We start from the raw sequence: 226,636 nt of genomic DNA, 5'->3' as shown, positions 1-226,636 counted from the left end.
TGCTATTCGAATGCCTGCGTGTCTCCGCGTCGGTAGCGGTCGAGTCGTCGGTAGCCGTGGACGGTCGCGTCCTCGTCGAGTTCGATCTCGTAGCGGCCGATGATGTCCTGGGTATCGGGAACGGCCCGCCGTTCGACGACCTCGACGACCGCGCGCCAGCCGTCGTCGGTCGGCGCGATCTCGCTGACGGCGTCGAACTCGCGGCCGATGAGTTCGCCGGCCGTCGACTGGACGGTTCGCCGAACCGCGAGGACGCCCGCGATTTCGTCGTGGTCGGTGTCGGCTTCCGCGTCGACCGACTCGGGGTCGGTCTTCTCTTCGGCGGTCATATCGACCGTTCCGAGCTCTTCGCTTTGGGTCTGTGACTGGCTTCCGCCGGCTCCCTCGGTTTCCTGTTGTTCGTCCTGTTCGTCTTCGACTGTTTGACTGTCACTCACGGTTGGATCACTCTCGTCATGTTGGTAGCAGAAGTCGCCGTCCTGAGCCGGCCGCGAGCAGCGCTCTCCGTCCTCTGTCAGTGCCTTGCACTGCTCTTGGGCTTGCTCCGTCTCTTCCGTATCGGCTTCGGCCATTGGCTCGTGTCCTCGTCGGTTGTCGCTGCTTCTCCTGATCGTGGCGCCGCTTTGCACGGGGATCGAATCGAGTCAGAGCGACTCGGCGATCCGCGTTCGTAGCTGCGAGACGTCCTCCGGTCCCTCGCCGGCGATCTTCGGCACGAGGACGTCCATGAAGACGTCCGCGAGTAACTCGTCGCTGAACTCGCCGTTCTCGCCGTTGCCGGCGAAGACGGCCAGTCCCTTCGCCGCCGTGATGGCGGCCCGCGTGCCGACGACGAGATCGAGTTCGTCGCGCAGCGATCGCATCACCTCGACGATCCGCTCGACGTCCGCGTCGGCCAGATCGACGTGGGACTTGACGATCTCGCGTTCGGTCTCTGCGTCGTAGTAGTCGACGTGGACGCCGACGAACCGATCGAGCAGCGCGTCCTGCTGGCGGTGGACGCCAGCGTACTCGACGTCGTTCGAAGTCAGGATCGCCCGGAACTCCGGGCGAACGTCGATCGTGCGATCCGCGCCGCGTTTCCCCGGCCGCTCTAAGACGCCTTCCTCGAACACCGAGAGCAAGACGTTGTGGGCGGCGGGGTCGCTGCGCGAGAACTCGTTGTAGACGAGCGTCGCGCCCTCCCGAACGGCGACCGACAGCGGGTTGTCGACCCAGCGCTCGCGGACGATCTCGGTCTGCTTGCTGACGCCGCTGACGAATCGATCGTCCTCCGTGTAGCGCTCGCCGCCGGCGTGATCGCCGACGAGCGCGGCCGTGTCGACGGCCTCGTCACCGTTCAGCCAGACGACCGGCCGATCTCGCTGAGCGGCCGCCGACAGCGCAAGCGCCGTCTTCCCACAGCCCGTCGGACCGATCAGGTGAACCGGCTGGTCCGCCTCGAGCCAGCCAGTGATCCGCCGCCGAAGCGTGGCGACGGCGTCGGTCTCGACGAACGGCTCGGGGACGACGTCCTCGGGATCGGAGAGCGGACTGTCGCCGTTTCGTTCCCTCGCCGGCGCCTTGCGGGCCAGTTCTTTCTTCGCGCGCCGTCCTTCCTTCATGGAACGGTCGCTTCTGATTTTCCGACCTCTGACCTTGCGCTTGCGCGAAGAATCGTCGGCCATGGAGGGTTATTCAGTGGCGGACCTGGGTGACGATTCCGGACGTGGTTCGACCTCGAGCTCCTCTAGCTCTTCGAGGTCGCCCTCTGCGGTGGCTTGCTCAATTTTTGCGATCTCCTCCGCGTAGTGCAGGAAGGTGTCGACGGAGGCGACGACGACGCGGGCTTCGATCGTCAGGAGTTCGATCCCGACGACTGAGATACGCGCCCAGACGTCGATGACGACACCCTTGTCGAGGATGCGGTCCAGTACCTCCGCGAGACTCGAGGAGTCGGGTCGCCGACCTGATGTTGGTGCCATACACAGGTGGATTGCATCTTGCCTCGTAACACGGCTGGCGCTGCGACTGCAAGCCGCCGTCTCGAGACCGCTTCCGTCGTCTGGGCTGCGCCTGCAAGCACCACCATCACCCGTCGGGCGCCCGAATCCATCACGACGAGTTCCTCGAGTACCCGCTGGAGACGATCGCTGACGCCGAATCCGACCGCTTCCGTGTGGGTACTCGATTCCCGTTCCCATGATATCCGTCCGATCGATCCATCTCGAGACCACTGCCGAGGAACCGGGCCCGCGTTTGCGGGCACGAGCAGCGACGACTACGCCGTTCGATCGGCGGGTGATCGACCGATGACGAACCGGTACGTCTACGGCGTCATGGCCGACGAACCCGTCGAGTTCGAAACCGACGCCGTCGGCGGCGCGGACCGGGTCTATACGGTCTCGCATCGACGGCTCAACGCCGTCGTCTCCGACATCGATACCACAGATCCCGAAGAGACCGACGAGGACGCACAGCGACACGACGACGTGCTCCGGGAGATCATGGATCGGGACGGCGGGCGGACGATCGTTCCCATGCAGTTCGGGATGGCCTTCGAGAGCGATCGAGCGCTGAAGAACGTCCTCCGTGGCGCCAGACCGGCGTTCCGGCGCGCAATGAACGACATCGACGGCCGGATCGAACTCGGACTCAAAGTCGTCCGCGAGGAAGACGCCGACGTCGACGACGTGATCGAGGAGGCCGTCGCCGATCGCCTCGAACCCATCGCCGCCCAGTCCGTCCCCAACGACATGTTCAGCGATCGGCTCGTCCTCAACCGATCCTATCTCGTCGACCGCGACGACCGCGAGGCCTTCGACGAAGCGGTCGTCGACCTCGAAGACGAGTACGACGATCTCATGTTCCGATACACCGGGCCGTTCGCACCGTACAGCTTCGTCGACGTCAAGATCGGCGCCCAGCGATAACCATGTTCATCCTCGACGATCTCCTCGTTCGTCCTTTCGTCGGCATCGTCGACACGCTGCACACGATGGCGTTGAACGAGATGTACGACATCGACGCCCTCGAGGACGAACTCAAGGAGAACCAGTTGCTGTACGAACTCGGCGAGCGCTCCGAAGCGGAGTACCGCGAGCGAAAGGCCGAGCTAGAGGAGGAGATCGAGATCGCCCGCGACGTCCACGAGCGACTCACCAGCGGCCGCGTGGAGGTGAAATCCTGATGCCAACTGACGATCACACGCCCGACGACCGACGCGACGAATCGAGCGACGAGTACGACGACGGAGACGAGAAGCGAACCGACGTCCCGATCGACGATCCTGACGTAGCCGACGACGCGGACTCGGCAGACGACACGTCGGACGAGGTGTCGACTGACGATCCCGAGCCGTCGGACGACGGAGAAACGACCGATCGTGATCCGTCCGAGGGGCGCCCGAGCGGCCGTGTCGGCCCCGATACCGGCCCACGGACCGGCGCCGCTGACGACCGCGGCGACGATGGTGGTCATTGGCTCTCGAGTCTGCTGTCGGCCCTCGAATCGCTCGAGGGCGGCGACTCGTTGTCGGGGCGTCGCCGGAGCGATCGGACGGTCCTCGATTACGACATCTCGATCCGCTCGGGCGAGGACCTCGGCGACGGATCGCGGTTCGAACGAGGTCCTGCTGGCGGCGACGACGGTCGGGATCGGCGCCGGCGGGACCGCGACCGATCGCGCTCTAGGAGACGTCGATCGCCACCCTCGTCCGATCATCATCTGACGGTCCGCCGGGACGAGACGGAACTGCTGGTCACTGCCGACGTCGCCGGGACCGACCCGGACGACGTCACCGTCGGCTTCGACGATTCGACGCTCGTCGTCGCCGTCTCCGGCAGCGAACTCGACCGGATCGACGTCCCCTGGCGCGACCGCAACGCCGACGCGTCGATCAAAAACGGCGTTCTTACCGTCCGCATCGAACCGGCTTCGGCCGGGGACGGCGAGACGGCGAACGCGAACTCGATGAGCGAGACGGAGGACGACGATGAGTGACACGACGACCGGCGGGGAGGATTTCGATGCCCTGCTCGACGAGGCCGAGGACTGTCTCGAGAACGTCGAGGAGTGTCTCGGGGGCGTCGAGCGAATCGACGACCTCGACGACGATACGCTCGAGTCGGTACTGGGTGATGTCGACACGCTCGTGCGGGTCGTTCAAGAGACCAAAGAACTGCTCGAGACCGTCGACTTCAGTGACCTACCGGAGGCCGTCGAGGGCGACGAACTCCTCGCCGCGATCGAAGCCGGCGAGATTCCCGACGTACTGACCGACGAGGACACCGGCGTGACCGATCTCGTCGATTTCACGCAGCTGTTCCGGGCGATCAACCTGTTGAACGCGTGGAATGCGGCCGATATGGGCGCGCTCTGGCAACAGAAACGTGAACTCGAGGACGCCGTCGACGACCTGGCCGACGACGGCGAGGATGCGAGTATGATCGAGGAGGCCGCCGACACGGTCCGCGACGAGGACGACGGACTGGTTGGTGAGGACGGAGTCGTCGACGGCGATGGCGACCTGCTCGACGAACTGGACGACGTAGACGTCGAGCCCTCCCAAGTACTCGGCGATATCGACGTCGAGAGCGATCCCGAGGCCTATCAGGTCGCCATCCAGCAACAGGCGATGAAAGGCATCGACGCCTTCCGCTGGGCGTTGCTCGAGACCCACGAGAAGTTCGAGCGACTCTACGAGAAAAACCGCGAGAAGATGCGCCGCCAGGACACCAGCACGAACTCGCGGAATCCGACCGCGGCGGCGACGATCCCGACCGAGCGGGGCGATCTCGGCAGTGGCGTCCGTCACTCCACGGTGCCACAGCAGGTCAAACTCTCGACGGCACCCACCCGAAAGCGCATCTACGGCCGTCGGTTCGAGATCGAGCGGGAAAAACGGAGGCAAAACCATGACTGAGCGAACACAGCGCCGACGACTCGAGGTGAGCCAGCCGACCGATATCGCCGTCCGAAGCGGCCAGAGCGGAGGTGAGTGCGATGGTCGATGACTTCCAGCCGAGCCGCCAGAAGGCCGACCTCGCCGAGGTCGTCGAAATGTTACTCGACAAGGGGATCGTCATCAACGCCGACATCGCCGTCTCGATCGGCGACACGCAGCTGCTCGGTGTCCAGGTACGGGCCGCCATCGCCTCCTTCGAGACCGCCGCGAAGTACGGCCTCGAGTTCCCCGAGGGAACCGACATGCGCCGGGTCGCTGCGGCGGTCGACGATCCGGAAATCGCAGAGATGGAGCGCCCGCGGCCGGCGATCGATCCGACACGGAGCGTCAACGTGACTCCAGACGAGGCCTACGAGGACGGTTCGGACGGCGAGAGCGACGCTGAAACGAGCGGCGAGGCCTCGAGCGACGGCGGGAACGACGCCAGCTACGAGATGCCCGAGCGAGGAACGGCACACGTCGGTGCACGTCCCGACCCGGACCAGCCGACCAGCGGCGGGTTCGACCTGCTCAGCGACGATGACGACGAGAGCGATACCGAGAGCGACGAGCCGTCGGACGAGTCGGACGAATCCGATGAGACCGCGACGGAGGGCAACGACGCATGAAATCGATCGACGTCGGCGACGGCGAGGATGCACGACAGGGGCTCGTTACCCTCGTCATCACCGTCGTCGAGATCCTGATCGACGCACTCGAGCGTGAGGCGGTCCGACGCATGGAGTCGGGGAATCTCTCCGACGAGGAGATAGAGCGCCTCGGTAGCCAGCTCGCGTCGATCGAGGCAGAGATCGAACAGCTCAAGGAAGACGAGGGGATCGAGGAGGGCGTCGACGATCTTCGCGGCGACCTGGATGGGCTGGTCAACGACGCGATCGAGCAGCTCCAGGGCGACCCCCAGGCCATCGACAAGCCCGGCTACTCCGTGTTTGGGGGTGAGGAGCAGTGAGTTCCGAGCGCGCAAACGATCTCGAGGATCTCGAGGACGTCGACTCGCTCGAAGATCTCGAAGAGATCGAAGCGGCCGTCGAGGAGGCCGACCTCGACCTCCCCGAGTTCGAGGAGGGACGATACCTCTACTGTATCGTCCGCGTCGACGACGAGGACACGGCGAACGCAGCCCTCGAGACGACCGGCGTCGACGGGGAACCCGTTTCGGTCGTCGTCGAGGACGGGATCGGTGCCGTCGTCCACGAGACCGACGGGATCTACGACTCGGCTGATCTCGCACAGATCAGACGCTGGCTCGTCCGCCATCAGACGGTCGTCGACGAGGCCGGCGAGGCCTTCGGCACGCCGATCCCGTTCCAGTTCGACACGATCCTCCAGGGCGACGACACAGGTGTCCGCGAGTGGCTCAGCGAGGAATCGGACATGCTCGAGCGAGCGCTGTCCGAGCTGGCTGGCCACTGGGAGTATCGCGTCGAGGTCGTCGAGATCGATCCGATCGACGACGAGGCGCTGGTCGAGCACGACGAACGCCTCCAGAAGCTGGCCGATCGGATCGACGACGCCGGCGAGGGAACCTCGTTCCTGCTGGAGAAGAAGTTCGACCAGCGACTGACCGAACTGCGGGCGGCCCGCCGTGAGTCGATCACGAGCGATCTGCGGACCCGGCTCGACGACCACGCCCGCGAGGTCCACGCTCTCGAGCGGTCACCGAGTGCGTCGCTGGCCGAGGAGGTGACGGGTGGAAGCGAGGACGACGGCGAAACGCTGTGTCGACTGACCCTGCTCGCCCACGAGGACGACGAGGGTGCCGTCGGCTCGGTGCTAGACGACGTCGCGGACAACGACGGGTTCGAGGTCCGATTTACGGGTCCGTGGCCGCCGTACACCTTCGCGCCGGAACTGGGTGGCGACGAGGAACCGACGGACACGCAGATCCAGCCATGATGCCGAAAAAGAACGAGGAGACGCTCGTCGACGTACTCGACGTGGTGCTCCGGGACGGCGCCGTCCTCCGCGCGGACGTGATCGTCTCGGTCGCGGGGATCCCGCTGGTCGGGCTCAAACTCACGGCCGCGATCGCCGGTATGGAGACGATGAACGAGTACGGCCTCTTCGAGGAGTGGGACGTCGAACGCAGGCAGACGGCGATCACCCGCCGTCAGCACAAAGACGTCCGGCATCGAGAAGCGGATGGACTCGAGGAGCTCGGGGTCGGCAGTCGACACGAAGCGGATCGTCCCGTCGACCGGAACGAAGACGAAGCCACGTGAACGGTTCCGAACCGCACAATTGCCGTCTCTGAGAGGTGCGGCTGGCGTAACTGCTGATGAACTCGAGTGAAATCGAAGACCGCGACAGCGATACGGATCGAGACGGGCCGGGGGCGATGCTGCCGTCGAGAGTGGACGCCGGAGGATCAGGCGAACTTCGGCCGTTCGGTCGTGAGCTCGACATCGCCGGTGACGGTCTCGGTGTCTCGATCTTCGTCGTAGACGTACTGGCCGGTCGCGCCACAGAGCGTACACTCGTAGGTCTCTGAGATCTCGTTTATCATCTCGCCGTCTTCGAAGTAGACCCGGCTCTGTGTTATCTGCAGGAATTGGGCGGTCTCGCAGTTACTGCAGGTGATCATACTGGATCGATATCCCGGACCAGTTGTAGTTATCCGGCTTGTAACCGAAAGCGGTGATCAACTATGGGTTTCTTACCCGCCGTTCGAGACGTTTTCGTCGTGTCGCTCGAGTAGCGAGTGAACTGTTGACACGATCCGGTGGCTCGAGCGGAGTAACGGCCGTATAATCGCAAGACGTCGGCGGGGTCGCTCTCTATCGGGCGTTCTGTAGTAGTTGCCGATAAACCGGTTTCCGGGCGTCGTTTTCATCGAGTATCGGGTCACTTCTCGAAGCGGTTCGAGCCGGATTACTCTGCTCGTGGAACGTCGATTCGAGTCCCGGTTCGGGCGGCCTCGTATGCCGCCTCCGTCAGGGCCGTCACCCGGAGGGCATCGCGAGCGGTCGCCGGTGGGTCGGCACCCGATCGGACGCTCTCGAGGAAGGCGTCGGCTCGCGTCTGCTCGGTACGGACGTCGATGTACGGGTCGTACTCGCCCGCATCGGCGTCGATCTCCGTCAGTTTCCGCGATCCCCACTGGCGTCCCTCGAGGTAGACGGCGCCGTCGTCGTCCCAGCAGTGGACGTGTTCGCGGACCGATGGGGCGTCGCCGTAAAACGAGAACGTGCCGGTCGCGCCGTTTGTGAACCGAACGTCGAGGTGGGCGCGGTGATCGATCCGCTCGTCGTCGTCGTGAAAGTCCATGCTCGCCGTGACGGATTCGGGCTCGAGACCGGTCGTCCAGAGCACGCCGTCGAGGACGTGACTGCCGGTATCGTAGAGGAATCCACCCCCGGAGAGCTCCGGATCGAGTCGCCAGGTCCCCTGTGAGTCGTCGATCCAGTCCTGGGTGATCGATGCAGTCACCCAGTTTGGCGCCTCGTCGGCGAACCGCTCTCTTGCGGTCCGAAACGCCGTCTGGAGGTGTCGCTGGTAGCCGACCATCAGTGTCTCGTCGGACCGTTGTGCGCGCTCGGTGAGGTCGCGTGCCCGCTCGAGGTCGGTCGTCAACGGCTTGTCACAGTAGACGTGACACCCTCTCTCGAGGGCTGCAACGACCTGCTCGTAGTGGAGCGTATGCGGTGTTCCGACGAGCACCGCGTCGAGCGGCTCGTCCTCGAGCATCGTCGTGTACTCGGTGTAGCGCCGCTCCGACGGGACGTCGAACCGGGAGCCGACCGCTGTTAGTCCCTCGGTATCGAGATCGCACAGTGCCCGGACCGTCGCGTCCGCGTGGCGGTGGAACTGTTCGCCGACGGTCGTGCCGATATATCCCAGCCCGACGATTCCGATCCGTAGCGGTTCCTCGGGGGTGTCGTGCATGGCTCGGTAGCATGGCCCCCAGCCGTATCCCTCTACGGGCGTCGTGGGCAGGCCTGCGTGTCGGTTCCACTGACAGTCGCTCGTCCAGGTCAGATCCTCGCTTCGACCGGACGAGACGATAGCAACGACTGATACGGACTGCTGATACTGTCGGACAGCACGATTCGACGATCGGTCGCGAATTCGTGACCGACGTTGTACTGGCGTCTGACAGTACCAGTAGCTCTTCTGGAAGGGTGACCCAAAATCGATCAAAGACGACGCTGTAATCGCATTATCCAGTGCCTGTGAATGGTTTGAACTGTCTACGCTACTCCAAGTACCTGCATAACAATGGGTGGAACCTGCATTGTTCCGGATGCGGGGACGGAAGGCCCCGCCGGGTACACGCTCCACCGACACCACGACGCGCTGACCAGCCGATTGCGTGCGTTCGTGCCCGGATCGCTCGGAAGTGGACTCGCCCCCGCTTCGAGTTAGCTCATGTCTCTCACCCCAGGGCGGGTTCCCGCCCCCGCCCGGGCTTCAGCACAACTGTCCTCGAGCCGTCGTTGTCCCGACTCGTGACCGGTGACGGTCGAAAGACGTGAGTCGCTGCGTCGCTACTCGATCGTGACCCACTCGCCGCGAGCGTCGCTCTTCTCGATCGCTGCGAGGACGCGCTGGGCGGCCAGCCCATCCTGGAAGCTCGGCGCGAATTCGCTTCCCGACTCGACTGCGCTCAGGAACTCGTAGTTCTCGTGGACGAACGTATGCTCCCAGCCGAGTACGTGGCCCGGTGGCCACCAGTGATCGACGTAGGGGTCGTCTTCGTCGGTCACCAGAACCGTCTCGTAGCCACGATCGCCGTCACGGTGCAGTTCGAGTTCGTTCAGCCGCTCGAGCGAGAACCGCAGACTGCCCTCCGAGCCGTGGATCTCGATCGTGTGATCGTTCTTGTGGCCGGTCGCGAAGCGAGAGGCCTCGAGTGTACCCATCGCGCCGTTTTCGAACTCGAGCTGGGCCGAGTAGGCGTCGTCGACGGTCACGGCTCGAGTCTCGCCGTCGCTTCCCTCCACGGGACGTTCGTCGACGAACGTCTGCAGGTGGCCGCTGACGCGTTCCATCCCGCCCGCGATATCGTCGTCGCCGACGAGAAACCGCAGCAGGTCGACCGTGTGCGCACCGAGGTCGCCGAGTACGCCCGAGCCGGCCAGTTCTTCGTCGAGACGCCACGACCACGGCGCCTCGGGATCGACAAGCCAGTCCTGGAGGTACCGGCCACGGACGTGGCGGATCTCGCCGAGTTCGCCCTCGTCGAGCAGCTGCTTGGCGTACTGAATCGCCGGGACGAACCGGTAGTTGAAGGCACAGCCGGCGGGGACGTCGTCGCCGGCCTCGCGGGCCGCCGTCGCCATCGCCTCCGCATCTTCGAGGGTCGGTGCCAGCGGCTTCTCACAGAAAACCGGCGTTCCGGCCCCGAGGGCAGCGATCGAGGGCTCGGCGTGGATGTGGTTCGGTCCGAGGTTGTAGAAGACGTCGACGTCGTCGACGACGTCGGCCCAGTCGGTCGCCGTCGATTCGAAGCCGAATCGGTCGGCCGCATCGGCGAGTTCGTCCTCGTTGCGGCCGACCAAGACGGCCCGTTCGACGTCGGGCGCGTCCGGGAAGAACATCGGAAGTCGCGCCATGGCGTTTGCGTGAGCCTGTCCCATGAATCGATAGCCGAGCACGCCGACTTCGAGCGTCATGCGTATTCATTCACAATAGGTGTAGTTAGAGGTTTGTGTCATCCGACGCGGACCTGTGACCGGTCGCGCGGTCGGTCATACCGTCAGACAGCACTATTCACCGGTCGGTCGCACTACTGCGGCCGTCGCCGACGGTGACGGCCGCGAATTCGCGACCGACGGGTCACTGACTGCTGTCCGACAGTATCACTCGGCCCAGTAGGCCTCGCCGGGCTGCTCTCGGAAGAGGGCCCGCTCGAGGAGTTCGACGGCCTTTTCGAGTCCTTCCCGGGAGCTGGTGAGGGAGTCTTCGTGTTCGATGCTCAGAGCGCCGTCGTAGCCGACCATTCGAAGCGTCGAGACGACGTCTTTCCAGTGGTCTTCGCCGTGGCCGTAGCCGACCGACCGGAAGAGCCACGAGCGGTTGGGCTCGTCGTCGTAAGCGGTCGTATCGAGGACGCCTTTCTCGCGGGCCTGTTCCTCGTAGACCTTCGTATCTTTGGCGTGGACGTGATGAATCGCGTCGCGTTCGCCGAGATAACGGATCGCGTCGGTGATCGAGATCCCCTGCCAGTAGAGGTGGGAGGGATCGAAGTTCGCGCCGACTCGCTCGTTGGTCTCCTCACGAAGGCGGGCCATGCCGTGGGGTTCGTAGACCAGCATGTTCGGGTGCATCTCGATGGCGAGGTCGACGCCGTGGTCGTCGGCGTACTCCGCGAGATCCCCCCAGTAGTCGACGGCGACGTCCCACTGGTACTCGAGGGCGTCGTCGTGTTCGGGCGGCCAGGGGGCAGTGATCCAGTTCGGGACGTCGTCGTCGGGGCCGCCGGCGGGCAGCCCCGAGAAACAGGTGACCGTCCCTACCTCGAGTTGGGCGGCGAGCTGGATCGCTTCACGAAGTTCGGTATCGGCCGTCTCTGCGCGTTCTTCGTCGGGATGGAGCGGGTTGTTGTGCGTCGCCAGCGCGCTGATCCGCATCTCGTACTCCTCGAGGAGCGCGTGTAACTCCGCCTGTGCATCTTCGTCGTCGAGATACTCCCGACGGACGAGGTGGTCGTCGCCAGGATGGCCGCCGACGCCCGGTTCGATCGCGTCGACACCGATGTCCGAGAGGTACGTGAGTGCCCCCTCGAGCGATTCGTCCGCTAACGGTGGCGTGTGAACTCCGATCTCCATGCGAACCGGTAGCGTTCCCGCAGAGAAATAAATTTCTATCTTTGATAGTAAAAATAGAGCGGAGCCGTGTACTCAGTGTTTGCCAGCGCCGTCGAGCGTAACTGCCCGTCCCGTCTCGCTCGAGCGGTAGATACCGTCGACGATTCGCTGGACGGTCAGCGCCTCCGCGACGCTGGAGCCGGCGTCCCCGCCCTCGGCGATCGCGTCGAAAAACGCCGCCTGCTCGTCGGCGTGGGTGTCGTTCTCTCGAGTCTCGATGGTCGTATCCGCCAGGTGGTCGGTGCCGTCCGCACTCGCCGAGTGGATCGAGAGGTCGCCCGAGAGGAGGTCGAACGTGGCGGCGGCTTCGGTTCCGCGGACGACGAACTCGTGGGTCGGCGGTCGGTTCGTCGCCCACGCGACCTCGAGGCTGACCGTTCGGTCGCCGGCACACCGGATGAACGCGCTGGCCGAATCGTCGACGTCGAACGCTTCGGGCCCGGCGTCTTCACCCCACATCTCGAGGTAGGTATAGTCCTCGCGGGAGCCGAACTCGGAACGGGTGATCCCCGAGACCTCCTCGGCATCGGGGTAGCCAAGCAGGTACAGCGAGAGGTCGATGGCGTGGACGCCGAGGTCGATGAGCGCGCCGCCGCCGGAAATCTCGCGACGCGTAAACCACGAGCCACGGCCCGGGACACCCCGGCGACGCACGTAGTTGGCCTCGATGTGTGTTATGTCGCCGAGTTCGCCGCGCTCGATGCGGTCCGTGATCAGCTTCACGGCGTTTAAGAACCGGTTGTTGAACCCAACCATACAGACGCCGTCGGAGTCGGCCGCGGTGGCGGCGATCCGCTCGGCGCTCTCGACGGTGTGGGCAAGCGGCTTCTCCAAGAGGACGTGGATGTTACGCTCGAAGGCGTCGATGGCGTACTCCTCGTGGAACCGGTTTGGCGTGGTGATGATGACCGCGTCGACGTCGTCGTAGAGCGCGTGGTGGTCCTCGTAAACGTCGACGTCGTACCGGCGTGCGAACTGTTGGCGCGCCTCGGCCGAGACGTCCATCCCCCCGACGAGCGTCGCGTTCTGCTCGACGAGGCGTTCGACGTGGTGGTGGCCGATGTTCCCGAGGCCGACGATACCGGTTCGAACGGGCGTCGACGGCACGGTTATCGCACCTCCATCGGTCGTCGATCGATCGATCCCGTTCGTCGAACGGCGGTTCGGCGATCAGTACAACTGCTCTTCTTTCTCGGCTCGCTCATCTTCTTGTTGTTGGCGTCGTTTGCGTTTCGCTCGGTTGTGGCGATACTGCTTCAGTGCGGGGACGAACTTGTTCTTGACGTCGAGTGCGAACGAGACGATCCCGTAGATCCAGAAGAAAAACAGGACCGTCGCGCCGCCGTAGTAGACGATCGGAACGAGGTCACTCATGTTGGCCCCCCGAGTCGGCCTCGGCCGTCGCGCTCGCTCGCTTCGCCGACGGCTCCGCTTCGACCCCGTGGGTGATCGCCTCCCCCGAGGCCGTATCGAACAGGTGGAGTTTCGATCGGTCGAAGGCGACGCTGACCGCGTCATCTGCCTCGATCCGTGAGTCGGGATCGACGCTCATCAGCAACTGATTCGAGGCCCTCGAGGCACCCTCGTCGGACATCGTCTCCTCGTTTGCGTCGTCGAGTGCCAGATAGACGAAGATCTCGTCGCCCATCGGCTCGAGGACGTCCGACGTCGCGTCGACCGTCGACGACGCCGTCGCGAGCGACTCGGCCTGTGTGGCCGGGTAGATGTCTTCGGGCCGGATCCCCATCGTGACGGTGTCTCCGGGCGCGGCGTCGAGGTCGTCGACGTCGAACTCGAGGTCGAAGTATTCGGTCTCGAGGCCGTCTGTGGTCAGTTCGCCTTCGACGAAATTCATCGATGGCGATCCGATAAAGCCCGCGACGAACAGGTTCGCTGGCTCGTTGTAACAGACCAGCGGCGGATCGATCTGCTGGAGCTGGCCGTCGTTGACGACGGCGATCCGATCGCTCATCGTCATCGCCTCGGCCTGGTCGTGGGTGACGTAGATGATCGTCGTGTCGAGTTGTTTGTGGAGCCGCTGGAGTTCCGTCCGCATGTGGACCCGGAGTTTGGCGTCTAGGTTCGCAAGCGGCTCGTCCATCAGGAAGACCGCGGGCTCGCGGACGATCGCGCGGGCGATCGCGACCCGCTGTTGTTGGCCGCCGGAGAGCTCGTCGGGCATCCGATCGAGCATGCCCTGGAGCTGGACGACCTCGGCTGCCTCCTCAACGCGACGATCGATCTCGTCTGTGTCGAAGTCCCGGAGGCGGAGCCCAAACGAGATGTTGTCGTAGACGTCCATGTGGGGGAACAGCGCGATGTTCTGGAAGACCATCGCGACCCCGCGGTCTTTCGGTGGGAGGTTCGTGACCTCGGTGTCTCCGATGTGAATCGTTCCGCTCGTCGGTTTGGTCAGTCCAGCGACTGTCTCCATCGTCGTCGACTTCCCACACCCCGAGGGACCGACGAGACAGATGAATTCGCCGTCCTCGATCTCGAGGTTCATGTCGTCGACTGCAACGACGTCGTTGTAGCGTTTCGTGACGTTGTCGAGTGTTACTCGTGCCATATGTTGTGAGTGGAAATCGATTGGTAGCTACTCTTTGAGCGCTCCTGCGGTGAGTCCGCTGACGATCTTCTCCTGGGCGACGACCACGATGATCACGACGGGGATGACCCCGACGATGCTCGCGGCCGCCATCAGGTTGAACTCGGTCGTATACTGGTCCTGGTAGCTGAGGATCCCGCCGACCAGCGGCGACCACTGGTGGGGCTCGTTGCCAAGCGCCATGATCGAGCTGAAGAAGTACTCGTTGTAGACCGCGATGAACGTAAGCACCGCTGCGGTCGCAACGCCGGGTGCAGACAGCGGCATGATGACCCGAAACAGCGCGCCAAGCCGCGTGGTCCCCTCGACGCGGGCGGCGTCCTCGAGACCGTCCGGAATCTGCGCGTAGAACGTCGTGAGGATGAAGATGGCAAGCGGCAGGAACAGCGCGCTAAACGGCATGATCATCGATCCCGGCGTGTTCACCAGCCGCGGCGCTTCGAACAGCTCGATCCCAAGGAACGGGACCACGACGGCGTTCCCGAGGAACGCGTCGAACAGCGGAATCAGAAACGCCGCCGGGGGGAAGTACGAGATCATCAACACCGCGAGCATGAGCGGGCCACGGCCCGGGAACTCGAGGCGACCGAACACGTAGCCGGCGAGGCTCGCGATCATCAGGACGATGATCGTCGTCACGGTCGCGAGCACGAAGCTGTTGAACACGTAGAGGTGGAACGGAATCTCCTGGAACACCTCGACGAAGGCGTAGACGTTGAACTCCTGTGGGGTCGGCAGCGGGATGTCGAAGGGGAGCACCCCGATCGAGATCTCCCAGTCGCCCTGGAGGATCTGACTGTTCGGCGTCACCGCCAGCACCAGCAGCCAGTAGAACGGGAACAGCGTCGTCACGAGGAAAAAACCCGTGGCGACGTAAAACAGCGCCCGGTAGAGGCGATTGCGCTTTTCCGGCTCGGTGATGACGCCGCGGGTCCATCGCTCGAGGGGGCCGCCCTCGATGGTGGTCTTCTCGTGGTCGTGTTCGTTGCCAGCCATCTCAGAACCCCTCCTTGTACTGCTGGTAGATGACGATCGAGACGGCGATCCCGATGAGTCCCGCCGTCACGAACGCGATCGCGGAGGCGAGCCCGCGGCTCTGGTTGAACGTTTCGACGACCATACACGACAGCGACGGGACGGTGGTACAGCCGGCGGTCGCGTCGATCAACCCGTAGACGCGCATCGCGTCGATCGTCCGGAAGAGGATCGCGATCCCGAGCGTCGGGAGGACAAGCGGGAACGTGATCAGCTTGAACTGCTGCCAGCGGGAGGCGCCGGCGACGCGGGCGACTTCGTACAGGTTCCGGTCGATACTCTGGAGGCCGGCGAGGATCAGCAACGCCATGAACGCCGACGTCTTCCAGATGTCCGCGATGGTGATGATGACCAGCGAACTGAGCGGGTCGTTGAACGTGTTCGTGCCCGCGACGAGTCCGAGGTTTGCGAGGTACTCGGTCAAGAACCCGGTCTGTGGATTGAACATCAGATAGAACATCATTCCCTGGATGACGATCGGCACGGCCCACGGGATGATGACCGCGACACGAACGAGTCGGCGTCCGCGAAACTCCTGGTCGAGTACCAGCGCCTGGCCGAAGCCAATGATCGTCTCGAAGAAGACGCTCACGAGGGTGAAAATCAGCGTCACCACGAGCGCGCTTCGCAACAGCCCCTCGACGTGAACGAAGGGGAAACTCCCGCTGGTCTCGAGTCCGGGCAGGAACGTGGTGGTTCCCGGGAGTGCCGTGTCCGCCCCGCCGGTAAAGAGCGCGACGTAGTTCTCGAGCCCGACGAACTCCGACTCCGTCGCAGCGAGAATGTTCTGGTACAGCGACATCTCGAAGGTCCGCAACAGCGGGTACAACGCGATCGTTCCCAACAGGAGGAACACGGGCGTCAACAGGAGGTACGCAAAACCCGTCTCGCCGAGATTCTCCATCCAGCGCGTGGCTGTGACGACCGGGCCGGACCGCTCTGACCGAGTGACCTGGCCGGGCAGCTGCTCTTCGGTGCTCATCTGTTATCTGTCTTCGATGTCTTCGAGACTTTCTTGTAAGTCGGCGGCCGCGTCGTCCGGCGACTTGTCGCCGGAGATCGCGCCGTTTACCTCCTCGGCGATGTAGCTAGCCTGATTCGACCAGACGTCGGTCACCGGCCGCGGCATGGCGTTCTCGCCGGCGATGCGTAGGGTTTCCATGTACTCGCCGATGATCTCCATCTCCTCGGCCTCCTGGGACTCGAATAGCTCCGGCTTGGGCGGAAGCCAGCCCCAGATATCGAGCAGGCCGAGGTTGACCTCGTCGGTCATCGCCGTTCGGATGATCTCGAGTGCCGCTTCCTTGTTCTCGGCGTTGGGGTTGAGGACGATGTGCCAGCCGCCGAGTGCGGAGGTCGTGCCGCCGGCGCCCGGCTGAGCGGCCTCGTCTTCGGAGACTGCATACGGCATCGGCATGACGCCGTAGTCGTCGGTGCCGAGGTCCTCGCCCATCGCCGTGATGGCGAACGGCCAGTTTCGCTGCATGACGGCGTTCCCGTTGGCAACCGCGTCGAGTGCGCCCTGTTCTATCATGGAGGTGACCTCGGTCGACATGAGTCCGGTCGGATACTCCTCGAGCGTGTCCTCGTCGTGTTCGTCGGCGACGAACGTCCGGAGCATCCGCAAGGCGTCGACGAACTCGTCCTCGTCGATCGTTACCGGTCGGTCGCCGACGGGCCCGAACAGGTTCTCCTCGCCGCCGAAGTAGGCCCCGCCCCAGGAGGTCATGACCTCGTTCCAGGAACAGCAGGCGGTGCCCTCGTAGACGTCGAACTGCGAGGCCAGTCCGTAGTCGGCCTCGGAGCTGTCGACGATGTCTTCGGTGATCTCCGCCCACTCCTCCCAGGTCATGGGCTCGGTCGCCCACTCCTCGAAGTCCTCGTCGTCGTAGCCGGCCTCGCGCGCGAAGTCCTTGCGGTACTGCATCGTCGCGAAGTCCGGGAACAGCGGAACACCGTACAGATCGCCCGTCTCCGGGTCGCGTGCCGTCTCCGTGAACTGCTCGAAGTACTCCTCGTCGATGCGCTCGAGTTCGTCGTCGTCGAGTTCATCGCTCAGGTTGGCAGCGTGGCCGCGCTGGATGAAGACGTTCACCCAGCCGTTGTCCATCAGGAACAGGTCCGGTTGGGTCTCACCCGCCTCGAGGATGTTCGTGTAGTTGTCCCGGCGGGCACCGGTGTCCTCGTCACCAGCCTGGAACTGGAACTCGATATCCTCGTCCAGCCCGGCGTCGTAGAACAGGTCCTTGATCTCGTCGCCGACGTCGGCGGACGCGTCCGGATCGAACCCCCAGACGACGCCGTCGGCATCGGTTTCTCCGTAGATACAGCCGGCGAGACCGGTCGCCGCGCCGGTCGCTCCGGCTGCTTTGACGAACGTCCGTCGCGAGACGTTCGCGTCGATTCGGTCAGTTGCTTGTGAAGTCTTGTCACCCATATAAAGTACAATGATTGTTATTACTATTTATACCTGATGGTGTAGTACAACAGCCGTTGTTAACTAGAGATATTATCTCCGAAAACCGTGTCTGTTCACTCCTCGCTACTCTCTCAGCTGCTTTCCGGATCGCTACGCCACAGATACGGCTCTCCGAAATGTCGCGTCGAAAATAAATTCGAGAGCGCCGTCGTACGGATCGCTATCCGTCAGTACAACGGTCCGTCTCAGTCGATCGACTCGATCGTGAGTCGGGTCGCTTCGAGGTCCTCGAGCATCGCTCCCCAGCCGCCGACAGTGTAGCGCTCGTCGCCGGTCTCGAGCGTGAGCGAGGCCTTGCCTGCGAGCTGGGACAGCGGCGTGATCCGTTCGTCGTCGGTGGAGACGCCGGCGTACGTGACGTCGGCGATCGTTCCCCGTCGGGTCACCTCTCGGCCGGAGTCGGTTTCGAGGGCGTCGATCGTCATCTCGATCGTCGCACCCTCCTCGAGGAGGGGTTCGACGTCCCTGAGACAACGCCGGAGGTCGACGTACGTAATCGGCGGCTCGTCACGTCGGTTCGAGTGGATCGTCTCCTGGACCTCCCAGAGACAGGTCTGGAAGTACCAGTTGAAGACGTACGCGTGGGTTCGATCGTTGACGATGACGCCGTACTCGTTGGTCGACTCGCCGTGGGGCGCGAAACACGTCCGGGAGCGGTCGATCAGCGCCAGAAACGGCGACGGAACGCTCCGGTGTCGCGCTTCCGTACAGGCACGGGCGAGCGCGTCCGCCGAGGGGAGATCCATTTCGGTGTCGACCGACGGGACCAGACAGACCTTGACGTCGGCGCCGTTCTCACGGGCTGTCTCGAGGGCGTCCGCGAGCTCGTCGAACTGTGCGGGTGTCAGTCCGATCTGGACCTGGTTCGTGGCGGATCGAATCGACTCCTCGGCCTGGTCGAGCACCGTATCGAGCCGCTTGACGATGCTCACCTTGTGTTCCTCGATGTCCGGTCGGCTCCACCGATCCTCGATCTCGTCGGCCGCGGTCTGGAACCGATCCGCCCGCGAGCGCAGGTCCGCGAGCACTTCCGCCGGATCGTGGGCCCGGGCATGGAGGCTGTCCTGTTCGTACGTCTCGATGTAGCCTTGGTCCTCGAGTCCCCGGAGTACGTCGTAGATGCGCGGATCCGGAACCGAACTGGCCTGTGCGACGTCCGTCGCCGACGCGGAGCCGAGTTCGAGCAGCGTCACGAACGCGTCGGCCTGATACGGTGAGAGTCCCGCGTCCTCGAGGGTCTCGGTGAGTTCGTCGCTCTCCATTTCGGTCACCGTTTGCGGTTCGTTTCACGGCCGATTCGGGTGACGATCGGCGGCGACCGACGTCGCCGGCTGGAAGTCGATACAGGGTGTCCGGAAGGCGGCTCGTGGCCGTTCATCAGTTGAGAAATATAACACGCGTTGTAAAAACCTGTTGTCGCCACCGTACACTGAAGAGGATCGGAGCGAAACGAACGCCGTATGATCGACCTCTTCGACCGGCTCCGCCGGCCCGAATACACCGGTGAGAACCGGTGTTTCCCGTGTACGATCACGAACGGTGTCTTGCTCGCGGCTGTCGTCGGGGCGTTGGCGCTTCTGGGTCGACGCCTCGCTGCGGGTGTAGTCGCCGTCGGCGGAGCCCTCGCGATCGGGCTCCGCGGCTACGTCGTTCCGTACACGCCACGGATCGCGCCGTCGCTCGTCGCGGCGCTGCCGGTCGATCCGTTCGACCACGGCGTCCCAGACACGGCGGGATCGCTTTCGGACTCGAGTGCCGGTGCTGATGCTATGTCGGCGTCGCCGACCGGCGACGAGGTCCTCACTGCACTCCTCGAGGCCGGCGTCGTCGTTTCCGACGGCGGCGAGATCCGGCTCGATCCAGACGTTCGCGAGGACTGGCGCCGGGAGATGCGAACGCTGCGTGAGGCTGATCTCGCGGATCTCGCCCGGATTGCCGACCGACGAACCGAGCCGTCGGTCGCCGTCCGCACGCGACGGGGGTGGAACCGATCGGTACTCGTCCTCGATCGTGGCAGTGGCGCCCTCACGACGCTGCCTCGCGGCATCGCCGTCGCAGAGCTCGCCGCCGGACGCGCCCTCGAGCCCCACGTCGAGTCGGCTGCGATCCGCCGCGCCGCCGGCCGGCCGCTGCGGACGCTCCTCGAGCAGTGTCCGCTCTGTGACGGCGAACTGACTGTCTCGCGCTCGAGTTGCTGTGGCGAGGTGACGCCGGTCGGCGGGACGCCCTCGGAGAAACTGTTCTGTCCCGACTGCGACGCACGATTTTTCACGTTCGAAGAGCCGGAGCGCTAAGCGACACGGTTCGGTCTGTTGGTCGTCTGCACTCGAGTCCGAATCAACGGCTCGAGGACGCCGAAAATGGAAGCGTGTCGCTGTGCCATACAACTCGAGAGGGCGACCTACTCGAAACTACCCCGGTGGACGATCTCCTCGAGTGGTTTGCGGCCGCTTGGCTGTTCGCGTTCCCGGAGGTCTTCCGGCAGCGTCTCCGGCGACGCGCGCTCGCCGACCGCGAACATGGCTTCGACCGCGAACACCTCGGGGACGTCGAGTTCCTTGGCTGCACGCTCGTAGTCGAACCCAGCCATCCCGTGGACGGCCAACCCGCGACGAGCACCCTCGAGTGCGAGGTTCTGCCAGGCTGCGCCGGTGTCGAAGGAGTGTGTCGGTGCCGGTTCGCCGTTGTGATCGAACGTCGTCTTCGAGACGATGACGCCGAGGACCGCCGCGTCCGTCGCCCACGCCTGATTTCCTTCGAAGAGCAGGTCGACGAACGTCTCCCACTCCTCGTCCTCACGCGTGGCGTAGACGAACCGCCAGTGCTGGTTGTTGTACGCCGAGGGCGCCCAGCGCGCGGCCTCGAACAGCGGGCGGATCTCCTCTTCCGGGAGGGGTTCGCCGGTCATCGCGTACGGCGACCAGCGGTTGACGAAGAGGGGTTCGACGTCGCACTCGGGGTCGCGGTGTTCGGCGGCGTCCTCGTGGAGACTGTGTCGATCGACAGGGGACTGTTGCATCAGTTCCCGGTAGGGACAGGAGCTATGTATGTATTTTTAGACATTTGGGTTACCAGGTAACAGTCACGTCGTCGATCCGTGTGCTCATTCCCCACTTCTACGAATATATACAATAGTATCGTAACTAAAGTAAAGCGAACGTTTCTACTACGAACTGTTCGGATCGCGAATAGAAGTCGGGGCCGGCACAACCGTGGTTCGTCTGCGTTGTGCCGAGAAACCGTTACAGGTGTCCGTCTCAGTCGTCGGCCGGTGTCGGCGTCTCGCGTTCGATGTCGATGTTGCCCGCGTCCAGATCGGCTTCGACGTTCCGAGCCGCTTCGACCATGTTCTCCATCTTGCCGTAGGCGACCTCACGGGGCAGCAGTTTCACGCCACAGTCGGGCGAGACGACCAGCTGCTCCGGTGGGACGACCTCGAGACCCTTCTTGATGTTTTCCTCGATCTGCTCGACGGACTCGACCTCGGCGACGTGGACGTCGGTGACGCCGAGTGCCAGATCCGCGGTGAACTCGGGATCTTTGAAGACGTCGAGCTGGTCGTAGTCGCCGTTGGCGAGCTCTAGGTCGAACTCGTCGACGGGGAACTCGAGGATCTCGGGGTAGATCCGGGAGTAGTCACCGTAACAGACGTGCAGACCGATGCGGACCTCCTCCGGGATGTCGTCGACGATGTGCTCGAGTGCCTCGCCGACGATAGCGTGGTCGTCGGGCGTGGTCGCCAGTGCGGGCTCGTCGATCTGGATGTAGCGAGCGCCGGCCTCGACGAGTTTCTCGATCTCCTCGTTGACGAGGTCGGCGAGCGCGTAGGTGAGTTCCTCGTCGTCCTCGTAGGCCTCGTTAAAGGACCAGCTGGCGAGCGTGTAGGGGCCGGTGATCGGCACCTTCACGGGACGGTCGGTGGCGCTTGCGGTGAACTCGTACTCGTCGACGAGCCAGGAGTCGGTGTACTCGACGTCGCTGACGACGCTTGGCTTGTCGAAGTAGTTGTGGCCCCAGACCTTGACCGGGCCGTTGAACTCGTAGCCCTCGATGCGGTGGGCGAAGAACTCGACCATCTCGTTGCGCCGCATCTCGCCGTCGACGACGGCGTCGAGTCCCGCACGCTCGTGTTCCTGCGTGATCAGGCGGGCGGCGTCGTCTTTCGCTTCCTGCCAGTCCTCTTCGTCGAAGCCGTGGTCGGGGTCCTCGTAGAGCTCCTTCGCGCGGTTGAGCCACTTGGGCTTGGGGTAGGAGCCGACGACGGTCGTCAGCAGGAAGTGGTCGTTGTCGTGATCCTCCGGTCGGAACTGATCTTTGTTCTCGTTGCTCATGCTGCTTTCACCTCCGCGAGTTCAGCGGCTTCGGCAAGGACCTCGAGTTTCTCCTCGAACTTGCCGTAGGGCAGGTAGAACGTCTCCGTGTTCGTGGTCAGATAGACCGTCTCGAATTCGGTAACCTGCAGTTTGTCTTCGACCCACTCGACGCGGTCGCGAATCGCCTCGGGGTCCTCGACGAGCGTGTTCTGCCCGTCGGCGAGCCCGAGTGCGGCGTCGTCGGTCGCACCGTACTCCTGGATGTTGTAGAGGTTGTCGTCCTGGTTGGCGACGAAGTCGAAGCCGACCGCGTCGATGTCGGCATCGAGCAGGTGGGCGTAGACCTTCTCCTCGAGTGCGCCCCAGTAGGGCTGGACGACGACGTCGGCGTCGACGGCGGTTGCGACCTGATCGATCGCTTCGCTCGCGCGTTCGTCTTGGCCGTCCTCGGGAGCGTTCTCGACGAGCGAGGGTTCGAGGAGGAACAGCGTCTCGACCTCGGGGAAGGCCTCGGCTTCGGCCTCGAGGAAGTCGGCGATAGCGCCGAGGAACTCGGCGTCGTCACCGTACTGTTCGTCGGTCGCGAGATCAGCAAGCGAGTACGGACCCGGCAGAACCGCCTGCAGGTCGCCGTCGGTCACCGCGGCCGCGGACTCGAGTTCGTTGGCGACGTCGCCCGAAGCGTCCAGTTCGCCCTGGACGACGGGTTCGCGGTAGAAGTTATTGTTGTCGTAGTAGCGGACGATCCCGCGCGTTTCGACGTTGTCGTGGACGGCAAGCGGATGCGCGAGCATGTCGTCCCAGCGCAGCTGGCCCTCGACGATCCGGTCGAGACCCGCCTCCTCCTGGACGCCGATCACTTCTTGGCGGGCCTCCTCGTAGGCCGCCGTGATCTCTTCGCCCTCGTCGCCGCTGATGAGGTCGTGTTTCTGGTGTCCCTTCAGATCCGAAAGATCGTCTTTCGCCCAGTCCGGAAGCGGATACAGCCCCGGCGTGGTCGAGACGTACTCAGTCATCGTAGACCTGGCTAGGCTATACCGACGCTTAATATTTTCCATCCTCCGTAATACACTACAGTAATTTTTGCAGGTTCTTCCGATCTCGACGATCGATTCGAGGTAGCTTTGCACACGGAACAGTTGGCGTGTTAGGCCGATCGAGAACCGTGGATCTACCGGACCAGTTTCAGCACCGTCAGCGTCTCGAATGGGAACGACTCGTCGGTGACGGCGACCGCGCTGAATCCGTGTTCGCCGGCCTCCTCGACGACCTCGTCGACGCCGGTGAGGCTACTGACGAGCACGTAGACGGCGCCGTCGGGTGCGACCACGCGGCCGACCGACTCGAGGAAGGGATCGATGACGGCCCGACCGTCCTCGCCGCCGGACAGGGCACGCTCCATCCAGTCGTCCCACTCGTTGTCCGGATCGGTCGGCAAGTACGGCGGGTTGAAGACGACGGCGTCGAACGCGTCGTCGGCGAAGGTGGCGACGAGGTCGGCACGGACGACCTCGAGTCCCTCCTCGCGAGCCTGACGAACCGCGTGCGGGTTCAGATCCGCGGCGACCACACGGGCTGGCGTCTCCGCGTCGATTCGACTTGCCACGTAGCCCGACCCGGTTCCGACCTCGAGGACGCGATCCGTCTCGTCGGCGTCGGCGAGTCGTTCGCAGGCGGCGTCGGCGAGCAAGTACGAGTCTTCGGCTGGCTGGTAGACGTCCGTATCGACGTCACGTTGCTCCTCGAGTCCCATCTAATCGTCCTCCGTAGGCATGTTTGGATTCGTCTCCGTGGTTCGGTCGGCGGAATCGTTGCTCTCTGCGTGTGCTCTATCGCTGCTGATTCGGAAGCCGCCGGTCTCGGCCCGACCTGACAGTTCCCGTTGCGGATAGGGGATCGTGATGCCCGCATCCTCGAAGGCGGACTTGATCTCGTGGATCGCGGCCGTTCGGGCGCGCGTGTATCGCCTGGCGCTCGGGTTGTCAATCCAGAACCGAACGCCGAGGACGACCGCCGAGTCCCCGAACTCCTTGGTCACGACCTGTGGCGACGGCGCGGTCAACGGGGCGTCGAGTTCTTCGACCGTCTCCCGTGCGAGGTCGGCGGCCCGTTCGGGGTCGCTCTCGTAGTCGACGCCGACGTCGATCTCGACGCGCAGACGGCCCCGCTTCGAGCGGTTGGTCACCATACTCGAGGAGATGACGTCGTTCGGGACCATGATGTACTCGCCGTCGAACGACTGGATGCGGGTGTTGACGATCGAGATATCGGTGACGATCCCCTCGTAGCCTTCGACTTCGATCCAGTCGCCGATTTCGAAGGGGCGATCGAACATTAGAACGAATCCCGAGAGGACCGTCCCGAGCGTCTGCTGGGCGGCGATACCGACGACGATTCCGAGGAACCCTGCCCCGACGAGCAGTCCACCGAGGTCGTCGACCCAGACGCCTGAGATCACGACCAGCGACACCGACCAGATGATCACCTGCGAAACGCGGTGGGTGATCTCGCGTTGGTGGTCGGTGACGGCCGACGCCGATCCTAACACTTCGTTCAGGAGGCGCTTGACGAACCGCGTGAGGATGAGCGTCCCAATGACGAGGATGAACGTCACGGCCGCCTGGACGATGACTCCCTCGCCGAGACCGAGTTCCTCCGAGTAGACCGTATAGATGTCGTCGGTCAGCTCCCAGACGCTCAACACGACGGTCAACGATAGCACACAGGTGCCGATGAGGATCGCCGTCGACAGAATATCGCTGTACAGTGGCTTGGTGCGCTCGTTTAGCCACCCCTGAATGCGACGGTAAGACAGCAACACGGCGAGCAGAAAGCCGACTGCCGCGATCGTCATCGCGATTCGGAAGTTCGTCCCGAACGCGTCGGCCAATCGATCGAGCGCCGCCAGAAGTGTGGACATGATCTGTCTCGTCTCTCGAGCGAATGGGCCGTGCAGCTATGAGTATCCGTCGGTCGCTACCGGGACTGTGAGCCGTTCTCGAGGCACTTCTGCTGAACGGTGGTTATCGACGCTCCCGCCGGTCACTGGCCGTCGCCGGGTTCGCCAACGTCGGCCGCGAGCCGTGCCAGCGCGGCGAACTCCGCCGGTGCCATCGCGTCTGCCCGCTTTCCCAGGACGTCCTCGTCGGCCGCCTCGACGACCGCGTCGGGGTCTTCGAGCCCCGAGATGTGGGCCGTGTTCCGGATCGCGTTCCTGATCGTCTTCCGCCGCTGGGTGAACAGCGCCTTGACGAACCGCAGGAAGAAGTCCTCGTCGTCGACGTCGTACTCGGGATCGCGGGGCTCGAGTCTGACGACTGCGCTCTGGACGGCCGGCGGCGGGGAAAACGCCTCCTTGGGAATCGACTCGACGAGTTCGACGTCGGCGTAGTGTTGGGTCGACACCGAGAGCCGGCCGTACTCGCTGGTGCCGGGCTCGGCGACCATCCGCTCGGCGAACTCCTGTTGGAACATCAAGACGAGCGGCCGCCCCTCGGGCAACAGTCGAAAGGTGATCTCACTCGAGACGCCGTAGGGTAGGTTCGAGACCGACGCCGTAAAATCGGGCAGGTCGGCCTCGAGGGCGTCGCCTTCGATCACCGTCAGTCGATCGGCGTCGATCTCCTCGCGGAACTCCTCCTGTAAGAACGCGGCGAGTTTCCGGTCGCGTTCGACGACGGTCACCTCGTCGGCGATCGAAAGCAGTCGGTCGGTCAGTGCGCCCGTCCCGCCGCCGATCTCGAGGACGTGGCTCGTGTCGGCATCGAGCTCCTCGAGGTAGGTCGGCAGTCGGTCCAGAACGCGGTCGTCGACGAGGAAGTGCTGGTCGCGATCCGGATCGCCGCGGACGCCCGCCCTGGCGATCAGTGCGTCTGGGTCTCTCATTGCCGCCGCTTGGGCCGGGGCCGGTGTAAACGCACCGTCTTGGGGCTCGCGGACGTCTCCGTTCCATCGTGGACGCCCGTCACGGGAGACGGGTACCCGCTGCGAGTACGAGTGTCGAAACCATCGATACCATTTCACACCCTCTTCCTGAATGTAGAGATAAGGAAACTGTACGCCCGAGAATGGATCGAAAACCCCGTCGAGCGGCGACGGGGCAGGGACGACCGCTTACTGCTCGTGTTCTTCGGTCTGTCGGCCAACGAACGTCTGGTATTTGAGGTCGTCGTCACGTAACTCCTCGAGGATGCGTTCGACGAGGATCTCGTCGGGATCGTGTAGTCCCGAGACGCGCTCGGAGAGCTCCTCGAAGCTCTCGAAGGGTTTGCGCTTGCGTTCATCGAGGATCCCGTTGCGGAGCTTCTTCCCGATTCCCGGCAGCAGGTTCAGCTGGTGAAGCCGCAGCGTGATCGGCTGGGCGTCGTTGTAGAAGTCGACGAACCGCTCTTCGTTTTCCTCGACGAGATCGGCGACGACGTACTCGAGTTCCGACTGGGCGCCCGAAGAGAGGTCCTCGTAGTCGACCCGTCGTGCTTCGGTGACGACCTCGCGCGCTTCGGACGGCGCGATGACGACGTCGCTACCGATCGTCAGCCGTTCGTCCTCGTCGAAGGCGACCTGATAGAGTTCGAAATCCTCGGTCTCGAGGGCGTAGCCGGCCGGCGACTTCTCGTACTGCGGACGGCTGTCGTCCGAGAGCCCGTGTGCGAGGTAGTCCAACACGACTGCGCGACGGACATCCGTCCCGTCGCTATCGGATTCGGTCATTGAGATAACCATACGGCGACGGCGTACTTAAAGAGTCGGCCCGCCGTCAGGCGTACTTCGCGACGACGTCCAGGATTTCGTCGAGTTCGTCACCGGACAGCGAGTACCGTTGCTGTGCGTACACCGAACGGAGTTCGTCGCGGTTGCGCGGTAGGAGGTTGGCGATCTTGTACGCCGTCGGCTCGTCGACCTTCTCGAGGTCCCGTAGGTCGTCGACGAGCTCCTGTGCTTCCTCGGGCTCGAGGACGGCGAACCGGTTTGCGTGTTCGATCGCGCGGGCGAGCTCGTAGGGGAGCTCGCGGTCCTCGTCTAACGCGCGTTCGGCTTCGATGTCGGCGAGCAGCTCCTTCGTCTCCGAGACCGTCAGGAACTCCTCGTCGACGATCTCCTTGAAGATCGTCATCCTGGCTCAGATCCGGGACTTCTCCTGGTTCTGGGCACGCAGGTGCGCGGCGGTGACGATCAGGGTCTTGTCCTTGCCACCGTCGTTGATCTGCACCTTGAAGGCGTCGCCCTGTTTACCGACGACTTCGCCGGTCAGTCCGTCGAAGCGCGGGTGGAATCGCCCCTTGTGGACGCTTGGGTCGATCTTGAGGTGGACCTTCTCCCCTTCCTCGTACTCCTGAATCGCTCGCTGTGGCGCGGAGGTGCCACGGTCTCGCGGATCGTTCGACAGCTTGCCTCGAGTTCCCTGACGAGGGCCATTAGAGTTCGGCATAGTCGTACGACCCCCTTGACCGGTGACGGTTATAAAACGCACGTCTTCGCTCGACTCGCTGTCCGAAGCGGCTGGACGGACAGCCATTTCGTTCTGGGGACGGACGACTCGAGTATGCAGGAAGACGAACGCGACGTAGGCGTCCACACGCTCCCGTTTACGATCGAGTACGATGACCGCGAACTCACGATCACGCCGACGGTCGTCGAGACGGAACGCGGGCTCGTGTTGATCGACGTCGGGCCGGCAGGGGCCGTCGACGCCGTTCGCACGCACCTCCGGTCGCTGGGCTACGAACTCGAGGATATCTGGCTCGTTCTCCTCACCCACCACGACCGCGACCACGTCGGCGGCCTGGCCGAGTTGCTCGAGTCGGTCGATGCGGTCGTCGCGACCCACCGTGAGGAGGCGCCGTACGTGACCGGCGAGCGTGCGCCGATCAAGAGCGACGGCGACCGATATCCGTCGGTCGACGTCGATCTGGAACTCGTCGAGGGGGTCCAAATCCCGACGCTCGCGGGGTCGATGGAGGTCCTCGAGACGCCCGGCCACACGCCCGGTCACGTCTCGTTGCTCTTTCCCGACGACGGGCTGTTGCTCGCCGGGGACGCGCTCGTCGCCGACGGCGACGAACCGCTATCGGGACCGAAGCCGGCGTTTACTGCCGATATGGATCGCGCACTCGAGTCCCTCGAGGCGCTTGCGGACCGGGGGATCGAACACGTCGTCTGTTATCACGGCGGCTACGTCGACCGCGGCAGCGACCGGATCCGAGAGATCGCTACGAACGGAGAATGACATGTAGTCACGAAGGCTGACTCGAGCGGGGCTCGGCCGTCTCCATGTACAGTCGTCATACCTGATCCAGTCGCTACTCCGGCGTTAGCCTGAGGATGGGTGCATCGGCGTCGTCGACGGCGACGAAGAGGGAGCCCGTCTCGGGGGCAACCGCCACGTCGCGGATTCGAAAGCCGCGGTCGGCGAGCAACCGGTCGGCTTCCTCGACGTCGGTGCCGTCGACGGTGAACCGACCGAGATACTCGCCGGCCAGATTCCCGACGAACAGGTCGCCTTGCCAGTCGGGAAACGCGTCGCCGTCGTAGAACGTCATCCCGGCTGGTGGGAAGCCACCGGTCGTACACTCCCAGTAGTAGACCGGATCGACCACGTCGTCCCGATCGTGGGGGTCGTCGCCGACGGGGTCGTCGGTCCCGTACTCACAGCCGGTGTGGGCGATCGGCCAGCCGTAGTTTCCGCCCGCCTCGATCACGTTGAGCTCGTCGCCGTCCTCTTCGCCGTGTTCGCTTTGCCAGAGCTCGTCGGTCTCGGGATGGACGGTCATCCCCTGGGCGTTGCGGTGGCCGTAGCTGTAGATCGCGTCCGCGGCGTCGTCATCGTCGACGAACGGGTTGTCCTCGGGGATCGAGCCGTCGGGCTCGAGACGGAGCGTCGCACCGAGTTCGTTCGTCAGGTCCTGTGAGACGTGGTCCGGACCGAAATCCTTGAACTGGCGGTCACCCGTCGTCACGTAGACCGCCCCGTCCGGACCGAAGACGACGCGGGAGCCGAAGTGGCCGTCGTCGTCGACAAACGGTTCGGCCACGTAGAGCTCTTCGAACGACTCGAGCGTGGGATCGTCGGGCTCGAGGCGGCCGCGGCCGAGATGTGTCGCCGACTCGCCGTCGTCGTTCGTCGCGGCGTAGGTCAGATACACCCACGGCTCCGCCTCGAAATCCGGATCGAGCGCCACGTCGAGCAGACCGCCCTGTCCCGCCGCGTACACGTCCGGCGTGCCGTCGACGGATTCGACGGTCCCGTCGTCACGATCGACCAGACGCAGCCGTCCCTCACGCTCCGTGACGAGCAGCCGGGCGTCGTCCGGGAGAAACTCGAGGGCCCAGGGATGGACCAATCCATCGGCCACCGTCTCGACTTCGCCGGGGAACTCCTCGTCCGACAGGAAGCCCGTACAGCCCGCGAGGGAGAGCGTTCCTGCTGTCACGCCGGCCGCCAGTAGAGATCGCCGGGTGTGTTCAGGCGTAGGAATGGGGACTCACCGTCGGATACTAGCCCGCGAGACCACTTGAACGACGGCCTGATATCCGTCTTCGTCCCCGCTCTCGTCTGTCCGTTTCATACGGACTGCTGTCCCACCGATCCCCGACCCCGTCCTGGCGATCGGCGGTCAGTGACGACAGGAGACCGTATCACTCCTGGACGACGTGTCCCTCGAGGTAGTTTCGCGTCTTGTCGGTGGTCGACTGGGTGCGTTTGAGGAACGTACAGACGCGGTCGCCGTCCTCGCGCCGGTCCGCTTCGATCTCGAGTTGGAGGCCTTGTCCGCGGAGATGCTCGAAGAGGACGTCGACCGTCTCGGGGCTGGCCCGGACAGTGTGACGTTCGCCGACGACCTCGCCGTCATCGACGGTTTCGATCGTCTCTCGCATCGAGAGCAAGATCGCTTCGCCGAGTTCGTGGGCTCGCTCCCGGGCGACCGCGTCGGATTCGTTCCACTCGACGGCCTGGAACCCCTCCCGGATGAGGCGTCGGAACATAAACGCCTGCCCGTAGTCGAAGGGAAGCGAGAACGCAAACTCGAGGTCGTCCTGGTTCGCTGCCGACGTCGTATATTTAAGTTGGTCGACACCTTCGGGTGATTTCATCACGACTCCCTCTCGACCGTCGTCGTCGAGGGTCTCGACGATCTCACGAACCTCGTCGGCCGCGGTTTCGATCTCGTAGCTACCGAACAGCCGCGTCTGCGGGATCTCGAACCGTTCGTACCGCTCGCGGCGCTCCTCGACGGGCAGGGGGTCGCCGGACTCCCGGTCGCGCCAGTCGAACGCCCGAAACGCCAGCGAATCGACCTCCGGATAGTCGTGGGCCGTGTATGGGTTCTCGGGACCGATCATCTCGCCACAGACCATCGCCTCCGGGTGAGTCTCGAAGAGAGGCTCGAGGTCGACCAGCCGCTCGATAATTCGGGTCGTAAACGGACAGACCATTCCGCTTCGGGAGAAGGCAAGCTCCTCGCCGTCGATTCGCGCTATCCGTACGTTGTAGCCGTTTAACTTCTCCTCGACGGCGATCCGATCGGCGACCGTCGAGAACCGCTCGGGGATCCCGTCCGACAGCACGAGCGTTCGGGGGACCTTCGGGAAGCCGCGGACGACCTCGCCGTCGATCAGGACCGTCCCGCGTTCGACCCCCCGGCGGTAGTCCGGGACGTGGCGGTACTCCAGTCCGTCGTAGTTTCGCTCTTCGAGATGGTCCTCGAGGGATTCGAACGCTGACTCGCCGATCCCGAGCAACCTGTGGTACTCCGTCCCATTCATAGGGCCGACCTACGACGCGCCGATGGAAAAAACGCGTTCCCACGAACGCGGACGTCGGTAGCTGACGGTGGCCGGTTCTCCTCGGGGTCCCGAAGCGGAATTCTCATCGGTGTTCGGTCCCAACGGCCTGCCAATGCGACTCGAACTTCGCGTCTGCCAGCACTGTCTCGAGGGCGACGACGGTCACGGCGGCCACCAGAAGTCCCAGCTCCTCGAAGACATGGTCAAGTGTGCCGAAGTGATCCAGGAGCACAAGGACGTCCTCGACCTCGAGGCCGTCCACATCCGGAAGGTTCGGGACGACGAACAGGGGAAGCCGGAGGCGTTGCCCGTCGTCGCCGCGACGATCCAGAACGACCAGATCGTCCTCAACGACACGCAACTCGTCGCCGAAGGTCAGGACGGAAACATGCTGTTGTACGCAAACCCCGACGATATCCTGACGGTCCTCGCTGGCAACGTCGACGAGATCAGTAAGGCCGTCCCCGGCGACGTCTCCGTCGAACTCTCCTCGATGGGTGCAGAGATCATCTCCGAAGCCGGGTTGGGTGCCGATCCCGAACGCCAGCCTGATCCCTAACGTCCCACCGACGGTCCACTTATTTCCCCGTCGGGAACGAACGTCACGCCATGGCAACCGAGGCGTTCAAACAACGGTTCGTTCTCGACACCTCGCTGTTTATCACCGACGAGATCCGCCGAGACGACGAGTCCCTCGAGGACGCCGTGCTCCGCTTACTCGAGTTGATCGCCAACGCCCGACTCAACCTCGGCATCTCCTGTTACGTGCCGCCGACGATCCACGACGAACTAACGACGATGCTCGAGGCACGCGACGTCGACGACGAGATCTACTCGAAACTCAACACCTGGGTGATCCGTAAACACCCCAACCGATACGAAGTGTCGGTGCCCGCAAACGTCGTCTTCAGCTTCGTCGATGAGATGAGCGATCGTGTCGATCGCGGCCTGCGAGTCTCGGAGAAGGCCGTCCGCGAGGTCGAGGAGGCCGCCGACGAACCGCTCGAGGACCACGAACACATGACCGAGATCGACGCGATCGTCTCGGACCTCCGTGAGAAGTACCGTCGGGCGATGCGGACCGGTGTTCTCGACTCCCGCGAGGACTTCGATCTGCTGATCCTCGCCCGGGAACTCGAGGCCGGCGTCGTCACCGAGGACAACGGAATCATCGACTGGACCGAGGACTTCGGCCTGCGGTACATCCGCGGCCGGGAGTTTCCCGACCTGCTCGAGCAGTATCTCACGGCGGTCGATTCGGAATCGAAGCGGACGATCGAGTGAACGGACCGCCCTCCGTCGTACGGATTGCTGTAACTACCGTCCCAACCGAACCTGTTCCCACACCGATCGCCCGGCGCACGGGTCACGCCGGTCCCCGCCAGCCAGTTCGCGAGGCTCGCTCCGGTGGGCACGTCGAACGCGCTCCCCGCGCGCGATCGGGTATTACTGACGTCCAGTGGCGACGATCTGTACCGCCAATCGCGGCCTCCGTCCTGATGATGTGACTGCAAATCATGGGATGTGTTGTCTTCGGATCATAGTTTGGGTGTTTGTCAATATAATATTGGTCTCACTCCTCATGCTTGTACGTAATACCTGTAACTCTTGCAGGGTTGCCCAGTCTTATCACCCGACCAGCGGCTACGGAATGTCGTGAATCGACGAGAATATCTTCTGAACGGTATCGGTGCTGCGTCTGCAGTCTCACTTGCCGGTCTCGCGGGCTGTCTCGACGATGGGCAGGCAAGCGGCGAGTTCCCCTCCGACTCGCTGACGTGGATGATTCCCTGGTCGGAAGGCGGCGGAACAGACGTGTACGCTCGACAGCTCGCTCCGCTGGCGGAGGACGCACTCGGCGAACCGATCGAAATCCACAACGAATCGGGCGCTGGCGGCCTCAGGGGGATGGAGTGGCTCGACAGTCAGCCCGACGACGGGTACGTCTTCGGAACGGCCAACACGCCTAGCTGGCAGTTCGGGTGGCGCGTCCGGTCGATCGACGACTGGGAACCCGCCAACTTCGAACCGATCGCCTACTCCGGCGTCTTCGGCTACGTGATTATCGTCAACGACAAATACGGTATCGACGACTTCGGCGAACTCCGTGACGCCTACGCAGACGGCGAACTCGAGCGATTCGCCTATCAGGGTGTCGGCCACGACAGTCACGCCATCTCGTATCTGCTCCGGGACGACTACGACCTCGAGTGGGACAACGCCGTCGCGTTCGATGGCGGTGACGGCGTCAACGAAGCGGTCATGTCCGACGAAGCGCCTGCCGGAATCGCGACCAACACGTCGGCGATCGAGGCCGTCAACTCGGGCGACGTCAGTGCAGTCGTAAGCCTGATGGACACCGACATCCCGGCGTTCCCGGAGATCGATCGGATCACGAACTACGGCGACAGCCTCTCGTATATCGCCGAGTTCGAACTCACGCAGGTTGCGCCGCCGGGGACACCCGTGGAGGTCCGCCGCGAGATCGCCGATGCGATCGAGGTGGCGGCCACGCACGACGACACCACGGCGTGGGAAGAAGAAACCGGGAACATCGTCGAGTACGGCGATCTCGACGAGACCGAGACGATCCTCGAGGAGGCACTCGACGATCTCGAGGAGAACATCGACTTCGAGGAGTTCGAGCAACGAGTCGAAGCGGCCGAAGAGTAGCTTTCCGCCGTCGACGAAGGATCTCTACACTCGATGGGAACGACATTATCACGGACACTCCGGGACGCGATCTCAGCACTTGCAGACGTCGGCGAAATCGTTCTTCGCGAACGACCGACGATGGAGCACGTCCTGCTGGTGATCTTTTTCGTCACCGGTGCGTACATGTTCTGGGGCGCACGGGAGTTCTCTGCCGGGGCGGCCATCTTTCCGCGACTGACCGCCGGCGCGACGGTCGTCCTCTCGGCGCTTTTGCTCGCGCGCAACTACCTTCCGGAACCGATTCGTTCGGTCGTCTCTTCCCCCACACAGATGGTTTCGACCGGCGATGTGGAGGAAGATGTTGCCGCCAGCGATGACGAGCAGGCTGACTCCGACCGAGAGAGCGCTGGCACCTACACGTACGACATCGACGATCCGCGAGGGCCGGCAGTCGTTGGCGTTCTCTCGGTCGTATACATGGTGTTGACGTTCACGATCGGGATGTTGTACGCGACGCCGATCTTCGTCGCATTGTACGCACTCTGGGCCGACATCTCCTGGCCGAAGGCGACCGCCCTCGTCGCCTCGAGTTTCGGGATCGCATACGTCTTTTTCCTCCTGGTCACGCCCGAGGTCGCGGTCGGGTGGTACACGGAGTGGCGCTTCCCCGTCCCGGTGTTGCCTGAACTCCCGTTTGTGGCCGTCTCTGCTCTCACGGGTGGTTCCGCGTGAGCGTCGAGACGTTCGTCGCTGCAGCCGAGACGCTGTTTACGCTCGAGACGATGGCGTGGGTCGTCATGGGGGTTTTACTCGGGATCGTCGTCGGTGCCCTTCCGGGACTGGGCCCACCGCTGGGGATGGCGATCATCCTGCCGTTGACGCTCCCGATGGAGCCGACGAACGCGATCATCCTGTTGATCGGGGTCTATAGCGGTTCGATGTACGGCGGCTCGATCGCCGCGATCCTCATCAACACACCGGGCGTGTCGTCGTCGGCAGCGACGATGTTCGACGGCTATCCGATGTCGAAACAGGGACGGGCAGCGACGGCGCTGTCGATCTCCGCGACCGCATCGGCGATCGCCGGCGCGCTTACGATCGTCGTGTTGTTGCTGTTCTCGCCGTTTTTGGTCGAGGTCGTCCTCGCCGTCGGAACGCCCGAGCGGTTCCTCGTCGCGATTCTCGGGCTCGCGATGATCACCGTCGTTGCCCGCGGCTCGATCGTCAAGGGCCTGCTCGCCGGCGTCGCCGGCCTGCTCGTGACGACGGTCGGCTCCGCGCCGATGAGCCTCGACAACCGGTATACGGACTCGATGCTCCTCTACGACGGCGTCAGTTTCGTCGCCGTACTCATCGGTCTGTTTGCGATCGCCGAGATGATGAAACTCGCCGGCCAGGAGGGCGGCATCGCCGAGGACGGCGTCCGGATCGGCGGTGGCGTCTCGGCGGGGATCGTATCGACACTCAAACGTCCCATCACGGTGGTCAAGTCGGGCTTTCTCGGCATGGTCATCGGTTCGATTCCCGGCGCCGGCGCGACCGTCTCGAACTTCATCGCCTACTCGGAGGCGGTCCGAAGCTCCGACGACCCCGACAGCTTTGGCGACGGAAACGAGACCGGCGTCGTCGCCTCGGAGGCGTCGAACAACGGCACCGTCGCCGGCTCGCTCGTGCCGGCGATCTCCTTTGGCATCCCCGGCAGCTCCTCGACGGCGGTCCTCATCGGTGGGCTTCTCATGCACGACCTCCGGCCCGGTCAGAGCATGTTCGACCCGAGCGGCGAACTCGCGTTGACGTATGCGATGTTGCTCGCGCTGTTGCTCGGAAACCTCGTCATCTTGCTCGTCGGACTCTCGCTGGTGACCCGACTCGGGATCTTGACGAAGATCGATACGAACTACATCATCCCGATGGTCATCGTCCTCTCCTTTTTGGGGACCTTCGCCCTCGATACCAATCCGATCGACGTCCTGACGATCATCGTCTTCGGCGTGCTCGGTTTCTATATGGTCCGGCACAACTACTCGGTGATCGCGTTCGTCCTGGGGGTCGTCCTCGGAGACATCGCCGAACAGAACCTCTACCGATCGCTCGAACTCTCCGATGGATCCTACATGATCTTCGTCAATCCGTTCGAATACGGCTGGCTCTCGCCGCTGCTCGTGCTCGTGATCTGTCTGATCCTCGTCGGGCCGTTCCTGCAGGGCCGACTCGAGCGATACCGAGACGGGTGACCTGCGGGTTCGAGCCAGGGCCCTGTCCCCGGTTTACAGCTCGACCTCGCTCGAGCGAACACTCGGTGTCGTCTCGTCGTCGCGCTCTCGAACGAGCAGCCAGCACGCACATAGGAAGCCGACGGCGACGGTAGCTGCGAGGATCCCGAACGCGATCCGGTAGCCAAACTGCGTGTAGGCGACGGTACCGCCGACGGTCTCGCCCGTTCGGTAGGCGTCGAGTGCGACGCCCATCGCCGTCGGAAGGACCGTGCCGCCGACGAACCCCGCCGTGTTCACGGTCGCCGTCGCGATTCCGCTCGCGCCGGCGGGATACCGTTCTTTGACGACCGACAGCGCGAGCATCGCGGCGCCAAAGAGAAAGCCGCAGGCGAGATAGGAGACGGCGACGACGGAAAGCGGCGGCCGCCCGAAGACGGGGACTGCAGCGAGCGCGACGGCGAACAGCCCGATCCCGACCGTCATCGGCAGTAGTCGGTTCCCGATTCGATCCGAGAACCAGCCGATGGTCGTCGGCCCGAGCAAGACCCCGATCGACGCAAGCAGCGTGAAGTAAGACGCCGTCGTCACCTCGAGGTCGTAGACCACGACGAGATACGGGACGCCCCACATCCCCACGAGTGTCAACATCGCACCGTTGCCGGCGAAGAAAACGACCGAGAGCAGCCACTGGTCGCGGTCCCACGCGAGCGTTCGCAGGTGGCCCCCCAGTTCCGCGAGCGTGACCGCGGGCTGTTCGGGGACGCCCTCGATCGGCTCGAGGCCGGCAGCGGCCGGCGACTGGCGGGCCAAGACGAAGACGCCACCGGCAGCGACGATTCCGACGACTCCCAGTCCGAGTATCGTCGGCCGCCAGCCCAACAGGTCGACCGTGACCGCAAGCGGGGTCGTCGCCAGGATCGCCCCGAGACCGGCGATGCTACCGGTCAGTCCCGTCATCGTCGCAAACTCGTCGGCGCGATACCAGTTGGCACAAAAGCGCAGAATCGAGACGAAGATGACGCCGCTGCCAAGGCCGATGAGCGCCCGCGAGGCAAACGCCGCCAGGTAGCCGTCACTAACTGCGAACCCGACCGCGCCCAGACTCAGGACGACGCCGCCGATCGAGCCAACGTAGCGCGGCCCGACTCGATCTGCGAGTACGCCCGTCGGGATCTGGATGGCGGCGTAAATGAGGAAAAACGAGGCGTGCAGCGTCCCGAGTTGGGCTGCCGTCGTCTCGAAGTCGACCGTCAACCGCTCCGAGAGGACGGCCGTCGAGAGTCGATGGAGATTGACCAGCAGGAAGACGGTCGCTAGCGCGGCCCATGCGAGCCATCGTCGTTTCGTCGGATCCGAGAGGACGTTCACATCGGAGACGGTTCTCGAGGCGACGAAGTAATACTGCCGGACAGAACTACTGTGTGCACTGTCGGACGACAGCGTATCGGCTCCGTATCTCGAGTGAAATCGAAAAAACGGCGACGATCGGCCGGTTAGATACGGCCGACGTTCTCGACGCCGACGCTCTCGACGCCGTCGACCTCGGCGAAGTTCTCCTCGACGGCTTCCGTTCCGCCCGCGCCGTCAGGGACGATCACGGTCGGGTAGAGTGCGACGAGGCCGAACGCGACCTCCTCACGCTCGACGCCGTTGATCTTTGCGCCCTCCGGCAGAGTGCTCTCGAGGCGCTCCTGGAGCGCGTCCAGGTCGATTTCTGGGCTGTCCGGCATGACCTTGACTTTGGCAGCTACTTTTCCCATGGTAACACCTTATGGTCCGGTGAATCCGCAGTCGGGACACTCATAGAGGTTGCTCTGCTTGCGGCACTTGGCACAGCGGTAGACCTGGGTGCCACATTCGGGACAGTTGAACGCAGCGGCGTTGGTGCCGGCGATGTTGATCCCACAGGAGACACAGGAGCGTCTCTGTGTATCGTCCGTCGTACTCATACACCTTCTTTCCCGCCCGTCGTTTTTAACCGTTGTCTTTCGAGGGCTCTCGAGACGAAGTGTCGATCGCGATCGGCGACATCGTGTTTTCAGCGGCAGAAAACGCGCTGCTAGATACATTACGATCGGACCGAAAGATGCGATCGAGGTTCGCCGGCCCGGTGCCGACCGGACCTCTGCCTCTGACATTCCTCTCGCCGAGTGCAACATTCAAACGGACCGGGAGCCTACTGGGAGTGAATGCGCCTCGACGACTACATCGAGGAGTTAGAGCCCGACGAGGAGGCCGAACGGCGGCGCCTCGCCAAGGAGAAGTCCTACGCGATCACGGACCACCTAGCGGAGTTCGAACGGCGGTTCGACGACGCCACGAGCGGCGACTCCCTCGTGGGCTCGACGGCCCCCTCGATCTTCGTCGGGCGCTCGAACTATCCGGACATCCCCGTGGGGGTGCTCTCGCCGGTGGGCGACGAGGACGCCGCCGAGGAGTACGCCACCGACGGGGAGTGGTACCAGCAGGGGTACGGTATCACTGACGTCCTCCAGCGTCGTACCGGGCTGTTGAACTCCAACAAGCGCGCGAACGTCGACTCGCCAAGTATCGCGAGCCGGCTGACGCCGTCGGTCCACGACACCTGGGACGGCTTCGTTGGCGTCCAACGCGAGGTCGCCATCGCGGATCGGCCCGTCGATCTCGAGATCGGCCTCGAGGAGACGCCCGACCTGGGTCTCGACGCGGGGACGGACGTCGCGACGCCGCGTGGCCCACGAGCCAACGCTCGCAACGCCGAACTACGGGAGAACCCCTACGTTCCCAAACCCGTCGAGAAGACCTTAGCGGACGACGACTGGCAGGCACAGGGCGCGATGACCTACCTCTACCGGCGTGGCTTCGACGTCTACGACATCAACTCGATCCTCTCGGCGGGCGCACTCGGCGAGACCGACCAGCGCCGACTCGTCCCAACACGGTGGTCGATCACCGCGGTCGACGACACGATCGGTCAGTTCCTGCGCGGGCGCATCCGCAACGAACCCAGTATCGACGAGGTCCAGGTCTGGGCCAACGAGTACATGGGTAACCGCTACTGGATCGTCCTCGCGCCGGGGACCTGGGAGTTCGAACTCGTCGAGATGAAAGCGCCGGGTAGCATCTGGAACCCGAACCCCGAAGACGACGTCTGGCTCCAGAGCGCGAGCGAAGGATACGACGGTCGCTCGAGTTACGTCGAGGAGACCGCCGGAGCCTACTACGCCGCCCGACTGGCCGTCTTAGAGCACCTCGAGTCGATCGGCCGACAGGCGAAGTGTCTCGTCCTCCGGGAGGTCAGCGACGACTACTGGGCGCCCGTCGGTGTCTGGCAGGTCCGCGAGAGTATCCGGAACGCCTTCGAGGGCGCACCCGGCGGTGCCGACGGCGCCGTCGAGGGCCGTGAGTCGCTCGCCGGCGAGTACGGCGAGGCCGAGACGTTCCACGAGGCCGTCGCCGAACTCTCGAAGCAACTGCCGGTTTCGTACGCCCGACTCCAACGAAAGTCCGAACTCGCCGCCGGGTTGCAGACGGATCTCAGTTCGTTCGCAGGCGCCGAGTAGGCCGCCGGAAGCGCCTGGCCGTTGGCGCGAATACCGTCGGACGAAACGCCAAACCCTGTTGCCTATACGCTCCGAGCGCGTTGACGGGGGTATGGGATTCGCGTTCGTCAACCCCGACGTTATCACGGCAGTAGCGATGCTCGTCTTGCTCGTCGGTGTGCCGCTGTTCGTCGTCGCCGTCATCGCCGTCGCCTCTGCGTATCTCCAGTACGACGCCGAACGCTACCTCGAGGACCTCGAGGCCGACGACGGGACGTTCGACCCGGACGAGTGACGGACCCGCTGGCCGCCGCCGATCACGGCTGCTCGACCTCGGCCGGCTGTGTCTCCGATACCGCTTCGGGCTCTGGAGACGACTCCGCGACGGTCAGGTTCGTCTTGCTGAAGACGTTCAGCCCGGCTTTGAACACCGCGAGTAGGACGGGTCCGAGGAACAGGCCCATGATGCCGAGCAGGTAGATCCCGCCGATGACACCGACGAGGACGACCGCCGGGTGAAGCCCCGATCCGCGGTCGACGAAGATCGCCCGCAGGTAGTTGTCGACGATCGAGAGGACGGCGACGCCGTACAGCAACATCACGACCGCGGAGAGCGGATCGGACATAACAGCGAGGTAGACGACGGCGGGCCCCCAGACCAGCCAGACGCCGATCGCCGGCAGAAACGAGACGACGATCATGACGACGGTCCAGAAGGTTACGTTCGGGACGCCGAGCAGGTAAAACCCCAGTCCACCCAGCAGTCCCTCGACCAGCGCCACGAGGACGTGACTCTGGATCACGGCCCAGGTGACGACCTCGATCTCGTCGAACAGTTCCTCACGGACCTCCGCTTCGAGCGGCGCGACGTCGCTGACCCAGGCGACGAACTGGTCACCGTCGACCAGCAGATAGTAGAGGAGAAACACGAGGACGAGCAGCCCGAAGCTCATTCGAATGCTCGCATTCAGGAGCCCGACCAGCTCCTGTAACACGAGTTCGACGGAGCCAGCGAGGGAGTCGTTGACCTCCGCGACGAGTTCGGACTCGAGTTCGTCTATCACTTCGGCTTCGATACCCAACTCGAGTGCGGCGGCCCTGAGCTCCTCGACGGCCGCGAGCTCGTCGAAGTCGTCGAGAAACGAGAACACGGTCTGGAGGACGACAAGCGAGAAGTACAGGATCGGGATCACGGCGACGACGATCGCGAACCCAGTGAGTGCAAGCGCCGAGAGGCGGGGATCGATCCGCTCTGTGAGGCGTTCGTGCAGCGGGTAGAGTACGAACGCGAGCAGGCCGGCGGCCATCACGTACTGTAACAGCGGGGCGACCAGCAACGCGGCGATCGCGCCGAGGACGACGAGCAGGAGGGCGAAAAACGCGGTTCGGACGTCCATACACAACGGTGATCCGAACGGTACATAAACGTTGTATTTCCAACCGATAGACCAACCGAAAGATCGGTGCCGGAGCGTAGGGGGTCATATCCCGGATCGAGAGCGACTCGAGAGCGACTCGAGAGAGAACAGTAGTGGTGGGGCTGTCGTCCCAGATCGGCCCCGTCGAGGAGTACGATCTCCGAGGATCGGGTACAGCGATCCGTCTCAGTCGGAAGCTTCGGTTTCGGCCGCGTCGAGTCGCTCGAAGGCTTCTTCAGTGAGGTCACCGGTCGTGTCGATGATGTCGTCCCACGCGTCGTTGTCCGGCGCCATCCCGAGCAGGCGGGCGATCTTCATGATCGAGACGTGGTAGACCCGCTGGTGTCCCGGCGCTTCCTCCCAGATGATCATGTTACAGGGGAAGAGACCGCCGATCGTCATCGTCTCGTCGAGCGCCTGATCGGCGATCTCGGGGTTGCAGGCCCCCAACACGTAGTATGGATCACGGTCGGCGTCTACTTTCTCGTTCAACAGCTCCGACGGCGAGAACTCGACGGGAATCCCGAAGCCACACTCCTCGCAGACGCCTCGGACGTGTTCGATCGCCTCCTCGTGTTCCATCTCGAGGAGTGCCTGTTTCTCGCCGTACTCCTCGGGGTCGAGCGTCGCTGGATCGATGGGGAGACTCATATACGGAACGTTCGTCACCATCCCTCTTAATGCATCACCACGTCTCGTAGGTGGAACGAACACGAAAAGAGACGCTCAGAGTGGATACTCGAGCGGCGAAAAGCGCCGAAAACGAGACCCAAACGGCGTCAAAGCACGGAAAAGCGAGGAAATGAACTGACCGGTTTATACTGGCGAGTGTCTTTCTTTCGATCGTGATGAGACGCCACGCACTCACTCTCGCGATCGCGTTCGCCGTCGTGATCCTCCTCGGAGCGACGGCCGGTGCAGCTGCACAGGCCGAAACCCCGTCGGACGCGCAGGGAGACGGACCGCCGGTCGAACTTCCGGAGCCGGTTCCGGACTTCGTCACGGACCTCCTGGAAGCGATCAATGACTTCATTACCGGTGTGATCTCTGCACTCGGCGACGCGCTTCAGGACCGTACTCCCGCGGGCGACGCGCCGCCAGCGGATAACTGACTACTAGTATCGTTCCCGTCCCCGAGCGACGATCACCGACCGCTCTTTTCATACTGCTGACCGACAGTATCAGTCGGTCGAAACGAAACACCGCGGTTCGATTATTTTAACCGGATCTGGTAGCTGTGTCCGCTATGAATCGGCGAGTGGGTTTCCTGGTCGTGCTGGTTATCACCGGGATCGTCGTGGGGGCCAGTCCGATCGCGTCCGCTGACTCGACGCGGGACGAATCGCTATACACTGTGGGGCTTCCCGAGGATATCGACGCCGACGAAACTCGACTGGAGGCGTCGCTTCGTTCCGACGGAACCGCGACGTGGACCGTCGAGTACCGGATGCGTCTCGACGACGACGAGAGCAGGGAGGCCTTCGACTCGCTCCGCGACGATGTCGACGAGGATCCGGACGCGTACACGGACTCGTTTGCGGATCGGATCGAGTCGACCGTAGCGACTGCAAGCGAGGCGACGGACAGGGAGATGTCAGCCACCGAGTTCGGCGTCGAGACGGAGCGCCAGACGCTCGGACCGGAGTACGGCGCGGTCAGATACTCCTTCGAGTGGCACGGGTTCGCGGCAGTCGATGACGACGAACTCCACGCCGGCGACGCGATCGAGGGCCTCTATCTCGACGACGAGACCCGACTGTCGATCGGTTGGGGCGAGGAGCACGAACTGCGTACCGTGGCTCCCGAACCTGACGACCGACGCGACCGGGTCGTCATCTGGCACGGGAGCGAAACGGATTTCGTCTCCGGTGAGCCACGCGTCGTCGTCGCGAGCGAGGACACCAGTCTCGGTCTCGTCGCTCTCGGCGGCGGCGCCGTTGGCCTCCTCGTGCTCGGTGGCGCGGCCGCGTGGTGGTATCGAACTCGCATGAGGCCGACCGAACGATCGGTGACCGACGGCAGTCGAGCGAGCCACGACGCCGAACCCGATACTCCCGACGACCCGTCCGAAGCCGAGACCGAAGTCGGGCCAGACCCGCGAGACGACCTCCTCAGCAACGAAGAGCAAGTACTCCGATTACTCGAGGAGTACGACGGCCGAATGAAACAGCAGACCGTCGTCGAGGAACTCGAGTGGACCGACGCGAAGACGAGCAAGGTCGTCAGCGGCCTCCGCGACGAGGGCAAACTCGAGTCGTTCCGGCTGGGCCGCGAGAACGTCCTGACACTGCCCGAGGAGGGAGACGATTCGGACGCGGAACACGAGACTCCTCGGACGAAGTGAGAGGTTCTGGGCTGCCCGTAGCAGTTGGGATACTAAAACGATGAAATCGCAAGAAGGAAACGGTTCGAAAATCGCGTTGAACGTCGTCAACGGCCGTTGATGATCGTTGAATCGGAGCAATAATCTCGAGTGTATATCATCGTTGCCGATAGATGGGCAACCGTGATGAATCGACGAACCACGATCACGATCGCGATCGCACTGATGGTCGCGCTCGCGGCGCTGCCGCTCGGCGCGGCCGGCGTGTTCGCGAGCGAATACGACCAGGAACAGCCCGACGAAACCGACGCCGAATCCGTAACACCCGGTGAACAGCTCTCCGGCGTCGTGGGCGTCCACGAAGCGGAAGTGCAGGGCGAACTCTCCGACCGCACGTACGGCATCAAGCTTGCAAACGCCGAGAGCGACGACGAGCGAGCCGACGTCGTCGAGGAACAGCTCGCCGATGTCGAGGAGCGTCTCAACGAGACCGAACAGCGACTCGCGGACCTCGAGGAGCAGCGTGAAGCCGGCGAAATCAGCGACGGGCAGTACCGCGCTGCAGTCGCGCCCATCGCGGCCGAGATGGCGACGACCGAACGCACCGCCGAAGCCGCTCAGGCGACTGCCGAAGAGCTCCCCGCGGACCTCCTCGAGGAACGCGGTATCGACGTCGAGGCGATCGAAGACCTGCGTGACCGTGCGAACGAACTCGGCGGTCAGGAGATCGCGGAGATCGCCACGTCGATCGCCGGTGACGCGGTCGGACAGTCGCCTGCGCCGGACCGAGAGCCGGGTGCACCGATCGAGACCCCAGGACAGGACCGGACCGACGACGGTGACGACCAGCGTGCCGGAGACGACGAGACTGCCAACTCATCAAGCGACTCGAGTGGGAGTGACGAACCCGACGACGAACAGCGCTCCGGACGGTAACGATGCAGCGAACAGCCGTAGTCGCCGGCGTCGTCGCAGTGCTGTTCGTGGGGACGATCGCGATGCCGGTCGCCGGATCCGGTGCGAGCGCGTCCACGAGCGACCGGATCGATGCTCACGAGCCTGCCGTCCACGTCGAACTCGAGGCCGACGGTGACGCGACGGTCACGCTGGTTTCGGTCTACGACTTGACCGACGACGACGAGCGCGACGCGTTCGAGAGTCTTCGGAACGACGACGATGCCCGGGCCGAGTTGCTCGATCGGTTCGCTGATCGCCTCGATGCGGTCGCCGCGGACCTCGAGAGCGACGTCGACCGGGAGACGAGCGTCGTCGGTGACGACGTCGACGCCCGAACGGACGACGATCGCGGGATCGTCGCGCTGTCGGTGACCTGGAACGGGCTCGCAGCCCTCGAAGAGGACACCCTCGTCCTCACTGAACCGTTCGCGAGCGGCTTCGAGAGTGATCGCACGCTCGTCGTTACGGTTCCCGAGGATGCGACGATCGAATCCGCAACCCCTGAGCCGACGTCGTCAGATGGAATCGAGGCCACGTGGGAAAGCGGTACAGACCTGAGCGGCTTCGAACTGACGGCTTCAACCGAGACCGCGGACGGTGATGCAAACGCCGACGAGGCGAGCGACGGACTTCCCGGCTTCGGCGGCGTTGCTGCGATCATCGCGCTGGCAGTCAGTCTGTTTGCGGTCGTGAAGACGCGTCGATGACGTCGGAGCGGCTTCGAGTTTGTACGAGCTGAGAACCCCCGCTTTCGCCCCGTTTCGTGTGTCTGTACACCGCCTGCGGTCACAGCGGAACCGGGAGCCACTCGAGGGACTCGAGGGCGGCCGTCGGATCGAACAGCGGCTCGTGGAGGACGAGCCAGTCGAGCAAGACCAACCCGGCGCCGTGGGCGATCACGGACGGCAGGATCGAGTTCGACTGGTAGTCGACGGCACCGAAGAGAACGTCCGTCGGTCCCGACAGCAGGAACTCGATCGGCGGCTTTCCCATGTGATGGATCATGTAAACGACGGGACTGATGAGCACCGCCTTGAAGCCGATCTCCTTGACGCCGACACAGAGCAGCCCGCGATAGTAGGTCTCGGCAGCCAGCGCAAGGACGAACAGCTGGATCGCGTGGGGGAGAAACTCGCCTATCGCGGCGGAGGTCTGCCACATCGGATAATACTCACGGATCGTCGGCAGCGTCGACCCGACGAGATAGAACGGTAAGACGAAAAGCGACAGCAAGACCGCGTTGCGGATGGCGACGCGGTTGATGTTCCACCCGATGTGTTTTCCGTGAGTCAGTCCCAGCGCGAGCGGACCGCCGATCAGCAGGATCGCGTCGACGGCGATCCGCCGATCGAGTTCCGGTGGGACGAACTGCGTCCAGAGCACCGTCAAGATGGCGCCGGTCAGCAGCGACTTCTGGAACCACGAGAGGCGGTCGAACTGGTCGCGAAGCCAGCGACCGGCGCCGTCGACCCGCTCGGCCGCCACGGGTAGTTACTCGTCTGCGGTCGGAATCGGTCCGGTGCCGATGACGTCCTGGACGTGGGTGGTAAACTCCTGGCGGCGCTGGAAGTACGTCTCGTCGACCGCCTCGAGGACGGCCGACAGCTCCCGCGGCCCCTCTGGCGTCCGGATGACACTGTCGCCTTCGAGGCGGTCGACCTCGCTTTTCTCCTTCGGCCAGGTCAGCCGGGAGCTGATGCGGGCGAGGGGGGCGCCCTCGACGGGTGTTCGGTCGCCAAGCGTGACGGCTGGCTCCTCGTCGTCCTCGTCGCTCATGGGCGGACGTTTGCGAGCCCGTCGATTCAAGCTTTCGCTTCCGGGGATCGGCCACGAGTCCCGCGCGGTCGATGAACCTTTCTTCGTGCCGAGATGTGTCTGACGTACCGTTTTGTGGTGTGAGGTCAAACCCATCGTTCATGACAAGTCTGACGGAGGTCTACGACGGGACCGCACGGGAGGTGGCGAGCCCCAGGCGACTGTACGCGGGGACGGCACTCGTCTTACTGGGTGCGATCCTGGCGGTCGTGGCCGTGCTCATGGCGACGACTGACCTCTTCAGCGGGTACGTGACGACGGTTTCGCCCGGAATGGACGCCCACTTCGCCTCGATCCGCCTCGCCGGAGTGCTTGCCGGTCTGGGCGTCCCGATCGCACTGGCGGGAGTCTTTCTCGTGTTGCCGGCAGGTCGTCGCGTCCACGCTGCCGCCGCGATCGGCGTGAGCCTGTGTCTGCTGGGAGTCGTCCTCTTCTGGGGAGCCTATCCGCAGGACTGGCGAAGCTACGGTGCCGATCATACGCTACGGGTCTCCGCCACCTATCTGCTCGGACTCTTCATCGCCCTCTGGAGCCTGTTTACCGCCGTCGTCAACTTCAAGACCCGAAACGATCCCGGCGGCGCACTCGAGATGAACGTCACCCGCCAGAACCAGACCGTCGTCGAGGTCACGGAGTCCGAAGAGTCGGCAGGATCGAGCGGTATCGGCTTCCTCGGTGGGACACCCGACGGCGAGGTCGAGACCCAGACCAACGCCGACGGCGAGGTGCTCTCTTACGACGAAACCACGGCCGTCGACGAACCGAAACGACAGTCGAGTTCGCCCTCGAATGCCAGCACCGAAAGCGAAACCGGCAGTCGCCGTCGCGTTCGGGCCGGTGCAGCGACCAGCGACGGCGGGACGGCCGCTTCGGATCTCAGTTCGTCGCTCGAGAAAGGTGACGGACACGACGCCGAAATCGTCGACGCCTCGACGTCCCAGCCGTCGGAACCAGCAGACCGGTACTGTGGCAACTGCAAGCACTTCGAGTACGTCCGATCCGACGATGGGATGGTCCCCTACTGCGCTCGCCACGAGACGGCGATGGACGACATGGACGCCTGTGAGGAGTGGTCGCCGAACAGTCGATAGGACACCGTCCAGTCCCGTGTCGACGTCGCGTTCGACTGTTTCTCGTCTCCGGTCGGTTCGATTGTGCTGTCCAGTCGCACGACCCTCCGATCGAAACCGCTGCTACGGACTGCTGTGCCTAGTACCGTCCCCAGCGTCGAGTGATGCGTACACACAGCCGACCGCTATCGGTTGTACCCATCACTGCAGGCTGGGGACGCCACCAGTGGCGACAGGAGACCGTATGCGTATCGATCCGCCGGGTCTGTTTCCGCCGGCCGGGATCGGCAGCTCTCGAGCCGATCGGAGACGGTTTATGTAATGGGTTGACATGGCAGGCAGAATAGGGAACCCCGAATCCGTCCTCAGTGAAATACGTCGTTTCACACGTACTTTCGTGGATAATACTCCGCTGCGGTGGTCGATTCGCCGCGTAGAACGGTTCATCGACCGGAGGAACGAGCCAATTCATGTCAGAACTGATTATCAGGGGGGACCGGCGAACCGACGAATCACACGGCCGACCCGGCGATCGGTTGCTGCAACGCGGGAACGCAGCCGCTTTCGAGTCGGTACGAACGACGATCCTCGAACCGAATACCAATGGGTTACGAGACGACTAGCCGACGCGACGTTCTCAAGGTCGGCGCGGTCGGCGCCGCCGGAATCAGCATCTACGGCGGCGAAGTGCTCGGCGTCGTCGATCTGTTCGACGAACAGCACATAACCGTCATCGTTCCCTGGGCACAGGGTGGTGGTACCGATCGAGCGATCCGCGTCACGACACCGACGTGGTCCGATCTCCAGGGGATCGACTTCGTCGTCGAAAACTATCCGGGCGGTTCCACGCAAGTCGGCGGCGAGCAGGTGTACAACGCCGAGCCCGACGGTACCACGATCGCGATGTGGAACCTGCCACAGATGCAGGCGACGTGGCTGTTTCAGGACGCGCCCTATCGCACCGAGGACTTCGATTACATCGGGACACACCACTGGGATCCGACGATGTGGTTTGCACCCCCCGATCGACCGTACGACGACCTCGAGGAGTTCATCGAGTACGCTCGCGAGGAGGGGGCGACCGTCGGCATCACTGCCGCGATCGGGAACACCGCGCTGTCGGCGTTGCTCGTCGACGAGACGTACGACCTCGATCTCTCGATCGTCAACATGGAGGGCGGCTCGGGCGTTCGACAGGCGGTCCTCGCTGGCGACATCGACGCAGGGGTCAATCAGCCGTGGGCGTTCGATCCCGACCACGCCGACGACGTGACCGCACTCGGCTCTCACACGCCCGACCAACAGGAGCTGTGGCCGACTGCGCCGGCCTTCGGCGAACTCGGTCTGGACGAGATTCCGCTGGTCGAGGAGGGTCTCGGACAGTGGAAGTTGATCGTCGCACCTGGCGGTCTTCGCGATCGCTACCCCGACCGATTCGAGGAGTTAGCCGAGAGCTACGCCGCCGTTTTCGAGGACGACGAGTTTCAGACACGAATCGAAGAGCAGGGTGGGTTAGACGAAATCGCCGACTATCGCGGCCCTGAGGAGACCGAACAGGAGGTCGAGGAGAACGCTCAGTTCATGGAAACGTACGCCGACGTGATCGAGAACTTCATCTACGACCAATAGACGTATGACACGACCTACACCACCGGTCGTCACCGTTTCGGCCGGTTCGCGAACCATCAGTATCGATACAGGTGAACTGTTGTTTCCGGGGATCGTACTGGCGTTTTGCCTGTACTACTACTGGGACACGTACGCGCTGCCGGACCTTTCGATGCTGTATGCGGGCCCACTTCTGTACGCCACAGTCGGTCTCGCCGTCGTGACGATCCTCGGACAGGCGATTTCGATCGACGGCGACACCGGTCTCGAGCGATCCGAGCGTCCACCCGACGAGCCACCGACCGAGTCGGCCGAGTTAGCCTCCGAGGGAGCCACTCCCGAGACGGGAACGGACGACCCGGCGTTTACGGTCCGGAACGCGGCGTTGTTGATCGGTCTGACGGTCGTCTACATCGCCGTGCTCGACGTGATCGGCTTTCTCGTAGCGACTATCGCCTTTCTCGCGATCACGCTGTATCTCTTCGGTGAGCGCGATCCGACCAGGATTGCGCTCTACTCGGTCGGGGTCGCGTTCGTCGTCTGGATCGTGTTCGTCCAGTGGCTGAGGGTTCCGTTATGATCGACGTCGTCTTCACGCCGGCATCGATCGAAGCCGGCCTCGGCATCCTTACCGACCCGTACATCCTCCTCGCGATCGTCCTCGGGACCGCGATCGGCGTCGTGTTCGGGGCGATACCCGGGTTCTCGGCGACGATGACGATCGTCCTCTTTACCCCAGTGACGATCGCGTTCGAGCCGACCTCGGCACTGATCTTCCTGGTCTCGGCCTACGGTGGCGCGGTGTACGGCGGTTCGATTCCGGCGATCCTCATCAACACGCCGGGCGCACCGGGCTCGGTCGTGACCTGTTGGGACGGGTACGAACTCACGAAACAGGGACGGGCCGTCTATACGCTTGCGGTCTCTGCGATCGTCTCGGGGATCGCCGGCCTGTTTGCAGCCGCCGTGCTTCTCGTCTTCGCGCCGCCGATCTCGTCGTTCGCCCTCAACTTCGGACCGCCGGAGATGTTCCTGCTCGCAGTGTTCGCGTTGACGATCATCCCCGCCGCGAAGGGGTCGTCGCTCTCGAAGGCGCTGCTTGCAGGTGCGTTCGGGCTGTTGATCGGCACGATCGGGAACGACCCACAGCTCTCCCAGTCGCGGGCGACGTTCGACCAGACGGCGCTGCTCGACGGTGTCGACTTCATCGTCGTCCTGATCGGGCTGTTCGTCCTCACCGAGGTGTTCCGGCTCGGCTATCGTGGCACCGTCGTTACCGAGGACAACGACCGCACCGGCGGTAGTCTCTCGGAGGTGTACAACGGCGTCCGCGCGGTCGTCTCGCGTCCGATCGAGACGATCAGGGGGATGTTCATCGGCGCCTTCGTCGGCTCGTTGCCCGGCGCCGGCGCAGACGTCGCGAACTTCGTCTCCTACAACGAGGCCAAACGCTGGGCCAGCGACGAACTGGCGTCTCGCTTCGGCAACGGCACCATCGAAGGCGTGATCGCCGCGGACTCGAGTAACAACGCGACACAAGGCGGTGCACTGATTCCGACGCTTACCCTCGGAATCCCCGGCAGCGGTGCGACGGCGGCGCTGTTAGGTGCGATCGCGCTCCACGGGCTGAATCCCGGGCCCGGCCTGTTCGACTCCTCGGGCGATATCGTCTACGCGATGATCCTCTCGCTGTTCATCGGTAACGTCCTCATCCTGTTGTACGGTGTCTCGGGGTCACAGTACTTCGGGAAACTCGCCTATATCCCGGTCCGATACATCATCCCGGCGGTGACGGTACTCGCCATCGTCGGTGCCTTCGCGGTGCGCAACGCCACCGTCGACCTCTATATCGTCTTGCTGTTCGGTATCGTCGGGATCCTGTTCGTCGCGTACGACTATCCGCTGGTCAGTATCGTCCTGGGCGTCATCCTCGGTGATATCGCCGAGTCTGGCTTCGTCACCGGCTGGCTGCTGACCGGCGAGAGCGCCACGGCATTCCTCTTCAACAGTCCCATCGCGATCGGGCTGTTGGTCCTCACCGCGCTCTCGCTGGTCATCACCGTGCTCAAGAACTGATCGCGGGCCTTTTTTCGACCTCGAGGCGAGGGCCGAGCCGGTGACGTCGAGCCGGTCGTCGAACCTCGAATCGTGCTGTCCGACAGTATCAGTCGTCGACGGCGACGATCTCGAGAGACCGCTCTAGGTCACCGAACTCGTCGCGGTCGTCTCCATCGTCGCCGGAGACGACCTCGTGGAACTGGACTCGAGACCGGTTCCAGGAGCCGGACTCGACCTCTTCGGCAGCGATGACGCCTTCCCGTCCGGAGAGGCCGAGTTCCTCGGCCGCTCGCTCGTCGGCCTCGACGGCGTACCGGAGGCTGGAACCGTCGACACCGTCCTGGACCGAACTCGGGAGGTGAAGCGGTCTGACGACCGACGCGGACAGTTCCGTCCCGTCGTCGACGTAGAGGACGAGTTCGTCGCCCGTCTGTTTCTCGAGGAGCTGTTCGGCGATCTCGTTTGGGGGTTGTGTATCGACCGTCGTCATCGTCTTGAATCGGGTGGTCAGTCGTCTGCCGTTTCGTCGCCGACACGACGGATGCTGTCGTAGGCGAACAGCGCGTCGCCGTCGAGCGTACACTGCTTGCAGCCGAGACACTCGAAGCCCTCGTCGTAGAGATCGTTGTAGGGGATGTCACGGCGGTCGTGGTACTCCCAGACGTCCTCGGTGGTCCAGTGGACGATCGGGTTGATCCGGACGACCTCGTCTTTCTGCTCGAAGAAGTCGAGGTTCTTCCGCCACTCGTAGCTCGTCTCGCCGTCACCGTCGTCGTCGAGGCCCTCGTCGATCCGGTAGCCCGTGATCCAGCCGTCGTGGCCGTCGATCATCCGCTCCATCGGCGTCGACTTGAGCGTCGTACAGCACAGATCCGGCTTTCGCTGATTCACGCGTGGCCCGTGTTCCTCGACGAGTTCCTCGTAACTCGATTCGGGTTCGTACGTCTCGAACGAGAGCCCGTAGCGGTCCTCGAGGGTGTCTTTCATCCCCCAGGTCGCTTCGAAGTGGTTGCCGTGGTCGAGAAAGGAGAGTCCGGCCTGCGCCTCGAGGTCGGCAGTGGACCGATCGAGGAGGTCGAGAACGACGTTCGAGTCCTTTCCAAAACTACAGGTAAAGACGGGATCGTCGAATCGGTCCCACGTTTCCTCCAGTACGTCGAGTGACTTGTCGATCTTTTCGTCGAGCGTGGCGGACTCGATATCGATTTCTACTGACATAGTTGCTCTCGGTCGGGAACGTGTCCGAACGAACTGACACAGTGATCGACGTCACGTGGTGTCGACGCCACGTGGCAGTTGATCACTCCCGTGATGACTGTGGTAACCAGTGAGACACGGATGGTCGTTCTGCCTGCATATCCGGGTTACTCACGACTACGTGAACGCTGACTCGGGGACGAATACCGCCGGCAACTGTCGTCGTGGCCGGTGCTATCGATCGATCGTCGTCCCCGGACTCTCGCCCTCGAGGAACGACTCGAGGTCGTCGAGTCCGAAGATCGACGCCTCGGCCTCGAGTTCGAGCAGTGCCCGTACCTTCGCGGCCATTCCGCCGGTGACGTCGGTCGCGTCGCTGGCGCCGAGGACGTCCGCGACATCCTCGTAGGCCGTGATCCGATCGACGACTGCGTCGTCGGCATCTAACACGCCCGGCACCGTCGAACAGAGTCCGATCCGTTTGGCGTCCAGCGACCGAGCCAGTTCGGCGACGAGTTCGTCTCCGCTGACGACGGTCGCACCCGCTCCAGCGTGTGAGATCATATCCCCATGGAGCACGGGCACGAACCCGCCCTCGAGCAGCGTGTCGACCTGCCCGGTCGGCAAGACGAGATCCCCGTCGTCGTCTCGATGGGCCGTCGAGAAGGGATGTACCGGCACCGCGTCGACGTCTCGCTCGAGGAGCCGACTCAGGACGAACTGGTTTAGCGTCTTCATCGCGCCGTGGACGTCGAGTGCGGCGCCAGCCTCGTGCGTGCCTTCGGTCGTGGTGATCCCGTGTTCGCTCGCGTTGTGGTGACCGAAGCTGCCGCCGCCGTGGACGACGACGAGGTCGTCGACGCCGTCCGCGAGTGCTGCTTCGATCGCATCGGCCGCCCGCTCGAGAGCCTCACCGTCGAGAGTCTCCGGCCGCTCCTTGTCGGTGATGACGCTGCCGCCGAGTTTCAGGACGATCATTCGATTCGATCCACCCCCGTGTCGGCGAGTTCGGCACGGAACGCGTCCTCACAACCCGGCGTGTACGACAGTGCGGTCTCGGTCTCGTCGGTCGGATCGAGCGCGACGATACAGCCGCCGCCGCCAGCACCCGTCAGCTTCGCGCCGTAGGCGCCGGCGTCGCGGGCCGCCCAGACCATCGAGTCCAGCGAGCGAGAGGAGACGCCAAGCGCCGAGAGCAGGCCGTGGTTGAAGTCCATCAGTCGGCCCAACTCCTCGACGTCGCCGTCGACGAGCGCCGCCTCGCCGTTGCGAACGATATCCCCGATCGCGTCGATCGTGTCGGCAGCGAAGCCGTACTCGCCACGCAGGTCGCGAACGCCGGCGACGAGCTCTCCGGTGTCGCCGGCACCGCCGTCGAAGCCGATCACGATCGGGAGGTCGGGCGCTTCGAGGGACCGACAGTCATCTCCTTCGACGCGGACGGCACCGCCGGTCGCCGAACAGAAGGTGTCGGCTCGAGAGGCCTGACCGTCCTGGACTTCGTGTTCGGTTTGATAGGCGCGTTCGGCCAGTTCGCCGGCCTCGAGCGTCGTACCGAGCTCGCGCGTTCCGGCGTCGATGGCGGCGACGGCGACCGCGGCGGACGACCCCAGGCCGGCACCCAGCGGGATGTCGCTCTCGATAGTCACGTCGAAGCCGACCTCGTCCTCGCCGGTGACGTCACGGACCTGCCTGATCGCGCTGTCGATGTAGCCCATCGCTGCGTTGAGCAGCGACTCCGAGGCGTCGACGTCGGGTCGATCGTTCGCGCCGCCGGCGTACTCGACCGTGAAGCCGTCGAGACTGAGATCCTCGGCGTGGACCCGTAGTTTGCTGTCCGTCCGTTGCTCGACGCCGACCCGCGCCCGTAACTCGATGGCACACGGGACTGCGGGCTCGCCGTAGACCACCGCGTGCTCCCCGAACAGATACACCTTGCCGGGAGCGCTCGAGACTGCCATGCTCGGCCGTTGGCACGACGACGGTTAATAGCTATCTTCTCGAGGGCGCCGATTGCCACCGAACATACGTGATATCTCGCTGATCGTCGTCACTGATATTCGTGGGTGTTATCTTTGGGTGGTTCACAGGGAGTCTATGAATCGGAGAACGTATCTCGGTGCGATCGCGGGATCGGTCACGGCCACGATGGCCGGCTGTATCGGTGACTTCGGTGGAACAGACATCGACGAGGACGAGTACCCCGTCGCCGCGTGGGCCGACGGCGAGATCGAGTTCGGACTGCCGCCGTTTCAGGACACAGAAGAGTTGACCGAACAGTATGCGGGGACGTTCGAGTGGCTCGAGAACGGCTTCGACGAACTCGAGGCCGTCGAGGGCACGCCGACGACCGACTACAGCGGCGTCGTCGAGAGCGTCGTCAACGGCCACACCGAGCTGGCCAATCTCTCGCCGTTTATCTTCGTTCTCGCACAGGAAGACGACGTCCATCCGCTGGCGATCAACTGGTCGCACGGCTCGGACTCCTATCACACCTACATCGCGACGCGAGCGGAGACGGAGATCGAGTCGATCGACGACCTCGAGGGCAAGACGATCGCGATGGTCGACCCGATGTCCGCAAGCGGCGGGATGTTCCCCCGTTACCGGCTCTCACAGGCGGGATTTCACGCCGGCGACCTCGAGACCGAACCCGAGGACTTCGACGTTCAGTGGGCCGGAAGCCACGACTCCGCGCTTCGGGTTCTCGAGGAGGGCCACGTCGACGCCGCCGCGTACGGCGACTTCCAACACCCCGACGACGACGAGATCGTCACGATCGCCGAGAGTGATCCGATCCCATTCGATGTGATCGTCGCGAAACCGGACACGCCCGAAGACGTCCGCGAGGCTCTCACAGAGCGATTGATCGACACGCCCGAAGAATCCCTCGAGGACCACCGCGTCGACGAGTACGGCGCGTTCGATCCCGACCTGTACGACCACGTCAGGGACATCGCCGACGAGATGGGTGTCGACATCGAGACGCTCGACGAGGCGGAAGACGAAGGCGAAGGCGACGAGTAACCCACTGTCAGTCCGATGCTCTCCGTCAGTGATCTCGAGAAACGATACGGCGACGAGACGGCACTCGCCGACATCTCGTTCGACCTCGAGCCTGGTTCGCTCGCGGTTTTGGTCGGTCGCTCCGGCGCCGGGAAGACGACCCTGTTGCGCTGTGTGAACGGCCTCGAAGAGCCGGATTCAGGACGGATCCGTCTCGGCGGCGATGCGATCGGACCGACCGACGCTGCGCTCGTCTTCCAGGCGGGTGCGTTGCTCGACGGTAAATCCGCTCTCGAGAACGTCCTCGACGGGGGGCTGGCCCGCGAGCCGGTCTGGCGAGAGCTGCTCGGCTGGCACACACCGGCCGAAAAGCGATCCGCGATTGAACGCCTCCACGCGGTCGACTTAGACGGCTATGCAACCCGACGCGTCGGCGACCTCTCCGGTGGGGAACGCCAGCGGGTCGGCATCGCTCGCGCGCTTCACCAGGAGCCCCGCGTCCTCCTCGCGGACGAACCGGTCGCCTCGCTCGATCCCGCGACCGCACGCGACGTCCTCGATCGCCTCGCATCGGTCGTCCGTCGCGACGATCTGATCGGTCTCGTCAGCCTCCACCAGCCTCGGCTGGCCGACGCTGTCGCCGATCGGTATCTCGGCCTTACCGACGGGCGGCTGACGCTCGACGCGCCCGCGACCGACGTCGACCCCGACCGCATTGCGGAGGTGTACCGTGACTGACCGCCCCGAACTCGACGGTCACGACGAATCGGCTCGAGGCGATCCCTCGAGCGACGAAAGCCAAGCGACGACTTCGGACGCCGTCGACGAGGAGTTCGACCACGTACAGACCCGACTGCGCCGTCGACTCGCGGTCCGGATCAGTGTCGTCGTCGGCGTACTCGCCGTCGTCACCGCGACCGCCCGCTGGATCGGACTCGACCTCGCCTATCTCTATGCCCATCGCGGAAATCTCCGAGACGTCCTCCTCGAGGAGATGCTAGCGCCCGCCCAGCTCTGGGCGCAACTCCAGGCCGACGGCCCGTCACTCGCCACGGCGACCCTCGAGACGCTGGCCATCGCGACCGTCGGGACGGCCATCGGTCTCCCGATCGCGATCTGTCTGGGCGTCCTCGGTGCGAGCAACGTTACACCGCGGCTCGTCCACACTCCCGTCCGGCTCCTTCTCGGCGGCGTCCGTGCCGTTCCGAGCATGGTGTACGCACTGTTGTTCGTCGTGCTGGCCGGTCTCGGACCGGTCGCCGGTGCGCTCGCGATCGCGATGGGGACGATCGGTGATCTCGGCCGCCTGTTCGCCGACGAGATGGAAGAGATCGACCGCGCGCCGGTCGAAGCCGTCGCCTCGAGCGGGGCCGGGCTCCTCGCGACGACCGCGGCCGCCCGTATTCCGCAGGTGACGACAGCCTACGTCGCCTGGACGCTGTTTTACCTCGAGATCAACGCCCGCAAGAGCTCGGTACTCGGTATCGTCGGCGCTGGGGGCATCGGCTACCCCCTTTTCATGGCGTTCAACGCCAGAAACTACACGCGGGTCATGGCGGCGATCGTCGCGATCCTCGCTCTCGTCGTCAGCGTCGAGTTCGTCGCAAACCGGCTTCGGGATCTGCTCGATGCGGAGCGCCAGGCTGATCGGCCGTAATTCGATGCCGACCGGTCACAGTAGTCGAATTTAAGCCGGTGTCGGCGCAACCCGGTCGTATGTCCCTCGTCCTCCCGAGCGAACTCGTCGTCGATCGCTTTCTCCCGACGATTCGAGCGATGCTGGCGACTCGCCTCGCCGACCGCGGCATGACCCAACAGGAGATCGCGGCCAACCTCGGCGTAACCCAGGCCGCCGTCAGCAAGTACGTCAGCGGCGAGAGCGGCGGCGACGATCGCTTTCGCGACCATCCCGAGACCGTCGCTGCGGTCGACCGTATCGCCGACGGCCTCGCCGGCGGCGAGATGGATGGCTACGACGCGCTGGCCGAACTCCTTTCGCTGATCCGGAGCCTCGAGGACCGCGGCCCGATCTGTGAGCTCCACGAGGAGGAGATGCCCGCGCTTCGGGGCCTCGGCTGTGACCTCTGCGTTCGCGGGCTCGACCCCGATGTTCGGGCCGAACGGGACGTCCTCGCGAACGTCCGAACGGCCGCCCGGACGCTCGCGACGCTCCCCGGAATGAGCGACTACGTCCCGAACGTCGGCACCAACATCGGCATGTGCCTTCCTGACCCGAGCGACGAGACCGACGTCGCTGCGATTCCCGGCCGTATCTACGAGATGAACGGCCGGCTCGAGATCCCCGCCAACCCCGAGTTCGGCGCCTCCAAACACGTCGCCACTGCCGTCCTCGCCGCTACCGACGTCGATTCCGACGTTCGTGGGGCTCTCAACATCGCTACGACCGACTCACTTCTCGAGGCCGCCAGGGAGCTGGGGCTCGAACCACTCGAGTTCGATGCCGACTACGAAGACCGCGGCGCACACCTCCGCTCGCGATTCGAGGAGTACGGTGGCGTTCCCCCGGTGGCCTACCACCGCGGTGCCTTCGGCATCGAACCGACCACGTTCGTCTTCGGGACCGACGCTTCGTCGGCGGTCGAGCGCGTCTCCGAACTGGTTGCTACGGTCTCGTAGTTTCTGGACGAGTCGATTTCGTTGCTCGAGGGTGGCAGTGGACTCGAGTATCTCCCCCGGATATCGAATACCATCGACTGGTAATTCCTATCCCAAAATATTATTGTTAGAAAGAAATTATTTAGAATCTATGAGCGGTAACCAGACTCGGACACGCCGACAGTGGCTCGGTACGTGTGCGGGTGTTGCAGGTACGACTGCACTCGCGGGCTGTTTCGATAGTGATACGGACGAAAACGACGGTAACGAGAACGATGTCAGCGGGGATCCAGCGGACGCCTCCTCGAGTACTGATTGGCCGATGTACGGTGTCGATCTGCAGAATACAGGTTATCAACCGAACGCAACGGGTCCTAGCGGAGATGAGTTAACCGCTCGTAAGGTACACGATATTGGTGGTGGCAGTTCATATCCTGTCATACTCGCCGACGACCGTCTCTACGCAACGAGCCGAGATGGCGTAGTTCTCGCATTCGACCGAGAATCCGAGGAACTCCTCTGGAAAGAAGACGGACACGGCCCGTTGATGGCTCACGATGGTATGATCTATGGACCACGTGCTAGTCACAGCGTATATGGATACGATATGGAGGGCGGGGACCGCTGGGAGTCTGATGAGATCGAACTCGACAGCAGTCTCAATCTTAACAACGAACCAATCCCGACTCCAAATGGCGTGTTCGTTATCTCCGATAACCATGTATGGAACGTTGATCTCGACAGCGGCGACTACACGAGTGTCCGCCGGTACCCTCGAAATTCACGGGATTTGATCGGTACGACCGACGTTCCTGCGTACCATGACGGGATACTGTATCACGCGATGGGTGTCGAATTGTATGCATTAAATGTCGAAACCGGTGATCACGAGTGGACTGTTAAAGGAGAGAACGTATTACATATTGGTAATCCGACAGTATTCAATGGAATGGTCTTCGTCTCAGGTGGTGACGAACAACTCCACGCATATGATGCGAAATCTGGTGAAGAAGTGTGGACAGTCGAAACGACTACTGGGGTTGAGACAAGTCCAGCAGTTGCTGATGGAATAGTATACCTTGGCGATAATCAACGAGTAATAGCTGTAAAGGCTGAATCGGGTGAAATCAAATGGGAGATTGAAAAACCTCTTCCTGAGTCAGAGGTCGTCATTGCAGACGATGTCGTATACCTCGCTAATTCGTTGGGTGTTATTGCATTAGATTGCAATACAGGTGATTTGCATTGGGAAATGGAATTTAATGGATATTTCACATCTTCTCCTGTGATTTCCGGTGAAACAATATATGTTCCTGCTCTAGACGATAAGCTCTATGCAATAGAGGGTTCCTAAATAAAATTCTATAATCACATCCATTTATTCGTGAGCGGTTCTATGGCAGACTCTCTGTATTTTATTTCCCCCTTACTTACTGAGAATTGGTCCAACATCGTCCCAAAGTGGTGAACGCTGTTCACCAGGGACGTCGGTAGCAAATTGTGTGTCGCCTACGCCAGGAGCACCCTGTGGGAGAAACTGTGGTGCTGGAACTACGACGAGAATAGTCTGGTTGTTTTCATAGCTGATCGGTTCCGTGGAACCTAACTCGAGTTCACTGCCACCGGGTGTCCCGAGTGTAACTTGTTTATCCTCCCGGACATACGTCGTTGATCCCGCTGTCGACGGGTCACCGCTGGTTGCTTCTGCTTCGAAGCGAACATACTCCCCCTCGAGTTCAATCTCCCAGGCATCGACCTGTAGGTAGAACAGCGGTGGCCAAGGAATCACTGGGAAACCAGGAAGACCGACTTCGTTTTCGTAACTGACACCCATCGGTGCGAAGCTTATTTTATCGTTGATTTCGAGTGGACCATCACCTTCTGCCCGTACTGCTGGTACTTCGGTCCGGTTGACTGCCATCTGCGACGAGTGATAGGTCGGCGAGCCATCGACGTTGACGTGAACATCGTTCAATACCTCCGGAGTATCGATTTCGGTATCTTTCTCGTTCTGAAGTATCTCCTCACCAGAGCCGAGCATTTCGTCGAGCAGGTTCATCGGCCCGTTGATGATAGCATTGGCCGAATCCAGAAGGTCGCCGAGCAGGTCATCAATTAAATTACTGCCCCCTGTCGTCATCCGCTCATGTTCGCTGGCGAACTCATCTACGTATTTGTGAATATTCTCGAAGTATACCTTTCTGGCCTCCATTTTGGCGAGTTCGGGTGCGTTTTCGAACTCACCAGTATCATCTACGAGCTCCCGTTCTACTTCTCTGACATTTTCACTGATCTCTCGCATTGGACTTTCATCCGCCGTCAGCATCTCCATAACGTCGGTCTCGACTGGTTCGATTTCGGTTACCGTCTCGTTGTGTACTTCGAGAATATCGTCCCAGACGATATGGGAATGTAAAATTTCCTCATTCCGTGGCGAGAGTTGGATGTCTTCGTCGAAATCCCTGTCATAGTTGATCGCTTCTTTGAAATCACTCGTCGATTCGATATCGTTGACTCTTCCGCTCAGCCACCGTTCGAACTCCGAGTCACTGTCGAAATCCTGCCCGAAGAACGCTTCTGTCACCTCGTCGGCAGCGCCTTCCCAGTTTGTCGGGCTTCCAAGGTACGGATCGTGAGACCCACCGTGCTCGAGTACGTTTTCGACGCGGTGTGGATCGATTTCTAGATCTGGAGCGAATTCTCCGTCAAGTTCGAACGAGGCCGTGAAATCAGTGTATCGACTCTCGTACTCTCGGACGTCAACCGAAGCATTGGTCGTCGTATCGTTCCACACTCTAAACGTCGCGTACCGCATTTCAACCTCGATATCAACCTCGACGAGTGATCGCTCGAGACTCGAATCTCTACCGTCTTGAGTCGTCTTGTCAATGCTGGCATTGACGGCAGTATCCGTTGTCAGATATGTACGATCGACTTCTGTGTGGTTGCTGGTATCGTATTTGTCCGGAAGTCTAGGAAGAGGGTGTCCGAAACCGTCCATCGACGGAGAGTCGCTAACGGTTCCAAGATTTCCATTTATCATATAGATATTATTGATGCTGTCTTGGGTTCGATCATAGTTGAAGATCGCATCATTTTCTATCTCGTTTAGCTGATCTTGCAGATCAGATATTACGTCATCAGGATCATCAATTGTATCATCATCGGTTCGTTCATTTCCAGAATCATCATAGTAATCCTCGAGATACGCCTCGGTAAACCGATCCGTCTCGTTTAACGTCTCCCGCATCTCGGCCTCGAGATCACTTTGTCCGAGACCGGCTTCCATCTCGTACATCGCCATATCGGCGAACGGATGGCCCTGGATCGTACCGTTCTTGTCGACGTGCTCGAGCATTTCGGCGACGATCTCCTCGACGGTCGGCATCTCGGGCAACTCACCGTCGGGAGAGACGACTCCCGCTTCACAGAGCGTATCGACATCGTCGACGTCGTCGTCCGGATGGATCTGGGCGGCGAGCTCGTCGAAATCGTACTCCAACTCGAGGGCCGACTCCGAGAGGTCGTGGGCCATACACAGGAGTGGACCGGCCATCACGCGGTTTCCGTAGTCGTCCTGTGTTCCGAAGACCGCCTGCTGGGCTCCAAACCGTGCGTCGTTGGCCATCACTTCGGTGTGATCGTTCGGCGTGACGTTCTCGAAGGCACGATCGTCGGCATCGCTGAGCAGCCGATCGTAGTAGGCTTTCCCCCAGACGAGCGGCCACAGCCGCTTCGCGAGGTCGTAGCCGTATCCGTCGCGGGCCTCGACGCCGTCGAGCATGCCCGTGTTCAGATACTCCTCGTACGCCTCGACGCGATCGTGGAGTTCGAACATGGTCGTCCCCACCGAGACGGTGATATCGCGTGACGTCTCCGCCTCGAGAGTGCCGTCAGCGTCGCGGACGGTGAACGCGACGTCCTCGATCGTCACGTCCATGACGCCGTCGTCTTCCTCGAGAGAGACGGACTCGAGTGCCGACTCAAGGTCGTCTTCGTCGGTCCAGTCGTCGACAGCTGGTAACGACACCTCAACAGTTCGGCCCTGTCCGACGTCCTGTTCGCGACCGTCGAGCGTTGCTGTGGCTTCGGCGAAGATCGTCAGCCGCGTCTGGTCTTCGAACGCGGTGTCGTCGTCGAGAACACCGTCTAGATCGCCGTCGACGGTCGTCACCGGTGACTGGACGACGGTGTCGGTCGCCCGGACGGCCGCGTGACGGATCTCGCTCGTCGCGTACGCTTCGCCGCGGTCGATTGCCAGCTCGGTATCGACGTCGATCTTCGGTTCGTCTCTCGTCTCGAGTATCGCGACGATCGTGACGCTGCTGACGAGCAGTAAGACGCCGATCACCGCGAAGGGAACTCGCGCTCGGTCGTCGCTCGCGATCGAAATCGTTCGAGGGCGTGTACGTCTCATTCGTCCCAGGTCTGGATAGTGATCGTCACGTCGTCGTTCGACAGCGCCTCGACGACCGTCTCGAGTTGCTGTTCGTCGCGTTCGTCGCCGTCGTACTGTTCGCCGATCGCTTCGAACTCGTCGGCGAACGCACGGGGAATATCCGCCCCGATCCAGGCGGCGAGGGCGTCCGCGTCGGTGATGTCGTAGCCGCCCTCCTGTCCCACGAGGACGTTACGGTTCGCTGTCTCGGCACTCGCGTCGGACCGGGCCAACGGTGGATGGGTGTCCGCGCTCCGAAACGAGAAGTCGCCGATAGCGTCGACCATCGACGTGTAGTGATAGACCGTGTGCTCGCGGGCGATCCCTTGGTCCTCGAGGGCGTACTGTGTCGATTCGGGCGGGAAGAACCCGGTCACGATCTCCTCGCCGATGACGGTCCCGGCCGCCACATAAGACGTAGCGTCCGATCCTGTGAGTCCCGGTACGTCCGAGGGGTCGTCGACGTCTGCGATCGCGTCCGTATCGTCGATCCACTCGTCCAACCGGTCGTCGGCGTTTCGCCAGTCGTCCTCGAGTCGGTCCTCGTCGATCGGCGAAAGCCCACTCGAGACCGTCGTCGTGGTACTGGAGACGTCAGCGTCGGCTGGCGGTCGTTCGCCGGCCGTCGCCGTGCCGTTGATCGCCGCGCCGTCGTACGGTTCCCACTCTGCGACGATGTAGAAGTTCCGCTCGGCGCCGAGCAACGCGTCTCGAATCGCCCAGTCGACGGCCGCTTCGTACTCCTCGCCGTAGGCGAGTACTGACTCGCCACCGATCCGGTGGTTCGTCACCGCGGCGTCGGCCAACAGTCCGAGCGGAGTTCCGTGATCGGTTCGCGTGTACGTGTGTTCGTTGGTAACGACCGGTTCGGTGAATTCGTCTTCGTCACGGATTGCCTCGAGACTGTAGGTCACCGAGATCGTCGATTCGCCGAGTACTTCGGCCGTACGGGTCGCCGATAGCTCGTCGACGTCGTCCGAGTACGCCGCTCCAGTCACCTCTTCCTGCCCGGCGGCTGTCGGCGTTTCGTCGGCCGTGCTGGCGAGGTAGTAGCCGACGAGCATCACGCTCGCGGTGATCAACAGCAACGCCATCGAGACGTCGACGACGGTGCTGATACCGCGTTCGGCGTCGGGTCCCGCCACGGTCACCAGACCTCCACGTAGAGCGTTCCGCCACGAACGTCGGCGTCCGTGACTGCGACCGAAATCGGTCTGGTGGCGACGCCACGCTCGTCCGGCCCACCGGTTCCGCGCGGCGGTCCGAAATCGGCGTGCGTCGAGTCGATCTGGCGGTCACGGACGCTATCGCCGTCCGAATCGAAGTGTGTCGCAGCGAAGACGGTCGGCTCTCCGCTCTCGTACGCCCGGATCTCGACGTAGCTGTTCTTGCCGTCGGGTAACGACTCGAGGGAAATGGCATCTCGCATTGCCTCGTCGCCGTTGGACTCGTATTCGGCGACGGGGAACACGCCGCGTTCGTCGTCTTCCAGGTCCGCCCAGACGCGATCGATCGTCGTCTCTTCGACAGTGCGATCGCTCGTGCCCGGAAGTAATCCAGCGAGAGCCGCGGTGTAGAGCCCGATCGCGACGACGACCGCTACGACAGCGACCAGCGCCGCGATCGGTTCCGTCTGTGCTCGCCTCGAACGGTTCTCGAACTGTCCGATCCGATCGACAGGCGCAGTCGTTCGGGCAGGACGGTCCGAGCCCCGTTTCGCTAGTGTAGTCGTTCGGTCCGAATCCAGTGGTGAGACCTCTCGACGGCCCACTTCGACGACGGTGGTTCTGGCGCCAGTCCGCTGGCGATCCAGCGACACGGTCCACCTGCCGGTAATGACGTCCCAGTCCATGGTCTGTCCCACCTGGCCCGGCCTTCGTATTTAAACTCGAGCGACGACGGACGAGGAGAAAACGAGAGTCCAAGTCCCTGTCCGTCAGTTCCAATGTACCTGTAATTTCCTGTGGCTCATACTACCGGAGAACAGTCAATACTCCCGATCGCGTCTCGAGGCCTGTCGTCCCCGACGAGGTCTCGCGTGCGATCAGTGTGTACAGTGTGTTGTCAGACAGTATCAGAAGCCGACGACCAGTCGATACGGGATCCCGACTGCGAAAATCGCGATTAGGGCCGCTGTCGCGAGCGCCACTGGCAGCGGAATCTCCTCTTTTTCGAACTCGAACAGCGAATCGATCATACGGTTTCGTTGCACCGAGGTCCACCTAACTCCTTTGTTCGCTATCTCGAGAGACGAGTGGACCGAAAAACATTGCAGTCGCTATCTCTCCTGGTCCGGTCGATAAGAAAACGAACAGTTGCGATTCGAACGGATTAGACGCCGCTCTCGAAGTCCTCGAGCGAGTAGGACGGCTCGGCGCCGCGGCGGTCGAGGACTTCGTTGGCGAGCAGCCAGTAGACGACCGAGAGGGCCTTGCGACCCTTGTTGTTGGTCGGGACGACCAGGTCGACGTTGCTGACCTGGTTGTTCGAGTCACACATCGCGATGACCGGGATACCGACCGTGATGGCCTCCTTGACGGCCTGGGCGTCGCCGATCGGGTCCGTGACGACGACGACGTCAGGTTCGATGTAGCCGTCGTACTTGGGGTTGGTCAGTGTGCCCGGGATGAATCGGCCGGTACGGGCGCGAGCGCCGACCGCTTCGGCGAACTTCTCGGCCGGGAAGCGGCCGTACTGGCGACTCGAGGTGACCAGGATCTGTTCGGGGTCGTAGTTGGCGAGGAAGTCCGCGGCCGTGCGGATGCGGCCGTCGGTCTTCGAGACGTCCAGTACGTAGAGACCGTCGGTTCGGACGCGGTGGATGAACCGCTCCATGTCGTTGGTCTTCTGCTGGGTCCCGATGTGGACACCGGCGCCGAGGTAGTCCTCGACGGGGATGAGGAGGTCGGCCTCCTCGTCGCTCATAACGTCGTCGTCGAGCGTTGGACCCTCGTCTTCCTCGGGTTCTGGTTCTGCGTCGGCCTCGGCCTCCGTGGCCTCGGCGTCTACGGACTGTTCGTCGGCTGGCTCGACGTCCTCCTCGGGATCGGCGGCGGGACCGGCTCCTTCGGCCGGCTCCTCGTCGATCTCCTCTTTGGCGGCGTCGAGCCCTTCCTGGGATGCGTTGTCGTCTGTCATGTCGCGTCGTCTGCGATTCTGATGAGCTCGTTGAGCTTGGCGGTTCGCTCGCCGCCGACGGCACCCGTCTTGATGTAAGGGGCGTCCGTCGCCACGGCGAGGTGTGCGATCGTCGCGTCCTCGGTCTCGCCCGATCGATGGGAGATGACCGAGTCGTAGCCGTTCTCGGTCGCGAGTTCGATCGCGTCGAAGGCGTCGGTCAGCGTTCCGATCTGGTTGGGCTTGATCAGGATACTGTTTGCCGCGCCGCGATCGATTCCCTCGCGGAGTCGACCGGTGTTCGTGACGAACAGGTCGTCTCCACAGATCAGCGTCTGATCGCCGACTTCGTCGGTGAGGTCGGCGAAAGCGTCGTAGTCGTCCTCGTCGAGGGGATCCTCGACGTAGACGAGGTCGTACTCCTCGACTAGCCCGGCGATGTATTCGATCTGTTCGTCCGTGTCTCGGCTTTCGCCGCTGTACTCGTAGCGCTCCGAATCGTTGTCGTACAGTTCTGCACCGGCGACGTCGAGGCCGAACTTGATATCGAAGCCGACCTCGTCTTCGACCATCGAGACCGCCTCGTCGACGATCTCGAAGGCCTCGCTGTCGTCGATCGACGGCGCCCATGCACCCTCGTCGCCTTTGCCACACGGGACGTCGCGTTCCTCGAGGAGGTCCGCGACGGCGGCGTGGGCAGCAGCGTTGGCGAAGACGGCGTCTTCGACGCTCGGCGCGCCGACGGGCGCGACGAGGAACTCCTGGATGTCGGTCGCGTCGGCGGCGTGTTCGCCACCGCCGACGACGTTACCGAGCGGGATCGGGAAGTTGTTCCCGCGGAACGCGCCACCGAGATGCTGGAACAGCGGTGCGCCGAGTACGTCGGCGCCGGCTTTTGCGGCAGCCATCGAGATGGCGACCGCGCTGTTGGCGCCGATCTCGGAGAAGTCGTCGGTTCCGTCCGCGGCACGCAGGATGGAATCGACTTCCCGCTGGTTGCCGGCGTATGCCTCACCGACGAGTCGCGGGACAGCGTGTTCCCGAGCCGCGGCGATCGCTTCGCTTGGCGGTCGTTCGACGGCCTCGTACTCGCCCGTGCTGGCGCCACTTGGCGCCGCGGCACGGCCGAATCCGCCACTTTCGGTGACGACGTCGGCCTCGACCGTCGGATTCCCGCGCGAATCGAGGATGCGTCGGAGTCGGATGTCGGTAATCAGCGTCATTCGTCCCCTCGCTTGACTGTAAACGGCAACACTCCGGCGTCGTACTCCTCGGCAGCGATGAGGATCGGTTCCGACTGGTCGGTCTCGACCAACACCGGCGCGCCGTAGGAGACCTGCAGCGCTCGAGCGCCGAGGATGCGCGCTTTCTCGTAGCGGTTGTGACGTTGCTGTTGCATGTTACTGGTATGGTGAGACGACGTCGACGAGGTCTTTGTGACTCACGAGCATGCGTCGACAGCAGTAGCGGTCGACGCCGAGCTCGTCGAGCACTTCCTGGGGGTCTTCGTCGCCCTCGTTGGCTCGTTCGTCGAACTCCTCCCAGTGTTCGCCGACGACGCTGCCACAGGTGAAACACCGGACCGGTACCATCATGAGTTGATCACCTTAGCGGTAGGACTTCTGGTAGCGTGCCCGAGCGCCTGGGCCGCCCCACTTCTTCGGTTCGGACTGGCGAACGTCGTTGACCAGCAGCGAACGGTCGAACTCCATGTACGCGTCGCGGAGTTCGGCGTCGTTGGTGTGTTGGACGATCCCGCGTGCGATCGCGGTACGGACGGCGTCGGCCTGTCCGCTGATACCGCCACCTTCGACGCGGACGTCGATGTCCATCTCACTGCGCAGATCCTCACCGGCGATGCGGAACGGCTCGAGCATCTTGAGCCGGGACATCTCCGGTTCGACCAGTTCGACTGGCTTGGAGTTGATGCGGACGCGACCCTCGCCCTCGCGAACGGTTGCGCGGGCGACGGCGGTCTTCTTCTTTCCGCTCGTGTTCGTTACCATGTGACGTTAGCACCGAGTTGTTCGGAGACTTCGCCCAGGTGGACGAAGCGAATGTTCGAAAGTCGATCCAGCGACGTTCCCTCGAGCACTTCGGCCTCGCGGTCGTCGTCTCCCTCGTAGGGGTTGCCGACGTAGACGCGGACGTTGTCGAACGCCTCACGGCCACGGGGCTTCTTGTGCGGAAGCATGCCCCGGATGGAGCGCTTGAAGATCGTATCGGGTCGCTTCGGGTAGTAGGGGCCGCTGTCGGAACCCAGCTGGAGTCGCTTTCGGTAGGTGCCGAAGACGTCTTCTTTGTCGCCGGTGATGACGGCGTCTTCGGCGTTGACGACGGCGACACGTTCGCCGTCGAGCGATCGCTGTGCGACTTCGCTGGCGACGCGACCGAGGATACAGTCACGGGCGTCGACGACGACGTCCGCGTCGAATTCTGCGATACTCATCGGATCACCCGTACGTCGGATCCCTCAGGGTTTTCTTCGAGCGCCTGCTCGAGCGGTACTGATTCGCCGACCTGTTCGATCTTCGTCTCGGCCGAGGAACTGAAGTCGACGGCCGCGACGGTAACCGATTTCTGTAGTGCGCCAGAGCCCAGCACTTTGCCGGGAACGACGACAGTCTCTTCTTCGCGTGCGTATCGCTCGATACGGCCTAGGTTCACCTCAGCGTGGGTGCGCCGGGGCTTCTCGAGTCGATCCGCGACGTCGCGCCAGACGTCGGCGTCCGTTTCGCGGGACGTCGACTTCAGCTCGGCGATGAGATCGTTGAGCCTCGGATTGGTTTTGCTACTCATTGTGTCCTCCAAATACGGTAGACGACGGGACGAGGATATGTCCCGTCGAAGTGGAATCGATACGTCGAACGGATCGCCACGCGAGTCGAGCCGATCGTCTTCCGTAGACGGTCGGTTCTTCGGTGGTCGACGTTCGACGAGTGAGAAGTGGATGCAGGGAGCAGGATTTGAACCTGCGGACTCCTACGAGACAGCGCCCTGAACGCTGCGCCGTTGGCCTGACTTGGCTATCCCTGCTCGCACTTCCGTGTAGCCGCCGCCCCTTCAAACCCCTTTCGATTCCAGTATGCGAGACCGGACCGGTCTCGTTGCTTACGGCGCCGGTGAACGCGGTCTCGCTTCGGGTACGGGGGCGTCGGTTCATAAATTAGGTTCTATAGCTGTACTGCGTCTTCGAGTTCGGTTGCACGCGATTCGATCGTGTCGGCGGCTCGCGTGACAAGTTCTTCGACGGTAAAGGAACCGTCCGTCTCGACGTGGAAGACGAACGCGTTGGGCACGTCCTCGATCTCGACCTCCTTGCCCGGATATCGGTTCGAGAGGTCGTGATCGAACTCGCTCGTCGGGACGAGCTCGCCATTGTCTTCGATGACGCCACGGACGATCCGTGACTCCTGCTCCTCGAACTCGGGAAGGTCGTCGACGACCTCGACACGCTGGAGGTGACGGTAGCCGACGGCCACGCCACCCTGATGTTTCGCGTGATTTTTCCCGCGGTCGATGGAAGCGTCGGCCTCGGCCTCGAGTCGCTGGCCGTCTTTGAGTTCGATGATCGGAACGTCGTCCGTCGCAGGTTCGACGAGTTCGTCGCTCGAGACGAGATCGCCGGAGTAGGCGGTTGCTGGCCCTTCGACGTCGATCGAGAGCGTGACGGTGTCGTCCTCGCTGAACTCGCCGACGGGGGGCGTCGTCAGCGGGACGAGCCCGAGCCGCAGGGCGAGTTGCTCGTCGAACATGACCGACGAGTTCTCGACGAACCGGACGGTGTCGATCGCCATCGTCGGCACGTCGGCGATCATCGCCCGGCGGATGCCGTTGGCGAACCCGGGTGTCACACCCCGGACGAGGAACCGTGCCTCCTGGTCCCCGCGTTCGACGAACTCGACGTCGTACGATTCCGTCATGGATCTAGTAGCCGCCCTTACCCTTCGGTGCGCGCGATCCGTCGTGTGGGATCGGCGTGACGTCCTCGATGCGACCGATCTCGATACCGGATCGGGCGAGTGCGCGAATCGTCGCCTGTGCACCCGGGCCGGGGGACTTCTGGAGGTTGCCGCCAGGGCCACGGACTCGAACGTGGAGTCCGGTGATGCCCGCAGCCTTGACCTCCTCGGCGATCGACTCGGCCATCTGCATGGCCGCATACGGCGACGCCTCGTCGCGGTTTTGCTTGACCGCCGTCCCACCGCTGGACTTGGCGATCGTCTCCGCGCCCGTGAGGTCGGTCACGGTCATGATGGTGTTGTTGAACGATGCGTGCACGTGGGCGATGCCCCACTTTTCGTCGTCCTGACTCATGGTTTACTGACCCTCCGCGCGTTCGGGATGGAGTTCGTCCGCGAGCGGGCTGTTCTCGTCGAACTCGACGAGGGCCTCCTCGTCGACGTCGACGACGTACGACGGGACGCGGTGGCGCTGGCCGTCGACTGTGACGTGCCCGTGCGTGATGAACTGTCGGGCCTGCTCGGTCGTGTTCGCCAGCCCCTTCCGGTAGACGACCGTCTGGAGACGGCGCTCTAAGACGTCCTCGATCTCGAGCGACAGGATGTCGCCGAGCTCGTCGCTCTCGTCTAAGATGCCGACACGCTTGAGCCGACCGAGGAACTCCTCGGAGCGGTTGATGACGGTCTCGTCGTCCTGTGCCTGGCCGAGCAGCTCTCGAGCCTCGCGCCGGTAGGAGCGAAGCTGAGACTGGGCCCGCCAGAGCTCTTCTTTGTTCTTGAGACCGTAGCGGTCGATCAGGGAGTGCTCGGTAGCGATGCGTTCACCCTGGTAGGGGTGGTTCGGCGTCTCGTACTGTTTGGTGTCGGTTCCGAGTGGCATCGTTATTCACCCTCCCCTTCGTCGCCGCCTTCGGCTTCTTCTTCGCGGATCTCTTCGACGTTGACTCCGATGGTGCCTTCGGTACGGCCGGTGGACTTGGTCCGCTGACCGCGAACCTTCTGGCCGCGCTTGTGGCGGACACCCTTGTAGGAGTCGATCATCTTCATCCGGTTGATGTCGTGCTGGCGGGTCAACTCGAGATCGTTGCCGATCTCGTGGGTCGTTTCGCCGGTGTAGAAGTCTTCCTGGCGGTTGTTGAGCCAGTCCGGAACTTCGTCGGCGTAGTTCTCTACGACTTCGACGACCTCGTCGATGACGTCGTCGTCGAGTCGACCGAACGTCGCCGTCCGGTCGACGCCCGCTTTGTCGGCGATGAGTCGGGCGGTCCGTCGACCGACCCCGTTGAGCTCCGACAGCGAGCGCTCGACGGACTTCGTCCCATCGAGGTCGGTTTGCCCGATACGGACGAAGTACTGGAGGTCTTCGTCGTCCTGTTGTTCTTGAGGTGCTTCCTCGCTCATGTGTCGTGTATCTGTATCTGGTGTGCGCGCGATGCAAACGACTGACGCGAAATGCGTCAGGGAAGTACTACTGACGAGGAATCGTCAGTGTATCCGACGTCGTGGCGGGGATTCGAACCCCGGAGGCTTGACGCCACATGGTTAGCAACCATGCGCCTTGGGCCGCTTGGCTACCACGACACCGTGTCTCTATCATCGCCCTCTCGGACTCGGGGACTGCTCCCCTACACGTATCGCACCCGGACCTACCGGCGACTGGTACTTAAGCGCAACGAAAGCCCCCGGCCCCGGGACCGAGTAACATTCCCGTTATCGGAACGATCAGACGTCTTTGATTGTCGCGCGAGCCCGACACTCATTGATATAAACGTAACCGAGAACGGTTGTATCACCCACGATGCAGTCGACACACTCGAGACCTCACGGATAGCCGCGCCACGACCGTCAGTCCGCTGCCGTCTCGACCTCGAGGTAGTCGTCGTTGAGTTCCCACTCGCCGTCGTCGTTTTTGACCATGTACTCGCCGTAGTAGGGAACCCGGTTCGCGACGGTTTCGCGAAACGCCTCGCGGATCTCGGGTTTGGACATCTCGCCCATCGACCGCAGGTCGTCGTTGCGGTTGAGACAACCCTTCAGATAACCTTCGTGGGTCACCCGGACACGATGGCAGTTCGCACAAAAGGTTGCGTTCTCGACCGGGTCGACGATCTCGACCATTCCCCTCCCGTCGCCCTCGTCGCTGCTGACCCAGTATCGCTTGCGGTCGTGCATCTCGCGGTGCTCGATCTCGTCGGCCTGCTCGGCGAGCCAGTCGTGGACGCGGCCGATGTCGATGTTCCACTCGGGTTTGCCGGTCAGCTCCGGCATGTACTCGATCAACTGCAGTTGTAGCCCCTCGTTTTCGGCGACGTGGTCGACCATCTCCGGCACGTAGCCCGCGGTGTGTTCGAAGACGACCATGTTGAGTTTGACCGGATCGAGGCCGGCTTCCAGCGCCGCGTCGACGCCCTCTAAGACCTTCTCGTAGGCGCCACTTTGCGTGACGGCCGCGAAGTCCTCCGGATCGAGCGCGTCCTGGGAGACGTTGACTCGTTCGAGTCCAGCCTCGACGAGGTCTTCGGCCCGTCCTGGGAGGAACGTGCCGTTGGTCGTCAGCGAGACTTCCATCTGCTCCGGTGTGCGCTCGATGATCTCCTCTAGGTCCTGGCGAAGCATCGGCTCGCCGCCGGTGAACTTGACCGCGTCGACGTCGAACTCGGCGGCGACCTCGAGAAAGCGCACGACGTCGTCGGTCGACATCTCGTCGTCCTGTGGATCCATCGGTCCGCGAGTGTCACCCAGCCCTTCGTTGTGACAGTAGACACAGTCGAAGTTACACCGATCGGTGAGGGATACCCTGACCCCGGTTACCTCCCGCCCGAACTCGTCGGTGAGCATACACCCCTATTGCAGATGAAACCGCTTAAGTACGCGGGGTTATTTCGAATCTCGTAACCTATTTCGGTTACCCCTTGCCCGTTCGAACACGCTGTGTCCGCTCGCTGTGACGTTCGTCGTCGTCGGAAGAACTACCCGGGGTACGCTCGAATGGTGGCGTATGGACGAGGATATGCTCGAGGACCAGCGGCGACTCGTCGAACTCATCGAGGCAGAGGGATGGGACGTCACGGATCTCGAGATTTCGGCCTACGACAGCCCCTGGGCCGACGAGGACGATCCCGAGGCGACGGTGACGATCACGGCGCGAAAGCCCTACGAGAGCGACGAGGACGACGGGGCGGACGACGAGAACCCGTTTCGGCTGCAGTGAACGGGACGACTCGACGACGGCCCGTCACACTCGTTTCGACTCGAGGGCAGGGACCGGCGTCGATCAGACGGCACCGTCGTACCATACTGTCGGACAGCAGTCCGTATCAGCCCTTGATGTTACAGACGGGGAACGTCCGTGCGACCTTGTCGCCGATGCCGAGTTCGTCGGAGACGCGGACGACCTCGTCGACGTCTTTGTAGACGCCGGGGGCCTCCTCGGCGACAGTTGCACCCGATTGGGCCTTGACGTAGATCTGTTCTTGGTCCTCGAGTTGTTGCTGGACGTCGCCGCCCCAGTACTCGCTTTTGGCCTGCGTACGGCTCATCAGCCGGCCTGCGCCGTGGGCGGTCGAGCCGAACGTCAGATCCATCGAGTTCTCGCCGCCCCGGAGGACGAAGTTGCCGGCGCCCATGCTGCCGGGGATGATGACGGGTTGCCCGACGTCGCGGTAGGCCTTCGGCACCTCCGGGTGGCCGGCAGGGAACGCCCGCGTCGCGCCTTTGCGGTGGACGTAGAGTTCGCGTTCCTCGCCGTCTACAGTATGTGTCTCCTTTTTCGCGATGTTGTGGGCCACGTCGTACAGCAGGTCCATCTCCATCGTCTCCCAGGAGCGATCGAAGACGCGCTCGAAGACCTGCCGCGTGCGGTGCATGATCAGCTGACGGTTGACCCACGCGAAGTTGATCGCGGCGTTCATCGCCGCGTAGTAGTCCTCGGCCAGTTGCGAGCCGGCGGGCGCGGCCGCGAGTTCCTTGTCGGGCAACTGGTTCAACAGCCCCTGATGCTGTTGTTCGATCTTCCGAAGGTAGTCGTTACAGGTCTGATGGCCCAGTCCGCGGGAGCCACAGTGGATCAGGACGACGATCTGGTCTTCCTCCAGTCCGTAGGCCTCGCCGACCTCGTCGTGGAAGACGTCGGTCACGCGCTGGACCTCGAGGAAGTGGTTGCCCGATCCCAGCGAGCCGATCTGGTTCTTTCCGCGGTCTTTGGCCTTCTGAGTGATCTTCTCGGGGTCGGCCTCTTCGCGCATCCCTTCGTCCTCGCAGTGAAGCAGATCCTCCTCGACGGCGTGGCCGTTCTCGAGTGCCCAGTCGACGCCCCGCCCTAAGATCTCGTCGACGGTGTCGACGCCGGCCTCGACGATGCCGCCACCGCCAAGCCCCGACGGAACGTTGGCAAACAGCGCGTCGACGAGTTCCTCCTCGCGGCCCTGGAGGTCGTCGTAAGTCAGGTTCGTCCGCATCATCCGGACGCCGCAGTTAGAGACGACGAATCCGTCAGCGACGAAATTGTGTGCGTCGTGGGTAACGCCGATATCGTACACCCTGTGCGCTTCGTCGATGGGTTCGATAGACCGGATTCGGGCGGCAACCGTGTAATCGTCACCGACCGTCGTCGTTTCGCAGTAGTCCTCGAATCCGGGGAATTCGGCGGGTGGTCGCGGACGTCCGCTTCGACCATCCCAGATACTCCGTTCGACGAATCGCTCGTTGACGTCGAACTCCGACTTGATATCCTGCGCTGGTGTTCCGCCATCAGCCATCGCTTTCGCCTCGCGAGCGATCGTCGCACGGCGGTCGATAACCGCTTCCTTCGTCTTGAGATACTGGATCGCTTTGGCAGCTTTTCGGCGCTTTTCGTGGTTGTATCGGTATCCGACGGTCGAAAAGAACCGAATCAGGTTCTCCGAATCATTTTTAACTCCGAAACGGAGCCTGATCGTTTCTCGATCGGCACTCGAGTCCGTCTCGAACCGTTCGATCTGATTTGTCTCGATATCGAGGTCGCCGAGGAAGGAGGCGATATCCGCCATGAACTCCTCCCCGTCGTCAGCGACAGCTGCGACACGGGTCTGGGATACTTTTGGACAGTACAGGTTCTTATCGTGTTGCGCTGCGGGCGCGCTCATTTCGGCCCCAAAATAGGCCGAGACGTACAGGGCCTTCTGCCAGTTCGTCAGCCGATCGAAGTACCACGGCGTCGTGAAGTCGGATTCTATCTTGCGTCCGTCCGGTGCACCGAGTTCGAGGAGGACTTTCTGGAACGCTTTCGAGTTCGCTCGGACGCTGTACTCCGTCGTCTCGAAGGTCTTGCCGTCGATTTCGTGGGCCCGATCTCGCTCGTAGATTTTCGACGGGGTGAATCCGATCGCATCGATGTCGTCCTGAATGGATTCGAGATCCGTCGGCTCACCGTAGAACCACGTTTGTCCGCCGCTTCCGATCGCACCGTCGCCAGTGTGGAATCCGACGAGTTTGAGGAACCGATTGAACGCGTCATCGGTCGATTTCAACGGGAGGAGATCACGATCCTCGAGTGCGCGGACGAGCTGTGGGTTCTCGTTTGCGACGTCGTCCTCGCTGAGGACCGTGAACTCCTCCGGCTCCTCGTCTGGAACACCGCGGAACGGCTGGAGATGGACTTCGTCGCCTTCAGAGAGCTCCTCGAGCGGGCGCATTCCGTCTGGCGTTCGGAACGGGTGATCTGCCGTTGCAGTGATCCGATCACCGGTTTCCGTCTCCACTTCGTACACCGTCGCGTCGTCTCGTTCGGTGAACAGTCGGATCGTCGATGGCGTGAACTCCTCTCCGGCGACCATCGCGTTTTCCTCTTCGAACCGCTTTTCGAGGTCTTCGATCGGAAGCCGACGGCCGTACTCGAGGAGGACGTCCGTATCGCCCGTGAGGCAGTTAATGTCGTAGCCGACCGCTCCCGGCGAAATACAGCCGTCTTCGGCGTCTAGGGCACCGACCCCACCGACCGGGAAGCCATACCCCTGGTGGCCGTCGGGCATACAGATCGCGTGTTTCGTGATGCCGGGCAGATGCGTCGTGTTCGTGAGCTGCTCGAGGGTCTTGTCGTCCGAGATCTCTTCGAGGAGCGGTTCGCTCGCCAGCACCCGCGCGGGCGTTCGCATGTCACCTTCCTGTGGGATCTCCCAGACGTGCTCACGCACCTTCTCGAGCGTGATGCCGTCGGCCTCGAACGTGGGATTGCTCATACGTAGCCCTCCACTCCCGACGGTCAAAGATGTTCGTCTCTACTCTCGAATATCGGTCTTCGGCGAGACGTATTCGACGGTCGTTGGCGGTCCTCGGAATCGACGACTGGCGGGAGGTCGGTACCGCAGTCCGTATCAGACGTCGAAGACGACGTACGACTCCCAGCCCTCGCCTTCGACTCGCTCGAGTCGCATCTCGGAGTACGTGACGGCTTTGACCTCGCGGGCGTCGATTTCGGCCAGTGGGACACCGCGGGCGCTTGCCTCGAGCGACCACGTGCCGTCGTCGCCGCTGTCGCCATCGCCGTCGTCGGTCGGCCCGTCGATCGCCTCGACGCGGTGGTCGACCGGTAGTTCCGCCCGGACGTCACGCAGGTAGATCAACTCGTCGAGGTAATCGAACAACAGGGCTTCGCGGCTCTCGGCGGCTACCGAAAGCGAGAAGCGATCGCCCGTGTCGGGAATCTCCTCACACGACGCGGCCGCGAGGCCGTCGGCGACCGCCGCGAAGACCGCCTCGAGGCTGTTGCCAGTCGCTTCGACCGCGACATCGGCCGTGTGTTTCTGCAGTTCGAACCGCCCGCCCTGCGATCCTGACATTGCTACTCAGTCGTTCGATCGCCGCCATCGTATGTCCGTCGGTTCCATGCGGTCGAGCGGAGCGCGTTCCTGTCTGCGCCTCCGTAACGATCGACCGACAACGATCGACTGTGTGCCGTCCTCCCGAATCGCTCGATTTGTCTATCGAACGTGACGTACGGACGACTGCCGGTGGAATTATATTGGCGACGCTGCTACAGTAGGCTAGTGAGCGTCAACATCGACAGTCGGGTCGTCGCGCCGGGGAGCGACGACTACGTCGACGAAGCCTGGCAACTCAAAGAGGAGATCAACCGTCAGGAAGGCGTGCTCAAACAGCGGTATGACTTCTTTACCGACGCGTATCGTCGCTCGAAAGTCCACTGTTACCTCCAGGACGGCAAACTCGTCGGATTCGCGGCCGTCCGGCGCGACGGCTACATCCTCTTTCTCGCGGTCTCCCCGGATTTCCGAGGCGAGGGCATCGGGAAAAAGCTCATCGCATGCGTCGCGGAGGACCACGACACGATCACGTGTCACGCCCGGACGAGCAACGAAAACGCCCTCCAGTTCTACGAACACCTCGGGTTCGAGATCAAACGCCGCATCGACAACTACTACGAGGACGGCGGCGACGCCTACTACCTGAAACTCGGTTCCGACGTCGGTATCACCGACAAGATCTCGGAACTGATGCGGCGCTGACGACGCCCCGACTGTCGATCCCCAGCGTCCCTCGAGAACGGTCCGCGCGGAGTCGACCATTCGGCAGGATTATACGCTCCCATCCACGACTACTCGAGTCGTATGGAGGAGCGAACGAGGGCCTACCTTCGGGGGCGATTTCGCGATCACTACCGGCGGACGGAGATCACGCCGCCGCCGTCGGCCAACGAACGCGAGTGGGGGTTTATTCCGTGGACCGAGGGGCCCGACACGACGATGGTCCGCCACCGGTCGCTGCTCGAACTCGGCGACCTTTCGGAGTTTCTCGTCCGCAAGCGGCCACGCCACGTCTACTTCTCGGCGGGTCGGTTTCGCGATCCCGGCGCGAGTTCGATGAGTGCGAAAGACTGGCAGGCGGCTGATCTCGTCTTCGACCTCGACGCCGACCACCTGCCCGGCGTCACCCTCGGTGAGGACTCGTATGCCGAGATGCTCGCGACGTGTAAGGATGCCCTCGTTCGACTGCTCGACTTCCTCGAGACCGACTTCGGTTTCGAGGACCTCGAGATCGTCTTCTCGGGGGGTCGTGGCTACCACGTTCACGTTCGCGATGAAACCGTCCTGCAGTTAGAGCGAGAGCACCGACGGGAGATCGTCGACTACGTCCGCGGCATCGGGCTCGAGTACGACGAACTGATCCGAAGTGAGACCGTCGCCGGTCTCGGCCGCAAGACACCGACCGAGCGCCACACACTCGAGATCGAAGGCGGCTGGGGTGCCCGTACCCACGCCCACCTGATGGATTTCGTCGACGAACTCCTCGAGATGGAAGAGGACGCAGCACTCGAGCGATTGCAGTCGTTCGACGGCATCGGTGAGGGGAAGGCGACGGCCACGCTGAACGCGGCCCGGAACAACCGCGAGGAGCTCGCGGCGGGCAACGTCACCGTCCACACGGCGGTCTCACAGCTGGCCGAGCGGTTCGCCTCGCGGGCCGTCGAGCGAGACAACGCGCCGATCGACGAGCCGGTCACGACCGACACGAACCGGCTCATCAGGCTTCCTGGGAGCCTCCACGGCGGCAGCGGCCTGAAGACGGTCCGTCTCGAGCGAGACGAGATCGACGACTTCGATCCACTGGTCGACGCCGTCCCCGACACGTTCCGCGGTCACGAGATCACCGTCGACGTCACCGAGCCAGGCGAGGTGGAACTGGGAGGAGATAGCTTTACGGTCCCGGAAGGCGACCAGTCACTACCGGAGTACGTTGCCGTCTTCTTGATGGCACGCGGTAGAGCCGAGAAGGAAAAAGAATGAATTTAGACGAGTTGCGTTCGGTCCAGAGCAAGGAGCGCCAGAAGGACAGTCTCCAGAACCTGCGCCCTTCGTTCTACCAGGAGGTCGGCGACTACATCGCTGACCTCGAGGACGAACGCGACCGCGCCGCCGAACGGGCCGAGGACCCCTTCTCCTCGCCCGAAGTGAGTCGTCTGACCGACGAGATCGAGACGGCCAAGGACGTCGTCGAAGCGATCTACGAGCGGCGCATGGGCAAACTCGTCAAGCAGGCCAGCCTCGCTGCGGCCGGGATGGCGGCCGACGACGAAGGACTGACCGCCGAAGAGGCCGACCTCTTCGAGGACCTCGTCGACCGGATCGACACGAACAAATCGCGCGTGCTCGACGTCCTCGAGGGTGCCGAGCCCGAGTCCCAGCCGGCGGCCGACGCCGGTACGGAATCGATGGCAGAGCCCGGACCCGACCCCGAATCTGGTCTTGGCACGCCCGATGACGTCGCCGGTCCCGAGACGTCGGACTCGAGTCCGCCAGTTCACGAGACGGGTCCGCGAGCTGACGATCCACGAAGCGATCAGCTTGACGATGGGTCCGAACCGGAAGACGATCCGCCGGTGCCGCCACAGGAGCCGCCGGCGGACGTCGATCCGGCGGCTGCTGGCGACGGGGCGGGCGCCGACCACGACCGGCACGATGAAAGCGGCGTGACGCCGGCCGACGTCATGGGCGGGAGCGGGCCGGAGATCGGCGCCGACGAGAGCGTTGCGCCGACGCCCCCGGAGCCGGACACGTCAGTGCCAGAGACAGCCGCGGCCGAACCGAATAGTGAATCGGCCGCCGAGAACGACACCGACGACGTCGACCGCGTCACCGTCAGAATTACGCGCGACGTCGGCTCGATCCTCGGCGTCGACGATCGCGAATACGACCTCTCGACCGACGACATCGTCACGCTCCCCGAGCAGAACGCGACACCGCTGCTCGAGCAGGAAGCGGCCGAACCGCTCGAGTGACACGTGACTGGCGCTGGCGTCGGTCTAGCGGTTCGGACCGGCTGATTTCGACCGTCGTCCGACAGTATGAGAAGCAGTGCTACTGCGACTGGCGTATCACTCGAGATAGCCCAGCCCGCGGAGCTGTTCGGTGATCTCCTCGAACTCGGCTTCGGTGAGTTCGCCTTCTTTCTGGTGTTGGATGACGATACTGCGAAGGAGGAATCGGGTCAGGTCGCTCGTGGACTGGAAGCTAGTTCCCTCGATAGTCTCCTCGACGCGATCGGCCAGATCCTTCGGGATCGAGACCGTCGTGTATTCGGTCATACGCGATACTCCGTCGCCGACGCCAAAGGCGTATCGGCAGCGTGGTTTCGGTACGATTAGCAGTCGCTCTCTGGAATTTCGTCCGCGTCAGTTCCCCGACAGTCTTCGTAGCGGTTTTGCTATCGGACTTCCTACGGAACCGTATGGGAGTCCGGCCACCATCGGGCGGAGACGACGACGAACCCGAGAGTATCGAATTCGGCATCGCCGCCGTCGACGCGCGTCTCAAGAGCGCTGATCTGACGTTTCCGGCGACGAAAGACGACATCGCGGCCGAACTCGGCCACGAGCAGATCCCATACGACGTCCATGGCAACGACGTCTCCCTGGGTGAGATGCTCGCGGAGGTCGACACCGAGGAGTTTCACTCGCGCCAGGAACTCCTGAACGCCCTCCACGAACCGTTCGAGGAGTATCGACAGAAACACTCCGGCGGCGTCTTCCAGCAGGTTCGCTCGATGCTACCGTTTTGAGACGGTCGACTCCGCGACTCAGCGATCGGAAGACAGGTCACAGATGCCACGAAATCGACCGGCAGCCGTATAGCTAATCGTCTCGGTCTCGGTCTCGGTCTCGGTCTCGATCCCGATCCCGATCCCGATCCCGGTTCTCGCGTGTGATCTGCTCGAGACGGCGCCGCTGTTCGCGATGCAGCGACAGGAGCATATCCGAGAGGACGCCGAACATGAGCAACTGGACGCCGAGCAGGATCGCGGCCGCAGACACCATCGCCAGGATCTCGTGGCCCTGGCCGTGTTGTACCCACTGCCAGAGGACATACGAGGCGACGACGCCACCGGAGAGGATCCCGGCCACGCCGAAGCTGCCGAAGTAAAACAGCGGATTGTTCGTCTTGGCCAGTGAGTACAGCGCGAGGATGATCGTTCCGCCGTCTTTGAGCGGATGAAGGTTCGTCTCCGACTCCTCCGGCCGGGCGCTGTAACTGATCGGCACGACGGTCGTGTCGATCCCGTGTTTGACACACTCGACGGCTAGCTCCGTCTCGATCGTAAACCCCTCCGAGTCGAGCGAGAGCCGTTCGAACGAGTCGACGGTGAAGGCCCGATAGCCGGAGAGAATGTCATCGTAGTCGGCGCCGTGGATGAACCGGAACGACCTGTTTATCATCCGGTTTCCAAAGCCGTTCAACGCCTTCATCGCGTCGTCGTCCATATCCGCAAAGCGGTTGCCGATTACGTGCTCGTATCCCCGTGAGAGGGGCTCGAGCATGCGATCCGCGTCGGCCGGATCGTAAGTGCCGTCGCCGTCGACCATCAACACGTAGGGGACGTCGATGTACTCCAGTGCCTCGCGGACGGCCTGGCCCTTACCGTCGCCGGACTGGACGAGGACGTGTGCGCCGCGGTCGCGGGCGATCTCTCGAGTCGCGTCGTCGGAGTCGCCGTCGACGATGAAGACGTTCGTGTATCCCTCCTCGTAGAAGCCGTCGATGACGTCACCGATCGTCGCCGCCTCGTCGAGCGTTGGAATGAGGACACAGACCTCATCGGCGGAGATATCGCGCGTCTCCGGGCTCATCGAGATGACCGCTCCGTCGCCCGTCGAGATGCGCTCGTCCGAACGAACCGCGTCATTGTCCATCGGCAGGTAGTCCCCACTGTGACTGCAAAAGACTACTGATCGACACGTGCAGCGGTTACTATACTACCGGACAACAGTCAATACACTCCCGACCGCGTCTCGAGTGTGATCGGTGTGTGCATCGTGTTGTCCGGCAGTATATCGGACCGACTCCAGTTACCAGGTCAGCCCTTCGTAGACCTCGAGGGCGTCTGCGTCGATATCGATCCGTCGGCCGTCGACGACGATCCGACTTGCCATTCCCTCGAACTCGAGGTCGTCGAACTCGGGCCAGTCGGTCGCGACGACTGCGCCGTCGGCGTCCTCGAGTGCCGCCGTCGCCGAGTCGGCGTACGTCACGTCGGGGTAGTCGGGCCGGACGTTCTCGATCGCAACCGGGTCGTAGGCGACGACCGACGCGCCCCGGTCCTGGAGGGACTCGATCACGTCGAGTGCACGTGATTTCCGGATGTCGTCGGTCCCGGGCTTGAACGACAGGCCAAGCACCGCGATCCGTGCACCCTCGAGATCGACGTGGTCGGCGAGTAGCCCGACCAGCCGGCGGGGCTGGCCGTCGTTGACCGCGACGACGGCGTCGAGCAGTGCGGGATCGTACCCCTGTTCGCGTGCGCCGGCACGCAAGGCGTCGACGTCTTTCGGGAAACAGGAGCCGCCCCAGCCAAGCCCCGAGCGCATGAACCGCTCGCAGATGCGGTCGTCGAGGCCGACCGCCTCGAGTACCTCGTAGGCGTCGGCGCCGTAGGTCTTTGCGATGTTGCCGAGTTCGTTGACCAGCGAGACCTTCGAGGCGAGGAAGGCGTTGTTGGCGTACTTGATGAGTTCGGCCTCGCGGATATCGGTCTCGACGAGGGACGTCTCCTCGCGCGTGACGATCGGGTCGTACAGTTCCCGCAGCGTCGCGGCCGCTCCCTCACTGGTCGCTCCGATGACGACTTTGTCGGGCTCGAGGAAGTCTTCGACCGCCGTTCCCATTCGGAGGAACTCGGGGTTCATCGCGAGTTCGAGGTCGTCGCCGATCCGTTTGCCGGACTCGTCCTCGAGGATCGGGCCGACGACCTCCTCGGTGGTTCCGGGGAGGACGGTGCTTTTGACGACGACGAGATGGTCGTCGTCCTTGTCGGCGAGTGCCCGACCCAGCGACTCGGCGCCGGCCTGCATCGGTGCCAGATCGAGACTGCCGTCCTCGGCCTGGGGCGTCGGGAGACAGAGGAACGTGAGGTCGGTCTCGCGGACGTCGTCGTAGTCGGTCGTCGCCCGCAGCGTCGACCCGCCGTGTTCGGCGATTCGCTCCTCGAGGCCCGACTCGTGGATCGGAGCCTCGCCGGCGTTGATCGTCGCGACGATCTCGTCGTCGATCTCGACGTTCGTAACCTCGTGACCGAGGTCCGCAAGGCAGGCGGCGATCGTCGTCCCGACGTAGCCGCTGCCGACGATAGAGACGTGCATACTCTCCCCGAAAGTCGCGTACTGTTAGATATTTTTGGATTCGTCGCGGTCACGAATCGGTCGTCGATCGTCCCCGCGCTGGTCGGTCCGGTCGATCTACTCGAGGTGACCGATCTCACGACCTGCGGCAGCACGGAACTCGCGTCTTTCGGTAGCACGGGACCCGCCTGCGGTAGCACGGAACTCGAGTGCGATGGCGCGTGCCGTGTCGCGGCGAACGATCCGTGAGCCGCGACACGAACCCACGCGAGGGATGAGCGAACGAGCACGGCGAGTGAGCGAATCGGCTGGGGAGGGAGTGGATACTCGTCGGTGCCACGATAGTACTGTAGCCCTTTCGTGATGGTACTCTCGTAGTGGCACTTTCGTGGTGGCACTCTCGTAGTGACACCTCGTTGCTGAGCGACTCTCGGTTCGATCGACTGTACTTCCACGAGTGCCCTGGCCGATACGATCTATCTAAACGTCGGTCCAGTGGCACCTGTGGCCACGCGGGTGGCTGCGAGGCGACGGGCAACGTTCCCGACGCTACGCCGACGAGTAGTCGGCCTTCCCTTCGTCTTCGCTCATCCGAATCCAGTACACCCGGGTGTAAGGCAGGTGGACGTAACCGTCCTCGAGTTGGATCCGGAGTCCCTGGACTTTCCCCGAATCCGTGATGTTACCGGCGTCGACGGTTTCCTCGGCAGTCCCGTCCGGTCCCTCGTAGGCGATCGTCGCCATGGCAGGTGAAACGTTCCCGCGTCAATAAGCCCCACGCAGGCGAATTCGGGCCTTCGTGTTGCCACCGATACGACCCGTCTGTAGGTGAGCCAGTACGTCGGTCCAACACGCTGTCCTGCGGATCCCCGACCCCATGCTGGCGATCGGCGGGACGTGACGACAGGGAACCGTATCAGTCGGCGCTGTCGGCCTGCTCCCACAGCGGATAGAGGTCGTCTTCGACGGGGTCGGTGATCGGCTCGTCGTCGATCACGAGCCCGCCGTCTCCCTCGTGAACGGTGCCGATCTCGGCACCCTCGAGGCCAGCTTCCTCGAGCGCTGCGAGGCAATCCTCGACTGCGTCCGCCGGAACCGTCGCCAGCAACGCGCCGGAGCCGAAGATCCGCAGCGGATCGACCTTGGCCGCCGCACACAGCTGTTCGGTCTCCTCTCGGATCGGGATCGCGTCTCGAGAGACCTCGAGCCGGACGTCCGAGGCGCGGGCGATCTCGAGCAAGCCGGCCGCGACGCCACCCTCGGTCGGATCGTGCATCGCGGTTGCGTCCGCCCGGATCGCGCGAGCGTCGGGGACGATGCTGAGTTCTTCGACGAACGATTCGGCGCGCTCGCGGACGTCGTCCTCGATGCCGAGTTCGTCGCCGAAGTCGGCCGCCAGGATCGACGTTCCCTCGAGTCCAGCGGCCTTCGTGAGGAGAACGCTGTCGCCGGGGGTGGCACCACCGGTCGGGACGAACGCCTCGGTCGTTCCCATCGCGGTCAGCGAGAGCAACGGCCGCTCGAGTTGGTCGACGTACTCCGAGTGGCCGCCGACGATCGAAGCGCCGACGTCCTGTGCTGCGGCGTCGAGGTCTCGGGTGATCTCCTCGAGTGGGGACGTCTCGTCGGGCAACATGATGACGGTCGTCAGCCAGCGCGGATCGGCGCCGGACGCAGCGACGTCGTTACAGGCGATGGGAACGGCGAGCGAGCCGACTCCCTCGGCCGCCAGCGAGATCGGATCCGAGCTGACGACCAGCGTCTCCTCGTCGGACGGCAGGGAAATAGCGGCGGCGTCTTCGCCGTCGGCCGGCCCCTGCAGGACCGTTTCGTCCTCGGCGGCCGTTCCCGTCCGCTCGAAGACGTGTGCGAGCAACTCGTCGGGACTCACCTTCCCGGGCATACCACGAACTGGGTGGATCTGCGGTTTGTAGCTGTCGGGGTCGACTCGTCGGTACGGATGCGATTTCGAATGCGTCTCGATCTCGGCGTACTCGAGACGAGCGCGAGACGAACCGAGACGAACCGGGACGAACGATCCACAAGGCGTTTCCGGCCGTTCGAGAGGGCAGTCGGTATAATCGGCGCTGTCTGGGGGCTCGTCCGCGGGGCCGTCGCATGGCTGGTCGGTTTCCTGGTGACGCTTGGCCTCGCTGCTGCCGGGGTCGTCGGCGACGGGGCCGGAATCGTCGACGAGGCCGCAGTCGTCTTCGCTATGGCACACGCGGTTCCGCCCGTTAGGTCGGGCGTCGACCCGCTCGCGCTCGTTGTCGTCCCCGCGACGTTCGTCGGTGCGGGTCGGTGAGCCGTGACGCTTGGACCAGACAGTCACCTGTTTTGATACCGACAGCGGTCCGTATCGGACTACGATACACGCTACGCCACGTTCTCACGCCGACACGCCCAGCGTCGCCGACAGCTCCGTGCGAGTCGGGACGATGTGTGGGACGGCAACGACCGCTCCGAAGGCGACGGCTGCCCACAGCATCGTCACGAGGGGATGCGTGACGGTCGTATGGACTATGTACGTCGCTGTGACGACGGCCAGCAGCGTTGCGAACGAGCCGACGCTACCTAGCGTGTCGCGTGTGTAGGCCCAGTCGGTCGTGCGACCGAGCCGCCAGGCGAGCAGGCCGCCGACGGCGCCGCCGAAGGCGAGAACGCGGTTCGAGCCCTGAATTCCGGCCCACGTCGGGACGCCAAAACCGTTGCTGCGGAGCCAGACGCTGACGAACGTGACGACCAACGCGAGGACGAAGACAGCCGTGACGCCGTCCTCGAGTCGGCGTCGACAGTAGACGATCACGCCGAGTAGTGCCAGCCCGAGTGTGATCCCGCCGATGACGTCGATCGGGTAGTGGACGCCGAGTCCGAGCCGTGTGTAGCCGACGAGAGCGATGACGAAGCCACCGACTACCGCCCGGCGACGGAGCGTACTGACGCGCAGATCGACGATCATCAGCCCGACGATCAGCGCCGGCACCATCGCGTTCCCGCTTGGAAAACTCGTCGACGAGATCGCCGTCGCGTGCTCGTACCAGGTCGCGTAGATCGCCGGAAACAGCTCTGGACCGACGGCCGGATCGACGTCTGGCCGGGTTGCCGAGTTTAGCGACTTGATACTCGCCATCAGCCCGTAGTAGGCGAGAAACGCGGGGAGCCAGGCACCCATTCGGTCGGGGTCCCACCAGTAGGCGACGACAACTGCCGGAACGACGACGAAGACGCTGCCGATGTACGTGATCGGAACGAGTAACGCGCCGAGCCACTCGGGTGTCGCCTCGATGATCGCCTCGAGGAGTGCTGGGTCGAACAGCGGGTGCCATCGACCGGGGACCATAGATAACCTATCCAAGAATTCTTGCTTGCTTTAATTTATCGGACGAATAGTACCGAGCGTAGTTCGGTTGGGATCGTACACCCACCCTAAAACGTTCGCGAGACGTCCGCCGACGTCATCAGCCGAATCGCGACGGGATACTCCCACTGGCAGCCACGTGCTGCCCGAACCGCAGCGACGCCACAGAACAGGAGGTTGCCGCCCAGAACGATCACCGCGAGGACCGACGCCCAGAGAACGAACAGCGAGTCTCCGCCCGCGGCGGTTGCGACGGCGAGTACCCCGGCCAGATAGTAGCCGACACCGACGGTGAGTTGCCAGTTGATAGCGTGTCGTGCATGTTCGGTGACGTACTCGCTTCGTGACAGCCAGATTACGAGCAGCGGCCCGACGATCCACGTCGGTAACGCCAGCACGTGTGTCCCGGCCGCAAGCACATTCGAGGAAATCGACTGCGGCCGTGCTGTCGCGGTGCCGGCGGCGTCTGCTGTCTCGGATCCCATCGTTCTCGAGTGGAGACGCGCTCGGATGTTTTGATTCTGTCGGAAATAGGTCGGAATAACGATCGGCGGCGACTTCCGCAGTCGGGCCACTGTCCCGAGTCTCGGCGATCCGACGACGCGTCTGCGATCGCAGGGCTCCGGACCGACCGACAGCGATCCGTCTCAGTTCGTCTCCGGCGCCATCGCCTCCATCGTCTGGCGGATCTCGTCCTCGTCGGCACCGCGTGGGAAACTGACCGCGACGGCGTCGATGCCGTCGACGGCTTCGTAGCGCTCGAGTCGCTCCCGGGCGGTTTCGGGGTCGCCGACGGCACAGAGATCCTCGAGCAGATCGTCCTCGAGGAGGCCGAGGGCCCGTTCTCGGTCGCCGTCCTGCCAGGCGTCGTGGATCTCCGCGGCGACGTCGTACCCCTGACGGACCAGCGCGTCGCGATAGAAGGTACCCATCCCGCCGATGTAGAAGGCGACGTGCTGGCGTGCGAGTTCGCGAGCGCGGCCCGGATCGTCGAGCGCACAGCAGGTGACGCCGGCGGTGACCCCCACGTCGTCGGGGTCGCGGTCGCCGAGTTCGGCGCCGCGCTCGAGGTCGTCGATACGGGCCTCGATTCCGTCGGGCGTGAGCATGATCCCGTGCCAGCCGTCGGCGAAGCGGCCGGCGAGTTCGACGGCTTTCGGCCCCATTCCCGTGACCTCGATCGGCGGAGCGGGCTCTGGCAGGTCACAGCGCAGGCGAAAGCCCGAGAGCTCGAAGTCGTCGCCGTCGTAGTCGACGGTCTCGCCGGCGAGCACCTGGCGAACGATCTCGACGGTCTCGCGGGTTCGTTTGAGCGGGTTGCCGTACTCCATCCCGTGCCAGTTCTCGACGACGACGGGTCCGCTGGGACCGAGACCGAGACGGAACCGGCCCTCGGAGGCCTCCTGGAGCGTCGCTGCCGTCTGGCCTAGCAGTGCCGGCGAGCGTGAGTAGGTGTTGAAGATACTCGAGCCGAGATCGATCGAGTCGGTTCGTTCGGCCATCGTCGCAAGGACGGTGACGCCGTCTCGCCCCCAGGTCTCGGGGAGCCAGGCACAGTCGTAGCCACCGTCTTCGGCCCGTCGTGTGTAGTCGACGATCGAGTCGACGGTCGGCTGTGCGGCGACCGGGAGGTGGACGTCTCTGTCAGTCATCGTCTCTCATAGACGACGCGTGTCCTTTTGGGTGTATGGAAACCGGAGACGACGCACGTCGCGTTTGAAGACGTGTTCGCTCGACCCGAGACCGCGTCGATCAGTCGGCGTGGTCCGAGAGTTGGCTCGAGGCGGCGCTCGAGTCCTCGAGGACGGACACGTTCGGGAGGAACTGGCCGGTTTCCCGGTGGATTCCGGCGAGGAGAATGCCACCGGCGACGACGGGGAGGACGGCACACGCGACGTAGATGGGCTGAAAGCCAACCAGTTCGACGAGCGGCAGCGAGACGATCGGTCCGAGGCCGCCGCCGATATCGCCGAGAACGTTGTTCGTGCCGACGGCCCGGCCGACGCGCTCGTCGGGCGTGAGGTCGGCGAGCAAGGCCATCAACGGACCGCTCGTCCCGCCCTGTCCGGCTCCGACCAGGAGACAGGCGATCGCAAGCGTCGCGATCGAGTCGGCCATCGCGAACAAGACGAAGCCGACGAACGTCGTTCCCAGGAAGACGAGGAGGGTCGGAACCCGCGACTCCGTCCGGTCGCTGACGTAGCCGCCGAGGAACATGAAGATCCCTGCCGAGACGACAGTCAGGGCCATGAAGATCCCCGACGACGCCTGTGCGTCGAAGCCGAAGACGCCGAGATCGTTGTGCTCGAGAAAGAGCACGAGCGTCGCGAACAGTGCGCCGATGTAGGCGAACAACACCGCGAAGTTCACCAGACCGACGGTCAGTGCGGGCACGCTCGTGTCGACGTCCAACACCGAGACCGACCGGTGTTCGTCGCCATCGACGTGAGTCTCCGGAATCGTCGCGTAGGCGATCACGCTCGCGAGGGCGGCGAACACCGTCGCGACGACGAACGCCGACACTGTGCCCGCGAACTCGCTGATGATCCCGCCGATGACGACGCCACTCGGGAAGCCAAAGAGTACGCCGCCACGGATGAGGCCCATGCTCGCGCCCCGGGAACTCCCGTCGCTGACGTCCGATGCGATCGTATACGCCGTCGCGAAGACGGCTGCGCTCCCGACGCCCCAGACGACCCGCGAGCCGAGAAACCAGGCTTCGGGGACGTCGGGGAGAAACCACAGCTCGGGTCTGGCAGCGACGATGGCGACGACGTAGCCAAACGTCGCGACCCCCTGGACGACCATTCCGACGACGAACGGTTTCCGCGTTCCGACGCGGTCGACCAGGACGCCTGCCGGCGCGTTCGCGACCAACCGGGAGAACCGGTTGGCGCTGAGGATCAGACCGACGAGAAACGGCGAAATGCCGAGCACGACCCCCAGATTCGGCAGGATCGGGAAGATGACGCCGCCCCCGAACCCGACGAAAAACGTGCTCACGATGACCGCAGCGATTACTACCGTTCGATTCCCGTCTGCGCCGCTCGTGGCGCCTTGCCACCGTCGGATGAGATTCGTTCCCGAACCCACGTGTTCACTGCCTCCAGCGGGTCAGGGCTGTCGTTCGATCCGCGATACGCCGTCGGTCGGTCGGCCTCGGGGTTCGTGGCCCCGTCGTCACTCCGGACTGCATCTAACTAACCAGTTAGTCAGAGTCGCTGAAAAGGGTTTGGGAGAACGTGCGAAACTCTGCGTGATGTAGTCAGAACTCTGGAATCATTCTATCCCATGACTTTACGACTCGAAGGTTAAGGTCCCTGTGCGTGCTGAGATGTGCGATTCTGAATCGGAACCAAAGCCTTCATCGGCGCCGGAAGCGAAGCGTCACGCCGAACCCCTTTGCTGATCGGGTGGTGAGACGATGACTACGACCCACACGACAATAGACACCGTCGTCGTCGGCGCTGGACTGGCAGGCCTGACGGCGGCTCGAGCGCTCGAAACGGCGGGCTACGACGTGACCGTCCTCGAGGCACGCGATCGCGTCGGTGGACGGACGGCCGAGCACACGCTTTCGAACGGAGAACGGATCGACCTCGGCGCTCAATGGGTCGGTGCCGAACACGACCGGGTACTCGAACTCGTCGAGGAGTTCGATCTCGAGTTGGTCTCGCAGTACGATTCGGGAACGGCCCAGCTCGCGGTTTCGGGGACGGTTTTCGAGGACGAGTCGCCGTTCCGTGCCCTTCCCGACGAGGCGGAGACGGATCTGGTAGCAGCGGTCGACCGAATCGAAACGCTCCGCCGACGGGTGCCACTCGAATCTCCCGCCGACGCCCCAAACGCCGATGTCTGGGACGCGACGACGCTCGAGTCCTGGCTTCGGGAGACACTCGATACGGACACCGCACGACGAGCGTTCGAGGCGTTCGTCCGCGCCGAATTCACCGTCGAACCGGCCGAGATTTCACTGCTGTATTTCCTCGCGGCTGTCAACGCTGGGGGCGGACTCGAGGGTCTCGTGGACGGGGACCGCGAGACGGAGGCGTCCCGGCTTCGCGGCGGCACCCAACAGCTCTCACGGCGCCTGGCCGACGACCTCGACGGTCGAGTTCGGCTGGCCGAACCGGTGACGGCGATCGACTGGAGCGGCGACGACGTGACCGTCAGTACCGAGGACGGAACCGCCACCGGCTCGTATGCCATCGTTACGGTTTCGCCGACGCTGGCCGGCAGGATCGACTACGAACCGGCGCTCCCGGCGCGTCGAGAGTGGCTCACGCAACGAACGCCGATGGGGTCGGTACTCAAGTGGTTCGCGGTGTACGACGAGCCGTTCTGGCGGGCCGATGGCTACTCCGGGTCAGTACTCGCCGACGACGGTGTGATCGAGGAGGTCGCCGACGCGACCCCGCCGGACGAATCGTGTGGCATCCTCGTCGGATTCGTCGCCGGCGCCCCTGCCCTCGAGTGGAGCGATCGGAGCCTCGACGATCGCCGTCAACGCATCCTCGAGGAGCTATCCCAGTACTTTGGCCCACGCGCCGGCGACCCGCTCGAGTACGTCGACAAGCGATGGACCAAAACGCCGTGGTCGGCGGGCGGTTACAACGCTGCGATGGCGCCGGGTGCCCTGACTAACGGCAGCCAGGCTCTCTCTGACCCCGTCGGCCCGATTCATTGGGCTGGTTCGGAGACAGCACTCGAGTGGCGTGGATACATGGAGGGGGCGATCCGCTCCGGCGAGCGAGCCGCGAGCGCGGTTCGCGATCGGCTTCCGTGACGTCGAGTTCGGATCGACGACTGCCGATACGTCCGGTCTCGCCTTGGGGGTAATTCTCATACTACCGGACAGTAGTCAATGAAACGTCGGTCGCGCGACTGCGGCCGTCACCCGTTGGGACGGCCGCAGTCGCGCGACCGATCGGTGAATCGTGCTGTCCGGCAGTATCACTCGCCGTGTTCCTCACCGAGATCCTCGTAAATCTGTGGGTCCGTCTGGAACTTGAGCACCTTGTGGACCGACGAGTTACGGATGTTCTCGATGACGTCGCCGTGGTTCTTGTAGCAGTCGTGGATCCACCTCGAGATCGCCTCGAGATCGGGGAACATCATGACGGTTTTCCACTGGTACTCCCCGTCTGCGAGGAAGAAAAACAGGGTGTGCTTGTCGTCTCGGATCGACTCCATCGCGTCTCGCCACCCCTCGTCGAAGTGTTCGGTGTTGAACTTGAACTCGAACAGCGCGAACGTGTAGTACTCCTCGTTGGGGATGATCGCTTCCCGGAAGACGCCCTCGTCGCGCATCCGGCGGATCGACTCACTGACGGTGACGTGTGAGACGTCGATCCCGTACTCCGATTCGAGGACGTCCGTCAACTCCCTGGAGGAGAGCTGTGGATCCCTCGAGAGTTCACACAGGATGGCGATATCGCGGTCCTTGAAGTCCCAGTTCGGTCGCTCGTCGTCAGTCATCGTTCCGGTCGGTCTGGAAGGGCGTCGGTCGCGCTCCGCGGGCGTTCGAACGGCCGCGTTCGGATCGGTCGGCGGACCGCCGTCGGTGTGTCGAGCGGTCGGTGCCGGACTGCCAGCGGTCGCTCCACTCCCGTTCGAGCGTCCGTACCAGTATCATACTCCCAGTTTCGCGTCTACTATCAAGTCAGTTTGGGGGATCGTCGCCGATCTCCTCGAGGACGTGCTCGTGAAACGCCTGGAGGGCTTCACTTTCGTCTTCCGCGAGGACGACGTCGCTGGCCGACAGCGTCGCCAGACCGAAGGCTCGTGGCGTCGGCGAATCGAGGAGGTGGCGCTCGACCGTGATCGCTCCGGTGTCGATCGCGTCGACGATCGCTTCGAGTTCGGCGACGTTGAGTTTGTCCTCGAGAATCTCGCGGTAGGTCTCCTCGATGACCGCGAACTCGTCTAACTCCTCTGCGAACCCGAGTAGCATCTCACTCGAGACCTGCTGTTCGCTGGCCGATTTCTCGTAGCCCTTGTAGCGTTTGAGGATCATCAACGACCGAGTCGCGTTGATCCGGAAGTACCGCTGGAGGAGGTCCGTCCCAGAGATGGCCGCCCGGAGATCCTCGCGAACGGCGTCGGCGGAGAGGCCGTCGACGATCCCCTCGAGGTCGACCTTCCGATTCAGCGGCATCGAGAGCACGAAGCCGTTGTCCGCGACGGCGACGCGGACGTTGGCGGTCGCCGCCTGGGCGCAGCGATAGGCGAGCAGCCTGGAGAACCCGTCGTTTAGCTTCCGGCCGTACGCCGAGTGGACGTAGTAGTGGCGTTCGTACTCCTCGTGGTCGCGGACGACCTCGATCGCCAGCCGCGCGTCGGTGCTGACGCTCTCGGGGCCCGCATACCGGAGCTGGTGTTCGAACAGCCGCGCGATCGCCCGCACGCTGTCGTCGTCTAACGGGAACTCTCTGAGCCACGCACGGACCCGCGGCGGGCCACCCGCGTCGTAGCGCTCGAGCAGTTCGCCCTGGAACCGGAGGATCTCACGGCCCAGGTCGTACGACAGCGGCAGGCGCTCGGAGTACCAGGAGGGAACCGTAGGCCGTGCGCTCGTCCGGTCGACGTACACCTTCGAGCCGCGACGGTAGCGATACTCGAAGTGATCGCCGCCCAGCACGAAGACGTCACCTTTCTCTACGGTATCGAGGTAGTCCTCGTCGAGTTGTCCGACCCACTCGTCGCCGGCGCGCGTGTAGACGTCGCAACTAAAGGAGTCGGGGATCGTCCCGATGTTGGTCATGTAGATCACCCGCGCCAGCCGGCCGCGTTTGCCGATCAGGGGCTCGCCGACGGGAAACGCCTCGTGGTGGTGCTCGCCGTCGGGCGGATCGTTCTCGTCGCGCCAGATCTTCGCGTAGACGTTTTTCTCCTCGAGGCCCGCGTACTCGGCGGTGAGATACCGACAGAGCGACTCCCACTTCTCGTCGGAGTAGTTCCGGTAGGGGTAGGCTCGCCGGAGGATCCCCGTCACGTCCGACTCCGGGCGGATCTCGGCGATGGCCATCCCGTAGACGTGCTGGGCGGCGACGTCCTGGGCGTTTTCCGGGATCGAGACCGAGTCGACGAACCCCTCCTCGGCTTTCTTCAGCATCACGGCACACTCGAGCAGCTCGTCCCGATCGAGGGCGACGACTCGGCCCGTGACCGTCTGGCCGACGCGGTGGCCCGCTCGCCCGACGCGCTGGAGCAAGGCAGCGACGGACTTCGGCGAGCCAACCTGCACGACGAGGTCGACGTGGGGCATGTCGATCCCCAGCTCGAGGCTCGTCGAGGAAGTCACGACGTCGAGGCGTCCCGCTTTGAGTCGCTGCTCGATATCCTGTCTGACCTCCTTCGAGAGGCTGCCGTGGTGACAGCCCGAGTTATCCTCGTCGTAGGCGTCGAACCGTTCCCGGAGGTTGTGCAAAACCCGCTCGGCACCCGAACGCGTGTTGGTGAACACGATCGTGTTGGTGTGGTCCTGAATGTGGTCGTGGAGCATCCGATAGAACCGATCTTGCACGACGTCCCGAGATGTGTTGATCAGGTCGTCGGTCGGACACTCGAGTTCGATATCGAACTCGCGGGCGAAGCGGGCGTCGACGACGTCGTACCCCCGTGACGAACCACCGGGTTCCTTACGGCCGACGAGGAACTCGGCGACCTCCTCGAGCGGCTCGACCGTCGCCGAACAGCCGATTCTGGTGATGTCGTGGTCGACCATCGCCTCGAGGCGCTCGAGGCTCACCGACAGGTGGGTCCCCCGTTTTCCAGCGGCCAGCGAGTGGATCTCGTCGACGATGACGTACTCGACGGTCCGGAGCTTCTCGCGGAACTTCGGCGAGTTCAGCAAGATCGCGAGGGTTTCGGGCGTCGTGTTGAGGATGTGGGGCGTCTCCTCGAGCATCCGCTGGCGCTCGCTGTCGTCGGTGTCGCCGTGACGGATCGCGTGGCGGATCTCACCCATCGCCGGCTCACCGTCTCGTGTGTCGACGATCGATTCGATTCCCTCGAGTGGCACCTCGAGGTTGCGGTGGATGTCGTTGGCGAGGGATTTGAGTGGGGAGACGTAGAGACAGTAGACGGCGTTCTCGAGGCCGTCTTCTGCCTCCCGGTCACGTCTGTAGAGTTCGTTGATGATCGCACAGAAGCTCGCTTGTGTCTTCCCACTGCCAGTCGGCGCACAGATCAGCGTGTTCTCGCCGTCGTAGACGTTCGGGATCGCACCCCGCTGTGGCGGCGTAAAAAAGCCCCCGTTCTCGGGGACGTACTCGCCAAACGCCTCGAGCCACCACTCCTGGACCGCGGGCTCGAGCAGTTCGAAGACGTCGCCGTCTTCGACCGTGACGGCGTCGGGATCGAAGGGGAGGGCGTCGTCGTCGACCGGCAACTCGAGGCCGTCGGTCCCGTTCATCGTCGTCGTCTCGGTGGCCGGCAGATAAGAGGGTTTGGCCACCGGAGCGAAAGTGATACTGTCGGACAGCAGTCAGTGAGCCGTCGGTCGCGAATTCGCGGCCGCCACCGGCGGCAACGGCCGCAGGAGTGCGACCGACGGTGAATAGTTCTGTCCGGCAGATGCAACGCGTCGGCGGAGTTGCGGCGTCGCCGTATCAGACCGCGGCAGCGACGAGAACGACGGCGAGAAATGCGTGCCAACCGACGGCGGCAACGGCCCGTCCCGAAGCCGACGGCGGCAGCGGCGGGTTGCGGAACATCGCCTCGTAGACGAACACCGTCGCGAGCGCTGCCCCGACGGCGATACCGGTGGTGAACGCAATCGACGTCGCGACGCCGACTGCGATCCCGAGCATGAGACTCCCGATGATTGCGAGCAGGAGTTTGTCGTAGTACTCGAGGTATGACACAGATCTTCTGCTAGGACGTTCGGTCCCCGAAACCGAAAAACCCCTCCCAATTCCGACAGCGCGGGAACGATCGTCGGATCGTGCTGTCCGGCAGTATCAGTCGAAGGTACGTGACCGAGTCACCACGAATGGTCGACATCCGCTGTAAGCGGGACTGTCGAGGCCGGATCCGCGGTGCCGGCGATCGCAGGGATGACGTCTATACTGAATTCCGGTGGTACGAATCGGCGTGTCGAGCGTTCGCCCGGACGACCCGACCTTCCACAGCAGATGACCCGACGTACGCGTCGCGATCTGCTCCGCGGGCTTGCAGTTCCGGCCGGAGTAGCCGTCGGTGCGGTCGCGGCGCGGAAGCTGCGGTCGTCACCGTCGGGGACGGGACCGGGGTCGGATTTCGAGCCGGTCGTCGATGGGTTCGGGTTCGACAACTACGCCACGCCATTGACGGCCGTCGATCCGTCCGAGTTCGTCTCCGAGAGCGACGTTCGGACGTTTCTCACCGCCGGCCAGAACGAAATCGCGCGAACGGGGCCACCCCTCTCGACGACCGACGTTTCCGAACTCCTCGGCGGGGCGTTCGTGAGCACGCTCTATGCGAACGCGGAGAAGCTGTTTGGAACCAAGGGGAACTGTTACGGCATCGCAGGAGCGGCGCAGTGGTACGCCGAAGTGCCGGACGCCGTTCCCATCGATCACGCGTCGGTGAGCGAGATCACCCACGTGAACGAGCCACTCGAGGACGAAGACACGGCGCCCGTACGCAACGATATCGAGCGACTCCACCGGAGCCAGTTTCTCGACGCCGACTCGTGGGCAGCGCGGTGGCCGCTTCTCGATCCGAGATGGATCGACTACCGCGAACAGGCCCGCGAGCTTCGTGTTGCACTCGATACGCACGGGACGGCAGGCGTGACGCTGACCGGCGAGGACGTACTCCAGGGACACTACGTTCTTCTCTACGATTATGAGGCTACCGAGACCGCCGTGACGTTCGCCGTCTACGATCCGAACGATACCGCCGACGAGTACGAGACGGAGGGTCGACCACGGACGCTCGGGATCGACACGACCAGCGGTGAGCCCCTGTTAGGATCGTACCGCGGGACGTACGATCGATTTCTGTACAACCCAAACGAGCGAGCCGTCCGCGCTCAGGCCAGACCAGATCGAGACGGGTAGCCCGCAGTCGACTCGGCGAGTGCGAACCGTCCTGCGGGCAGTCTTCGAACTGACTCCGCCGGTGATCGAACGTCATCGGGCGTCCGCGAGAAGACTACACTTATCGGAGCGGCCTGTGTCAGTCAGTAGTATGCGTGTTACCTTTCTCGGAAGCGGCAGCGCGATGCCGACCGGCGAGCGGTTCCAGACGGGAATCCTCGTCCAGGACGACGGCCGAACGCTCCTGGTCGACTGCGGGTCGGGCGTCCTCCACCGGCTCCAGCAGTCCGGCGTCGGCTACGAGAACGTCTCGACGGTCCTGTTGACCCACCACCACCTCGACCACATCGCAGACCTGCTCCCGCTGATGAAAGCTCGCTGGCTCGCCGGCGAGGACCACCTCGAGGTCGTCGGGCCACAGGGGACGAAGTCCTTGCTCGACGACCTCCTCTCGGTCCACGAGTACATGCAAGGGAAACTGGACCTGCAGGTCCGGGAGGTCGTCCCCGGCGAATTCACCGTCGCTGGATTCGACGTTTCGGCCTACGAGACGCGTCACTCGCTGCCGTGTCTGGCCTACCGCTTCGGCGACCTGTTTACCTACAGTGGCGACAGCGAGGCCTTCGCCGGTCTGGCGAACTTCGCGGAGGGGTCGGCGATTCTGGCCCACGACTGTTCGTTCCCTGACGACGTCGACGTCTCGAACCATCCGACCCCCGAGACGCTCGGGAAAGCGCTGGCCGGCCGTGAGATCGGTCGGGTCTACTTAACTCACCTCTATCCCCATACCGACGGTCACCACGAGGAGATGCTCGAGTCGATCGGTGCCCACTACGACGGCGACGTCCGATTCGCCGAGGATCTCAAGACGATCACGGTCGAGTAGTCGAACTGACCGCGACAGGCTTCTTTTCTGATTGTTCCGACGGCACACAATAGGACTGCCGTCCGCCATATGAGCTGCTGTACCGATGCCCCGCGGGGGGCGAGCCCCACCAGGGTTGGGATCGGCGAATGGTAATCAGTGACGACAGGAGACCGGGCAATGCCACCGACCCCACGACCTGCCTGTGGCAGTGCCAGCGCACCGGGATAGGCGACCGTCACACCGGTTGGCAGCGGGTGGCACCGTGTCAGTAGTACACATTCAGTGTGCCTATCCGAACAGGTATATGGATACAGTTTGTAGGATCATAACAACAGAATGGTCCCCCAAGAGCTGCCGCCGGTTTTCGAGGAGGGGAGTCGATGAGCGTCCCGAATCGCGTCGCCGACGTCGTTGCCGGACGGTCACGGATCGTCATCGTTGTACTCCTGTTGACGACGGCGCTTGTCGGTGCCGGGATGCCGATGGTCGACGACGACTCGTCGCTCGATCAGTTCGAAAGCGAGTCGCCGGAAGCCGAGGCACTCGAGGACGTCGACGATCGCTTCGTCGTCGAGGAGGACGAAAACACCACAACAGTCCAACTGATAGCCAGGGGCGATAACGTCCTCACACAGGAGTCGCTTGTCGGTTCACTCGAGTTCCAACAGGAAATCAACGCGAACGAGTCGGTAACCGACACGCTCGTCGAGGACGATCCGATAACGGGCGTCGAGAACATCGTCGCGATCACCGCGATCACCGAAGCGGAGGTCGACGAGATCGAAGCCGAGGCCGAGGAGCTCGAGGAAGAACAGGCCGAACTCGAGGCCGAGGCCGAGGAACTCGAGGAACGCGGTGAGGCTATCGAGGCCGATGCCGAGGAACTCGAGGAAGAACGGGCCGAACTCGAGGCAGAGCAGGCCGAACTCGAGGAACGAACCGCAGTGCTCGAGGAAGCGCTGAACGAAACGATGGCGTTGCAAGGCGAGTACCTCGAGGCCGAGGCTGCCGGCGACGAGCAAGGTCAGGCAGCGATCGAAGCGGAGATTCAGGAGGTACAAACCGAAGCGATCGACGATGCCGATCTCGATCAAGAACAGGCAGAGACCTTCTCTCTGGCGACTGAATCGATTCGAACGCTGGTCGAGTTAGAGGCCGCTTACGAGCAGGTTCCCGAGATCACCGACGATCCGGAGAGCCAGGTGATCCTCACCGAGGCGCTAACTGAAACCCGGCAGCTCGAAGCAGAAGGTGCAAACGACCAGGCCTTCCAGGATCTCTGGCTGGTGGCTGGTGACGACGCCGGTCTGGAAGGCCCACAACAGGACGCCTTCGAAGCCACCGCCGAAGACGTGCGGGACCTCCAGTCCGACCTCGAGCAGATCGAGTCCATCGAGCTCGAGGCGGCCTTCGAGGAGGCCTTCGAACTCGGTACGATGGGCGTCTTTGCCGACGAGTTCGAAGCGCTCGAGCAACGAGGTGAAGAGCTCGAGGCTGCGGGCGGGGACCTCGAGCAACGAGGTGACGAACTCGAAGAAGACCAGGCCGAACTCGAGGATGCGTCCGAAGCGCTCGAGCAACGAGGCGAGGACCTCGAGGAACGGCAAAACGAACTCGAAGACCTCGATCCGACCCTCGAGGAGCAGATCGCGGCGCTCGAAGAGTTAGACGACGAGGAGTTCGAAGACGTCTTGGTGGACACGCTCTCGGAGGACGAGAACGGCGAAGCGGCCGCGCTCGGCTTCATGCCGACTGACTACGATCCCGGTTCGACCGATGCCGACGCGCGGATGACGATGCTCACTCAGCAGACGGACGCTGGCGACATGATGGGTGGTGAGACCGATCCGGCTCTCGACAGCCAGCTCGACCTCCGCGAGCTCGCGAGCGAGGACGATCAGGAGTATCTGATCTTCGGTGCCGGCATCATCACCGACGAGATCGATCGCTCGATGGGAGACAGCCTCGGGATCGTCGGCCCGCTCGCCCTGCTGTTCGTCGTCATCGCCCTGTCGGTCGCCTACCGCGATCCACTCGATATCGCGCTTGGCATCCTCGGGATCGTCGGCGTCTTAGTCTGGACGTTCGGCTTCATGGGCTGGGCCGGAATCGCGTTCAACCAGATGATGATCGCAGTGCCCGTGTTACTGATCGGGCTCTCGATCGACTACGCGATTCACGTCTTCATGCGCCACCGGGAGCAACGCGAGACTGACGATGTCACCGGTACCGTTCGCGGCTCGATGGCGGTCGCACTGGCCGGCGTCGGCGTCGCGCTCGTCTGGGTGACGGCGACGACCGCCATCGGCTTCCTCGCGAACCTCGTCAGCCCCATTGGGCCCATCCAGGAGTTCGGGATCGTCAGCGCCGTCGGGATCGTCGCCGCCCTCGTCATCTTTGGCGGACTAATCCCCGCGCTCAAAGTCGAACTCGACTCGCTGCTCGAGTCCTACGGGTGGAGCCGTCGCAAGCGTGCGTTTGGCACCGGCGAGGGACGCTTTACCAGTGTCCTCACGATCGGCTCGACTGCGGCCCGACGGATCCCGCTCGTGGTCATCGTCGCTGCGCTTCTGTTGACCGCCGGCGGCGTCTACGGCGCGAGCCAGGTCGACACCAGTTTCGAGGAGGAGGACTTCCTCGCCGAGAGTCCGCCCGCGTGGACGGAACACCTCCCAGGCGGGATGTCCCCCGGTGAGTATCAGGCTGCCGACGACCTCGAGTTCGTCAACGAGAACTTCCAGCGAGAGGACACCCAGACACAGATACTGGTAGAGGGTGATATTACAGACGACGACACCTTACAAGAGCTCTCGGCGGCCCAAGAGGAGGCCGCCGAGGGTGACGTCGTCTACACCCTCCCGAACGGCGAGGCCGACGTCCAGGGACCGCTATCGGTGATGGAAACAACCGCCGCAGAGAACGAGTCGTTCAACGAGACCTATCAGGAGACGCTGAACGACGACGACGTTCCGGATCAGAACCTCGAGACGCTGTACGACGAACTGTTCGAGGTCAACGAAGCGGAAGCGAGCAGCGTCATCCATCGCACGGACGACGGCGAGTACGAGTCGGTCCTGCTGACCGTCGGCGTGCAAGGTGACGCTAGCTTCGACGAGGTGACCGACGAACTGCGCGAGATCGCCGGGACCCTCGACGCCAGTGGAACCGGTGACGAACGCAACGTAGACGCGGGTGAGGGCGAACTGAACGCGATCGCGACCGGCGATCCGATCGTCAACCACATCGTCGAACAGGACCTGCTCGAGACGGTGCTCCAGAGCCTGCTGGTCACGCTCGTAGCCGTCTTCACCTTCCTGACGGCGGCCTACTGGCTGACCGGCAACAGCGCGACTCTCGGGACGGTTACGCTGCTACCCGTCGCGTTCGCGGTCAGCTGGATCCTGGGGACGATGTATCTGCTCGGTATGCCGTTTAACGTGTTGACGGGGATGATCACGAGTCTCACCATCGGACTCGGGGTCGCCTACAGTATCCACGTCAGCGCCCGCTACACCCTCGAACTCGAGCGCCAGGGTAACGCCTGGTCAGCGATGTACACGACCGTGACCGGAACCGGCGGTGCGCTGCTTGGCAGCGCTGCGACGACCGTCGGCGGCTTCGGGACGCTCGCGTTCGCGATCTTCCCGGCGCTCCAGCAGTTCGGGATCATCACCGGGCTGACGATCACGTACTCGTTTATCGCGAGCGTGATCGTCCTGCCGACGCTGTTGATCCTCTGGACGCGGTACTTCGGCCCCGACGTCTCCTTTGCCAGCCCGGGGGCGTCCGTCGGAGCGCCGACCGCCAGCGACGGTGGTATCGAGACCGAAACCGACACCGACGACGATGAAAGAGAGTCACGAGGAGGCGACACGCCGTGACCGACGACGAAAGCGAGGCCGTCGACGCGTTCGAGCGACTCGGGCTCACCAGCTACGAGGCCAAGGTATTCATTGCCCTACACCAGCTCGGTTCCGGCACCGCACGTGACGTCGCCAACGTGACAGACGTCCCTCGCTCGCAGGTCTACAGCGTCGCCGAGAGCCTAGAGGAACGCGGGCTCCTCGAGGTGCAGCAGTCGAGTCCGATCCGCTATCGGCCGGTCAGCATCGACGAGGCCCAGGAGACGCTCCGGAACCGATTCGAACGCGAGCAGGAGCGAGCGTTCGACTACGTCGACACCGTCAAACAGGAGTCGTCGTCGGAAGAAACTCAGGAAGACATCTGGACGGTCAGGGGCCGCGAGCGGATCGATAACCGCGTCGTCGACCTGCTCTCGCGGGCCGACGAACGGATCGTCTTCGGGACGCGACTGCCGGAGCTCGTCACGGAAGCCACCGTAGAGGCGCTCGAAACACGAGCTACAGCTGGCGTGTCGGCCACCGTGATCAGCCGGAGCGAGGCGGTTCGAGAGCGATTCGAGACCGTCGACGGCGTCGCGGTCGAGGCGCCGCCGTCTTATCGGACCAGCGACGACCGTTCGGGTCGGATCGTCGTCGTCGACGACGACAGCATCCTGTTGAGCGTCGTCGACGACGACGGGAGCGAGACGGCGATCTGGAGCTCCGGTTCGCTGTTTGCCTCCGTCCTGATCCAGTTGATCGAGGCCAGCGACCAGCTATAACGCGATTTCGATCCGTGTCGCCTTCGATCAGCGCAGGCGAGTCGTCTGGCGGTTGCAAGCAGTCATCGGATATCGGGTGGCCTTCGTAGGGCGCGTATGGTCGACCATCGCGACGTGTACAAAGGGCGATCGTGGCTGCTGTCGATTCGAAACACGCCACTCGAGCCGATCGTCAGGTGGTGTCTTCGACGGCCATCGCCGTACCGAGCCATGATCGTTCCGACGGTGATCTCGCTCGTCTCGACGGGCGTTTGCTACTGGCTCCTTCGATTCGCCGCGACCGACGTGATCCCGCCCGCGGTCGGAATCGGATTGACGCTGCTGGTCTTCTGGCCGCTGGCACTGCTGACCGCGCTCGGTGCCGATATCATCCAGAAGGAGTACAAACTCCGGAAGCGACTCGAAGACCGACCCCGATAGCTCGAGCGTGGAACCCGTCTCGATCACTCGAGTCGGTACCGTAACAGCGCCGCGATGCCACCGAGATTGGAGAGCTGCTGGCCGGGCGGGAACTCGCTCGAGAACACCGTCACGTCGCCGCCTTTCTGTTCTGTCGTGCGGACGATCTCGTTGACGTCGACGTCCCACTCGCCCTCGGGACCGCGTTCCTTCCGGAGGCGGTCGTCGAGGATCAGCAGTTCGTCGATCGCGCCGAACTCGGCGGCCTTCTGGACTTCCTCGGGACCGTAGGCCGCTTTCGCACCCTCGGCGATGCGGGCGGTGAGTTCGTCGATGTACTCGGCCTCGCTTTCGATGCGGGTCTCCTGTTGGACGTCGGCGACGGCACCGCGTTTGAGTACCTCGTGGACACCGCGGTCGCCGACGCTTGCGGTGTCGACCATGGTCACCTTCTCGGCGACTTCGGGCACCGCTTCCTCGAGGTGCTTGTAGGCGTCCTGTTTCGTAAAGCCAGGACCGGCGAGGATGACCGCGTCGGCGTCCTGGCGTTTTAAGACGTCGGCGAGTTCCGAGAAGAGCTCCGAGCGCTCGCGGGCGTACTCGCCCTTTCCGGTGGGGCCGGTGATCGTCGCTCGCTCTTCGGTACCGTACTGGGCGACCGTGTGGACGTGGGCCTGGCCCTCCTCGACGGTCGCGATGGCGACGTCCGGGTTCTCGGTCGCTTCTTCGGCCTCCTCGAGGCGGGCCTCCTGGTCCGGTTTGAACCGTTTCTCGATCGAGATCTCGTCGCGTTCCTCGACGTTCAGGGTGTGGTGAAAGCCCAGCTGGTCCTCGCGCGAGCAGGCGACGATCTCGCCTCCCACTCGAAGACGGTTGGCGAACTTGTGGAACTCGATGTCCTCGACGGCGATGGCGACCCACATGTGTTCGCGTTCGCCGCCCGTATCACGCATCTGGTCGTCGTTGCGCTGGATCCGCCGGGTCGTATCACCCGCGACGCGGTCGCCGGGCTCGAGGACGTACTGCAAATGCCAGAGGTCGTCGACGCTCTCGGGGACGACGGTCACCCGTTCGCGCCCGCCCTCGACCTGCTCCCGGTCTTTGATCTGCATGCGCGAGGTTTCGCGGGGTGTCGGTAAGTGGGCTGCGATCCCTCGAGCGAGGAGCGACTCGAACGAGTCCCGCGTGGTCGACGGATTCGCTCGGCGTTCGTATCGGCTCGCGCCACAGTCACGTTTGGTACAGTGTGGCATAGTTAGGGGCGCGTTGTATGCGCGCCCGAAGCCAAGCGGTATGTATGAAACTGGCACACGTTCAGCTCTTCGAGGACTTCGGCACGCGCTCGCTCACGATCCATGCGGTCATGGTCGTCGCCTTCGCCAACGCGATTCTGGCGGGGCTGTTCGTCGGGGGAGAGATTGGGCTCGTCTCCTTCGTCGCCTTGCTCAACTTCACCGCCGGGCTGTGGGTCGCCCACTCGATTCACTCGCTCGGCAACGCCTCCCGCGGCGACGAGTACAAGGGGATCATCAACGAGCTACTGGACACTGACACCGACGAATCCAATTCGGGATTCGACACTGGACGCTTCGGCCGCCTGCTCGCGCTCATCGCGGCCGTGACGGCGGTGTCGCTGTTGACCTCGGCACGGGTGCTGGGCGGCGAACTCCTGTCAGTCGCCGTCGTCGCCGTCGGAGCAATCGCGGTGATCACCGCGATTATCGGCTTCCTGATCGCCCTCGGCGCGTCTTACGACGCGAGCCAGCAGCGGTGGGTCGATCGGATCGCTCGGGAGACGGAGTCTGACGTCGGCGAGGTCGACGGCTAGCCGGGCGACCAGACCAGACGAAGTGTCGACGGAGTCAGCCGTGGGTGCTGGACGCCGCCACAAAGCCCGAGTGACGCGTCGGCGTCCGTCGGCTCAGCCGCCCTGGGCCGAGCCCGTCGTCTCGCTCGAGGACTGTGTCGAACTCGACGTGTCGGAGTCCGGGTCGCGGTCGGGGTCAGGGTCGCGTTCGGTTTCGACGGCGCTATCCCGCTCGGTTTCCGACTCGGATTCGGTCTCTGTCGCGGCATCCGTCGCCTCGCCGACGGCGCTCGCCTCGTCGTGGAACGCCGGCGTCTCGGTGCCGAACGCGAGGTAGAGCAGGACAACGATCGATCCGACGACTGCGACGATGACGATGGCTGCGATCGCGGTCGTCGGGTCGACCTGTAGCGGTCCGATCGTCGGCTCGAGCGACTCGATCGATCCGTCCATTGGAACCACCACCCGTGGGTACGACCCCCGCCCTAATCAGGATTGTTCCGAAACGAATCGGACGCCGATCTCGTCCCTGTCGGAAACAATAGCCGGTATCTCGGTCCGTTCGTCCGACGCCACATTGCCTCCACGTCGCTCCCTCTGTACTCGAGACGGTCCATAGCAACGAGAACGCGCCGTCATCACAGCGGTAAGCGTTGCCCGGGGCGACGAACGGAGTGTCGGGGGCGACGAACTGGGAGTATGCCGATCGCACTGCGAACGCTCGACGACGGCGCGTGGATCAGCGTCAACGACAGCCGTCAAGTGAGCGTAAGCGACGTCTGGACGCTCTCTCGCGGCGTCTTCTGTGACTGTGAACCGGCGTACGTACTGCTCGAGGGATTCTTCGACGCCGACGTCGACGGCCGGGTCGTGGTCACCGGCGCGGTCGGGCAGTGTCTCGAGTGTGGCACCCGCGACACGATCGAGCGGTTGCCCGTCGGTCGAATGGTCGACGGGGCGTTCTGCCCTTACGATCCCGAGTGCGTCCAGTGGGGGGTCGAACCCGACGGCGAGCGTTCGTGATACGACCGAATCGAAGTCGTCTACGAACCAGCGGTCCCCGCCGTCGGTGACGACCGATCGTCGAATCGTGCTGTCTAACAGTATGACCGATCTCGAACAGTGTCGTCTGGTAACATGGTCGGACAGTGGCAAAGGAGTCCGGGACCACCGAGAGGCGGGGGAAACTGACGAGAGGGGGAGAGGCTTATCCGTACCCTCCATAGGGCGGCGTAATGGGTACCGACGTCGAGCAGTGGAAGGACGAACTCTACGGGACGGATATCCGCGACGAGATCGAACGGTTTGCCGAGGAGGGCTGGGAGTCCATCCCCGACGACGAACAGGACGCCTGGTTCGAGCGCTTCAAGTGGTACGGGCTGTACCACCAGCGAGCCGGCCAGGAATCGTATTTCATGATGCGGATCGGTCCGCCAAGCGGTGTTCTCGAGCCCGGCCAGTTCCGGCGCATCGTCGAGATCGCTGACGAGTTCTCCCGTGGACCGGCCGAAAATCCCGAGTTCGGGAACGGCTGGATCGACGTGACGACTCGACAGGCGATTCAGCTCCACTGGATCCGCCTCGAGGACGTCCCGGAGATCTTCGAGCAGTTAGAGGACGTCGGGCTGTCGACGGTCCAGGCCTGTGGTGACTCCTGGAGGAACATCGTCGGCTGTCCGGTCGCCGGCAAGGACAAACACGAACACGTCGACGCAGAGACGCTCGCAAACGAACTCCACGATACGTTCAAGAAAAACGAGGCCCACTCCAACCTCCCGCGGAAGTGGAAGGTGTCGGTGACCGGCTGTGACGAGGGCTGTGGGCAGGGCGATATCAACGACCTGGCGTTCGAGCCCGCCGAGAAGGAAATCGATGGCGAGACCGTCACGGGCTACAACATCCGCGTCGGCGGCGGGCTCTCGCGCAACGAGCCCCGCCTCGCCCGCGACATCGACGTCTTCGCGACGCCCGACCAGGCCGTCGACGTCGCCGGCGGCATCTCCGCGCTGTTTCGCGACCACGGCGACCGCGAGGACCGCTACAACGCGCGCATCAAGTTCCTCGTCGACGAGTGGGGCCCCGAGAAGCTCCGCGAGACCCTCCAGGTGGAGTACGTCGACTTCGAACTCCACACTGCAGGCGACGACCTACGCGAGTCGTACTCGTACAACGCCGGCGAGGCCGACGGCAAACACGACCACGTCGGCGTCCACGAGCAGGTCGACGGTGACTACTACGTCGGCCTAAACGTCCTCGTCGGCCGGATCGGTGTCGACGACGCGTACGACCTGGCCGACGCGGCCGAGGAGTACGGCTCCGGCGAAGTCCGCCTGACCCAGCGCCAGAACATTATCTTCACGGACGTTCCCGAATCGAACCTCGAGGAACTGCGTTCCGAACCCGTCCTCGAGGAGTATAGCCCCGACCCACATCCCTTCCAGCGTGGCTCGATCGCCTGTACGGGGACCGAGTTCTGCTCGCTCTCGATCGTCGAGACGAAAAACCGCCAGGTCCGATTCGCCCGCTGGCTCAAAGAGAACGTCGAACTCCCGGCAGGCGTCGAGAACTTCCACATTCACCTCTCGGGCTGTACGGCCTCCTGTGCCCAGCCCCAGATCGCCGACGTCTCCCTGCGCGGGATGAAGACGCGCAAGGACGGCGAACCCGTCGAGGCGCTCGACATCGGCCTCGGCGGTGGCCTCGGCGAGGACCCGCAGTTCGCCTCCTGGGTCGCCGAGCGCGTCCCGGCCGACGAGGTGCCGGGTGCGATCGCGAACCTGCTCGAGAACTTCGCCGAGGGACGCGACAGCGAGCACCAGAGCTTCCGGGAGTTCGTCGCCGAACGCGACGACGAAGAGCTCGCCGACCTGATCGAACCCGAGGAGACGGAGTACGACGATCCGTACATGCACAACACGAAGCGCACGTGGTACCCCTACGCCGAAGACGACGACATGGACGCCAGTCCTGCGCCCGCTCGAGCCGACGGGACGCCGATCACGTCCGACGACTAATGGGTGGGGATTCACAGCGATGACCGACCGACTGATGAAGGTCACCGCGTACACGACGCTGGATCTCGTCGATGCCGTCGCGAAGGGCCAAGACTTCGAGAACGAGGCGTTCGCCGTCGCGAACGCGACCTCCGATCGGGAGGACCCAGACTGCGTCCAACTGCAGTTCGAACTCGACAACATGACCGAAGAACACCTCCCGGCCCACATGGAGGAACTCGAGTTGACGCCCGACCAGGCCCGGACGCTCGCGGCCGACCTCGAGCAACACGCAGACCGGGTCGAGGCGGCCGACGACGACTGAACTCGCACCGGGACCTCGGATCAGGAGAGTTCCGCGGTGACGTCGGTCGAGGAACCCATCCCGATGGGATCGTCCGTCTCGATGACCGGAAGGTAACCGATGCCGAGGCTCGTGCTGTTCGACAGTATCAGTCCGTAAGCTCCTCGAGTTTCCCCTTGGCCTTCTCGACGCCAGACTCGAAGGTCTCCTCGAGTTCTTCGACGGAGCGTTCGACGTAGCGGACCTGTTGGTGTGGCACCCGGCGGACGACGTCGTTGCCGTCGTCGTCGGTACCGTAGGCGAACAGCCAGTGATCCTGGAAGTAAGCGATGTGTTCGTTGTCGACGGTGACCCGTTCGATCTCTCCTGACGCCGTCTCGTAGACGATCGTCGCAGTGCCGAGTTCGCGGTCGGTGTCGGTCTGGGTCTCGGTGCCGCTGTCGATATCGACGTCTACCATAGACGGTGTATCCACCGTCGGCCGTGTAGGACTGTACCCGGCAGGTGCAGCCGTGACTCGAGTCGGATGAATCGGCGGCGAACGGATCGCGGTCAGTCCTCTGTGATCCGGCTGCCACCCGGCGGCATGAAGTGTTGGATGCGATCCGGACTGGCGATCTTGCGGACGAACGACTCGTCTTCGAAGCGCTCACGGAAGCGCCGATACAGTCGCTTGGCCGCGTCGGCCTGGGCGTAGCGCCCGGGCTCGAGTTCGATCGTCGTCTCGGCTTGGTCCTCGATGGCCGACGGCGGGCCGCCGATCACGCGGGTGTAGGGCTCACACTGGACGCCGACCGCGACGCCGACGGGCGTGTCGCGGTAGTAGGTGCGGTCACCCCGAATCGCGAAGCCGCCTTTCTCTAGGTACTCGCCGCTTTCGGGCGTCTTCGTCACCTGATCGGAGTCGACGGCGTAGACGTCGCCCGCGTACCGGCCGTCCTTCCAGACCGAGGAGTAGGAGACGGCGAACTGAGCGGCTTCCTCGATGCTCGAGTCGGGGAGTTCGATGTCCGCTGAGGACGCCTCGCTTGGATCGGTCGCTTTCAACACGGTGACGGGACCGCCGTGGGCCTGGGTGTGCAAGACTTTATCGCCCGGCTCGAGGTATTTCTTCACTAATTCCTCGTTTTGGTCGGCGTTTCGGCCGCCGATCACGAGGTAGCCGTCGCTGGTGTGGAACCAACGGAACCGATCGAACCAGGGTTCGTTCTCCCGGATCGGGACGGAGGGTTCGGCGAGCCAGTCGCGTTCCTCTTGTTCGTCTTCGTCTTCTTCGTCCTCGGCGGCGTCTTCCGCTTCCCATCGATCACGGCGCTGTTTGACCTCCTCGAGGTCCTCTCGAGTGTCCTCGATGGCGGCCAGTGCGCCCTCCTTTTTCTCCTCGACGCGTTTGGCCTCGGTGTAGAGGCGATCGGCGTTCTGTTCGACGCCTTGCTGGGCCACGAGATCGATCCGTTCGCCGTCGATTTCGACGGTCACGACGCCCTCGCTGCCGTCGATATCGACGACGGCTTCGGCGGCTTCGATACCCTGCTCGGCACCCTCTTCGAATCGCTGTTCGATCTCGTCCCACGGCCGATCCTGCTCTCGGGCCTCCCGGACCGTCGAGAGGATGTCGTCGACTAGCCCGTACTCGGCGTAGAGGGATTCGGCCTGCTCGCGAAGGGCTTCGGCCTCCTGTTCGAACCCCTCGATCGCGCCCTGCTGTTGTTCGATGATCCGCTCGTGTTTGGCGATCTCCTCCTCGAAGTCGGGTCGCTGCTCGGTCGGGTCAGGCTCTTCTTCCTCGTCGAGTTCCAGTCGATAGAAGTAGTCGTCCAGCGCCGCGAGGAACGAATCGTACGGCTCGGCGGCCAGTTCGGCGTGTTCCTCGAGCGGGAACGGCGTCGTGTCGACGACACGGCCGGCGCTTTCGTCGTCTTCCTCGTCCTCGTCGGCGATGTACAGCCGCGGGTCGAAGTTCCCGTTTCGGAGGTCGAGTGCGAGTCGCTCGATGGCCTCGTAGATCCGATCGTAGACGTCTTCGTCGGCATCGTCGATGTCCATCGCCTTCTCGACGCCGGCGCGAGTACAGATCTCCTCGGCATAGAGGCCGCCGAAGTTGAGCTGTGTCGCAAGCGTCCGGACGACGTCGGTATCGGACTGGTCCATCTCGTGGTCGAACGCCTCCCGGGAGACCGTAAGCGGGTTCGTCCGGCTGTCGGGGAACTCGTAGCGCGAGCCCGGGACGACGGTCCGGGATTTGAGCCTGACAGTCTCGAGACAGTCGATCACCTCGTACTCGCCGTCGGTGACGGCGACGTTGCCCTGGCCGAACAGTTCGACGATGATTCGGGTCGTGCCGTCATCGCGCTCGAAGACGAACTCGAGGATACGGTCGAACTCGTACTGGGATACGCCGGCGAAGTCCGCACCCGAGAGCCGGTTGCGAAGCATCATCGCGAACTGCGGCGGTCGGCCGGGCGCGTCGGGCACCCGTTCGGGAGCGACCGTGTGTGCACGTTTGATCTCGCCGACCTCGAGGACTAATTCGACGCGGCCCCGATCGAAGTCCCGCATCTTCAGCCGAACGAGATCGTCGCCGTAGAGATAGGCCTTGTCGACCTTCGCACCCTCGTAGGCACCGAGTTCCCCGACGAGGGCGGCGAGGTCGACGCTCGTGAGTTCCCGCTTTGGATCCATACCAGCAACTGCCCCGCCCGGTCAAAAAGGCGTGTCGCTCCGCTTCGACGCCGCCGGCTCGAGTCGGGGACGGGTCGGGAACGGGTCGGAAATCTAATCCGCGCCGAGACGCTCTCTTCTCGTATGTGCGATATCGCCGATAGGAAACGAGCCGCGAGTTCGAGCGGGGGTCCCGACCCGAACGCACGTGATCGGGACTCCGCGGACCCGGACCGGCGAGCCGAACACGGAATCGACGGTCGCGAACGGTCGGGCCACGGGGGGGATCGATGAGTCAGCCCCAGTCGGGTCCCAGCGATCGGCCCTGGGACGACGTTTCCCGGTTTCCCACGTTCGTCGACCACCTCGAGGACGAGGGGGCCTTTTCCGTCCGAGAGATCGTCGACAACCTGGACGTGGAGATCCCCGTCGACGGGATCGTCTACCACGATCGTGGCATTCGCGTGCCGGGTTACGACGCGACGTTCGTCCACGAACCGTCGCGGAGCCGTCCCGCCTTCAGCCTCGAGGTCGACACCGTCGGCCCGCGAAACGCCTGGGCGGTGTTCGACGCCCAACTGGGCTGGGACCTCTATCTCCTCCAGACCGACGACGTCGCCGCGCTCGCGTGGGTCAGCGACGAGGAGTACAAGACCGAGGAAGTGACGCTGTTCGACTCGAAACACGACGCCCTCGCGGCGGGCCGGTTCTCCTTCGGCGTCTTCTGTTACTCGGGGTCGGCCTGGCAGGAACGGGTCGAACGCATCCAGCGGACGAACGCCCCAGCGTATCTCAAACGTGACGACGGAACGCCCGTGATCCCCCAGTCTCCCTCGGAGTTTTACGACTACATCGGGTCGACGGCGACCGAACTCCGCAAGGACGGCGGCGGCGCACCGCCGTATCTCGGAATTCTCGAACTCGAGGTTTCGATCGACTGATACGGGCTGCTATCCGTCTGGCCGCGTCGGTCGACACCCGGCCGGATCGCTCGGCCGGCCGTCTTGTAGACACAAACTACCTTACGGCTGGGTGATGAATCGATCCTTCGAGAGATGATACCGCCGATCGCGAACCGCTTCGTCGCGGGGGAGTCCCCGGCGACGGCACTCGAGCACGTCCGCCGACTCAACGAGCGCGACGTCGCCGGGATCGTCAACCTGCTCGGCGAACACTACGAGACGCGCCCGCCGGTCCGCTCGGACGCGGCGGAGTACCGTGCGCTTGCCCGCGACATCGCCGCGTCGGATCTCGAGGCGACGCTGTCGGTCAAGCCGTCGCAGTTGGGACTGGACCTCGGGGAGGACGTGTTCCGCGAGACGCTCGCGGACGTCGTCGACGTCGCCGCCGACCGGGACGTCTTCGTCTGGATCGATATGGAAGACCACACGACGACCGACGCGACCCTCGACGCCTTCGAGGACCTCGTCACCGAACACGGCGGTGGGATCGGCGTCTGTGTCCAGGCGAACCTCCGGCGGACCCGCGACGACGTCAAGCGACTCGCGGACGTTCCGGGACGGGTCCGGTTCGTCAAAGGCGCCTACGACGAGCCGGCCGCCGTCGCCTATCAGGACGCCGACCGGGTCGATCGGGAGTACGAGGCGTTGCTCGAGTACGCTTTCGCCCACTACGACGGAGGCATTGCGGTCGCCAGTCACGACCCCGCGATGATCGACGTCGCGATCGAACTCCACGAGGAACACGACACGCCGTTCGAGATCCAGATGCTCATGGGCGTTCGAGAAGCGGCCCAGTACGATCTGGCCGCAGAGTACCCCGTTTCCCAGTACGCTCCCTTCGGTGATCGGTGGCTCTCGTACTTCTACCGACGGATGACCGAACGGACGGCAAACGTTCGATTCGCCCTCCGTGCCCTCCTCGATCGGTAAAGGGAAGGGCTCATTAGCCCTTAGTGTGAGTTGCCGTACATGGCTTCGTGGAAGCGGGATTTCGCGAGTGGGCTGATCGTCCTCGGCCCGATTCTCGTCACTCTCTACGTCATCTACTGGCTCTACGGCATCATCGCCGGTCTCACTCCCGGCCTCATTCTCGAGCCGGAAGCCCTCGAGCCGCTGGTGCCGGGCGACGGCTCGCAGGCCCAGCAGACACGCGAGCAACTCGCCCAGTTCCTCCGGGTCGTCGTCGCGTTGACGGTCTTTACCATCCTCACGTTCTCCGTGGGCTATCTCATGCGGACGACCATCGGTGGTCTCGTCGAACGGGTCGTCGACAACGTCGCCAACCGCGTCCCGGTGATGCGGGTCGTCTACAACGCCTCGAAGATGGCCGCCGAAACCGCCTTCGGCGAACAGGATTCGTTACAAAAGCCGGTCAAACTCGAGACCTGGAACGGGCTCCGGATGACGGCGTTCAAGACGGGAAAAACGACCGACGACGGCCGTGAAGTATTGTTTCTGCCGACCTCTCCGAACATCACCACTGGCTTCGTTATCGAGGTCGAATCCGACCGAATCACCGAACTCGACGAGGACGTCGAAGACGCCCTCACGCGGGTCTTGAGCGCCGGCTTCGGCGATGCGAACCGAAATCGGAGCATGGACGCGGGGGTCTCGATCGACGTCGTCGACGAGGCCAAGACCAAGCGACTCGAGGACGGGAACGCAGAGCGAAGCGACGACGATTGATACCGTTCTCGAGGATCAGCCTCAGAACAGAACGTATTTAATACGAAAATTCAACAATCAAATTATGTCTGCTGGTACGTCGTGGATACGACTGCCCATTGTTCACGCGCTCGTCGTGATATTTCTCGTTGCCCCGCTCGTTTGGTACGGAATACTGTTCTCGGGGACCGTGTTTGGTGTCCCAGCAGTGTGGCTCGCTCTGAATTTGTACCTCGTGTACCTGGTCTACAGGGTGGTCGTCGGTGTCGAACGAATCGCGTTCGAAGCCTAACCTGTCACATCGTCTGACAGCACTAGTGTGTGCGTTCACCGCATCCGTCCGATGACTGCTGTCAAATAGTATTACACACCCTGGCTCATCAGGTGGCTGCGCAGGACGTCGCCCTCCTTGTTCCCCGCTGCTGTATTGACGATGACGACCGTCTCGTCGCCGTCGAACGCGCCGCGTTCGGCGAGTTCCCAGGCGCCGCTTGCAGCCGCGGCCGGACTCGGCGCCATCTCGAGGCCCGCGTGTTTGGCGACCTGGACGCCGGCCTCGAGGATGTCCGAGTCCTCGGTAGCGACCGCGCCGCCGTCGGTCTCGCGGACGGCCTCGAGGACCTGCGGACTCGCTGGCGGGTCGGCGATCTCGAGTTCGCCACAGATCGTATCCGGCGTCTCGACTGGCTCGTGTGCGTCGCGGTCGGCGTCGACTGCCTCGACGATGGGCGCACAGCCGTCGGCCTGTGTAGCGTACAGCGACGGGCGCTCGTCGACCAGACCGATCTCACGGAGCTCCGTCGCGGCCTTGTACGCGCCGACGATGCCGACGCCCAGTCCCGTCGGGTAACAGACCACGTCGGGTACCTCCCACTCGAGTTCCTCGACGATCTCGTACAGCGTCGTCTTGGCGCCTTCGTGTCGGTAGGGCGTCTCGAACGGCTGTAACGAGTACCAGTCGTCGTGTTCGCCCATCGCCTCCTCGTAGGCGCCGACGGCGTCGTCGAACCGACCGCCGACGACGTTCATGTCGCCGCCGTGGACGTTGATCATCGCCTTGTTCGTAAAGCTCGCACGCGAGGGGACGTAGACGTGGGATTCAAAGCCCGCGCGACCGGCGTAGGCGGCGGCCGCCTGTCCGTCGTTGCCCGTCGAGGCGAGTGCGACCTCGTCTGCGCCGTGTTGTGTGGCGGCTGTCACGGCGATCGACTGCCCACGGTCGGTCGTCGATCCCGTCGGGTTTCGGCCGTCGTCTTTGATGAGGACGCGTTCGACGCCGAGTTCGTCGACCAGGTCGGGACAGTCGACCAGCGCGGTCGCGCCCTCGTCGGTGGTCACCGCCGACTCGCGTGTAAACGGGAGCAGTTCCTCGTAGCGCCACATCGAGTCGAACGGGCGGGATGCGAGGGTCTCGCGGTCGAGGTCGATCGCGTCGTAGTCGTAGGTCGGATCGAGAAAGCCATCGCAGTCCGGACAGCGGTGGGATACGTCCGCGGCGTCGTACGTTCCGCCGCAGTCGACACACTCGAGGCCGGCGAAGGCGTCCGTCGTCTCCATAGACGACTGTTCGCGGGGGCGAACTAATGGTTGTTCATCGGTTGATCGCTTTTCGTCGGCCGACGATGGGACGACGCGCCGGCATAGAGAGGTCGCGCCGAAACCGACCGGCAGCGCTTCGCATCAGACGACGGGTCGTTCGGTCGACGACTCGTCCGACGCCTCCTCGAGCGAGACGGGATGGAGATCAGCCCAGGTCCGGCCGATGACGTAGTAGGCGCTGACGAGCGCGTAGAACGTCACGATCGCACCCAGGCCGGCACCGACGACCGGGACCTCGCCGAGCAGACCAGCGACGATCGAACCGACGAGGACGATCCCGAGTGCCTGCAGCCAGCCGACCGCGTACGTGCTCGTCGTGAGGCTCGGACGCAACGCGTCGACCTCGAAGGCGGCACCGAGTCGCCGTTCGGTCGCGAATCGTGCCAGCGCACCGGGGACAGTGTAGGCTACGGCGAGTGCGAGCGCGACCACCAGGAGACCGCTGGCCACGAGCGCAGCGGCGCCGACGGCTCCCGGCTCCCCGCCGGTCGCGAGCAGGACACCCCCGGATAGGAAGGCTCCCACGACGGCGGGAATCAGTGCGTACGCGAGGAGTATCGCGACCGTTTTCACACCGTCGATTGTCAACACACGCCAGTCGCCGAACGTCGGTGGGTCGACGCTCCCCTGGCTGGTTCGCTCGAGCACCCGGACGACGTACCCCCAGACGAAAAAGAGGGGGAGTACCAGGAAACTCGTCAGTACGAATAGGCCGCCGATGATCGTGGTCGTCCAAACGTCGTCGCTGTCTTTCAGGTAGGTAAGTGCGTCGGATAGCATCGTCTCGTCCTCGACCGACTGCCGTCTCCGGTTCGGTCGTTTTATTATACGCCTGACACCTATATAAAGCCGCGTTGCGTCCGAATTCCTGACTGTAGCGGGTGTCTCGTGGCGATATCCGAACGTCTCGAGAACGGAGAGTACAGAACGCTGATCGATGCCCCCGGCGCGACCGCTGGACGGGTCACGGTCGCGTCGGAACTGTCCGATAGAGTACGAAAGTGGAAGTCGACTACGGGCCACGCGACTGCGATCGCCAATCGTCGGCGTTCGGAGCCGCCGACGATGAAGCACTCGTTGGCCCGTTCAGGCCCGCAGACGCGTCGCTACCGACCGTCTCGATCCGAAGTAGTGAAACGAGAAACCGTTAGTTGTCGCCGGCCTTCGACTGCCACTCGTAGTCTCGTCGCTTGGACGATTTGCCGAAGCCACACGCGGAACAGACCTTCTTCTTAGTGTGGTAAGACTTCTCACCGCAGCGACGACATTTGGTGTGCGTCGTCTTGTTCTTCTTTCCTTGGCTTGGGGTTCCTGCGCCAGTCATGGAGTGATCGAAACGACGTTATCGCCGCGTATAATCGTTGTGTCTTCGACCGGCGCTTCGTCTTCGACTCCCCCTTCCGGAATCGCTACGTCCTCGAGCACGAGGTTCATGTGCTGGTCGTAGCCGGCGAGTTCGCCGACGTACTCGTCGCCACTCTTGAGTCGTACCGTAACGCGTTCGCCAAGTGACGCCTCGAGGACGTCCAGCGGTCGTCCACTCATACGAAAGACCGCAGGTGATGGACACTTAATCGTACCGGTACTGGCTCCACAGAACCGTCTCGAACCGAACGTTGCGGTGATCGCCGCCCGCTCGCTGTCGACGCGTGACGGTCGGCAAACAGTATAAGTATCTAGTCGGTGAACCACCGGTATGGGCGATACGAAGTTCACCCTCATCGAGTTGCATCTGGACGGCGACACACAGTTCGGACTCGGCTCGCTCGGTACCGCGCTCCCGTTCGGTTCGGGCGCCGAGGAGTCCGAGGAATCGCCAGAGTACGAAACCGAGACCGAAATCGACGTCGACGAACCGGAAGACGAGGAGTCGAGCAGTAAGGCCATAGGCGCCGTCGTCGCGCTCGTCACGCTGGTCGCCATCGCTGCGGCCGCCAAGAAGTTCCGCGGCGGCGACGAGGACGAACTCGAGGAAGAAGAGCCGGACGTCATCGTCAACTGATACGGTCTCCTGTACGTCGTTACCGGCGCAACCGCGACCCTGACTGCGGTTGCGCCGGTAAATCGTTACAGCAATCCGTATGAGACGGTCTCCTGTCGTCACGTCCCGCCGATCGTCGACCTCGTTCCGGCGCGACTGCCGGAGGTTGTGATCGCGCGGCACCGACGGACAGCGGCCTGGGAAAGCGACCCGGCGTCCGACGGTGAGACCGACCGACGGCGATCCGAGCCGAACCCTTTTGCGCTTGCTGCCCGTATTCGTATCCGTGAATCTCTATCGCAGCGCCCGGGCCGTTGCCGGGGCGTCCGGTGACGATATGATCGACTGGCAGTCGGCCGCCGACGCCGCGAAGGCGGTGACCGATCCCGGCTCGCTCGAGCTCGAGCCGGGCGAACGCGAAGCCTACGCCCGCGACGTCCGCGAGGCACGCGATGCCGTGCGATCGGTCTCCGGCGCGGAGTTCGACGTCCCCGACACGGTCGAGATCCAGAACCGCCACCACTGGATCGACGCCAACATCGCGACTTTCGAGCGCGTGATGGGGACACTAGAGCAACAGGTCCCACAAGGGGCGTTCCCTGGCGTCGCTCGAACGATCAACACGGGGACGATGACCGTCTTGCTCGCGTTCCTCGGCCGAAACGTCCTCGGGCAGTACGATCCGCTCTTGCTCGCTGAAACGCCCGAGGACGACCACGCGCTCTACTTCGTCCGTCCGAACATCCTGAAAGCGGCCGAGAAACTCGAGGTCGATCCCGACCGGTTCCGCCGGTGGATCGCCTTCCACGAGGTCACCCACGCCGCGGAGTTCGGCGCCGCGCCGTGGCTCTCCGACCATCTCGAGACGCGCATGGAGGAGGGGATCGCGACGCTGTCGGAGGGGTCGTTCGACCGCGAGGCGTTTCGCGAACTGGACGCGGCGATGACCGTCGTCGAAGGGTATGCCGAACTCCTGATGGACCACGCCTTCGACGACGAGTACGCGGACCTGCGGCGAAAACTCGACGCGCGCCGACAGGGACGAGGACCGATCCAGCAGCTGTTCCGCCGACTGCTCGGGCTTGGCCTCAAGGAACGACAGTACGAGCGGGGCAAGGAGTTCTTCGAGACCGTCACCGAGGAACGCGACCTCGAGACGGCGGGTCTCGTCTGGGAGGGTCCGGAGAACCTCCCGACCCAGGACGAACTCGACGCGCCCACGATGTGGCTCCAGCGTGTCGACCGGTAACTGCCGGTGCTGATCTGTCGTCTCGATATCACTCGAGGATCCAGACCAGATACCACAGCAACGCGCCGCCAGCGAGGAGTCCACCGACGGCTGCCAGCCCGACGACGGCCAGCGAAGCGCCGCCCTGAAGTGCCATCATCCCCCCGGAGAGCCCGACGAGTACGACGAACGCGACTTTGACTCGATCCGACGGACTCGTCAACGCACTCGAGCGGACGGAGCCGCGGCCGCGGCGACTGGGATCCCGACCGGAGCCGCGGCTCATAGCTCGTCGGCCGTACTGACGTGCATCACGGCGAACTGCCACGCGGGGGCGCGTTCGTCGTCGGTCCGGCGGACGAGCGTCCCGCTCCAGCGCGTCTCGAAGCGGTTCCGATCGCCGGATTCGGTGTCGGTCCAGGCCATCGTTACGCTGTCGGCGAACGTAGCGACCCCATCGCGTTCCGTAACGACGAGGTGGCCGCTCTCGACGGCCCACTCGGCGGTCGTCTCCGTCTGTGTCTGCAATGCGTTGCTGACCTCTTCGAAACCGAACAGCGCCTCGCTAATCCCGAATTTCACCGTCGACTCGTCCTCGAGGAAGTACGGTGCGAGCGGGTCGCCCTCGCGGAGCGCGTCGTAGTAGTCGTGGACGACGGATTCGGCGCGGTCGCTCATGGGCCATCCGTCGACGGCTGCGCTCAAAGGCCCACCGGCCGCAAACGCAGGGGAAGCCAGCCCCACAGTGACCGACCGCCATCCCGACTGCCCGCGGTAGACACACTTGCGTTGCAGTTGCAGCGCAAACTTCCAATGGAACGGTTTCCGGAGTACGGACCGGATCCGACCTATGACCACGCGCTCACAGCGCCGTGTGACCGACGAGCGATCGAAAACGGCGTTCGATCCGACTGCGTCGGAGCGACGAACGAATCTCGGCCGATGGGAACGTGCGGCGTCGGCGGCGATCGGCGCTGCGTTGGTGGTACGCGGGGCAAGGCGTCGCTCGCTCGGCGGTGTGGCGTCCGCGACCGTCGGCGCCGCGTTGCTCACCCGCGGTGTTACCGGCCACAGCCGACTCTACGAGCGACTCGAGAGCGACACCGTCTCGGGACACGAACGGCCGGGATCGGAGCGGCCGGTCCGTGGCCCGGCGGTCGAACGGACGATCACCGTCGGCGAGAGCGCCGACGAACTCGAGACCTACTGGCGCGATCCGGAGCATTTGACCCGACTCGTCGGTCCGTTCGCGGACGTCTCGTCAGTCGGCGGTGAAGACCGACGCCACTACTGGCAGGTCGACGGCCCGCTAGGTCGGCCGCTCGAGTGGGAGACGAAACTCGTCGACAGCGAGCCCGGAGAGTACATGCGCTGGGAGACGCTCGAGGACGCACCAATTCCCTACACCGCGACGATCCAGTTCGAACCGGCGCCCGACGACCGAGGGACGGCGGTCTCACTCCGGGTCGAGTACGAGCCGCCGGGTGGGGCGTTCGGCGACGCGACGATGCAGCGTCTCGGGATCGTCCCGGCGACGCTCGCCGGCGAGGCGCTTCAACGGTGTAAGAGTCTCGTCGAGACCGGCGAGATCCCATCGATCGAGCGGAATCCGTCCGGTCGCGGATCGGGCGATCTGCTCTGATACGGACTGCTGTCGTCACTCGGCCGTATCCTCGTCGAGCGGGCTGTCCGTTCCGGGTCCGTCCTCGAGCGCGAGTATCGACTCCACGGCGTGGGCTGTTCCCGGATAATAAAAAAGATCGGTGTGGCGATCGCCGGGTGTTGATTACACGTTTCCGGCGATCACATGAACCCTCGATCGACCTCGTCAGTCTCGATCAGGTCCTCGAGTTCGGCGTCGAGCAGTTCGTCGGCCTCCTCGAATCGGTCCGAGAGGTCCTCGAGTTCGTCGGGGCGGTCGTACTGGTCGTACTCCATCGGCCCGAACGCGGGGCTCTCGATTGCGTCCATGACGTCGTCGAACAGGTCCTGTGGCCGGGTCGGTGCGTCCGCGTGGGTCTCGAGGACCGTCTCCAGACGCTGAGAGAGCGTCTCGGCTTGTGCTTCGTCTTCCGGCGGCGACTGAACGGCAAAGCGCCCGCCTGCGTCCTCCTGGGGGAGAAACGAGCCGATCTCGTCGTCGAGATTACGAGCGACGCGCGTGCCGACGCCTTTGACCTCGAAGGGGTTCTTCGCGTAGGTCTTCAAGAAGAAGACCCCGGCGGCTGGATGCGCGAGGTACATGTCTTCGCCGACGCCGCCGGCTCGATCACCGGCGACGGCGCGCCAGTCCTCCGGCTCGACGTCCCGATCGGTGACGTCCTCGAGTATGTCCTGCCACTCGCGAATCCGCATACGTAATCGTTGTACTGCGGGTAGAATGAACGTATCGGTCCGCACGAACGACGGACTGTTCGTCTCGTCCGAGCGATTCGAGTCGAACCGAAAGGGATACCTTCGCTCCCCAGGCACAAGGAGTAACCGACGTTTGATCATGTCCGGCCGCCAACCGTTCTCGCTCGTCGAACTGTTTCTCGCGACACCCGCCAAAAGCACCCTGCTTGCGTTTGGTCCTCTCGTGCTGGCGCTCGGACAGCTCGGGAACAGCTACGTTAACGGAATCTCGCCCGCAGTTTCGGCCGGATTTGCCGTCGTTATGATCGCTTTCGCCGTCGTCGCGATGCGTCATCACGCCGCCGAACACCGGCTCCGACGGCTCGAGGACGAACTCGAGTCGGAGTTCGGACCGACCCGTTAGCGTGGCTCGAGCCGATCAGGCCCGCGTCGAGTCGGTCGCCACGCTCCGCGCCTCGCGTGCGTCGTAGGCGTTGTATCCGGCCAGTGCCGCGATGAGCAGCCCGGACCCGAGCGTACTCCAGAACGGACTCTCGGTCAGCCCGAGCCCTGCCGGCATTTCGAACAGCGCGGGGGCGATGATCAGCCAGACGCCCAGCAGCGCGATCAGTCCCGAGACGCCGACGCTGATCGGCATGTCGTTCGAGACCCGGTAGTAGTTGTAGCCGGCGGCGACGACGACGGCAGCGCCGACGAGGACGTTGTTCCAGAACGCCGCCTGCGAGACGTCGTAGATGGCGATGACGGAGAGGGCGACCCACGCGCCGATGATGGCGATGATCGCACTGAAGATGGGGATCTTCCGGCGGCGTTCCTCGCTTGCCACTTGCGTCGAATCGTCGCGGCGATCGCGTCCGGGATCGTCCCGGTCACCGACGCCGGTCCCCGAGTCGACGTCGTCGGACGGCGCTCGGTTCTCGTCGCCGACGTCACCGGCTCCTCCGCCCGTCGATTCACGATCGCGGTCGTCCCTGCTCGGGTCACTCATGACGGCCTACGGTCCGGTTCACGCGGGCAAAAGCGTCGCCGACTGTTCCACTCCGGGACGCGGTTCGACTCGAGTAATCCGAGCTTACGAGGCGTCGCTCGAACTGAATCGCCCGCTGACCCGGTCTCGAGTCCGTCAGCCGGCCGTTCGCACAAAGCAAGAGTAATGGGGAAAAGCAATCGAGACACAGGCTAATGAGCGATTGTCTCGTCTACGAGGCCTCGGTCCTCTTTGCAGTTATCACGGGGACGAGTGCGACGCTTCTCTCGTTGCTGCTGTGGTCTGTCTTTCGTCGCACGCCGATCGGAACGCTCGTGTTTGGGCTCTTGTTGGTGATGTCGCTGTTTACCGTCCAGAACGGACTCGTTTTGCTCGTCGGCTGTGACGTCCCGTTCGTACGGCTTCTCAAAAGCGGAATCAATACGAGCGTTCTCGTCCTCGTGGCGCTGCTCTTCCTGACGCTTCACGACTTCGGAGGGGGAACGTGACCGACCACTCGGTACTCGTCGCGTACGATCTCTTCGTCGGGGTGTTGGCCAGCCTCGTCCTCTGTCTCCTCCTGTATCGGAACCGAGTCCAGCTTCGATCCCGGCCGCCGATCGCCGTCTCGTTCGTCGGACTGTTTCTGTTCGTCCTCGCCGATCCGCTCGTACAGCTGACGTATCGTCCGGCGATTCACTTCGTCCACGGTCTGGCTGCGCTGCTCGTCGCGTACGGGCTCTACGATCCGATGCACAACCGTCTCCGACGGACGGAGTGGTCGGTCTTTCTCTGTACCGACCCGAACGCGATCCGATCGCCACCGGAATGGATGACGCCGATGGACGGGCACATCCTTCAGACACTCGAGACCGCCGGGCTCGTGCTCACGCCGTCGCTGATCGCCCGGAACATCGATCGGAGTCGTGGGGCGGTCAGTCGTCGATTGAACGAGTTAGCCGAGCACGGACTCGTCAAACGGGTCGACCGCGGCAAGTACGAGATCACGGACCGCGGGAGACGGTATCTCGAGGGCGAGCCGATCGAGGACGGGGACTGATACGGACTGCTGTCCCGCTATGTCGCCGATCGGCGGGACGTGACAACGGGAGACCGTATGACACCTCGACGCCCGATGAACTGGATGTAAACTGTTTCTAATAGTTTTAGCTCGTGAAATGGTTCCCCTCGCGGCGTAGTATGAGCGTGACGTTCCAGTGTGACGGTCGCTCGAGCTGTCGTGTCGCTCGATCGAAATACCGGCTTTCGAACGGTCGTTCAGCGGGTTACGGATTCGTGATGGAGATCGATCCCTGTCACAACCACTGAACTCACACAACACGTCGGTACTATCACATCTATAATAAATACCGCAGCCAGCCCTCCGTCGACTATGATGCAGGCTCGCGTACTTCAGTCGACCGTCGATCAACGAGCGTCGTTCGACTCGAGGAGGTGACGAGGGATGCGATACACACACGGAGTGGTCCACACCGGCGGCTCGGCCGCGGACACACTCGACGACTGGCTTCCGTCCGACGCCGGCATACAGTACGCAACTGACGGCGTGGCGATCGCGGCGGCACCACGGGTACACCGAGCCTCGAACGATCCTCACGCGGCCAGTGACGGATCGATCCGCTGTTGGGTGATCGGTGACGTGTACGGAGCCGACGCGAGCGACGGAACGCGATCCGGCCAGTACGAGGCCCGCCCCGCCGACGTCGATCCCGCCCAGTACTGTGTGTCACGGTACGAACGCGAGGGGCTCGACTTCGTGGGCGGACTCAACGGAAACTTCGCGTTGCTCCTGTACGACGCGGACCGTGAGCGACTCTCGTTGTGTACCGATCGACTCGGCACGGTACCGATCTACTGGACGCGGCCGGACGACGAGACGCTCGTCTTCTCGACGAACGTCCAGACGCTCCCGTTTCATCCAGCAATCGACACTGCGTTCTCTCCGGCGTACCTCCACGAGTATCTCGCCTTTCGCCGAACGTTCGGCGTAACGACGCCGTTCGAAGGCATCGAGAAACTCGAGCCCGGGACGATCACGACGCTTTCGCTCGCCGACGGCGAACTGACGAGCGACCAGTACTGGCGGCCGCGATACCGGCCGCGCGACGAGTCGTTCGAGTGGTTCGTCGACGAGTTCACACGTCGGTTCCGGACGGTCGTCGAGGAGTGGACGCGAGACGATCGCGACTACGGCGTGTTGCTCTCCGGGGGCAGCGACTCCAGGCTCGTACTGGCCGGCCTCGAGGAGGCGACGGCGTTACACATGAACGACTGGATGAACCGCGAGGCCCGCATTGCGGAACGGGTCGCGCTCACAGCTGACGCCGAGTTCGAACTGCTCGAGCGGGGGTCACAGTACCGGATCGACGCACTCGAGCGCAACCGATGGGCGGGCTCGTTCAACGGCTGGTTTACGCAGCCATATACGAGCGGCTTCGAAGACGAACTCACGAGTCGGGTCGACGGACTCCTGTCGGGACTGTACGCCGACTCGCTGTTCGATGGGTTCGGGATCCCGTCGCCGACGACGTCGCTCGGTCCCCTGGGATCGGTGTCCCTGCCGGTCGAGCGGTCGGTCGAGACGATCGACGACTACATCGATCGCCTGCTCGAGCGGGCCCACGACGACTTCGAAGCCCCGACTGATCTCCGGACGGTACTCGAGGAGAACATCTACCGCGACGGCGACCGTATCGTCCACCACGGCGTCACCTACGACTCGCTCGACGAACTCGTCTACTACGGCGATCTGTATCCGTTGTCGAACGACGACGATATGCGATTTCACACTGCACTCCGCCAGACGCTTCCGTACCGAACGCCGTTTCTCGACGACCGACTCGTCGACCTCTCGCTGTCGATGCCGATCCGGTATCGGCTCCGACGGAACCTCGTCGACCGGGCTGTCGAACGACTGGCCCCCGAGTTGGCGGCGATTCCGCACGCGAGCACCGGCGTTTCGCTCTCGCGGTCGTTCCCGGTCGCGTACGCCGGCGAACACGCGACGGAGTTCTGGCGGAAGTACGTCTCACCCCGGTCACCGCCGGAGCCGTACCTGACCGACGGCCCGTGGCTGGACGACGCGGAACTGCTTCGCTCGTTCGGGTTCGCCACCGACGTTCTCGAGGCGAAGGGCGATCTCGCCGACGCGCTCCCCGGGCCGGACGCCGACGCGATACGCGAGCTGTACCGGACCCACTGTCGCGGCGAGGACCGCGTCGGCGAGCTCTACACGCTGTTGACTGTCCTGACGATGCCCGCGACGGCGTGTGTACTCGAGGACGATTCGACGACGCGACACGATCACGCGACCGATCCGTTCGAGCGGTGTCTCCAACCGACGGTGATCGATCTTGACTGAAGACCGCGAGGCCGTCGTCGTCACCGCATCGCGATACCCACACGGGTACGCGACCGTCAGATCGCTCGGTGACCGCGACGTCCATACGATCGCCGCGGTCGACGACGAGTCCCTGAGCGTCACCGCCTCCCGGTACTGTGACGAGTCGGTGCTGGTCCCGCCGCCGAGCGATCTCCCGGCGTACAGGGACGCGCTGTTGGGCCTGGCCGCCCGGCCGGACGTTCGGACGATCGTCCCCCACCGCCCACACGATCCATACGTCCTCGCGAAGTACGCCGACGAGTTCGAGCGCCACGTCGACGTCGTCGTTCCGGACCTCGAGACGTTGCGATCGGTTCACGACCGAAAGCGACTCGCGGACGCCGCGGAACGGGCGGGGGTTGCGATCCCGGACACGGAACTGCTCGGCGACGTCGACGACTGGAGCGGCAACAGGATCGTCAAATCCCGGTACAATCTCCTTACCGATACGTACCTCGAGGAGTTCACGTTCGAGGACTCGACGATCGCCAAGTCGGTCGAACACGTGCCGGCGGGCGAGACGCCGGACGTCGACGCGCTCCAGGAGAAGATGGGCCACGAGCCGATCGTCCAGGAGTACGTCGAGGGTGAGGAGTTCCTCTTCGGAGCGCTGTACGACCGCGGCGAGGCACTGGGCACGTTCCAGCATCGCCAGCTTCGCGGCGACTCCTACACCGGTAGTGGAGGCGTCTTCCGGGAGTCAGTCGACATTCCGGAACTCGAGGAGGCCGGCCGGGCGATCCTCGACGAACTCGAGTGGCACGGCCTCGCCTGCATCGAGTACGTTCGGGACGCGGCGACGGGCGAGTTCTCGATCGTCGAGATCAACCCGCGGATGTGGCAGTCGCTTGCGTGTGCGACCCGCGCCGGCGCGGATTTCCCGACCTGGTACTGGCTGGCGGCCACCGACCGGACCGACCTGATCGAACCCGGCTACGACGCCGGCGTCGGCACCCACTACCTCTACGGCGAACTCGAGCACCTGGTGAGCGTCGTCCGCGAGGATTCCCCCTTCGTCGAGCGGCCCTCGCTGCCGGGCCGGACGGCCGAGATCCTGCGTTCGTGTTACGGAGTCCCGAACTTCGACTATCTACATCTGGACGACCCCCGGCCGATCCTTCGGCAGGTCAGGACCGAACTCGAGGGGGCGGTGACGAGACGGGTCGGATCGGAAAGCGACGAGTAATACGGTCTCCTGTCGTCACTGCCCACCGATCGCCGCCCCCACCCTGGCGATCGGCGGGCGATCGGGACAGCAGTCCGGACGACGGAGGAACGACGCGTCGGCGGCCGCGACCGATAGCGTTTTTGAGGACTCGTCCGTGACGAACAGTCGTGTACGTACGCGGAACCGTCGCGGGCGAGGTCGAGATGCGGACGGTGTCGACGAGCTACGGCGAGAGCGACCTCGCCGAGGTGCCGTTGAACCGCACCGACGAGAGCGACGATCCCGAAACGGTGGCTCGAGACGGCGGCGTCGCCGAGCCGACGGCCGCCACGGAGGCGACTACGACGGTGACGCTGTGGGGTAAGTGGACCGAGTCGGCCGAGCTGCTCGAGCCGGGGATGGAGCTGCTGGTCACCGACGCCGAGGAAGACGAATACCGGGGCGAGACTCAGTACTCGACGACGGGCGACTCCTACGTCGTCGTCGAGCCGAGCTTTCTGGTAAACGTGACGTCGATCCGTAGCTGGGTCGAGTGTCCCCGCCTCTACTATCTAAACAAGCTCTCGGGAATCCCGCTTAACTACCCCGTCGTGAAGGGGACGCTCGTCCACGAGGTGTTCGGTGACCTGCTCCGGGGCCGAGAGTTAGCGGCGTCGATCGACGCCCGCGTCGAGGAACGCGGCCTCGAACTCGGCCTGCTGGGCGAGACGCCCGACGCCGTCGCCGAGGACGTCCGCGAAAACGCGAAAGCCATCGAGGGCTGGCTCGAGCAGGGCAGACTCACGGCGGAAGACGACTGGCGCTCCGAGCAACTGCTCATCAGCGAGACGTTCGGCATCCGGGGCCGGGCCGACGCGATCCGGCGTGGCGCACCGGTCGAGCTCAAGACGGGGAAGAACCTCAAGAAAGAACCCCGATTCAAGGACAAGGTCCAGGCCGCCTGCTACGCGCTGTTGCTCGAGGAACACGGCGGCTCGGTCGACACCGGGACGCTTCTGTACACGAAGAACTCGGCGCTCGACCGCAACGAGGAGACCGGCGATCTCACTCCGGCAAAGGAGTTCTCGATGGGCGAGGGACTCCTGCAGTTCGTCGTCCGAGTGCGCAACGAGATCGCTGCGATGGAGGTCGCCGGCGACGTTCCGACGGGTTACGAGGGCGACGCGAAATGCGAGTACTGCTTCGAACAGGACACCTGTATGGTCGTCTCGGGTCGGCTCGACCAGGAGTCCAAGGCCGGCCAGATCGGGACGCCGCTCCCCGAGGACGAACGCGAGTACTTCGAGCGATTCTATCACGCGATCGAGGAGGAACGCCGGGCGGTCCACCGCGAGTACGCCAAGCTCTGGGAGCAAGACGCCCAGGAGCGAGCCGACGACGACCGCGCACTGATCGACCTCGAGTTCGTCGGGAAACGGGAACTCGAGGAGGGGCGGTGGGAACTGCGCGCTCGCCGGACCGGCGGCGCGACCTCGAAACTCCGGGAGGGGGATCTGGTGCTTGCGAGCAACGGCCATCCCGTCCGAGGGGATTCCGAACTCGCGCGTATCGAGCGATTGGACGAGGAGGTCGTGTTGACGGCCGACGAGCCGGTCGCAGTGACGCGTTTGGACGTCTACCCCTCCGAACTGACGACCGATCGCCTGCTCACCGCGTTACACGACTGTCTCCTGAAAGGCGACGAACGGCGGAAGGACGTGCTGTTCGGCCGTGAAACGCCGACGTTCGATCACCCCGAAGAGACGTTTATCGACAACAACGCGGCCCAGAACGAGGCCGTCCGGAAAGCCGTCGGCGCTCAAGACTGTGCGTTGATTCACGGCCCGCCGGGAACCGGCAAGACCTACACCATCGCCCGCGCGATCACTGCGTTGGTCGAGCGCGGCGACCGCGTCCTGCTGTCGGCGTTTACGAACCGTGCGGTCGACAACGCCCTCGAGGCGCTGCTCGAGCAACTCGAAGGAGTCGTCGACACCGAACGGGTCGTCCGCGTCGGCTCCGAAAGCGGCGTCCGCGACGATATGGAGCCCTATCGTCTCGAGCGCGCCGGCGACCCCGAAGGTCGACTCGCCGAACTCGAGAACGCACAGGTCGTGGCAGCGACGACGGCGACCTGTGGCTCGCGAGTGATGAAAGAGCAAGCCTTCGACGTCGCACTGGTCGACGAGGCTGCCCAGCTGACCGAGCCGGGAACCTGTGCGGCGATCAACCTCGCCGACCGGTTCGTCCTCGTCGGCGACCACGAGCAGTTGCCGCCGGTCGTCCGATCCGAGGGCGGCGACGAACCGCGAGCGGCCGACCTCACCGAGTCGCTGTTCGAACGGCTCGTCGACCTGCATCCGAACGCGGGCGTCATGCTCGATCGCCAGTACCGGATGAACCAGCGCATTCAGGCGTTTGCCTCCCGGGAGTTCTACGACGGACAACTACGGCCCGCCGAGCCCGAGGTCGCCGCCCGGACGCTGGACGACCTCGAGGGCGTCTCCCGCGACGCACTCCCCGAGGAACTGCGGGATCCGGTCGCGTTCGTCGACGTCCCCGGCGACGACGGCCAGTACACCGACAGCGAGGAGGCCACACGGATCGCCGACCTGATCGACACCTACGAGAACGCAGGACTCGAGCGATCCGAGATCGGCGTCATCGCACCCTTCCGGGCACAGGTCTCGGAGATCGAAAAACACGTGCCGGCGGCCGTCACCGTCGACACGGTCGACCGGTTCCAGGGCTCGAGCCAGGAGCTTATCGTCGTCTCCTTTACTGCGACCGGCTCGCTCGAGGGGCCGATCTTCGAGGACTACCGACGGATCAACGTCGCCCTGACCCGTCCGAAACGCGCGCTCGTCCTCGTCGGCGATTCGACCGCGCTGGCGTCGGATCCCGTCTACGAGCGGATGCTCGAGTGGGCACGAACGTAGCAGCCCCACCCCTCGACGTCTGAGACTCGAATGTTGCAGTTTCGGATACTGGAGTCTCGAATACCGCAGCCGAGAGTAACGTATTTGTCTCTAGTGACGTATTTCATCGAGAATGATGGAACGTTCCAGACGGCGAGCGCTCGCTGCGGTCGGGTGTGGCGTTTCGGGGGTGCTTGCCGGTTGTTTCGACGAACCCGCCGGCGCTGGCGACGGGTCGAACCGGTCGACGGTCGATCCGGACGGAGACGACGCGGGCCCGATGGTCGAAACCGCCACGACGGGTGGAGTCGTGGACTACCCCGCCTTCGTCGGCGACGAGATTACGGTCGACGAGGAGCAGAAGACGATCGTGTACGCGGATCCGGAGACGGTATTCGATCTCGTCGTCGGCGTCGAGGGCGACCGTTCACCGGACGGGATCCACGTCGGCCGCGATCTCTCGACGGCCGTGAAAGGTGCGTTCATCGCCCCGGTGTTCGACGACGGATTCACTCACCACGTCTTCGCGAACGAGTCGTTCGTCTCGTTTGCCGACTGGAACGTGATCTCCCTCGAGGACGAGACACTCCTCGACGTCGACGACCGCGTCGTCACGTTCGACGAACTGGACCACGGCGTCTTCCACTGCAGCGTGTCGCCGCCGGCAGACGCGACCACGACGGTGATCGCAGACACCGATGACGCGATCGAGCACACCCTCCCCGAGTCGACGTTCGTCGGCATCGCCGAACGAGCCGCGTCGGCGACAGAGAACGAGTCATCTTTATCATCGGCTGACGATCCGCTCGTGTGATACGTCTCGAGGACGAGAGCGAACCCATCCGTGGGGCCGTCCCGGCCGAGTACGCCGACGTCGTCGTCGCGATCACCGAACTCGGCGGCCCGACGACACTGATGGTTCTGCTCGCGGTGTTGTTCTGGTGTCACGACAGGCGGCGAAGTGCGCTCGTGATCAGCTACGCCGTCGCGGGACTCGGATTCATGTTGACTCTCGAGACCGTACTCGGACTCCCGCGGCCGCCCGAATCGGCGCTTCTCACACCACTCGAGATCGACGGCTACGGCTTCCCGAGCGGCCACGCCTTCGCGGCGACGGTCGTCTACGGCGGGCTGATCTCGGTCTTCGATCGCCTGCGGGACTGGCGAGCGATGACGGCGGCCGCGGCGATCATCGTCGCCATCTCGCTGTCTCGAGTCGTCCTCGGGGTCCACTATCTCGGCGACGTGATCGTCGGCATCGTCCTCGGGATCGTCTTCGTCGCCGCGATGAACCGACTCACGCGTTCGATTCCGACCCTCGGGTTCGCGATCGCGGCCGTCTTCGCGGTTCCGGCCGTCTTCCTCACCGGTGGGACTACAGACAGCGTCCTTGCGCTCGGCGGTGCGATCGGCGGGGTTCTCACCGCCGGCCGGATCGATCGACTGCCGGCTCTGCGTTCGCGACTCGAGGGACTCGTCCTCGTCGCCGTCGGCGGTGGCATCGTCGTAGGGCTCCGGACGATGGAGACGGTCGTCGAGGTCGCACCACTGCTCGTCGCCCTCTATGCCGTCCTCGTCGCGTGGGTGTTCTCCGCGCCGCTCGTGGTCGGGCGGCTGGCGTCGGCCGGCGCTGCGCTCCGGTCGCAGTTCTAAACCGGACGAACTCACGGGGACGCCGGAACTGACTTACAGCCATCCGTGTGAGCCGACAGCATGGAAATACCACTCGGAGCCGGAACGATCGATCCCGCCGTGCCGGACTGTCCGACGACGGTCGCCGACCCGCCGGGCGGCGAACCGGTCGACGTTCGCGAGGCCGCCCAGCGGGCGCTCGAGGACCCGCTCGGAGCGCCGCTTTCGACCCGAGTCGACCCCGACGACGACGTCACGATCGTCGTCACCGACGTGACTCGCAAGGCGCCCGACGATATCCTGCTTGACGTCTTGCTCGAGCGCCTCGCGGCGTGTGGAATCGAGCGCGAGCAGGTGACGGTCGTGATCGGGCTCGGTCTCCATCGACCGATGACCGACGACGAGATCGAGGCGATGCTCGGTCCGCATGCTGATCTGGCGGCGAATCACGATCCCGAATCGGTCGTGGTGGTGGGGACGGTAGCCGACGGCGAGGTCCCCGTCGAGATCGGCGAACCGGTCGCCGACGCCGACACGGTGCTCTCGACGGGTGTCGTCGAGCCCCACCAGTATGCGGGCTTCAGCGGCGGCGCGAAGACCGTCGTCATCGGCGCCGGGGGCGAGTCGCTCATCCGATACACGCACGGCCCAGAGATGCTCGCCCGCGAAGGTGTCCGACTGGGCCGCGTCGAGGGGAACCCGTTCCGCGAGACGCTCGACGCGGCCGGCGACCTCGCCGGCCTGGACTTCTCGGTCAACCTCACCCACGGCCCTGCGGGCGTCCTCGGTGTTCGCGCAGGGGACGGCCGGCGTGTCGTCCGCGAACTCGCTGCCATCGCTCGAGACGCCCTCTCGGTCCCGATCGATCGCGAGTTCGACGCCGTGGTCTGTGGCGTCGGCGCGCCCAAGGACGCGAACCTCTACCAGGCGACCCGCGGGGCGACCTACGTCGCCCTCGGGGATCGAAATCCGCTCCGAGAGGGTGGCCGACTCGTCGTTCCCGCCGCGCTGCCGGAAGGCGTCGGCGACGGCACCGGCGAGCAACGATTCTATCGCCGACTGAGCGGGGCGAACGACGCTGAAACCCTCTATCGAGCGATGCGCGAGGGGTACGAGCCCGGCGCCCAGCGGGCGTTCGTCGTCGCCCGCGTCCTCCGGGAGCACGACCTCTATATCACGAACAGCGAGGCGCCCACGGTCGTCGAGGACTGTCTCATGCACGCCGAAGCCGACGTAGCCGACGCACTCGAGTCCGGCAGCGAGGTGCTCGTGGTCCCGGACGCGTTGAACACGTTGCTCGTCGATCCCGACACGTGACCTCCGCGAAGGCCCTCGGTGGTGTTGGCTTCCCGCTGTCGGCGACGAGCCCCCGGCTCGGGTCTGCGTCGAGGTCTCGCAGCTCCCGGAGGACGTCCGCGTCGAGATGGACGCGATCGCCGAACTCGCGTAGCTCGAGTCGTCTCGAGGGTCCGGCGCCATACCGGGTTCGAGACCCCGTTTTCCGTTCTCGTACTGTTGAACGCCGTCAGTATCCGAGCTCGAGTGCCCCATTGATCACGATCGCGATCGCGACCGCGGCGAGGGCGGCGCCGAGAAAACCGAAGGCGACCGCCCAGCCGAACAGGTCCGCGAGCAGTCCGACGACGACGGAGCCAAGCGAGGCGACGATCATGTAGACGGTCCGGACGAGGCCGAAGCCGGCGTTTTGTTCTTCGTCGGAGAACGCATTCAGGAACCGGGGCATGAGCGCCGAACCGAAACTCATGGCGACCCCGACGAACGCGACACTGACGACGATCGCTGGAAGTCCCGACGCCGTCACGAGCAGTCCGAATCCGACGACGCCAGCGAACATACAGCCGGCGAGGGCACGGTCGCGACCGAACCGGTCGGAGACGGCTCCGACGCCGACCTGGGCGACACCCTGGACGACGAAGTACACTGAGAAGAGCGTCCCTGCCAGGGTCGTCGACGCCTCGTGGTGTTCGATGAGAAAGGTCGGCAAGAACGACGCCGTCCCCTGCCAGGCGAACTCGCCGATGATAGCGATCACGAGCGTGAACGCGACCGCCGGCCGCGAGAGGAGATCACGGACGACGCTGACCTGGAACCGATCCCGGAGTGGCGTCTCGGGACGGCGGGGTTCGGTCGGGCGAACCTTCCAGGCGAAAAGCACCGTCGCGGGGATCCCTACCACTGCGACCGCGGCGACGGCGACTCGCCACCCAAAATGGATCGCAAGCCACGCGACGGCGACCGGCGTGACCAGACCAGCGACCGTCGCACCGGAGTTGTGAACGCCGATGGCGGCGCCGACGTTGCCGTCGTAGGTGCGTGCAAGCAGCGTCGTCGCGACACTGTAGTGTAACCCCGCGACCGCGCCAAGCAGGATCGTCGCGAGGAAAAACAACGCGAACGCGGGCGTGATCGAAACGGCTAGGGCAGCCAGCGCCGACCCACCGACGGCGACGAGGATGATCGATCGCTCCCCGTACCGATCCGCGAGGACACCGCTTGGATACTGGGAGAGACCGTACGCCAGCCACATCCCGGTCAGCGAGAGCCCGACGACCGCGTTCGAGACGGCAAACGTCTCGACGATCTCGGGGATAACGGGGCTGATAGCCAGTCGCCCCATCATCGTAACCAGAAAGGCGAGCGTACACAGCGCGAGGACGGTCTCTCGATATCGCCAGCGCATCGACGGGAACCAACTCGTCCCGATGAAAACGGACGGCGATATTTAGCCTGCCCGATTCGGCGGATAGATCTACCTGTTACAGTCCCGAAAAGAGTGGGACGTGACCGGTTCGGGGTTCGATATCAGGGACCTCCCTATACCGTCGCAGTCGACGAGTGAACCCGATCCGTCCGGCAGCGAAGCGCTCTGAGACGATTATTAACCACGATTAAGTAGTTCCCGCGCCTAAAAGCGGCAAGAATGTCCTATAACGTGCGAAACAGCGTACGTGATCTCCGACGGGCGTTTCATCGCCATCCCGAACCTGGGTGGCGGGAGTTCCGGACGACGGCCCGCGTCGTCGACGAACTCGAGCGCATCGGCGTCGACGAGATCGCCGTCGGTCGCGAGGCGCTGGCAGCGGACGAACGGATGGCCGTCCCCGACGACGAGGCGGTCGAACCCTGGCTCGAGCGGGCCCGTGAGGCCGGCGTCCGTGAGGACGTCCTCGAGCGGATGACCGGCGGCAACACCGGCGCCGTCGCCGTCCTCGAGCAGGGAGCGGGACCGACCGTGGGACTGCGCGTCGACCTCGATGGAATCTCGATGGAGGAGTCGCCGGCCGACGACCACCAGCCGGCCGCGGAGGGCTTTCGCTCGGAACACGACGGCTACATGCACGCCTGTGGCCACGACGCCCACATCGCGATGGCACTCGGCACGATCGAGGCGGTCAAAGCGAGTGCGTTCTCGGGGACGCTGAAGGTCTTCTTCCAGCCCGCCGAGGAGATTTCCGGCGGCGGGAAGGCGATGGCCGAGGGTGGCTACCTCGAGGACGTCGATTACCTGTTGGCGGTCCACGTCGGCCTCGACCACTCGACCGGCGAGATCGTCGCCGGCGTCGAGAAACCCCTGGCGATGGCACACCTGACGGCGACCTTCGAAGGAGCAAGCGCCCACGCGGGGAAAGCGCCCAACGAGGGTGGGAACGCGATGCAGGCCGCGGCAACGGCGATCCAGAACGCGTACGCGATCCCCCGCCACAGCGACGGGATGACCCGCGTCAACGTCGGGTACATCGAGGGCGGTACCGCGAGCAACGTCATCGCCGAGGAGATCACCATGGAAGCGGAAGTCCGCGGCGAGACGACCGGCCTGATGGAGTACATGCGGACCGAACTCGAGCGCGTCTGTTATGCCGCCGCGGAGATGCACGACTGCGACGTCACGCCGCGGGTCATCAGCGAGTCGCCCCGGGCGGACAGCCATCCCGCGCTCCGGGATCTCGTCGGCGACGTCGCTCGCGACGTAGACGGCGTCGATCGCGTCGTGCCGACGACCGAGTTCGGCGTCAGCGAGGACGTCACCTACCTGATGCAACGTGTCCAAGACGGTGGCGGTCTCGCGTCGTATCTCCTCGTTGGGACCGATCACCCGACGAACCACCACACGCCGACGTTCGACATCGACGAGGACTCCCTCGAGATCGGCGTCTCGGTGCTGGCCGAGACGGCGGTCGAACTCTCCCGCCGGCCGGTCTGACGTCCCTCTCGAGGATATTGTGTCAATACGTAGTCATCTCTGAAAGAACAGAAACGTTAATTCGCGGCCCCACTGTGTGTCACGTATGAGCCAGGACGACGTGCCGGAGTCGCTGCAGACGGCGGCCGATTCGGATCGGCCGCGCGGAATTCTTACGCCCTCCGATCGCGACTTCCTGCTCGGTCGGAAGACCGACTACACGGATCACTCGAAAAAACAGAAGCGAAACCGGATCCGACGTCGGGTGCGAAACGCGATTCTTGATTTCAGTATCCTCTTCGAGTACATGGAGGAACGCGACCGGGAGACGGTGTTCGATCCCGACGACGAGGAACGCGACGCCTACACCCAGGGGATCACGGACATGCTCGCCTTCTTGCATCTGGGGACGAGGGGGTATCACACGCCGTTTAAGGACATGCTCTCTGAGGGTGTCGGCAAGGCCGAACAGCAACTGGCCGGCTCGAACTACCGGATGGTCAACGTCGAGTTCAACGTCGAGCCGGTCGGCCAAATCGACGTCGACGACGTCATCGAGAAACTGGAAAACGAGGAGTTCGCCCAGCTCACCGACGAAGAGCTCCGCGCGTTCGTCCGGCTGTTGACGATGTCCGACGGATTCTCCCCCGAGGCGACCCGCGAGGAAATCAAAGACCGCGTCGACGAGTTCTCCGAACGCGTCACCGAAAGCGCCCAGGCACGCGACCGCAAACTCGAGGAGCTGACGAACTGACCGACTCGAGCGCAGGCAGGATTTTATCGCAGGATGGTGTACGGGCATTATGTCGATAGCGAACTGGCTGTTTTCAGCACTTCTGATATACTGTCGGACAGAACTATTGTGAGCATTTGCCGCTTCCGTCCGGCGAATTCTCTTCAGTGACTGCTGTCCGACAGTATACTACAGGCCCACTTCGCGGCGTCGTATCTCGTTCCACTGGATAGCGAAGCCCAACGAGAGTTCGGTGGCCTCTTGCGGTGGGTCTGGCCGTGGAGTGATGGCGACAGTGGACTGTTGGGCCAGCTCACGATGTCGTCCGATCTGCCGCTTCTCGGATTGTTTCTCGAGATGATCGCGGCAACCTTCTTTTTCTGTGCTGCGCTCGCGGTGATAGCGTTCTGGGTTCCGTTCGGCTGGTGGCGGATACTGGCTGGGGGTGGGGCGATCGTGTCGTTCGTCTTGATGACAGGGTTCTTCGGAGCTACGAAGCTGATACCGATGGCTCTCGACGTCGTCGTTTTGTGGGCCGTTGTAACCGATCCGCTCCAACTCCTAATGGGGATCACCGCATGCGGGATGATCGTCAGCGTAAGTTCGTCGTCGACCACTCCGAAAACAGTACGTGAAACGGCTCGACCGGACTCGAGATCACACAGTACAGTCCACATTTACTGATATCGTTATCTAACTCTCGGTGGAATCACTCGGAAGTAACTGGAGTCCACGAGAGAAGTTGGAGAAATCTCCCTGAATGTCCAGTAATAGATACTGTTGAGGGCGCTACGACTGATTCGAATCCATAAACACAACCTGTGTATAACGAATACAAAAAGAACAGTTTATCCCGTAGTGATTGACGATGCGCGGCACGGGTAGTTGCGAGGCCAATCGAAACTCACGCTCCTGCAGTCCCGACCACTGTGTATCAACGCGAACGGGGTCGGTTCCGCAGCAGTCCCGAAAGCGTCCTCGACGAACTCGCAGAGTCGGGCTGCGATCCGTTCTTCTCGATCGCCGTTGGGTTGGCGAGGACGAACACAACGCCTCGTTGCAGGTCGAGGTCGGCCTCGCGCAGACGGTTCACCGCACGGATACCGCTTCGCTCGTCGCCATGAACGCCGGCAACGACCACCTCCTCGGGCTCTCCTGGTCCCCGAACGGTCACATCGGGCGGACCGAATTTCGTCTATGTTCTTGGGATACTATCCCGACACGGGGATGGCTCGTTTGCTGGCATATCCCGGCACGGATCGTCCGGCCAGGTGACACGAGCAGTCGACGATCAGTCGTCATCGGTTTTCGAATCGGGATCGGAGTCACTCGAGGCGACCGCGCTGGAACTGGGCACGTCGACTTCGTCTTCCTCTCGCAGGAACAGCGACCGTTGGGTCCCGAACGCGAGCGCCATCGAAGCGACGGCGATCACCGTAATGAGGGAAAACGGACCGCCGGTGATGATCGCTGCTGCTTGCAGGGCTTCGACACCGCCCGTAACGATGAGCAACGAGGCGAGCGCACCGATGAGAAAGCCCCAGATAACCCGGTTGACCGTCGAGGGGCGCTGTGCGCCGCCCGTCGTGAGCATGCCGAGTGCGAGCGTGGACGAATCCGCAGACGTGATCAGAAAGAGAAGGACGAGCAGGAGAAACAGCGCCGTCAACAGCCAACCGAGCGGGAGCGCCTCGAAGAGCGGGTACCCTGCACCCGCTTCGTCGTACGTCTGGATCGCTGAGAGCACGTCGGCCTGGCCGTCGCCCTGCAGGTAGATCGCCGTTCCGCCCATCGTCGCGAACCACGGGATCGTAATGCCGGTCGACGCGAGAACACCCGTCGCAGCGACCTGACGGACGGTTCGCCCGCGTGAGATCCGTGCGATGAACAACCCGACAAACGGTGTCCAGGAGAACCACCACGCCCAGTAGAAGATCGTCCACTCCCCGACCCACCCGGAGACACCACCGGTCCCGGTCTCGGCGGTTCCAGTATAGAAACTCATCGGGATGAACTGGCTGATGTAGGTGCCGAGCGCTTCGGTTCCGATCGCTGTGATGAAACTCGTCGGTCCGAGCAGGAAGGTCACGACCGTCAGCAGGCCGAACAGTGACAGGTTGACGTACGATATCCGGCGAATTCCCTTCTGGACCCCGAGTGCGACCGACGCCGTGAACGCGACGGTCATGCCGGTGATGACGAGGACCGTCCCCAGGTCACCGACCGAGATGCCCATGGTCCACTCGAGGCCGACCAGAAACTGGCTCCCGACCAGTCCGAGGGTCGTCGCGACCCCGCCGATCGTCGCGAACACGGCGAGGATGTCGACGGCTTTCGCGACGGGAGTATCGAGATTGTCGATGCCGATCCACGGCGCGAGCACCGTCGAAATTCGCATCGGCGCGTCGTATCGATACGCACAGTAGGCGATCGGTAAGGCGACGACGACGTACGCCGTCCACGCGGAGACGCCCCAGTGGAAGAACGTGTACTGAATTGCACCGACGGCGGCCTCGGGAGACTGCGACTCCGCACCGATGAACGGCGACACGTCGTCGTAATGTGACACCGCCTCTGCCGGTCCCCAGAAGACGATCCCGGCGGCGATTCCCGCTGAATACAACATCGCGAAGTAGGAGAGAAAGGCGAACTCCGGTTGTTCGTCTTCCTCGCCGAGTTTGATGTTCCCCCAGGGGCCGAAGATCAGGAAGACAACGAACGCGACGAGAAAGAACATCACGATCAGATACCACCATCCGAACCCGGTCCAGATGACGTCGTTCGCGGTGTCCATATACCCCGTCGTCGTCGGCCTGACGACGAACGCGATCACGGCAGCGACGGCAATCGCGAAGCCGACGCCAAAGACGACGGGATCGAGTTCCGCAAAAAACCCCTCGTCGCCGCCCTGGCGATCTGTATCAGTCATCGGATCGTGCGATCGATACCGGTCGTCGAACGTAACCGAGAACGGCTGGCTACCGCCGTCTCTGGGCGATCACCACCGACCGTGACCGGACGAAGGGCGGAGTCTCGAGTCATGTCTGTGAGCGTACACCGAGTGCGGACAAGTGTACTGGGCTTGCACGAACAGTTTCCAAACGATAACATTCCAACGCTCAGGATTCCGTCGCGTTCACGCAGCGGAGGATGTCAATCGAGCGAAGACGTATCGAGCAAACACTCACGGACCGAAACCCCCTCGAGTCCGTCCAGCGTCTCGAGGACGGCCGCGAGGTGGTCGGGGCCGCTGCCCTCGAGGTCGACGGTGACGGGAACCCGGTTCGGGTCGTCGGTGGCCGTTCGACGCGCGCGTTCGAGGACGTCCAGTTCGGCGCCCTCGGTTTCGACGATCTCGCCGACGGATGTCGGCCAGCCTGCAACGGCCAGTCGCGCCTCGGCGTAGCGCTCGAGGGCGTCCTCGTCGACGTCGAACGTCGGCGTGTGGTGACTGGTTGGGTGGTCGGTGCCGACGATCAGATACGTCGCCAGCCCGCCCTCACGCTGGACGCGTTCCATCAGGAAGGTCGCGTCCTCGCTCGCACCGAACTCCGTGGACGGCACGACGCGATCGATGCCCTCGACTCCGCTGGCGACGTCGCCGACGAGCGCCCGGTGCGTGGGATCACTGTCGGCTCGAGGCGACTCGCTGACGCACTGCAGTAACTTAGTTATACACAATCAGTGTTTACGGGAGATACACAAAGGGATAAGAGAGCCGATGACAATCGTCGGATATCGACGCGTCGCATGGCACGGTGCCGATTGCGACGCGGGAGACACCATATGAGCACGAACCCAGACGTCGTCGTCCTCCGCGAGGGGACGGAAGGACTATCGATGGAATCGTACGCCGAAACCTTACGCGACCGACTGCCGGACCACACCGTCGCGCTCGCGCGGACACCGGCCGAAGAGCGCGAGCTCGTTTCCCAGGCACGGGTCGTGACGGGGATCACGATCGAGGAGACGTTGCTCGAGTCTGCCGACCGACTCGAGCTGTTTGCGTGTACCTTCGCCGGCACCGACCACGTGCCGATGGACGCGCTGGCCGACCACGGCGTCACGGTCACGAACGCCGGCGGTATCCACGCGCCCGGTATCGCCGAGCAGTCGATCGCGAACATGCTCGTCTTCGCGCGCAACCTCCACGAGGGGTGGCGACGCAAGCAAAACAGCGAGTGGCGCCACTTCCAGCCACGGGAGTTTACAGACAGCACGGTCACGGTCGTCGGCCTCGGCTCGATCGGCCAGGAGATCGTCACGCGCCTCGACGGGTTCGGTGTCGAGACGATCGGCATCCGGTATACCCCTTCGAAGGGCGGCCCGACCGACGAGGTACTCGGCTTCGAGGAGGAAGACGTCCACGAGGCGTTCGCCCGAAGCGACTACGTCGTCCTCGCCTGTCCACTGAACGACCTGACACGTCACCTCGTCGACGAGGATGCGCTGGCGACGCTCCCGCCGAATGCGGTGGTCGTCAACGCCGCCCGTGGTGGAATCATCGACACCGACGCGCTCGTCGCCGCCTTACAGTTCAACGGTATCCGGGGCGCCGCCCTCGACGTCACCGATCCCGAGCCGCTGCCAAACGACCACGAACTGTGGGACCTCGAGAACTGTCTGATCACGCCCCACACGGGCGGCCACACGCCGAAACACTGGGATCGGCTGGCCGACATCGTCGCCCACAACGTTGCCGTCCTCGAGGACGGCGGCGAACTCGAGAACGCGGTGTACGTTCCGGAGTCGAACTGAAATCGGCCGCCCGGACGCGATCCGACTCGTTTGTGATGACGAGTGATACGGTCTCCTGTCGTCAATTACCGCCGATCGCCGACCCCGTCCTGGCGATCGGTGGTACATCGTTACAGCAGTCCGTATGAGGGTTGCGTAACTGTAGTCGCCGCCGTAGTCCTCGGTGCCCGTGATCGAGACGTCGTAGATCGCCGCGGCGGCCTCGTTCCGGGCACGCCGTCCTCGATCGCTCGAGTCCCGCTTGCATCGCGTTCTCGGAGATACGGGCGGCCTCGCGCAACCGCTCTTTCGTCCGGGCGACCCGGCGTTCGTATTCCGCGTCGTCGAAAATATCTCGTGCCATGATAGCAAGCCCTGCGAGAGGGACCGATCAGAAATACTAGAAATTTCTCGTGTGTGGAAGTTACAGATACTGTTTACACATCTGCGTGGCGGAGCACGACTCTCGAGGCGGATCTGGATGTGTCACAGCGTCACTCGACTCGCGGTGGCCGACCCTGGCGGCCGATCGATAGGGGGATGGTACGTAGAGCGTCGGCTCGCTCGGTCCGAACCACCGGCGGTTAAGACACCCCGGTTCGTTGCCGCGGACATGGCAATACTCGAGACTATCGTGATCGCGTTCTGGGCGATGTTGCCCGCTTACGTGCCGAACAACGCTGCGGTGTTGGCCGGCGGTGGCCAACCGATCGACGGCGGGCGGACGTGGGGTGACAGCCGGCTACTGGGCGATGGGAAAACCTGGCGTGGCACCGCCGCCGGGATCGTCGCCGGACTCGCGCTCGCAGGAATTCTGAACCTCGTCGCGGCCGACGTCAGCAACGCGATCGGGATCGATGTCCCCGAATTCGCGCCGCTGGCAGCGCTGGGACTGGCCGCAGGGGCGATGCTCGGCGACATCCTCGCCTCGTTTTTGAAACGCCGAACCGGTCGCCAACGTGGCGCGATGTTCCCCGGCGTCGACCAGCTCGACTTCGTCGTCGTCTCCCTGCCGCTGACCGCACTGCTTGCGCCCGACTGGTTCTTCAAGGTCTTCACGTGGGGCGTCATCGCCGTCGTCGTGATCCTCACGCCGGTGCTTCACGTCACGACGAACGTGATCGCCTACAAGCTCGGCCTGAAGAACGAACCCTGGTAGGACGCGGTTCGGACGCCGACCGTTTCTCATACTGTCGGACAGCACGATTCACCGACGGGTTACTGACTGCTGCCTGGAAGTATCGATCGCTCGGTAATTCTCGTGGCGGTACTCGAACTCACCGGCGACACGGCGCCGATTCCGTCCCCGAAGTTCTATGCCAATCGTTCTGGTAGCGATCTTCAACAGTGGGCGTTACCGTCGGCCGCTGTCGAGTCCGCGAGATCATATGACAGTAATTGCCAGATTCGAGGTTATTCCCGTTCACGACGGGAGCCTCTCGGACGACATTGCACAGGCTATCGACGCGATCGACGAGTACGACATCTCCTACGAACTCACCGCGACGGACACGGTCATCGAAGCCGAGTCGGCCGACGAAGTGTTCGAAGCTGTCCAGGCAGCCCACGACGCGGTCGACACCGATCGCGTCATCACCTCGCTCGAGGTCGACGACTACGAGAGCCGCGAGCAAGACGCCACGGAGCGCGTCGAATCCGTCGCCAGCGTTCTCGGGCGTGACCCAAGCGGCGACTGAGACGAATCCCTGGAGCGATGTGCCGACGCAACCGCGACCCAGCTGCGGTTGTGCCGGTACTGACTTCTACCAGGCCGTATGCACGGTTTCGGTTCTTCCGACCGGATGTCTGTCGGCCGTCGGACGATCGTCTGACTGAGATTTTTGACCGAAACCGTGGACGCGACTGTTATGGGTACACGCTCCAGATCCGGGAGAGACCGTGACGACGATTGCTCGAGACGCCGCCGGAGGCGATGACCCGTGTCGGCGATACGTGTCACGACGCGTCGACCGCGCGAGTTCGGGTCGCGCGTACTGACGTGGTCGGCGTATCTGCTGGCTGTCGTCTGCCCTGGCGCCGGACACCTCTGTGTCCGCCAGTGGAAGCGGGGACTGAGCTGGGGTACACTCTGTGGCGTCGCGATCGTGTTTCTCAGCCCCGGGACGCTACTCTTTGCCGGACCGCTCATCGAGCCGATCCTCGTTACGGCACTTCGACTCGAGACCGTCACTTTCGCGGACGTGGCGTTCCCGCTTACGATCGTCGTCCTCAACGTGATCGACCTCTACAGTCGGCTGGCACTGGACGAAACGACGAGATAGCTCGACGGGACAGGAGTACGACACACGCGGCCGTCGTGACTGCGACTGCGATCCCTTCGGTGTGTCTCAGCAACTGATGTCTGACGTCTACGTATATGTCTGCGTGTATCGTTACCACATGACGATGTACATCGACATCCGCTCGCTGCCACCGTTTATCCTGGCGCTGGTGGTCGTAGCGCTCGGCGTCCTCGGCTACTTCGAACTCGTCAGCGCACTGCTCGAGTACTTCGACTACTCGCTTCACCCGTAGCGAACCCTGGCTGGACTGTGGATCGACCGGGCGACGGCCCAACCCGTCGATATCGCTTATCGGGCCGTAGGCCCGGGCCGATCGCTGTCGCTCGGCGGGCGTTGGATGTCGGTGAGAGGCGTCTTCGGTACGGTACGGTACGATGGCTCTCGAATCGACTGCAGCGGTGGGACGCGTCCTGCGGACGATGGTTGCTGAAACTGAGACGAACGGTGGTCCGTGTCACTGACTGCTGATCACGACGAGTCGATCGTTCTAGATTCAGCCAGGCGCTCTTCGGCCCGCTCGCGATCCTCTGGATAGCCGACGTCGATGCGCCAGCCGTCCATCCGGATCGCGTCGATGGTCCGCCCCGACTGGATCAGCAAGTCGATCGCGTCCGGAAGTTCGTACTCGCCGCGATCGCTGGGCTGGACGAGATGACAGGCGTGAAAGATCGCGGGGGTGAAGGTGTAGAACCCGGTCATCACGAGATTCGACGGCGGATCCTCGGGTTTCTCGACGACCTCGACGATCTCGCCGTACTCGTTGGTGTCGAGGACGCCGTAGCGGGACGCCTCCTCGTAGGGGACTTCCTCGACGAGGAACGCGGCGTCGGCCCGGTCTTCGTGTTGGCGATTGATGACGTCCGCGAGGTTCGCCCGGAAGACGTTGTCGCCAAGCATCACGACGAAATCGTCCTCGACGTAGGGTTCGGCCTGGAGGATCGCGTGGGCGAGTCCCAACTGCTCGCGCTGGTGGGCGTAGGTGATCGGCACGTCTTCGTAGGCGTCGCCGTAGCGTTCGATGATCTGCTCTTTCATGTGGCCGACGACGACGATCAGTTCGGTGACGCCGATCTCGAGAAGATTGTCGAAGACGTCCTCGATGAGCGGCGTGTCGTCGACTTCGACGAGCGCCTTCGGTTTATCGTCGGTGAGGGGCTCGAGGCGGGTGCCCTTGCCGGCGGCCAGCACGACTGCTTGCATGTCTGTAACGGTTTCGGTGTGCTGGCATATACTTTGGGAAGGCATACCAGTCAGTTCGGCACGAACGGGACGTCAAACGGCAGGTTGTTCGTCACCGTCGTCCGGAACCGACTCGAGATCACCAACAGCGTACTGAAGTAGACGCCGGCACCGAGGGTGACGAGGAGGACGACGAAGAGTTCGTTGTAGTCGGCGATCCAGTGGGGTTCGGCAATCGTTCGCGTCCCGTAAACAGTTCCTGCCATGACGAGCGCAGCGAGACATTGCCGCGCGATTTCACCAGTCGGGATCCGGAACTGGACGTGTTGTCGAGCGTAGTAGTAGCCGAATCCGAGACCGACCGCAGCCGAACTTGCCGTCGCAATCGCTGCCCCCAACCAGCCGATACTGTACACGAGAGCGACGTTGAGAACGAGGTTTGCGACGATGAAGGCGGCGTTCGCTCGGAACGCGAGGTCGGGTCGATCGAGCGCGTTGAGAGTGTTGAGTAGCTGTTTGTTGTAGGTGTATGCGAGGATCCCGACCAGCAAGATTGTGAGTATCTCTGCTCCGATCTCGAATCCCTCGCCGTAGATGCGCATCAGTCGATCGCCGAGGATCGCTGCGCCGGCAATACCCGGAATCAGAAAGAGGCCAGCATATGTCAGTGCGTCGTTGGTGAGCGTCCGGATCATGTCCGTATCTCCCGAAACGGATCGTTTGCTCAGCTCCGGAAACAGTGTCGTCTGTATCGCACTTCCGAAAATATCGAGGAACTTTGCGAGCGTGTACGCGACCGCATAGATTCCGGTCAGCCCCGCTGGGACGAACACTCCGAGCACGATAATGTCCATATCGCTGAACGTCTTCTTTCTCATATTACCGAGCCAGGCGAACTTCGCGAAGTCGAACAGTCGGGTAACGTGTCGCCACCGCGGGATTGCGATCGTCGGCCGGACGATCCAGAGCCCGATCACGGCGATTACCGCCGTTCCGATCGCGTGGCCGACGAGCATTCCGGAGAGTTCCCAGCCAAGGACTACGAGTGCAATCATCGCGACGCTGCGTGCCCCCTCTTTCAGCGTGCTCAGCGGCGCGTAGACGTGAACCCGGTGACTGCCTTTGAGTGCAACGTTGACTAACTCACTGAAAATCGAGACGACCAATAGGAGGACGACGAACTCGGCGACCGGCTGTCCGACGTACCCGTTTACCTGTTCCCGAAAGAGCACGATCCCCACCGCGACGAGACCAGTGAGGACGGCTTTGATCGTCGCCCCAGCAGCGAGATACGCGTCGGGCTCTTCGTCTTCACTCATTCGCTTGACAATCGCCTGCCCGAAACCGACGCTTTTGACGATCCCGAGCCAGGAGACCAATGCGAGAGTCAGTGCGTAGAAGCCGTAGATCTCTTCGCCGAGTGTCCGCGTAAAGTAGATCGTCGCGAGAAAACCGAGTAGAGAGGCAACGAGTTTCGAGACGAGATAGATGACGGAGGTTTGGCCGAGGCGCATTCGTCGTGAGTCGGTATCTGAACCGGCGAGTTAAGGGTATTACCACTCGCAGCGGGTTATTCGTCCTCGAGAACGTCTGCTAAATCCGGGTGGTCGCGTACGGACTCGGGTATTTCGCCCCCTCGGCGTGCCCGATCTCGGAGGGCCTGCCAATCCTTGTGCCGCCGGAACACCTGTACGGGTATCCGGTCGATCTCGAGGACTTTTGCGATCGCGAGTCGGTGCTGGCCGCACATATTCCACAGGAGTTCGCCGTTCCGACCGATGTCGACGGCAATCTCGTTCGCCAATGGATGCATCGCATCGTTGAGTCCGCTCCAGGCGGCGTCGGGTGCATCCTCGAGGAGCTGTCGCTGTGACTTATAACCCTCCGTACGGATCCGGTGATACAGCCGATCGATCTCGGCGCCACGTTCCTCGAGTGCCGGGCCATCGTATTTCTCTGCGAGGACGGTTTCGTCCCACTCGAGTCCGTCGACGAAGTGTTGCTCGATCGCCTTTGGATACGTTCGGTGCATGAACGGACGGCCGCGCTCGTCCCAATTTCCGTCGACGCTCCACCCTCGTCGCTTCGAGAATATCTCTCCGGTAGTATACTCGATTGTCGCTGGATCGACCCAGATTCGCTTGTATGGATCTGCATCAGTGTATTTATCCGAGTAAACTGATCCAAGGACGTAGAGGAGTCCACTCACCGCCGTTCTCGACAGCCAGTAGATTGCGGTCGCTGCCGGGCGTGGGAGTGCGCTCACACGGTTGTGTATTCGCAATTTCCAACTCAGATAGCGAACGCCGTACAAAACTACTCGGTCCACTCCTTCCTGCCGAAACATCGTCAATGACTGAGCCATCGCCTCACTCACACCAGAGATATCCTCGTTTCTCATACGAGTGAACGATCGTTCTATCGGTCACGTTCGAAATATATGGGTATCCCGATACGCTACCGAACCACGACGATACTGTCGGACAGCACGATGCACCGACGGCTCACTGACTGCTGGCCGGCAGTATAGGGGTTCGATCACCGGCAATGATATCGCCAATGACGGTTCGGAGGCGATCGGGGTCGACAAGCAGGTCTTCGCAGGTATGATCGCAAAACAGTGCGTGGTACTCAAAGCCCATCAGCTTCGAGAGCCGATAGAACGTCGTTTTCTGCTTGCCGCCAAACAGCTCGAGGACGGTTGGATCGGTTCCGTACACGAGGTTTGCCAGCCCGGCCCCGTGGGGAGAGACGACGAGATCGGCGTTTGCAAACAGCCGTACCTGTGTCGCGACAGGGAGCTCCTCGAGCGCGTACGGCTCGATGTCGAACTCCTCGAGGACGTCGTGTACCGCCCCAGCGTTGCGCACGCGACGGATGTTTGCGTTGTGTCTGCTCACGTAGATCCGCGAGGGGAGCTCCTCGATCGTCTCGGTTTCCACCCCGGCCGCTCGATGCGCTCGATCCCGAAGCCAGAAACACCCCGTCCGCGACGGTGTCGGATACGACGGAACGACGAACCGGTCGACGCGGGTCGTGCCCGATCGGAGCGGTCTCGAGACGAGATCCACATCGCCGACGAGCTCGAGAGACTCGCGCATCCACGACGACAGATCGGGTGGGAGGAGAAGCGTCGGGAGTTCGCCGGTTCGTTCGTGATATGTCTCGATCCCGAGCAGTTTCGGCAGACACTCGAGTGTCCAATGGTAGTAGTTGTTCCACACTGGGATCAGCGAGGCTGCGGTCCGAACGTGTCGATCGGCGCGGTCGGATGGCGAGCGAACGGCGTCTCTGGTCGTTCGGAATCCGTTGTGGCGAACGCTTCGAGCGAGAACTTTCTCGATCCGACTGTCGGAGTCGCTTCTGGGTGCGATCGTATCCTTGAGTAGTTCCGACTGATCGGTGACGCCGATTCCGGCGGGACCCAGTACGGTCACGTCCTCGAGTTCGGCGACGAACGGTGACGGTGGACACGTCTGCTCTAGTCCGTCGAACGAGCCGCTGTTTGGCAGCCGAGTCTTCGGCGGGATCGACGCTTCCGTTCCGAACGGATTCGACGAGTCTGGAGGCACACACGACCAGTATCTGTGTGCCCGCTCGCGAAGCTGCGATTGTTCGAGGACTATCGCGTGATCGAGAATTGCGTTTCGGATGACTGATCGACTAGCTTCGCTCTCGAGAACGGTCGTCAGGGCTTCGGAGAGAACTGCTGCGGTGCCATCGGACGCATACTTTCGGCGGGCACGAAGCAGTAGGGAAAGCGAATCGATCACGCGTCGGTAGTGGTCGCTTTCACGACACACGGATATGAACTCGTTGAACTGATCGCAGCGACCTCACCGTTCGCTCGACGAGTCCGCGTCGAGTGCTCCGGCTCGATACAGTTCGTCTACTGCCGGACAGCAGTCAGTGAGCCGTCAGTCGCGAGTTCGCGGCCGTCCCCAAGGGGTGGCCCCAGTACCGCGACCGTTCGTCGAGTCGTGCTGTCCGGCCGTATCATTCCGGACCAGCCGAGGAGAAGCTATACGGACGTGGGGTTCACTACGTCAACCGTCGATGTCGACGGCCCATCTGTACGACCTTCTGGTTGCGTGTGCCGACGAGGCTATCGGACGGATGTCCGCGGACGGCTCGCTGCCGGCCGGAAACAACGGTCCATGGAACGATCCGGAAACACCCGTTCGGAACACAGGCCACTGGTTGCTGACGTTTCTGAAAGTTCACGAAACCACGGGTGACGATCGATACCGGTCGGCTGCGAAACGAGCGACCGAGTATCTCCTCTCGAGCGACCGTCGCCCTCATGGGGCGACGTTCTATCATCGACTCGACGGCTCTCAGGATCGGTGTAACGGGCTGATCGGTCAGGCATGGACCATAGAGGCGCTCGTCGGTGCGGCGGACGGACTCGAGCACGACGACGCGCTCGAGGTCGCGGAGTCCGTGTTTCTGAGCCATCCGTTCGACGAACGACTGGCAGCGTGGAAGATCGTCGATATCGACGGCTCCGTGATCGGGTTCGATATGACGTTCAATCACCAGTTGTGGTTTGCAGCTGCTGGTGCGTTGCTGGCGGAGCAACCCGGTGTGGATCCAGCGATCGATGCACAGGTGACCCGATTTTTAGACGAAATCGACGCGAATATGAACGTGTACGACTCCGGCGTGATTCGACATCTCCTGAAACCGGAGTTCGACGTTCCGAAATACGCGACCGTGTTCGTCGATGGGCTCCGTCGAGGAACTGCTCACAAGATGGTTGCTGGACAGCTACGGTCCATTTTCGGTCGGAGCGAGGAAGGCGACGGACACGACGTCTGGCACGAGCGTGCGATCGGCTACCACTCGTTTAACCTGTACGCGTTTGCCATCTTGAACGAGTGCTATCCGTCACACGACGTCTGGAAGACGTCAGTTTTCGATCAGGCACTTTCGTTTGCCACTGGCGAGGAGTTTCCGGCGCGTCTAGACGGGAACCCGTACGGGTATCCGTACAACTGTTCGGGGATCGAAATGGCGTACGTGGTGGACGTCTTCGGTGATGCCGACCGGGACAGTCAGCGGGAGTGGCTCCGGCGACAACTGACATACCACTACGATTCGGAGACGAAGATGCTGTCGCGTGACACACCCGACCCCGAGACGCTGACGGCCAGGCTGTACGAGGCCACACGACTCCCAAACGTTCGGCTCCCGGAATCGATCGACTAGGGATCCCGATCAGTTCGTCGTGTTTGGGTCGGTCGCCGGAACTCCGATCACAGGACACTGATCACGTTATCGAACGATTTTATACTGCATACACGATAGCAGTCGATATTGAGCTCGAAATCGGTTCCTGAGCTGCTTCGGGAGGGCTGTACGATCCTCAGGCGAGACGGCATTCTACCCACGGTCAGAGCAGGACTTCGTGTACTCGATTTGAACTACCAGGGATACTGGTGGTACCTTCGGTATCTGTACCGCAAAACGTGCCGTCGAAACTGTCAGGTAACCGATCCGTTCACCGTTATCGAACTTCCCCCAGATCGGATCACTCATCACGTCGTTGACCGGATCGATCGATGGGACGATCTCGGCGCAGTCCGCGACGGTGACTGGGACCAAGCGGCACGTCCGCTCGACGAACTGATCAAGTACCGCAGCGTGATCGATCACTTCGAGAACGGAACGCCGTGGCAAGAAACTGATGTTTATCGTGAGGCGATAGCTCGAGTCGAACGCGGGGAGTCGTACTGGAACGGCTCGCTGACGGCTGCAGACGTCGAGCAACGGACCGAACACGTCGACGAACTGTACGAAACCCTCAGCGAAGAGGGGTTCAAATCACAGGCACAACGCCACGGGAAACCCCTTCGGGAGATCGTTCTCAGTCGAACGTTCGACCGCTCGATGGAGGAGGTTGCAGTCGCGATCGGCCGCGATGGGGAACCGCTGTTCGTCGACGGAAACCATCGCCTGGCAATCGCCCACGTCTTGGAACTCGAGCAGATTCCAGTCCACGTAATCGCGAGACACGAGCGGTGGGAAGCGATCCGGGAAGCGGTGCGAGCGGCGACGAACCCCCGGCAACTCGACGACAGAATAACGGATCACTTCCCCCATCCGGATCTCGAAGCTGTTCTGTAATACACTGTTGGACAGCACGATTCACCGCTCGGTCGCCCGACTACGGCCGTCGCTGACGGTGACGGCCGCGAATTCGCGACCGGTGTCTCGAGTGAAGCCACGTGCGGAGGTCGACGACTTTTTCTCACTCATTTCCGTCCACAAGAGTACTGATGCGTCCGGACGTCTCGATCGTCATCCCCGTCTACAACGATCCCGAGGGAATCACCACGACCCTCGAGTCCCTGCTCTCTCATACGGAAACTGCAGAGATCGTCGTCGTCGATAACGACTCGAGCGACGAAACACCCGACGTAGCAGGGAGTTACGCCGACGCAAATGAACACGTCTCCCTCGTCTTCGAACGCGACGTCCAGTCGTCGTACGCCGCCCGTAACACCGGTATCGAACATGCCAGTTGCGATCGACTCTGTTTTCTCGACGCCGACCAGCGGGTCACCGATGACTGGCTCGAGAACGCGCTCGCACGGATGGACGACCTCGAAGCCCACTATCTCGCGCCGGCGGTCGAACTCCAGCTTCCGGACGATCCATCACCGACTGCTCGGTACAACTACGTCTCGGGGTTTCCGATCGAAGGCTTCCTGCGACGACACCGGTATGCCCCCACGTCGTGTCTCTTCGTTACCCGGACGCTGCTCGAGGACGTCGGCCGGTTCGACGACCGACTCGTCTCCGGTGGCGACCTCGAGTTCGGCAATCGAGTATACGACGCCGGATACGATCTCGCGTACGCGAAAGAAGCCACAGTCGTTCATCCGACACGGGACTCGTTTCGATCGCTGTTCGATCGAAACGTTCGGATCGGCCGCGGACACTGCCAACTCCAGCGGTACTATCCAGACCGGTACGGTCGTCCCGGAATTCCGCCCCGTCCAAGCGGTATTCGCCGCGACCAGTACGATGCTTCGATGAATCGGGGCCTGTACAACGCAATTTCGCTCACGATGACTGCCGCCCGTGGGATCGGATACTACCGTGAGTGTATACGACTCGGCCGAGAGTGGGTCGACGAACGCCTCTCTAGTAACAACTGATACGGTCTCCTGTCGTCATGTCCCACAGACCGCCGACCCCGTGGGACGACGACAGGAGGTCGGATGACTGTGTCGGAGTCCGCAGCGTCACGACCGGGCTGTGGAGTCGTCGGAGATCGATACTTACGGACTACTGGACGTCGGTACCGGCGCAACCGCGACCCGGCGGCGGTTGCACGGGAAATCGGTACAGCGATCCGTAACTGGGACCGTATCAGCGAAGCAGTTCTCTCGACGCGGCGTCGACCGACCAGGTGCCGTCGGATCCATCCCGCCACAGCCGAATTCGAGCGATCACCAGCGAGAGGTGGGCGTCGAACACCGCGTAGGGTGCCTGAAGCGGTCCCAACAGATCACGTTGTCCAAGCAACACGAAGCCTACAAACGCCGCAAGTGCACCGATTCCAAGGGGAGGGACCGTCGTCAAGAGACCGAAGAAAACGAGTACGGCACCGCCGATCGACAGCCACGGCGAAATCGCGAGGAACCACCAATTAAACGGCACGACGACGGCTCCGTACAGGCCGTACCGACCGAGAACGTCGCGGTTTCGCTCGAGCAACTGCAGGAGTCCCATCGCACGCCGGTCCTTTCGTTGCCGTCGCTCCCGGAGCCCGGAGACACCGACTTCCGTGAACTGCATCGCCGGATCCATAACCACGCGCTTTCCCCGCTTTCGAATTGCAACGGCGATTTCGGTGTCGTCGGCGAGGGAGTCGGCTGCGATCGGTTCGAAGTACGATTTCTGAAACGCAAAGCACGGTCCATGGACGATAAACGTCGAGTCGAGATGGGACTCGAGTGCCTGATTCCGTGATTGGAGATCACGATACGAGGCTTCGACCTCGCTATCGCCGAGGACCTCGGTCTGTTGGCCAGTCACGCCACCGATCGATGGGTCGGCGAGATTCGATACGGCGTGTGCAATCGCGTCCTCGTGGAGCCGCGAGTCACAGTCGGTCCGAAAGACGATCTCGTGTGTGGCGGCTTCGATGCCCCGATTCACGGCTCGAGCGACACCACCCCGATCGTCCTCCTCGATCAGCGTTAGCTCCGGTGTGTCTCGATCGGCGAAAAACGACCGAACGATCGCTGCTGTCCTGTCGTCGCTCGAGTCGACGACGACGATCTCCATCGCCTCGGTCGGATACGAGAGCGAACAGAGTCGCTCGAGTGTCTCCTCGACGATCCGTGCTTCGTTGTACGTTGGAAGGACGACGCTGACCGGTTCATCGACCGTGGACTTTTCGGCGGGAGAGCCGCTCAGAGTGAGACATCGCTGCCCCAACAAATAGAGCACGTACGGAATCCCTGCAGCGACGAGAAATACACCGCCAATCCAGAGCAGCAGCATCGTAGCGCTCGTACGGCCCGTCGTGCATAAACCTTGCCGAATTGGCGACGTCACCTGGAAAGCGGGCCGTCGGTTCGGTTCCTCGACCCCACTGCTGGGGGAGAGCGCTGTCCGCATCGACGGATACCGGTCCGCATGACAGACATTCACGTCGAAACGGCCGTTTTGACCGTGGATATCAAGACATGGCCTGTAGATGACAAGGCTTATTCTCTACTTGTGTCTGGTGCAACCTAATGAGTACGGACACTGAACGCCTCGAGGAGGGGACTGATACTTCATCGTCCTTCCTGGGGTCGTTTGCTGACTGGTATCACCTCCCGGTAATCGGGGTTGCGATGCTGTTTATGTTCTGGATACGAATCCAGGCATACGATCGGTTCGTCACTGAAGACGGGACGCCGGCGCTTGGTGGCGTCGACTCGTGGTATCACTGGCGAACGGTCGAATGGACCGCAGAGAACTATCCGTATACGATGCCATACGAGATCTGGACCGGATTCCCGACAGGGAACTACGTCGGCCAGTTTGGAACCCTCTTCGACCAGATCATCGTGACGATCGCGATGATCGTCGGTCTCGGTGACCCTTCGACGAGTACGCTCTATACCGTCGCGCTGTTGACCGTTCCCGTGATGGCGGCACTGGTCGCGATTCCGGTCTTCTATATCGGGCGTCGGCTAGGCGGGACGATCGGAGGTCTCGTCTCGGTGCTGCTTCTCGCGTTCGCACCAGGGACGTTCCTCTATCGTACCACTGCAGGTCAGATCCAACACCACGTCGCTGAGGTCCTGTTTATGGCAATCTCGATCCTGGCGATGATGGTCGCCTTGCGCGTGGCCGAACGCGAGAAGCCGGTCTACGAACTCCTCGTCGACAAGGATTGGGACGCACTCCGGACACCCGCTATCTTCAGCCTTCTCGCTGGTGGGGCGTTGAGCCTGTATCTTTGGGTGTGGCCGCCCGGTGTCGTTCTTATCGGTATCTTCGCGATCTTTTTCGCTATTCAGCTTTGCCTCGACTACGTTCGTGGTCGTTCTCCAGACCACGTTGCGTTCGTCGGTGCCGTCAGTATGGCGGTTCCGACCGTCTTCATGCTCGTCATGCTCGAGCGCGTGACGATCAGCAGTGAGACGAGCTTTGGCCTCCTCCAGCCAACTGCGGCTGCCCTGGTCGCGCTCGGTGCGCTCTTTATGGCCTGGCTCGCCCGGCAGTGGGACGATCGAAGCATCGATCGACGGTACTATCCGGTGGCTATCGTCGGGATCATCGTCGCGGTCTTCGCGGTTATGTGGGCTGCATTGCCCGATCTCTACAGCACACTGATCGGCAACCTCACGAGTCGACTGCTGCCCCTCGACCCAGGGACTGGGGCACAGACGATCTCGGAGGCCCAACCGCCGGACAACTTTACCGAACACGTCTACGGCGAGTTCGGCGCGGCCTTCTACACGATGCTCGCGGGTCTGGCACTCCTCGTCACGCGGCCGCTGCGTGGCCGTGAGTTCCGCGCCGAGCACACCCTGATCGTCGTCTGGTCGCTGTTTCTGATCAGTATGGCCGCGACACAGATCCGATTCGCGTACTATCTCGTGCTCGCAGTCGCGGTCGTCAACGCCGTCTTCGTCGCTGACGTCGTCCGACTCTTCGATCTCGACATTCGGGGCGGCGTCGACTCGCTGCGACAGGTCGAGACCTATCAGATCATCGCTCTCGTGCTCGTCGTTATGTTGCTGTTCGCGCCGCTGCTCCCGCCGATGGCCGCCGACGAGACGGCCTGGGATCGCGGCGAGAACGTCGGCCCCCACTCGGAAGCCATGGTCTGGGAGGAGTCCAACCACTGGCTCGCCGAGAACACCCCCGAACCGGGTAACTGGGGCGAATACGACAACGCCGAGCGACTCGAGTACTTCGGCAGCTACGACTTACCCGAGGACGAGAACTACGACTACCCCGAAGGGGCCTATGGGGTGATGTCGTGGTGGGACTACGGCCACCTGATAACGACACAGGCCGAGCGGATCCCCCACTCGAACCCGTTCCAGCAAAACGCCCACTCCTCCTCGGCGTTTCTGACTGCCGAATCCGAACAGCGCGGTGAACTGATCCTCGATGCGATCGCCGCAGGCGAGTCGCCGGAAGACGCCACCGACGAGGAACTCGAGGCGATGGCCGCCGAGGCCACCCACGAGGAGCTGCGGTACGTGATGATCGACCACGCGATGGCCGGCGGGAAGTTCCCCGCGATCACGGAGTGGTCCGGTCCGGACTACGGCCACTACGTGACGCCGCCGGATCACGACCCCGATCAGCACATCGACGCCGCTGAACTCCGCGCGGACTTCGAGGAGGCGCCGTATCACGACACGATGCTGTCTCAGCTGTACAGTGACGACGCGGAGGGGATGGAACAGTACCGACTCGTCCACGAGACCGCGGACGTACCGCAGCAGCTGCTGGTGACGCACGCACAGATGTACATGGACGGGCTCTTCCCGCCCGAATCCGAGGAGTTCGAACAGGCCCAGCAAGCGGGCTATACGGACGGTGACGTGCTCCACCTCGACGACGACGGTCAGCTCGTCTCGCCTGACGAAGGCGATCCGGCCATCGTGACCCAGCGGATGAGCCAAGAACGATTCATGGAGTTCGAACAGAGCCCGACAACCGAAGTCCTCGACGCGCAGGTCAACGCCGCCGTGAAGACCTACGAACGCGTCGACGGCGCGACGCTCACCGGCGAGGTCGAGGACGACGACGCCCTCCTCGAGGACGACGCAACGGTCACCGTCGACGTCGAACTCGAGACCAATGCCGAACGGACGTTCACCTACACCCAGGAGGCCGAACTCGACGGCGACGGCAGCTTCGAGGTGACCGTCCCGTACGCGACCGACGACGAACTCGGCGTCGACGACGGCTACACTGACAGCGCCGTCGAGGCCACCGGAGAGTACAACGTCTCCGTCGGCGAGTTCGGCGAAGACGGGTACCTGGCCCAGACCGAAGTCGCCGAGGAAGACGTCGTCCAGGGTGGCCAGATCACCGTCGAAGACTTCGAGCAGGTCGAACTCGAGGACCCTGACGCCGACGAGGACGAACTGCCCGAAGACGAACTGCCCGAGGACGACGAGATCGTCGACAACGAGACGGACGAGAACGATATCGTCGACAACGAGACGATGGAGACCGAGACGGAAGGCGCCGCCGAGTAGCGACCCGTTGCTCTCACGTTTCCGCACCGATACGGTCGCTCGTAGCCCGTGATCTGCACCGATCTACAGAAGTGAGAAGCCTTTTGCCCTCGTCCGGAATACCCCTGCCCAATGCGGGAATTTCTCGCCGTCTATTTGAAAGGATTCTCGATGGGGGCAGCCGACGTCGTGCCCGGTGTCTCGGGCGCGACGATCGCGCTCATCGTCGGTATCTACGATCGAATGATTCGGGCGATCACGGCGATCGATCCGCGCCGGCTTCGGCCGGCGTTGCGGGCCCACGATCCCGAGGCTCGAGCGAGTCTGCGGACCGAACTCGAGCGGATGGATCTCGCGTTTCTGATCGTTCTCGGGCTCGGCGTCGCGTCGGCGATCGTGGTCCTCTCGCGGGTGATGCACGGTGCGGCGACGACGTATCCGGTGCCGACCTACGGCTTTTTCTTCGGGTTGATCGCCGCGTCGGCGGTCGTCCTCTACGGACAGGTCGAACGCTGGACGCCGGCTCGAATCGGCGTCTCGCTCGTCGCGATCGCGATCGCGTTTACGGTGACTGGGATCACCGCGGGTGACGTCTCCCACGGTCCGGTGATCGTCTTCGTGGCCGGGGCGATCGCGATCTGTGCGATGGTCTTACCCGGCGTTTCGGGCGCGTTCTTCCTCCTGGTGCTTGGCCAGTACGAATACCTGACCGGCGTGTTGAGCACGTTCGTCGACGGGGTAATCGGGCTACTCAACGGGAACGCACTCGAGCCGGTGATCGAGGCCGGCGCGGTCGTCGCAATCTTCGGTGCCGGCGCCGTCATCGGTCTGTTCACGATGGCCCACGCGGTCGGCTACGCGTTGGATCGGTATCGGGCTGCGACGCTTGCCTTCCTCGTGAGCCTGATGGTCGGCGCGCTCCGGCTGCCGTATCGTGAGGTCACGACGAACCTCGGTGAGACGGCGTACGGAACCCCCAGCGTGGCCGTCGTCGCCGCGCTCGTCGGTGCCGGTGCCGTCTTGCTCGTCGACTGGTACACCGACGACCTCGAGTACTGACGGTATTGCGAGAGGACTTTCCGTCTCGACGTCCCGGCACACTCATACCGTCGGGACGGCCGCAGTCGCGCGACCGACCGTCGACTCGTGCTGTCCAACAGTATCACAACCGGATCGTACGTGTATCGACACTGACCGACAGCGGTAATTGATGACGGGAGACCGTCTCAGATCGTTTCGTCTCCGCTCGTTTTGGGGTCGTCGCCGTCGTCAGCCGCTCTCTCGTCGCCGGCCGTCGACGGCCCCAGCGCCCGAAAGGCGATCGTCGGGAAGTTCGGAACGACCGCGCTAGGTCGGCGTCCGCTGCCGCTTGCGGGAAGGGGGACGCGTTCGAGAAGTCCCTGGTCCGCGAGTTCGTAGAGGAACCGCTTGACCGTCCCCGTCGTCAGCGACGAGCGATCGGCGATGTCGGCTGCGACCGTTCGGATCGGCCGTTCATCGGTATCGACGTCGATAAGGGCACACAGGACGCGCTGGCGGGTCTCCGGTAGGGCGAGCACTCGATCGAGGTGGACGCCATCGTCGGGGACGTCGGCTCGCGCGGTCTCGAGGTGTGTGGCCTCGATCCGGTCGCGGTCCGCGTCGCTTGCGAGGACGGCGCCGCCGAAGAGGATCGCGAGCGCGTCGTGGGCGTCGCCGTCGGCCCACGTCGCCACGTCACGGATCGATTCGTGGTCGACGGCGCCCGCCGCGAGTCCGTTCGAGGCCCGGTCGGTGATGACGTCGACGAGTTCGTGTCGACGGTAAGCGGGGACGGGAACGGTCGGATCGCCGTCGGCCCACGTTTCGGGAACCGACGTTCCGACCGCGACCGTCGAGACGCTTTCCGCGACCGGCTCGAGCAACTCACAGGCCCGTTCGAAGTCGAGAGTCTCGGGCTCGTCGTGGTGGTCGATCGCGACGACCGCGCGTCGGTCCGGTCGCATGAGTCGATCCTCGAGGCGGTCGCGGAGCGCGTCGGTTCCGATGCCGCTTTCGGGGACCGGCTCGGTCGCGACGACCGACAGGACGGCTCGGTAGAAGGTAAAGGCGCTCTCGACGCGGCGACCGTCGACGTAGACGAACCACGTGACGGGCTCGTCGCTCCCGGCCCGGGTCGTCGTGCCGATCGTCCGGGTCGACGCCCCGAACCGTTCGTTGAGGGCGTCGAACAGCGCAGTGACGATCGCCGACGTCCCCGAACCCGACGGCCCGACGACGGCGACCGGCGGCGGCAACTCGCCGTCGAACACTGGCTCGAGGACGTCGAGCAACTGCTCGAGGACGGAACCGCGGCCCACTGGCTCCGTCGGATGGACGACCGGACTGAGGTGGTCGCGGTCGACTACGATACCCGGATCCCCACGCGTCGATAGTCGGCGGGCGATGCGTTCCTGTAACTCCATCTACCGTGCCTCCTGGCGCCCGCGTCGGTCCGCGTCGTGGTCTCCCTCCAGGAGCGCCGCTTCGATGACCTCGAGGGTGTGTTTGATCTCGTAGCCCGTCCCGTGTTCCATCTGCATCGAACAGGTCGGACACTCCGTCAATCCCGTCTCGGCGGGGGCCGACTCCATGTGTTCGAACATCTCCTCGCCGATCTTCATCGACGTCTCGTAGTGCTCGGCCTTCCAGCCGTAGGTGCCGGAGATCCCCGAACAGGAGTCACCCACGTCGTGTGCCTCGACCCCGTCGATCGCGCTCATCAGTTCGATCGTTTGTCCATCGAGTCCCTGATTACGTGAATGACACGGTGCGTGATAGGCAAACGCCGCGCTGTCGACGCTCGTTCCCGCGAGTTCACCCTCGAGGTCCTCGTGGACGCGAAGGTATTCGACAGCGTCCCAGGTGTTTTCGGCCACGGCCGCGGTGTCCTCGAAGTCGAACAGTTCGGGATACTCCTGGCGGATCGACATCGAACACGAACTGCAAGAGGCGACGATGTCCGCGCCGTCTTCGAGGGCCGCGGCGAGGGCCTCGACGTTGGTCTCGGCGGCCCGGCGGGCGTCCTCGAGGGTTCCGTTGGCGAACATCGGCGTGCCCGAACAGGACTGCTCGGGGACCATGACCTCGTAGCCGAAATGTTCGTAGACCCGGACCAGGGCCTTCGCTACTTCGGGGGTGTTGTAGTTCGCGTAGCAGCCGTGGAAGTAGGCGATTCGGTTCTCGTCGCTCTCGACGTGGGCGCCGCCCCGTTTCGTCCACCACTCGCGGAACGTCTCGGTCGCGAACTCGGGGAACTCCCGCTCGCTCGTGATCCCCAGTACCTTCTCGCCGATCCACTTGGTCGCGGACAGTCCCATCACGAAGTTCGCCGTCCGTGGGAACGTCGCCGCAAGCGGGGCGAGTCGGCGGTAGTTCGCGAGCAGCCGGTTCCGGAGGTACTCACGGGAGAACGTGGACATGTTCTCTTCGACGTACTCCCCGCGGGCCGTGTTGTGCATCTGCGAGAGAGGGACTTCGGACGGGCAGGCGCTATCACAGCGCATACAGTTCGAACACTTCATCACGGAGTCGTCGATGTCGTGGTCGTCCTGACGCTTGAGCCGCCACTGCTCGGGGCCCTGGAACTTCGGGCCGGGGAACTCGTCGTCGACCTCGGCGACGGGACAGTTCGTATCGCAGGTCGAACACTTGTAGCAGTCGTCCGCACCCGGTCGGAGGTCCATCTCCGCTGCCTCGGGGAACACCTGAACCGGTTCGAACTCGTCGTCTTCCGTACCCGGTACGCCATCGTCGGTCGGTCGCTCTGTGTCGCTCATGAGTTACTAGTCGCTGTCGCTTGGAATCGCGGTGCTCGCTCGAGACGCGGGCTCGAGTCGCCCGGCTCGCTCATCGGTCCACCACCTCGGCGGCTCGCTTCCCGGCGACGTAGCCGGTCGCGATCGAGACGCCGGCGCCGGACTTCTCGGCTGCGTAGTCGTAGCCGCCGAGTACGGCTCCCGCTGCCCGGAGGTTTACGAACTCGGGCTCGTCGGTCGCGTCGACTGGCCGCAACTCGCGGTCGGGCGCGAGACCGAAGCGAGCGTAGGGTTGGTCGCCGAAGACGTCGTCGACGAACCAGTCGTAGCGGTCCGGAGTGTGGGGAACGTGACAGTCGAAGATCGGTTCGAAGACGCGGTCGCGCTCGGAGCGCACGCCCTTGCCGACCAGCCCGCCCGTCGCGAGGACGTACTGGTCGGCCCGGTGGGGGATCTCGGTGCCGTTGCGGTCGACGACGACGTGGTCGATGTGCTCGTCGCTTCCATTAGCGCCGGTCTCGTAGTCGACCACCGGCACCCCCGACGTCACGCGCACCCCGGCGTCCTCGAGTGCTCCATACAGCAGCTCCTCGAGTCGGATCCCCGGCAGGCTCGGCGGTCCCATCGGCACTTCGAAGACGTCGACTTCCAGTGTGTCCGCTAGCTCGGCGCGCACCCCGTCGGCGTCGTCGTCGCCCAAAACTGCAGGGAATCCGACGCGAGACTCGTCCTCGAGGTGGTCGCGGACAGTCGTCGCGAGCGCCTCGCGCGCGCCAGTTTCGCCGGCACCCGTCGTCACCGTCTCGTCGCGATCCAGCAGGTGTGCATAGCGCGTCACCTTCGCGTCGTCGCGAACGATGCCGGGAAACGGGACCGTGACGCCGCGGGCGTCGAACGGGACGCCGGCTGCCTCGAGGTGGGCCGCGGCCAGCGGCGCGTCGAAGTCGGGCAGGGTCTCGAAGCCGACCAGCAACGCGTCGCGGTCGTCGCTGGCCAGCCCGGCGGCCGTCGAGGCGGGATAGCGTGCGGTCGGTTTGACGGTTCCGCCGTGGGTTGGGACGAGCGCGTTCGCGTTCGTGTGCCCGCCGGCGTAGGCGTCGCCCGCGATCTCGTCGAAGAAGGCGAGCGCGTCGCGGACGGCCTCGCTTCCGACGCGCTCGTAGGGATGTCCCGTGGGGAGGGACTCGAGGGCGTCGAAGGGATCGACGAGTGGCCCCTCGCCTGCGGGCGTGTACCCGAGGATATCGATCAGGCCGCTGGCCTGGCGCAGCGTGCTCTGTTTGTAGGTTACCAGTCGCACTCGAGCGTCGTCGTTTGCGTCCGCGGCCGAAAGCGCCGCCATCGCGCCGGCGAGACCACCACCGACGACGAGAACGTCGTCCTCGATCGCCATCTCAGTGGTCACCCCGATCTCGACTCGCATTTCGACCGTGTTTCCCGCCGTCGGTGCGTGGCTCGGCCGCCGGTCGACCGCCGTCGAAGGCGTCGTACTCGAGTGACGCGTCTTCCTCGCCGGCCGGATCCCGGTCCCGGTTCATCGTGGTCGCGTGCAACGCGTAGTTGAGCATCGCTTGCGAGAGCTGTTCGCCCCAGAGGGCGTGGCGCTGGCCCTTCCAGCGCTCCTGAACGAGTTCGTCCAGTGCGGAGCGAACCGTCGCCTCGTCGTACTCGGGGTGAAGTTCGGAGGCCATAGTTCCACAGCAGAAGCCGCCCTGACAGTTGCCCATCGAGGCACGGGTCCGGATCCGGACCGCGTTCAGGTCCGAGCCGGAGTCGGCGATCGCGTCCCGGATCTCTGCCCGGGTGACACCCTCACATTGGCAGACGACGGGATTCGGCGCGTCGGTCTCGAGCACCTCGCGCGCCCGACTTCCCAGCCGTTGCTTGCTCCGGCGGGCGACCGGCGAGCGCAGGCCGAAGTCGTCCATGCCGGCCTCGAGGGCCTCGATGTTTTCACTGCCCGGCAACGGCTCGTCGGCTGTGGCACACGAGGCGGTCACGCCTAACTTCTCACAGACGTGGTCCGAGATTTCCTCGGCCATCGCCCGGTAGGTCGTGAGCTTCCCGCCGACGATGCTCGACAGCCCCGAGACGCCGTCGCGCTCGGCGTGATCGAGCAGGAAGAAGTCCCGGGTGATGTCCGTCGGGTCCTGTGTCCCGGTCCCCGGCGGTTCGTACAGCGGGCGGACACCCCAGAACGAGCGGATCGTCCGGGCTTCCTCGAGGATCGGGACCAGTTCCGAGAGCGTGTCGATCATCTCGTCGACCTCCCACTCCTCCTCGGGGTAGTCGTCGGGATCGGAGACCTCCTCGTCGGTCGTGCCGAGGATGGCCGTCGTCTCGTGGGGAACGACGATGTCGGCGTCGCCTTTCGGCCGGCAGCGGTTGATCACGGTATCGACCTGCCGGACGTTCATGATCGTCATAACGCCTTTCGAGGGGCGGACTGCGATCTCGAGGTCGGCCAACGCTGCGATCTGTCCGGCCCACGCGCCGGTCGCGTTGACGACGTAGTCGGCCGTAATCTCCTCGGTGGTCCCTGCCACCCCGTGTGCTCGCTTTCCGGGCCCGGAATCGTGGCGTACCTCGACGCCGTAGATGTCGTCGCCGTCGCGCAGGAGGTCGATCACCTCGGCGTGGGTCTCGATGCGTGTGCCGTGGTTCTCGGCGTCGACGGCGTTGGCGACACAGAGGCGGAACGGATCGACCGCGGCGTCGGGAACCTCGATCGCCCGTTTGACGTCGTCCGCGAGGTAGGGTTCGACCTCGCGGGCTTCCCGCCCCGAGAGGACTCGAGCCGGAATCCCACAATCGCGACAGCCCTCGAGTTTCTCCCGGAAGTAGTCGTCCGCGTCCTCAGGTCGCTGGACGAACAGACCACCGGTCTCCTCGACGCAGTGGCCCGCGATCTCCCGGAGGATCTCGTTTTCTTCGATACACTCGGTCGCACTGGCCTGGTCCGAGACGGCGTAGCGGCCGCCGCTGTGTAACAGGCCGTGCATGCGCCCGGTCGTCCCATCGGTCAGGTTGCCTCGCTCGACGAGGGTTACCTCGAGGCCGCGCATCGCCAGATCACGTGCGATGCCACAGCCCGTCGATCCACCCCCGAGTACGAGGACCTCGGTGTCGGTTGCCATCCCTTCGTTCGTCTCTTGGCGTCCGCCCCCATTATTTTATCGGCGCTGGTCGACCGCCCATAACAGAACCTCCCGGAGTGTCTGGAGCACCGGTACGCTGCTCCACGACGAGCCGTGGCGTCGAAACAGTCACGAATCCCGACTGGATCCCGCCGTACGCGGTCGATGTTCTCGATCAGACCCCTTACGGGACGAACAGTTTCGGCAACATTTATACTGACCGTGAATGTTGTTTATCGACATCACGCGACCGCTGATAAAGACGTCGCGTAGCCACACGGGTGACCACCAGTGACAGAGTCAACGTACGTCGGTGCGGTAGACCAGGGGACGACCGGGACGCGATTTATCGTCTTCGACCACGGCGGCCAGGTCGTCGCAAACGCTTACGAGAAACACGAACAGATCTATCCCGAACCCGGCTGGGTCGAACACGACCCGATGGAGATCTGGGCGAACACCAGACGCGTCATTACGCAGGCGCTCGGACAGGCCGGTATCGGTCCCGACCAGCTCGAGGCCATCGGTGTCACCAACCAGCGCGAGACGACACTTTTGTGGGACGCCGACTCCGGCAAACCGGTCCACAACGCCATCGTCTGGCAGGACCGGCGGACGACCGACCGCATCGAACGGCTCGAGGACGACGGGACGGTCGAGACGATTCGCGAGAAGACCGGCCTCGAGGCCGACGCCTACTTCTCGGCGACGAAAGCGGAGTGGTTGCTGAACGAGGCCGACCCGATCAAGATGGAGCGGTCCCGACCCGACGATATCCGCGATCGGGCCGAACAGGGCGACGTGTTGTTCGGGACGATCGATTCGTGGCTGATCTACAACCTCACGGGTGAACACGTCACCGAAGTCACGAACGCCTCGCGGACGATGTTGTACAACATCCACGACCTCGAGTGGGACGACGACCTGCTCGCGGAGTTTTCGATCCCCCGCGAGATGCTACCCGAGGTGCGCCCCTCGAGCGACGACGCGACCTACGGGACGACCGACCCTGAGGGGTTCCTCGAGGCCGAGGTCCCCGTCGCGGGGGCACTCGGCGACCAACAGGCCGCGCTGTTCGGCCAGACCTGTTTCGACGCCGGCGACGCGAAGAACACCTACGGCACCGGCTCCTTTTTCCTGATGAACACCGGCAACGAGGCCGTCGAGAGCGATCACGGCCTGCTGACGACGATCGGGTTCCAGCGGTCGGGTGAACCGGTCCAGTACGCCCTGGAGGGGTCGATCTTCATCACCGGCGCGGCGATCGAGTGGCTCGAGGACGTCTCGCTGATCGACAACCCGGCCCAGACGGCCGAACTCGCCCGCAGCGTCGACTCGACCGACGGCGTCTACGTCGTCCCCGCCTTTACGGGCCTGGGTGCCCCGCACTGGGACCAGCGTGCCCGCGGGACCATCGTCGGGATGACCCGCGGCACGAAGCGAGAACACATCGTTCGAGCGACACTCGAGTCGATCGCCTACCAGACCCGCGACGTCGCAGAAGCGATGGAAGCCGACTCGGGGATCGAGATGACCTCGCTGAAAGTCGACGGCGGCGCGGTCAAGAACAACTATCTCTGTCAGCTCCAGTCGGATATCATCGGCTCGAAGATCGTCCGTCCGGTCGTCGACGAGACGACGGCGCTGGGATCGGCGTACGCGGCCGGGCTGGCAGTCGGCTACTGGGACGATATCGATAGCCTGCGCGACAACTGGCAGATCGACCGCGAGTTCGAGCCGACGATGGACCCCGAGCGAGCCGATCGGCGGTACGGCCGCTGGCAGGACGCCGTCGACCGCGCCCGTGGCTGGGCGGACGACGGCGAAGCCGAATGATCGAGGAGCTGTTCGATCTCGCCGCCATCATCGCTGCGCTCGGCGGCGGCGCCTTCGGCGCTGCGATCGGTCCGCTTCCCGCGTTCGTCTTCACCGGGTTCATGGTGATCGCCGGCGAGGCGGCCGTACTCGCCGGCGGTGACGGCGCGATCACCGACCAGGTTGCCTTCGGCCCCGTATTCTCGCCGGCGGTTAGCTTCGGCGGTGGCGTCGCGGCGACGGCGTACGCCGCGCGTATGGGGTACATGGACGGGTTCCAGACCGATTATCATCAGGCGAAGAACATCGTGCAGGCGCTTGGTACCAGACCCGACGTGCTCGCGGTCGGCGCCGCGTTCGGCCTGCTCGGCTGGTGGCTCCAGATCGTCTCCGAGACGCTCGCACTGCCCTACGACCCCATCGCGATGGGTGTCGTGCTCTCGGCGATCTTCCACCGGCTCGTACTGGGATACAGCGTTATCGGTACGATACGCGGGCGCAACGTCCTCGACATGAGCCCGTTCGAGCGCGGGGAGCGTCGCTCCGCTACCGACGGCGGGGATATCGTTCGACCCGATACCGACGCTGGCGGTTCGGCCGCACAGCCGGGCCGGTTCGCCGTCGAACCCTGGCTCCCCCACCAGTACCGGTGGGGCCACGTCGCGACGATCGGCGCGTTCGCGGGTATCCTCGGCGGCTGGATCGCCATCGCGACGGGGAGTCCGTTCCTCGCGTTCGGAATCAGCGCGGCCTCGCTGCTGTTTCTCAACCTCGGCATCGAGAAGGTCCCCGTGACACATCACATCACGCTCCCGGCCGGGACTGCCGCGCTGGCCGTGATGGCAAGCGGGGACGCCGTCGTCGCCGGACTCGGCGAATCGGGCGCGTTGCTCGTCGCGATCGTCTTCGGTGTCGTCTGTGCGCTGTTCGGCGAACTGTTCCAGCGCGTCTTCTACGCCCACGGCGACACACACGTCGACCCGCCCGCGGCGGCGATCGTCTTCGGAACGTTGCTCGTCGCACTCCTGTACTTCGCGGGGATCTTCCCCGACGCCGCCTGGGTCCCGACGCTTTAGCACTAGGGCCGTCCCCTATTTTCGCGCTCGAGCGTGAGAAACGACGCTATCGCCGGGAACCGTCCGCTTTAGGCGACGGCCGGCCCACGTGCAGATATGACAGCCGATCCGCCGCTGGTGCTCGACATCGACGGCACGCTCACCCGTCCGGAGGGATGGGGACTCGACCCGCGCGTCTTCGATCCTGTTCGCAACTGGGAGGCACCCGTCGTAATCGCGACGGGGAAGGCCTTCCCCTATCCCGTCGCTCTCTGTCACTTCGTCGGGATTCCGGAGCTCGTCGTCGCCGAGAACGGCGGCGTCGTCTACACCGGCGACGACGTCTACTTCACCGCCGACCGTGAGGCCGCACGGGCCGTCACCGAGGAGTACCGGGCCGCCGGCTACGCGCTCGGCTGGGGCGAGGAAGACACCGTCAACCGCTGGCGCGAGACCGAAATCGCGGTCAACGTAGACCAGCCCGTCGGACCGCTGAAGGAAATCGCCGCGAGACACGGTCTCGAGGTGATCGATACCGGCTACGCCTACCACGTCAAAGACGTCGACCCGAACAAAGGCGACGGCGTCGAGACGATCGCCGACCACGTCGACATCGACCTCGAGGCGGCCGTCGCCGTCGGTGACTCGATCAACGACGTCTCGACGTTCGAGATCGTCGGCCGGAGTTTCGCCGTCGCGAACGCCGACGAGGCGGCGAAATCGGCGGCCGACGACGTCCTCGAGGGAATCCACGCCGACGGCACGCTGTCCGTCCTCGAGCGCGTTCGCGGCTCGTCGGTGCCGTAGACCAGAACGAGTTCGTCCTCGGCCTCGTCGGCCATCTCTCGGCAATAGTCGGAGACGTTCTCCCATCCCTCGAGGACCCCGACGGCGCTTTCGCCGATCCCGTTTCACGCTCGAAACCGCTCGAGGAGTTCGTCGACGGCCGTAATCGCCGTCCGCTCGGCATCGACCGTCGAGTGAGTACCACGCGTGACGAGGTTCTCGTCGCGATCGTACTCGAGCAGCCCCGCTTCCTCGGAAGCCGACGCTCGAGGGCCGGTCCCATCCTCCGAAACGACCCGTTCGGCGAGTTCGTCGACGGTGAGTTTCCGAGCACTGTCGTCGAGAGCAGCGACGATCGCTCGGTTTGTCGCGTCCGTAAGCAATCGAACGAGTTCTTCTTCCTGCGAATCAATTACTCACAAATACCACTCGAGAATAATAAGAGTGCGGTCGTGACGGAGGACCGGATCAGTGGCTGTGCTACGCAGAACGTTTTTCTTTCGGCCGACGAACCACAACGTATGGTCCTGGATCTCCTCGTCGCCGTTCTCGGTCCCGTCGTGACGGGCACCCTCTTCGGCGCGACCTACTGGGACGCGACACGTGTCGACATCTCGAGGCCGCTTCTGTGGGCTGCGATCGTCGCGATCCCCTTCGCGATCGGAGTGGGGCTCTACCTGTTCGTAGCGGCGGCTCCGATGACCGGCGTCATCATGACCGCCAACACCGGGCTGGTCCTCTATGGCTTCGAACGCGAAGTGGTCTCCGAGGACGACGAGCCGGCCGAGCCGGGCGAACTGCCCGAATAGCGCGACTCGAGTCCGTTCCAAAGCGGGTCCACTAGTTACCATACGTCTTTTGTCCGCCCCCGACCAAGCGGGGCTACCATGAGCGATTCCGCCGAAACGGGCGTCGGGGCGGGGACCGACGCCGAACGAACTGATGATGGAGACGACGGCGGTGCGATGCAGGTCTCGAGTCCGGACTACCACAGCCAAAACCACACGGCTGCCCAGACCTGTGGTTGGACGGCAAACGCCATCCGCGGCGAGGGGAAGTGTTACAAGTACATCTTCTACGGGATCGAGTCCCATCGCTGTATCCAGATGACGCCGGTCGTCCGGTGTAACGAGCGCTGTGTCTTCTGCTGGCGCGACCACCAGGGCCACACCTACGAGATGGACGACGTCGAGTGGGACGATCCCGAGGCGGTCGTCGACGCCTCGATCGAACTCCAAAAGAAGCTCCTGTCGGGGTTCGGTGGCAACGACGAGGTTCCCCGCGAGGTCTTCGACCAGGCGATGGAACCCCGCCACGTTGCCATCTCGCTGGACGGCGAACCCACGCTCTACCCGTACCTTCCGGAACTCATCGAGGCTTTCCACGACCGGGACATCACGACGTTTCTCGTCTCCAACGGTACCAGACCCGAGGTGCTCCGGGAGTGTGATCCCACGCAACTGTACGTCAGCGTCGACGCACCCGAACGCCACACCTTCGACGAGGTCGTCGGCGCGACGGAAGACGACGCCTGGGAGAACCTCCTCGAGACGATGGACGTCCTCGCTGCGAAAGACGAGACGCGGACGGTCCTCCGGACGACCCTCGTCAAAGGCGAGAACATGCACCACCCCGACTGGTACGCCGGCTTCTACCAGCAGGCCGACCCCGATTTCGTCGAGTTGAAGGCGTACATGCACGTCGGCCACTCCCAGGGCCGACTGGATCGCTCGGCGATGCCCGACCACGAGGAGGTCCTCGAGTTCGCCGAGGACGTCAAATCGTACATGCCCGAGTTCACGGAGTGTCGGGGCGTCCCCGAGTCCCGCGTCGCCTTGCTCGCGAAAGAGGCGGACACCTGGGTCCCCAAACTCAAGAAAGGCAGCGAGTTCTGGGAACACGATCCGCTCGTCGACTACTGATCGGACGATCAGTCGCCACTGACCGGTGTCGCTTCCCGCAGATCCCGTCGGAGGCGTTCGGCGTACTCGAGTCGCAGCCGTCGCGCCGCCTCGGTGCCGATTTCTCCGCGATCGTCGAATTCGTGGGACAGCGGCTCGTAGGCGTCGACGTCGAACCCCATCCGATCGAGATACGATTGGACCTCGGGGGACTCGAGCCCGTCTCGAACCGCGGCGTTGACGTATTCGAGGACGGCCCCGAACTCGGGGAGGACGAGCGTGTCCTCGCGGAGGTCGCCGGTTTCCCCTTCGATACGGACGTCGATCTCGTCGAGTCGACCGACGAGTTCGGCCATTCGGTTGGCCAGTCGAACGATCTGACTCGGGAGCGCGTTGTCGGGGGAGCGCCACTCGACCGTCGAAAACTGCTCGCGGAACTGCACGGGCGTCCAGACCGCGCTCTCGGGATCGAAGTTCGCTTCGACGGCCTGTCTGGCGATGCCCGCGTCGGTAGCTGCCGTCACGAACTCCTCGTACCGTCGCTCGAGTCGCCGGTCCCACTGGTCGGCGTCGTCGACGTACGACCACAGCCATCCCTGATGTGGGACGTCGTCGTAGGCCATCCAGCGGTACAGCTTCGAGCGTGCGCCGGCCGCAAGCGGGAGGCCGCGAAAGTACGACGAGGAGTTGAGCAGCGCCAGTGCGGGGTCGAGCGCGATGAGGGCGTTCAACTGGTCGATCTCGAGTCCCGGTTGCTGTTCGACGTGGACGTGGGTCCCCGCACAGTGTCGGACGTACTCGAAGTCCTCGCCGACGACGCGGTTCTGGATCCGCGTCCTGTCGCTGGGGCGTTCTCGGATCTCGTCGTGGGACAGCGGTGTCGCGAGCGGGACGAGCCCTAGTCCGAGGTCGTCGGCCCTGTCGAGGACGGCACCGAGCCGGTCGAACAGTTCGGTGCGAAGCGCCGCCGCTGATTCACAGGGTGTCGTCTTGACCTCGAGGAGCGGTTCGACGAACTCCCGTTCGGCTCCCGGTGACGCCTCGACGAGCGGCCCTGGTTCGACCAGCCGCCCCTCGCCATCGACGACCCAGTACTCGACCTCGACGCTCCGCCGTATCCCCTCAGGATCGGATGATAACACGGTGGTCCCGGTCTGGTGCCAGCGTGTGTCCGCTGTCGGTCGGCTCGATTCTCCGTTCCATGCGGATTTGGATATATGACGTGTTCACATGCGTCATATTTTCGTGCAATATAAGAGTCTTCCGAGCCTGGAAATACTCACCGTAACCCGTCGGTCACGACGTCGCGGCCGTCCCCGCGGGTGACGGCTGCAGTCGTGAGATCGATCGGTGAGTCAGTTCTGCCCCAACCACGGGAGGGTCACAGCCCTGTTGGGAACTCGGTACAGGGACCGTATCACGCCCGTCATCCCACGTTTTCGAGACGCGCCCGACACTCGAGGTGGAGTCTCGTAACCGCGGGACCCACCGATGGTTTTTTCACCAGACCCACTAACCGACTGGTACCGGCGGTATCCGCCCGACGGTTCGTCACAGTTCTGGTATGCATGCCACATTCGGTATGCTTTTAGGGAGTGTTCCCATACCCACTGGTATGTCAGCGTCAACGGAGTCGGCCGTCGGACACGACGAACTCGCCGTGCTCAAACTGCTCGCACTCGAGGGTGGACTCGAGGGCGACGTCAAAATCTCCTGTTCTCATCTCGCGGATCGACTCGACGCCTCGAATCAGACCGCCTCGCGACGTCTCCAGCGACTCGAGAGCGCCGGACTGCTCGAGCGCGATACCGTAAGCGACGGGCAGTGGGTAGCGATCACCGACGATGGCGAACACACGCTCCACGCCGAGTACGAGGACTACCGTCGCATCTTCGAGGCCGACTCGGAGATCGAACTTGACGGCACCGTCACCAGCGGCATGGGCGAGGGACGCCACTACATCTCCCTGCCGGGGTACAAACGCCAGTTCGAGGAGCGTCTCGGCTACGAGCCGTTCCCCGGGACGCTGAACGTCGAACTGCGCGACGACAGCGTCCGCCGGCGCGGCGCCGTCGCCTCCCTCGAGCCCGTTCCCATCGACGGCTGGGAGGACGACGATCGAACGTACGGTCCCGCGGTCTGTTATGCCGCGACGATCGAGACGGTCGACGGCGACCGCTACGAGCAGGCCCACACCATCGCGCCGGAGCGGACCCACCACGACGAGGACCAACTCGAGGTCATCGCCCCGGACAAGCTCCGCGACGAACTCGGGCTTGAGGACGACGATCACGTCACCGTCTACGTGGGTGATCGCCGATGACGGGCCATCACGCCGGGCCGCGATCGAACGCGAACGCCGACGGCGGAACGGGTGCGACGACGAGCGATACCGTCGAGACGGCCCTCGAATCGCTGCGAGCCGGTGAGCCGGTGCTCGTCCACGATGCGGCCGACCGCGAGGGCGAAACGGATCTGATCTACCACGCCGACGCCGTGACGCCGGATGCCGTCGCTCGACTGCGCAACGACGCCGGTGGGCTCGTCTGTACCGCACTCGGCCACGAGGTCGCCGAGGCGTTCGACCTGCCCTTCTACACCGAGGAGATCGACCACCCCGCGGCGGGCGACCACGAACTGGGCTACGACGAACGCTCGTCGTTCTCGCTGACGGTCAACCACCGCGACACCTACACCGGGATCACCGACAAGGATCGCTCGCGGACGATCCGGGCGCTTGCCGACGCCGCAGCCACTCCCGAGGAGGTCGCCTTTGCCGAGGAGTTTCGCGTCCCCGGCCACGTTCACCTGTTGAAGGCTGCCCCGGATCTCCTCGAGCAACGCGAGGGCCACACCGAACTCGGTGTCGCGCTCGCCGACGCCGCCGACCTCCCGCCTGCGGTCGTCGTCTGTGAGATGTTAGACGACGAGACCGGCGAGGCTATGACGCCCGCCGATGCGCGTGCCTACGCCGACCGCTACGGCTTTACGTATCTCGAGGGACGGGACGTTCTCGAGCGACTCCGATAAGTCGCGGTCCGGCCCATACGGTCTGCTGTCCCGACCTTCAGCCGATCGCCAGCACGGAGTCGGTGATCGGCGGGCCGTGACGGCAGGAGATCGGTCAGTCGCCGTCGGATTCGGGCGGCGTTCGCGTCGTTCCGGCGTCGGACCCGGTTGTGACGCTGTTTCCGGAGCCGCTTCGGTAGACCGCATACAGGATGAGTACGGCGATCCCGAAGTCGAGGCTGTGCTCGACGAGGTGGTGGATGGTCATCGGCACGAGCCCGAAGACGGTACCGAGCCCGACGAACGACCGAACCACGAGCAGTCCGAGGACGACCGTTATCAGGAGATACCGGAGCGTGCGCCGCCGTGAGTACGCGACGAGTCCACAACAGAAGAGGATCGTCGTTCCGAGGGCGGCCAGGGCGATTACGGTGAGCAACACTGGCGCCAGCTGTGGGTCCAGCCACTGTATCTCGAAGGGGCTCGTGTGCTCCATCTACTCGACTCTAGGTGGGAGCGTGGGTTACCTATGCGCTTCGGTAGGATTGTCGAAAGCGACGAACGGCGGGTCATATGAACCGTTCTCATCTCCCGGGAACGATCGGAAGCCGTTATCAGGCTAAGGGCACTACACTGGGATAGTAACGGACTCTCGACCTCGGGAGTCCTCGAATCAAATCGATTGCCATGAGCAATACTCGAGACCAGATCAGGGCACACGTCCAGTCCAACGCGGGGATCCACTTCAACGAACTCGTCAGGGAATCCGAGTTCGCGCCGGGTCAGATTCAGTATCACATTCGACGGCTGATCGACGCCGGCGACCTCGTTCGCGAGGAGTGTTACGGCCAGACCCACTACTACCCGCCGCAGTACGACGAGTGGGAGCGGGCCGCCTTGGCGCTGTTCCGTCGCGAGACGGTCCGTGAGATCGTCGTCCATCTGATCGAACACGAGCCGTGTCGGCCAGGGACGGTCGCCGACGACCTCGGAATCGCCCGCAGCACGCTCGAGTACCACCTCGACCACCTGGTCGAACACGATATCGTTACCAAGGAGTACGACAGGCGCAACCGCGTTACGCTCTCGCTTTCGGATCCCGACCGAACTGCACCCCTGCTCTCGGAGGTCACCCCGACCGTCCCGGATCGACTGGTCGATCGCTTCACCCGGCTGGTCGACGGCCTCCTCGAGGGCACACAGGACACCCGTTAGGACCGACCTGAACACCTGTTTCGTGGTCCCTCGAGAGTCGGGACGAAACCATCTTCCCGCAACGTTTTCTGCTACATTCCCGCTTGTTCGAGAACTGAACCAGAACCAGGATACTGTAGACACGAATGTTTCCGGTATATGGACAACCCCGTCAAACGACGGCGTTTCGTACAGGCGGTAACTGGCGGCCTCGCGGTCGGCATCGCGGGCTGTCTGGGCGAGGACGACGAGAACGGCGACGACGAGAACGGTTCGGAAGCCGACGGCGGGAGTGAGGGACTCGCGTACGCGTTCGCGCCAAACACGATCTCGATCATCGATCCAGCCGACGGCGAGGTCGTCGACGAGATCACTGACGGGATCGACGACAACGGCTGGGGCGATCCGAAGATCACCACCGATCTCGACGAGATCTACGTCATCGAGGAGTCGCTCGATCAGGTGCTGGTCATCGACACCGACTCCCGGGAAATCGTCTCGGAGGTCGACATCGGTCCCGACGCAACCCACATGTACCACCCAAACGACGGGGAGATGTGGGCCCACTCCGACGAGGAAGGGGCGTTTTACGTCATCGATACGGACACCCACGACGTCACCGAGATCGTCGACTCGGGTCTCGAGAATGAAGGACACGGCAAACTCCTCTATCACGAAGACTTCGGCGAAACTGGATACGCGACCAACGTCAACGATCCCGGTGTGCCGGTTATCGATCTCGAAGCCTACGAGCGGTCGGATTTCATCGACTTCGAGGACGTGGCCGAAGACGAAGGCACTCACTACAAGGCCTATGCGCCCCAGACCGGGCTCGCGTACTTCGAGTACGGCGACACGACCGTCGTCGTCGACACCGACACACACGATATCGTCGACGAACTCGACTTCGCGGGCGGGATGTACCTCACGCCCGACGAGGAACTGCTCGGCGTCCTCGACGGTGACGAGATCCGCTTCCTAGACGCCACAAGCGAGGACAGCGAGGAGGTCGCCTCCGTGACGGTCGAGGGTGGCCCCGACGCGTTGCGCTACGACGACGACGACGGAACGATCTACGGCTACACCGCCAACACGATGAACGACGAAGCGGCCGTCGTCGACTGTGCGGCGTTCGAGGTCGTCGAGACGCTCGAGGTCGGTGACATCGAACGACCCGAGGACGCACACCACCTCCACCGGACCGGCGTCGCCGGCGACGAGTACTTCCTCACGCCCGCGGACGACGACGGCTTCGTGGCGGTCGTCGATATGGCAGCCCAGGACGTCGTCGACCACGTCGACGTCGAGGACGGCGTCGACACGATCCAGTACGTCGGCGACTCCGGCGTCGGCTACACCGGCCGGATCCGATAACCGATGGCGAGACCCGAATCGACCGACCGTCGCCGTCTCTCCACCCATCGCGCTGGCGCCGTCAGGGCGGTTGCCGTGCTCGTTGCGGTTTCGCTTCTGATCGGGACGTTCGCGACACCGGTCGCGGCCCACGCCTACCTGAGCGAGTCCGATCCGGCCAACGGCGAACAGGTCGAAACGCTTCCCGACGACGTGACGCTCTCGTTCTCCGGCGACGGCGTCCAGAACGCAGAGATCGCCGTCGTCGGACCCGACGGCGAGGACGTAAGCGGTGACGCCGAGATCGATCCCGACGATACGCAGATCGTCCGGGTTCCGCTCGAGGACGCGGCCGGCGACACGGAGGGAATGTATACCGTCGAGTGGGAGGTGCTTGCCGACGACGGCCACACCACGTCGGGAACGTTCTTCTTCAGCGTCGGCGACGAGCCACTCGACAGGGACGCCGTCCTCGAGGCCTACGAGGACGACGAGGCCGACGAGTCGGTGCCACCGATCGAGACCGCCGCGAAGGGGCTGGTACTGGTCGCGCTCGTCGGTCTCGTTGGCGGGCCGGTGACGGCAGCGATCGCGGTCTATCCGGCCGCCAAGCGAGTCGGTTCTGCGCCCGGGCCGGTCGACCGGCGGCTCACTCGACTGCTCGTCGGTGCGAGCGTCCTGCTGCTCGGATCGGTGGTCGCACTCGGGCTCGTACAGGCACGATCGGTCGGCCCCCTCTCGCCTACGACGCTCTCCGAGTTCGTCGGCATGCCACTCGGGCAGGCCTGGCTGGTCCAACTCGTCTTCACCGGCGCGATCGTGGCCCTCCTCGCGGCTGCGGTCGCCGGCGTGGTCTCCCATCGGCTCTGGCTCGGTGGAACGCTCGTCGGCGCGATCGGCGTCGGCGGCGCCGTCAGCTGGACGAGCCACTCTGCGACCGCGATCGACCGTCTCCAGGGGATGGCCGTCGACTTCGGTCACATCGCCGGTGCGGGGCTGTGGGTCGGCGGACTGCTCGTCCTCGCCCTCGTCGTACCGCCGCTGTTGCGCGAGACCCGATCGGAAGACCGCGCGGCCCTCGCCGCGGCGACGATCCGTCGCTACTCCCTGCTCGCACTCGGCGGCGTCACGCTCGCCGCTGCAACCGGGCTCGCCCTCTCGGCCTGGCACGTCCCGGACCTCGAGTCCCTCGGTGCGACCATCTACGGCACTGCCCTCTCGGCCAAGACGTTGCTGGTCCTGCTGGCGCTCGGACTGGGTGGACTCACCCGGTTCGTCCTCCTTCGACGACTCGAGCGATCCGACGGCTCGATCGTCGCGTTCACCCGCGCCGTTCGACTCGAGGTCGGCGTGCTCGTCGTCGTACTCCTCCTCTCGGGACTGCTCACGTCGGTGCCGACGGCGGCCGTCGTCGACGACGGCGTCGAGACGACGACGATCGAGCGCGAGAGTGACGTCGACCTCGAACTGACGGTGACGCCTGCCGAACGCGACGACGGCGAGGAGGATCGACTCCTCGTCCAGGAGGGCGAGCCGATCGTCTTCGAGGTCGCGTTCGTCGACGACGGCGGGCCGATCGAGTCCGACCGAACCGTCAGGCTGTCGGCGGACGGCCCGGACGACACGTTCGACGTCGAACTCGAGGCCGCCGAGAACGGGACCTATACGACCGTCCAGCCGCTGCCCGCCGACGGCGACTGGGAGCTACGGATCACCGGCGAGCCGGACGGACAGTATCTCAGCGAGTGGGTCGATATCCACGCGGTCGCGGACGGCGACGCCCACGACCACGACGAACACGATGGCCACGACCACGATCACGAGGAACACGGCCACGGCGATGCCGAGGCGTCCGCGTTCGCGACGCTTGTACAGTTCGGTGCCGTCGTGATCGGCGTCGTCGGAACCGTCGCCGTCGCACTCGAGGCAGTTCGACTCCGCGATCACCGGGAGTAGCAGTCCGTCACCGGTAGACGGCTCCCTGTACTGACCTCTGGGCGAACTCGGAGGGCGGATCGAAACCCGAAATCGCGAACACTTAGTACGGTGGCTTGTAACACTCTCGATCATGGGATTCGACGAGATGGACGTCGACACGATCTGGATGGACGGCGAGTTCGTCGACTGGGACGACGCGCAGGTCCACGTTCTCACGCACGGTCTCCACTACGGCAGCGGCGTCTTCGAGGGCGCGCGCTGTTACGACACCGAAGACGGCCCCGCGATCTTCCGCTGGGAGGAACACCTAGAGCGGCTCTTCCAGTCGGCAAAGCCCTACGAGATGGACATCGACTACACGAAAGAAGAGCTCACCGAGGCGACGAAGGAACTCATCCGTCGCCAGGACCTCGAGTCCTGTTATATCCGACCGGTCGCCTTCTACGGCTACAACTCGCTTGGCGTCAGTCCAAAGGACTGCCCGACCCGGACCGCCATCGCCGTCTGGCCCTGGGGTGCCTACCTCGGCGAGGAGGCCCTAGAGGAGGGTATCGAGGTGATGATCTCCTCGTGGCGCAAACACGCCTCGAGTCAGATTCCGACGAACGCGAAGACGACGGGCCTGTACGTCAACAGTATGCTCGCCGGCGAAGAGGCCCGCCGTAACGGCTACGCCGAGGCGATCGTCCTCAACAAGGAGGGCAACGTCGCCGAAGGTCCCGGCGAGAACGTCTTCCTCGTTCGGGACGAGGAGATCTACACGCCCGGGCTCTCGGAGTCGATCCTCGACGGGATTACCCGCGACACCGTGATCGAGATCGCCGAGGATCTCGGCTACACGGTCCACGACAACGTCTCGATCTCGCGGGGCGAACTCAACACGGCCGACGAACTGTTCTTTACCGGTTCGGCCGCGGAGGTTACGCCCATCCGGAAGGTCGACAACGTCGTCATCGGCGACGGCTCCCGCGGTCCGGTCACCGAAGATATCCAACAGGAGTTCTTCGACGTGGTCGAGCGCAGGACCGACGCCTACGACGAGTGGTTCGAGTACGTCTGAGACGAGCGGCCTGATACGGGCTGCTGTCCCGATCTCTCGCCGATCGCCGACCCCGTGTGGCGATCGGCGGGGCGTGACGACAGGAGACCGTAGGTACTACCAGACAACAGTCTATATACTCCCGATCGCGTTTCGACGCCTGTCGGCTCGAGCGCGATCGGTGCGTGCAGTGTGTTGTCCGACAGTAGTACTCGAGTCTGATTTCGACAACAGTCGTTTCGTAGCGTTTTTGCTGGCTCTCGGGAAACGACGCGGTATGACTACCTGTCCTTGGGACGACTGGAACCATATTCTCAAGATCGATCCGGACAAGGAACTTCCCGAAGGCGTCACGTACGGCGACCTCTGTGCTACCGGCACCGACGCAATCGAGGTCGGCGGCACCATGGGGATCACAGAGGAGAACATGAAGGCCGTCGTCGACGCCTGTGCCGAACACGACGTGCCTCTCTACCAGGAGCCCTCGAGTCCTGACGTCGTCATCGACAACCGGGCACTCGAGGGGTATCTCATCCCGACCGTCTTCAACGCCGGCTCGCCGTTCTGGATTACGGGTGCACACAAGGAGTGGGCGCGTCTCGACGGCGATCTCGACTGGGATCGGACCTGGACCGAGGCCTACATCGTCATGAACCCCGAGGCCGACGTCGCGACGTACACCGAAGCCGACTGCGACCTCGACGTCGACGACGTCGCAGCCTACGCCGAGATCGCCGAGCGGATGTTCGGCCAGGAGATCGTCTACCTCGAGTACTCCGGCACCCTCGGCGACGAAGGAATCGTCAAGGCAGCCGCCGAGGCGACCGACGAGTCGACGCTGTTCTACGGCGGCGGCATTCACGACTACGACTCGGCGGCGTCGATGGCTCAGTACGCCGACGTCATCGTCGTCGGCGACCTCGCACACGAGGAGGGCATCGACGCCGTCCGAGAGACGGTCGAAGCGGCCCGCGACGCCTGATACGGTCTCCTGTAGTCAGTGTTTATCCTCGAGTTTCAGTTTCCGTGACGAGCGTCTGCAATCGGGGAAGAGCGTCCGTCACATCCTCGCGGACGAGGGCGTCGGCCGTGTCGTCGGCGGGCGTCGTCTCGAGGTTGATGATTCCGACGGTCGCGCCGGCGGACGCGGCCAGCCGTGGCAGCGACGCCGCGGGCTGGACGACCAGCGACGAGCCGATCGCGAGGAAGACGTCGCTCTCGCGGGCCAACGACCGCGCGCGCTGGATGACCGCACCGGGGAGCTGCTCGCCGAAGAGGACGACGTCGGGCTTGTAGACCCCGCCACAGTCACACGTCGGCGGGAGGTCGCCGTCGGCGGCGCGCTCGAAGATCGGATCCCCCGCCGCCCGTTTCCCACAGTCCGCACAGCGAACTCGCCTGGCGTTGCCGTGGAGTTCGAGGACTGTCGGATCGTCTCCCTCACGGCTCACTTCGTCGGTTTCGGAGCCGGCGGTCGACTCGAGGGCGTCGCCGTGGAGTCCGTCCGTGTTCTGGGTGAGAATCGCCTCGAGAGAGTCGTCGCGACCCATCGCGGCCAGCGCCTCGTGGGCCGCGTTAGGCTCGAACTCTCCGCCGAACAGCTCCTGCTGGAGGTCGACACGATCGTCCCAGAACCCCTCCGGGTCACGTTGGAAGCGACCGTAGGCGAACTGGCCCTCGTCGAACCGCTCCCAGACACCGTCGTCGCCGCGAAACGTCGGGACACCGGAGGGCGCAGAGATCCCCGCCCCGGTGAGGGCGACGACCGTTCCCGCGTTCCGGATCTCGTCGGCGAGTGACTCGAGGTCGTCCATAGGCGGGGATTGTGGCTGCTCGGTAAAAACGACCCGGACAACCACACTCGAGTCTCGGCAGCCGATCCGTCTCGGAACGTACAGCGCTCGTTACGACTCGAGTGGCGTCGCGTACGCGCCAGCCAGTTTCGACTCGATCCGCCGGAGGTGTTCGCCGACGGTGCCCGTCGCGAGACCGAGCGCCGCGGCGAGTTCGCGCTGGGTCGTCTCCCGTGGCACCTCGTAGTAGCCCTCGCGGACGGCTACCTCGAAGAGCTCCCGTTGCCGGGCGGTCAGGTCGGCAGCGCTCCAGTCGGCGTCCGGATCGTAGGGACCCAGCCGCTGGAGATCGATATCGACTCCCTCGGGAAGATCCGCGGCCGCCCGTTGGATCGCCCGGTCCGTTCCGATAACCGTGATCTCGAGTCCGCGACCGCCGGCGGCGTCGACGGCAGATAGTGGCCAGTCGACGACGATCTCGCGCCGCCAGAGGATCGCGAGGAGGTCGCCGACGAGCCCGACGGTACGACACTGGACGTAGGCGACGCCCCGGTCACCGTGGCCCGCGACGTCGTGTTCGACGGCCGTCTCTGACGCCTCGAGTAGCGTTCGCGCACGCTCGAGGTCGCCACGGAGCTCGAGCAACTCGACGTACCGATCCCCGTGGACGGGATTGATATACCGGATCGCGTCGACCGACACTGCGTCGCTTTCACCGAAGATTTCGCCGATCGGGTTCCCGTCGCCGTCCCAGGATAGCGTAACCGTCGCGGCCCTCATCGTTGCCCTCCGGACGTCGAACGATCGACCGCAACGGTCGTACTCGCGTTTGATCGCCGTCGTGTCGTGTTCGGCTCCCTCGAGTCCGAAAACCGGAGCGTCGGTGCCGGTTCCAGGATCGGCGTGATAGCGGTCTCCATCGGAGGTCCTTGTCGGGCTGCAAGTAAGTATCCCGAGCATGCTCGGGTTCAGACATAGGTGGTTCGCGTCCCTCGAGACGAGTACGAATGGGAAGCGACACCCCCGCTATCGCAGACGACCGACCGCCGGGCCCGGACGGACTTCCGGTCCTCGGCAACCAACTTGCCTTCCTCCGTGATCCGTACGGGTTCATGACGCGGATCGCCCGGGAGTACGGCGACATCGCTTACTGGGAGGATCCCGGTGGGCCGGTCTTTCAGCTCAACCACCCCGACTACATCGAACAGGTGCTCGTCCAGAACAACCAAAACTACGTCAAGGGTGAACGGTTCCAGAACGTCCTCAGTCCCATCACCGGCAACGGCATTCTGAACAGCGAGGGCGCGGTGTGGCGGCGCAACCGTCACCTCATCCAGCCCGCGTTCGCGCCCGACCGCATCGAGGAGTACGCCTCGATGATGACCGCCTTCACCGAGGACGCCCTCGAGGAGTGGGCCGACGGCCAGACCCGGCTGTTCCACGAGGACATGATGGAACTCACCCTGAAGATCGTCGCCCGGGCGTTGTTCGGCGTCGACATCGACGACGACGTCGATACCGTCGGCTCGGCCTTAGAGGAGTTCATGCTGGCCACCGAGAGCCTCCCGCATCTGGTCCTCCCGCCACAAATTCCGACGCCCTCCCGACGGCGCATCCAGCGTGCCCGAGCGGACCTCGACGCCGTTGTCTACCGACTGATCGACGAACGGAAGGCGAACCCGACAGATCGAGACGTCATCTCGAAGCTCCTCGAGGTGACCGACGAGGAGGGGAATCGGCTCTCGGACGAGGAGATCCGCGACGAGGTCGTGACACTGTTGCTCGCCGGCCACGAGACGACGGCGCTTTCGTTGACGTTTACGGCGTATCTTCTCGCGACGAACCCCGCCGCCGAACGGCGACTCGTCGACGAACTCGAGGACGTTCTCGGTGGAGACACGCCAACGATGGACGACCTCTCGGAGCTCACCTACACCGAGCAGGTAGTCAAGGAGTCGATGCGGCTCTATCCGCCGGTCCCCGGAATCGTCCGCGAGCCGGTCAAGCCAGACATCATCGGCGGTTACGAGATCCCTGCGGGCGCGACGGTCCGGATGCACCAGTGGGTGGTCCACCGTGACCCCCGCTGGTACGACGACCCGCTTGCCTTCCGTCCGGAACGCTGGACCGACGAGATGGAGTCCGAACTCCCGAAGCTGGCGTACTTCCCGTTCGCGGCGGGTCCACGCCGGTGTATCGGCGACCGATTCGCGATGCTCGAGGCCCGGCTCATCCTCGCGACGATCTACCAGTCGTCCCACCTCGAGGTCGTTCCCGGAACCGAGCTCGATCTGTTGGCGACGATCACCGCCCGACCGAAAGACGAGATTCCGATGACGGTCCACCGGCGCTGATACGGACTCCCCGTATCGAGCACGCGGACCGGCGCAGAACGATTGGGCTTAAGTTCCGGCGACGGGAATCGGGTGGTATGCAGGACAGAACTTACACTGAAAACGCCGAGCCGGGCGACGACGTCACCGTCGCCGGCTGGGTCCACGAGATCCGTGACCTCGGTGGGATCGCCTTCCTGATTCTGCGAGACACCACCGGCAAGATCCAGATCAAGTTCGAGAAAGACGAGATGGACGAGGATCTCGTCGAAACCGGACTGGGCGTCTCCCGTGAGAGCGTCGTCAGCGTCTCGGGGAGCGTCGAAGAGGAACCGCGCGCACCGACCGGCGTCGAGATCACGCCCGACGAACTCGAGGTCATCTCGGAGGCCGACCCCGAACTGCCGCTTGACCCCTCGGGGAAGGTCGATGCCGACCTCTCGACGCGTCTCGACAACCGCACGCTCGATCTCCGGAAAGAGGAGGTCCAGGCGATCTTCGAGATCCGCGCCGAGATTCTGCGTGCGGCCCGCGAACAGTTCCGGGAGTTCCACTGCACCGAGATCAACACGCCAAAGATCGTCGCGACCGGTACCGAGGGCGGCACCGAGCTGTTCCCGATCACCTACTTCGGCGAGGAAGCCTTCATGAACCAGTCGCCCCAGCTGTTCAAGCAGCTGATCGCCGGCTCGAACGTCGAGCGCGTCTTCGAGATTGGCCCGATCTTCCGCGCCGAAGAGCACAACACGCCGCGACACCTAAACGAGGCGACCTCGATCGACTTCGAGGGCGCGTTCTGTGATGCCGACGACGCGATGGACGTCGCCGAAGGCGTCGTCACGGCCGCTTACGAAGCCGTCGCCGAGAACTGCAGCGACGAACTCGAGGCGCTCGGCCTCGCAGAGGAGTTCGAAGCTCCCGACGGCGACTTCCCGCGTCTTAGCTACGAGGAGGCCATCGAGCGCATCAACGCGACGGGCGAACTCGACGAACAGCTCGTCTGGGGCGACGACCTCCCGACGGAGGCCGAGAAAGCCCTCGGCGACGACGTCGGCGGCCACTACTTCATCACCGACTGGCCCAGCGAGATCAAGCCGTTCTACATCAAGGACCACGACGACGACGAGCAGCTCTCGACGGGCTTCGACCTGATGCACCCGCGGATGGAACTGGTCTCTGGCGGCCAGCGTGAACACCGCCACGAGGCCCTCATCGAGGGCTTCAAACAGCAGGGGCTCGATCCCGACCAGTTCGAGTACTACACGAAGATGTTCAAGTACGGCATGCCGCCCCACGCCGGCTTCGGCCTCGGTGGCGAGCGCCTGATCATGACGATTCTCGGACTCGACAACATCCGAGAAGCGGTGTTGTTCCCGAGAGATCGCCAGCGACTCAGTCCATAGGACTGATCGCTGGCCGTCGAACAGCCAACGCCTGTCGCCGTAAGGCGACGGCGTAACTGCCGAGCGAGAGCCAGCGAGACTTGCTCTCTCGGAAGACGGCAGCGTCGCCGTCTCCCGGCTCGGCGTTTCTCCGCTTTTTCGTGACGATCTCGAGTCCGACCGACTTCACTCGAGTCGTCTCTCCCCCGTCGTTTGGCAGTGTCTCCCACTGGTTCGCTCGAGTCGTTGATTAGCATTCGACGTCGGTGGGACACGTCCACAAATCTTCACTGTTATATCGCCCGAGTCGCAACCACCCCTAATGCGTGAGGAGGCGACGGCGTTCGTACCCGGGCACATCACGGGCTTTTTCAGCTCACACCAAGCCGACGATCCGACGAAAGCGGGCTCTCGCGGTGCGGGACTGACGCTTACCGACGGTGTCGAGGTAACGGTCGAGCCGGCGAGCGAGGACTCGACGGTCGTCCTCGACGGGGAACAGCTCCAGATCGATCCCGTCGAGACCGTCCTCGAGACCCTCGAGGTCACTGCCCGCGTCGAGGCCGAGTCGGACGTCCCGCTTGGCTCCGGGTTCGGCGTTTCGGGTGCAATGGCGCTTGGAACCGCGCTCGCGGCCAATCAGGTGTTCGAGCGGAAACTCTCGAGAAACGAACTCGTCACGATCGCCCACGGTGCGGAGGTCCAGGCCGGAACCGGTCTCGGCGACGTGGTCGCACAGGCCCACGGCGGCGTGCCGATCCGACTCGAGCCGGGCGGTCCACAGGTCAACAAACTCGATGCCGTCCCCGCTCGAGCGCGGGTCGAGTACGTCTCGTTCGGCGAACTGTCGACGGCCGAGGTGCTCTCGGGCGATACGGACCAGTTGACGGCCGCGGGGAAACAGGCGCTGTCCCGCGTCGTCGAGGAACCGACGCTGCTGTCCTTTCTGTACGCTTCGCGGCTGTTCGCCCGCGAGGCCGACCTCCTGACCGAACAGGTCGCCCGGACGATCGACGACGTCACCGAGGCCGGCGGACAGGCGTCGATGGCGATGCTCGGCGAGACGGTGTTCGCGCTCGGAACCGGCCTCTCCGATGCGGGGTACGAGCCGTCGGTCTGTGCGACACATCCGGCGGGTGCGATGCTGAAGTAACCCGGGTACGACATCACGGAATCTGACGACTCGATCTCGAGTCCGAATCGCTCACCGTTTTCCCGCCTGGCTTTCGGTCTCGGGACAGTCCGCGATTCGTCGGGGACTCCGGGTCGGCTGCATGGACGAGCAACTCGACGTTCGTTTCGGGTGGGTACTCGAGGATACACTCCGGATTCTCGAGCTGTCGGCCCAGCAGGCACTCGGAAGCCCGAGCGACCGGATTCCGGGTATCGTAGTAGGCGTCGTACACCTGTTGTATCTCGTCGGCTTCCATATTCAGAATTGTATCGGGTCCACCGTCGGAGTACTCCCGATAGCTATCGGGGGTTTAACTCTTCGCCGCCGGACTCTCGAGCCATGAAATCGATGCGGGTCGAACTCCGATACACGACCGCTGCAATCCCCCCGCTCCACGAGGGGATCTGTGAGTCACCAGCCCTCGAGCGGGAGGTCATCCTCGGTGGACAGACCGTCGATGGCACCGAAACGATCACCGCTTTCGTCTACGGAGATCCGGACGTCTACGAGTCGCTGTTGTGCGATCTCGAGACAGTTCTCGAGTACGACATAACGCCATCGGACGACGGCTTCTTTCTCTATCTCCGTCGGGATCTCGGGCCGGATGGACTGTCGCTGTTGGGCGCGCTCGCACAGGACACTGTCGTGATCGTGCCGCCGATCGAGATCCGATCCGACCGAACGATTCGAATGACCGTCGTCGGACACCCATCGTCGCTCACCGCCGTCATGGCGGAAATCCCCGACGGAATGCAAGTCGATGTCCGCTGGGTCAGCCAGGAGATTACGACCACCGGCACGGTCGTTTCCGATCGACAGCTGGCCGCACTACAGGCTGCCTGGGACGTCGGCTTCTACGAGGTTCCGCGCGAGGGTGGCATCGAGGCCGTCGCCGACGAACTCGAGTGTGCCGTCTCGACGGCGTCGGAGCTCGTCCGTCGCGGCGAAGCGAACGCGGTCGAGCGTGTGCTCGAGCGTGGCCCGTAAGGCAGTTCGTCAGCCGGTCTCCTGTCGTCACAGACTGCCGACCGCAGACCCAGTGTGGCGATCGGCGGGAGATCGGGACAGCAGACCGTATCAGTCGCCCTTCTCGCAGACGACGGTGTAGAGGGTCCCGGCTAGGGAGGTGTCGACGATCTCGTGGGTGTCGAAAACGGTTGCGAGCGCATCCACGACGTCGTCGTCGGGGTTCCAGTTCGCATACCAGCGAAGGAACCGCCACAGTAGCGGGTTCAGCACACGACCGGGGCCGTCAGGAATCGGTCGAATATCGACGACCACGAACGTCGCGTCGGCGACCAGCGACCGGTGGACAGTCGTAGCTGTACGGTGGATGTTGGGCATGACGGACAGGGAAAGCGTCGCGATCGCTGCATCGAACGGCTCGTCGAATTCGACCGTCGTCGCGTCGGCGCGGCGAACGTCGACGTTCTCCCAGCCGTGGTGTTCGATTCGCTCTCGTGCCTTTGCAACCATATCCGGACTGTAGTCGACGGCGATGAGTTCGCCATGCTCGCCGATCTCGCTTCGAACGCGATCGAAGTTGACACCCGGCCCACAGCCGATCTCCAGGACGCGATCCCCAGGTTCGAGGTCGAGTCGATCGATAGCCGCCTCGCGCATCGGCTCGAGATCGTTCTCGCTCATCGTGTAGTAGTCGCTCCAGCGATCCCAGACGATCCGACTGCGCTCGAGATGTGCGTCGTATCGGTCGCCGTCCGGATCGCGTGTCCCGTTTGCTGGCCCGTGTGCTCGGTCGCGATTATCGGTCGCCATACGTGTCGTTGCGGCGAGACAAACGAGTAACTCCTCACGAAACATATCGTGGGTTTATCAGAGCGCTCGGGCCGTGATCGCGCTTGCGGGCGATTCGACCCACAACTGGGAACGAGATAGGAATTACAGCGGTCGATCGTCGAACGATCGGGCCGCTTTTTATCGACCGAAGCCAGTGATCGACCGTGACCGATTACGACACCGTCTCCGCCGACGTCGAACACGAAGAGGAGATCCCGGAGGACCACCCGAGATACCAGGACCTGCTCACTCGCCATCGGATCGAGGAGGGCGTCGAGAAAGGGATCACCCACCTGCAGGGGATGCACGCCGAGGGCCGCGGGAGCGCCTTCGACTACCTACTTGGCGAGGCGACGATCCCCAGCGCCGACGCGGCCGAACGCGCCGCGGCGGCACACCTGCTGCTGGCCGACGATCCCGTCCTCTCGATCAACGGTAACGTCGCGGCGCTGGTTCCCGGCGAGATGGTCGAACTCGCCGAGGCGACCGGTGCGGATCTGGAGATCAACCTCTTCAACCGCACACCCGAGCGACTCGAGGCAATCGCCGACCACCTGCGCGACCACGGCGCCGAGGACGTCAAAGGACTCGAGGCCGACGCCCGGATTCCGAACCTCGATCACAAGCGCGCGAAGGTCGACGAAGACGGGATCTATTCGGCTGACGTCGTACTCGTACCACTCGAGGACGGCGACCGCGCGGAGGCACTGGACGCGATGGATAAAACCGAGATCGTCATCGACCTCAACCCGCTCTCGCGGTCGCCACAGGTCGCGGACGTCCCGATCGTCGACAACATCATCCGTGCGGTGCCGAACATGACCGAGCACGCACGCGAGCTCGCGGACGCCGACGAGGCCGAGCTTCAGGAGATTATCGAGGACTTCGACCGGGAGGCGGCGCTCGAGGCGGCCGAGGACCGGATTCGGAACGGACTCTAGTACCGGTCTAACCGTCGACTGCTAGGTCGAATCTTGCGGTGTCGTTCGATTCGACCCAGCAGTTCAGGCGTGGACCGCCACTAGTCCCGGTCGGCGAGCAGCGGTGAGACGGTGTTTCGTCCGTCGTCTCGACTGGATCCGAGACTGCCGTCGCCGTCGACGAACGGAAGCCGTGATGTGACGCTCGCGAGTGTTTCTTCGACCTGATAGTACGACAGTGAGAGGTACTCGCTGGCCTTCCGGCTCGCAGTCGTGTCGATCTCGTAGTCGATGCCCCGCGAGCCGTTGAGCCGATCGTCGTCGTAGTTGACCAGCCAGCGACGGGCCAACTCGACGCCCGCCTCGGCGTCGTACCCCCGCGCCACGTAGTGTTTGTAGGGGTGGCGGATCCAGGAACACTCCCAGTGGGCGTAGACGTCGACCTTCGCGGCGTCCTCGAGTTCGTGGAGGACGATGTGCAACTGGTGATCGGCCAGTGGCGACTCGCGCCACACCCACGACCCTTCGGAGGTGTTGCCGTCCATACGCACTTTCAACGAGGCGATCGGGTTACGCGAGAACCCGAGATCCTCGAGGATCTCCTCGAGGCGCTCCTCCGAACAGTGTGTCGTCAGCGCATACTCCTCGGCCGTAGTGTGGCTGACGGCGTACCCATCGAAGCTGCCGGCGAAGAGGTAGTGGAGCTGGGGTAGCAGGCTCCGGCGGACGGCGTTGATCGCGTCCTCTCTGTAGCCCATCGGTCCTGGTGGTACGGATGCCACCGGGAAGAGTGTACAGCAAGCAGTGGCCACGGTGCTTTGCGGTTCCCATGCGACCGCCGGTGGTACCGTTATGACACTCGATGCCATCCACTCGCCTACCGATGACCAGGTCGAGCAATTCGATGAACGTCGTCGCGCGACGTGACCTCGACACGACACGGGAGACGCCGACGATCGAACTCGTCGAAGTCGTCGCCGATCTCGAGGAGACCGATCCGACCGCCCTGTCGCCGTTGTACGAGCAGATCGACGACATGGTCGCCGGACTGTTCTCTTCGCCACCGTCCGGGACGGCCGACGCGAAACTCGAGTTTAGCTACCATGGCTATCGAATCCACATTCAACAGAACGGAACCGCGACGTTCCTGCAAGCGTCCGGATAGCCGTCTTCGGTCGGTCACGAGTCGTTTCGCGACGCACCGAGCCGAGCGTTGTCCCAGCGGAAGACTTAGGGTTAGACGGGACTAAACCCGCGTACGATGATGCTGAGCGACGTGATGGAGGACTACCTCAAGGCGATCTACCAGCTCCAGCGGGAGAGCGACGAGCGGATCAAGACCTCCGCCATCGCCGCGGAGCTCGACGTCACGTCGCCGACCGTCACGAGCATGCTCGACAAGCTCGAGGACCGCGGGCTCGTCGACCGAGAGAAGTACCGCGGGGTGACGCTGACCGACGAAGGCGAGACCGTCGCCCTCGAGGTCGTCCGCCATCACCGACTGCTCGAGGCCTACCTGACCGAACACCTCGACTACGACTGGGCAGAGGTCCACGAAGAAGCCGACCGGCTCGAACACCACATCAGCGAGAACTTCGAGGCTCGCGTCGCCGACGCCTTAGATCAACCGACGGTCGATCCTCACGGCTCGCCGATCCCCAGCGCCGACCTCGAGCCGCCCGAGCGACCTGACGGGGAGTCCGTCAGCGAGTTCGAAGAAGGCGACGTCGTGGTCGTCGAAGAGGTCGCCGACCGCGATGCCGACGTCCTCTCCTATCTCGCCGATCACGGCGTCGAACCTGGTGTCGAACTCGAGATCGTCGAAGTCGCCCCCTTCGGGATGGTTACCGCCCACTCGAGCGAACACGACGAGCCCGTCTCGCTACCTGAATCCGTCGCCCATCACGTCCGCGTCGCGCAGCCGGCGGAAGTCGAAGGATAAGACGCTTCAGTTCGTATTTGTACAATCGAACTCGTTAGTTCCTGCGTTTAGATCGAGTCTAATGGCGAGCAGTGGAAAACATATAAGTTTAGACCTCTCTAATCCTCTGGTAATGACGAACCGAGTTGCTTCAGTCGGAGGTGGTTGCTTGCGATGAGTGATCGATCCATATACGATCTCCCGCGGTGGGTCCTCGCGATCGGTCCCGTGGTGATTCTCGGGGTCGTGTTCGGACTCCTCTATTTCACCTCGCCGTTCGGTGATCTCTCGACGGTCGACGAGGCGAGTACGCTCGAGATTATCTGGATGCTCGCGGTAATCGGCTCGATCGCGGGGATCATCCCCGTCGCGATCGGGATGCTCTGGTTCCCGTTCATTCGCGATCTCGACACCCGGTATCTCCACGCGTTCATGGCGCTGGCGGCCGGTGTCCTTGCCTTTATCGCCGTTGAGATGACCGAGGACGTCTTCGAACACGCCGGCGACGCCGAGCAGACGACGCTCGCGCTCGGCCTCGGTGCCGCCGGCGTCGCGGGTACGTTCGCCGTCATGTATCTCGCGAGCCAGTGGCGACAGCGAACGATGGCCGCGACCGAGAAAAGCGGCCTCGAGATCGCCTACCTCGTCGCGCTCGCGCTGGGACTGCACAGCATCGGCGAGGGGCTCGGGATCGGCGTCGCCTACGTTCAGGGCGATGCGTCGCTGCTCATGTTGCTCGTGTTGGCCTTCGTCATGCACAACGTGATGGAGGGACCGACGGTCGTCGCCGCCGTCGCCCGTGACCGAGAGACACCGCCGCTGCGTCACTTCGCCGCGATGGGTGTCATCGCCGGCGGACCGGTCATCCTCGGCGGCTGGATCGGTAGCTTTGCCCAGTCGGACGTGCTCGCTGCCCTGTTCTTTGGCATCGCGATCGGGGCGATCCTCCAGGTGCTCATCGAGGTTGCCGATCTCATCCGGTTCGACGCCGAAGCCGTCCTCACCCGGACGAACGCGGCGACGTTCTCCTTCGGGTTCGTCCTCATGTTCTTCCTCGAGGACGTCCTCACGGAGATCCTACTGGAGGGATGGCTCGTACCGGCGTGAGACGGACTGCTGTCCGTCATGACTGTCGCAGTCGTGTCGATGTCCGGCAGAGCGAATTGTACGATCACTAACTGTTGTCCGACAGTTCGTGTAACACGGACGAATATCAACTGCTGGTTCGACGATCGAAACAAAACGCCTTACTACACACGGTTCTAACATCAGATTCCGAGGTTACTACCCGACCCACCCGTCGGGTTTAAGGAAATCAATTACGAACAATTCAGTATGTCATCCATCGAACTCACCCCCAGCCAGAAGAAAATCCTTCGTGCACTGACGAATCTTCACAAGGAGTCCGAGGCCGCGATCAAAGGCGAGGACATCGCCGAACAGGTCGACCGCAACCCTGGGACGATCCGTAACCAGATGCAGAGTCTCAAAGCACTCCAGCTCGTAGAGGGTGTACCTGGTCCGAAAGGCGGCTACAAACCGACCGCGTCGGCCTACGAAGCTCTCGAAATCCAGCAGATGGACGACCCGGCTTCGGTTCCGCTGGAACACGAGGGTGAACCGGTCGAGGACGTCATCGTCGAGGAGATCGACCTCTCGAGTGTCCACCATCCCGAACTCTGTCGTGCCGAGATCCACATGCAGGGTTCGATGGGGGAGATCTCCGAGGACGACGAGGTCATCGTCGGCCCGACGCCGCTGTCGAAACTCGTCATCGAGGGACGGGTCGACGGCAAAGACGACACCAACAACATCCTCATCCTGCGTATCGAGGACATGACTGCACCCACCGAGGAGCCGGCACACTAGCCGATCGCGGCTAGGGCCGTCTCGTCTCTTTTCCCTTCTCTACTGGCTAGCAAAATACCGGATAGCGATTTCTCATACTGCCGAATAGCAGTCAGTGAACCGCCGGTCGCGAATTCGCGGCCGTCACCGTCGGCAACGGCCGCAGTGTGCGACCGCCCGGTGACTCGTGCTGTCTGACATATTACCGACGGGAGAACTCGGGACAGCAGTCCGTCTCAGTCTTCGGCGGCGTCGGCCGCGGCCGCAGGGACGTCGTCGACGCTGGCGACGGCGTCGCCCGCTTCGACCTCCATGACGATCACGCCCATCGTGTTGCGACCGACCTCCGAGACTTCGTCGACGCGAGTCCGGACGATCTGGCCGCGCTCGCTCATCAACACGAGCTGGTCGTCGTCGTCGACGGCCTTGACCGCTGTGACGGGACCGTTTCGCTCGCCCGTCTTGATGTCGATCAGCCCCTTTCCGTAGCGGGACTGTCTGCTGTACTCCGAGAGGCGAGTCCGTTTCCCGTAGCCGTTTTGGGTGACGGTCAACAGCGACTGGCCGTCCTCCTCGTCGGTTGCAACCAGTCCGGCGACGGCGTCGCCGTCCTGGAGCTTGATCCCGTTGACACCGCGGGCGTTGCGACCCATCGCGCGCACTTCGTCCTCGTCGAAGCGGATCGTCATCCCGCCTTCCGTCGCGATGACCAGATCTTGGCCGCCATCGGTCACTTCGACGTCGACGAGTTCGTCGCCTGCCTCGAGATCGGCAGCGATGATACCGGTCGATCGGATGTTGTCGAACTCCTCGCCGACGGTGCGCTTGACGTAGCCGTTGCGGGTGGCCATCGTCACGAACTCATCGTCCTCGAGGGCGTCGGTGTCGACGATGGCGGTGATGTCCTCGCCGTCGTCGAGATCGAGGATGTTGACCGCGGACTTGCCGCGGGCCGTCCGGCTCATTTCGGGGATCTCGTAGGTCTTGAGCTGGTAGACTTTCCCCTGGTTGGTGAAACAGAGGAGATAGTCGTGGGTGTTCGCCCGGAACACCGTCGCGACGCGGTCGTCTTCCTTGACGTCCGCGCCGATGATGCCTTTGCCGCCCCGGCCCTGGGGATCGAACTGGTCGAGTGGCATCCGTTTGACGTAGTCGTCTTCGGTCATGACGACGACGACCTCTTCCTCGGGGATGAGGTCCTCGTGTGTGACCGTCCCCTCGTCCTCGATGATCGAGGTGCGGCGCTCGTCGGCGTACTCGTCTTTGATCTCCCGCAGTTCGTCTTTGATAACCTCGAGGAGCTTCTCCTCGCTCTCGAGGATGGCGTTTAAGCGCTCGATCTCGGCGGTGACGTCCTCGTACTCGGCTTCGATCTCGGCGGCCTCCATCGAGGTGAGGCTGCCCAGTTGCATCCGGACGATGTGATCCGCTTGATCCTGTGAGAAGCCGTAGGCGTCCTGTAGTGCCGTTTTTGCGTCCGATCGTGTCTCGCTATCGCGGATCAGATCGACGACGTCCTCGGCGTTCTCGACGGCCTTCAGTCGCCCCTCGAGGATGTGTGCGCGGTCTTCTGCCTCGGCGAGGTCGTACTCGCTGCGCCGGCGGACGACCTCGCGGCGGTGGGCGACGTACTCTTCTAAGGTCTCTTTCAGCGAGAGGACCCGTGGCTGGCCGTCGACCAGCGCGAGGTTGATGACGCCGAAGGTCTTCTCTAAGTGATTTTCGAGCAGTCGATTCTTGACGACCTCGGTGTTTGCCCCGCGTTTGAGTTCGATAACGATCCGGACGCCGTCGCGGTCGGACTCGTCGCGGAGGTCAGTGATGCCCTCGATCTCGCCCTCGTTGACGTCTTCAGCGATGCGCTCGACGAGTCGGGCCTTGTTGGCCTGGAAGGGGAGTTCGGTGACGACGATTCGTTCGCGTCCGTTCTTCCACTCCTCGACCTCGAACTCCGCGCGGATGCGGATACGCCCGCGGCCGGTCTTGTAGGCGGAGTAGATCGCGTCGCGGCCGACGATGTTCGCGCCCGTCGGGAAGTCCGGCCCCTTGATGTGGTCCATCAAATCCTCGACCGTCGCGTCGGGATCGTCGATCAACTCGATGGTCGCATCGACGACCTCTCCCAGATTGTGGGGCGGTATGTTCGTCGACATCCCGACGGCGATCCCCGAGGAGCCGTTGACCAGCAGGTTCGGGAACGCCGCGGGGAGGACGTCCGGCTCCTGGAGCCGGTCGTCGTAGTTCGCGGAGAAGTCGACGGTGTCTTTCTCGATGTCCTCGAGTAACTCCTCGGCGACGGGAGCCATACGGGCTTCCGTGTATCGCTGTGCAGCGGCCGGATCGCCGTCCATCGAACCGAAGTTCCCCTGGCCGTCGACCAGCGGATACCGCATCGAGAACTCCTGGGCCATCCGAACGAGCGTATCGTAGATCGCCTGGTCGCCGTGAGGGTGGTAGTCACCCATCGTCTCCCCGACGATCGAGGACGACTTGCGGTGACTCGAGCCGCTCGTGACGCCCATCTCGTGCATCGCATACAGGATGCGGCGGTGGACCGGCTTCAGGCCGTCTTCGACACGTGGGAGCGCACGACCCGCGATGACGGACATCGCGTAGTCGATGTAGCTCTGTTCCATCTCGTCCTCGATGCGGACGTTCTCTACCGCTCGTGCCTCTACGTCTGTCGGATCGGGTACGTCTGAACTCATATCTTCATTGGGTTTCGTAGTCTGTGTGAATTAGCTGGCGAGCACTGCATCCGTGAGAGCGTCCGCTCTGCGGACGCTCGAGCGGGCCGATGACCGACCCGGAGCGCGGCTTGCCGCGCGGCGGGGAGGGAGGAGTGCTTTTCATCAAAGTTTTGCCGAGGGTGCGCCTTCGGCGCACCCGCAGCGCAAAAGTTTGTTAGATGTCGATCCACTCGGCTTCCGGCGCGTTCTCCTTGATGAACTGCTTGCGCGGTTCGACGGCGTCGCCCATCAGCACGGAGAACATCTTGTCCGCCGCGGCCGCATCCTCGATGGTGATCTGTTTGAGGATGCGGTTCTCGGGGTTCATCGTCGTGTCCCAGAGCTGTTGGGGATTCATCTCACCCAGGCCCTTGAACCGCTGGACCTGCGTCGGATTGCCGTCACATTTCTCTTCGACGATCTGGTCGCGCTCCTTGTCGGTCATCGCATCGTAGGTCTCGCCGCGATACCGAATGCGATACAGCGGCGGCTGGGTCGCATAGACGTAGCCACCCTCGAGCAGCGGACGCATGTGCCGATAGAAAAACGTCAACAGGAGCGTCCGGATGTGAGCCCCGTCGACGTCGGCGTCGGTCGCCATGATGATCTTCTTGTACCGGACGTCCTCGACGTCGAACTCGTCGCCGATCCCCGCACCGATCGCGGTGATCATGTTCCGGATCTCGTCGTTCTCCAAGATGCGATCCAGTCGGTGTTTCTCGACGTTCAAGATCTTCCCCTTGATCGGGAGCACCGCCTGGAACTCCGGATTTCGGGCCTGTTTGGCGCTGCCGCCGGCGGAGTCTCCCTCCGCGATAAACAGTTCGGCTTCGTCGGGGTCTTTCGTCTGACAGTCGGCCAACTTTCCGGGAAGCGAGGTCGACTCGAGGGCGGACTTCCGCCGCGTGAGTTCCTCGGCCTTCTGGGCTGCCTTGCGAGCCTTGGCGGCTTCGATCGCCTTGTTGACGATCGCCTGTGCGGTGTCGGGGTGTTCCTCGAAGTAGGTACCAAGTCCCTCGTGCATCGCGCTCTCGACGATGCCTCGAACCTCCGAATTGCCGAGTTTCGTCTTCGTCTGGCCTTCGAACTGCGGGTCGGGGTGTTTGATCGAGATCACGGCGGTCAGCCCCTCGCGGATATCCTCGCCTTTGAGGTTGTCCTCGAGGTCGCCGAGCATGTCGTTGTCCTTGGCGTAATCGTTGACCGTTCGGGTCAGGGCCGTTTTGAAGCCGGTGAGGTGGGTCCCACCCTCTCGGGTGTTGATGTTGTTCGCGAAGGCGTGAATCGAGCCCTGGAGTTCCTCGGTGGCCTGCATCGCGACCTCGACGTGGATGTCCTCCTCCTCGTCCTCGAAGTAGATGACGTCGTCGTGCATCGCCGAGCGCGTCTCGTTGAGATACTCGACGAACTCGCGGATGCCACCCTCGTACTCGTAGGTCTCCTCGACGAGACCTGCCTCGCCGGTCGCTTCCTCGCGTTCGTCACGGAGCGTGATGCGAACGCCGGAGTTGAGGAAGGCCAGCTCCCGCAGCCGGTTCGAGAGCGTCGAAAACGAGAACCCGTCGGCCTCGAAGATGTCGGTGTCAGGCCAGAACCGGACCTGTGTGCCGGTCTCTTCGTCGGCGTCCATATCGCGGACCCGCTCCATGTCGCCGACGGGCTCGCCGGCCTCGAAGGCGTGGCGAAACACTGCGCCATCGCGTTTGACCTCGGCCTCGAGTCGTTCGGAGAGTGCGTTGACGACCGAGACGCCGACACCGTGGAGGCCGCCGGAGACCTGGTAGGATTTGTTGTCGAACTTGCCACCGGCGTGGAGGACGGTCAGAATGACCTCGAGTGCAGGACGGTCGTACTCGTCGTGTGTATCGACGGGGATACCACGGCCGTCGTCCGCGACGCTCACCGACCGGTCCTCGTGGATGGTGACGGTGATGTCGTCGCAGTAGCCGGCCAGTGCCTCGTCGATCGAGTTGTCCACCACTTCGTAGACCAGATGGTGGAGTCCTCGAGAATCCGTAGATCCGATGTACATCGCCGGCCGTTTCCGCACGGCCTCCAGGCCCTCGAGGACCTGGATCTGTCCGGCGCCGTACTCGCTTTCCTGGGACATGTAAAACCTGCTTTCGCATAGCCGCCGGTTCCTCATAAAAGTCACGTACGCGCTCGCGCGCGAGCCGAAGCCGAGTGCGGAGTGCGTCTCAGAGCGTTGAGCCACCACCTATCGAACGATGGTAACGGGAACCGGTGCCCGACGGACGATCGTTTCGGCGACGCTGCCCAGCAGGACGCGGCTCATCGACGTCCGGCCGTGGCTGCCGATGACGATCAGGTCCACGCCGTGTTCGTCGGCGAACGCGACCGTTTTGGTGGCAGCGTTTCCGATCCGCAGGGCCGTCTCGACGTCGGGATCGTCGGCAGCGAGTTCCAGTCCCCGTCGAAGGACGCCGTTTCTCCCACCCTCGTGAAACTCGCGCACGTACTCCTCGTATTCCTCGATTCCGGCGTTCGCTCGCGAGGGCGCGTAGGGGTGGTCGGGCTTGAGGACGTGCAACAGCGTGATCGTCGCGTCCGAATGTTCCTCGAGCGCGTACTCGAGGGCCTTCGCTGCGGGGTCTGACTCGTCGATCGCGACGAGAACGTGGCGGGCCATACTGTCAGGTCGGAACGATTTCTCGAAGTACGCTACCTTGCAAATACAAGGGCAGGGTGTTATCACTGCTATTGCATACCCGATCGCCCTCGATTCGAGTGGCGACCGCTACGGACTGCTGTCCCGCCGACCGCCAGGGCGGGGCGGCGAGGCCGGGACGAGACGACAGGAGACCGTATCAAATCGCGAGGTACGGTCCGACGCCGAGGAGCACGACCCCCAGTGCGACCTTCAACCGTTCGGGGTCGATCATGTGAGCGACTTTCCAGCCGGTGATCACACCGAGTAAGAGTGGGACGCCGATGACGACCGCAAGTGGGAGGATCACGTTCCCCTGGAGGGCATAGCCCGCGGTCGCGAAAGCCGCGATGAAGATCGACTGGACCTGCGCGACGGCGACGGCGAGCAACATCGGAACGCCGACGAGGACCAACGCAGGAACGGCCAGAACCGGGCCGCCGATCCCCAGGAGGCCGCTTGCGATTCCGAGGCCGAACCCCAGTCCCCCGAGTGCGAACTGTCCGTCTCGTTCGAGTGGCTCGAGGTCGTAGATCGGTGTAAACCCCCGCCGCTCCCGATAGAGGATGATTCCGCCGACAGCCATGGCGACACCACCCAGTAAAACCCCGAACACGGCACGGGGAACGTACGTGTTGACGTACGCTCCGACGAGCGCACCGAGAACGCTCGAGACGCTGAGTACGACCGCGATCGCGCGACTCGTGCCGGTTTTCATCTCCCCGGAGTGAAGATACGCGGCGCTGCCGACGAGTCCGGTGACGATGAACGTCGCGTGGGCTGTGCCGGCGACCTGACTCGAGGCCAGCGGCGTCAGCGAGTAGAGCGCGATAGTGACGAAGATCCCTCCAGGGCCGATGGTCGTGATACCGATGCCCGAGAAGAAGGCGATCGACACGAGCAACAACACCAGCGCGATATCGAAGGGGAAGCCGAGCATCTCCGGACGTTATCGGGTCGATTGGCTCGGGCGTTGTTACTCTTGGGATTGCGGATTCAGCGTCCGAGCCGTACAATATCGACGGTACAACCTCGTCCCGTGCGTCGGATTCGAACCCGGACTCGAGTCGGATCGATGCCCGGGACTCCAAGGGTGTCGGCGACCGTTACAGCAGTTCGATGACCGAGTGCGCGAGATCCTCGCCGGTTACGAGCGACGTCACGAACAGCAACACGACGGCCGTCAGGAAGATCGCCTGCTCGAGTCGTGACGGATCGACGTACCGGCGCACGCCCGCAAAGAGCGCGAGGGCAGTCAACGGCAGTCCGATGACGCCGTTGACTGCGGGCATCAACAGCGCCAGATCGACGGGCGTGAAGTCGGTAAATGCGAGGATCGGGATCGCCAGTACGACCGAGAGACCGATCAGGAAGTGGACGGTTCGGCGGAAGTGCAGGTCACCGAACTGCGTCGAGAGTCCGTAGGACTGGGGCATCATGAACCCGGCCGCGAACAGCGTCCCCGTGGCGCTGGTAAACCCGGAGTTCGACCAGCGAGATTCCGAGGGCGGCCGAAGCGATGATCGCGATATACAGGTTCGATAGCGGGGTGAGATAGACCAGTGCCGCACCCGCGAGCGCGTAGTTGGCGACGCTCCAGAACTGCATGATAAACGAGATGCCGATCGAGAACGCTTTGGCTGCCGTCTCGCCGACGACATCCGTAATGTAGGTCATCAGTGGCTGGTCGGCAGCGGCCAGCCGGGCCGACATCTCGTGCATGGCCAGCCCGACGCCGAGTCCGAGCGGTAATACCCACAGTAATCCGAACCCGAACAGAATACCCGCTTCCGTGAGAATGTAGACGGACCCAGCACCGAAGATGTTCGCTGCGAACAACAGGCCAAGTCCGTACTGGTGAATTGTCTCCTTCGCTTTACTGACCGGGAGATCGACCGCAGTTCTGGTCTCTTCCATGTTTCGTGACTCACCGGAAAAGCGTGGACTGATCCAGCTGACCCCGTCTCTAGGACATCGGATCGACGTGACGACGCCGCGTCTCGAGAGAGCCAGCGAATCGACCCGTAACCGTGTCGTACAGTTTCGTGTAGTAGACAAGACGGGACTCGCTCGGTTGAGAGATGAGCTTGATATGTCATATGTCACCTTGAGCGAGGGCTGCGACTGGCTCTCGACTGGGGGAAGCTGTAACGGAGAGTCGGTCGCGTCGACTCGTCCCAGAGACGTTTCTCGAGAACGGCGATCCGGTCGCCTGTCGTCTCGCCCCGGCCTCGCCGCCCCGCCCTGGCGGTCGGCGGGACAGCAGTCCGTATAATACGCGATCCGACAGTTCGGTGCTCAGAAACCGACGACAGGACTCAAGTCCACGTGATCCGACAGTATATTCGCACCTCGCATGCCAGCACGCGTTCTCGTTCCCTTCGACGACTCCGAGTCCGCACGCGATGCCCTTGAGTACGCCATCGACCTCTTTCCCGACGGTGAGTTCGTGGTGTTGACGGTTGCCGACACGTCGACGCTGCCGTTTATCCCGAACAGCGCGACCGACGACGACGAAGCGGTCCAGGAGGCCCTCGATGACCTCTTCGGCGATATCGATCAGCGCCTCTCGATCCCAGAGACGGTCGCCGAGGAACGCGACGTCCCGATCGAGACCCGAACGCGGATCGGCTCGCCGGCCCAGGAGATCATCGAGTTTGCCGACGCTGAGTCGATCGATCACGTCGTCATGGGGAGTCGCGGCCGCTCGGGTGTCAAACGTATCCTGCTCGGCAGCGTCGCCGAAGTCGTCGTCAGACACTCCTCGGTCCCAGTGACGGTGGTTCACTGATCCGGTCGGCCCTCGAGTAGCGCCTCGAGCCGACACTGGTTCGACCAGGCTTGCATGGACGGGCAGCAGTCTCTTCGACGCGTGTTTCGTATCGCTACTCGAGAGACATGGGCGAACACGATCCGGACGCGAAACACGATGCCCGTGGAGGCACCGACGCAATCGATCGCGACCGGGTCGCGTACGAGCCGAACCCGGGGAAGCACGGACGGTGGCTCGCGGCGGCGATCGGGCTACTGGGCGCCTGGCTGGTCGTCCAGGCGATCGCTTTCGACCTCGCCGCGAGCCAGTTCTGGAACGCCGTTCTCGTCGGCGTCCTGGCGTTCGGTTTCGGTGCCTATAGTGCCGCCAAAACACGCGACCGTCGGCGAAGTGCGGACGCTCGCGCGACGGCGACGTTCGATCGGCGCGGTCACTGATACGGTCTGCCGTCTCTGAGATACCTTCGATAGATAACTACATCGTCCGATTACTCCCCGCTCGTTCGTTGAAAGGGGAGAATACACCACAATCCACTTACCGCGGGTACTGGTACCGTTGCTCGAATGCTCCCAGTCGTCGCACTCGCGTTCGCGATCGTCGTCGTAGTCGTCGCCCTCGAAGTGATCTCGTACCAGTCGGTCAAGCGGATCCCGGCGGTTGCCACCGAGGAGTTCCCGGAAATCGATCGGGACCTGCTCGAGAAGTTCAGTAGCTTCGACCCGGAACTGGGGTGGTGTCCACAGCCGAACCGAGAGAAACAGAAAGACACCGGCGACCACCTCCCCGGCGAGGAGGTCCGAACGGTCGTCACCTACTCGACGGACGAGTACGGGAGTCGGGTCTGTCCGGCGAAAGACCGCGAGGAGAGTGCGGACGTCACCGTCTCGACCTACGGTGACTCCTACTGTTTCTGTCGTGAGGTCAACGACGACGAGACGTTCCAACACTACATGGCCCAGGAACTCGACACCCACGTCGCCAACTACGGCGGCGGCAACTACGGGCTCGATCAGGCACTGATGCGGCTGAAACGCCAGTACCCCGAGGAGGAGACCGACTACGTTTTCATGGTCGTCACCGCCTCCTCGATCGCCCGCATCCTCTCGGTCTGGAAACACTACCAGGAGTTCGGCAACATCCTGGCGGTCAAGCCTCGGTACGTCCTCGAGGACGGCGAGTTACGGCGGATCGACAGCCCCGTCGACGAAAAGGAGGAGCTACTCGACCTCGAGTCGAAGGCCGACTACCTCCGGGAGTACGACTTCCACTACGAGCACTGGTTCAAGCCCCACTACGCGTCGTTCCCGTATACGACCGATCTCCTCGACGATCCGGAGTATCTGCGATACGCTGCGATCACGGGCTGTAAGGAACTCGAGCGACGGACCGGGCGGTCGATTCCGGGGACCGATTTCGACACGGCCCAGACCCAATCAGCCCTGCGGATGGAACAGCCCCGTGTGCGCTATCACGAGCGCCTGTTCGAGACCCACGAGGTGCTGTTCGACGCGCTCATCGAGGAGTTCGTCGACTACGCGGACGAACAGAACTTTACGCCCGTCTTCGTGATGGTCCAGCAGCTCCGGTACGCGAAGTACGAGGCCGAACACGGCCCATTTACGGCGACCTGGTCGATCGGCTCGACGAGAAATACGACGCCCTCGAGACGGTCGACATGGCTCGCCACCTCGATCCCGACGACGGTGTCGAGTCGCTGTACGTCGAACGCGGCGAGGGTGGCCACTACAGTCCGGAGACGAACCAGGAGATCGCGTCGGTGCTGTCGGATATCGTCACGGAGAACTGATCACGTCTGCGGTCGGCATCGTCGACGCCGTACGCGAGCAACTCGCGTGTTGGTCAACGCGCTGTCGGGCAACTTTCGTCTCGAGGCGGTCGACCGAGTACGCACCGACTTTCAGTGGCAACTATAGACGACGGTCAGGGGGAGCCGTTTCCGGGAAAAACCCGCGTCAGTGACCGGGCCATCGTTGACGGGACTCGGCCCTGTAGGCCTGGAAAATGCGACCGCTGTACCTGGCCGCCGGGATCGTCGTGCTCGTCGCCGTCGTCGTCGACATCCTCTGGACGACGCTGTGGGTCGACGGTGGTTCCGGACCGCTCTCGAGTCGACTGACGACCCTCACCTGGCGTACGCTGCGGAAAGCGAGCGACGATCATCCGCGTGTGCTGAGTCTCGCCGGACCGCTCATTCTCGCGTTGACCCTCGCGATGTGGATCGCGCTGTTGTGGCTCGGCTGGACGCTGCTGTTCGCCGGCGACGAGACAGCGCTCGTCAGTCCCCACACCGGCGAGCCGGCCGACTGGTCGGGACGGTTCTACTACGTCGCGTACACGATGTTCACCAACGGAAACGGCGACTACTCACCGACGACGGGTGGGTGGGAGATCGCCAGCGCCCTGACGACGGCGACGGGGATGGCCTTCGTTACCCTGGGCGTCTCCTACATCCTCACTGTTCTCGGCGCCGTCTCAGAGAAACGGTCCTTCGCCAGCGACGTCACCGGTCTGGGCGAGCGCAGCGAGGCGTTCGTCCGCGCGGGCTGGAACGGAACCGACGAGGAGTTTCGCGGCCTCGATCTCCCGATGAACTCGCTTGCCGACCAGCTCTCCTTGCTGGCCGACCAGCACAAGGCCTACCCCATCCTCCACTACTACCACAGCGAACAGGCGTCGCGAGCCTCGGCGATGGCCGTACCGATCTTCGACGAGGCACTGACGATCTTCCGCCACGGCGTTCCCGAAGACGCCCAACCTAACCCTGCACACGTCGAAAACGCCCGCTCGAGCGTCGACAGCTATCTCGACACGCTCGGGACGTCGTTCATCGATCCGGCCGACGAAGTGCCACCGGCTCCCGAACTCGACCGCCTCCGCGAGGACGGGATTCCGACCGTCGAGGACGAGGCCTTTGCCGATGTCGTCGCGACACGTTCCGAACGGCGACGAAAGCTGCTCGGAATCGCGCGGGGCGATGCGTGGCACTGGCCACCGCTCGAGGAAGACGAGTAATACCGACCGTCGTCCGTCGCTGCCGGCGAGTCTCCGACTCTGTTGTGAACTCGCAAGATCATCGCGACAAGGGACCGTACGAACGACGGTCCGGCGTGCGGTCGTAACCACCGACGTTACCGATTCACTTTCACTCCGGTAACGCACACCTTTTAGCCCCGCCGTTAGTATGGGGGGACAATGACGTCGTTTCAGTCGACACTCGGTGACGAGCCGGGGATCGCCGAGGAGCTGGCCGAAAACCAGCAGGCGATCTCGATCGCCGAGTTCTTCGAGAAGAACAAGCATATGCTTGGCTTCGACAGCGGCGCTCGAGGCCTCGTCACGGCCGTCAAGGAGGCCGTGGACAACGCCTTAGACGCCGCCGAAGAAGCCGGAATCGCACCGGATATCTATGTCGAAATCGAGGAAGCCGGCGACTACTACCGGCTGATCGTCGAGGACAACGGCCCCGGGATCACGAAGGAATCGCTGCCGAAAGTCTTCGGGAAGCTCCTCTATGGATCGCGGTTTCACGCCCGCGAACAGTCCCTTACCCCTGAGCAGCGGCTCCTCATCCGTAGAAACGGAAACATCGAATTTATTCCGATCGGTGTCCTCTGTGATGCGTATCTTCCCGACGAGGGCGCGGGAACGGCCCCGATAGCCGGCGATATCGAGGTCCCATCGTTCAACCGCGAGACCCACGAGATGACGTGGGAACCTGTGACTCACGCGATACGCCACGAGACCAACGAGAAAACGTACCAAATAACGACTCAGAAGGGGCGAACCGTCGAAGTCACCGGTAATCACAGCGTTTTCAGCGTGACAAAAGACGGGGAGACGAAAGAAGTCAAAGCCGGTGAGCTCGAGTCCGGTGACGTTCTTTTGACACCGCGCCGGCTTCCGTCTCCCGACGAGACGATCGAGGAGGTAAACGTTCTCGAACACCTCTCTGCAGAGCAGTTCGAAGACCGTCGCGTCTACGTATACGGATTCGATACCGAGACGCTCGAAGAACTGCGAACAGGGGAGACGATCCGAAAGAAACCATCGGAAGAGAGTAATCGAGAGCGATACTACTACCGATACGACGGCGTCGATATTCTCCGTGATAGTCTCGAGCAAAATTACCTCGAAAAGGGGTATCTCCCGGCCGAACTAGTACTCAAGCTCGGATGGGAAGAAAAGGCTGCTAACTGTATCTTCAAGACCTATCAGGTCGGCGGGAAGGAGACCACGATGCCCGTGACGCTCCCGATCGACGATTCGTTCGTCGAACTGGTGGCCCACTACATCTCGGAGGGTCACGTCGGCCCGCGACAGGTCGGGTTTACGTTCGGCTCTCAGGAGTCCGAACTGATCGAATCGACCGAGCAGGCTGTTCAGACTATTACCGGATCGACGACGACGGTCGAGCGCGAGCGAAATTCGACCCGCGTCAAGGCTTTCGCCTCGCCGTTAGCGATGTTTCTCGAATCGGCCTGTGGTTGTTCTGCCGACGAAAAGCGAATTCCTGAGTTCGTCTTTCAGGCACCGCCCGAGCAGCGCCAGCGATTTATCGCTGCGCTGTACCAGGGAGATGGGTCCGATTCACACCCATCAAACGAACTCTCGCATACGACGACAAGTGAGACGCTCGCACGCCAGCTATCTGTGCTCTGGAACATGCACGGGGTGTTAGCGAGCACGGAGACCGTCTCGGATTCGTCCGGCTACGCTGACGATCCAGCGACGACATACCGGACGAAAGTCTACGGAGAAGATGCATCCCTTTCGGACGTCTTCTCGACGAGCCAGGAGACCGGCAAACAAGGGTACAAGCGCATTCCGACGTCGCTCCTTGAGGATGTCCGGGTAGGCCACGTCGAAAATAAGACAGTTCCGGACACGATCCCCGGCCTACTGATGGGTGCTGGTGTCGGTTCTAGTATCGAACACGCTGAAGTATATCAATCGCTTATCGAGGCAGCGCTCGACGGAGACCACGTCGAGAAACCCCGATACGTCCATACTCTCAAGGAGAAAGAGTTACTCGATGACGATCACCGACCGACCGAGCGACTCGAGGAACTCTGGGAGACGATTCAAAACCTTCATGGGCTTACTGACACCGATATGTGTTTGCTCCCGGTAACGGACGTCGAAGCGACTGATCCGCCCGAGTATGTCTACGACATTTCCGTACCCGGTGCGACCGGCACTGACGAGAATTTCGTCGTCGCAAATCAGGGTGCGTTGAGCGTCAAAAACAGCCGCGGCCAGCAGGGGATCGGGATCTCCGCTGCGGTGCTTTACTCGCAGCTGACCAGCGGGAAACCCGCCAAGATCACGAGCCGTCCACAGGGCGCAAGCGAAGCCCAGTATTTCGAACTCATCGTCGACACCGACAGCAACGAACCCGAGATCAGCGTCGAGGAGTCGACCTCCTGGGACCGCCCCCACGGGACGCGCATCGAACTCGAGATGGAGGCGAACATGCGCGCCCGCCAGCAGCTACACGACTACATCAAGCACACGGCGGTCGTCAACCCCCACGCGCGTCTCGAGTTGCGCGAGCCACAGGCCCACTTCAAGTTCGAGCGTGCGACCGACCAGCTCCCCGAGGAGACCGAAGAGATCCGGCCCCACCCCCACGGTGTCGAACTGGGGACCGTCATGAAGATGCTGACGGCGACGGACTCCCAGACCGTCTCGGGCTTCCTCCAGGAGGAGTTTACCCGCGTCGGCAAGAAGACCGCCGAGTCGATCATCGACGAGTTCCGGGACCGCTACTACGGCCGCGAGATGCGCTGGCGGCCACCCGCAGCGCACGAAGACGTCGACCTCCACGCCGCAGTCTCCGACGCCACGGCGAACAAGGGCGCAGACGCGACGGCCGCCTTCGCCGACGCCATCGCCGAGGCGGTCGCGGACCGTGACCGCATCGCCCACCACGAACTCCTCGAGATCGTCGACACGGCCGCCGAGGGAGTCGAAAGCGACTACGGGACCACGTTCGGGGAGACAGTCCGCGAGAACGCCGTCGACGCCGTCTGGCTCGAGTTGATCGACGCGCGCGAGGAGACCGGAGCCAAAGCGGACGCCGACGAGGCCACCGAGTCGCGACTCGTCGCGGACCTCTATGACCTCGCCGACGAAGCGACGAGCACCCGGAAGGACGACGAGGTGGTCCACGCCTTCGCCGAGCGGCTGGCGGCCACGTTCGCGGACGAACTCGAGGCCGACGGTACAGACGAGGGGAACGTCCGCCACCGGCTCACCCGCGATCGGCTCCGAGCCCACGTCGATCGGGCCGCGGACTTAACCGAGGAGTACGACGACGTCTCCTTCGGCGACACCGCCCGCGAGAACGTCGTCGACGCCGTCTGGGACGTGATGGCGACCGTCCCCGACGATCCGCCACTGGTTCGCGAACTCGAGGGCGACCGTGACGCCACCAGCGACCTCGTCGACGGGATGCGTGCGACCGACATCATGGCACCGCCGACGCGGTGTCTCGCACCGATCTCCGAGGACCTGATCACGGCCGGCCTCGAGAAGGAGTTCGACGCCGACTTCTATGCCTCCGCGACTCGAGACGCCGAGGTCCACGGCGGCGACCCCTTCATCGTCGAGGCCGGCATCGCCTACGGCGGCGACCTCGAAAGCGAGGGCAGCGTCGACGTCATGCGATTTGCCAACCGCGTGCCGCTGGTCTACCAGCGCGGCGCGTGTGCGACGACCGACGTAGTCAAAGATATCGGCTGGCGCAACTACGGGCTCAATCAGCCTGGCGGCTCCGGGCTGCCGAAGGGGCCGGCGGTCATCATGGTCCACGTCGCGTCGACGAACGTCCCCTTCACCAGCGAGTCGAAAGACGCCGTCGCGAACGTCCCCGAGATGGAAGACGAGATCGAACTCGCGATCCGGGAGGCCGCCCGCGAACTCAAAAGCTACATCAACAAGCGCCAGTCGATGCAACAGCGCCGGAAGAAACAGAACGTCCTCGGGACGATCCTCCCCGAGATGGCCTCGAAGGTCGCCGAAGTCACGGGCCGTGAGGAACCCGACATCGACGACGCGATCGCCCGCATCATGAACAACGTGCTCGTCGAGCGCGGCATCGAGGCAAACGGCGACAGCCAGGCCGTCTCGATCACCGTCGAGAACAACTCCGGAACCAACGAAGCACTCGAGATCACCGACATCGTCACCGCCGAGCCGACGAGCCTCCCCGACGACGCGACCGTCGTCGAGATGGACGGCGAGTGGTTCGTCAAGTGGGAGCCCGAGGTGAAAAGCGACGACGAGGCGACGCTTGAGTACGAGGTGACCGCCGACGCCGAGTTCGATCTCGACGTGAAGGGTATCGAAAGCGAGAAACTCACCGTTACAGATCAATGAGCGCAGACAACGACCAACAGGCACGAGAGCAGCTGATCGATCTCGCGGCACAGTTCTACGACCAGTTCGAACTGGGCGAGATCCCCCACATGTCCGTCCCCACACGGACGAAAAACAACATCGAGTACGACGAGGAAGAGGAGGTCTGGGTCTACGGCGACCGCGAGTCGACCCGGTCGGCCAACTCCGTCCGCGGTGCCCGGAAGCTCCTGAAGGCCGTCTACACCATCGAGTTCCTCGCCGAACAGCTCGAGGAGGATCGCTCGTCGACCCTGCGTGAACTCTACTACCTCTCGGAGAGCTGGGACAACGAAGAGGCCCAGTTCTCGAGCCAGGACGAGTCCAACAGCCTGGTCGAGGACTTAGAGATCGTTTCAGGGGTTACCCGCGAGGACTTCCACATGCGCCCCGAGGAGTCGGGCGCGACGATCATGGGGCCGCTGCATCTGCGCGAGCAGACCCGACGCGGCGAACGGGAGATCCACTGCCAGAAGGACGTCGGCGAAGGCGGCTACCAGATCCCGAACAATCCCGATACGATCGAGTTCTTGGATTGTGATGCCGACTTCATCCTCGCCGTCGAGACCGGTGGTATGCGGGACCGACTCGTCGAGAACGGCTTCGACGAGGCGTACAACGCCCTGATCGTCCACCTGAAGGGCCAGCCCGCCCGCGCGACCCGTCGGATCACCAAGCGGCTCCACGACGAACTCGACCTCCCTGTCACGGTCTTTACGGACGGTGACCCGTGGTCGTACCGTATCTACGGCTCCGTCGCCTACGGCTCGATCAAGTCCGCCCACCTCTCGGAGTATCTGGCCACGCCGGAGGCGAAGTTCATCGGTATCCAGCCCGCCGACATCGTGGAGTACGATCTGCCGACCGACCCGCTTTCGGACTCCGACGTCAACGCCTTGGAGAGCGAACTCGAGGATCCACGCTTCCAGACCGACTACTGGGAGGAACAGATCGAGTTACAACTCGAGATCGAGAAGAAGTCCGAACAGCAGTCGCTGGCCTCTCACGGGTTGGATTTCGTGACGGATACGTATCTACCGGAACGGCTCAGTGAGATGGGCGTTCTATAGCGGCTATCGAGCCGGCGTTCCGGTAAATGAGCTATACTGTCGGACAGCAGTCAGTGAGACGTCGGTCGCGAACTCGCGGCCGTCACCCGTGGGACGGCCGCAGTCCCGCGACCGATCGTCGAATAGTGCTGTCCAACAGTATAAACGGTACGCGAACCCCGTATCGTCGACCCCGCTTCTCTCGAGGCACTGTGGCCGTCCGAGAGGCGTGCCTGTATACCAAGCGACAACGTTTATACTCGAGATGGGTGTGGGTGATGCTCATGAGTGACAGGCCGACCTGCACCGGAGACGATACGTCGGACGGATCGCCCACGACAGTCACCGTTCCAAGCGACATGCCGACGGCCGATCGGCGCCAGTTGTTGGCCGCGATCGGTGGCGCCGGTGCCGTCGCAGTCGCGGGCTGTATGGGCGAGAACGACGACACGGACGAGGACGTCGACGTCTACGAGATCGAGTTCCCCGAAGAAGACGAGACGGTCGAGGTCGCATCCGACGAGGACATCCTCCAGCCGGCACTCGACGCCGGCGTCGAAATTCCGTACGCCTGTGAGGTCGGTACCTGTGGAGACTGTACCGCAAGATACGACGGCGATGCCACCGACGTCGTCACCCACGACGGTAACGAGTACCTCGAGGACGACCAGATCGAGGACGGCTGGGTGCTGACCTGCGTCGCCTTCCCCGAAGAGGACTTCGAACTCGAGATCGCACATCCCGACGACGAGTGATACGGATTGCTGTCGTCACTGCCCGACGATCACCCCCCGTGCTGACGATCGGCGGGACAGCAGTCCGTCTCGGTCGACGTCGTCGCCGAGTCCATCGCACGGTCGACGTGACGACCACCGCTACTTTTTCGTCGCTGGCATTTGCTCCGGATCGACGGTGCGGCGACTGAACGGTAACGTCGCCTGGAGTCTGGTCACCGATTCCCAGTCGTTCAACCGCGCTGCGATACCGGGGACGAGGACGGCGCCGCTCATGACGAGGGCGTAGGCGCCGACGTCGACGATCCAATGGAAATCCCACCCGACAGTGATCGCTCTGAGCACCGCCAACATCGGCAACAAACAGACGGCGAAGACGAACAGCGACGCCCCGTATGGCTGCCACGATTTCCGACTCGCGTACGGCCAGACGACGGTCGCACCGATCGCGGCGCCGGTCGTGATCGTCGTGTAGTGTGTCGAACCGAACGCAAAGGAGACGACGGCGACGGCGCCGGCCAGGGCGAACAGCGGCGTCGGCTCGGGCCGAAAACGGACGACGAGGGCGACGATACCGAGCCCCAAGACGACGCCGACGAGGACGTCACCGACGAAATGAGCGCCCACGACGACTCGAGAGAGTGCGACGAGGACGATGATCGTCCCGGCGATCGCGTATCGGAGCCGTTTCGTTCCTAGCTCGCCGAAGGCGGCGATCGCGCCGTAGACGGCTGCGGCACCGAGGGCGTGTGCGCTGGGGAAGCTGTAGGGGCTGTACACGCCGTAGCCGAAGGCGACGTCCGGGCGTGGGGCGTCGACGATCCCTTTCAGACCAGCGGAGAGAGCGAGTGCTAGCAGTCCGATGGCGAGTACGAGCGCTCGCGTCCGCCGTCGTGACGGCGCGCCGAACCAGTACATCGCCGCCATGAGTCCGACGAGCACCGCGCCATCGCCGAGGTGTGTGACGAGCTCGAAGAACGCGACGGCAGGCTCAGGGAGTGCTCCGCGGATCGCCTCGTTGGTCCCCTCGTCGAACAGCAGTCCCTCGAGCGTCGTTCGGACCATCGGTCGTTCTTTCGACGCGAGCGACCACAAAACCCCCGTGCGATCTGCTGTCATCACGTCACGCCGACCGCCGGAACAGCGGTACAGCAGTCCGTATCAGTCACTCGTGACCGATCACGTCGACTCGCGTTCCGTTTCCGGCTCCGTCTCGAGCGATCGATACGATGCGTCGTCGGTTCCGACGTCCTCGATCCCGACGTCCTCGATCTCCCCACGTTTGTGGGCCGGCGAGTCCGTCCCGTTCGCACACTGCCGACAGTAGTAATTGCGTCCCTCCGAGGCCGAAAGCGGAACGCCGAGGAGGCAAAACTCCTTTCGGTAGGTACGCTCGAGTCCGTGGCCGACAGTGTCGGAACAGACGGCACACGATCGGTCGTAGGCGACGACGGCTCGCTCGTCGACCGAGCGAACGCGGCCGTTTGCCGTGATCGGCCGGCGGTTCTCGAGACGCCGTCGAACCGATGGGAGAGAGACAGTCCCAAGCGCGGCGAAGCCGACGGCGAGCGCGACGAGGAGGACGCTCACCACGGGCAATCCGACCTGGACCGCGATCGCTGCGACGGCGACGGCCGCCAGCCACCAGACGGCTGCGGTGATGCGACCGAGGAGCGTCGACCGCGAGGCGTCGGCCTCGTCACGCCCGTCGTCGGTGTGGGCTGCGCGTAACACGATCCGCTCGGGATCCCCGACGTACCGGTAGGCTCCCCAGAGAGCGTTCCCGATCCCCATCGTAAACCAGACCGTCACCAGTGCGACCAGGACGTGTTCGTCGACGCTGCCGAACGAGCGACGCACCATGACGGCGTGGTCGCCGAAATCGTGTTCGAGCTCCCACCCCTCCTGAGAGGCCTTTGCGATCCGATATTCGAGAACGTCGCGGTCGGTCACCCCGTCTCCCGTCGGCTCGCCTCGACTCGAGTCGGCGACTGCCTGCTCTCGCGTCGACCCGACCCCGCCAGTGGTATCGGTGCCGGCTGGCGCGCCGCAGTTCGGGCAGTAGTTCATCGACGGCTCGAGGCCGGTCCCACAGTTCGAACAGTACAGTGGCGATCCGCCGTTCCGGCTCGAGCGACGATCCCCGACCATAGGTGAGGTTCGGTGGCATCGACACTAACCCTTTGGTCCGGTTAGACGTTCTAGATCTTCCGTCTCCGGTCGAACGTCACCGAACTGGAGACCGATCGGTCCGGCTATCGGGGCTCGTCGAGGACGACCGGTACGCCGCGGTTGGCGACGTCGACGACGAACGCGTCCGCGTCGGCGTCGATCGCCTCGAAAGTGTCGTAGTGGACTGGGAGCACGAGGTCCGGTTCGAGGCGCTCGGCCAGGGCGGCGGCTTCGTGACGGTCCATCGTGAACGTCCCGCCGATCGGCGGCAAAAAGAGATCGACACGCATGTCGTCGTGGAACGGAAGCGCGTCGGTATCGCCGGGCCAGAACGCCGTGACACCGTCGACGGTGACGCCAAACCCACAGCCACGCCCCTCGGGGTGGTGTGGGGTTCCGTGTTCGTCGACGTGTGGTCCGTCGGGGTCGTTGTACGCCGGTGTGGTGAACAGATCCAGTGGCCCGAGGACGAACGACTCGTCGGCGCGGACGCGTTCGACCTCGTAGGGCAGGTCTTCGGGGGCTTCGTCGACGCGGTCGATCTCGCTGGCGTCGATCGACTCGTGGACGACGACGATCGCGTCCTCGTGGGCCACCCGCTGGATCGAGTCGGGATCGTAGTGGTGGTCGTGGCTGACGAGAATCAGGTCACCGTCCCCGGGGCTGTCCTCGAGGACGTCGTACGCCTCCGGGCCGGGGTCTATGTAGATCACCGCGCCGGTCTGGCCTTCCAGACGGATCGTCGCGAGGCCGAACCAGTCGACGGTCACCGCACCGAATCGAACGGTCATAGGTCCGGCTTCGCTCGAGTCACTCGAAAAAGGTTCGGAACGGGTCGAAACGAGGATATTCGAAGAGGCCAGTCAGCCCGGCGGCCGAGCGCTGGAAACGAGTTCCAGCAATCCGTCTCAGGGCAGTCGAACGGTGTGCTCGAGCGTGCCGACGCCCTCGACTTCGATCTCGACCTCGTCGCCGTCGGAGAGCGGCCCGACTCCCTCGGGTGTGCCGGTCGCGATCACGTCGCCGGGCTCTAAGGTCATGTAGGTCGTGATCTCGGCGATCAGCTCCGGAATCGGGAAGATGAGCTGTTCGCGGGACCCGTCCTGTTTGAGTTCGCCGTTGACCCGCGACTGGACGCGTGCGTCTTCAGGTACCTCGTCGGGCGTGGCCAGCACCGGCCCCATCGGTGCGGCGCCGTCGAAGGCCTTCCCGCGGACCCAGTTGCGTTCGTCTCGCTGATCCTCGCGGTTCGAGACGTCGTTGAGGCAGGTAAAGCCCTCGACGACGTCCATCGCGTCGGAGACGGGGACGTGCCGACACTGCTCGCCGATGACGACGGCGAGTTCCGCCTCGTAGTCGATTCGTTCCTTGCCGGCAGGCGCCGTGACGGTATCGCCGTGGCTCGCGACCGTGTTCGGCCCCTTCAGGAACAGCATCGGTCGATCGGGAAGATCCGATCCCATCTCGTCGGCGTGGTCGGCGTAGTTACGACCGATACAGACGATCTTCGACGGTTCACACGGCGGAAGGACGTCGATCTCGTCGTCCTCGAGGGCGTAACTCTCCGTTCCGAAGTGGACGTCACCGTTCTCGTACTCACCGCGTCGGACAGCACCGGCCGGATCGCGGAATCGAACGTATTTCATGAGCGACCGGTCGTCCTGCGGGGTAAAAAACGTTGAGAAGTCCGTGTGACGGCGTCCCGTTCGGCCCTCGAGTTGTATTTCAGCCATAATGTAAACAAAATACTAAATGTTGTTGTGACCTCGTGGAGTGAGAAACGGGTGTTCGTTACGGGACGACCGAACGTTCCCGTTTCGTCACCAGAACGAGCTATGGAGAAACCGTTTAAGGTTAATTTACACGCTATTAGAAACGAGCCGTAGTTATATGTGTGGATAACAGCAAACGAATGGCCATGGGTAACAGTGACAATCACGGTCGGGGTGGCCTGGGTCGCCGGTCGGTGCTTTCGGCGGCCGGCGGCGTCGTCGGGCTCGGTGTCGCCGGCTGTATCGGACGTGCTACCAGTTCGGTGCAGGTACTGGCTGCTGGGAGTCTCGCTCACACGTTCGAAGATCACATCGGGCCGGCGTTCGAAGCGGAGACGGACATCGAGGTTCGCGGGGAGTACTATGGGGCCAACGCGGTGATGCGGATGGTCGAAGACCGAACCAAACACCCCGACGTCATCGTGAGCGCCGACGCGACGCTCCTTCGTGACCGATTGTACGACGAGTTCGCGACCTGGGACGTCGAGTTCGCGACCAACAGCGTCGGCATCGGATACGACGACGAAACCGAGTTCGGGCAGCGACTCGAGGACGGCGAGCCGTGGTACGAGGTCGCGCTGGACGCCGACGAGGGCGACCTCTCGATCGGTGATCCGGACCTCGATCCGCTGGGCTATCGCGCCGTCCAGGCCTTCGAACTCGCCGAACGAGAGTACGACCTCGAGGGGTTTCGGGACGAGCTGATGACGGTCGCATACGAGGAGCCGGACGAGCCCCAGATGATGGCGGGCGTCGAAAGTGGCTCGCGAGCGGCGGCGGTCGTCTATCACAATATGGCGGTCGATCACGGGATGCCCTTCCTCGAGTTCCCCGAGGCGTACAACTTCGCGAATCCGGAGCTGGCCGACCACTACGCGACGGTCGCGTTCACGACGGACGAAGAGGAGTACACGGCGGAGGGACGTCCCGTTCTATACAACGCGACGGTAAACGAGGCGGCCGACGCTCCCGACGGTGGCCGCCGACTCGTCCAGTTTCTCGTCGACAACCCCGACCTGCTCGTCGACGCAGGGTTGCGCGTCGCGGACGGCCTCCCGCGTGGGGAAGGAACACTCCCAGCGGAGATCGACGTATGAGTCTCGATCGTTCGACACGGTTGCGAACCTCGAGCCGGGCTCCGGAGCTGTTGCTCCCGGCATTACTGGGCGGACTCATCCTCGTGTATTTCGCGCTCCCGTTCGTCGCGTTTCTCTCGCGGACGGGAACGGCGAACGTCGTCGCTGGACTGTCCACACCGGCGGCCCAGGGAGCGATCCGTAACTCCTTGCTCACCGCGCCGATATCGACCGCGATCGCGACGGTTCTGGGAGTGCCACTCGCGTACGTTCTCGCTCGAACCTCGTTTCCCGGGAAACGCCTCGTGGAGGCCCTGGTGATCCTTCCGCTCATCATCCCACCCGTCGTCGGTGGCGCGATGCTCATCACGGCCGTCGGGCGGTTTACCCCGATCGGCTCCGCCGCAACCGCTGCGGGGGTCCCGCTTACCGACAGCCTCATCGGCGTGATCCTCGCTCAAACGTTCGTCGCTGCACCGTTCGTCGTTATCACCGCTCGAGCGGGCTTTGGCGCCGTCGACGAACGGTTAGAGCAGGCCTCGCGCTCGCTTGGCTACGGACCGCTCGCGACGTTTTGGAACGTCTCGTTGCCGTTAGCTCGCGGCGCGATCCTCGCGGGTATCGTCCTGACGTTCGCTCGAGCGATCGGGGAGTTCGGCGCGACGATGATGGTCGCGTACAACCCACGAACGATGCCCACACGCATCTGGGTCGACTTCATCGCCGGCGGGATCGACGCGATCGTCCCGCTCGCGCTCGCGTTGCTCGTGATTACGCTCGTCGTGCTCTCGGCCGTCCAACGGTTCGGACGCGTTCCAACGGTGATCGACGAATGACACTCGAACTCGACTCGCTCACTCATCGATACGGCGACGAACTGGCGGTCGACGACGTCTCGTTCGGGATCGAATCGGGCGAACTGGTCGCGTTGCTCGGACCGAGTGGCTGTGGTAAGACGACGATCGTTCAGGCGATCACCGGCCACGTGCGCCCGACCTCGGGACGGGTCCGCCTCCGCGGAACGGACGTCACCGACACGCCGCCCGAATCCCGCGAGGTCGGGATCGTCTTCCAGCGATCGACGCTGTTCCCGCATATGACTGTCGGCGAAAACGTCGCGTACGGCCTCGCTGCGCGCGATATCGAACCCGAACGCAGGGAGCAACTCGTCGACGAGTACCTCGAGTTGGTCGATCTCGACGATCAGCGGACGGCGCTTCCCGAGGCGCTAAGCGGCGGGCAACGGCGCCGCGTCGAACTCGCTCGAGCGATCGCGCCACAGCCGGACGTGTTGGTCCTCGACGAGCCGCTGTCGGCGCTCGATCGAGCGTTGCGCGAGCGGTTGCGCGACGAGATCGCCCGCATTCAGCGTGAAACCGGCGTCACGACGCTGTTCGTCACCCACGACCAGGAGGAGGCGATGGCGCTTGCCGATCGCCTCGTCGTGATGAACGACGGCGACGTGTCGGGAATCGGTGCGCCGCGGACGCTCTATGAATCTCCGCCGACGCCGTTCGTGGCGTCGTTTCTCGGTCGATCGAACACGTTCTCGGCGACGCTTACGGCTCGACAGCCGATGACGGTCGCACTCGGTGACCACGAGATCGTGATAGACGGCACGGAGACTGACCGTCCGACGGGGAGCGACGTGACGTGTCACCTCCGTCCGGACGCGCTCTCGATTCGGCCGTCTGGGAGCGATCGAGCGCTTTCACTGCCGGGTGAAGTGACACGGATCGCGGATCTCGGACGGCGCTACGACGTCACCGTCCGCGTCGAACCTGGTGTCGAACTCGTCGTCGAACGGACAGCAGCTCCGCCGACGATCGGGGAATCGGTCACAGTCGAACTCCCTTCACATGCGCTGTCGATCTTCAGTGGTGAGGAAAACGAGCGTCTCACCGAAAGGGCCGCGCCCGAAGCGCGATCGCAATTCGACGACCCACGACCCCAGTCGTGACGCCGCCTGTCGACGTCTGTGGCAGACGGACGTTCCGTCTGGGATTTGAACATCGCCGAGACGTTCCGGGTCGCTCGCTACGCTCGCTTCCCGGGCTGTGACTCGTCTCTTTCAAATTCTAGAGCGTGCGCTCTCTACTTCGTTACTTCGTTCCTCAGAAGAGTGCTCCGTCTGGGATTTGAACCCAGGTCATCGGCTCGAAAGGCCGAAATGATTGGCCGGACTACACCAACGGAGCGGACACATCGTCCGTCGCACGTCGCCTCGTGCGTCGAACGCATTCAGTGATTGCTGGGGGCTAGTAAAAAACGTTCCGTTCCGAGGCCGCAGTGGTATGTCCTGACGTGGTATTTTCAGTCTTCATGACCAAAAACAGCTATCGCTCCGAGTGGGACGGATTACTCGAGCATGCACCGTCGTGCCCACTCGAGTCCGACGAACCGCCATCGGTCATACGGACTGCTGTCCCGAGTTCCCGCCGATCCCACGACTCGGCTGTAGCGTCACAGAAACAGAAAGACTGGAGACTCGAATCCGATCGACGACGCGGGCTACGCTCGCGTCTGCGAGTCGATTCGGATCCCTCTCGCGGCGGTCGCCTTGAACGACGCGGCGATCGACCGGCCGGGCTCGAGTCCGAGCCGACTCGAGCTAGATTCCGTGACGAGTGCCTGGATCGTGCTCGCATCAGCGAGCCGGACCGTCACTCTGGTGATGGCGTCGCCGACGTCGAGTCGCTCGATCGTGCCGGTAAACTGGTTTCGGAGGCTGGTGCCGTCGGCTCGAGGCGTCTCCTCGGGATCGGTCAGGACGACCGCGTCGGAGCGGACGGTCACCTGTACGTCGCTTGCGTCGCCGGGAACCAGCGCCAGGATCGGGCCGATCTCGGTCTCGACGGTCGCGAGTTCGCCCGTTCGGTCCGCGACAGTGCCCGTGAAGACGGACTCGGTGACCTGCGCGACGCCGTCGAGTTCGGCCTCGTGACGCTCGAACCGTCGGCGCAGTTCGTGGGCCGTCTCGGTCAGTTCGGTTCCACCGCCGCCGCTGCCGCCTCGTGTTCGGTCCGTGATCGGACCGACGGCCTCCTCGATCTCGACGATGCGGTTTTGCAACCGCGCGTACGATCGTCCGAGTTCGTCGGCCGCCTTGTGCATCGATCCGTACCGATCGATCGCATCGAGCATCTCGATGTCTCGCTGCTCTAGCGTCACGTCCCCAACGGAGAGTTTCGTGGTGTATTCCTTTTCGACTGTCATCTCAGTATATCAGTTCGCCGTCGATGAATTTTCGCGTCCGTTCGTCGTTCGGGTCGTCGAAGACGCGTTCGGTCGCGCCGAGTTCGATGATCTCGTTTCCGAGCAACACGCCGACCCGGTCGGCGATGCGTTCGGCCTGGTGCATGTCGTGGGTCGCGATGACGATACCGATATCGCGGTCTCGAGCCTCCATGACGGCGTCTTCGATCATCGCCGTGTTCCGGGGGTCGAGATCCGACGTCGGTTCGTCGAGCAAGAGCACCTCGGGATCGTACGCGAGCGCGCGGGCGAACGCAACCCGTTGTGCCTCGCCACCGGAGAGCGACGCAGCGTCCTGAGTTGCCTGTTCGCGAAGGCCGACGGTCTCGAGGGCCTCGAGTGCCTGGCCGGTTCCGTTCGATTTACCGACGAGATCCGCGACTTCGTGACGCAGCCGATCGGTCCAGGACTGTCGGACGCGGAGACCGTACTCGGCGTTGCGACGAACGCTCGCGTCGAAGAGACTCGCCTCCTGGAAGACCATCCCGACCCGTCGACGGTACTCGAGGCGTCGTTTCTCCGAGAGCTGCCAGATCGGCGTGTCGTCGTACGTTATCTCGCCGCCGTCCGGCGCATCGAACAGCGCGAGCAGCCGAAGCAGCGTCGACTTCCCGACGCCGGAGGGACCGATGATTGCGACGACTTCGCCCGGATCCACCGACAGCGAGACGCCGTCGAAGACCGTTTCGTCGCCGTATGCGTGGCGGACGTCGATCGCCTCGAGTGTCATCGGTACCCTCCGTCGTCGCTTCCCAGTCGAACGACGATCGCGTTGACGAGTAACACGAGGACGACGAGAACCGCACCGAGTAGCATCGCCGTCTCGAACCGTCCCTGTCGCGCCTCGAGCTGGATCGCGGTCGTGATCGTCCGTGTGACCGACGTCCCGTCGGAGCTGGCGATGTTCCCCCCGACGATGAGTACGGAACCGACCTCGCTGATCGCCCGTCCAAAGCCCGCGAGGACGGCAGTCGCGATCCCGTAGCGGGCCTCCTTGATCGTGACGAAGGCAACGTCGAGTTTCGTGCCGCCCATCGCGTACGCCGCGTCGCGGACGTTCTGTTCGACGCTGCTCACCGCAGCGAGACTCACGCCGGTGATCACCGGCGCTGCGAGGACGAACTGTGACATGATCATCGCTTCGGTCGTAAACACGAGGTCGAACGAGCCGAGCGGACCCTGGTTCGACACCGCAAAGAGAACCACGAGTCCGACGACGACGCTTGGAAATCCCATCCCGGTGTTGATGATCGACGTGACCAGGGTCTTCCCACGAAAGTCCTTGAAGCCGACAAAAAGCGCGATCGGCAGGCTAAACAGCGTGCTCAGCGCGACCGCGGTCAGGCTCACGTAGAGCGAGACGTAGATGATGCTCCGAATGTAGTTCCATTCGAAGGGAAAGTCGACGACCAGCGGCGTCAGCATATGCTGTTCGAGTGGCATGCTGTCGTATCTGCCTTTCGAGAGCGGGCTGGACGCGTCTCACCCGTCACTGTCGCTTTCCCACCCCTCGGGGACGTACTGCTGGAAGTTCGAGTCCTCCGACAGCGCTTCGGGGAAGAACAACTGTTCGTCGTTGGACCGGTACTCCTCGATGATCTCCTGACCCTCGAGGCTCGTAACGTAGCCGATGTACGCCATCGCGAGGTCGTAGTTGACGTTCTCGTGAACCGCGGGATTGACCGCGACGATCCCGTAGGGGTTTCTCAACAGCTCCGGGCCACCTTCGACCGGCCCTTCGACGTGAATCTCGAGATCGATCTCTTCGCGCATATCGAGGAACGTTCCGCGGTCGGCTAGCGTATAGGCCCCTTCCATGTTCGCCGTGTTCAGGGTCTCTCCCATCCCACCGCCGCCGTCGAGATACCACTCTCCGAACCCGTCATCGGACAGCCCCGCCTCGTCCCAGATCTCGCGTTCTTTCGTATGCGTTCCGGAGTTGTCGCCTCGAGAGACGAACGTCGACTCCGTGTCGGCGATTTCCTCGAACGCCGCTGTGGCGTCGTCTTCACTGGCGATCCCGGCGGGATCGTCCGATTCCCCGACGATCACGAAGTCGTTGAACATGAGGTCGCGGCGGTTGACGCCGTATCCCGCTTCGAGAAACTCGTCCTCGAGCGTCCGGGCGTGAACCATCACGACGTCGGCGTCGCCGTTGCGAGCGTGCTCGAGTGCAGCGCCGGTTCCCTCCGGGACGGCGTCGACGCTGACGCCGTAGCGGTCCTCGAACGGCGCGTTGAGTTCGTCGAGCAGTCCCGTGGCGTACGTACTCGTCGTCGTCGTCAAGGTGAGCGTTTCGCCGTTAATATCGGGCGTGCCGCCCCTGTCGTCATCGCTGAGACAGCCGGCGAGTCCGATTCCCGCAGCGCCGGCAGCCGCGGTCATGAACTGTCGCCGTTGTATCGACATAGATACTACGACTGACGCTGGGGTAAAATAGCTTTGGGTAGTGGAGTAACCAATATTAGTTACCCACTCACGGCACAGAGATATTATCTGCCTCTACAGGGGTGCTATCGGAGTTTAACGAACGGTATCTAGAAGAATCGGTTACGAGGTTCGTCAACTGGGACCAGTCGATACAGGAGAACATCACGTGCATATGTCATATCGTGTCGAACGTCAGGAGTATGTTACCCCAACATGTTGGGCTCCGACCGAACTCCCGACCAGATTCGGGTGATTCCCCAAGGACTGGTACTGGTCAGATGTCGTCGTCGCCGAAGCCCCTCATACGGTTTACTGTACGTCATTGCCGGCGTAACCGAGACCCGGGCGACGGTTACGCCGGTAAATCGTTACAGCAATCCGTATCAACCGATCCCCGAGACGATCGAAGACCACCGGTCGACCGTCGCCTACCAGCGACTCGAGTTGACCGACGATCGATCGCGGCGACTGCCTCGGAGTTGGCCAGGACGGGACGAGACATCCAGGCCACCGAGGACAGTCGTCGTGGCACCCGCCAGTTCCGGGACTGCGACCGGGATCCCGAACGAACGTTTCCGCCGAGACACTCTATTCGAATACTGAACCAACGAGAGCGAAACTCGAGTATTCGTAACCCCCTTATATAAGGAGCAATTCAGAGTATACAAATGACGTACGAACACCTGGACACTGATCTGGTAAACGAACTGCTCGGCAACGGACGCGCAAGTCTTCGCAGTCTCGCCGAAGAGCTCGACGTCTCCGTGACGACGGTTTCGAACCATCTCTCGGATCTCGAGGATGACGACGTCATTCAGGGGTATACCCCGATCGTCGACTACGACGCGCTCGGCTACGACGTCACCGCGATCATGCAGCTCAAAGCCGAGGGGAGTGCCCTCCCCGAGATCACCGAGACGTTGCGCGATCACCGACAGATGATCTCGGTCTACGAGGTCACCGGCGACTACGACGTCATCGCCATCGGGAAGTTCAAAGACACCGACGACATGAACGATCAGATCAAGACCCTGATCACCGATCCCGACATCAACCAGTCGAACACGAGCATCGTCCTCAACACCGTCGCGGAGAACGAACAGTTCGAACTCGAGAGCGGCGACGATACCTGAGACGGGTTGTCTGATGCACCGACCGGTCGCACGACTGCGGCCGCCCCCGCGAGGACGCCGCGAATTCGCGACCGACGGGTCACTGACTGCTATCCGGCAGTATGACTTTCAGTGGTTACGATAACTGTCGCGGTGCGTATCATACGGACTGCTGTAACTATGTACTGCCGATCGCCAGGACAGGGTCGGCGATCGGCGGTAATTGACTACAGGAGACCGTATCAGTGGTCGATTCCGGGCCGCTGGATGGTCGTCTCGTCCGACGCCGGGTCTTCGAGGGCGGAGTCGATCTCGACGGCGGCCAGGACGTCGTTACGGTCGGGTTCGTCCGGTCGCCTGAAGTAGTACGTATCCGCACAGCCGGCGACCATCTCGGAGAGCTGGCACTCCTCCTCGTGAACGACCGAGATGAGATCACCGGTCACCGCGACCAGTGTCGCGTCGTCCGGTTTGTGGAGTTTCTCTCGGAGATCAGCAGCAGTACAGTCGATCGGCAGTTGCAGGTGGACACCGTCGACGGTCGCCCATCGTGTCTCCATACGCCGACGTTGGCACGGGACGTCCTATACCATTGTGCCCGCAGCTACAGGCCGCTTACCATCCAGTGAGGGCGGTCGGGCGATAGCCGCATTCTCGTCGGTCGTACGGATGGCCCGCTTCGGTACCAGTGCGGCCACGAGCCACTCGACGGCTACACCGGACTACCGTTCGTCTCATACGGGCCGCTGTAACGATTTCTTGGCACGGCTGCAAGACGGGTCGCAGTTGTACCGGGATGCCTTACAGCGGTCCGTATCACTCCGAGTCGTCGACGACCGGCAGTCGAGCCGTCGAAAGCCAGAACTCACGGTAGACACGAAGCGTCTCCATGAACTCGTCGGGTTCGACTGCCTTCTTCAGGCAGGCGTTGGCGTACTTCCGGTACGAACGCGTGACGTCGGCGTCGTCCTGGGAGCCGGTCAGGACGGTCACCGGAATCGACTTGAGGTCCGGATCACTCTTGAGCTCGGTCAGGAGCGCTTCCCCACTCGTCCGGGGGACGTTCCAATCCAGTAACACGAGATCCGGCCGCGGCGCGTCCTCGTACTCGTCGCGCTGCTGGAGAAACGCCAGTGCCTCGTCGCCGTCGGAGACGACGTGAAGGGTACTGCGTTCGTCGTCTCGAAACGCTTCCTCGATAAGGCGTATGTCTCCTGGATTATCCTCGATCAACAGCAGATCCGCATCCACCCTCGAGTGAGCGGGTGAATCGTTCATTGTACGGATTTCGGTGTGACGACGGATGAATGCACTGCCTGTTTTACACGGATACAGGAGAAAGGCCACGGCTGTAGCCCTGTCTTTTACCCATACGTCCACGGCGTTCCAAACGAGCGTTGCAGCCGCTCTCGAACTCGAGCTGTGACCGGACACTCGAGGTGTGGAGCGATTCGAGCGATGATGCCAGTGGTTGGGGTGGATGAACACCGGGAGGCGAGATCGACGAAATCGCTCCTTGAGGGTGACTGTGCCCGTGAAAACCGGGAGTTTCGGTTGCATTCCTCGATCTTGTTCACTCACGACAATGGCTCCAGTTGTGGGTAATACTGTCGGACAGAACTATTGTGAGAATTTGCCGCTTCCGTCCGGCGAATTCTCTTCAGTGACTGCTGTCCGACAGTATAAGAGACAGGACTTCAGTCGTGTGGAGGATGTCAAAACGACCAGTCTCGATATTTGATAACTCGAGGTCCGGTTCGATTGTTACCGATACCCAACGACTTTAGGCGGACGTCCTATGCCGGTTGCAACAGTAATGAGGACAGAACCGAGTATCGATGAACGACACGGACGCCTTCCGCGTGCTCGCAAGCGCCGACCGGCAACTGGTCCTTCACGAACTCGCGGTCGGAGACGGGTCGAGTGGCGTCGAAACGCTCGCCTGCAACGTCGCCGCGCGCCGACACGGGCTTTCGACCGACACGGTCAGCGACGAGCAACTCGAGCGGGCACAGATCCGATTGGTCCACCAACACGTTCCACTCTTGCTCGAGCGGGACGTCGTTACCGTCGACTGGGAGGACGAGGAAGTCGCGCTTGCGGACACCGAAGCCGTCGACGACCTGTTCGAGGCGGCCGACGAACTCGAGCAGTGGCCGCCCGACGACATGGTATACGATTCCGTGTGAGACCGATCGCTGTCCGCCAGTACTGGCGACGCTACAGGGGGAGGGGGTCCCAGGTTCGTCGGGACATCGGTACAGCGGACCGTACGAGAATCGAACGAGTGACGGCTAGTCGGCGGCTGGCGGTGCCGTCAAAACGTCTATTTTCTCGGCGGCGTAGCCGAAGACGTTCCGGTAGCCGTTCGGGGACATGAGGACCGGATAGAACGATTCGTCGGCGATCTGCGTGTTGCCGTCGGCGGCTGCGAAGGGGTCGCCGGCCTCGACCTCGGTGAAGTTCTCGACGAAGACCTCGTAGGTGTCGGCCTCCTGTTTGTGGATGACGTCGGTCAGTCGATAGACCGGGAGATCGCGTCGCATCGTATCGCCGGGCAGTGCGCCGACGGCCGTCAGGAACGCTCGAGTCAGCCGATCCGCGTTCTGGGCGGCAGTCTCGGACCCCTGGAGCCCACACTCGACTTCGAGCGTCTTGATTTCGGCGAAGAGCCGTCCCTCCGCGAAGTCGCTCGTTTCGACCATCGCGGAGACCGGGAGCCGTGGTGCCAGTTTCTTGGCGGTCTCGCTGATCCCGTTGACGATCGCAAACGGCTCACCGTGGCTCTGGGTCGAGTGCATCGAGAACGCCAGACAGTCCTCGAGTTCGTCGACGAGTCGATCGGCGAGTTGGGCTTCGTGGGTCTTCGCGTTCGGGTCGCCCGGGAACGCACGGTTCAGATCCTCGTCGACGAACCGAACCCGTCGCTCGAGGGCTTTTTCGTTGGCAACGATGAGCTTGACGGGCCGCTCGACGGACGGTCGCTCGTCGAGCAGCCGCTCGACGGCCCGGACGCCGCAGGGTTCGTCGCCGTGAATACCCGCGACGACTGCGATCTCCGGCGTTCCCGACCCGAGCTGTGCAACTCTCATTACGTGATAGTTGGGCTCTGAAGCCAAAGGCGATTCGGTCTCTCACGACGGTGACCTGTCAGATATCTGTGCATGTGGGGAGGTACCACGATTACGTGTGGTGGTGACCCATCCACTCGAGCGACGATCAGTCGACAGCTGTCACGGTTCGAATCGGTCCGATATCCAGACGGTCGTTCCGTCGGATCGGATCACTCCTCGAGGCCTTCGGCGTACTCGAAATCGACCGACCGGGCGGTCGGTCGTTCGCCGTCGAGTGGAATTGCCCAGTCGTCGATGCGACTCGGCTCCTCGAGTGCGTTCGTAAGCGTCGTCCGAACCGTGAGGACGTCGACTCCGTAGTAATCCCGGGGAACGTCCCGCAGATACTGGAGTGCGGTCCGAAACAACGAACGCATCCCGCCGTCGTCCTCGAAGTCGACGCGTTTGTACGCGCCCGCGGCGACCTGGACCATTCCGTGGAGGAACGCGCTCTCGGTCGTCCCGCGTCCGTAGTTGTACCACTCGAGTTCGAAGCAGTCGTGGCTCTCGTGGTAGGCGGCGGCGTTGAACAGTCGGACGCCGTGAACCGTCGCGCGACGGAGCGTCGCGTGCTCCCAGCGCCCCACGTCGGGGCGCCAGCCCGTCGGCGTCGTCGAATCCGGCGGCGGCGCGACCGTCGGGTCGCTGGTGTGGTCGTCCATACTCCCCTTTGGACCGACGAACGGGTAAACGTCGTCGTTCGTCTAGTCGTCCGATTTGCCGTTTACAGTCCACAACGAACTGACTCGTCGGACGAGTAGGGCTAAGCAGTTCACCCGAGTTTTTATTCGTGTTCGGCTCCCCAACCCGACTAGATGAACCACCCCGTCTGGCGGTGTCAGGACTGTGGAGAGCGCCTCTATGCGCATATCGAGGGTGGCTACCAGTGTCACAACTGTGCGCGACGGTACGAGAAAGCGGACCTCGAGACGGCAAGCGCCTGAGGCGGGCAGTAGTCAGTCTGATACGGACCCCTGTCCCGATGTCCTGCCGATTGCCGTCCTATCCCGGCAACCGGCGGTAATTGACGACAGGAGACCGCATGACTGTCCGGAGCTGTGACGATCCGGGATAGACACAAGTTTCCCCGCGTGAATGACATCCTCCGCGCCGTGAACGGCGCGGTTTCCTCCGTGGGAGTCTCAGCCGGTCTACGACTCGCCGGAGGCAACATTCCCGTCATGGTGGACGGTACTCGGGTCTGTGCGCTGTTCTTTGGGACGGTGAGAGTGTGGTGACTCCGACCATTCGTGGTCGTCCCACTCGAACCGCACGGGCCGTGCCATCGGCCTGACTGCTTCTTCCGTGTGCCGCTTTAGGAACGTTTCCGACGCTGTAAGGTCGGCGTGCCCCTCGAACCCACACGGACAGGTGAGTGTATCCTGATGCCGTGTCGTTCGGTCTGTGCCGCCACACTGCGGGCACTCCTGACTGGTCCACGCCTCTGACCGGACTTCTACCGAGATACCGTATTCCTCGGCGGTACAGGCCAGTCGCTCGGTAAACTGCTTGAACGCCCAGAAGTTGTGGGTTTTGGCATTCGTCTCGACCGACCAGTGCGTGTCCAGCACGTCGGTCAAGCCACCGATATACAGTGTATCCACGCCTTCGGCGTACAGTCGTTCCAGCAGGTCACGACACAACGCTTCCTGAGCGTGGTCCCGGCGACGAGTCCGTTTTTGGTACAGCCGCCGGATACGCTCGCTACTGTATCGGTCTTCTTCGAGTTTCGACTGTAACCGGGCGATTTCTCGCGTCGTCTCGCGGAATCGCTGGAACAACTCACGGCCCTCATACAGATATTGCTCACCGGTCGTGGTGGTGCAGGCAACGAGATTGTTCGCACCGATGTCCAGAGCGGCCTTCTCGTCGGCCAGTGGAGTGTCCCGTATATCGTCAGAAACAGTCACGGGTTGCGAAGCTCGGAAGGTGCTGCCTGTCTCGTCGTACCACAGGTCCAACCGGCCCTGTTTCTCGTAGTCGGGCCAATTCGGGTTGCCAGCGATTTCCAGCCGGAGACGCCCGGTGTGGTCGTATCGGTCTTTCAACCCGCTCCCGACCAGTATTTCGAGCCGGGAGCGGTCGCCCCATTTGACGGTATACGACGTGTTGCGGATGACGGTATGGAGTTTGCGTCCGTCGTCTTTGTTGCCCCAGAATCCCGGTGGTTCCGGGTGTTCAGTGACTGACGTATCCGACTCGTCGTGATACGCTTTCTTGTTCTCGAAGAATCCGCGCCATGCTTCGGAGTTCTTCCGTATCACCTGTTGAGCGGTGGACGTACCGAGCATGCCTTTGTATTTGCCTTCGAGACTGCCTGTATCGGCGTCCCACACGTCTTCGTCTTCGTAGCCGTCCTCGTCGTTGTACCGCATGAGGCGTTCGTAGTTGACCTCGTTCCAGAGAGCGGCGGAAGCGTCCAACAGGTCTCGTAGCAGTTGCTCTCCGGTATCGGAGAGTGGCCGCACGGCGAACGTGTTGGTGCGCTTCACGACAACAGATTATTATACATTTAGTCTGAAAGTCCTTTCGTCATGCGGCCCAACATCGACATTTCACACACGCTCGGTGGCCGAGTCAAAGACTACGCAGAAGCGAACGATTTGGACCTCTCGGAAGCGTATACAGAGGTGTTAGAAGCAGGTCTGGAAGCGTTGGAGACTCAGGACCAGCAGTAATACGACGGTTTCCCACCGGAGCGCACGCGATTGACACCCGTCCCCAGAACGCTTTGCGTTCTGGTGTGCGAACGAGAGCTTTTGCTCTCGTCAGCGTCCCCGGAACTCGACGAATTCCGGTGTGCGCGCAAGACCACAGGTCTTGCGAACGCCGTGAACGGCGGGACTCTCTCGCTGTTGAAAGGTAGCTTTGATACGCGGGCGTTTCCTTCCTACAACTAATGATCACGACACTTCACGTCGCGATGGTCGCGGAGCTGTTCCCCACCGGGATCAGCCACTACGCGATCGGCGGCCTGCTCGTGGGTCTCGGGGTCGCGGTGATCTATCTCGGGACCGCGATCCCGGCCGGCGCGAGTACCTTTCTCGAGTCGACGCTGTCGTACGTCTCGGACCGGTCGCGCTTCCAGCAGTATCGCGCCTCGCGTGACTGGCGGGTCGTCTTCACGCTCGGCATCGTCGCGGGAGCGGCCGTCTACGCGCTGACGTTCCAGTCCGGATTCGTCTCGAGTTCACTCCACCAGCCAGCGACGACCGGCGAACTGCGGGAGGTCGGCGGGCTGACGATCTGGCTGACCGAGGTCCAGCCCTGGCGGCTGTTCCTCGGCGGGATCCTCGTCGGGATCGGTACTCGTCTCGGCAAGGGCTGTACGTCCGGCCATGGCGTCTGTGGCGTCGGCTCCGCCTCGAGTGCGTCGTTCGTCGGCGTCGCGACGTTCCTGCTCGTCGCGATCGGGGTCGCACAGCTGGTCCAGGCAGTGGGGGTGAATCCGTAGTATGACCGCCGAACACGAGCAACACCCGCTGTTCCTGCCGCTGGTGTTCGTCGGTGGGCTGATCTTCGGCTTCGGCCTCGGTTTCAGCCACATGGCCCAGCCCGAGATCGTTCTGAACTTCCTGCAGTTCGAGGACTTCGGCCTGCTGTTCGTAATGTTCGGCGCCGCAGTCGTGACCGGCATCACCGTCTTCGGTATCAAACGGGTCCGTAGTGAGGCGCCACTTACGGGTGCGGTCTACACGCGACGCCTGAAGCAGCTGGACAGAAACGTGATCCTCGGTGGTGGCATCTTCGGCGTCGGCTGGGGGCTCTCGGGGATCTGTCCTGGCGCGGCCTACGCCAGTCTCGGTATCGGCAACGTCGTCATCCTCTACGGTATCGCCGGTATGTTCGTCGGCGCGTATCTCCAGGGGTACTGGCGTTCGGCCGGCGAGGAGAGTGGGACGTCTCCGACGGCGGCAGACTGATCGCAGCCCCTTCCTCGAGTTTCAGGACGGAAGACGACGCAAGGCCTATCCCCTCGCACCGTCATATGAACGGATATGGACTTCCCACCGAACCAGGGACTCGATCAGGACGAGGTCAACGACCAGGTCGACGACGTCATCGAGAACAACGACGTCGTCCTCTTCATGAAGGGGACCGCGCTGATGCCCCAGTGTGGCTACTCGCGGAAGGCGCTCGGTCTCATCGACAGCCACCGTGAGGAGTACGAGACCGTCGACGTTCTCGAGTCGTTAGACGAGTATCGTGCTGCCCTCGAACGCCACAGTGGGTGGGAGACGATCCCACAGACGTTCGTCGACGGCGAGTTCGTCGGCGGCTCGGACGTCTTAGAGGAACTCGAGGAGCGCGACGAACTGGCCGAGACGCTAAACGCCGAGTAGTCCGACACCGGACTCCCGATCGAATTCATCCGACCGGGTCGAGCACGTATTCAATAGCAGGTCATATAAGTCACGCACCCGTACTAGGCACTGAGCGACTATCGCCGCAGATCATCCCACTATGTCAACAGAGGAATCCAGACACGTATATCGGCTGCATTCAACCCTCGAACTACCACTCGAAGACCTTCGGGAACACATCGAAGAGGCGACGTTCCCCGACGGAATCGCCGACGTGGAGATAACGCGGCGAAACAACACGCTCATTCTCAAAGCCGTCGCCGAGGATGAGTCGGTCAGCAAGTACACCCCGACGGCCCAGCTAAAAGCCAGCGTCACCGAGAACCGGGTCTACGAGGAAGACCCCGACGAACGGCGCAACGCGTTCCGCTGGGACGAAGAAGAAGAAGAGGAGATCGAATCCGAACTGGTCGAGTTCGCGGCGTTTAAAGGCGACCGCGAGACGGTCCTCCAGAACTCACTGCTTCAGTACCAGATGTTCCTCGTTCTCTGTGGCATCGCCGAAGCAGCCGAGAAGGGGACCCTGACGGCGATCTCCGAGCGTGAGGGCGACCTCGAGGCGACCCAGATCGTCGAAGGCGAACCGCGGCCAGCCAACATCGAGGTCGTCGAAGGGCCTCGAGACCACGACTCCGGCCAGGGCGGTGTCAACTGGCGGGACAACAAGTTCATCTCGGACTAAGCGGTCTCGTTTCTTCGGAGCCGACCCACGATCCAGCGGCAGCGCTGTCGCGTCTCGTCGGCTCTATCTCGGTTTCGATGCCGTCTCATACGGATTGCTGTACCGATGTACCGGTGCAACCGCAGCCCGGGTCGCGGTTGCGCCGGTACCGACGTACAGTAGTCCGTATCAGTCCCATCAACGGGATCGCCAGCGCAGCTGTTACTAGCGGCTTTCGTGGACGAAGTGTCATACGGACTGCTGCGTGTCAGTGTCAGGGTGACGGGATCGATAATGTGGCTCGAGTACGGCCACCGGCGTCGATCCCTGGCACGAGTAAATCAAGAGTTGCCCGCGAAGGCGGACAACGCTCGAGTCGACGAACGAATCCGGGCACTGACTCGACCGAAAGCGGGCGGGCTGCCGGTCGAACCAGGAGTCGGGCACACTGGTCGGGAGGTTCGAGCTGCCGGGCTGGATCCCGACCATTCGACATTACGAGCGATCTGTTAATAAGTAGTTTGGTTCTCTTATGAAAAGTTGGGTGTGTGAACGGACGAATATAACTCCGACTGTCGAGAGACGGTCCGCGATCCGATCGGAAACCGACGTTGATCGAGCACCTCGACGCGGTTTCGGGTCGATCGTCGGGAGGATTCCGACACGCGCCCACCGGCGGGAGCAAGGCGGTATCACGATGGGTGGCGGTCGAGTCGACCGCGTGAGCGTTCAGTTCGACTCGGGACCGCCCGAACTGTCGACCTAATTCGACAGTCGTCGAAATATTCATCGACAGTACCATATGTGCGCTTTCCGAATACGAATGTATGACCGCAGTCGGTATCGACGCCGTCGAGATCTGGACCGGGAACCTCAAACTCGACCTTCCTGGCACGTTCGCCCCGCAGAAGGGTGAAGACCCCGAGAAATACACCAAAGGGCTCGGCCTGAACGCCAGTTCGTTCCCCGACAGCTACGAAGACATCGTCACGATGGGGGCAAACGCCGCCCACCGGCTGATGGAGCGGAAAGGCTTAGCGCCCGACGATATCGGTCGAATCGACGTCGCGACCGAGAGCGCTTTCGACAACTCGAAGCCGGTTTCGACGTACGTCGCCGGCTGTCTCGAGCAGGTCTTCGACGGCGACTTCCACCACGCCAACAAAGGCGAACGGAAGTTCGCCTGCATCGCGGGCACCCAGAGCTTAGACGACGCCTGCAACTGGATCCGTGCGGGACGCAACCGTGGTCGCGGCGCGCTCGTGATCGCGACCGACACGGCGCTTTACGCCCGCGGTGACGCCGGCGAGGCGACCCAAGGTG

229 protein-coding genes, 3 tRNA genes and 5 pseudogenes (1 of these 237 running past the window's edge) are annotated in these 226,636 nt (G+C 63.4%); 114 read left to right on the top strand and 123 right to left on the bottom strand.

All coding sequences use genetic code 11. The features are described from left to right. Positions 1–2: 2 nt before the first annotated feature. From gvpO to gvpA, 3 genes are all read right to left on the bottom strand, one after another. Entirely contained in the window at positions 3–572 is a 570-nt protein-coding gene (gene gvpO / locus RBH26_RS03885; protein WP_007260763.1) for a gas vesicle protein GvpO, halophile-type, read from the bottom strand. A 72-nt stretch (positions 573–644) separates the two neighbouring features. Continuing rightward, positions 645–1,667 carry a gas vesicle protein GvpN gene (gvpN, locus tag RBH26_RS03880; RefSeq protein ID WP_306756676.1) on the bottom strand — a complete coding sequence of 341 codons (1,023 nt, stop codon included), beginning with the start codon at positions 1,665–1,667 and terminating at the stop codon, positions 645–647. A 6-nt stretch (positions 1,668–1,673) separates the two neighbouring features. Next, positions 1,674–1,964 (bottom strand): gas vesicle structural protein GvpA, encoded by a 291-nt coding sequence (gene gvpA / locus RBH26_RS03875; protein ID WP_306756674.1) that lies wholly within the window; start codon positions 1,962–1,964, stop codon positions 1,674–1,676. Between the two features lie 327 nt (positions 1,965–2,291). Between gvpA and RBH26_RS03870 the strand changes: the two genes are divergently transcribed. The 8 genes from RBH26_RS03870 to RBH26_RS03835 all read left to right on the top strand — a co-directional run bounded on the left by RBH26_RS03870 (position 2,292) and on the right by RBH26_RS03835 (position 7,167). Then, positions 2,292–2,912: a GvpL/GvpF family gas vesicle protein gene (locus tag RBH26_RS03870; protein WP_306756672.1), complete on the top strand. Its 621-nt coding sequence runs from the start codon at positions 2,292–2,294 to the stop codon at positions 2,910–2,912. 2 nt (positions 2,913–2,914) lie between these two features. Further along, positions 2,915–3,169, top strand: coding sequence for a gas vesicle protein GvpF (gvpF, locus tag RBH26_RS03865; protein WP_306756671.1), 255 nt, complete (start codon positions 2,915–2,917; stop codon positions 3,167–3,169). Positions 3,170–3,315: 146 nt separating this feature from the next. After that, positions 3,316–3,981 carry an Hsp20/alpha crystallin family protein gene (locus tag RBH26_RS03860; protein ID WP_306756950.1) on the top strand — a complete coding sequence of 222 codons (666 nt, stop codon included), beginning with the start codon at positions 3,316–3,318 and terminating at the stop codon, positions 3,979–3,981. After that, complete coding sequence (locus tag RBH26_RS03855) at positions 3,974–4,903, top strand: hypothetical protein (protein ID WP_306756669.1); 930 nt, start codon at positions 3,974–3,976, stop codon at positions 4,901–4,903. Before RBH26_RS03860 ends, RBH26_RS03855 begins: the two co-directional genes overlap by 8 nt. Positions 4,904–4,983: 80 nt before the next feature. Further along, the gene (locus tag RBH26_RS03850) at positions 4,984–5,553 is read left to right on the top strand and encodes a gas vesicle protein (RefSeq protein WP_306756667.1); all 570 of its coding nucleotides are present in this window, start codon (positions 4,984–4,986) and stop codon (positions 5,551–5,553) included. Continuing rightward, the gene (locus RBH26_RS03845; RefSeq protein ID WP_306756666.1) at positions 5,550–5,894 is read left to right on the top strand and encodes a gas vesicle protein K; all 345 of its coding nucleotides are present in this window, start codon (positions 5,550–5,552) and stop codon (positions 5,892–5,894) included. The genes RBH26_RS03850 and RBH26_RS03845 overlap by 4 nt, the downstream gene beginning before the upstream one ends. Then, the gene (gene gvpL, locus RBH26_RS03840) at positions 5,891–6,841 is read left to right on the top strand and encodes a gas vesicle protein GvpL (protein ID WP_306756665.1); all 951 of its coding nucleotides are present in this window, start codon (positions 5,891–5,893) and stop codon (positions 6,839–6,841) included. The genes RBH26_RS03845 and gvpL overlap by 4 nt, the downstream gene beginning before the upstream one ends. Continuing rightward, positions 6,838–7,167: a gas vesicle protein gene (locus RBH26_RS03835; protein WP_306756663.1), complete on the top strand. Its 330-nt coding sequence runs from the start codon at positions 6,838–6,840 to the stop codon at positions 7,165–7,167. The genes gvpL and RBH26_RS03835 overlap by 4 nt, the downstream gene beginning before the upstream one ends. Positions 7,168–7,313: 146 nt before the next feature. Here RBH26_RS03835 and RBH26_RS03830 read toward each other — a convergent pair whose 3' ends face one another. The 11 genes from RBH26_RS03830 to RBH26_RS03780 all read right to left on the bottom strand — a co-directional run bounded on the left by RBH26_RS03830 (position 7,314) and on the right by RBH26_RS03780 (position 19,138). Beyond that, complete coding sequence (locus tag RBH26_RS03830; RefSeq protein WP_306756662.1) at positions 7,314–7,529, bottom strand: hypothetical protein; 216 nt, start codon at positions 7,527–7,529, stop codon at positions 7,314–7,316. 287 nt (positions 7,530–7,816) lie between these two features. Beyond that, complete coding sequence (locus RBH26_RS03825) at positions 7,817–8,830, bottom strand: Gfo/Idh/MocA family oxidoreductase (protein ID WP_306756661.1); 1,014 nt, start codon at positions 8,828–8,830, stop codon at positions 7,817–7,819. Between the two features lie 602 nt (positions 8,831–9,432). Beyond that, positions 9,433–10,560: a Gfo/Idh/MocA family oxidoreductase gene (locus RBH26_RS03820; protein WP_306756660.1), complete on the bottom strand. Its 1,128-nt coding sequence runs from the start codon at positions 10,558–10,560 to the stop codon at positions 9,433–9,435. A gap of 186 nt (positions 10,561–10,746) precedes the next feature. Further along, positions 10,747–11,715 (bottom strand): sugar phosphate isomerase/epimerase, encoded by a 969-nt coding sequence (locus RBH26_RS03815; RefSeq protein WP_306756658.1) that lies wholly within the window; start codon positions 11,713–11,715, stop codon positions 10,747–10,749. 72 nt (positions 11,716–11,787) lie between these two features. Beyond that, a complete protein-coding gene (locus RBH26_RS03810) occupies positions 11,788–12,867 on the bottom strand; it encodes a Gfo/Idh/MocA family oxidoreductase (protein WP_306756949.1) in 1,080 nt (359 codons plus the stop codon). Positions 12,868–12,924: 57 nt separating this feature from the next. Further along, complete coding sequence (locus RBH26_RS03805; RefSeq protein WP_306756657.1) at positions 12,925–13,128, bottom strand: hypothetical protein; 204 nt, start codon at positions 13,126–13,128, stop codon at positions 12,925–12,927. Then, positions 13,121–14,323: an ABC transporter ATP-binding protein gene (locus tag RBH26_RS03800; protein WP_306756656.1), complete on the bottom strand. Its 1,203-nt coding sequence runs from the start codon at positions 14,321–14,323 to the stop codon at positions 13,121–13,123. The genes RBH26_RS03805 and RBH26_RS03800 overlap by 8 nt, the downstream gene beginning before the upstream one ends. Before the next feature lie 27 nt (positions 14,324–14,350). Continuing rightward, positions 14,351–15,358 carry a carbohydrate ABC transporter permease gene (locus RBH26_RS03795; protein WP_306756655.1) on the bottom strand — a complete coding sequence of 336 codons (1,008 nt, stop codon included), beginning with the start codon at positions 15,356–15,358 and terminating at the stop codon, positions 14,351–14,353. Position 15,359: 1 nt separating this feature from the next. Then, complete coding sequence (locus RBH26_RS03790) at positions 15,360–16,379, bottom strand: sugar ABC transporter permease (RefSeq protein WP_306756654.1); 1,020 nt, start codon at positions 16,377–16,379, stop codon at positions 15,360–15,362. Positions 16,380–16,382: 3 nt separating this feature from the next. Continuing rightward, positions 16,383–17,834, bottom strand: coding sequence for an extracellular solute-binding protein (locus RBH26_RS03785; RefSeq protein WP_306756652.1), 1,452 nt, complete (start codon positions 17,832–17,834; stop codon positions 16,383–16,385). Positions 17,835–18,061: 227 nt separating this feature from the next. Continuing rightward, on the bottom strand, positions 18,062–19,138 hold the full coding sequence (locus RBH26_RS03780) for a TrmB family transcriptional regulator (RefSeq protein ID WP_306756651.1): 1,077 nt from the start codon (positions 19,136–19,138) through the stop codon (positions 18,062–18,064). Positions 19,139–19,336: 198 nt separating this feature from the next. Between RBH26_RS03780 and RBH26_RS03775 the strand changes: the two genes are divergently transcribed. After that, positions 19,337–20,170 (top strand): hypothetical protein, encoded by an 834-nt coding sequence (locus tag RBH26_RS03775; protein WP_306756649.1) that lies wholly within the window; start codon positions 19,337–19,339, stop codon positions 20,168–20,170. Positions 20,171–20,277: 107 nt separating this feature from the next. On the opposite strand, the gene RBH26_RS03770 is transcribed toward RBH26_RS03775, so the two are convergent. The 9 genes from RBH26_RS03770 to RBH26_RS03730 all read right to left on the bottom strand — a co-directional run bounded on the left by RBH26_RS03770 (position 20,278) and on the right by RBH26_RS03730 (position 27,617). Next, positions 20,278–20,895: a nitroreductase family protein gene (locus RBH26_RS03770; RefSeq protein ID WP_306756648.1), complete on the bottom strand. Its 618-nt coding sequence runs from the start codon at positions 20,893–20,895 to the stop codon at positions 20,278–20,280. A 238-nt stretch (positions 20,896–21,133) separates the two neighbouring features. Further along, entirely contained in the window at positions 21,134–22,207 is a 1,074-nt protein-coding gene (locus tag RBH26_RS03765; protein WP_306756647.1) for a methionine synthase, read from the bottom strand. Beyond that, positions 22,204–23,205 carry a 5-methyltetrahydropteroyltriglutamate--homocysteine methyltransferase gene (locus RBH26_RS03760; RefSeq protein WP_306756645.1) on the bottom strand — a complete coding sequence of 334 codons (1,002 nt, stop codon included), beginning with the start codon at positions 23,203–23,205 and terminating at the stop codon, positions 22,204–22,206. The genes RBH26_RS03765 and RBH26_RS03760 overlap by 4 nt, the downstream gene beginning before the upstream one ends. A gap of 155 nt (positions 23,206–23,360) precedes the next feature. Beyond that, positions 23,361–23,942 (bottom strand): HemK2/MTQ2 family protein methyltransferase, encoded by a 582-nt coding sequence (locus RBH26_RS03755; protein ID WP_306756644.1) that lies wholly within the window; start codon positions 23,940–23,942, stop codon positions 23,361–23,363. After that, positions 23,943–25,109, bottom strand: coding sequence for a mechanosensitive ion channel family protein (locus RBH26_RS03750; RefSeq protein WP_306756643.1), 1,167 nt, complete (start codon positions 25,107–25,109; stop codon positions 23,943–23,945). A 122-nt stretch (positions 25,110–25,231) separates the two neighbouring features. Next, positions 25,232–26,074 carry a 16S ribosomal RNA methyltransferase A gene (locus RBH26_RS03745; RefSeq protein WP_306756640.1) on the bottom strand — a complete coding sequence of 281 codons (843 nt, stop codon included), beginning with the start codon at positions 26,072–26,074 and terminating at the stop codon, positions 25,232–25,234. Between the two features lie 228 nt (positions 26,075–26,302). After that, positions 26,303–26,899, bottom strand: a complete 597-nt coding sequence (locus tag RBH26_RS03740) for a DUF655 domain-containing protein (protein ID WP_306756639.1) — start codon at positions 26,897–26,899, stop codon at positions 26,303–26,305. A gap of 46 nt (positions 26,900–26,945) precedes the next feature. Then, positions 26,946–27,302 carry an RNA polymerase Rpb4 family protein gene (locus RBH26_RS03735; protein WP_306756638.1) on the bottom strand — a complete coding sequence of 119 codons (357 nt, stop codon included), beginning with the start codon at positions 27,300–27,302 and terminating at the stop codon, positions 26,946–26,948. Between the two features lie 6 nt (positions 27,303–27,308). After that, entirely contained in the window at positions 27,309–27,617 is a 309-nt protein-coding gene (locus tag RBH26_RS03730) for a 50S ribosomal protein L21e (RefSeq protein WP_306756637.1), read from the bottom strand. A 114-nt stretch (positions 27,618–27,731) separates the two neighbouring features. Here RBH26_RS03730 and RBH26_RS03725 point away from each other — a divergent pair, with 114 nt between their 5' ends. Further along, complete coding sequence (locus RBH26_RS03725) at positions 27,732–28,415, top strand: MBL fold metallo-hydrolase (protein ID WP_306756636.1); 684 nt, start codon at positions 27,732–27,734, stop codon at positions 28,413–28,415. Between the two features lie 73 nt (positions 28,416–28,488). Here RBH26_RS03725 and RBH26_RS03720 read toward each other — a convergent pair whose 3' ends face one another. Further along, complete coding sequence (locus tag RBH26_RS03720) at positions 28,489–29,619, bottom strand: PQQ-dependent sugar dehydrogenase (protein ID WP_306756635.1); 1,131 nt, start codon at positions 29,617–29,619, stop codon at positions 28,489–28,491. Positions 29,620–29,824: 205 nt separating this feature from the next. Continuing rightward, the gene (locus RBH26_RS03715; protein ID WP_306756634.1) at positions 29,825–30,952 is read right to left on the bottom strand and encodes an RNA ligase; all 1,128 of its coding nucleotides are present in this window, start codon (positions 30,950–30,952) and stop codon (positions 29,825–29,827) included. A gap of 133 nt (positions 30,953–31,085) precedes the next feature. Here RBH26_RS03715 and RBH26_RS03710 point away from each other — a divergent pair, with 133 nt between their 5' ends. The 5 genes from RBH26_RS03710 (at position 31,086) to RBH26_RS03690 (ending at position 35,862) form a co-directional block, all read left to right on the top strand. Then, positions 31,086–31,532: a hypothetical protein gene (locus tag RBH26_RS03710; protein WP_306756633.1), complete on the top strand. Its 447-nt coding sequence runs from the start codon at positions 31,086–31,088 to the stop codon at positions 31,530–31,532. Positions 31,533–31,582: 50 nt separating this feature from the next. Beyond that, on the top strand, positions 31,583–32,257 hold the full coding sequence (locus tag RBH26_RS03705) for an RNA ligase partner protein (RefSeq protein WP_306756632.1): 675 nt from the start codon (positions 31,583–31,585) through the stop codon (positions 32,255–32,257). Between the two features lie 372 nt (positions 32,258–32,629). After that, positions 32,630–33,646, top strand: a complete 1,017-nt coding sequence (locus RBH26_RS03700) for a tripartite tricarboxylate transporter substrate-binding protein (protein WP_306756630.1) — start codon at positions 32,630–32,632, stop codon at positions 33,644–33,646. Between the two features lie 33 nt (positions 33,647–33,679). Continuing rightward, on the top strand, positions 33,680–34,360 hold the full coding sequence (locus RBH26_RS03695; RefSeq protein ID WP_306756629.1) for a tripartite tricarboxylate transporter TctB family protein: 681 nt from the start codon (positions 33,680–33,682) through the stop codon (positions 34,358–34,360). Further along, positions 34,357–35,862, top strand: coding sequence for a tripartite tricarboxylate transporter permease (locus RBH26_RS03690; protein ID WP_306756628.1), 1,506 nt, complete (start codon positions 34,357–34,359; stop codon positions 35,860–35,862). Before RBH26_RS03695 ends, RBH26_RS03690 begins: the two co-directional genes overlap by 4 nt. A gap of 33 nt (positions 35,863–35,895) precedes the next feature. On the opposite strand, the gene RBH26_RS03685 is transcribed toward RBH26_RS03690, so the two are convergent. The 3 genes from RBH26_RS03685 to RBH26_RS03675 all read right to left on the bottom strand — a co-directional run bounded on the left by RBH26_RS03685 (position 35,896) and on the right by RBH26_RS03675 (position 37,793). Then, positions 35,896–37,212, bottom strand: a complete 1,317-nt coding sequence (locus RBH26_RS03685) for an MFS transporter (protein ID WP_306756627.1) — start codon at positions 37,210–37,212, stop codon at positions 35,896–35,898. Between the two features lie 125 nt (positions 37,213–37,337). After that, the gene (locus tag RBH26_RS03680; protein ID WP_306756626.1) at positions 37,338–37,604 is read right to left on the bottom strand and encodes an elongation factor 1-beta; all 267 of its coding nucleotides are present in this window, start codon (positions 37,602–37,604) and stop codon (positions 37,338–37,340) included. Positions 37,605–37,613: 9 nt separating this feature from the next. Beyond that, positions 37,614–37,793, bottom strand: coding sequence for an HVO_2753 family zinc finger protein (locus tag RBH26_RS03675; protein ID WP_306756625.1), 180 nt, complete (start codon positions 37,791–37,793; stop codon positions 37,614–37,616). Positions 37,794–38,033: 240 nt separating this feature from the next. Between RBH26_RS03675 and RBH26_RS03670 the strand changes: the two genes are divergently transcribed. After that, on the top strand, positions 38,034–39,386 hold the full coding sequence (locus tag RBH26_RS03670; RefSeq protein WP_306756624.1) for an Nre family DNA repair protein: 1,353 nt from the start codon (positions 38,034–38,036) through the stop codon (positions 39,384–39,386). A gap of 91 nt (positions 39,387–39,477) precedes the next feature. After that, complete coding sequence (locus RBH26_RS03665) at positions 39,478–39,660, top strand: hypothetical protein (RefSeq protein WP_306756623.1); 183 nt, start codon at positions 39,478–39,480, stop codon at positions 39,658–39,660. 22 nt (positions 39,661–39,682) lie between these two features. Here the strand turns inward: RBH26_RS03665 and RBH26_RS03660 are convergent, their stop codons facing one another. Both RBH26_RS03660 and RBH26_RS03655 read right to left on the bottom strand, forming a co-directional pair. Next, the gene (locus tag RBH26_RS03660; protein ID WP_306756622.1) at positions 39,683–40,762 is read right to left on the bottom strand and encodes an AI-2E family transporter; all 1,080 of its coding nucleotides are present in this window, start codon (positions 40,760–40,762) and stop codon (positions 39,683–39,685) included. Positions 40,763–40,969: 207 nt separating this feature from the next. Beyond that, entirely contained in the window at positions 40,970–41,434 is a 465-nt protein-coding gene (locus RBH26_RS03655; protein ID WP_306756621.1) for a DUF302 domain-containing protein, read from the bottom strand. A gap of 197 nt (positions 41,435–41,631) precedes the next feature. Between RBH26_RS03655 and RBH26_RS03650 the strand changes: the two genes are divergently transcribed. The 4 genes from RBH26_RS03650 (at position 41,632) to RBH26_RS03635 (ending at position 44,770) form a co-directional block, all read left to right on the top strand. Next, positions 41,632–41,895 (top strand): hypothetical protein, encoded by a 264-nt coding sequence (locus tag RBH26_RS03650; RefSeq protein ID WP_306756620.1) that lies wholly within the window; start codon positions 41,632–41,634, stop codon positions 41,893–41,895. A 134-nt stretch (positions 41,896–42,029) separates the two neighbouring features. Next, complete coding sequence (locus RBH26_RS03645; protein ID WP_306756617.1) at positions 42,030–43,127, top strand: hypothetical protein; 1,098 nt, start codon at positions 42,030–42,032, stop codon at positions 43,125–43,127. 165 nt (positions 43,128–43,292) lie between these two features. Next, on the top strand, positions 43,293–44,042 hold the full coding sequence (locus tag RBH26_RS03640; protein WP_306756615.1) for a hypothetical protein: 750 nt from the start codon (positions 43,293–43,295) through the stop codon (positions 44,040–44,042). Positions 44,043–44,044: 2 nt separating this feature from the next. After that, entirely contained in the window at positions 44,045–44,770 is a 726-nt protein-coding gene (locus RBH26_RS03635) for a hypothetical protein (RefSeq protein ID WP_306756614.1), read from the top strand. Positions 44,771–44,849: 79 nt separating this feature from the next. On the opposite strand, the gene RBH26_RS03630 is transcribed toward RBH26_RS03635, so the two are convergent. Together RBH26_RS03630 and RBH26_RS03625 are read right to left on the bottom strand one after the other, a co-directional pair. Next, positions 44,850–45,548 (bottom strand): CPBP family glutamic-type intramembrane protease, encoded by a 699-nt coding sequence (locus tag RBH26_RS03630; protein WP_306756613.1) that lies wholly within the window; start codon positions 45,546–45,548, stop codon positions 44,850–44,852. Between the two features lie 6 nt (positions 45,549–45,554). Then, positions 45,555–45,839, bottom strand: coding sequence for a DUF5789 family protein (locus tag RBH26_RS03625; RefSeq protein WP_306756611.1), 285 nt, complete (start codon positions 45,837–45,839; stop codon positions 45,555–45,557). 140 nt (positions 45,840–45,979) lie between these two features. Between RBH26_RS03625 and RBH26_RS03620 the strand changes: the two genes are divergently transcribed. The 4 genes from RBH26_RS03620 to RBH26_RS03605 all read left to right on the top strand — a co-directional run bounded on the left by RBH26_RS03620 (position 45,980) and on the right by RBH26_RS03605 (position 50,632). Next, entirely contained in the window at positions 45,980–46,969 is a 990-nt protein-coding gene (locus tag RBH26_RS03620) for a hypothetical protein (protein ID WP_306756609.1), read from the top strand. A gap of 582 nt (positions 46,970–47,551) precedes the next feature. Continuing rightward, positions 47,552–48,577, top strand: a complete 1,026-nt coding sequence (locus RBH26_RS03615; protein ID WP_306756607.1) for a tripartite tricarboxylate transporter substrate-binding protein — start codon at positions 47,552–47,554, stop codon at positions 48,575–48,577. Between the two features lie 4 nt (positions 48,578–48,581). Continuing rightward, the gene (locus RBH26_RS03610; RefSeq protein ID WP_306756606.1) at positions 48,582–49,136 is read left to right on the top strand and encodes a tripartite tricarboxylate transporter TctB family protein; all 555 of its coding nucleotides are present in this window, start codon (positions 48,582–48,584) and stop codon (positions 49,134–49,136) included. After that, positions 49,115–50,632, top strand: coding sequence for a tripartite tricarboxylate transporter permease (locus RBH26_RS03605; protein WP_306756605.1), 1,518 nt, complete (start codon positions 49,115–49,117; stop codon positions 50,630–50,632). Before RBH26_RS03610 ends, RBH26_RS03605 begins: the two co-directional genes overlap by 22 nt. A gap of 88 nt (positions 50,633–50,720) precedes the next feature. Here RBH26_RS03605 and RBH26_RS03600 read toward each other — a convergent pair whose 3' ends face one another. From RBH26_RS03600 to mvk, 4 genes are all read right to left on the bottom strand, one after another. After that, a complete protein-coding gene (locus RBH26_RS03600) occupies positions 50,721–51,104 on the bottom strand; it encodes a hypothetical protein (RefSeq protein WP_306756603.1) in 384 nt (127 codons plus the stop codon). Between the two features lie 17 nt (positions 51,105–51,121). Next, positions 51,122–51,832, bottom strand: coding sequence for a phosphoadenosine phosphosulfate reductase family protein (locus RBH26_RS03595; protein WP_306756602.1), 711 nt, complete (start codon positions 51,830–51,832; stop codon positions 51,122–51,124). A gap of 213 nt (positions 51,833–52,045) precedes the next feature. Next, the gene (locus tag RBH26_RS03590; RefSeq protein ID WP_306756601.1) at positions 52,046–52,789 is read right to left on the bottom strand and encodes an isopentenyl phosphate kinase; all 744 of its coding nucleotides are present in this window, start codon (positions 52,787–52,789) and stop codon (positions 52,046–52,048) included. Next, positions 52,786–53,772 (bottom strand): mevalonate kinase, encoded by a 987-nt coding sequence (gene mvk / locus RBH26_RS03585; protein WP_306756599.1) that lies wholly within the window; start codon positions 53,770–53,772, stop codon positions 52,786–52,788. The genes RBH26_RS03590 and mvk overlap by 4 nt, the downstream gene beginning before the upstream one ends. 136 nt (positions 53,773–53,908) lie before the next feature. Between mvk and RBH26_RS03580 the strand changes: the two genes are divergently transcribed. The 5 genes from RBH26_RS03580 to RBH26_RS03560 all read left to right on the top strand — a co-directional run bounded on the left by RBH26_RS03580 (position 53,909) and on the right by RBH26_RS03560 (position 58,787). Beyond that, positions 53,909–54,838 carry a phosphate/phosphite/phosphonate ABC transporter substrate-binding protein gene (locus RBH26_RS03580; RefSeq protein ID WP_306756597.1) on the top strand — a complete coding sequence of 310 codons (930 nt, stop codon included), beginning with the start codon at positions 53,909–53,911 and terminating at the stop codon, positions 54,836–54,838. A gap of 15 nt (positions 54,839–54,853) precedes the next feature. Next, positions 54,854–55,555: an ATP-binding cassette domain-containing protein gene (locus tag RBH26_RS03575; protein ID WP_306756596.1), complete on the top strand. Its 702-nt coding sequence runs from the start codon at positions 54,854–54,856 to the stop codon at positions 55,553–55,555. A gap of 115 nt (positions 55,556–55,670) precedes the next feature. After that, a complete protein-coding gene (gene phnE, locus RBH26_RS03570; protein WP_345784076.1) occupies positions 55,671–56,474 on the top strand; it encodes a phosphonate ABC transporter, permease protein PhnE in 804 nt (267 codons plus the stop codon). A 59-nt stretch (positions 56,475–56,533) separates the two neighbouring features. Then, complete coding sequence (locus tag RBH26_RS03565; RefSeq protein WP_306756594.1) at positions 56,534–57,454, top strand: thiamine-phosphate synthase family protein; 921 nt, start codon at positions 56,534–56,536, stop codon at positions 57,452–57,454. Positions 57,455–57,584: 130 nt separating this feature from the next. Further along, positions 57,585–58,787, top strand: coding sequence for a PQQ-binding-like beta-propeller repeat protein (locus RBH26_RS03560; protein WP_306756592.1), 1,203 nt, complete (start codon positions 57,585–57,587; stop codon positions 58,785–58,787). Between the two features lie 72 nt (positions 58,788–58,859). Here the strand turns inward: RBH26_RS03560 and RBH26_RS03555 are convergent, their stop codons facing one another. From RBH26_RS03555 to moaA, 18 genes are all read right to left on the bottom strand, one after another. Then, positions 58,860–61,271, bottom strand: coding sequence for a hypothetical protein (locus RBH26_RS03555; RefSeq protein WP_306756591.1), 2,412 nt, complete (start codon positions 61,269–61,271; stop codon positions 58,860–58,862). 575 nt (positions 61,272–61,846) lie between these two features. Then, complete coding sequence (locus tag RBH26_RS03550) at positions 61,847–63,016, bottom strand: hypothetical protein (protein ID WP_306756590.1); 1,170 nt, start codon at positions 63,014–63,016, stop codon at positions 61,847–61,849. A gap of 2 nt (positions 63,017–63,018) precedes the next feature. Then, positions 63,019–63,723: a hypothetical protein gene (locus tag RBH26_RS03545; protein WP_306756587.1), complete on the bottom strand. Its 705-nt coding sequence runs from the start codon at positions 63,721–63,723 to the stop codon at positions 63,019–63,021. Between the two features lie 222 nt (positions 63,724–63,945). Beyond that, the gene (locus RBH26_RS03540) at positions 63,946–64,068 is read right to left on the bottom strand and encodes a hypothetical protein (RefSeq protein ID WP_306756585.1); all 123 of its coding nucleotides are present in this window, start codon (positions 64,066–64,068) and stop codon (positions 63,946–63,948) included. Positions 64,069–64,202: 134 nt separating this feature from the next. Continuing rightward, on the bottom strand, positions 64,203–65,009 hold the full coding sequence (gene rpsB / locus RBH26_RS03535) for a 30S ribosomal protein S2 (RefSeq protein WP_306756584.1): 807 nt from the start codon (positions 65,007–65,009) through the stop codon (positions 64,203–64,205). Beyond that, entirely contained in the window at positions 65,006–66,211 is a 1,206-nt protein-coding gene (gene eno / locus RBH26_RS03530; protein WP_306756583.1) for a phosphopyruvate hydratase, read from the bottom strand. The genes rpsB and eno overlap by 4 nt, the downstream gene beginning before the upstream one ends. Further along, positions 66,208–66,387 carry a DNA-directed RNA polymerase subunit K gene (locus RBH26_RS03525; protein ID WP_306756581.1) on the bottom strand — a complete coding sequence of 60 codons (180 nt, stop codon included), beginning with the start codon at positions 66,385–66,387 and terminating at the stop codon, positions 66,208–66,210. The genes eno and RBH26_RS03525 overlap by 4 nt, the downstream gene beginning before the upstream one ends. Before the next feature lies 1 nt (position 66,388). Next, positions 66,389–66,583, bottom strand: coding sequence for a DNA-directed RNA polymerase subunit N (locus RBH26_RS03520; protein ID WP_306756579.1), 195 nt, complete (start codon positions 66,581–66,583; stop codon positions 66,389–66,391). 12 nt (positions 66,584–66,595) lie between these two features. Then, a complete protein-coding gene (locus tag RBH26_RS03515; RefSeq protein ID WP_306756578.1) occupies positions 66,596–66,994 on the bottom strand; it encodes a 30S ribosomal protein S9 in 399 nt (132 codons plus the stop codon). Continuing rightward, positions 66,988–67,437 (bottom strand): 50S ribosomal protein L13, encoded by a 450-nt coding sequence (locus RBH26_RS03510; RefSeq protein ID WP_306756577.1) that lies wholly within the window; start codon positions 67,435–67,437, stop codon positions 66,988–66,990. Before RBH26_RS03510 ends, RBH26_RS03515 begins: the two co-directional genes overlap by 7 nt. Then, the gene (locus tag RBH26_RS03505; RefSeq protein ID WP_306756576.1) at positions 67,434–67,787 is read right to left on the bottom strand and encodes a 50S ribosomal protein L18e; all 354 of its coding nucleotides are present in this window, start codon (positions 67,785–67,787) and stop codon (positions 67,434–67,436) included. Before RBH26_RS03505 ends, RBH26_RS03510 begins: the two co-directional genes overlap by 4 nt. 152 nt (positions 67,788–67,939) lie before the next feature. After that, a tRNA-Leu gene (locus RBH26_RS03500) sits at positions 67,940–68,024 on the bottom strand. A 137-nt stretch (positions 68,025–68,161) separates the two neighbouring features. Continuing rightward, a complete protein-coding gene (locus RBH26_RS03495; protein WP_306756574.1) occupies positions 68,162–68,911 on the bottom strand; it encodes a DNA-directed RNA polymerase subunit D in 750 nt (249 codons plus the stop codon). Positions 68,912–68,915: 4 nt separating this feature from the next. After that, the gene (locus RBH26_RS03490) at positions 68,916–69,305 is read right to left on the bottom strand and encodes a 30S ribosomal protein S11 (RefSeq protein WP_306756572.1); all 390 of its coding nucleotides are present in this window, start codon (positions 69,303–69,305) and stop codon (positions 68,916–68,918) included. 3 nt (positions 69,306–69,308) lie between these two features. Then, the gene (locus tag RBH26_RS03485) at positions 69,309–69,830 is read right to left on the bottom strand and encodes a 30S ribosomal protein S4 (protein WP_306756570.1); all 522 of its coding nucleotides are present in this window, start codon (positions 69,828–69,830) and stop codon (positions 69,309–69,311) included. Between the two features lie 2 nt (positions 69,831–69,832). After that, positions 69,833–70,351, bottom strand: a complete 519-nt coding sequence (locus tag RBH26_RS03480) for a 30S ribosomal protein S13 (RefSeq protein WP_306756569.1) — start codon at positions 70,349–70,351, stop codon at positions 69,833–69,835. 97 nt (positions 70,352–70,448) lie between these two features. Beyond that, positions 70,449–70,531: transfer RNA gene (locus RBH26_RS03475), tRNA-Ser, on the bottom strand. A gap of 264 nt (positions 70,532–70,795) precedes the next feature. Next, entirely contained in the window at positions 70,796–71,788 is a 993-nt protein-coding gene (gene moaA, locus RBH26_RS03470) for a GTP 3',8-cyclase MoaA (protein ID WP_306756567.1), read from the bottom strand. 160 nt (positions 71,789–71,948) lie between these two features. On the opposite strand from moaA, the gene RBH26_RS03465 reads away from it, so the two are divergent. After that, positions 71,949–72,161, top strand: coding sequence for a hypothetical protein (locus RBH26_RS03465; protein WP_306756566.1), 213 nt, complete (start codon positions 71,949–71,951; stop codon positions 72,159–72,161). Positions 72,162–72,267: 106 nt separating this feature from the next. Here the strand turns inward: RBH26_RS03465 and RBH26_RS03460 are convergent, their stop codons facing one another. Next, positions 72,268–75,165 carry an RtcB family protein gene (locus tag RBH26_RS03460; RefSeq protein WP_345784071.1) on the bottom strand — a complete coding sequence of 966 codons (2,898 nt, stop codon included), beginning with the start codon at positions 75,163–75,165 and terminating at the stop codon, positions 72,268–72,270. A gap of 135 nt (positions 75,166–75,300) precedes the next feature. Next, on the bottom strand, positions 75,301–75,765 hold the full coding sequence (locus tag RBH26_RS03455; protein WP_306756565.1) for an archease: 465 nt from the start codon (positions 75,763–75,765) through the stop codon (positions 75,301–75,303). Positions 75,766–75,972: 207 nt separating this feature from the next. On the opposite strand from RBH26_RS03455, the gene RBH26_RS03450 reads away from it, so the two are divergent. The 3 genes from RBH26_RS03450 to RBH26_RS03440 all read left to right on the top strand — a co-directional run bounded on the left by RBH26_RS03450 (position 75,973) and on the right by RBH26_RS03440 (position 78,719). Continuing rightward, positions 75,973–76,449, top strand: a complete 477-nt coding sequence (locus RBH26_RS03450; RefSeq protein WP_306756564.1) for an N-acetyltransferase — start codon at positions 75,973–75,975, stop codon at positions 76,447–76,449. A gap of 102 nt (positions 76,450–76,551) precedes the next feature. Continuing rightward, the gene (gene priS, locus RBH26_RS03445) at positions 76,552–77,727 is read left to right on the top strand and encodes a DNA primase small subunit PriS (RefSeq protein WP_306756563.1); all 1,176 of its coding nucleotides are present in this window, start codon (positions 76,552–76,554) and stop codon (positions 77,725–77,727) included. Further along, the gene (locus RBH26_RS03440) at positions 77,724–78,719 is read left to right on the top strand and encodes a hypothetical protein (RefSeq protein ID WP_306756562.1); all 996 of its coding nucleotides are present in this window, start codon (positions 77,724–77,726) and stop codon (positions 78,717–78,719) included. The genes priS and RBH26_RS03440 overlap by 4 nt, the downstream gene beginning before the upstream one ends. Positions 78,720–78,815: 96 nt before the next feature. Here RBH26_RS03440 and RBH26_RS03435 read toward each other — a convergent pair whose 3' ends face one another. Beyond that, on the bottom strand, positions 78,816–79,025 hold the full coding sequence (locus tag RBH26_RS03435; RefSeq protein ID WP_306756561.1) for a ribbon-helix-helix domain-containing protein: 210 nt from the start codon (positions 79,023–79,025) through the stop codon (positions 78,816–78,818). A gap of 143 nt (positions 79,026–79,168) precedes the next feature. On the opposite strand from RBH26_RS03435, the gene RBH26_RS03430 reads away from it, so the two are divergent. Beyond that, on the top strand, positions 79,169–79,498 hold the full coding sequence (locus RBH26_RS03430) for a hypothetical protein (RefSeq protein ID WP_306756560.1): 330 nt from the start codon (positions 79,169–79,171) through the stop codon (positions 79,496–79,498). Positions 79,499–79,571: 73 nt separating this feature from the next. Here RBH26_RS03430 and aglJ read toward each other — a convergent pair whose 3' ends face one another. The 4 genes from aglJ to RBH26_RS03410 form a co-directional block, all read right to left on the bottom strand. Further along, positions 79,572–80,627 carry an S-layer glycoprotein N-glycosyltransferase AglJ gene (gene aglJ, locus RBH26_RS03425; RefSeq protein WP_306756559.1) on the bottom strand — a complete coding sequence of 352 codons (1,056 nt, stop codon included), beginning with the start codon at positions 80,625–80,627 and terminating at the stop codon, positions 79,572–79,574. Positions 80,628–80,783: 156 nt separating this feature from the next. Further along, positions 80,784–82,073, bottom strand: a complete 1,290-nt coding sequence (gene aglM, locus RBH26_RS03420) for a UDP-glucose 6-dehydrogenase AglM (protein ID WP_306756558.1) — start codon at positions 82,071–82,073, stop codon at positions 80,784–80,786. Positions 82,074–82,601: 528 nt separating this feature from the next. Further along, positions 82,602–82,796, bottom strand: a complete 195-nt coding sequence (locus RBH26_RS03415) for a hypothetical protein (RefSeq protein ID WP_306756557.1) — start codon at positions 82,794–82,796, stop codon at positions 82,602–82,604. Positions 82,797–82,968: 172 nt separating this feature from the next. After that, entirely contained in the window at positions 82,969–83,955 is a 987-nt protein-coding gene (locus RBH26_RS03410; RefSeq protein ID WP_306756555.1) for an AIR synthase family protein, read from the bottom strand. Positions 83,956–84,024: 69 nt separating this feature from the next. Between RBH26_RS03410 and RBH26_RS03405 the strand changes: the two genes are divergently transcribed. Then, complete coding sequence (locus RBH26_RS03405; protein ID WP_306756554.1) at positions 84,025–84,357, top strand: hypothetical protein; 333 nt, start codon at positions 84,025–84,027, stop codon at positions 84,355–84,357. A gap of 84 nt (positions 84,358–84,441) precedes the next feature. Here RBH26_RS03405 and RBH26_RS03400 read toward each other — a convergent pair whose 3' ends face one another. From RBH26_RS03400 to RBH26_RS03385, 4 genes are all read right to left on the bottom strand, one after another. Beyond that, positions 84,442–85,392: a phosphatase PAP2 family protein gene (locus tag RBH26_RS03400; protein ID WP_306756553.1), complete on the bottom strand. Its 951-nt coding sequence runs from the start codon at positions 85,390–85,392 to the stop codon at positions 84,442–84,444. 86 nt (positions 85,393–85,478) lie between these two features. Then, positions 85,479–85,895 carry a DUF4870 domain-containing protein gene (locus RBH26_RS03395; protein ID WP_306756552.1) on the bottom strand — a complete coding sequence of 139 codons (417 nt, stop codon included), beginning with the start codon at positions 85,893–85,895 and terminating at the stop codon, positions 85,479–85,481. A gap of 162 nt (positions 85,896–86,057) precedes the next feature. Beyond that, a complete protein-coding gene (locus RBH26_RS03390; RefSeq protein WP_306756550.1) occupies positions 86,058–87,062 on the bottom strand; it encodes a TIGR04024 family LLM class F420-dependent oxidoreductase in 1,005 nt (334 codons plus the stop codon). Positions 87,063–87,162: 100 nt separating this feature from the next. Beyond that, positions 87,163–88,482 (bottom strand): MFS transporter, encoded by a 1,320-nt coding sequence (locus tag RBH26_RS03385; protein ID WP_306756947.1) that lies wholly within the window; start codon positions 88,480–88,482, stop codon positions 87,163–87,165. 352 nt (positions 88,483–88,834) lie between these two features. On the opposite strand from RBH26_RS03385, the gene RBH26_RS03380 reads away from it, so the two are divergent. Then, positions 88,835–90,196, top strand: a complete 1,362-nt coding sequence (locus RBH26_RS03380) for a flavin monoamine oxidase family protein (RefSeq protein WP_306756548.1) — start codon at positions 88,835–88,837, stop codon at positions 90,194–90,196. A gap of 167 nt (positions 90,197–90,363) precedes the next feature. On the opposite strand, the gene RBH26_RS03375 is transcribed toward RBH26_RS03380, so the two are convergent. The 4 genes from RBH26_RS03375 to RBH26_RS03360 all read right to left on the bottom strand — a co-directional run bounded on the left by RBH26_RS03375 (position 90,364) and on the right by RBH26_RS03360 (position 94,277). Beyond that, positions 90,364–90,888 carry a winged helix-turn-helix domain-containing protein gene (locus tag RBH26_RS03375; RefSeq protein ID WP_306756547.1) on the bottom strand — a complete coding sequence of 175 codons (525 nt, stop codon included), beginning with the start codon at positions 90,886–90,888 and terminating at the stop codon, positions 90,364–90,366. Continuing rightward, entirely contained in the window at positions 90,881–91,045 is a 165-nt protein-coding gene (locus tag RBH26_RS03370) for a hypothetical protein (protein ID WP_306756546.1), read from the bottom strand. The genes RBH26_RS03375 and RBH26_RS03370 overlap by 8 nt, the downstream gene beginning before the upstream one ends. 27 nt (positions 91,046–91,072) lie before the next feature. Beyond that, the gene (locus RBH26_RS03365) at positions 91,073–93,826 is read right to left on the bottom strand and encodes an ATP-dependent helicase (RefSeq protein WP_306756545.1); all 2,754 of its coding nucleotides are present in this window, start codon (positions 93,824–93,826) and stop codon (positions 91,073–91,075) included. A 196-nt stretch (positions 93,827–94,022) separates the two neighbouring features. Next, positions 94,023–94,277 (bottom strand): hypothetical protein, encoded by a 255-nt coding sequence (locus RBH26_RS03360; RefSeq protein ID WP_306756544.1) that lies wholly within the window; start codon positions 94,275–94,277, stop codon positions 94,023–94,025. Between the two features lie 270 nt (positions 94,278–94,547). On the opposite strand from RBH26_RS03360, the gene RBH26_RS03355 reads away from it, so the two are divergent. The 5 genes from RBH26_RS03355 (at position 94,548) to RBH26_RS03335 (ending at position 101,347) form a co-directional block, all read left to right on the top strand. After that, the gene (locus RBH26_RS03355) at positions 94,548–95,456 is read left to right on the top strand and encodes a hypothetical protein (RefSeq protein ID WP_306756543.1); all 909 of its coding nucleotides are present in this window, start codon (positions 94,548–94,550) and stop codon (positions 95,454–95,456) included. Positions 95,457–95,586: 130 nt separating this feature from the next. Further along, entirely contained in the window at positions 95,587–96,321 is a 735-nt protein-coding gene (locus tag RBH26_RS03350; RefSeq protein WP_306756541.1) for an MBL fold metallo-hydrolase, read from the top strand. 362 nt (positions 96,322–96,683) lie between these two features. After that, positions 96,684–100,184 carry an MMPL family transporter gene (locus RBH26_RS03345; RefSeq protein WP_306756540.1) on the top strand — a complete coding sequence of 1,167 codons (3,501 nt, stop codon included), beginning with the start codon at positions 96,684–96,686 and terminating at the stop codon, positions 100,182–100,184. Beyond that, the gene (locus tag RBH26_RS03340) at positions 100,181–100,927 is read left to right on the top strand and encodes a helix-turn-helix domain-containing protein (protein ID WP_306756538.1); all 747 of its coding nucleotides are present in this window, start codon (positions 100,181–100,183) and stop codon (positions 100,925–100,927) included. The genes RBH26_RS03345 and RBH26_RS03340 overlap by 4 nt, the downstream gene beginning before the upstream one ends. Positions 100,928–101,023: 96 nt before the next feature. Continuing rightward, complete coding sequence (locus RBH26_RS03335) at positions 101,024–101,347, top strand: hypothetical protein (protein WP_306756534.1); 324 nt, start codon at positions 101,024–101,026, stop codon at positions 101,345–101,347. A 23-nt stretch (positions 101,348–101,370) separates the two neighbouring features. Here RBH26_RS03335 and RBH26_RS03330 read toward each other — a convergent pair whose 3' ends face one another. Further along, positions 101,371–102,438, bottom strand: a complete 1,068-nt coding sequence (locus RBH26_RS03330) for an mRNA surveillance protein pelota (RefSeq protein ID WP_306756533.1) — start codon at positions 102,436–102,438, stop codon at positions 101,371–101,373. A 185-nt stretch (positions 102,439–102,623) separates the two neighbouring features. Between RBH26_RS03330 and RBH26_RS03325 the strand changes: the two genes are divergently transcribed. Then, on the top strand, positions 102,624–103,154 hold the full coding sequence (locus tag RBH26_RS03325) for a hypothetical protein (protein WP_306756532.1): 531 nt from the start codon (positions 102,624–102,626) through the stop codon (positions 103,152–103,154). Between the two features lie 93 nt (positions 103,155–103,247). On the opposite strand, the gene RBH26_RS03320 is transcribed toward RBH26_RS03325, so the two are convergent. After that, entirely contained in the window at positions 103,248–103,586 is a 339-nt protein-coding gene (locus tag RBH26_RS03320) for a hypothetical protein (RefSeq protein WP_306756531.1), read from the bottom strand. Positions 103,587–103,832: 246 nt separating this feature from the next. On the opposite strand from RBH26_RS03320, the gene RBH26_RS03315 reads away from it, so the two are divergent. The 3 genes from RBH26_RS03315 (at position 103,833) to RBH26_RS03305 (ending at position 106,451) form a co-directional block, all read left to right on the top strand. After that, positions 103,833–104,156, top strand: coding sequence for a hypothetical protein (locus RBH26_RS03315; RefSeq protein ID WP_306756529.1), 324 nt, complete (start codon positions 103,833–103,835; stop codon positions 104,154–104,156). Between the two features lie 212 nt (positions 104,157–104,368). Then, positions 104,369–106,147, top strand: coding sequence for a ferredoxin--nitrite reductase (locus tag RBH26_RS03310; RefSeq protein WP_306756528.1), 1,779 nt, complete (start codon positions 104,369–104,371; stop codon positions 106,145–106,147). A gap of 19 nt (positions 106,148–106,166) precedes the next feature. Beyond that, on the top strand, positions 106,167–106,451 hold the full coding sequence (locus RBH26_RS03305) for a DUF6360 family protein (protein ID WP_306756526.1): 285 nt from the start codon (positions 106,167–106,169) through the stop codon (positions 106,449–106,451). Positions 106,452–106,578: 127 nt separating this feature from the next. Here the strand turns inward: RBH26_RS03305 and RBH26_RS03300 are convergent, their stop codons facing one another. Both RBH26_RS03300 and rqcH read right to left on the bottom strand, forming a co-directional pair. Then, a complete protein-coding gene (locus tag RBH26_RS03300; RefSeq protein ID WP_306756525.1) occupies positions 106,579–106,890 on the bottom strand; it encodes a hypothetical protein in 312 nt (103 codons plus the stop codon). Positions 106,891–106,982: 92 nt separating this feature from the next. Next, positions 106,983–109,112 carry a ribosome rescue protein RqcH gene (gene rqcH, locus RBH26_RS03295; protein ID WP_306756524.1) on the bottom strand — a complete coding sequence of 710 codons (2,130 nt, stop codon included), beginning with the start codon at positions 109,110–109,112 and terminating at the stop codon, positions 106,983–106,985. Positions 109,113–109,381: 269 nt separating this feature from the next. On the opposite strand from rqcH, the gene RBH26_RS03290 reads away from it, so the two are divergent. The 4 genes from RBH26_RS03290 (at position 109,382) to RBH26_RS03275 (ending at position 112,010) form a co-directional block, all read left to right on the top strand. Next, positions 109,382–110,032, top strand: a complete 651-nt coding sequence (locus RBH26_RS03290; RefSeq protein ID WP_306756523.1) for a hypothetical protein — start codon at positions 109,382–109,384, stop codon at positions 110,030–110,032. A gap of 114 nt (positions 110,033–110,146) precedes the next feature. Next, a complete protein-coding gene (locus tag RBH26_RS03285; RefSeq protein ID WP_306756522.1) occupies positions 110,147–110,983 on the top strand; it encodes a proline dehydrogenase family protein in 837 nt (278 codons plus the stop codon). Between the two features lie 39 nt (positions 110,984–111,022). Further along, a complete protein-coding gene (locus RBH26_RS03280) occupies positions 111,023–111,739 on the top strand; it encodes a DUF502 domain-containing protein (protein ID WP_306756521.1) in 717 nt (238 codons plus the stop codon). Between the two features lie 64 nt (positions 111,740–111,803). Then, positions 111,804–112,010, top strand: coding sequence for a hypothetical protein (locus tag RBH26_RS03275; protein WP_306756520.1), 207 nt, complete (start codon positions 111,804–111,806; stop codon positions 112,008–112,010). A gap of 71 nt (positions 112,011–112,081) precedes the next feature. On the opposite strand, the gene RBH26_RS03270 is transcribed toward RBH26_RS03275, so the two are convergent. From RBH26_RS03270 to RBH26_RS03255, 4 genes are all read right to left on the bottom strand, one after another. Continuing rightward, entirely contained in the window at positions 112,082–113,275 is a 1,194-nt protein-coding gene (locus RBH26_RS03270) for a threonine synthase (RefSeq protein ID WP_306756519.1), read from the bottom strand. A 123-nt stretch (positions 113,276–113,398) separates the two neighbouring features. Beyond that, the gene (locus tag RBH26_RS03265) at positions 113,399–114,097 is read right to left on the bottom strand and encodes a DUF4013 domain-containing protein (RefSeq protein WP_306756518.1); all 699 of its coding nucleotides are present in this window, start codon (positions 114,095–114,097) and stop codon (positions 113,399–113,401) included. A 367-nt stretch (positions 114,098–114,464) separates the two neighbouring features. Further along, entirely contained in the window at positions 114,465–114,641 is a 177-nt protein-coding gene (locus RBH26_RS03260) for a 50S ribosomal protein L37e (protein ID WP_306756517.1), read from the bottom strand. After that, entirely contained in the window at positions 114,638–114,862 is a 225-nt protein-coding gene (locus RBH26_RS03255) for an LSM domain-containing protein (protein WP_306756516.1), read from the bottom strand. Before RBH26_RS03255 ends, RBH26_RS03260 begins: the two co-directional genes overlap by 4 nt. A gap of 151 nt (positions 114,863–115,013) precedes the next feature. Here RBH26_RS03255 and RBH26_RS03250 point away from each other — a divergent pair, with 151 nt between their 5' ends. Both RBH26_RS03250 and RBH26_RS03245 read left to right on the top strand, forming a co-directional pair. Further along, positions 115,014–115,319, top strand: a complete 306-nt coding sequence (locus RBH26_RS03250; RefSeq protein ID WP_306756515.1) for a hypothetical protein — start codon at positions 115,014–115,016, stop codon at positions 115,317–115,319. Between the two features lie 265 nt (positions 115,320–115,584). Beyond that, positions 115,585–116,547 (top strand): zinc-dependent metalloprotease, encoded by a 963-nt coding sequence (locus tag RBH26_RS03245; RefSeq protein WP_306756514.1) that lies wholly within the window; start codon positions 115,585–115,587, stop codon positions 116,545–116,547. 28 nt (positions 116,548–116,575) lie between these two features. Here RBH26_RS03245 and RBH26_RS03240 read toward each other — a convergent pair whose 3' ends face one another. Then, on the bottom strand, positions 116,576–116,812 hold the full coding sequence (locus tag RBH26_RS03240) for a hypothetical protein (protein ID WP_306756513.1): 237 nt from the start codon (positions 116,810–116,812) through the stop codon (positions 116,576–116,578). Then, positions 116,809–117,204 carry a nuclear transport factor 2 family protein gene (locus RBH26_RS03235; protein WP_306756512.1) on the bottom strand — a complete coding sequence of 132 codons (396 nt, stop codon included), beginning with the start codon at positions 117,202–117,204 and terminating at the stop codon, positions 116,809–116,811. Before RBH26_RS03235 ends, RBH26_RS03240 begins: the two co-directional genes overlap by 4 nt. 172 nt (positions 117,205–117,376) lie before the next feature. Here RBH26_RS03235 and RBH26_RS03230 point away from each other — a divergent pair, with 172 nt between their 5' ends. Then, on the top strand, positions 117,377–118,168 hold the full coding sequence (locus tag RBH26_RS03230) for an SRPBCC family protein (RefSeq protein ID WP_306756511.1): 792 nt from the start codon (positions 117,377–117,379) through the stop codon (positions 118,166–118,168). Positions 118,169–118,329: 161 nt separating this feature from the next. Here RBH26_RS03230 and RBH26_RS03225 read toward each other — a convergent pair whose 3' ends face one another. Next, the gene (locus tag RBH26_RS03225; RefSeq protein WP_306756509.1) at positions 118,330–118,881 is read right to left on the bottom strand and encodes a hypothetical protein; all 552 of its coding nucleotides are present in this window, start codon (positions 118,879–118,881) and stop codon (positions 118,330–118,332) included. 139 nt (positions 118,882–119,020) lie between these two features. On the opposite strand from RBH26_RS03225, the gene RBH26_RS03220 reads away from it, so the two are divergent. Beyond that, complete coding sequence (locus RBH26_RS03220; protein WP_306756508.1) at positions 119,021–119,284, top strand: hypothetical protein; 264 nt, start codon at positions 119,021–119,023, stop codon at positions 119,282–119,284. Between the two features lie 15 nt (positions 119,285–119,299). On the opposite strand, the gene RBH26_RS03215 is transcribed toward RBH26_RS03220, so the two are convergent. Then, positions 119,300–119,869 (bottom strand): hypothetical protein, encoded by a 570-nt coding sequence (locus RBH26_RS03215; protein ID WP_306756507.1) that lies wholly within the window; start codon positions 119,867–119,869, stop codon positions 119,300–119,302. A gap of 194 nt (positions 119,870–120,063) precedes the next feature. Here RBH26_RS03215 and RBH26_RS03210 point away from each other — a divergent pair, with 194 nt between their 5' ends. From RBH26_RS03210 to RBH26_RS03170, 9 genes and pseudogenes are all read left to right on the top strand, one after another. Beyond that, positions 120,064–120,357 (top strand): hypothetical protein, encoded by a 294-nt coding sequence (locus RBH26_RS03210; protein WP_306756506.1) that lies wholly within the window; start codon positions 120,064–120,066, stop codon positions 120,355–120,357. Next, positions 120,354–120,908, top strand: coding sequence for a MarR family transcriptional regulator (locus RBH26_RS03205; RefSeq protein ID WP_306756505.1), 555 nt, complete (start codon positions 120,354–120,356; stop codon positions 120,906–120,908). The genes RBH26_RS03210 and RBH26_RS03205 overlap by 4 nt, the downstream gene beginning before the upstream one ends. Positions 120,909–121,313: 405 nt before the next feature. Then, the gene (locus RBH26_RS03200; protein WP_306756504.1) at positions 121,314–123,230 is read left to right on the top strand and encodes an asparagine synthase-related protein; all 1,917 of its coding nucleotides are present in this window, start codon (positions 121,314–121,316) and stop codon (positions 123,228–123,230) included. Continuing rightward, positions 123,223–124,437: a carboxylate--amine ligase gene (locus RBH26_RS03195; RefSeq protein ID WP_306756503.1), complete on the top strand. Its 1,215-nt coding sequence runs from the start codon at positions 123,223–123,225 to the stop codon at positions 124,435–124,437. Before RBH26_RS03200 ends, RBH26_RS03195 begins: the two co-directional genes overlap by 8 nt. Positions 124,438–124,586: 149 nt before the next feature. After that, a complete protein-coding gene (locus RBH26_RS03190) occupies positions 124,587–127,337 on the top strand; it encodes an AAA domain-containing protein (RefSeq protein ID WP_306756501.1) in 2,751 nt (916 codons plus the stop codon). A gap of 112 nt (positions 127,338–127,449) precedes the next feature. Beyond that, positions 127,450–128,130, top strand: coding sequence for a hypothetical protein (locus tag RBH26_RS03185; protein WP_306756500.1), 681 nt, complete (start codon positions 127,450–127,452; stop codon positions 128,128–128,130). Beyond that, positions 128,130–128,969 carry a phosphatase PAP2 family protein gene (locus RBH26_RS03180; protein ID WP_306756946.1) on the top strand — a complete coding sequence of 280 codons (840 nt, stop codon included), beginning with the start codon at positions 128,130–128,132 and terminating at the stop codon, positions 128,967–128,969. Before RBH26_RS03185 ends, RBH26_RS03180 begins: the two co-directional genes overlap by 1 nt. A 60-nt stretch (positions 128,970–129,029) precedes the next feature. Beyond that, positions 129,030–130,265 (top strand): lactate racemase domain-containing protein, encoded by a 1,236-nt coding sequence (locus RBH26_RS03175; protein WP_306756499.1) that lies wholly within the window; start codon positions 129,030–129,032, stop codon positions 130,263–130,265. 40 nt (positions 130,266–130,305) lie between these two features. Further along, positions 130,306–130,398, top strand: a pseudogene (locus RBH26_RS03170) (Rid family hydrolase); the annotation flags it as partial. Between the two features lie 75 nt (positions 130,399–130,473). Here the strand turns inward: RBH26_RS03170 and RBH26_RS03165 are convergent. Then, positions 130,474–131,649 (bottom strand): MFS transporter, encoded by a 1,176-nt coding sequence (locus tag RBH26_RS03165; protein WP_306756497.1) that lies wholly within the window; start codon positions 131,647–131,649, stop codon positions 130,474–130,476. Positions 131,650–131,889: 240 nt separating this feature from the next. Between RBH26_RS03165 and RBH26_RS03160 the strand changes: the two genes are divergently transcribed. Then, positions 131,890–133,170, top strand: a complete 1,281-nt coding sequence (locus tag RBH26_RS03160) for an amidohydrolase (protein WP_306756495.1) — start codon at positions 131,890–131,892, stop codon at positions 133,168–133,170. An 85-nt stretch (positions 133,171–133,255) separates the two neighbouring features. Next, complete coding sequence (locus RBH26_RS03155; RefSeq protein ID WP_306756494.1) at positions 133,256–133,903, top strand: hypothetical protein; 648 nt, start codon at positions 133,256–133,258, stop codon at positions 133,901–133,903. 913 nt (positions 133,904–134,816) lie between these two features. On the opposite strand, the gene RBH26_RS03150 is transcribed toward RBH26_RS03155, so the two are convergent. The 3 genes and pseudogenes from RBH26_RS03150 to RBH26_RS21345 form a co-directional block, all read right to left on the bottom strand. Next, positions 134,817–135,056, bottom strand: coding sequence for a succinylglutamate desuccinylase/aspartoacylase family protein (locus RBH26_RS03150; RefSeq protein ID WP_306756493.1), 240 nt, complete (start codon positions 135,054–135,056; stop codon positions 134,817–134,819). Between the two features lie 117 nt (positions 135,057–135,173). Next, complete coding sequence (locus RBH26_RS03145; protein ID WP_306756492.1) at positions 135,174–136,811, bottom strand: BCCT family transporter; 1,638 nt, start codon at positions 136,809–136,811, stop codon at positions 135,174–135,176. A gap of 224 nt (positions 136,812–137,035) precedes the next feature. Continuing rightward, positions 137,036–137,536 (bottom strand): annotated as a pseudogene (locus RBH26_RS21345) (hypothetical protein); the annotation flags it as partial. Positions 137,537–137,668: 132 nt separating this feature from the next. On the opposite strand from RBH26_RS21345, the gene RBH26_RS03135 reads away from it, so the two are divergent. Continuing rightward, a complete protein-coding gene (locus RBH26_RS03135) occupies positions 137,669–138,640 on the top strand; it encodes a D-2-hydroxyacid dehydrogenase (protein WP_306756491.1) in 972 nt (323 codons plus the stop codon). Between the two features lie 141 nt (positions 138,641–138,781). Here the strand turns inward: RBH26_RS03135 and RBH26_RS21340 are convergent. Continuing rightward, positions 138,782–138,926 (bottom strand): annotated as a pseudogene (locus RBH26_RS21340) (ectoine hydrolase DoeA); the annotation flags it as partial. 306 nt (positions 138,927–139,232) lie between these two features. Here RBH26_RS21340 and RBH26_RS03125 point away from each other — a divergent pair. The 4 genes from RBH26_RS03125 to RBH26_RS03110 all read left to right on the top strand — a co-directional run bounded on the left by RBH26_RS03125 (position 139,233) and on the right by RBH26_RS03110 (position 141,154). Beyond that, on the top strand, positions 139,233–139,778 hold the full coding sequence (locus RBH26_RS03125) for a CDP-2,3-bis-(O-geranylgeranyl)-sn-glycerol synthase (protein ID WP_306756488.1): 546 nt from the start codon (positions 139,233–139,235) through the stop codon (positions 139,776–139,778). A gap of 229 nt (positions 139,779–140,007) precedes the next feature. Next, complete coding sequence (locus RBH26_RS03120; protein ID WP_306756487.1) at positions 140,008–140,316, top strand: thiamine-binding protein; 309 nt, start codon at positions 140,008–140,010, stop codon at positions 140,314–140,316. A gap of 243 nt (positions 140,317–140,559) precedes the next feature. Next, a complete protein-coding gene (locus RBH26_RS03115; protein WP_306756486.1) occupies positions 140,560–140,901 on the top strand; it encodes a hypothetical protein in 342 nt (113 codons plus the stop codon). A gap of 118 nt (positions 140,902–141,019) precedes the next feature. After that, a complete protein-coding gene (locus tag RBH26_RS03110; protein WP_306756485.1) occupies positions 141,020–141,154 on the top strand; it encodes a hypothetical protein in 135 nt (44 codons plus the stop codon). 236 nt (positions 141,155–141,390) lie between these two features. On the opposite strand, the gene aglF is transcribed toward RBH26_RS03110, so the two are convergent. The 4 genes from aglF to RBH26_RS03090 form a co-directional block, all read right to left on the bottom strand. After that, entirely contained in the window at positions 141,391–142,122 is a 732-nt protein-coding gene (gene aglF / locus RBH26_RS03105) for a UTP--glucose-1-phosphate uridylyltransferase AglF (RefSeq protein WP_306756483.1), read from the bottom strand. 50 nt (positions 142,123–142,172) lie between these two features. Next, positions 142,173–143,615: an oligosaccharide flippase family protein gene (locus RBH26_RS03100; protein ID WP_306756481.1), complete on the bottom strand. Its 1,443-nt coding sequence runs from the start codon at positions 143,613–143,615 to the stop codon at positions 142,173–142,175. Positions 143,616–143,671: 56 nt separating this feature from the next. Then, positions 143,672–144,133: a hypothetical protein gene (locus RBH26_RS03095; protein ID WP_306756480.1), complete on the bottom strand. Its 462-nt coding sequence runs from the start codon at positions 144,131–144,133 to the stop codon at positions 143,672–143,674. Between the two features lie 472 nt (positions 144,134–144,605). Beyond that, positions 144,606–145,673, bottom strand: a complete 1,068-nt coding sequence (locus RBH26_RS03090; protein ID WP_306756479.1) for a glycosyltransferase family 61 protein — start codon at positions 145,671–145,673, stop codon at positions 144,606–144,608. Positions 145,674–146,157: 484 nt separating this feature from the next. Between RBH26_RS03090 and RBH26_RS03085 the strand changes: the two genes are divergently transcribed. From RBH26_RS03085 to RBH26_RS03075, 3 genes are all read left to right on the top strand, one after another. After that, positions 146,158–147,312 carry an agl cluster protein AglQ gene (locus tag RBH26_RS03085; RefSeq protein ID WP_306756478.1) on the top strand — a complete coding sequence of 385 codons (1,155 nt, stop codon included), beginning with the start codon at positions 146,158–146,160 and terminating at the stop codon, positions 147,310–147,312. Positions 147,313–147,420: 108 nt separating this feature from the next. Beyond that, on the top strand, positions 147,421–148,230 hold the full coding sequence (locus RBH26_RS03080) for a chromosome partitioning protein ParB (protein ID WP_306756477.1): 810 nt from the start codon (positions 147,421–147,423) through the stop codon (positions 148,228–148,230). 152 nt (positions 148,231–148,382) lie between these two features. After that, the gene (locus tag RBH26_RS03075; protein ID WP_306756476.1) at positions 148,383–149,267 is read left to right on the top strand and encodes a glycosyltransferase; all 885 of its coding nucleotides are present in this window, start codon (positions 148,383–148,385) and stop codon (positions 149,265–149,267) included. Between the two features lie 214 nt (positions 149,268–149,481). On the opposite strand, the gene RBH26_RS03070 is transcribed toward RBH26_RS03075, so the two are convergent. Further along, on the bottom strand, positions 149,482–150,621 hold the full coding sequence (locus tag RBH26_RS03070) for a glycosyltransferase (RefSeq protein ID WP_306756475.1): 1,140 nt from the start codon (positions 150,619–150,621) through the stop codon (positions 149,482–149,484). A gap of 236 nt (positions 150,622–150,857) precedes the next feature. Here RBH26_RS03070 and RBH26_RS03065 point away from each other — a divergent pair, with 236 nt between their 5' ends. Next, a complete protein-coding gene (locus RBH26_RS03065) occupies positions 150,858–153,836 on the top strand; it encodes an oligosaccharyl transferase, archaeosortase A system-associated (protein WP_306756474.1) in 2,979 nt (992 codons plus the stop codon). Positions 153,837–153,947: 111 nt separating this feature from the next. Continuing rightward, entirely contained in the window at positions 153,948–154,874 is a 927-nt protein-coding gene (locus tag RBH26_RS03060) for a DUF368 domain-containing protein (protein WP_306756472.1), read from the top strand. Positions 154,875–155,041: 167 nt separating this feature from the next. Here RBH26_RS03060 and RBH26_RS03055 read toward each other — a convergent pair whose 3' ends face one another. The 4 genes from RBH26_RS03055 to glpA all read right to left on the bottom strand — a co-directional run bounded on the left by RBH26_RS03055 (position 155,042) and on the right by glpA (position 160,728). Further along, a complete protein-coding gene (locus RBH26_RS03055) occupies positions 155,042–156,259 on the bottom strand; it encodes an AAA family ATPase (protein WP_306756471.1) in 1,218 nt (405 codons plus the stop codon). Continuing rightward, complete coding sequence (locus tag RBH26_RS03050) at positions 156,260–157,612, bottom strand: anaerobic glycerol-3-phosphate dehydrogenase subunit C (RefSeq protein ID WP_306756469.1); 1,353 nt, start codon at positions 157,610–157,612, stop codon at positions 156,260–156,262. 70 nt (positions 157,613–157,682) lie between these two features. Beyond that, positions 157,683–158,984: a glycerol-3-phosphate dehydrogenase subunit GlpB gene (glpB, locus tag RBH26_RS03045; RefSeq protein ID WP_306756468.1), complete on the bottom strand. Its 1,302-nt coding sequence runs from the start codon at positions 158,982–158,984 to the stop codon at positions 157,683–157,685. Position 158,985: 1 nt separating this feature from the next. After that, complete coding sequence (gene glpA / locus RBH26_RS03040; RefSeq protein WP_306756466.1) at positions 158,986–160,728, bottom strand: anaerobic glycerol-3-phosphate dehydrogenase subunit GlpA; 1,743 nt, start codon at positions 160,726–160,728, stop codon at positions 158,986–158,988. 291 nt (positions 160,729–161,019) lie between these two features. Between glpA and glpK the strand changes: the two genes are divergently transcribed. From glpK to RBH26_RS03025, 3 genes are all read left to right on the top strand, one after another. Continuing rightward, the gene (gene glpK, locus RBH26_RS03035) at positions 161,020–162,564 is read left to right on the top strand and encodes a glycerol kinase GlpK (protein WP_306756465.1); all 1,545 of its coding nucleotides are present in this window, start codon (positions 161,020–161,022) and stop codon (positions 162,562–162,564) included. Next, a complete protein-coding gene (locus RBH26_RS03030) occupies positions 162,561–163,619 on the top strand; it encodes a hypothetical protein (RefSeq protein ID WP_306756464.1) in 1,059 nt (352 codons plus the stop codon). The genes glpK and RBH26_RS03030 overlap by 4 nt, the downstream gene beginning before the upstream one ends. A 96-nt stretch (positions 163,620–163,715) precedes the next feature. Then, complete coding sequence (locus RBH26_RS03025; RefSeq protein ID WP_306756463.1) at positions 163,716–164,405, top strand: HAD-IIB family hydrolase; 690 nt, start codon at positions 163,716–163,718, stop codon at positions 164,403–164,405. A 104-nt stretch (positions 164,406–164,509) separates the two neighbouring features. Here RBH26_RS03025 and RBH26_RS03020 read toward each other — a convergent pair whose 3' ends face one another. After that, positions 164,510–164,767, bottom strand: coding sequence for a hypothetical protein (locus RBH26_RS03020; protein ID WP_306756462.1), 258 nt, complete (start codon positions 164,765–164,767; stop codon positions 164,510–164,512). 138 nt (positions 164,768–164,905) lie between these two features. Between RBH26_RS03020 and RBH26_RS03015 the strand changes: the two genes are divergently transcribed. Then, positions 164,906–165,193, top strand: coding sequence for a hypothetical protein (locus RBH26_RS03015; protein ID WP_306756460.1), 288 nt, complete (start codon positions 164,906–164,908; stop codon positions 165,191–165,193). A gap of 78 nt (positions 165,194–165,271) precedes the next feature. After that, a complete protein-coding gene (gene twy1 / locus RBH26_RS03010; RefSeq protein WP_306756458.1) occupies positions 165,272–166,306 on the top strand; it encodes a 4-demethylwyosine synthase TYW1 in 1,035 nt (344 codons plus the stop codon). Between the two features lie 8 nt (positions 166,307–166,314). On the opposite strand, the gene RBH26_RS03005 is transcribed toward twy1, so the two are convergent. Continuing rightward, positions 166,315–167,427 (bottom strand): glutamate-cysteine ligase family protein, encoded by a 1,113-nt coding sequence (locus RBH26_RS03005; protein WP_306756455.1) that lies wholly within the window; start codon positions 167,425–167,427, stop codon positions 166,315–166,317. Positions 167,428–167,900: 473 nt separating this feature from the next. Between RBH26_RS03005 and RBH26_RS03000 the strand changes: the two genes are divergently transcribed. Together RBH26_RS03000 and ribB are read left to right on the top strand one after the other, a co-directional pair. Beyond that, a complete protein-coding gene (locus tag RBH26_RS03000; protein ID WP_306756454.1) occupies positions 167,901–168,608 on the top strand; it encodes a DUF120 domain-containing protein in 708 nt (235 codons plus the stop codon). After that, complete coding sequence (gene ribB, locus RBH26_RS02995; protein ID WP_306756453.1) at positions 168,605–169,315, top strand: 3,4-dihydroxy-2-butanone-4-phosphate synthase; 711 nt, start codon at positions 168,605–168,607, stop codon at positions 169,313–169,315. Before RBH26_RS03000 ends, ribB begins: the two co-directional genes overlap by 4 nt. A gap of 94 nt (positions 169,316–169,409) precedes the next feature. On the opposite strand, the gene RBH26_RS02990 is transcribed toward ribB, so the two are convergent. Further along, positions 169,410–169,790, bottom strand: a complete 381-nt coding sequence (locus RBH26_RS02990; RefSeq protein WP_306756452.1) for a hypothetical protein — start codon at positions 169,788–169,790, stop codon at positions 169,410–169,412. A 191-nt stretch (positions 169,791–169,981) separates the two neighbouring features. Here RBH26_RS02990 and RBH26_RS02985 point away from each other — a divergent pair, with 191 nt between their 5' ends. The 5 genes from RBH26_RS02985 to RBH26_RS02965 all read left to right on the top strand — a co-directional run bounded on the left by RBH26_RS02985 (position 169,982) and on the right by RBH26_RS02965 (position 175,800). Then, a complete protein-coding gene (locus RBH26_RS02985; protein WP_306756451.1) occupies positions 169,982–170,509 on the top strand; it encodes a helix-turn-helix domain-containing protein in 528 nt (175 codons plus the stop codon). Positions 170,510–170,647: 138 nt separating this feature from the next. Continuing rightward, complete coding sequence (locus RBH26_RS02980; protein ID WP_306756450.1) at positions 170,648–171,862, top strand: hypothetical protein; 1,215 nt, start codon at positions 170,648–170,650, stop codon at positions 171,860–171,862. Between the two features lie 3 nt (positions 171,863–171,865). Further along, positions 171,866–173,797: a FixH family protein gene (locus RBH26_RS02975; protein WP_306756449.1), complete on the top strand. Its 1,932-nt coding sequence runs from the start codon at positions 171,866–171,868 to the stop codon at positions 173,795–173,797. Between the two features lie 112 nt (positions 173,798–173,909). After that, positions 173,910–174,839 carry a branched-chain amino acid transaminase gene (locus tag RBH26_RS02970; RefSeq protein ID WP_306756448.1) on the top strand — a complete coding sequence of 310 codons (930 nt, stop codon included), beginning with the start codon at positions 173,910–173,912 and terminating at the stop codon, positions 174,837–174,839. Positions 174,840–175,095: 256 nt separating this feature from the next. Further along, positions 175,096–175,800 carry a phosphoglycerol geranylgeranyltransferase gene (locus RBH26_RS02965; RefSeq protein ID WP_306756446.1) on the top strand — a complete coding sequence of 235 codons (705 nt, stop codon included), beginning with the start codon at positions 175,096–175,098 and terminating at the stop codon, positions 175,798–175,800. A 22-nt stretch (positions 175,801–175,822) separates the two neighbouring features. Here the strand turns inward: RBH26_RS02965 and RBH26_RS02960 are convergent, their stop codons facing one another. Then, positions 175,823–176,632: a Sir2 family NAD-dependent protein deacetylase gene (locus RBH26_RS02960; RefSeq protein WP_306756445.1), complete on the bottom strand. Its 810-nt coding sequence runs from the start codon at positions 176,630–176,632 to the stop codon at positions 175,823–175,825. A gap of 90 nt (positions 176,633–176,722) precedes the next feature. After that, on the bottom strand, positions 176,723–177,391 hold the full coding sequence (locus tag RBH26_RS02955) for a helix-turn-helix domain-containing protein (protein WP_345784075.1): 669 nt from the start codon (positions 177,389–177,391) through the stop codon (positions 176,723–176,725). Positions 177,392–177,618: 227 nt separating this feature from the next. Here RBH26_RS02955 and RBH26_RS02950 point away from each other — a divergent pair, with 227 nt between their 5' ends. Both RBH26_RS02950 and aspS read left to right on the top strand, forming a co-directional pair. Next, the gene (locus RBH26_RS02950; RefSeq protein WP_306756440.1) at positions 177,619–178,965 is read left to right on the top strand and encodes a cytochrome P450; all 1,347 of its coding nucleotides are present in this window, start codon (positions 177,619–177,621) and stop codon (positions 178,963–178,965) included. 77 nt (positions 178,966–179,042) lie between these two features. Further along, positions 179,043–180,347, top strand: a complete 1,305-nt coding sequence (aspS, locus tag RBH26_RS02945; protein WP_306756438.1) for an aspartate--tRNA(Asn) ligase — start codon at positions 179,043–179,045, stop codon at positions 180,345–180,347. Here the strand turns inward: aspS and RBH26_RS02940 are convergent. Next, positions 180,337–180,516, bottom strand: coding sequence for a hypothetical protein (locus RBH26_RS02940; RefSeq protein ID WP_306756435.1), 180 nt, complete (start codon positions 180,514–180,516; stop codon positions 180,337–180,339). The two genes, aspS and RBH26_RS02940, sit on opposite strands and share 11 nt — an antisense overlap. A gap of 132 nt (positions 180,517–180,648) precedes the next feature. Between RBH26_RS02940 and RBH26_RS02935 the strand changes: the two genes are divergently transcribed. Continuing rightward, positions 180,649–181,479 (top strand): pantoate kinase, encoded by an 831-nt coding sequence (locus RBH26_RS02935; protein ID WP_306756433.1) that lies wholly within the window; start codon positions 180,649–180,651, stop codon positions 181,477–181,479. A gap of 13 nt (positions 181,480–181,492) precedes the next feature. Here the strand turns inward: RBH26_RS02935 and RBH26_RS02930 are convergent, their stop codons facing one another. Continuing rightward, positions 181,493–181,756 carry a hypothetical protein gene (locus tag RBH26_RS02930; RefSeq protein ID WP_306756432.1) on the bottom strand — a complete coding sequence of 88 codons (264 nt, stop codon included), beginning with the start codon at positions 181,754–181,756 and terminating at the stop codon, positions 181,493–181,495. Between the two features lie 83 nt (positions 181,757–181,839). On the opposite strand from RBH26_RS02930, the gene RBH26_RS02925 reads away from it, so the two are divergent. Then, positions 181,840–182,487, top strand: coding sequence for a helix-turn-helix domain-containing protein (locus tag RBH26_RS02925; protein ID WP_306756431.1), 648 nt, complete (start codon positions 181,840–181,842; stop codon positions 182,485–182,487). 90 nt (positions 182,488–182,577) lie between these two features. Here the strand turns inward: RBH26_RS02925 and RBH26_RS02920 are convergent, their stop codons facing one another. Further along, positions 182,578–183,276: a methyltransferase domain-containing protein gene (locus RBH26_RS02920; protein WP_306756430.1), complete on the bottom strand. Its 699-nt coding sequence runs from the start codon at positions 183,274–183,276 to the stop codon at positions 182,578–182,580. A 185-nt stretch (positions 183,277–183,461) separates the two neighbouring features. On the opposite strand from RBH26_RS02920, the gene RBH26_RS02915 reads away from it, so the two are divergent. After that, positions 183,462–184,238 (top strand): 4-phosphopantoate--beta-alanine ligase, encoded by a 777-nt coding sequence (locus RBH26_RS02915; RefSeq protein WP_306756428.1) that lies wholly within the window; start codon positions 183,462–183,464, stop codon positions 184,236–184,238. 80 nt (positions 184,239–184,318) lie between these two features. Here the strand turns inward: RBH26_RS02915 and RBH26_RS02910 are convergent, their stop codons facing one another. Then, complete coding sequence (locus RBH26_RS02910; RefSeq protein WP_306756427.1) at positions 184,319–184,975, bottom strand: hypothetical protein; 657 nt, start codon at positions 184,973–184,975, stop codon at positions 184,319–184,321. Between the two features lie 146 nt (positions 184,976–185,121). Between RBH26_RS02910 and RBH26_RS02905 the strand changes: the two genes are divergently transcribed. From RBH26_RS02905 to RBH26_RS02890, 4 genes are all read left to right on the top strand, one after another. Then, positions 185,122–185,382: a HalOD1 output domain-containing protein gene (locus RBH26_RS02905; RefSeq protein ID WP_306756426.1), complete on the top strand. Its 261-nt coding sequence runs from the start codon at positions 185,122–185,124 to the stop codon at positions 185,380–185,382. 96 nt (positions 185,383–185,478) lie between these two features. Further along, the gene (locus tag RBH26_RS02900; protein WP_306756425.1) at positions 185,479–186,159 is read left to right on the top strand and encodes a metal-dependent transcriptional regulator; all 681 of its coding nucleotides are present in this window, start codon (positions 185,479–185,481) and stop codon (positions 186,157–186,159) included. Between the two features lie 153 nt (positions 186,160–186,312). Continuing rightward, a complete protein-coding gene (locus RBH26_RS02895) occupies positions 186,313–187,245 on the top strand; it encodes a metal cation transporter (protein ID WP_306756423.1) in 933 nt (310 codons plus the stop codon). Positions 187,246–187,473: 228 nt separating this feature from the next. Continuing rightward, positions 187,474–188,007, top strand: a complete 534-nt coding sequence (locus tag RBH26_RS02890) for an Rrf2 family transcriptional regulator (RefSeq protein ID WP_306756421.1) — start codon at positions 187,474–187,476, stop codon at positions 188,005–188,007. Between the two features lie 215 nt (positions 188,008–188,222). Here RBH26_RS02890 and gyrA read toward each other — a convergent pair whose 3' ends face one another. The 5 genes and pseudogenes from gyrA to RBH26_RS02865 form a co-directional block, all read right to left on the bottom strand. Then, entirely contained in the window at positions 188,223–190,694 is a 2,472-nt protein-coding gene (gene gyrA / locus RBH26_RS02885; protein ID WP_306756420.1) for a DNA gyrase subunit A, read from the bottom strand. A 196-nt stretch (positions 190,695–190,890) separates the two neighbouring features. Further along, on the bottom strand, positions 190,891–192,825 hold the full coding sequence (gene gyrB / locus RBH26_RS02880) for a DNA topoisomerase (ATP-hydrolyzing) subunit B (protein ID WP_306756418.1): 1,935 nt from the start codon (positions 192,823–192,825) through the stop codon (positions 190,891–190,893). A 108-nt stretch (positions 192,826–192,933) separates the two neighbouring features. After that, positions 192,934–193,365 (bottom strand): universal stress protein, encoded by a 432-nt coding sequence (locus RBH26_RS02875; RefSeq protein ID WP_306756417.1) that lies wholly within the window; start codon positions 193,363–193,365, stop codon positions 192,934–192,936. A 178-nt stretch (positions 193,366–193,543) separates the two neighbouring features. Then, entirely contained in the window at positions 193,544–194,323 is a 780-nt protein-coding gene (locus RBH26_RS02870; protein ID WP_306756416.1) for a sulfite exporter TauE/SafE family protein, read from the bottom strand. Positions 194,324–194,489: 166 nt separating this feature from the next. Beyond that, positions 194,490–195,300: pseudogene (locus RBH26_RS02865) on the bottom strand (hypothetical protein). Between the two features lie 439 nt (positions 195,301–195,739). Between RBH26_RS02865 and RBH26_RS02860 the strand changes: the two are divergent. The 7 genes and pseudogenes from RBH26_RS02860 to RBH26_RS02830 all read left to right on the top strand — a co-directional run bounded on the left by RBH26_RS02860 (position 195,740) and on the right by RBH26_RS02830 (position 205,379). Then, positions 195,740–196,174 (top strand): universal stress protein, encoded by a 435-nt coding sequence (locus tag RBH26_RS02860; protein ID WP_306756415.1) that lies wholly within the window; start codon positions 195,740–195,742, stop codon positions 196,172–196,174. Between the two features lie 107 nt (positions 196,175–196,281). After that, positions 196,282–196,593 (top strand): hypothetical protein, encoded by a 312-nt coding sequence (locus RBH26_RS02855; protein ID WP_306756414.1) that lies wholly within the window; start codon positions 196,282–196,284, stop codon positions 196,591–196,593. A 126-nt stretch (positions 196,594–196,719) separates the two neighbouring features. Next, positions 196,720–197,963, top strand: a pseudogene (locus RBH26_RS02850) (hypothetical protein). Between the two features lie 215 nt (positions 197,964–198,178). After that, a complete protein-coding gene (locus tag RBH26_RS02845; protein ID WP_306756413.1) occupies positions 198,179–199,189 on the top strand; it encodes a potassium channel family protein in 1,011 nt (336 codons plus the stop codon). A gap of 180 nt (positions 199,190–199,369) precedes the next feature. Beyond that, positions 199,370–203,557 (top strand): DNA topoisomerase VI subunit B, encoded by a 4,188-nt coding sequence (locus RBH26_RS02840; protein ID WP_306756412.1) that lies wholly within the window; start codon positions 199,370–199,372, stop codon positions 203,555–203,557. Beyond that, positions 203,554–204,645, top strand: a complete 1,092-nt coding sequence (locus RBH26_RS02835; RefSeq protein WP_306756411.1) for a DNA topoisomerase IV subunit A — start codon at positions 203,554–203,556, stop codon at positions 204,643–204,645. Before RBH26_RS02840 ends, RBH26_RS02835 begins: the two co-directional genes overlap by 4 nt. Before the next feature lie 263 nt (positions 204,646–204,908). Then, positions 204,909–205,379 (top strand): 2Fe-2S iron-sulfur cluster-binding protein, encoded by a 471-nt coding sequence (locus tag RBH26_RS02830; RefSeq protein ID WP_306756410.1) that lies wholly within the window; start codon positions 204,909–204,911, stop codon positions 205,377–205,379. Positions 205,380–205,499: 120 nt separating this feature from the next. On the opposite strand, the gene RBH26_RS02825 is transcribed toward RBH26_RS02830, so the two are convergent. The 4 genes from RBH26_RS02825 to RBH26_RS02810 all read right to left on the bottom strand — a co-directional run bounded on the left by RBH26_RS02825 (position 205,500) and on the right by RBH26_RS02810 (position 209,176). Next, positions 205,500–206,477: a phosphatase PAP2 family protein gene (locus tag RBH26_RS02825; protein ID WP_306756408.1), complete on the bottom strand. Its 978-nt coding sequence runs from the start codon at positions 206,475–206,477 to the stop codon at positions 205,500–205,502. Positions 206,478–206,537: 60 nt separating this feature from the next. Then, on the bottom strand, positions 206,538–207,509 hold the full coding sequence (locus RBH26_RS02820; protein WP_306756407.1) for a zinc-ribbon domain-containing protein: 972 nt from the start codon (positions 207,507–207,509) through the stop codon (positions 206,538–206,540). 104 nt (positions 207,510–207,613) lie between these two features. Then, positions 207,614–208,321, bottom strand: a complete 708-nt coding sequence (locus RBH26_RS02815; RefSeq protein WP_306756406.1) for an MBL fold metallo-hydrolase — start codon at positions 208,319–208,321, stop codon at positions 207,614–207,616. Positions 208,322–208,438: 117 nt separating this feature from the next. Further along, positions 208,439–209,176 carry a fumarylacetoacetate hydrolase family protein gene (locus RBH26_RS02810; RefSeq protein ID WP_306756404.1) on the bottom strand — a complete coding sequence of 246 codons (738 nt, stop codon included), beginning with the start codon at positions 209,174–209,176 and terminating at the stop codon, positions 208,439–208,441. A gap of 272 nt (positions 209,177–209,448) precedes the next feature. Here RBH26_RS02810 and RBH26_RS02805 point away from each other — a divergent pair, with 272 nt between their 5' ends. From RBH26_RS02805 to RBH26_RS02795, 3 genes are read left to right on the top strand one after another with little or no spacing between them, the layout of a single operon-like run. Then, positions 209,449–210,399 (top strand): extracellular solute-binding protein, encoded by a 951-nt coding sequence (locus tag RBH26_RS02805; RefSeq protein WP_306756403.1) that lies wholly within the window; start codon positions 209,449–209,451, stop codon positions 210,397–210,399. Next, a complete protein-coding gene (locus RBH26_RS02800) occupies positions 210,396–211,214 on the top strand; it encodes an ABC transporter permease (RefSeq protein ID WP_306756402.1) in 819 nt (272 codons plus the stop codon). Before RBH26_RS02805 ends, RBH26_RS02800 begins: the two co-directional genes overlap by 4 nt. Continuing rightward, on the top strand, positions 211,211–212,338 hold the full coding sequence (locus RBH26_RS02795; RefSeq protein ID WP_306756401.1) for an ABC transporter ATP-binding protein: 1,128 nt from the start codon (positions 211,211–211,213) through the stop codon (positions 212,336–212,338). Before RBH26_RS02800 ends, RBH26_RS02795 begins: the two co-directional genes overlap by 4 nt. 163 nt (positions 212,339–212,501) lie before the next feature. Here RBH26_RS02795 and RBH26_RS02790 read toward each other — a convergent pair. The 5 genes from RBH26_RS02790 to RBH26_RS02770 form a co-directional block, all read right to left on the bottom strand. Continuing rightward, positions 212,502–212,576 (bottom strand) — tRNA-Glu (locus RBH26_RS02790). A 313-nt stretch (positions 212,577–212,889) separates the two neighbouring features. After that, complete coding sequence (locus tag RBH26_RS02785; protein WP_306756400.1) at positions 212,890–213,594, bottom strand: TOBE domain-containing protein; 705 nt, start codon at positions 213,592–213,594, stop codon at positions 212,890–212,892. 1 nt (position 213,595) lies between these two features. Then, on the bottom strand, positions 213,596–214,363 hold the full coding sequence (locus RBH26_RS02780; protein WP_306756399.1) for a phosphate ABC transporter ATP-binding protein: 768 nt from the start codon (positions 214,361–214,363) through the stop codon (positions 213,596–213,598). Next, the gene (locus RBH26_RS02775) at positions 214,360–215,076 is read right to left on the bottom strand and encodes an ABC transporter permease (protein ID WP_306756398.1); all 717 of its coding nucleotides are present in this window, start codon (positions 215,074–215,076) and stop codon (positions 214,360–214,362) included. Before RBH26_RS02775 ends, RBH26_RS02780 begins: the two co-directional genes overlap by 4 nt. A gap of 39 nt (positions 215,077–215,115) precedes the next feature. After that, complete coding sequence (locus RBH26_RS02770; RefSeq protein WP_306756397.1) at positions 215,116–216,042, bottom strand: substrate-binding domain-containing protein; 927 nt, start codon at positions 216,040–216,042, stop codon at positions 215,116–215,118. 689 nt (positions 216,043–216,731) lie between these two features. On the opposite strand from RBH26_RS02770, the gene lrp reads away from it, so the two are divergent. Next, entirely contained in the window at positions 216,732–217,196 is a 465-nt protein-coding gene (gene lrp, locus RBH26_RS02765) for an HTH-type transcriptional regulator Lrp (protein WP_306756396.1), read from the top strand. A gap of 221 nt (positions 217,197–217,417) precedes the next feature. On the opposite strand, the gene RBH26_RS02760 is transcribed toward lrp, so the two are convergent. After that, the gene (locus RBH26_RS02760; protein ID WP_306756394.1) at positions 217,418–217,735 is read right to left on the bottom strand and encodes a hypothetical protein; all 318 of its coding nucleotides are present in this window, start codon (positions 217,733–217,735) and stop codon (positions 217,418–217,420) included. A 256-nt stretch (positions 217,736–217,991) separates the two neighbouring features. After that, on the bottom strand, positions 217,992–218,453 hold the full coding sequence (locus RBH26_RS02755) for a response regulator (RefSeq protein ID WP_306756393.1): 462 nt from the start codon (positions 218,451–218,453) through the stop codon (positions 217,992–217,994). Positions 218,454–219,013: 560 nt separating this feature from the next. On the opposite strand from RBH26_RS02755, the gene RBH26_RS02750 reads away from it, so the two are divergent. Further along, on the top strand, positions 219,014–219,364 hold the full coding sequence (locus RBH26_RS02750; protein WP_306756392.1) for a hypothetical protein: 351 nt from the start codon (positions 219,014–219,016) through the stop codon (positions 219,362–219,364). A 105-nt stretch (positions 219,365–219,469) separates the two neighbouring features. On the opposite strand, the gene RBH26_RS02745 is transcribed toward RBH26_RS02750, so the two are convergent. Then, the gene (locus RBH26_RS02745; protein WP_306756391.1) at positions 219,470–220,267 is read right to left on the bottom strand and encodes a succinylglutamate desuccinylase/aspartoacylase family protein; all 798 of its coding nucleotides are present in this window, start codon (positions 220,265–220,267) and stop codon (positions 219,470–219,472) included. A gap of 191 nt (positions 220,268–220,458) precedes the next feature. Next, positions 220,459–220,950 (bottom strand): DUF309 domain-containing protein, encoded by a 492-nt coding sequence (locus RBH26_RS02740; RefSeq protein WP_306756390.1) that lies wholly within the window; start codon positions 220,948–220,950, stop codon positions 220,459–220,461. Positions 220,951–221,103: 153 nt separating this feature from the next. Here RBH26_RS02740 and RBH26_RS02735 point away from each other — a divergent pair, with 153 nt between their 5' ends. Then, on the top strand, positions 221,104–221,232 hold the full coding sequence (locus RBH26_RS02735; RefSeq protein ID WP_306756389.1) for a hypothetical protein: 129 nt from the start codon (positions 221,104–221,106) through the stop codon (positions 221,230–221,232). Positions 221,233–221,439: 207 nt separating this feature from the next. On the opposite strand, the gene RBH26_RS02730 is transcribed toward RBH26_RS02735, so the two are convergent. Next, on the bottom strand, positions 221,440–222,780 hold the full coding sequence (locus RBH26_RS02730) for a transposase (RefSeq protein ID WP_306756388.1): 1,341 nt from the start codon (positions 222,778–222,780) through the stop codon (positions 221,440–221,442). Positions 222,781–223,187: 407 nt separating this feature from the next. On the opposite strand from RBH26_RS02730, the gene RBH26_RS02725 reads away from it, so the two are divergent. The 5 genes from RBH26_RS02725 to hmgB all read left to right on the top strand — a co-directional run. After that, entirely contained in the window at positions 223,188–223,742 is a 555-nt protein-coding gene (locus tag RBH26_RS02725; RefSeq protein WP_306756386.1) for a YeeE/YedE family protein, read from the top strand. Between the two features lies 1 nt (position 223,743). Continuing rightward, complete coding sequence (locus RBH26_RS02720; RefSeq protein ID WP_306756385.1) at positions 223,744–224,211, top strand: DUF6691 family protein; 468 nt, start codon at positions 223,744–223,746, stop codon at positions 224,209–224,211. Positions 224,212–224,286: 75 nt separating this feature from the next. Next, on the top strand, positions 224,287–224,631 hold the full coding sequence (locus RBH26_RS02715) for a glutaredoxin domain-containing protein (RefSeq protein ID WP_306756384.1): 345 nt from the start codon (positions 224,287–224,289) through the stop codon (positions 224,629–224,631). A gap of 121 nt (positions 224,632–224,752) precedes the next feature. Beyond that, a complete protein-coding gene (locus tag RBH26_RS02710) occupies positions 224,753–225,334 on the top strand; it encodes a hypothetical protein (protein WP_306756382.1) in 582 nt (193 codons plus the stop codon). Positions 225,335–226,140: 806 nt separating this feature from the next. Next, positions 226,141–226,636, top strand: the start of a protein-coding gene (gene hmgB, locus RBH26_RS02705; RefSeq protein WP_306756380.1) for a hydroxymethylglutaryl-CoA synthase. It continues 842 nt past the right edge of the window; only the first 496 of its 1,338 coding nucleotides appear in the window; its start codon is at positions 226,141–226,143; its stop codon lies beyond the right edge, outside the window.

The sequence above is a fragment of the Natronolimnohabitans sp. A-GB9 genome (assembly GCF_030848565.1).
Taxonomy (GTDB): domain Archaea; phylum Halobacteriota; class Halobacteria; order Halobacteriales; family Natrialbaceae; genus Natronolimnohabitans.
This window is presented reverse-complemented; position numbering and strand designations above follow the sequence as displayed.

Coding starts and splice junctions, on each gene's coding strand:
- gvpO (WP_007260763.1), bottom strand. CDS start 572: ATGGCCGAAGCCGATACGGAAGAGACGGAGCAAGCCCAAGAGCAGTGC.
- gvpN (WP_306756676.1), bottom strand. CDS start 1,667: ATGGCCGACGATTCTTCGCGCAAGCGCAAGGTCAGAGGTCGGAAAATC.
- gvpA (WP_306756674.1), bottom strand. CDS start 1,964: ATGGCACCAACATCAGGTCGGCGACCCGACTCCTCGAGTCTCGCGGAG.
- RBH26_RS03870 (WP_306756672.1), top strand. CDS start 2,292: ATGACGAACCGGTACGTCTACGGCGTCATGGCCGACGAACCCGTCGAG.
- gvpF (WP_306756671.1), top strand. CDS start 2,915: ATGTTCATCCTCGACGATCTCCTCGTTCGTCCTTTCGTCGGCATCGTC.
- RBH26_RS03855 (WP_306756669.1), top strand. CDS start 3,974: ATGAGTGACACGACGACCGGCGGGGAGGATTTCGATGCCCTGCTCGAC.
- RBH26_RS03850 (WP_306756667.1), top strand. CDS start 4,984: ATGGTCGATGACTTCCAGCCGAGCCGCCAGAAGGCCGACCTCGCCGAG.
- RBH26_RS03845 (WP_306756666.1), top strand. CDS start 5,550: ATGAAATCGATCGACGTCGGCGACGGCGAGGATGCACGACAGGGGCTC.
- RBH26_RS03835 (WP_306756663.1), top strand. CDS start 6,838: ATGATGCCGAAAAAGAACGAGGAGACGCTCGTCGACGTACTCGACGTG.
- RBH26_RS03830 (WP_306756662.1), bottom strand. CDS start 7,529: ATGATCACCTGCAGTAACTGCGAGACCGCCCAATTCCTGCAGATAACA.
- RBH26_RS03825 (WP_306756661.1), bottom strand. CDS start 8,830: ATGCACGACACCCCCGAGGAACCGCTACGGATCGGAATCGTCGGGCTG.
- RBH26_RS03820 (WP_306756660.1), bottom strand. CDS start 10,560: ATGACGCTCGAAGTCGGCGTGCTCGGCTATCGATTCATGGGACAGGCT.
- RBH26_RS03815 (WP_306756658.1), bottom strand. CDS start 11,715: ATGGAGATCGGAGTTCACACGCCACCGTTAGCGGACGAATCGCTCGAG.
- RBH26_RS03805 (WP_306756657.1), bottom strand. CDS start 13,128: ATGAGTGACCTCGTTCCGATCGTCTACTACGGCGGCGCGACGGTCCTG.
- RBH26_RS03800 (WP_306756656.1), bottom strand. CDS start 14,323: ATGGCACGAGTAACACTCGACAACGTCACGAAACGCTACAACGACGTC.
- RBH26_RS03795 (WP_306756655.1), bottom strand. CDS start 15,358: ATGGCTGGCAACGAACACGACCACGAGAAGACCACCATCGAGGGCGGC.
- RBH26_RS03790 (WP_306756654.1), bottom strand. CDS start 16,379: ATGAGCACCGAAGAGCAGCTGCCCGGCCAGGTCACTCGGTCAGAGCGG.
- RBH26_RS03785 (WP_306756652.1), bottom strand. CDS start 17,834: ATGGGTGACAAGACTTCACAAGCAACTGACCGAATCGACGCGAACGTC.
- RBH26_RS03780 (WP_306756651.1), bottom strand. CDS start 19,138: ATGGAGAGCGACGAACTCACCGAGACCCTCGAGGACGCGGGACTCTCA.
- RBH26_RS03775 (WP_306756649.1), top strand. CDS start 19,337: ATGATCGACCTCTTCGACCGGCTCCGCCGGCCCGAATACACCGGTGAG.
- RBH26_RS03770 (WP_306756648.1), bottom strand. CDS start 20,895: ATGCAACAGTCCCCTGTCGATCGACACAGTCTCCACGAGGACGCCGCC.
- RBH26_RS03765 (WP_306756647.1), bottom strand. CDS start 22,207: ATGAGCAACGAGAACAAAGATCAGTTCCGACCGGAGGATCACGACAAC.
- RBH26_RS03760 (WP_306756645.1), bottom strand. CDS start 23,205: ATGACTGAGTACGTCTCGACCACGCCGGGGCTGTATCCGCTTCCGGAC.
- RBH26_RS03755 (WP_306756644.1), bottom strand. CDS start 23,942: ATGGGACTCGAGGAGCAACGTGACGTCGATACGGACGTCTACCAGCCA.
- RBH26_RS03750 (WP_306756643.1), bottom strand. CDS start 25,109: ATGTCCACACTTCTGGCGGCGCTCGATCGATTGGCCGACGCGTTCGGG.
- RBH26_RS03745 (WP_306756640.1), bottom strand. CDS start 26,074: ATGAGAGACCCAGACGCACTGATCGCCAGGGCGGGCGTCCGCGGCGAT.
- RBH26_RS03740 (WP_306756639.1), bottom strand. CDS start 26,899: ATGACCGAATCCGATAGCGACGGGACGGATGTCCGTCGCGCAGTCGTG.
- RBH26_RS03735 (WP_306756638.1), bottom strand. CDS start 27,302: ATGACGATCTTCAAGGAGATCGTCGACGAGGAGTTCCTGACGGTCTCG.
- RBH26_RS03730 (WP_306756637.1), bottom strand. CDS start 27,617: ATGCCGAACTCTAATGGCCCTCGTCAGGGAACTCGAGGCAAGCTGTCG.
- RBH26_RS03725 (WP_306756636.1), top strand. CDS start 27,732: ATGCAGGAAGACGAACGCGACGTAGGCGTCCACACGCTCCCGTTTACG.
- RBH26_RS03715 (WP_306756634.1), bottom strand. CDS start 30,952: ATGAATGGGACGGAGTACCACAGGTTGCTCGGGATCGGCGAGTCAGCG.
- RBH26_RS03710 (WP_306756633.1), top strand. CDS start 31,086: ATGCGACTCGAACTTCGCGTCTGCCAGCACTGTCTCGAGGGCGACGAC.
- RBH26_RS03705 (WP_306756632.1), top strand. CDS start 31,583: ATGGCAACCGAGGCGTTCAAACAACGGTTCGTTCTCGACACCTCGCTG.
- RBH26_RS03695 (WP_306756629.1), top strand. CDS start 33,680: ATGGGAACGACATTATCACGGACACTCCGGGACGCGATCTCAGCACTT.
- RBH26_RS03680 (WP_306756626.1), bottom strand. CDS start 37,604: ATGGGAAAAGTAGCTGCCAAAGTCAAGGTCATGCCGGACAGCCCAGAA.
- RBH26_RS03675 (WP_306756625.1), bottom strand. CDS start 37,793: ATGAGTACGACGGACGATACACAGAGACGCTCCTGTGTCTCCTGTGGG.
- RBH26_RS03670 (WP_306756624.1), top strand. CDS start 38,034: ATGCGCCTCGACGACTACATCGAGGAGTTAGAGCCCGACGAGGAGGCC.
- RBH26_RS03665 (WP_306756623.1), top strand. CDS start 39,478: ATGGGATTCGCGTTCGTCAACCCCGACGTTATCACGGCAGTAGCGATG.
- RBH26_RS03660 (WP_306756622.1), bottom strand. CDS start 40,762: ATGGACGTCCGAACCGCGTTTTTCGCCCTCCTGCTCGTCGTCCTCGGC.
- RBH26_RS03655 (WP_306756621.1), bottom strand. CDS start 41,434: ATGAGTCTCCCCATCGATCCAGCGACGCTCGACCCCGAGGAGTACGGC.
- RBH26_RS03650 (WP_306756620.1), top strand. CDS start 41,632: ATGAGACGCCACGCACTCACTCTCGCGATCGCGTTCGCCGTCGTGATC.
- RBH26_RS03645 (WP_306756617.1), top strand. CDS start 42,030: ATGAATCGGCGAGTGGGTTTCCTGGTCGTGCTGGTTATCACCGGGATC.
- RBH26_RS03640 (WP_306756615.1), top strand. CDS start 43,293: ATGAATCGACGAACCACGATCACGATCGCGATCGCACTGATGGTCGCG.
- RBH26_RS03635 (WP_306756614.1), top strand. CDS start 44,045: ATGCAGCGAACAGCCGTAGTCGCCGGCGTCGTCGCAGTGCTGTTCGTG.
- RBH26_RS03625 (WP_306756611.1), bottom strand. CDS start 45,839: ATGAGCGACGAGGACGACGAGGAGCCAGCCGTCACGCTTGGCGACCGA.
- RBH26_RS03620 (WP_306756609.1), top strand. CDS start 45,980: ATGACAAGTCTGACGGAGGTCTACGACGGGACCGCACGGGAGGTGGCG.
- RBH26_RS03615 (WP_306756607.1), top strand. CDS start 47,552: ATGGGTTACGAGACGACTAGCCGACGCGACGTTCTCAAGGTCGGCGCG.
- RBH26_RS03610 (WP_306756606.1), top strand. CDS start 48,582: ATGACACGACCTACACCACCGGTCGTCACCGTTTCGGCCGGTTCGCGA.
- RBH26_RS03600 (WP_306756603.1), bottom strand. CDS start 51,104: ATGACGACGGTCGATACACAACCCCCAAACGAGATCGCCGAACAGCTC.
- RBH26_RS03595 (WP_306756602.1), bottom strand. CDS start 51,832: ATGTCAGTAGAAATCGATATCGAGTCCGCCACGCTCGACGAAAAGATC.
- RBH26_RS03590 (WP_306756601.1), bottom strand. CDS start 52,789: ATGATCGTCCTGAAACTCGGCGGCAGCGTCATCACCGACAAGGAGCGG.
- mvk (WP_306756599.1), bottom strand. CDS start 53,772: ATGGCAGTCTCGAGCGCTCCCGGCAAGGTGTATCTGTTCGGGGAGCAC.
- RBH26_RS03580 (WP_306756597.1), top strand. CDS start 53,909: ATGAATCGGAGAACGTATCTCGGTGCGATCGCGGGATCGGTCACGGCC.
- RBH26_RS03575 (WP_306756596.1), top strand. CDS start 54,854: ATGCTCTCCGTCAGTGATCTCGAGAAACGATACGGCGACGAGACGGCA.
- RBH26_RS03565 (WP_306756594.1), top strand. CDS start 56,534: ATGTCCCTCGTCCTCCCGAGCGAACTCGTCGTCGATCGCTTTCTCCCG.
- RBH26_RS03560 (WP_306756592.1), top strand. CDS start 57,585: ATGAGCGGTAACCAGACTCGGACACGCCGACAGTGGCTCGGTACGTGT.
- RBH26_RS03555 (WP_306756591.1), bottom strand. CDS start 61,271: ATGTTCGAACTCCACGATCGCGTCGAGGCGTACGAGGAGTATCTGAAC.
- RBH26_RS03545 (WP_306756587.1), bottom strand. CDS start 63,723: ATGGACTGGGACGTCATTACCGGCAGGTGGACCGTGTCGCTGGATCGC.
- RBH26_RS03540 (WP_306756585.1), bottom strand. CDS start 64,068: ATGATCGATTCGCTGTTCGAGTTCGAAAAAGAGGAGATTCCGCTGCCA.
- rpsB (WP_306756584.1), bottom strand. CDS start 65,009: ATGACAGACGACAACGCATCCCAGGAAGGGCTCGACGCCGCCAAAGAG.
- eno (WP_306756583.1), bottom strand. CDS start 66,211: ATGACGCTGATTACCGACATCCGACTCCGACGCATCCTCGATTCGCGC.
- RBH26_RS03525 (WP_306756581.1), bottom strand. CDS start 66,387: ATGCAACAGCAACGTCACAACCGCTACGAGAAAGCGCGCATCCTCGGC.
- RBH26_RS03520 (WP_306756579.1), bottom strand. CDS start 66,583: ATGATGGTACCGGTCCGGTGTTTCACCTGTGGCAGCGTCGTCGGCGAA.
- RBH26_RS03515 (WP_306756578.1), bottom strand. CDS start 66,994: ATGGTAACGAACACGAGCGGAAAGAAGAAGACCGCCGTCGCCCGCGCA.
- RBH26_RS03510 (WP_306756577.1), bottom strand. CDS start 67,437: ATGAGTATCGCAGAATTCGACGCGGACGTCGTCGTCGACGCCCGTGAC.
- RBH26_RS03505 (WP_306756576.1), bottom strand. CDS start 67,787: ATGAGTAGCAAAACCAATCCGAGGCTCAACGATCTCATCGCCGAGCTG.
- RBH26_RS03495 (WP_306756574.1), bottom strand. CDS start 68,911: ATGACGGAATCGTACGACGTCGAGTTCGTCGAACGCGGGGACCAGGAG.
- RBH26_RS03490 (WP_306756572.1), bottom strand. CDS start 69,305: ATGAGTCAGGACGACGAAAAGTGGGGCATCGCCCACGTGCACGCATCG.
- RBH26_RS03485 (WP_306756570.1), bottom strand. CDS start 69,830: ATGCCACTCGGAACCGACACCAAACAGTACGAGACGCCGAACCACCCC.
- RBH26_RS03480 (WP_306756569.1), bottom strand. CDS start 70,351: ATGAGCGAGGAAGCACCTCAAGAACAACAGGACGACGAAGACCTCCAG.
- moaA (WP_306756567.1), bottom strand. CDS start 71,788: ATGCTCACCGACGAGTTCGGGCGGGAGGTAACCGGGGTCAGGGTATCC.
- RBH26_RS03465 (WP_306756566.1), top strand. CDS start 71,949: ATGGACGAGGATATGCTCGAGGACCAGCGGCGACTCGTCGAACTCATC.
- RBH26_RS03460 (WP_345784071.1), bottom strand. CDS start 75,165: ATGAGCAATCCCACGTTCGAGGCCGACGGCATCACGCTCGAGAAGGTG.
- RBH26_RS03455 (WP_306756565.1), bottom strand. CDS start 75,765: ATGTCAGGATCGCAGGGCGGGCGGTTCGAACTGCAGAAACACACGGCC.
- priS (WP_306756563.1), top strand. CDS start 76,552: ATGGAGGAGCGAACGAGGGCCTACCTTCGGGGGCGATTTCGCGATCAC.
- RBH26_RS03440 (WP_306756562.1), top strand. CDS start 77,724: ATGAATTTAGACGAGTTGCGTTCGGTCCAGAGCAAGGAGCGCCAGAAG.
- RBH26_RS03435 (WP_306756561.1), bottom strand. CDS start 79,025: ATGACCGAATACACGACGGTCTCGATCCCGAAGGATCTGGCCGATCGC.
- RBH26_RS03430 (WP_306756560.1), top strand. CDS start 79,169: ATGGGAGTCCGGCCACCATCGGGCGGAGACGACGACGAACCCGAGAGT.
- aglJ (WP_306756559.1), bottom strand. CDS start 80,627: ATGGACAATGACGCGGTTCGTTCGGACGAGCGCATCTCGACGGGCGAC.
- aglM (WP_306756558.1), bottom strand. CDS start 82,073: ATGCACGTCTCTATCGTCGGCAGCGGCTACGTCGGGACGACGATCGCC.
- RBH26_RS03415 (WP_306756557.1), bottom strand. CDS start 82,796: ATGGCGACGATCGCCTACGAGGGACCGGACGGGACTGCCGAGGAAACC.
- RBH26_RS03410 (WP_306756555.1), bottom strand. CDS start 83,955: ATGCCCGGGAAGGTGAGTCCCGACGAGTTGCTCGCACACGTCTTCGAG.
- RBH26_RS03405 (WP_306756554.1), top strand. CDS start 84,025: ATGCGTCTCGATCTCGGCGTACTCGAGACGAGCGCGAGACGAACCGAG.
- RBH26_RS03400 (WP_306756553.1), bottom strand. CDS start 85,392: ATGGTCCCCGGTCGATGGCACCCGCTGTTCGACCCAGCACTCCTCGAG.
- RBH26_RS03395 (WP_306756552.1), bottom strand. CDS start 85,895: ATGGGATCCGAGACAGCAGACGCCGCCGGCACCGCGACAGCACGGCCG.
- RBH26_RS03390 (WP_306756550.1), bottom strand. CDS start 87,062: ATGACTGACAGAGACGTCCACCTCCCGGTCGCCGCACAGCCGACCGTC.
- RBH26_RS03380 (WP_306756548.1), top strand. CDS start 88,835: ATGACTACGACCCACACGACAATAGACACCGTCGTCGTCGGCGCTGGA.
- RBH26_RS03375 (WP_306756547.1), bottom strand. CDS start 90,888: ATGACTGACGACGAGCGACCGAACTGGGACTTCAAGGACCGCGATATC.
- RBH26_RS03370 (WP_306756546.1), bottom strand. CDS start 91,045: ATGATACTGGTACGGACGCTCGAACGGGAGTGGAGCGACCGCTGGCAG.
- RBH26_RS03365 (WP_306756545.1), bottom strand. CDS start 93,826: ATGAACGGGACCGACGGCCTCGAGTTGCCGGTCGACGACGACGCCCTC.
- RBH26_RS03355 (WP_306756543.1), top strand. CDS start 94,548: ATGACCCGACGTACGCGTCGCGATCTGCTCCGCGGGCTTGCAGTTCCG.
- RBH26_RS03350 (WP_306756541.1), top strand. CDS start 95,587: ATGCGTGTTACCTTTCTCGGAAGCGGCAGCGCGATGCCGACCGGCGAG.
- RBH26_RS03345 (WP_306756540.1), top strand. CDS start 96,684: ATGAGCGTCCCGAATCGCGTCGCCGACGTCGTTGCCGGACGGTCACGG.
- RBH26_RS03335 (WP_306756534.1), top strand. CDS start 101,024: ATGGTCGACCATCGCGACGTGTACAAAGGGCGATCGTGGCTGCTGTCG.
- RBH26_RS03330 (WP_306756533.1), bottom strand. CDS start 102,438: ATGCAGATCAAAGACCGGGAGCAGGTCGAGGGCGGGCGCGAACGGGTG.
- RBH26_RS03325 (WP_306756532.1), top strand. CDS start 102,624: ATGAAACTGGCACACGTTCAGCTCTTCGAGGACTTCGGCACGCGCTCG.
- RBH26_RS03320 (WP_306756531.1), bottom strand. CDS start 103,586: ATGGACGGATCGATCGAGTCGCTCGAGCCGACGATCGGACCGCTACAG.
- RBH26_RS03315 (WP_306756529.1), top strand. CDS start 103,833: ATGCCGATCGCACTGCGAACGCTCGACGACGGCGCGTGGATCAGCGTC.
- RBH26_RS03310 (WP_306756528.1), top strand. CDS start 104,369: ATGGGTACCGACGTCGAGCAGTGGAAGGACGAACTCTACGGGACGGAT.
- RBH26_RS03305 (WP_306756526.1), top strand. CDS start 106,167: ATGACCGACCGACTGATGAAGGTCACCGCGTACACGACGCTGGATCTC.
- RBH26_RS03300 (WP_306756525.1), bottom strand. CDS start 106,890: ATGGTAGACGTCGATATCGACAGCGGCACCGAGACCCAGACCGACACC.
- rqcH (WP_306756524.1), bottom strand. CDS start 109,112: ATGGATCCAAAGCGGGAACTCACGAGCGTCGACCTCGCCGCCCTCGTC.
- RBH26_RS03290 (WP_306756523.1), top strand. CDS start 109,382: ATGAGTCAGCCCCAGTCGGGTCCCAGCGATCGGCCCTGGGACGACGTT.
- RBH26_RS03285 (WP_306756522.1), top strand. CDS start 110,147: ATGATACCGCCGATCGCGAACCGCTTCGTCGCGGGGGAGTCCCCGGCG.
- RBH26_RS03280 (WP_306756521.1), top strand. CDS start 111,023: ATGGCTTCGTGGAAGCGGGATTTCGCGAGTGGGCTGATCGTCCTCGGC.
- RBH26_RS03275 (WP_306756520.1), top strand. CDS start 111,804: ATGTCTGCTGGTACGTCGTGGATACGACTGCCCATTGTTCACGCGCTC.
- RBH26_RS03270 (WP_306756519.1), bottom strand. CDS start 113,275: ATGGAGACGACGGACGCCTTCGCCGGCCTCGAGTGTGTCGACTGCGGC.
- RBH26_RS03265 (WP_306756518.1), bottom strand. CDS start 114,097: ATGCTATCCGACGCACTTACCTACCTGAAAGACAGCGACGACGTTTGG.
- RBH26_RS03260 (WP_306756517.1), bottom strand. CDS start 114,641: ATGACTGGCGCAGGAACCCCAAGCCAAGGAAAGAAGAACAAGACGACG.
- RBH26_RS03255 (WP_306756516.1), bottom strand. CDS start 114,862: ATGAGTGGACGACCGCTGGACGTCCTCGAGGCGTCACTTGGCGAACGC.
- RBH26_RS03250 (WP_306756515.1), top strand. CDS start 115,014: ATGGGCGATACGAAGTTCACCCTCATCGAGTTGCATCTGGACGGCGAC.
- RBH26_RS03240 (WP_306756513.1), bottom strand. CDS start 116,812: ATGAGCCGCGGCTCCGGTCGGGATCCCAGTCGCCGCGGCCGCGGCTCC.
- RBH26_RS03235 (WP_306756512.1), bottom strand. CDS start 117,204: ATGAGCGACCGCGCCGAATCCGTCGTCCACGACTACTACGACGCGCTC.
- RBH26_RS03230 (WP_306756511.1), top strand. CDS start 117,377: ATGACCACGCGCTCACAGCGCCGTGTGACCGACGAGCGATCGAAAACG.
- RBH26_RS03225 (WP_306756509.1), bottom strand. CDS start 118,881: ATGCGGATTCGCGAGTGGCAGGACATACTCGAGGACGTCACCGATCGG.
- RBH26_RS03220 (WP_306756508.1), top strand. CDS start 119,021: ATGTCCGGCCGCCAACCGTTCTCGCTCGTCGAACTGTTTCTCGCGACA.
- RBH26_RS03215 (WP_306756507.1), bottom strand. CDS start 119,869: ATGAGTGACCCGAGCAGGGACGACCGCGATCGTGAATCGACGGGCGGA.
- RBH26_RS03210 (WP_306756506.1), top strand. CDS start 120,064: ATGAGCGATTGTCTCGTCTACGAGGCCTCGGTCCTCTTTGCAGTTATC.
- RBH26_RS03200 (WP_306756504.1), top strand. CDS start 121,314: ATGCGATACACACACGGAGTGGTCCACACCGGCGGCTCGGCCGCGGAC.
- RBH26_RS03185 (WP_306756500.1), top strand. CDS start 127,450: ATGATGGAACGTTCCAGACGGCGAGCGCTCGCTGCGGTCGGGTGTGGC.
- RBH26_RS03175 (WP_306756499.1), top strand. CDS start 129,030: ATGGAAATACCACTCGGAGCCGGAACGATCGATCCCGCCGTGCCGGAC.
- RBH26_RS03165 (WP_306756497.1), bottom strand. CDS start 131,649: ATGCGCTGGCGATATCGAGAGACCGTCCTCGCGCTGTGTACGCTCGCC.
- RBH26_RS03160 (WP_306756495.1), top strand. CDS start 131,890: ATGTCCTATAACGTGCGAAACAGCGTACGTGATCTCCGACGGGCGTTT.
- RBH26_RS03155 (WP_306756494.1), top strand. CDS start 133,256: ATGAGCCAGGACGACGTGCCGGAGTCGCTGCAGACGGCGGCCGATTCG.
- RBH26_RS03145 (WP_306756492.1), bottom strand. CDS start 136,811: ATGACTGATACAGATCGCCAGGGCGGCGACGAGGGGTTTTTTGCGGAA.
- RBH26_RS03135 (WP_306756491.1), top strand. CDS start 137,669: ATGAGCACGAACCCAGACGTCGTCGTCCTCCGCGAGGGGACGGAAGGA.
- RBH26_RS03125 (WP_306756488.1), top strand. CDS start 139,233: ATGGCAATACTCGAGACTATCGTGATCGCGTTCTGGGCGATGTTGCCC.
- RBH26_RS03120 (WP_306756487.1), top strand. CDS start 140,008: ATGACAGTAATTGCCAGATTCGAGGTTATTCCCGTTCACGACGGGAGC.
- RBH26_RS03110 (WP_306756485.1), top strand. CDS start 141,020: ATGACGATGTACATCGACATCCGCTCGCTGCCACCGTTTATCCTGGCG.
- aglF (WP_306756483.1), bottom strand. CDS start 142,122: ATGCAAGCAGTCGTGCTGGCCGCCGGCAAGGGCACCCGCCTCGAGCCC.
- RBH26_RS03100 (WP_306756481.1), bottom strand. CDS start 143,615: ATGCGCCTCGGCCAAACCTCCGTCATCTATCTCGTCTCGAAACTCGTT.
- RBH26_RS03095 (WP_306756480.1), bottom strand. CDS start 144,133: ATGCACCGAACGTATCCAAAGGCGATCGAGCAACACTTCGTCGACGGA.
- RBH26_RS03085 (WP_306756478.1), top strand. CDS start 146,158: ATGTCGACGGCCCATCTGTACGACCTTCTGGTTGCGTGTGCCGACGAG.
- RBH26_RS03075 (WP_306756476.1), top strand. CDS start 148,383: ATGCGTCCGGACGTCTCGATCGTCATCCCCGTCTACAACGATCCCGAG.
- RBH26_RS03070 (WP_306756475.1), bottom strand. CDS start 150,621: ATGCTGCTGCTCTGGATTGGCGGTGTATTTCTCGTCGCTGCAGGGATT.
- RBH26_RS03065 (WP_306756474.1), top strand. CDS start 150,858: ATGAGTACGGACACTGAACGCCTCGAGGAGGGGACTGATACTTCATCG.
- RBH26_RS03060 (WP_306756472.1), top strand. CDS start 153,948: ATGCGGGAATTTCTCGCCGTCTATTTGAAAGGATTCTCGATGGGGGCA.
- RBH26_RS03055 (WP_306756471.1), bottom strand. CDS start 156,259: ATGGAGTTACAGGAACGCATCGCCCGCCGACTATCGACGCGTGGGGAT.
- RBH26_RS03050 (WP_306756469.1), bottom strand. CDS start 157,612: ATGAGCGACACAGAGCGACCGACCGACGATGGCGTACCGGGTACGGAA.
- glpB (WP_306756468.1), bottom strand. CDS start 158,984: ATGGCGATCGAGGACGACGTTCTCGTCGTCGGTGGTGGTCTCGCCGGC.
- glpA (WP_306756466.1), bottom strand. CDS start 160,728: ATGGCAACCGACACCGAGGTCCTCGTACTCGGGGGTGGATCGACGGGC.
- RBH26_RS03030 (WP_306756464.1), top strand. CDS start 162,561: ATGATCGAGGAGCTGTTCGATCTCGCCGCCATCATCGCTGCGCTCGGC.
- RBH26_RS03025 (WP_306756463.1), top strand. CDS start 163,716: ATGACAGCCGATCCGCCGCTGGTGCTCGACATCGACGGCACGCTCACC.
- RBH26_RS03015 (WP_306756460.1), top strand. CDS start 164,906: ATGGTCCTGGATCTCCTCGTCGCCGTTCTCGGTCCCGTCGTGACGGGC.
- twy1 (WP_306756458.1), top strand. CDS start 165,272: ATGAGCGATTCCGCCGAAACGGGCGTCGGGGCGGGGACCGACGCCGAA.
- RBH26_RS03000 (WP_306756454.1), top strand. CDS start 167,901: ATGTCAGCGTCAACGGAGTCGGCCGTCGGACACGACGAACTCGCCGTG.
- ribB (WP_306756453.1), top strand. CDS start 168,605: ATGACGGGCCATCACGCCGGGCCGCGATCGAACGCGAACGCCGACGGC.
- RBH26_RS02990 (WP_306756452.1), bottom strand. CDS start 169,790: ATGGAGCACACGAGCCCCTTCGAGATACAGTGGCTGGACCCACAGCTG.
- RBH26_RS02985 (WP_306756451.1), top strand. CDS start 169,982: ATGAGCAATACTCGAGACCAGATCAGGGCACACGTCCAGTCCAACGCG.
- RBH26_RS02980 (WP_306756450.1), top strand. CDS start 170,648: ATGGACAACCCCGTCAAACGACGGCGTTTCGTACAGGCGGTAACTGGC.
- RBH26_RS02975 (WP_306756449.1), top strand. CDS start 171,866: ATGGCGAGACCCGAATCGACCGACCGTCGCCGTCTCTCCACCCATCGC.
- RBH26_RS02970 (WP_306756448.1), top strand. CDS start 173,910: ATGGGATTCGACGAGATGGACGTCGACACGATCTGGATGGACGGCGAG.
- RBH26_RS02965 (WP_306756446.1), top strand. CDS start 175,096: ATGACTACCTGTCCTTGGGACGACTGGAACCATATTCTCAAGATCGAT.
- RBH26_RS02960 (WP_306756445.1), bottom strand. CDS start 176,632: ATGGACGACCTCGAGTCACTCGCCGACGAGATCCGGAACGCGGGAACG.
- RBH26_RS02955 (WP_345784075.1), bottom strand. CDS start 177,391: ATGAGGGCCGCGACGGTTACGCTATCCTGGGACGGCGACGGGAACCCG.
- RBH26_RS02950 (WP_306756440.1), top strand. CDS start 177,619: ATGGGAAGCGACACCCCCGCTATCGCAGACGACCGACCGCCGGGCCCG.
- aspS (WP_306756438.1), top strand. CDS start 179,043: ATGCAGGACAGAACTTACACTGAAAACGCCGAGCCGGGCGACGACGTC.
- RBH26_RS02935 (WP_306756433.1), top strand. CDS start 180,649: ATGCGTGAGGAGGCGACGGCGTTCGTACCCGGGCACATCACGGGCTTT.
- RBH26_RS02930 (WP_306756432.1), bottom strand. CDS start 181,756: ATGGAAGCCGACGAGATACAACAGGTGTACGACGCCTACTACGATACC.
- RBH26_RS02925 (WP_306756431.1), top strand. CDS start 181,840: ATGAAATCGATGCGGGTCGAACTCCGATACACGACCGCTGCAATCCCC.
- RBH26_RS02920 (WP_306756430.1), bottom strand. CDS start 183,276: ATGGCGACCGATAATCGCGACCGAGCACACGGGCCAGCAAACGGGACA.
- RBH26_RS02910 (WP_306756427.1), bottom strand. CDS start 184,975: ATGGGCTACAGAGAGGACGCGATCAACGCCGTCCGCCGGAGCCTGCTA.
- RBH26_RS02905 (WP_306756426.1), top strand. CDS start 185,122: ATGAACGTCGTCGCGCGACGTGACCTCGACACGACACGGGAGACGCCG.
- RBH26_RS02900 (WP_306756425.1), top strand. CDS start 185,479: ATGATGCTGAGCGACGTGATGGAGGACTACCTCAAGGCGATCTACCAG.
- RBH26_RS02895 (WP_306756423.1), top strand. CDS start 186,313: ATGAGTGATCGATCCATATACGATCTCCCGCGGTGGGTCCTCGCGATC.
- RBH26_RS02890 (WP_306756421.1), top strand. CDS start 187,474: ATGTCATCCATCGAACTCACCCCCAGCCAGAAGAAAATCCTTCGTGCA.
- gyrA (WP_306756420.1), bottom strand. CDS start 190,694: ATGAGTTCAGACGTACCCGATCCGACAGACGTAGAGGCACGAGCGGTA.
- gyrB (WP_306756418.1), bottom strand. CDS start 192,825: ATGTCCCAGGAAAGCGAGTACGGCGCCGGACAGATCCAGGTCCTCGAG.
- RBH26_RS02875 (WP_306756417.1), bottom strand. CDS start 193,365: ATGGCCCGCCACGTTCTCGTCGCGATCGACGAGTCAGACCCCGCAGCG.
- RBH26_RS02870 (WP_306756416.1), bottom strand. CDS start 194,323: ATGCTCGGCTTCCCCTTCGATATCGCGCTGGTGTTGTTGCTCGTGTCG.
- RBH26_RS02860 (WP_306756415.1), top strand. CDS start 195,740: ATGCCAGCACGCGTTCTCGTTCCCTTCGACGACTCCGAGTCCGCACGC.
- RBH26_RS02855 (WP_306756414.1), top strand. CDS start 196,282: ATGGGCGAACACGATCCGGACGCGAAACACGATGCCCGTGGAGGCACC.
- RBH26_RS02845 (WP_306756413.1), top strand. CDS start 198,179: ATGCGACCGCTGTACCTGGCCGCCGGGATCGTCGTGCTCGTCGCCGTC.
- RBH26_RS02840 (WP_306756412.1), top strand. CDS start 199,370: ATGACGTCGTTTCAGTCGACACTCGGTGACGAGCCGGGGATCGCCGAG.
- RBH26_RS02835 (WP_306756411.1), top strand. CDS start 203,554: ATGAGCGCAGACAACGACCAACAGGCACGAGAGCAGCTGATCGATCTC.
- RBH26_RS02830 (WP_306756410.1), top strand. CDS start 204,909: ATGAGTGACAGGCCGACCTGCACCGGAGACGATACGTCGGACGGATCG.
- RBH26_RS02825 (WP_306756408.1), bottom strand. CDS start 206,477: ATGACAGCAGATCGCACGGGGGTTTTGTGGTCGCTCGCGTCGAAAGAA.
- RBH26_RS02820 (WP_306756407.1), bottom strand. CDS start 207,509: ATGGTCGGGGATCGTCGCTCGAGCCGGAACGGCGGATCGCCACTGTAC.
- RBH26_RS02815 (WP_306756406.1), bottom strand. CDS start 208,321: ATGACCGTTCGATTCGGTGCGGTGACCGTCGACTGGTTCGGCCTCGCG.
- RBH26_RS02810 (WP_306756404.1), bottom strand. CDS start 209,176: ATGAAATACGTTCGATTCCGCGATCCGGCCGGTGCTGTCCGACGCGGT.
- RBH26_RS02805 (WP_306756403.1), top strand. CDS start 209,449: ATGGGTAACAGTGACAATCACGGTCGGGGTGGCCTGGGTCGCCGGTCG.
- RBH26_RS02800 (WP_306756402.1), top strand. CDS start 210,396: ATGAGTCTCGATCGTTCGACACGGTTGCGAACCTCGAGCCGGGCTCCG.
- RBH26_RS02795 (WP_306756401.1), top strand. CDS start 211,211: ATGACACTCGAACTCGACTCGCTCACTCATCGATACGGCGACGAACTG.
- RBH26_RS02785 (WP_306756400.1), bottom strand. CDS start 213,594: ATGACAGTCGAAAAGGAATACACCACGAAACTCTCCGTTGGGGACGTG.
- RBH26_RS02780 (WP_306756399.1), bottom strand. CDS start 214,363: ATGACACTCGAGGCGATCGACGTCCGCCACGCATACGGCGACGAAACG.
- RBH26_RS02775 (WP_306756398.1), bottom strand. CDS start 215,076: ATGCCACTCGAACAGCATATGCTGACGCCGCTGGTCGTCGACTTTCCC.
- RBH26_RS02770 (WP_306756397.1), bottom strand. CDS start 216,042: ATGTCGATACAACGGCGACAGTTCATGACCGCGGCTGCCGGCGCTGCG.
- lrp (WP_306756396.1), top strand. CDS start 216,732: ATGACGTACGAACACCTGGACACTGATCTGGTAAACGAACTGCTCGGC.
- RBH26_RS02760 (WP_306756394.1), bottom strand. CDS start 217,735: ATGGAGACACGATGGGCGACCGTCGACGGTGTCCACCTGCAACTGCCG.
- RBH26_RS02755 (WP_306756393.1), bottom strand. CDS start 218,453: ATGAACGATTCACCCGCTCACTCGAGGGTGGATGCGGATCTGCTGTTG.
- RBH26_RS02750 (WP_306756392.1), top strand. CDS start 219,014: ATGAACGACACGGACGCCTTCCGCGTGCTCGCAAGCGCCGACCGGCAA.
- RBH26_RS02745 (WP_306756391.1), bottom strand. CDS start 220,267: ATGAGAGTTGCACAGCTCGGGTCGGGAACGCCGGAGATCGCAGTCGTC.
- RBH26_RS02740 (WP_306756390.1), bottom strand. CDS start 220,950: ATGGACGACCACACCAGCGACCCGACGGTCGCGCCGCCGCCGGATTCG.
- RBH26_RS02735 (WP_306756389.1), top strand. CDS start 221,104: ATGAACCACCCCGTCTGGCGGTGTCAGGACTGTGGAGAGCGCCTCTAT.
- RBH26_RS02725 (WP_306756386.1), top strand. CDS start 223,188: ATGATCACGACACTTCACGTCGCGATGGTCGCGGAGCTGTTCCCCACC.
- RBH26_RS02720 (WP_306756385.1), top strand. CDS start 223,744: ATGACCGCCGAACACGAGCAACACCCGCTGTTCCTGCCGCTGGTGTTC.
- RBH26_RS02715 (WP_306756384.1), top strand. CDS start 224,287: ATGGACTTCCCACCGAACCAGGGACTCGATCAGGACGAGGTCAACGAC.
- RBH26_RS02710 (WP_306756382.1), top strand. CDS start 224,753: ATGTCAACAGAGGAATCCAGACACGTATATCGGCTGCATTCAACCCTC.